The 227,205-nt window shown below is 69.3% G+C and carries 216 protein-coding genes, 4 tRNA genes and 1 riboswitch (2 of these 221 running past the window's edge); of the genes, 86 read left to right on the forward strand and 134 right to left on the reverse strand.

The window, feature by feature from the left end:
• The 13 genes from OHS59_RS15105 to OHS59_RS15165 all read right to left on the reverse strand — a co-directional run.
• Positions 1-241 carry the 5' portion of an arsenate reductase/protein-tyrosine-phosphatase family protein gene (locus tag OHS59_RS15105; RefSeq protein WP_328493917.1) on the reverse strand. It extends 440 nt beyond the left edge of the window, so 241 of the gene's 681 nt are visible here — the first part of the coding sequence; its start codon is at positions 239-241; its stop codon lies beyond the left edge, outside the window.
• Positions 238-885 carry an L-threonylcarbamoyladenylate synthase gene (locus OHS59_RS15110; RefSeq protein ID WP_328493918.1) on the reverse strand — a complete coding sequence of 216 codons (648 nt, stop codon included), beginning with the start codon at positions 883-885 and terminating at the stop codon, positions 238-240. The genes OHS59_RS15105 and OHS59_RS15110 overlap by 4 nt, the downstream gene beginning before the upstream one ends.
• An 82-nt stretch (positions 886-967) precedes the next feature.
• Complete coding sequence (gene prmC / locus OHS59_RS15115; RefSeq protein ID WP_328493919.1) at positions 968-1,813, reverse strand: peptide chain release factor N(5)-glutamine methyltransferase; 846 nt, start codon at positions 1,811-1,813, stop codon at positions 968-970.
• Positions 1,814-1,927: 114 nt separating this feature from the next.
• Positions 1,928-3,004, reverse strand: a complete 1,077-nt coding sequence (gene prfA / locus OHS59_RS15120) for a peptide chain release factor 1 (protein ID WP_328493920.1) — start codon at positions 3,002-3,004, stop codon at positions 1,928-1,930.
• A 196-nt stretch (positions 3,005-3,200) separates the two neighbouring features.
• Positions 3,201-3,428 carry a 50S ribosomal protein L31 gene (gene rpmE, locus OHS59_RS15125; protein ID WP_328493921.1) on the reverse strand — a complete coding sequence of 76 codons (228 nt, stop codon included), beginning with the start codon at positions 3,426-3,428 and terminating at the stop codon, positions 3,201-3,203.
• Between the two features lie 270 nt (positions 3,429-3,698).
• Complete coding sequence (locus OHS59_RS15130; RefSeq protein ID WP_328493922.1) at positions 3,699-4,793, reverse strand: LCP family protein; 1,095 nt, start codon at positions 4,791-4,793, stop codon at positions 3,699-3,701.
• A 347-nt stretch (positions 4,794-5,140) separates the two neighbouring features.
• Positions 5,141-7,276, reverse strand: coding sequence for a transcription termination factor Rho (rho, locus tag OHS59_RS15135; protein WP_328493923.1), 2,136 nt, complete (start codon positions 7,274-7,276; stop codon positions 5,141-5,143).
• Positions 7,277-7,661: 385 nt separating this feature from the next.
• Positions 7,662-8,579: a homoserine kinase gene (thrB, locus tag OHS59_RS15140; RefSeq protein WP_328493924.1), complete on the reverse strand. Its 918-nt coding sequence runs from the start codon at positions 8,577-8,579 to the stop codon at positions 7,662-7,664.
• Positions 8,580-8,984: 405 nt separating this feature from the next.
• Entirely contained in the window at positions 8,985-10,043 is a 1,059-nt protein-coding gene (gene thrC / locus OHS59_RS15145) for a threonine synthase (protein ID WP_189773483.1), read from the reverse strand.
• A 6-nt stretch (positions 10,044-10,049) separates the two neighbouring features.
• Positions 10,050-11,348, reverse strand: coding sequence for a homoserine dehydrogenase (locus OHS59_RS15150; RefSeq protein ID WP_328499213.1), 1,299 nt, complete (start codon positions 11,346-11,348; stop codon positions 10,050-10,052).
• A 171-nt stretch (positions 11,349-11,519) separates the two neighbouring features.
• Positions 11,520-12,911 (reverse strand): diaminopimelate decarboxylase, encoded by a 1,392-nt coding sequence (lysA, locus tag OHS59_RS15155; protein WP_328493925.1) that lies wholly within the window; start codon positions 12,909-12,911, stop codon positions 11,520-11,522.
• A 78-nt stretch (positions 12,912-12,989) separates the two neighbouring features.
• Positions 12,990-14,048, reverse strand: coding sequence for an ArgS-related anticodon-binding protein NrtL (gene nrtL / locus OHS59_RS15160; RefSeq protein ID WP_328493926.1), 1,059 nt, complete (start codon positions 14,046-14,048; stop codon positions 12,990-12,992).
• Between the two features lie 133 nt (positions 14,049-14,181).
• Positions 14,182-14,730 (reverse strand): response regulator, encoded by a 549-nt coding sequence (locus OHS59_RS15165; RefSeq protein WP_328493927.1) that lies wholly within the window; start codon positions 14,728-14,730, stop codon positions 14,182-14,184.
• 145 nt (positions 14,731-14,875) lie between these two features.
• On the opposite strand from OHS59_RS15165, the gene OHS59_RS15170 reads away from it, so the two are divergent.
• A tRNA-Arg gene (locus tag OHS59_RS15170) sits at positions 14,876-14,947 on the forward strand.
• A 141-nt stretch (positions 14,948-15,088) separates the two neighbouring features.
• Here the strand turns inward: OHS59_RS15170 and OHS59_RS15175 are convergent.
• The 14 genes from OHS59_RS15175 to OHS59_RS15240 all read right to left on the reverse strand — a co-directional run bounded on the left by OHS59_RS15175 (position 15,089) and on the right by OHS59_RS15240 (position 27,377).
• Entirely contained in the window at positions 15,089-16,573 is a 1,485-nt protein-coding gene (locus OHS59_RS15175; protein ID WP_328493928.1) for a tyrosine-type recombinase/integrase, read from the reverse strand.
• Positions 16,570-16,764, reverse strand: coding sequence for a helix-turn-helix transcriptional regulator (locus OHS59_RS15180; RefSeq protein ID WP_328493929.1), 195 nt, complete (start codon positions 16,762-16,764; stop codon positions 16,570-16,572). Before OHS59_RS15180 ends, OHS59_RS15175 begins: the two co-directional genes overlap by 4 nt.
• A gap of 190 nt (positions 16,765-16,954) precedes the next feature.
• Positions 16,955-18,121 carry a DUF3631 domain-containing protein gene (locus OHS59_RS15185; protein WP_328493930.1) on the reverse strand — a complete coding sequence of 389 codons (1,167 nt, stop codon included), beginning with the start codon at positions 18,119-18,121 and terminating at the stop codon, positions 16,955-16,957.
• A 346-nt stretch (positions 18,122-18,467) separates the two neighbouring features.
• A complete protein-coding gene (locus OHS59_RS15190; protein WP_328493931.1) occupies positions 18,468-19,367 on the reverse strand; it encodes a bifunctional DNA primase/polymerase in 900 nt (299 codons plus the stop codon).
• Positions 19,364-20,092 carry a DNA methylase gene (locus OHS59_RS15195; protein WP_328493932.1) on the reverse strand — a complete coding sequence of 243 codons (729 nt, stop codon included), beginning with the start codon at positions 20,090-20,092 and terminating at the stop codon, positions 19,364-19,366. Before OHS59_RS15195 ends, OHS59_RS15190 begins: the two co-directional genes overlap by 4 nt.
• A gap of 88 nt (positions 20,093-20,180) precedes the next feature.
• Positions 20,181-20,495, reverse strand: coding sequence for a hypothetical protein (locus OHS59_RS15200; RefSeq protein ID WP_328493933.1), 315 nt, complete (start codon positions 20,493-20,495; stop codon positions 20,181-20,183).
• Positions 20,496-20,662: 167 nt separating this feature from the next.
• The gene (gene traB, locus OHS59_RS15205; RefSeq protein WP_328499214.1) at positions 20,663-22,669 is read right to left on the reverse strand and encodes a plasmid transfer protein TraB; all 2,007 of its coding nucleotides are present in this window, start codon (positions 22,667-22,669) and stop codon (positions 20,663-20,665) included.
• Between the two features lie 58 nt (positions 22,670-22,727).
• Complete coding sequence (gene traA / locus OHS59_RS15210; protein WP_328493934.1) at positions 22,728-23,321, reverse strand: plasmid transfer protein TraA; 594 nt, start codon at positions 23,319-23,321, stop codon at positions 22,728-22,730.
• Positions 23,322-23,338: 17 nt separating this feature from the next.
• Positions 23,339-23,839 (reverse strand): hypothetical protein, encoded by a 501-nt coding sequence (locus tag OHS59_RS15215; protein WP_328493935.1) that lies wholly within the window; start codon positions 23,837-23,839, stop codon positions 23,339-23,341.
• A gap of 31 nt (positions 23,840-23,870) precedes the next feature.
• On the reverse strand, positions 23,871-24,251 hold the full coding sequence (locus OHS59_RS15220) for an RRQRL motif-containing zinc-binding protein (protein WP_328493936.1): 381 nt from the start codon (positions 24,249-24,251) through the stop codon (positions 23,871-23,873).
• Complete coding sequence (locus OHS59_RS15225; RefSeq protein WP_328493937.1) at positions 24,251-25,270, reverse strand: DUF2637 domain-containing protein; 1,020 nt, start codon at positions 25,268-25,270, stop codon at positions 24,251-24,253. The genes OHS59_RS15220 and OHS59_RS15225 overlap by 1 nt, the downstream gene beginning before the upstream one ends.
• Positions 25,267-25,530: a DUF6303 family protein gene (locus OHS59_RS15230; RefSeq protein WP_443061443.1), complete on the reverse strand. Its 264-nt coding sequence runs from the start codon at positions 25,528-25,530 to the stop codon at positions 25,267-25,269. The genes OHS59_RS15225 and OHS59_RS15230 overlap by 4 nt, the downstream gene beginning before the upstream one ends.
• Before the next feature lie 23 nt (positions 25,531-25,553).
• Positions 25,554-25,817: a DUF6284 family protein gene (locus OHS59_RS15235; RefSeq protein WP_328493939.1), complete on the reverse strand. Its 264-nt coding sequence runs from the start codon at positions 25,815-25,817 to the stop codon at positions 25,554-25,556.
• Positions 25,818-26,660: 843 nt separating this feature from the next.
• Positions 26,661-27,377, reverse strand: coding sequence for a GntR family transcriptional regulator (locus OHS59_RS15240; RefSeq protein WP_328493940.1), 717 nt, complete (start codon positions 27,375-27,377; stop codon positions 26,661-26,663).
• A gap of 59 nt (positions 27,378-27,436) precedes the next feature.
• Between OHS59_RS15240 and OHS59_RS15245 the strand changes: the two genes are divergently transcribed.
• Positions 27,437-28,273, forward strand: coding sequence for a class I SAM-dependent methyltransferase (locus OHS59_RS15245; RefSeq protein WP_328493941.1), 837 nt, complete (start codon positions 27,437-27,439; stop codon positions 28,271-28,273).
• Between the two features lie 372 nt (positions 28,274-28,645).
• Here OHS59_RS15245 and OHS59_RS15250 read toward each other — a convergent pair whose 3' ends face one another.
• The 8 genes from OHS59_RS15250 to OHS59_RS15285 form a co-directional block, all read right to left on the reverse strand.
• The gene (locus OHS59_RS15250) at positions 28,646-30,034 is read right to left on the reverse strand and encodes a tyrosine-type recombinase/integrase (protein WP_328493942.1); all 1,389 of its coding nucleotides are present in this window, start codon (positions 30,032-30,034) and stop codon (positions 28,646-28,648) included.
• Entirely contained in the window at positions 30,031-30,234 is a 204-nt protein-coding gene (locus OHS59_RS15255) for a helix-turn-helix transcriptional regulator (RefSeq protein WP_328493943.1), read from the reverse strand. The genes OHS59_RS15250 and OHS59_RS15255 overlap by 4 nt, the downstream gene beginning before the upstream one ends.
• Complete coding sequence (locus tag OHS59_RS15260; protein ID WP_328493944.1) at positions 30,224-31,585, reverse strand: replication initiator; 1,362 nt, start codon at positions 31,583-31,585, stop codon at positions 30,224-30,226. The genes OHS59_RS15255 and OHS59_RS15260 overlap by 11 nt, the downstream gene beginning before the upstream one ends.
• Complete coding sequence (locus OHS59_RS15265; RefSeq protein ID WP_328493945.1) at positions 31,582-31,833, reverse strand: hypothetical protein; 252 nt, start codon at positions 31,831-31,833, stop codon at positions 31,582-31,584. Before OHS59_RS15265 ends, OHS59_RS15260 begins: the two co-directional genes overlap by 4 nt.
• Before the next feature lie 104 nt (positions 31,834-31,937).
• On the reverse strand, positions 31,938-32,102 hold the full coding sequence (locus OHS59_RS15270) for a hypothetical protein (protein ID WP_328493946.1): 165 nt from the start codon (positions 32,100-32,102) through the stop codon (positions 31,938-31,940).
• Between the two features lie 32 nt (positions 32,103-32,134).
• Positions 32,135-32,329, reverse strand: a complete 195-nt coding sequence (locus OHS59_RS15275) for a hypothetical protein (protein WP_055514380.1) — start codon at positions 32,327-32,329, stop codon at positions 32,135-32,137.
• 12 nt (positions 32,330-32,341) lie between these two features.
• Positions 32,342-33,661 (reverse strand): FtsK/SpoIIIE domain-containing protein, encoded by a 1,320-nt coding sequence (locus tag OHS59_RS15280; RefSeq protein ID WP_328493947.1) that lies wholly within the window; start codon positions 33,659-33,661, stop codon positions 32,342-32,344.
• The gene (locus tag OHS59_RS15285; RefSeq protein WP_328493948.1) at positions 33,661-34,008 is read right to left on the reverse strand and encodes an SCO3933 family regulatory protein; all 348 of its coding nucleotides are present in this window, start codon (positions 34,006-34,008) and stop codon (positions 33,661-33,663) included. The genes OHS59_RS15280 and OHS59_RS15285 overlap by 1 nt, the downstream gene beginning before the upstream one ends.
• Before the next feature lie 201 nt (positions 34,009-34,209).
• Here OHS59_RS15285 and OHS59_RS15290 point away from each other — a divergent pair, with 201 nt between their 5' ends.
• The 8 genes from OHS59_RS15290 to OHS59_RS15320 all read left to right on the forward strand — a co-directional run bounded on the left by OHS59_RS15290 (position 34,210) and on the right by OHS59_RS15320 (position 42,426).
• Entirely contained in the window at positions 34,210-34,950 is a 741-nt protein-coding gene (locus OHS59_RS15290; protein ID WP_328493949.1) for a GntR family transcriptional regulator, read from the forward strand.
• Between the two features lie 809 nt (positions 34,951-35,759).
• Positions 35,760-36,227, forward strand: coding sequence for a RipA family octameric membrane protein (locus tag OHS59_RS15295; RefSeq protein WP_328493950.1), 468 nt, complete (start codon positions 35,760-35,762; stop codon positions 36,225-36,227).
• A 147-nt stretch (positions 36,228-36,374) separates the two neighbouring features.
• The gene (locus tag OHS59_RS15300) at positions 36,375-37,448 is read left to right on the forward strand and encodes a nucleotide-binding protein (RefSeq protein ID WP_328493951.1); all 1,074 of its coding nucleotides are present in this window, start codon (positions 36,375-36,377) and stop codon (positions 37,446-37,448) included.
• Positions 37,445-38,203, forward strand: a complete 759-nt coding sequence (locus OHS59_RS15305) for an HAD family hydrolase (RefSeq protein ID WP_328493952.1) — start codon at positions 37,445-37,447, stop codon at positions 38,201-38,203. The genes OHS59_RS15300 and OHS59_RS15305 overlap by 4 nt, the downstream gene beginning before the upstream one ends.
• A gap of 352 nt (positions 38,204-38,555) precedes the next feature.
• Positions 38,556-39,086, forward strand: coding sequence for a hypothetical protein (locus OHS59_RS15310; protein ID WP_328493953.1), 531 nt, complete (start codon positions 38,556-38,558; stop codon positions 39,084-39,086).
• A 35-nt stretch (positions 39,087-39,121) separates the two neighbouring features.
• Positions 39,122-40,492, forward strand: coding sequence for a UDP-N-acetylglucosamine 1-carboxyvinyltransferase (locus OHS59_RS44575; RefSeq protein WP_443061444.1), 1,371 nt, complete (start codon positions 39,122-39,124; stop codon positions 40,490-40,492).
• 540 nt (positions 40,493-41,032) lie between these two features.
• The gene (locus OHS59_RS15315; RefSeq protein ID WP_328493954.1) at positions 41,033-41,599 is read left to right on the forward strand and encodes a transposase; all 567 of its coding nucleotides are present in this window, start codon (positions 41,033-41,035) and stop codon (positions 41,597-41,599) included.
• The gene (locus tag OHS59_RS15320) at positions 41,539-42,426 is read left to right on the forward strand and encodes an IS3 family transposase (RefSeq protein WP_328493955.1); all 888 of its coding nucleotides are present in this window, start codon (positions 41,539-41,541) and stop codon (positions 42,424-42,426) included. Before OHS59_RS15315 ends, OHS59_RS15320 begins: the two co-directional genes overlap by 61 nt.
• A 338-nt stretch (positions 42,427-42,764) precedes the next feature.
• Here OHS59_RS15320 and OHS59_RS15325 read toward each other — a convergent pair whose 3' ends face one another.
• From OHS59_RS15325 to OHS59_RS15335, 3 genes are read right to left on the reverse strand one after another with little or no spacing between them, the layout of a single operon-like run.
• Complete coding sequence (locus tag OHS59_RS15325) at positions 42,765-43,094, reverse strand: hypothetical protein (protein WP_328493956.1); 330 nt, start codon at positions 43,092-43,094, stop codon at positions 42,765-42,767.
• Between the two features lie 4 nt (positions 43,095-43,098).
• Positions 43,099-43,410: a hypothetical protein gene (locus OHS59_RS15330; RefSeq protein WP_328493957.1), complete on the reverse strand. Its 312-nt coding sequence runs from the start codon at positions 43,408-43,410 to the stop codon at positions 43,099-43,101.
• Entirely contained in the window at positions 43,400-43,951 is a 552-nt protein-coding gene (locus tag OHS59_RS15335) for a bifunctional DNA primase/polymerase (protein ID WP_328493958.1), read from the reverse strand. The genes OHS59_RS15330 and OHS59_RS15335 overlap by 11 nt, the downstream gene beginning before the upstream one ends.
• A 413-nt stretch (positions 43,952-44,364) precedes the next feature.
• Here OHS59_RS15335 and OHS59_RS15340 point away from each other — a divergent pair, with 413 nt between their 5' ends.
• Positions 44,365-45,612, forward strand: coding sequence for a hypothetical protein (locus OHS59_RS15340; protein ID WP_328493959.1), 1,248 nt, complete (start codon positions 44,365-44,367; stop codon positions 45,610-45,612).
• Positions 45,613-45,640: 28 nt separating this feature from the next.
• Here the strand turns inward: OHS59_RS15340 and OHS59_RS15345 are convergent, their stop codons facing one another.
• Positions 45,641-46,555 carry a phosphotransferase family protein gene (locus OHS59_RS15345; RefSeq protein WP_328493960.1) on the reverse strand — a complete coding sequence of 305 codons (915 nt, stop codon included), beginning with the start codon at positions 46,553-46,555 and terminating at the stop codon, positions 45,641-45,643.
• A gap of 117 nt (positions 46,556-46,672) precedes the next feature.
• Here OHS59_RS15345 and OHS59_RS15350 point away from each other — a divergent pair.
• From OHS59_RS15350 to OHS59_RS15365, 4 genes are all read left to right on the forward strand, one after another.
• Positions 46,673-46,732 (forward strand) — tRNA-OTHER (locus OHS59_RS15350).
• A 123-nt stretch (positions 46,733-46,855) separates the two neighbouring features.
• On the forward strand, positions 46,856-47,377 hold the full coding sequence (locus tag OHS59_RS15355) for a hypothetical protein (protein WP_328493961.1): 522 nt from the start codon (positions 46,856-46,858) through the stop codon (positions 47,375-47,377).
• Between the two features lie 165 nt (positions 47,378-47,542).
• On the forward strand, positions 47,543-48,070 hold the full coding sequence (locus tag OHS59_RS15360; RefSeq protein WP_328493962.1) for a hypothetical protein: 528 nt from the start codon (positions 47,543-47,545) through the stop codon (positions 48,068-48,070).
• A gap of 177 nt (positions 48,071-48,247) precedes the next feature.
• Positions 48,248-49,000 carry a DUF4142 domain-containing protein gene (locus OHS59_RS15365; RefSeq protein ID WP_328493963.1) on the forward strand — a complete coding sequence of 251 codons (753 nt, stop codon included), beginning with the start codon at positions 48,248-48,250 and terminating at the stop codon, positions 48,998-49,000.
• A 32-nt stretch (positions 49,001-49,032) separates the two neighbouring features.
• Here OHS59_RS15365 and OHS59_RS15370 read toward each other — a convergent pair whose 3' ends face one another.
• From OHS59_RS15370 to OHS59_RS15395, 6 genes are all read right to left on the reverse strand, one after another.
• Positions 49,033-49,665 carry a MarR family winged helix-turn-helix transcriptional regulator gene (locus tag OHS59_RS15370; protein ID WP_443061632.1) on the reverse strand — a complete coding sequence of 211 codons (633 nt, stop codon included), beginning with the start codon at positions 49,663-49,665 and terminating at the stop codon, positions 49,033-49,035.
• A 136-nt stretch (positions 49,666-49,801) separates the two neighbouring features.
• Complete coding sequence (locus tag OHS59_RS15375; protein ID WP_328493964.1) at positions 49,802-50,884, reverse strand: LacI family DNA-binding transcriptional regulator; 1,083 nt, start codon at positions 50,882-50,884, stop codon at positions 49,802-49,804.
• Positions 50,885-50,995: 111 nt separating this feature from the next.
• Positions 50,996-53,443 (reverse strand): beta-galactosidase, encoded by a 2,448-nt coding sequence (locus OHS59_RS15380; RefSeq protein WP_328493965.1) that lies wholly within the window; start codon positions 53,441-53,443, stop codon positions 50,996-50,998.
• On the reverse strand, positions 53,443-55,224 hold the full coding sequence (locus OHS59_RS15385; protein WP_328493966.1) for a glycoside hydrolase family 35 protein: 1,782 nt from the start codon (positions 55,222-55,224) through the stop codon (positions 53,443-53,445). Before OHS59_RS15385 ends, OHS59_RS15380 begins: the two co-directional genes overlap by 1 nt.
• 129 nt (positions 55,225-55,353) lie before the next feature.
• Positions 55,354-56,502: an MFS transporter gene (locus tag OHS59_RS15390; protein ID WP_328499216.1), complete on the reverse strand. Its 1,149-nt coding sequence runs from the start codon at positions 56,500-56,502 to the stop codon at positions 55,354-55,356.
• 281 nt (positions 56,503-56,783) lie between these two features.
• A complete protein-coding gene (locus OHS59_RS15395; protein WP_328493967.1) occupies positions 56,784-57,161 on the reverse strand; it encodes a hypothetical protein in 378 nt (125 codons plus the stop codon).
• A gap of 204 nt (positions 57,162-57,365) precedes the next feature.
• Here OHS59_RS15395 and OHS59_RS15400 point away from each other — a divergent pair, with 204 nt between their 5' ends.
• The gene (locus tag OHS59_RS15400; RefSeq protein ID WP_328493968.1) at positions 57,366-58,619 is read left to right on the forward strand and encodes a cytochrome P450 family protein; all 1,254 of its coding nucleotides are present in this window, start codon (positions 57,366-57,368) and stop codon (positions 58,617-58,619) included.
• 340 nt (positions 58,620-58,959) lie between these two features.
• Here OHS59_RS15400 and OHS59_RS15405 read toward each other — a convergent pair whose 3' ends face one another.
• The 5 genes from OHS59_RS15405 to OHS59_RS15425 form a co-directional block, all read right to left on the reverse strand.
• Entirely contained in the window at positions 58,960-60,255 is a 1,296-nt protein-coding gene (locus OHS59_RS15405) for a cytochrome P450 (protein ID WP_328499217.1), read from the reverse strand.
• Positions 60,256-60,320: 65 nt separating this feature from the next.
• Entirely contained in the window at positions 60,321-61,007 is a 687-nt protein-coding gene (locus tag OHS59_RS15410) for a GTP-binding protein (RefSeq protein WP_328493969.1), read from the reverse strand.
• Positions 60,985-61,344, reverse strand: coding sequence for a DUF742 domain-containing protein (locus tag OHS59_RS15415; RefSeq protein WP_328493970.1), 360 nt, complete (start codon positions 61,342-61,344; stop codon positions 60,985-60,987). Before OHS59_RS15415 ends, OHS59_RS15410 begins: the two co-directional genes overlap by 23 nt.
• A complete protein-coding gene (locus OHS59_RS15420) occupies positions 61,341-61,754 on the reverse strand; it encodes a roadblock/LC7 domain-containing protein (RefSeq protein WP_328493971.1) in 414 nt (137 codons plus the stop codon). The genes OHS59_RS15415 and OHS59_RS15420 overlap by 4 nt, the downstream gene beginning before the upstream one ends.
• Positions 61,751-63,133, reverse strand: a complete 1,383-nt coding sequence (locus OHS59_RS15425) for an ATP-binding protein (RefSeq protein ID WP_328493972.1) — start codon at positions 63,131-63,133, stop codon at positions 61,751-61,753. Before OHS59_RS15425 ends, OHS59_RS15420 begins: the two co-directional genes overlap by 4 nt.
• Positions 63,134-63,499: 366 nt before the next feature.
• On the opposite strand from OHS59_RS15425, the gene OHS59_RS15430 reads away from it, so the two are divergent.
• Positions 63,500-64,456, forward strand: a complete 957-nt coding sequence (locus OHS59_RS15430; protein WP_328493973.1) for a helix-turn-helix domain-containing protein — start codon at positions 63,500-63,502, stop codon at positions 64,454-64,456.
• Positions 64,457-65,079: 623 nt separating this feature from the next.
• Here the strand turns inward: OHS59_RS15430 and ku are convergent.
• Positions 65,080-66,126, reverse strand: a complete 1,047-nt coding sequence (gene ku / locus OHS59_RS15435) for a non-homologous end joining protein Ku (protein ID WP_328493974.1) — start codon at positions 66,124-66,126, stop codon at positions 65,080-65,082.
• A gap of 81 nt (positions 66,127-66,207) precedes the next feature.
• Here ku and ligD point away from each other — a divergent pair, with 81 nt between their 5' ends.
• Entirely contained in the window at positions 66,208-67,089 is an 882-nt protein-coding gene (ligD, locus tag OHS59_RS15440; protein WP_328493975.1) for a non-homologous end-joining DNA ligase, read from the forward strand.
• 123 nt (positions 67,090-67,212) lie between these two features.
• Here the strand turns inward: ligD and OHS59_RS15445 are convergent, their stop codons facing one another.
• Positions 67,213-68,016, reverse strand: a complete 804-nt coding sequence (locus OHS59_RS15445; RefSeq protein ID WP_328493976.1) for a nuclease-related domain-containing protein — start codon at positions 68,014-68,016, stop codon at positions 67,213-67,215.
• A 90-nt stretch (positions 68,017-68,106) separates the two neighbouring features.
• Between OHS59_RS15445 and OHS59_RS15450 the strand changes: the two genes are divergently transcribed.
• The 7 genes from OHS59_RS15450 (at position 68,107) to OHS59_RS15480 (ending at position 75,117) form a co-directional block, all read left to right on the forward strand.
• Positions 68,107-68,613 carry a protein-tyrosine phosphatase family protein gene (locus tag OHS59_RS15450; RefSeq protein ID WP_328493977.1) on the forward strand — a complete coding sequence of 169 codons (507 nt, stop codon included), beginning with the start codon at positions 68,107-68,109 and terminating at the stop codon, positions 68,611-68,613.
• 173 nt (positions 68,614-68,786) lie between these two features.
• Positions 68,787-69,599 carry a hypothetical protein gene (locus tag OHS59_RS15455; protein WP_328493978.1) on the forward strand — a complete coding sequence of 271 codons (813 nt, stop codon included), beginning with the start codon at positions 68,787-68,789 and terminating at the stop codon, positions 69,597-69,599.
• Positions 69,600-69,694: 95 nt separating this feature from the next.
• Positions 69,695-70,903, forward strand: coding sequence for a HAMP domain-containing sensor histidine kinase (locus OHS59_RS15460; RefSeq protein WP_328499218.1), 1,209 nt, complete (start codon positions 69,695-69,697; stop codon positions 70,901-70,903).
• A 366-nt stretch (positions 70,904-71,269) separates the two neighbouring features.
• Positions 71,270-71,629 carry an SH3 domain-containing protein gene (locus tag OHS59_RS15465; RefSeq protein ID WP_328493979.1) on the forward strand — a complete coding sequence of 120 codons (360 nt, stop codon included), beginning with the start codon at positions 71,270-71,272 and terminating at the stop codon, positions 71,627-71,629.
• Between the two features lie 67 nt (positions 71,630-71,696).
• Positions 71,697-73,106: an FtsW/RodA/SpoVE family cell cycle protein gene (locus OHS59_RS15470; protein WP_328493980.1), complete on the forward strand. Its 1,410-nt coding sequence runs from the start codon at positions 71,697-71,699 to the stop codon at positions 73,104-73,106.
• Positions 73,107-73,123: 17 nt separating this feature from the next.
• Positions 73,124-74,581, forward strand: coding sequence for a penicillin-binding transpeptidase domain-containing protein (locus tag OHS59_RS15475; protein ID WP_328493981.1), 1,458 nt, complete (start codon positions 73,124-73,126; stop codon positions 74,579-74,581).
• A 44-nt stretch (positions 74,582-74,625) separates the two neighbouring features.
• Entirely contained in the window at positions 74,626-75,117 is a 492-nt protein-coding gene (locus OHS59_RS15480; protein WP_328493982.1) for a DUF3291 domain-containing protein, read from the forward strand.
• 59 nt (positions 75,118-75,176) lie between these two features.
• On the opposite strand, the gene OHS59_RS15485 is transcribed toward OHS59_RS15480, so the two are convergent.
• Positions 75,177-76,286 carry a ferritin-like domain-containing protein gene (locus OHS59_RS15485; protein WP_328493983.1) on the reverse strand — a complete coding sequence of 370 codons (1,110 nt, stop codon included), beginning with the start codon at positions 76,284-76,286 and terminating at the stop codon, positions 75,177-75,179.
• Positions 76,287-76,435: 149 nt separating this feature from the next.
• Here OHS59_RS15485 and OHS59_RS15490 point away from each other — a divergent pair, with 149 nt between their 5' ends.
• The 4 genes from OHS59_RS15490 to OHS59_RS15505 all read left to right on the forward strand — a co-directional run bounded on the left by OHS59_RS15490 (position 76,436) and on the right by OHS59_RS15505 (position 79,863).
• A complete protein-coding gene (locus tag OHS59_RS15490) occupies positions 76,436-77,371 on the forward strand; it encodes an AurF N-oxygenase family protein (protein ID WP_328493984.1) in 936 nt (311 codons plus the stop codon).
• A 120-nt stretch (positions 77,372-77,491) separates the two neighbouring features.
• Positions 77,492-78,217 (forward strand): TetR/AcrR family transcriptional regulator, encoded by a 726-nt coding sequence (locus OHS59_RS15495; RefSeq protein ID WP_328493985.1) that lies wholly within the window; start codon positions 77,492-77,494, stop codon positions 78,215-78,217.
• A gap of 10 nt (positions 78,218-78,227) precedes the next feature.
• Complete coding sequence (locus OHS59_RS15500; protein ID WP_328493986.1) at positions 78,228-78,575, forward strand: hypothetical protein; 348 nt, start codon at positions 78,228-78,230, stop codon at positions 78,573-78,575.
• 106 nt (positions 78,576-78,681) lie between these two features.
• On the forward strand, positions 78,682-79,863 hold the full coding sequence (locus tag OHS59_RS15505; protein ID WP_328493987.1) for a C40 family peptidase: 1,182 nt from the start codon (positions 78,682-78,684) through the stop codon (positions 79,861-79,863).
• A gap of 29 nt (positions 79,864-79,892) precedes the next feature.
• Here OHS59_RS15505 and OHS59_RS15510 read toward each other — a convergent pair whose 3' ends face one another.
• From OHS59_RS15510 to OHS59_RS15540, 7 genes are all read right to left on the reverse strand, one after another.
• Positions 79,893-80,807, reverse strand: coding sequence for a septum formation family protein (locus tag OHS59_RS15510; protein ID WP_328493988.1), 915 nt, complete (start codon positions 80,805-80,807; stop codon positions 79,893-79,895).
• Between the two features lie 311 nt (positions 80,808-81,118).
• Positions 81,119-81,541, reverse strand: coding sequence for a hypothetical protein (locus OHS59_RS15515; RefSeq protein ID WP_328493989.1), 423 nt, complete (start codon positions 81,539-81,541; stop codon positions 81,119-81,121).
• A 255-nt stretch (positions 81,542-81,796) separates the two neighbouring features.
• Positions 81,797-83,050 (reverse strand): styrene monooxygenase/indole monooxygenase family protein, encoded by a 1,254-nt coding sequence (locus OHS59_RS15520; RefSeq protein WP_328493990.1) that lies wholly within the window; start codon positions 83,048-83,050, stop codon positions 81,797-81,799.
• A 55-nt stretch (positions 83,051-83,105) separates the two neighbouring features.
• Positions 83,106-83,768: a GTP-binding protein gene (locus tag OHS59_RS15525; RefSeq protein WP_328493991.1), complete on the reverse strand. Its 663-nt coding sequence runs from the start codon at positions 83,766-83,768 to the stop codon at positions 83,106-83,108.
• A complete protein-coding gene (locus OHS59_RS15530; RefSeq protein ID WP_328499219.1) occupies positions 83,749-84,150 on the reverse strand; it encodes a DUF742 domain-containing protein in 402 nt (133 codons plus the stop codon). Before OHS59_RS15530 ends, OHS59_RS15525 begins: the two co-directional genes overlap by 20 nt.
• 5 nt (positions 84,151-84,155) lie before the next feature.
• Positions 84,156-84,671, reverse strand: coding sequence for a roadblock/LC7 domain-containing protein (locus OHS59_RS15535; RefSeq protein WP_328493992.1), 516 nt, complete (start codon positions 84,669-84,671; stop codon positions 84,156-84,158).
• A complete protein-coding gene (locus OHS59_RS15540) occupies positions 84,668-87,679 on the reverse strand; it encodes a sensor histidine kinase (RefSeq protein WP_328493993.1) in 3,012 nt (1,003 codons plus the stop codon). Before OHS59_RS15540 ends, OHS59_RS15535 begins: the two co-directional genes overlap by 4 nt.
• 356 nt (positions 87,680-88,035) lie before the next feature.
• On the opposite strand from OHS59_RS15540, the gene OHS59_RS15545 reads away from it, so the two are divergent.
• The gene (locus tag OHS59_RS15545; RefSeq protein WP_328493994.1) at positions 88,036-88,821 is read left to right on the forward strand and encodes a hypothetical protein; all 786 of its coding nucleotides are present in this window, start codon (positions 88,036-88,038) and stop codon (positions 88,819-88,821) included.
• 199 nt (positions 88,822-89,020) lie between these two features.
• Here OHS59_RS15545 and OHS59_RS15550 read toward each other — a convergent pair whose 3' ends face one another.
• Entirely contained in the window at positions 89,021-89,545 is a 525-nt protein-coding gene (locus OHS59_RS15550; protein WP_328499220.1) for a MarR family winged helix-turn-helix transcriptional regulator, read from the reverse strand.
• A 214-nt stretch (positions 89,546-89,759) separates the two neighbouring features.
• Here OHS59_RS15550 and OHS59_RS15555 point away from each other — a divergent pair, with 214 nt between their 5' ends.
• Positions 89,760-90,602 (forward strand): lysozyme, encoded by an 843-nt coding sequence (locus OHS59_RS15555; protein ID WP_328493995.1) that lies wholly within the window; start codon positions 89,760-89,762, stop codon positions 90,600-90,602.
• Between the two features lie 148 nt (positions 90,603-90,750).
• Here OHS59_RS15555 and lon read toward each other — a convergent pair whose 3' ends face one another.
• Complete coding sequence (gene lon, locus OHS59_RS15560; protein ID WP_328493996.1) at positions 90,751-93,168, reverse strand: endopeptidase La; 2,418 nt, start codon at positions 93,166-93,168, stop codon at positions 90,751-90,753.
• A gap of 199 nt (positions 93,169-93,367) precedes the next feature.
• Here lon and OHS59_RS15565 point away from each other — a divergent pair, with 199 nt between their 5' ends.
• Positions 93,368-94,069, forward strand: a complete 702-nt coding sequence (locus tag OHS59_RS15565; protein WP_328493997.1) for a GNAT family N-acetyltransferase — start codon at positions 93,368-93,370, stop codon at positions 94,067-94,069.
• Between the two features lie 11 nt (positions 94,070-94,080).
• Here the strand turns inward: OHS59_RS15565 and OHS59_RS15570 are convergent, their stop codons facing one another.
• Complete coding sequence (locus OHS59_RS15570; RefSeq protein ID WP_328493998.1) at positions 94,081-94,827, reverse strand: rhomboid-like protein; 747 nt, start codon at positions 94,825-94,827, stop codon at positions 94,081-94,083.
• A gap of 210 nt (positions 94,828-95,037) precedes the next feature.
• On the opposite strand from OHS59_RS15570, the gene OHS59_RS15575 reads away from it, so the two are divergent.
• The 4 genes from OHS59_RS15575 (at position 95,038) to OHS59_RS15590 (ending at position 102,144) form a co-directional block, all read left to right on the forward strand.
• Complete coding sequence (locus OHS59_RS15575) at positions 95,038-95,727, forward strand: spermidine synthase (RefSeq protein ID WP_328493999.1); 690 nt, start codon at positions 95,038-95,040, stop codon at positions 95,725-95,727.
• A gap of 112 nt (positions 95,728-95,839) precedes the next feature.
• Complete coding sequence (locus OHS59_RS15580; protein ID WP_328494000.1) at positions 95,840-96,577, forward strand: response regulator transcription factor; 738 nt, start codon at positions 95,840-95,842, stop codon at positions 96,575-96,577.
• Between the two features lie 383 nt (positions 96,578-96,960).
• Positions 96,961-98,025 carry a HAMP domain-containing sensor histidine kinase gene (locus tag OHS59_RS15585; RefSeq protein WP_328494001.1) on the forward strand — a complete coding sequence of 355 codons (1,065 nt, stop codon included), beginning with the start codon at positions 96,961-96,963 and terminating at the stop codon, positions 98,023-98,025.
• Between the two features lie 285 nt (positions 98,026-98,310).
• Entirely contained in the window at positions 98,311-102,144 is a 3,834-nt protein-coding gene (locus OHS59_RS15590; RefSeq protein WP_328494002.1) for a multifunctional oxoglutarate decarboxylase/oxoglutarate dehydrogenase thiamine pyrophosphate-binding subunit/dihydrolipoyllysine-residue succinyltransferase subunit, read from the forward strand.
• Positions 102,145-102,263: 119 nt separating this feature from the next.
• Here the strand turns inward: OHS59_RS15590 and fxsT (OHS59_RS15595) are convergent, their stop codons facing one another.
• The 9 genes from fxsT (OHS59_RS15595) to fxsA all read right to left on the reverse strand — a co-directional run bounded on the left by fxsT (OHS59_RS15595) (position 102,264) and on the right by fxsA (position 116,947).
• A complete protein-coding gene (fxsT, locus tag OHS59_RS15595) occupies positions 102,264-105,752 on the reverse strand; it encodes an FxSxx-COOH system tetratricopeptide repeat protein (RefSeq protein WP_328494003.1) in 3,489 nt (1,162 codons plus the stop codon).
• A complete protein-coding gene (locus OHS59_RS15600; protein ID WP_328494004.1) occupies positions 105,752-107,071 on the reverse strand; it encodes a hypothetical protein in 1,320 nt (439 codons plus the stop codon). The genes fxsT (OHS59_RS15595) and OHS59_RS15600 overlap by 1 nt, the downstream gene beginning before the upstream one ends.
• Positions 107,061-109,019 carry a magnesium chelatase gene (locus OHS59_RS15605; RefSeq protein ID WP_328494005.1) on the reverse strand — a complete coding sequence of 653 codons (1,959 nt, stop codon included), beginning with the start codon at positions 109,017-109,019 and terminating at the stop codon, positions 107,061-107,063. The genes OHS59_RS15600 and OHS59_RS15605 overlap by 11 nt, the downstream gene beginning before the upstream one ends.
• Positions 109,020-109,027: 8 nt before the next feature.
• Positions 109,028-109,972: an AAA family ATPase gene (locus OHS59_RS15610; RefSeq protein ID WP_328494006.1), complete on the reverse strand. Its 945-nt coding sequence runs from the start codon at positions 109,970-109,972 to the stop codon at positions 109,028-109,030.
• Positions 109,969-110,388 carry a CU044_2847 family protein gene (locus OHS59_RS15615; protein WP_328494007.1) on the reverse strand — a complete coding sequence of 140 codons (420 nt, stop codon included), beginning with the start codon at positions 110,386-110,388 and terminating at the stop codon, positions 109,969-109,971. Before OHS59_RS15615 ends, OHS59_RS15610 begins: the two co-directional genes overlap by 4 nt.
• Before the next feature lie 120 nt (positions 110,389-110,508).
• Positions 110,509-113,538: an FxSxx-COOH system tetratricopeptide repeat protein gene (gene fxsT / locus OHS59_RS15620; protein WP_328494008.1), complete on the reverse strand. Its 3,030-nt coding sequence runs from the start codon at positions 113,536-113,538 to the stop codon at positions 110,509-110,511.
• A gap of 222 nt (positions 113,539-113,760) precedes the next feature.
• On the reverse strand, positions 113,761-115,251 hold the full coding sequence (locus tag OHS59_RS15625) for an aKG-HExxH-type peptide beta-hydroxylase (RefSeq protein ID WP_328494009.1): 1,491 nt from the start codon (positions 115,249-115,251) through the stop codon (positions 113,761-113,763).
• Positions 115,248-116,477 (reverse strand): FxsB family cyclophane-forming radical SAM/SPASM peptide maturase, encoded by a 1,230-nt coding sequence (locus OHS59_RS15630; RefSeq protein WP_328494010.1) that lies wholly within the window; start codon positions 116,475-116,477, stop codon positions 115,248-115,250. Before OHS59_RS15630 ends, OHS59_RS15625 begins: the two co-directional genes overlap by 4 nt.
• A gap of 293 nt (positions 116,478-116,770) precedes the next feature.
• Entirely contained in the window at positions 116,771-116,947 is a 177-nt protein-coding gene (gene fxsA / locus OHS59_RS15635) for an FxSxx-COOH cyclophane-containing RiPP peptide (RefSeq protein WP_307536632.1), read from the reverse strand.
• A gap of 197 nt (positions 116,948-117,144) precedes the next feature.
• Between fxsA and OHS59_RS15640 the strand changes: the two genes are divergently transcribed.
• From OHS59_RS15640 to OHS59_RS15650, 3 genes are all read left to right on the forward strand, one after another.
• Positions 117,145-117,327, forward strand: coding sequence for a DUF6104 family protein (locus OHS59_RS15640; protein WP_328494011.1), 183 nt, complete (start codon positions 117,145-117,147; stop codon positions 117,325-117,327).
• A 535-nt stretch (positions 117,328-117,862) separates the two neighbouring features.
• On the forward strand, positions 117,863-118,906 hold the full coding sequence (locus OHS59_RS15645) for a DUF4097 family beta strand repeat-containing protein (RefSeq protein ID WP_328494012.1): 1,044 nt from the start codon (positions 117,863-117,865) through the stop codon (positions 118,904-118,906).
• A gap of 1 nt (position 118,907) precedes the next feature.
• Entirely contained in the window at positions 118,908-120,026 is a 1,119-nt protein-coding gene (locus OHS59_RS15650; protein WP_328494013.1) for a helix-turn-helix transcriptional regulator, read from the forward strand.
• Between the two features lie 118 nt (positions 120,027-120,144).
• Here the strand turns inward: OHS59_RS15650 and OHS59_RS15655 are convergent, their stop codons facing one another.
• The 4 genes from OHS59_RS15655 to OHS59_RS15670 form a co-directional block, all read right to left on the reverse strand.
• Positions 120,145-120,753, reverse strand: a complete 609-nt coding sequence (locus OHS59_RS15655) for a Clp protease N-terminal domain-containing protein (protein WP_328494014.1) — start codon at positions 120,751-120,753, stop codon at positions 120,145-120,147.
• Entirely contained in the window at positions 120,753-120,962 is a 210-nt protein-coding gene (locus OHS59_RS15660) for a helix-turn-helix domain-containing protein (RefSeq protein ID WP_010984411.1), read from the reverse strand. The genes OHS59_RS15655 and OHS59_RS15660 overlap by 1 nt, the downstream gene beginning before the upstream one ends.
• A 135-nt stretch (positions 120,963-121,097) precedes the next feature.
• A complete protein-coding gene (locus tag OHS59_RS15665) occupies positions 121,098-122,063 on the reverse strand; it encodes a zinc-binding dehydrogenase (protein WP_328494015.1) in 966 nt (321 codons plus the stop codon).
• A gap of 590 nt (positions 122,064-122,653) precedes the next feature.
• Complete coding sequence (locus OHS59_RS15670) at positions 122,654-123,877, reverse strand: NAD(P)-dependent malic enzyme (RefSeq protein ID WP_107021358.1); 1,224 nt, start codon at positions 123,875-123,877, stop codon at positions 122,654-122,656.
• A gap of 659 nt (positions 123,878-124,536) precedes the next feature.
• Between OHS59_RS15670 and OHS59_RS15675 the strand changes: the two genes are divergently transcribed.
• From OHS59_RS15675 to OHS59_RS15685, 3 genes are read left to right on the forward strand one after another with little or no spacing between them, the layout of a single operon-like run.
• Positions 124,537-125,499 (forward strand): ABC transporter substrate-binding protein, encoded by a 963-nt coding sequence (locus OHS59_RS15675; protein WP_328494016.1) that lies wholly within the window; start codon positions 124,537-124,539, stop codon positions 125,497-125,499.
• A 41-nt stretch (positions 125,500-125,540) separates the two neighbouring features.
• Positions 125,541-126,482: an amino acid ABC transporter permease gene (locus OHS59_RS15680; protein WP_328494017.1), complete on the forward strand. Its 942-nt coding sequence runs from the start codon at positions 125,541-125,543 to the stop codon at positions 126,480-126,482.
• 53 nt (positions 126,483-126,535) lie between these two features.
• A complete protein-coding gene (locus OHS59_RS15685; protein WP_328499221.1) occupies positions 126,536-127,288 on the forward strand; it encodes an amino acid ABC transporter ATP-binding protein in 753 nt (250 codons plus the stop codon).
• 301 nt (positions 127,289-127,589) lie between these two features.
• Here OHS59_RS15685 and OHS59_RS15690 read toward each other — a convergent pair whose 3' ends face one another.
• Positions 127,590-128,348, reverse strand: a complete 759-nt coding sequence (locus tag OHS59_RS15690) for a class I SAM-dependent methyltransferase (protein WP_328494018.1) — start codon at positions 128,346-128,348, stop codon at positions 127,590-127,592.
• Positions 128,349-128,446: 98 nt separating this feature from the next.
• Between OHS59_RS15690 and OHS59_RS15695 the strand changes: the two genes are divergently transcribed.
• Positions 128,447-129,076, forward strand: a complete 630-nt coding sequence (locus tag OHS59_RS15695) for a CGNR zinc finger domain-containing protein (RefSeq protein ID WP_328494019.1) — start codon at positions 128,447-128,449, stop codon at positions 129,074-129,076.
• Here the strand turns inward: OHS59_RS15695 and sodX are convergent.
• Positions 128,980-129,414, reverse strand: coding sequence for a nickel-type superoxide dismutase maturation protease (gene sodX / locus OHS59_RS15700; protein WP_328494020.1), 435 nt, complete (start codon positions 129,412-129,414; stop codon positions 128,980-128,982). The genes OHS59_RS15695 and sodX overlap by 97 nt on opposite strands.
• A 144-nt stretch (positions 129,415-129,558) precedes the next feature.
• Between sodX and sodN the strand changes: the two genes are divergently transcribed.
• Positions 129,559-129,954, forward strand: a complete 396-nt coding sequence (gene sodN, locus OHS59_RS15705; protein WP_005480378.1) for a superoxide dismutase, Ni — start codon at positions 129,559-129,561, stop codon at positions 129,952-129,954.
• 229 nt (positions 129,955-130,183) lie between these two features.
• Positions 130,184-130,627, forward strand: coding sequence for a hypothetical protein (locus tag OHS59_RS15710; RefSeq protein WP_328494021.1), 444 nt, complete (start codon positions 130,184-130,186; stop codon positions 130,625-130,627).
• A gap of 51 nt (positions 130,628-130,678) precedes the next feature.
• Here the strand turns inward: OHS59_RS15710 and OHS59_RS15715 are convergent, their stop codons facing one another.
• From OHS59_RS15715 to OHS59_RS15735, 5 genes are all read right to left on the reverse strand, one after another.
• Positions 130,679-131,014 carry a MerR family transcriptional regulator gene (locus OHS59_RS15715; protein WP_328494022.1) on the reverse strand — a complete coding sequence of 112 codons (336 nt, stop codon included), beginning with the start codon at positions 131,012-131,014 and terminating at the stop codon, positions 130,679-130,681.
• A gap of 163 nt (positions 131,015-131,177) precedes the next feature.
• Complete coding sequence (locus OHS59_RS15720; RefSeq protein ID WP_328494023.1) at positions 131,178-131,654, reverse strand: hypothetical protein; 477 nt, start codon at positions 131,652-131,654, stop codon at positions 131,178-131,180.
• A 174-nt stretch (positions 131,655-131,828) separates the two neighbouring features.
• On the reverse strand, positions 131,829-132,215 hold the full coding sequence (locus tag OHS59_RS15725) for an STAS domain-containing protein (RefSeq protein WP_328494024.1): 387 nt from the start codon (positions 132,213-132,215) through the stop codon (positions 131,829-131,831).
• A gap of 238 nt (positions 132,216-132,453) precedes the next feature.
• The gene (locus OHS59_RS15730; protein WP_328494025.1) at positions 132,454-133,182 is read right to left on the reverse strand and encodes a GAF domain-containing protein; all 729 of its coding nucleotides are present in this window, start codon (positions 133,180-133,182) and stop codon (positions 132,454-132,456) included.
• Positions 133,179-134,027, reverse strand: coding sequence for a GAF and ANTAR domain-containing protein (locus tag OHS59_RS15735; RefSeq protein WP_328494026.1), 849 nt, complete (start codon positions 134,025-134,027; stop codon positions 133,179-133,181). The genes OHS59_RS15730 and OHS59_RS15735 overlap by 4 nt, the downstream gene beginning before the upstream one ends.
• An 831-nt stretch (positions 134,028-134,858) precedes the next feature.
• On the opposite strand from OHS59_RS15735, the gene OHS59_RS15740 reads away from it, so the two are divergent.
• The 5 genes from OHS59_RS15740 to OHS59_RS15760 all read left to right on the forward strand — a co-directional run bounded on the left by OHS59_RS15740 (position 134,859) and on the right by OHS59_RS15760 (position 138,087).
• Positions 134,859-135,191 (forward strand): hypothetical protein, encoded by a 333-nt coding sequence (locus tag OHS59_RS15740; RefSeq protein WP_328494027.1) that lies wholly within the window; start codon positions 134,859-134,861, stop codon positions 135,189-135,191.
• A gap of 192 nt (positions 135,192-135,383) precedes the next feature.
• On the forward strand, positions 135,384-136,139 hold the full coding sequence (locus OHS59_RS15745; protein ID WP_328494028.1) for a GAF and ANTAR domain-containing protein: 756 nt from the start codon (positions 135,384-135,386) through the stop codon (positions 136,137-136,139).
• A gap of 321 nt (positions 136,140-136,460) precedes the next feature.
• Positions 136,461-137,201 (forward strand): GAF and ANTAR domain-containing protein, encoded by a 741-nt coding sequence (locus tag OHS59_RS15750; protein WP_328494029.1) that lies wholly within the window; start codon positions 136,461-136,463, stop codon positions 137,199-137,201.
• A 39-nt stretch (positions 137,202-137,240) separates the two neighbouring features.
• Entirely contained in the window at positions 137,241-137,654 is a 414-nt protein-coding gene (locus OHS59_RS15755; protein WP_328494030.1) for a helix-turn-helix transcriptional regulator, read from the forward strand.
• 4 nt (positions 137,655-137,658) lie between these two features.
• Positions 137,659-138,087 (forward strand): VOC family protein, encoded by a 429-nt coding sequence (locus OHS59_RS15760; RefSeq protein WP_328494031.1) that lies wholly within the window; start codon positions 137,659-137,661, stop codon positions 138,085-138,087.
• A 45-nt stretch (positions 138,088-138,132) separates the two neighbouring features.
• Here the strand turns inward: OHS59_RS15760 and OHS59_RS15765 are convergent, their stop codons facing one another.
• Both OHS59_RS15765 and OHS59_RS15770 read right to left on the reverse strand, forming a co-directional pair.
• On the reverse strand, positions 138,133-138,405 hold the full coding sequence (locus tag OHS59_RS15765) for a hypothetical protein (protein ID WP_328494032.1): 273 nt from the start codon (positions 138,403-138,405) through the stop codon (positions 138,133-138,135).
• A gap of 55 nt (positions 138,406-138,460) precedes the next feature.
• Positions 138,461-139,045, reverse strand: coding sequence for a dihydrofolate reductase family protein (locus tag OHS59_RS15770; RefSeq protein ID WP_328494033.1), 585 nt, complete (start codon positions 139,043-139,045; stop codon positions 138,461-138,463).
• 118 nt (positions 139,046-139,163) lie between these two features.
• Here OHS59_RS15770 and OHS59_RS15775 point away from each other — a divergent pair, with 118 nt between their 5' ends.
• The gene (locus OHS59_RS15775) at positions 139,164-139,760 is read left to right on the forward strand and encodes a TetR/AcrR family transcriptional regulator (protein ID WP_328494034.1); all 597 of its coding nucleotides are present in this window, start codon (positions 139,164-139,166) and stop codon (positions 139,758-139,760) included.
• Between the two features lie 57 nt (positions 139,761-139,817).
• Here OHS59_RS15775 and OHS59_RS15780 read toward each other — a convergent pair whose 3' ends face one another.
• The 3 genes from OHS59_RS15780 to OHS59_RS15790 all read right to left on the reverse strand — a co-directional run bounded on the left by OHS59_RS15780 (position 139,818) and on the right by OHS59_RS15790 (position 143,124).
• Entirely contained in the window at positions 139,818-140,438 is a 621-nt protein-coding gene (locus OHS59_RS15780) for a GNAT family N-acetyltransferase (protein WP_328494035.1), read from the reverse strand.
• A gap of 218 nt (positions 140,439-140,656) precedes the next feature.
• A complete protein-coding gene (locus OHS59_RS15785) occupies positions 140,657-141,721 on the reverse strand; it encodes a family 2 encapsulin nanocompartment cargo protein polyprenyl transferase (RefSeq protein WP_328494036.1) in 1,065 nt (354 codons plus the stop codon).
• Complete coding sequence (locus OHS59_RS15790; RefSeq protein WP_328494037.1) at positions 141,718-143,124, reverse strand: family 2B encapsulin nanocompartment shell protein; 1,407 nt, start codon at positions 143,122-143,124, stop codon at positions 141,718-141,720. Before OHS59_RS15790 ends, OHS59_RS15785 begins: the two co-directional genes overlap by 4 nt.
• A 235-nt stretch (positions 143,125-143,359) precedes the next feature.
• On the opposite strand from OHS59_RS15790, the gene OHS59_RS15795 reads away from it, so the two are divergent.
• The 3 genes from OHS59_RS15795 (at position 143,360) to OHS59_RS15805 (ending at position 145,297) form a co-directional block, all read left to right on the forward strand.
• Positions 143,360-143,593 carry a hypothetical protein gene (locus OHS59_RS15795; protein ID WP_328494038.1) on the forward strand — a complete coding sequence of 78 codons (234 nt, stop codon included), beginning with the start codon at positions 143,360-143,362 and terminating at the stop codon, positions 143,591-143,593.
• A 108-nt stretch (positions 143,594-143,701) separates the two neighbouring features.
• The gene (locus OHS59_RS15800; protein WP_328499222.1) at positions 143,702-144,277 is read left to right on the forward strand and encodes an N-acetylmuramoyl-L-alanine amidase; all 576 of its coding nucleotides are present in this window, start codon (positions 143,702-143,704) and stop codon (positions 144,275-144,277) included.
• 87 nt (positions 144,278-144,364) lie between these two features.
• Positions 144,365-145,297 carry a 1-aminocyclopropane-1-carboxylate deaminase/D-cysteine desulfhydrase gene (locus OHS59_RS15805; RefSeq protein ID WP_328494039.1) on the forward strand — a complete coding sequence of 311 codons (933 nt, stop codon included), beginning with the start codon at positions 144,365-144,367 and terminating at the stop codon, positions 145,295-145,297.
• Here OHS59_RS15805 and OHS59_RS15810 read toward each other — a convergent pair.
• Positions 145,294-146,889: a Na+/H+ antiporter gene (locus OHS59_RS15810; RefSeq protein WP_328494040.1), complete on the reverse strand. Its 1,596-nt coding sequence runs from the start codon at positions 146,887-146,889 to the stop codon at positions 145,294-145,296. The genes OHS59_RS15805 and OHS59_RS15810 overlap by 4 nt on opposite strands.
• A gap of 61 nt (positions 146,890-146,950) precedes the next feature.
• Between OHS59_RS15810 and OHS59_RS15815 the strand changes: the two genes are divergently transcribed.
• The 3 genes from OHS59_RS15815 (at position 146,951) to OHS59_RS15825 (ending at position 149,018) form a co-directional block, all read left to right on the forward strand.
• Entirely contained in the window at positions 146,951-147,211 is a 261-nt protein-coding gene (locus tag OHS59_RS15815) for a UBP-type zinc finger domain-containing protein (RefSeq protein ID WP_328494041.1), read from the forward strand.
• A 251-nt stretch (positions 147,212-147,462) separates the two neighbouring features.
• Positions 147,463-147,876, forward strand: coding sequence for an anti-sigma regulatory factor (locus OHS59_RS15820; RefSeq protein WP_055512819.1), 414 nt, complete (start codon positions 147,463-147,465; stop codon positions 147,874-147,876).
• Positions 147,873-149,018, forward strand: coding sequence for an RNA polymerase sigma factor SigF (locus OHS59_RS15825; protein WP_328494042.1), 1,146 nt, complete (start codon positions 147,873-147,875; stop codon positions 149,016-149,018). Before OHS59_RS15820 ends, OHS59_RS15825 begins: the two co-directional genes overlap by 4 nt.
• A 56-nt stretch (positions 149,019-149,074) precedes the next feature.
• On the opposite strand, the gene OHS59_RS15830 is transcribed toward OHS59_RS15825, so the two are convergent.
• Positions 149,075-149,518, reverse strand: coding sequence for a hypothetical protein (locus OHS59_RS15830; RefSeq protein ID WP_328494043.1), 444 nt, complete (start codon positions 149,516-149,518; stop codon positions 149,075-149,077).
• 147 nt (positions 149,519-149,665) lie between these two features.
• On the opposite strand from OHS59_RS15830, the gene OHS59_RS15835 reads away from it, so the two are divergent.
• Complete coding sequence (locus OHS59_RS15835) at positions 149,666-150,634, forward strand: diacylglycerol/lipid kinase family protein (RefSeq protein WP_210889887.1); 969 nt, start codon at positions 149,666-149,668, stop codon at positions 150,632-150,634.
• 317 nt (positions 150,635-150,951) lie between these two features.
• Positions 150,952-151,209, forward strand: a complete 258-nt coding sequence (locus OHS59_RS15840) for a WhiB family transcriptional regulator (protein ID WP_016639615.1) — start codon at positions 150,952-150,954, stop codon at positions 151,207-151,209.
• 274 nt (positions 151,210-151,483) lie between these two features.
• On the opposite strand, the gene OHS59_RS15845 is transcribed toward OHS59_RS15840, so the two are convergent.
• Positions 151,484-152,950: a sensor histidine kinase gene (locus OHS59_RS15845; protein WP_328499223.1), complete on the reverse strand. Its 1,467-nt coding sequence runs from the start codon at positions 152,948-152,950 to the stop codon at positions 151,484-151,486.
• A 524-nt stretch (positions 152,951-153,474) separates the two neighbouring features.
• Here OHS59_RS15845 and nagB point away from each other — a divergent pair.
• Positions 153,475-154,260 (forward strand): glucosamine-6-phosphate deaminase, encoded by a 786-nt coding sequence (gene nagB, locus OHS59_RS15850; protein WP_328499224.1) that lies wholly within the window; start codon positions 153,475-153,477, stop codon positions 154,258-154,260.
• A gap of 248 nt (positions 154,261-154,508) precedes the next feature.
• Here the strand turns inward: nagB and OHS59_RS15855 are convergent, their stop codons facing one another.
• The 4 genes from OHS59_RS15855 to OHS59_RS15870 form a co-directional block, all read right to left on the reverse strand.
• On the reverse strand, positions 154,509-155,999 hold the full coding sequence (locus OHS59_RS15855) for a glycoside hydrolase family 3 protein (RefSeq protein ID WP_328494044.1): 1,491 nt from the start codon (positions 155,997-155,999) through the stop codon (positions 154,509-154,511).
• A gap of 9 nt (positions 156,000-156,008) precedes the next feature.
• Complete coding sequence (locus tag OHS59_RS15860) at positions 156,009-156,839, reverse strand: carbohydrate ABC transporter permease (RefSeq protein WP_267027198.1); 831 nt, start codon at positions 156,837-156,839, stop codon at positions 156,009-156,011.
• Positions 156,836-157,837 (reverse strand): carbohydrate ABC transporter permease, encoded by a 1,002-nt coding sequence (locus OHS59_RS15865; protein WP_328494045.1) that lies wholly within the window; start codon positions 157,835-157,837, stop codon positions 156,836-156,838. The genes OHS59_RS15860 and OHS59_RS15865 overlap by 4 nt, the downstream gene beginning before the upstream one ends.
• 96 nt (positions 157,838-157,933) lie before the next feature.
• Positions 157,934-159,211: an extracellular solute-binding protein gene (locus OHS59_RS15870; RefSeq protein WP_328494046.1), complete on the reverse strand. Its 1,278-nt coding sequence runs from the start codon at positions 159,209-159,211 to the stop codon at positions 157,934-157,936.
• A gap of 418 nt (positions 159,212-159,629) precedes the next feature.
• Here OHS59_RS15870 and OHS59_RS15875 point away from each other — a divergent pair, with 418 nt between their 5' ends.
• From OHS59_RS15875 to OHS59_RS15915, 9 genes are all read left to right on the forward strand, one after another.
• On the forward strand, positions 159,630-160,394 hold the full coding sequence (locus OHS59_RS15875) for a GntR family transcriptional regulator (protein ID WP_328494047.1): 765 nt from the start codon (positions 159,630-159,632) through the stop codon (positions 160,392-160,394).
• 283 nt (positions 160,395-160,677) lie between these two features.
• Entirely contained in the window at positions 160,678-162,855 is a 2,178-nt protein-coding gene (locus OHS59_RS15880; RefSeq protein ID WP_328494048.1) for a carbon starvation CstA family protein, read from the forward strand.
• Entirely contained in the window at positions 162,827-163,036 is a 210-nt protein-coding gene (locus tag OHS59_RS15885; protein ID WP_328494049.1) for a YbdD/YjiX family protein, read from the forward strand. Before OHS59_RS15880 ends, OHS59_RS15885 begins: the two co-directional genes overlap by 29 nt.
• A 136-nt stretch (positions 163,037-163,172) precedes the next feature.
• Positions 163,173-163,466: a DUF3311 domain-containing protein gene (locus OHS59_RS15890; RefSeq protein WP_328494050.1), complete on the forward strand. Its 294-nt coding sequence runs from the start codon at positions 163,173-163,175 to the stop codon at positions 163,464-163,466.
• A complete protein-coding gene (gene mctP, locus OHS59_RS15895) occupies positions 163,463-165,094 on the forward strand; it encodes a monocarboxylate uptake permease MctP (RefSeq protein WP_328494051.1) in 1,632 nt (543 codons plus the stop codon). The genes OHS59_RS15890 and mctP overlap by 4 nt, the downstream gene beginning before the upstream one ends.
• Before the next feature lie 218 nt (positions 165,095-165,312).
• A complete protein-coding gene (locus OHS59_RS15900; RefSeq protein ID WP_328494052.1) occupies positions 165,313-166,302 on the forward strand; it encodes a nucleoside hydrolase in 990 nt (329 codons plus the stop codon).
• Between the two features lie 48 nt (positions 166,303-166,350).
• Positions 166,351-166,887: a GNAT family N-acetyltransferase gene (locus OHS59_RS15905; RefSeq protein WP_328494053.1), complete on the forward strand. Its 537-nt coding sequence runs from the start codon at positions 166,351-166,353 to the stop codon at positions 166,885-166,887.
• A 74-nt stretch (positions 166,888-166,961) separates the two neighbouring features.
• Positions 166,962-167,121: riboswitch (cobalamin riboswitch) on the forward strand.
• Between the two features lie 138 nt (positions 167,122-167,259).
• Positions 167,260-169,671 (forward strand): ribonucleoside-diphosphate reductase subunit alpha, encoded by a 2,412-nt coding sequence (locus OHS59_RS15910; RefSeq protein ID WP_328494054.1) that lies wholly within the window; start codon positions 167,260-167,262, stop codon positions 169,669-169,671.
• A complete protein-coding gene (locus OHS59_RS15915; RefSeq protein ID WP_443061445.1) occupies positions 169,671-170,750 on the forward strand; it encodes a ribonucleotide-diphosphate reductase subunit beta in 1,080 nt (359 codons plus the stop codon). Before OHS59_RS15910 ends, OHS59_RS15915 begins: the two co-directional genes overlap by 1 nt.
• On the opposite strand, the gene OHS59_RS15920 is transcribed toward OHS59_RS15915, so the two are convergent.
• Entirely contained in the window at positions 170,663-170,917 is a 255-nt protein-coding gene (locus OHS59_RS15920) for a hypothetical protein (protein ID WP_328494055.1), read from the reverse strand. The two genes, OHS59_RS15915 and OHS59_RS15920, sit on opposite strands and share 88 nt — an antisense overlap.
• Positions 170,918-171,010: 93 nt before the next feature.
• Here OHS59_RS15920 and OHS59_RS15925 point away from each other — a divergent pair, with 93 nt between their 5' ends.
• On the forward strand, positions 171,011-171,976 hold the full coding sequence (locus OHS59_RS15925; RefSeq protein ID WP_328494056.1) for a helix-turn-helix domain-containing protein: 966 nt from the start codon (positions 171,011-171,013) through the stop codon (positions 171,974-171,976).
• A 78-nt stretch (positions 171,977-172,054) separates the two neighbouring features.
• Here OHS59_RS15925 and OHS59_RS15930 read toward each other — a convergent pair whose 3' ends face one another.
• The 9 genes from OHS59_RS15930 to OHS59_RS15970 form a co-directional block, all read right to left on the reverse strand.
• Positions 172,055-173,425 (reverse strand): bifunctional albaflavenone monooxygenase/terpene synthase, encoded by a 1,371-nt coding sequence (locus OHS59_RS15930; RefSeq protein ID WP_328494057.1) that lies wholly within the window; start codon positions 173,423-173,425, stop codon positions 172,055-172,057.
• Positions 173,422-174,507, reverse strand: coding sequence for an epi-isozizaene synthase (gene cyc1 / locus OHS59_RS15935; protein WP_328494058.1), 1,086 nt, complete (start codon positions 174,505-174,507; stop codon positions 173,422-173,424). The genes OHS59_RS15930 and cyc1 overlap by 4 nt, the downstream gene beginning before the upstream one ends.
• 347 nt (positions 174,508-174,854) lie before the next feature.
• Positions 174,855-175,505 (reverse strand): peptide deformylase, encoded by a 651-nt coding sequence (gene def / locus OHS59_RS15940; protein WP_328494059.1) that lies wholly within the window; start codon positions 175,503-175,505, stop codon positions 174,855-174,857.
• Between the two features lie 196 nt (positions 175,506-175,701).
• Positions 175,702-176,709 (reverse strand): tetratricopeptide repeat protein, encoded by a 1,008-nt coding sequence (locus tag OHS59_RS15945; RefSeq protein ID WP_328494060.1) that lies wholly within the window; start codon positions 176,707-176,709, stop codon positions 175,702-175,704.
• 117 nt (positions 176,710-176,826) lie between these two features.
• On the reverse strand, positions 176,827-178,080 hold the full coding sequence (locus OHS59_RS15950) for an HD-GYP domain-containing protein (RefSeq protein WP_328494061.1): 1,254 nt from the start codon (positions 178,078-178,080) through the stop codon (positions 176,827-176,829).
• Positions 178,081-178,135: 55 nt separating this feature from the next.
• Positions 178,136-179,530, reverse strand: a complete 1,395-nt coding sequence (locus tag OHS59_RS15955; protein WP_328494062.1) for an HD-GYP domain-containing protein — start codon at positions 179,528-179,530, stop codon at positions 178,136-178,138.
• Positions 179,531-179,796: 266 nt separating this feature from the next.
• Positions 179,797-180,183, reverse strand: a complete 387-nt coding sequence (locus OHS59_RS15960) for a roadblock/LC7 domain-containing protein (RefSeq protein WP_328494063.1) — start codon at positions 180,181-180,183, stop codon at positions 179,797-179,799.
• A gap of 465 nt (positions 180,184-180,648) precedes the next feature.
• The gene (locus OHS59_RS15965) at positions 180,649-181,656 is read right to left on the reverse strand and encodes a hypothetical protein (RefSeq protein ID WP_328494064.1); all 1,008 of its coding nucleotides are present in this window, start codon (positions 181,654-181,656) and stop codon (positions 180,649-180,651) included.
• A complete protein-coding gene (locus OHS59_RS15970) occupies positions 181,653-182,018 on the reverse strand; it encodes a hypothetical protein (RefSeq protein WP_328494065.1) in 366 nt (121 codons plus the stop codon). The genes OHS59_RS15965 and OHS59_RS15970 overlap by 4 nt, the downstream gene beginning before the upstream one ends.
• 163 nt (positions 182,019-182,181) lie before the next feature.
• On the opposite strand from OHS59_RS15970, the gene OHS59_RS15975 reads away from it, so the two are divergent.
• A complete protein-coding gene (locus OHS59_RS15975) occupies positions 182,182-182,547 on the forward strand; it encodes a hypothetical protein (RefSeq protein ID WP_328494066.1) in 366 nt (121 codons plus the stop codon).
• 81 nt (positions 182,548-182,628) lie between these two features.
• Here the strand turns inward: OHS59_RS15975 and rsrA are convergent, their stop codons facing one another.
• The 4 genes from rsrA to OHS59_RS15995 form a co-directional block, all read right to left on the reverse strand.
• Entirely contained in the window at positions 182,629-182,946 is a 318-nt protein-coding gene (rsrA, locus tag OHS59_RS15980; RefSeq protein WP_210889914.1) for a mycothiol system anti-sigma-R factor, read from the reverse strand.
• On the reverse strand, positions 182,943-183,623 hold the full coding sequence (locus tag OHS59_RS15985; protein ID WP_328494067.1) for a sigma-70 family RNA polymerase sigma factor: 681 nt from the start codon (positions 183,621-183,623) through the stop codon (positions 182,943-182,945). Before OHS59_RS15985 ends, rsrA begins: the two co-directional genes overlap by 4 nt.
• 278 nt (positions 183,624-183,901) lie before the next feature.
• Positions 183,902-184,540 (reverse strand): alpha/beta hydrolase family protein, encoded by a 639-nt coding sequence (locus OHS59_RS15990; protein WP_328499226.1) that lies wholly within the window; start codon positions 184,538-184,540, stop codon positions 183,902-183,904.
• Between the two features lie 10 nt (positions 184,541-184,550).
• Positions 184,551-185,366 (reverse strand): SOS response-associated peptidase, encoded by an 816-nt coding sequence (locus tag OHS59_RS15995; RefSeq protein ID WP_328494068.1) that lies wholly within the window; start codon positions 185,364-185,366, stop codon positions 184,551-184,553.
• Positions 185,367-185,416: 50 nt separating this feature from the next.
• Here OHS59_RS15995 and OHS59_RS16000 point away from each other — a divergent pair, with 50 nt between their 5' ends.
• The 4 genes from OHS59_RS16000 (at position 185,417) to OHS59_RS16015 (ending at position 189,180) form a co-directional block, all read left to right on the forward strand.
• A complete protein-coding gene (locus tag OHS59_RS16000) occupies positions 185,417-186,139 on the forward strand; it encodes a M50 family metallopeptidase (protein WP_328494069.1) in 723 nt (240 codons plus the stop codon).
• Positions 186,140-186,349: 210 nt separating this feature from the next.
• Complete coding sequence (gene aroA / locus OHS59_RS16005) at positions 186,350-187,666, forward strand: 3-phosphoshikimate 1-carboxyvinyltransferase (protein ID WP_328494070.1); 1,317 nt, start codon at positions 186,350-186,352, stop codon at positions 187,664-187,666.
• Between the two features lie 16 nt (positions 187,667-187,682).
• Positions 187,683-188,693 (forward strand): ribosome small subunit-dependent GTPase A, encoded by a 1,011-nt coding sequence (gene rsgA / locus OHS59_RS16010; protein ID WP_328494071.1) that lies wholly within the window; start codon positions 187,683-187,685, stop codon positions 188,691-188,693.
• A gap of 163 nt (positions 188,694-188,856) precedes the next feature.
• Positions 188,857-189,180: a DMT family transporter gene (locus tag OHS59_RS16015; RefSeq protein ID WP_055526050.1), complete on the forward strand. Its 324-nt coding sequence runs from the start codon at positions 188,857-188,859 to the stop codon at positions 189,178-189,180.
• A 92-nt stretch (positions 189,181-189,272) separates the two neighbouring features.
• Here the strand turns inward: OHS59_RS16015 and OHS59_RS16020 are convergent, their stop codons facing one another.
• Positions 189,273-189,887 (reverse strand): TetR/AcrR family transcriptional regulator, encoded by a 615-nt coding sequence (locus OHS59_RS16020; protein WP_328494072.1) that lies wholly within the window; start codon positions 189,885-189,887, stop codon positions 189,273-189,275.
• Between the two features lie 340 nt (positions 189,888-190,227).
• Here OHS59_RS16020 and hisN point away from each other — a divergent pair, with 340 nt between their 5' ends.
• Both hisN and OHS59_RS16030 read left to right on the forward strand, forming a co-directional pair.
• Entirely contained in the window at positions 190,228-191,028 is an 801-nt protein-coding gene (hisN, locus tag OHS59_RS16025; protein ID WP_328494073.1) for a histidinol-phosphatase, read from the forward strand.
• A gap of 215 nt (positions 191,029-191,243) precedes the next feature.
• The gene (locus OHS59_RS16030; RefSeq protein WP_328494074.1) at positions 191,244-191,636 is read left to right on the forward strand and encodes a CBS domain-containing protein; all 393 of its coding nucleotides are present in this window, start codon (positions 191,244-191,246) and stop codon (positions 191,634-191,636) included.
• 108 nt (positions 191,637-191,744) lie between these two features.
• Here the strand turns inward: OHS59_RS16030 and OHS59_RS16035 are convergent, their stop codons facing one another.
• Positions 191,745-193,196, reverse strand: coding sequence for a catalase (locus OHS59_RS16035; protein ID WP_328494075.1), 1,452 nt, complete (start codon positions 193,194-193,196; stop codon positions 191,745-191,747).
• A 157-nt stretch (positions 193,197-193,353) separates the two neighbouring features.
• On the opposite strand from OHS59_RS16035, the gene OHS59_RS16040 reads away from it, so the two are divergent.
• Positions 193,354-193,770 (forward strand): Fur family transcriptional regulator, encoded by a 417-nt coding sequence (locus tag OHS59_RS16040; RefSeq protein WP_328494076.1) that lies wholly within the window; start codon positions 193,354-193,356, stop codon positions 193,768-193,770.
• Between the two features lie 111 nt (positions 193,771-193,881).
• Here the strand turns inward: OHS59_RS16040 and OHS59_RS16045 are convergent.
• From OHS59_RS16045 to OHS59_RS16060, 4 genes are all read right to left on the reverse strand, one after another.
• Positions 193,882-193,955: transfer RNA gene (locus OHS59_RS16045), tRNA-Met, on the reverse strand.
• A 222-nt stretch (positions 193,956-194,177) separates the two neighbouring features.
• Complete coding sequence (locus tag OHS59_RS16050; protein WP_328494077.1) at positions 194,178-195,983, reverse strand: sel1 repeat family protein; 1,806 nt, start codon at positions 195,981-195,983, stop codon at positions 194,178-194,180.
• A 240-nt stretch (positions 195,984-196,223) separates the two neighbouring features.
• Positions 196,224-196,297 (reverse strand) — tRNA-Met (locus OHS59_RS16055).
• Between the two features lie 43 nt (positions 196,298-196,340).
• Positions 196,341-199,316, reverse strand: a complete 2,976-nt coding sequence (locus OHS59_RS16060; protein WP_328499227.1) for a UPF0182 family membrane protein — start codon at positions 199,314-199,316, stop codon at positions 196,341-196,343.
• Positions 199,317-199,453: 137 nt separating this feature from the next.
• Here OHS59_RS16060 and OHS59_RS16065 point away from each other — a divergent pair, with 137 nt between their 5' ends.
• Positions 199,454-200,011, forward strand: coding sequence for a PPA1309 family protein (locus OHS59_RS16065; RefSeq protein WP_328494078.1), 558 nt, complete (start codon positions 199,454-199,456; stop codon positions 200,009-200,011).
• A 51-nt stretch (positions 200,012-200,062) separates the two neighbouring features.
• Here OHS59_RS16065 and OHS59_RS16070 read toward each other — a convergent pair whose 3' ends face one another.
• The 4 genes from OHS59_RS16070 to OHS59_RS16085 all read right to left on the reverse strand — a co-directional run bounded on the left by OHS59_RS16070 (position 200,063) and on the right by OHS59_RS16085 (position 203,244).
• Positions 200,063-201,151: a YlbL family protein gene (locus OHS59_RS16070; protein WP_328494079.1), complete on the reverse strand. Its 1,089-nt coding sequence runs from the start codon at positions 201,149-201,151 to the stop codon at positions 200,063-200,065.
• Positions 201,152-201,220: 69 nt separating this feature from the next.
• Complete coding sequence (locus OHS59_RS16075; RefSeq protein ID WP_328494080.1) at positions 201,221-201,385, reverse strand: hypothetical protein; 165 nt, start codon at positions 201,383-201,385, stop codon at positions 201,221-201,223.
• A 104-nt stretch (positions 201,386-201,489) separates the two neighbouring features.
• The gene (locus OHS59_RS16080) at positions 201,490-201,951 is read right to left on the reverse strand and encodes a molybdenum cofactor biosynthesis protein MoaE (RefSeq protein ID WP_328494081.1); all 462 of its coding nucleotides are present in this window, start codon (positions 201,949-201,951) and stop codon (positions 201,490-201,492) included.
• A 129-nt stretch (positions 201,952-202,080) separates the two neighbouring features.
• A complete protein-coding gene (locus tag OHS59_RS16085) occupies positions 202,081-203,244 on the reverse strand; it encodes an SDR family oxidoreductase (protein WP_328494082.1) in 1,164 nt (387 codons plus the stop codon).
• A gap of 190 nt (positions 203,245-203,434) precedes the next feature.
• Between OHS59_RS16085 and OHS59_RS16090 the strand changes: the two genes are divergently transcribed.
• Both OHS59_RS16090 and OHS59_RS16095 read left to right on the forward strand, forming a co-directional pair.
• Positions 203,435-204,886, forward strand: coding sequence for a zinc-dependent metalloprotease (locus OHS59_RS16090; RefSeq protein WP_328494083.1), 1,452 nt, complete (start codon positions 203,435-203,437; stop codon positions 204,884-204,886).
• Positions 204,883-205,404: an NUDIX hydrolase gene (locus OHS59_RS16095; RefSeq protein ID WP_328494084.1), complete on the forward strand. Its 522-nt coding sequence runs from the start codon at positions 204,883-204,885 to the stop codon at positions 205,402-205,404. Before OHS59_RS16090 ends, OHS59_RS16095 begins: the two co-directional genes overlap by 4 nt.
• Positions 205,405-205,540: 136 nt before the next feature.
• Here OHS59_RS16095 and OHS59_RS16100 read toward each other — a convergent pair whose 3' ends face one another.
• The 4 genes from OHS59_RS16100 to OHS59_RS16115 all read right to left on the reverse strand — a co-directional run bounded on the left by OHS59_RS16100 (position 205,541) and on the right by OHS59_RS16115 (position 209,458).
• Complete coding sequence (locus OHS59_RS16100; protein ID WP_328494085.1) at positions 205,541-206,296, reverse strand: AIM24 family protein; 756 nt, start codon at positions 206,294-206,296, stop codon at positions 205,541-205,543.
• Positions 206,297-206,312: 16 nt separating this feature from the next.
• The gene (locus OHS59_RS16105) at positions 206,313-206,993 is read right to left on the reverse strand and encodes an AIM24 family protein (protein WP_328494086.1); all 681 of its coding nucleotides are present in this window, start codon (positions 206,991-206,993) and stop codon (positions 206,313-206,315) included.
• A 13-nt stretch (positions 206,994-207,006) separates the two neighbouring features.
• Positions 207,007-208,710 (reverse strand): TerD family protein, encoded by a 1,704-nt coding sequence (locus OHS59_RS16110; protein WP_328494087.1) that lies wholly within the window; start codon positions 208,708-208,710, stop codon positions 207,007-207,009.
• 151 nt (positions 208,711-208,861) lie between these two features.
• On the reverse strand, positions 208,862-209,458 hold the full coding sequence (locus tag OHS59_RS16115; RefSeq protein ID WP_328494088.1) for a M48 metallopeptidase family protein: 597 nt from the start codon (positions 209,456-209,458) through the stop codon (positions 208,862-208,864).
• A gap of 223 nt (positions 209,459-209,681) precedes the next feature.
• On the opposite strand from OHS59_RS16115, the gene OHS59_RS16120 reads away from it, so the two are divergent.
• Entirely contained in the window at positions 209,682-210,875 is a 1,194-nt protein-coding gene (locus OHS59_RS16120; RefSeq protein ID WP_328494089.1) for a TOMM precursor leader peptide-binding protein, read from the forward strand.
• Positions 210,868-212,367 carry an ABC1 kinase family protein gene (locus tag OHS59_RS16125; protein WP_328494090.1) on the forward strand — a complete coding sequence of 500 codons (1,500 nt, stop codon included), beginning with the start codon at positions 210,868-210,870 and terminating at the stop codon, positions 212,365-212,367. Before OHS59_RS16120 ends, OHS59_RS16125 begins: the two co-directional genes overlap by 8 nt.
• Positions 212,368-212,525: 158 nt before the next feature.
• Here OHS59_RS16125 and OHS59_RS16130 read toward each other — a convergent pair whose 3' ends face one another.
• The 4 genes from OHS59_RS16130 to OHS59_RS16145 form a co-directional block, all read right to left on the reverse strand.
• Positions 212,526-212,849: a hypothetical protein gene (locus OHS59_RS16130; RefSeq protein ID WP_328494091.1), complete on the reverse strand. Its 324-nt coding sequence runs from the start codon at positions 212,847-212,849 to the stop codon at positions 212,526-212,528.
• Positions 212,846-213,214, reverse strand: coding sequence for a WhiB family transcriptional regulator (locus tag OHS59_RS16135; protein WP_107020143.1), 369 nt, complete (start codon positions 213,212-213,214; stop codon positions 212,846-212,848). Before OHS59_RS16135 ends, OHS59_RS16130 begins: the two co-directional genes overlap by 4 nt.
• Positions 213,215-213,389: 175 nt before the next feature.
• Positions 213,390-213,704 (reverse strand): hypothetical protein, encoded by a 315-nt coding sequence (locus OHS59_RS16140; RefSeq protein ID WP_328494092.1) that lies wholly within the window; start codon positions 213,702-213,704, stop codon positions 213,390-213,392.
• A 162-nt stretch (positions 213,705-213,866) separates the two neighbouring features.
• Complete coding sequence (locus OHS59_RS16145) at positions 213,867-216,098, reverse strand: ATP-dependent DNA helicase UvrD2 (RefSeq protein WP_443061446.1); 2,232 nt, start codon at positions 216,096-216,098, stop codon at positions 213,867-213,869.
• 232 nt (positions 216,099-216,330) lie between these two features.
• Here OHS59_RS16145 and OHS59_RS16150 point away from each other — a divergent pair, with 232 nt between their 5' ends.
• The 3 genes from OHS59_RS16150 (at position 216,331) to OHS59_RS16160 (ending at position 219,003) form a co-directional block, all read left to right on the forward strand.
• Positions 216,331-216,591 (forward strand): mycoredoxin, encoded by a 261-nt coding sequence (locus tag OHS59_RS16150; RefSeq protein ID WP_328494093.1) that lies wholly within the window; start codon positions 216,331-216,333, stop codon positions 216,589-216,591.
• Between the two features lie 577 nt (positions 216,592-217,168).
• Positions 217,169-218,485: a DNA cytosine methyltransferase gene (locus tag OHS59_RS16155; protein ID WP_328494094.1), complete on the forward strand. Its 1,317-nt coding sequence runs from the start codon at positions 217,169-217,171 to the stop codon at positions 218,483-218,485.
• 11 nt (positions 218,486-218,496) lie between these two features.
• Positions 218,497-219,003: an NUMOD4 domain-containing protein gene (locus OHS59_RS16160; RefSeq protein ID WP_328494095.1), complete on the forward strand. Its 507-nt coding sequence runs from the start codon at positions 218,497-218,499 to the stop codon at positions 219,001-219,003.
• A gap of 342 nt (positions 219,004-219,345) precedes the next feature.
• Here the strand turns inward: OHS59_RS16160 and OHS59_RS16165 are convergent, their stop codons facing one another.
• The 7 genes in view from OHS59_RS16165 to OHS59_RS16195 are tightly spaced (at most 14 nt apart) and all read right to left on the reverse strand, a layout consistent with a single transcriptional unit that may run on beyond the window.
• Positions 219,346-220,929, reverse strand: coding sequence for a hypothetical protein (locus tag OHS59_RS16165; RefSeq protein WP_328494096.1), 1,584 nt, complete (start codon positions 220,927-220,929; stop codon positions 219,346-219,348).
• 11 nt (positions 220,930-220,940) lie between these two features.
• Complete coding sequence (locus tag OHS59_RS16170) at positions 220,941-221,879, reverse strand: hypothetical protein (protein ID WP_328494097.1); 939 nt, start codon at positions 221,877-221,879, stop codon at positions 220,941-220,943.
• The gene (locus tag OHS59_RS16175) at positions 221,852-222,448 is read right to left on the reverse strand and encodes a hypothetical protein (protein ID WP_328494098.1); all 597 of its coding nucleotides are present in this window, start codon (positions 222,446-222,448) and stop codon (positions 221,852-221,854) included. The genes OHS59_RS16170 and OHS59_RS16175 overlap by 28 nt, the downstream gene beginning before the upstream one ends.
• 14 nt (positions 222,449-222,462) lie before the next feature.
• Positions 222,463-225,345, reverse strand: a complete 2,883-nt coding sequence (locus tag OHS59_RS16180) for a hypothetical protein (protein ID WP_328494099.1) — start codon at positions 225,343-225,345, stop codon at positions 222,463-222,465.
• 12 nt (positions 225,346-225,357) lie between these two features.
• The gene (locus tag OHS59_RS16185; RefSeq protein WP_328494100.1) at positions 225,358-225,702 is read right to left on the reverse strand and encodes a hypothetical protein; all 345 of its coding nucleotides are present in this window, start codon (positions 225,700-225,702) and stop codon (positions 225,358-225,360) included.
• Entirely contained in the window at positions 225,702-226,898 is a 1,197-nt protein-coding gene (locus OHS59_RS16190; protein WP_328494101.1) for a hypothetical protein, read from the reverse strand. The genes OHS59_RS16185 and OHS59_RS16190 overlap by 1 nt, the downstream gene beginning before the upstream one ends.
• Positions 226,898-227,205: the final stretch of a phage tail protein gene (locus OHS59_RS16195; RefSeq protein WP_328494102.1), read on the reverse strand. The gene runs 1,729 nt beyond the window's last position; the window shows 308 of its 2,037 coding nt (coding positions 1,730-2,037); its start codon lies beyond the right edge, outside the window; its stop codon occupies positions 226,898-226,900. Before OHS59_RS16195 ends, OHS59_RS16190 begins: the two co-directional genes overlap by 1 nt.

Below are 227,205 nucleotides of genomic sequence, written 5' to 3' on the forward strand. Positions count from 1 at the left end.
TGGGCGCGCCCTCGTGCCCCCACGTACCGGCGCTCTCCACGATCAGGCCGCCCCACAGGGGGTCACCGAGCCGGCTCGCCAGGGCATGACGGGTCAGCCGCTCGGTGATCGGCGAGCGGCACACATTGCCGGTGCTGACGTGGAGGATGCGAAAAGAGGAGTCGCCCGAGGCCCCGTCGCCGTAAGCCCCCGTGTTCCCCGTCCCCGTACCTATGCCACGCCCCGCGTCAGGGGCTGTCAATTCGCCACCTCGAGGTCGGGTACGACCTTCCGCAGCTCCTCGGCCGAGAGCGCGCCCGCCCGCAGCAGCACCGGCACCTTGCCCGTGACGTCGACGATCGACGACGGGACGATGCCGGGGGTGGGGCCGCCGTCCAGGTACACGGAGACGGAGTCGCCGAGCATCTCCTGCGCGGCGTCACAGTCCTCGGGGGACGCGTGTCCCGTGAGGTTGGCGGAGGAGACGGCCATCGGGCCGGTCTCGGTCAGCAGCTCGATGGCGACCGGGTGCAGCGGCATACGCACGGCGACGGTGCCACGGGTGTCGCCCAGATCCCACTGCAGGGACGGCTGGTGCTTGGCGACCAGGGTCAGCGCGCCGGGCCAGAAGGCGTCGACGAGCTCCCAGGCCATCTCGGAGAAGTCCGTGACCAGGCCGTGCAACGTGTTCGGGGAGCCGATGAGGACGGGCGTGGGCATGTTCCGGCCGCGGCCCTTGGCCTCCAGCAGGTCGGACACGGCCTCCGAGCTGAACGCGTCGGCGCCGACCCCGTACACGGTGTCGGTCGGCAGCACGACGAGCTCGCCCCGGCGGACGGCGGACGCGGCCTCGCGCAGACCCGTCGAGCGGTCGGTGGCGTCGTTGGTGTCGTATCGCCGTGCCATCAGCAAGCCTCCTCGAACACGCGGGCCCCGTTGGCCGCGCGTCTAACGGTTTCCACGTCGTCCGGGCGGGACATCGCCGTGGTCATGGCGTCGCCCTGCGGGCGGTCGCGAACCGCGGCCGGTTGTTGAGGTCCGGGTGGTCGGCCGCGTCGGCCCAGCCCCGCTCCTCGGTGAAGATCCACGGCACCTGTCCGCCCTGGGTGTCGGCGTGCTCGACGACGACGACACCGCCGGGCCGCAGCAGCCGGTGCGCGGTGCGCTCCAGACCGCGGATCAGGTCGAGGCCGTCCTCCCCCGAGAACAGGGAGAGTTCGGGATCGTAGTCCCGGGCCTCCGGAGCGACGTACTCCCATTCCGTGAGCGGGATGTACGGCGGGTTGGTGATGACGAGGTCGACCTGGCCGTCGAGGTCGGGGAAGGCGTCCAGGGCGTTGCCCTGGCGCAGGTCGACCCTGGACCCCTCGACGTTCTTGCGGGTCCACCGCAGGGCGTCCTCGGACAGCTCCACGGCGTGCACGCGCGAGCGCGGCACCTCCTGCGCGAGAGCGAGCGCGATGGCGCCCGAGCCGGTGCACAGGTCGACGATCAGCGGCTCCACGACGTCCATCGCGCGGACGGCGTCTATGGCCCAGCCGACCACGGACTCGGTCTCGGGCCGGGGCACGAACACGCCCGGCCCGACCTGGAGCTCCAGGTACCGGAAGTAGGCCCGTCCGGTGATGTGCTGGAGCGGTTCGCGCGCCTCGCGGCGCGCGATCGTCTCCCAGTACCGGGCGTCGAAGTCCGTGTCCTTGACGGTGTGCAGCTCGCCCCGCTTCACAGCGTGCACGAACGCGGCGAGCTCCTCGGCGTCGTTGCGCGGCGAGGGCACGCCGGCGTCGGCCAGCCGCTGGGTGGCCTGGGCCACTTCCGCGAGCAGCAGGTTCACGCTGGTCCTCCGGGGCTGAGCTGTTGTCCGTCGAACGGATGGGTACTGCGACTGGTTACTGCGACCGGTACTGCGCCTGTCTACCGCTTCACCGCGGCCGTGCCCGTTCGCGTCCTAGGCTGCGGCGAGCTTGGCCGCCGAGTCGGCGTCCACGCAGGCCTGGATCATCGCGTCGAGGTCGCCGTCGAGGACCTGGTCCAAGTTGTACGCCTTGAAGCCGACGCGGTGGTCCGAGATGCGGTTCTCCGGGAAGTTGTACGTACGGATCTTCTCGGAGCGGTCGACGGTGCGGACCTGGCTGCGGCGGACGTCCGCCGCGTTGCGCTCCGCCTCCTCCTGAGCCGCGGCGAGGAGCCTGGAGCGCAGGATACGCATCGCCTGCTCCTTGTTCTGCAACTGGCTCTTCTCGTTCTGGCAGGAGGCGACGACTCCGGTGGGAACGTGTGTGATGCGCACCGCGGAGTCGGTCGTGTTGACCGACTGGCCGCCGGGTCCCGAGGAGCGGTAGACGTCGATCCGCAGGTCGTTCGCGTGGATCTCGACGTCGACCTCCTCGGCCTCGGGCGTGACCAGCACACCGGCGGCGGAGGTGTGGATACGGCCCTGCGACTCGGTCGAGGGCACCCGCTGCACGCGGTGCACCCCGCCCTCGTACTTCATCCGGGCCCAGACACCCTGGCCGGGCTCGGTGGCGCCCTGGCCGCCCTTGGTCTTCACCGCGACCTGCACGTCCTTGTAGCCGCCGAGCTCGGACTCGGTGGAGTCGATGATCTCGGTCTTCCAGCCGATGCGCTCCGCGTACCGCAGGTACATGCGCAGCAGGTCGCCGGCGAACAGCGCCGACTCGTCGCCGCCCGCGCCCGCCTTGATCTCAAGGATGACGTCCTTGTCGTCGCTGGGGTCCCGCGGGACCAGCAGCAGCCGGAGCTTCTCGGTGAGCTCCTCGCGCTGCTTCTCCAGTTCCTTGACCTCGGCGGCGAAGTCGGGGTCGTCGACGGCGAACTCCTTCGCCGTCTCGATGTCGTCCCCCGTCTGCTTCCAGGAGCGGTACGTCGCGATGATCGGGGTCAGCTCGGCGTAGCGCTTGTTGAGCTTGCGCGCGTTGGCCTGATCGGCGTGGACCGACGGGTCAGCGAGCTTCTTCTCAAGATCGGCGTGCTCGCCGATGAGTTCCTCGACCGCCTCGAACATCTCCGGCTCCAATGGACTGCCCCCGGCACCGTCACGGGTTCGGGGACGTAGGTACGGCATGGGGGTTCGTATGGGGGGGTTCCCTGCTCGATCGAACCGCTTGATCGCGTCCGAGAGCGGGGGCGGGGGCTGCACCGCAAAGCGCCGGTCCCAGCGCCCCCGGACGGAGGCGCCGGAGACCGGCGCTGTGAGCTCGCTACTTCGAGTCGGCGGCAGCCTTGGCCTTGCCGAAGCGGGCCTCGAAGCGGGCCACACGGCCACCGGTGTCGAGGATCTTCTGCTTGCCCGTGTAGAACGGGTGGCACTCGGAGCAGACCTCGGCACGGACGGTGCCGTTCGAGATCGTGCTGCGGGTGGTGAACGACGCGCCACAGGTGCAGCTGACCTGCGTCTCGACGTACTCGGGGTGGATGTCGCGCTTCAAGGTGTCTCCTAGTTTCGGGAGGGCGCCGGGTCGCTGCCGCGGATTGCGGGGGCGTGAACCGGGGCCGACTGTCCAGTCTGCCAGGACTGGTGCCATCTCCCCAAACCGGGGGAGGGCGCAAGCTATTCCCCGCCCCGCGAAACGAGCCCCGTAGGGGCGCGGGGAACCGCGCGACCAGCCACGACGCACCCGCACCCGCCCACCGGCGCCCCCCTCGCCCACCCCCGACGGACGCACGCGGCCGAGGCCCCGCCCCTCCCGGGGCGCTCGTCACGAAGTGACTACACCCTTCGCGTCGCCGCTCGCCGTGCCCTTGGTCGCCGACTTGGGGATCGGGCGGTCGTTCTTCAGCGCGTCCCAGACCTGCGCGGCCTTGTCCTTCTCGACCAGGACGCGGTTTGCGTCGGCGGGGTCGTACTGGACCGGCAGCGTGACCATGTTCATCTTCGACGAGCTGATGCCCTTGAGCCCGTTGGCGAAGGACGCCAGGTCCTTGACCGAGGCCAGGTCCGAGTCGGTGGTGACCGTCTTGGTCGCGGTGTCGGCGAGGTCGTACAGCTTCTTCGGGCTGGTCAGTACGCCGACGTCCTTGACCTGCTCGACCAGCGCCTTGATGAACGCCTGCTGGAGCTGGATACGGCCGAGGTCGGAGCCGTCGCCGACACCGTGCCGCGTACGGACCAGGCCGAGCGCCTGCTTGCCGGTCAGCCGGTGCGTGCCGGCCTCCAGGTCGAGGTGGCTCTCCTTGTCGCTGATGTCCTCGGTCGTGGTGACCTCGACACCGCCGAGCTCGTCGATCAGCTTCTGGAAGCCGCTGAAGTCGACCTCGACGTAGTGGTCCATGCGGATGCCGGTCATCGTCTCGACGGTCTTCACCGCGCAGGCGGCGCCACCCGTGGAGTACGCCGAGTTGAACATCGCCAGGGACGCGGCGTCGTGTTCCACGCCCTCGCTGTCGGTGCACTCGGGCCGGGGCACGAGGGTGTCGCGCGGTATGGAGACCACGCTGGCCTTCTTGTGGCCCTCGTAGACGTGCACGATCATCGCGGTGTCCGAGCGGGCGCTGCCGTCGTCGGTGCCGCCGCCCAGCTCCTTGTTGCTGCCGGAGCGGGTGTCGGAGCCGAGGACGAGGATGTCCTGCGAGCCGTTGTCGACGTCCAGGGGCCGGTCGGTGCCGAGTGCCTGGTCGATGTCGACGCTCTTGATGTTGTCGTTGAGGTTGAAGTACACGTACCCGAGACCGGTGCCGCCCAGTACGAAGACGCCCGCGGCGGACCAGGCCGTGATGAGGAGCGCCTTGCGACGCTTGCTCCGCGGCTCGCGTGTGCGGCGATGGCCGGGCTTCGGTGTGCTCTCGTCGGGCATGTGCTCCTCAGTCCTCGCTGCTTCGCTCGGTTACCCCCTGCGGTCAGGGTCAGGCGTGGTCATGTGCCGTGACGGCTCTGTCAGGACTCGTCTGTTCAGACGTTGAAACCGAAAAAAGGGTTGCACGACGCACTGTGACCGTACTGTGCGACCACGGGCACGTTGTGTGACCGGCAGGACGGGCCGCGAGCGGCTTACCTGCGCTTATGCGGGTGGACGCCCTGCTTCCGCACGACCGTGGCGGCCTTCACATCTGTGGTGAAGGTCTCGTGACGGACAACGCGGAGGGCCGCCCCCCTATGAGACGGGGACGGCCCTCCGCGGTACCGGCTGCGCCGGCTGTGACCTCAGTCGTTGCCGTTGCCCGGCATCGGCGTCGTCTTCTGGATCTGCAGCAGGAACTCGGCGTTCGACTTCGTCTGCTTCATTTTGTCGAGCAGCAGCTCGATCGCCTGCTGCTGGTCGAGCGCGTGGAGCACGCGGCGCAGCTTCCAGGTGATGGCGAGCTCGTCGCTGCCGAGCAGGATCTCTTCCTTACGGGTACCGGACGCGTCCACGTCCACCGCCGGGAAGATGCGCTTGTCGGCGAGCTTGCGGTCGAGCTTGAGCTCCGCGTTGCCGGTGCCCTTGAACTCCTCGAAGATGACCTCGTCCATGCGCGAGCCGGTGTCGACCAGCGCGGTGGCCAGGATCGTCAGCGAGCCGCCGTCCTCGATGTTGCGCGCGGCACCGAAGAAGCGCTTCGGCGGGTACAGCGCGGTCGAGTCGACACCACCGGACAGGATGCGACCGGAGGCCGGGGCGGCGAGGTTGTACGCACGGCCCAGACGCGTGATCGAGTCGAGCAGCACGACGACGTCGTGGCCCAGCTCCACCAGACGCTTGGCGCGCTCGATGGCGAGCTCGGCGACCGTGGTGTGGTCCTCGGCGGGACGGTCGAAGGTCGAGGAGATGACCTCGCCCTTCACCGACCGCTGCATGTCGGTGACCTCTTCCGGACGCTCGTCGACCAGGACGACCATCAGGTGGCACTCGGGGTTGTTGATGGTGATCGCGTTGGCGATCGCCTGCAGGATCATGGTCTTGCCGGTCTTCGGCGGGGCCACGATCAGACCGCGCTGGCCCTTGCCGATGGGCGCGACGAGGTCGATGATCCGGGTCGTCAGCACCCCCGGGTCGGTCTCCAGGCGGAGCCGGTCCTGCGGGTAGAGCGGCGTCAGCTTGTTGAACTCCGGCCGTCCGCGCCCCGATTCGGGAGCCATGCCGTTCTGCGAGTCCAGGCGGACCAGCGCGTTGAACTTCTCGCGGCGCTCGCCGTCCTTGGGCTGCCGGACGGCGCCGGTGACGTGGTCACCCTTGCGCAGACCGTTCTTGCGGACCTGGGCCAGCGAGACGTACACGTCGTTCGGACCGGGCAGGTAGCCCGACGTACGGATGAACGCGTAGTTGTCGAGGATGTCCAGGATGCCCGCGACGGGGATCAGGACGTCGTCGTCGGCGACCTGCGGCTCGTTGGGGCCGAACTCGTCGCGGCCACGGCGGCCACGGCGGTCGCGGTAACGACCGCGGCGACCGCGGCGGCCACCCTCGAAGTCGTCGTCGTCCTGGGGACCGTTGTCGCGCTGACGGTCCTGACGGTCCTGGCGGTCCTGCCGGCCGCCGCCCTGCTGGCGGTCCTGCCGGTCCTGGCGCTGCTGGTTGCCGCCGCCCTGACCGCCCTGGTTGCTCTGACCACCCTGGCCGCTCTGGCCGCCCTGCTGCTCGTCGCCCTTGCCGCCACGGCGGTCGCGGTCGCGGCCACCACGGTCACGGTCGCCGCGCTCGCCCCGGTCCGCGCGGTCGCCCCGGTCGGCGCGGTCACGACGGTCGCGGCGGCCCTGACGGCCGTCGGCCCCGCCGTCCGGGCCGTCGCCCTTGGCCTCGCCCTGGGACTGCGCGGGCTCCTCGGTCCTCGGCTCGCTCTTCGCCTCGGCGGTGACCGTCTCGGGGCTGCCTGCCTCGGCGGTGGCGCGACGCCGGCGGCGCTCGGCCGGGGCGTCCTCTCCCCCATCGCGGGCGGGGCCGCCGGCCGGCTGGCCGGGGATCTCGATCTGCTGCTGTGCCACGGCCTTCTCGACCTTGGCCTCCGCCTTCTTCTCGGCGGGAGAGACGGCTTCATCCCCCGTACGAGCCTTCGAGGTGGCCCGGCGCTTGGGCTTCGTCTCGGTGGCGTCCCCGGCGGAGGACGCGGCCTTGGCAGAAGCACCCCCGCCGCCCTGCGCCTCCTTGATGACCTCGATCAGCTGGCTCTTGCGCATCCGCGCGGTGCCCCTGATGCCGAGGCCGGACGCGACCTGCTGCAGCTCGGCCAGCACCATGCCCTCAAGGCCGGTGCCGCGGCGCCGACGGGAGCCGGCACCGGTGGCAGGCGCGGAGGCGTCCGTGGAGGGCGCGGCAGCGGTCTCCTCGACACGTGCGCCCATCAGATCGGTGGTGTCGCTCACGAAGGGTCCTTCCCTGGAGCGGACGTCGGCCTGTCTGGCTCGGCGACCGGTTGTGCTGTCCGACAGTGGTCCGTCTTGTGTGGACCGTGCCGGGGCGGTGGTCCGCCAAAAGGCGGAGGGAATTTCTGGGATGACGTTTCCCGGGGCCATGGACCTGAGGTGCTGTGTCCATCGGCTCGTTCACGCCGGTTCCGGAGCGTGCTCAGCACCGCTCAGCGCGTAGCACCCAATGCATGACGCAAAGCAGTTTGGGGGGCTCCCGGAAGAATGGTTGTCCCGGACGGGGACGTGAAGCACCTCGCCATGGTGGGGTCGGGTGCAGACTTGAGGTTAACACTACCGGATCCAACAAACATTCCCCCTCTCGAAATCCGGCAACCGAGTGTCACGGAGCAAGCGGAAGCACGCTCGCTCCGGTGCCGTCGAGGCCCAGCCGGTTGGCCGCCCAGCCCTCTCCCGCCAGTTGTGCGACCTTGTCGGCCGCGGCCTCGTCGGCGAGCGCGAGCACGGTGGGCCCGGCGCCCGAGATGACCGCGGGGATCCCGTCGGCCCGCAGCCGCTCCACCAGTGCCGCGCTCTCCGGCATGGCCGGGGCGCGGTACTCCTGGTGCAGTCGGTCCTCGGTGGCGGGCAGCAGCAGCTCGGGTCGCCTGGTCAGGGCCTCTACGAGCAGTGCGGCGCGGCCCGCGTTGGTGGCGGCGTCGACGTGCGGGACGGTGCGCGGGAGCAGTCCGCGGGCGGTCTCCGTCAGCACCGCCTTGCCGGGTACGAAAACCACCGGAACGATGGAATCGGCGGGTTCCATCCTGATGGCGCGCGCGGCCCCGTTCTCCAGCCAGGACAAGGTGAATCCGCCGAGCAGACAGGCCGCGACGTTGTCGGGGTGGCCCTCGATCTCGGTGGCGAGCTCCAGGAGGGCGGTGTCGTCGAGCTTGCTGTCGCCGCCTATGGTCACGGCCCGTGCCGCGACGATGCCGGCGCAGATCGCGGCGGACGAGGAGCCGAGGCCGCGGCCGTGCGGGATGCGGTTGGCGCACACGATCTCAAGACCGCGGGGCTGTCCGCCCAGCAGGTCGAAGGCGGTGCGCAGGGAACGTACGAGGAGGTGACGCTCGTCGCGGGGCAGTGTCTCGCTTCCCTCACCCGCGATGTCGATGTTCAGGCCGGAATCGGCCACGCGGACGACCACGTCGTCGTACAGCCCCAGTGACAGCCCGAGGGCGTCGAAGCCCGGGCCGAGGTTGGCACTGGTGGCGGGGACGCGCACCCGGACGGCGGCGGCGCGGAACGCTGGACCGGCCATCGCTCGATGACTCTCCTTGAGCTTGAGCTGCGAGATTTTCGAAATCCTGCGAGACGTACGGAGTATGCGGAAGACCCGGAGGCCGGAGGGACGGCGCGGCACCGCGGCATATGCGGCGGGCGGGTTCGGTACAGCTTATCGAAGGAAGGTTCTGTGGCGACATAGGGCGCACAGGAGGCGCACGATGCGTGTCGCAAGCCCGCATGTGCACCCCCTTTTTTGGAGCTCGGTTCGCCTCCGGGGCGCTGGAGCCTGTGTCGAGGCGGCGATCGTGCTCGACCCTCCTTCGTCGGGCGCTCCGCGCGATCGCCGCCTCGACACAGGCGCGCCCCTTCGGCTCACTCGCTGCCGCCAGTGGGGGCCAGGCACCCTCGTGCGGCCAGTAAGGAGTGACCAGGCCTCGCGTTACGCGAGACCCAGGCGCTCGGCGGCCGTCGCGGCGTCGACCGGGACGGTGACCGGCTGCGGGGCGCCCGCGACAGCCCAGTCGGGGTCCTTGAGGCCGTTTCCGGTCACCGTGCAGACGATGCGCTGCCCCGGATCCACCTTGCCCTGCTCGGCGGCCTTGAGGAGACCGGCGACCGAGGCGGCGGAGGCCGGCTCGACGAAGACGCCCTCCTGCGCGGCCAACAGCCGGTAGGCGCGCAGGATCTCACGGTCCGTCACCTCGTCGATGAAGCCGCCCGACTCGTCCCGCGCGGCGAGCGCGAACTGCCACGAGGCCGGGTTGCCGATGCGGATCGCGGTGGCGATCGTCGAGGGGTCCTTGACGACCTCGCCGCGCACGATGGGCGCGGACCCGGAGGCCTGGAAGCCCCACATCCGCGGGGTCCGTGCGGCGATCTTGTCGGCGGCGTACTCGGTGTACCCCTTCCAGTACGCGGTGATGTTGCCCGCGTTGCCCACCGGGAGGACGTGGATGTCGGGGGCGTCGCCGAGCATGTCCACGATCTCGAACGCCGCGGTCTTCTGCCCCTCGATACGCACCGGGTTCACCGAATTGACCAGCGCCACCGGGTAGTTGTCGGAGAGGTTGCGCGCCAGCGTGAGGCAGTCGTCGAAGTTGCCGTCGACCTGGAGGATCTTCGCGCCGTGCACGAGGGCCTGGCCCATCTTGCCGAGCGCGATCTTGCCCTGCGGGACGAGAACGGCGCAGACCATCCCGGCCCGTACGGCGTAGGCTGCCGCCGAGGCAGAGGTGTTGCCCGTGGAGGCACAGATGACGGCCTTGGCGCCTTCCTCCTTGGCCCGCGTGATGGCCATGGTCATACCGCGGTCCTTGAAGGACCCGGTGGGGTTCGCACCCTCGACCTTGAGGTGGACCTCGCAGCCCGTGCGCTCGGAGAGCACCTGCGCGGGCACGAGCGGCGTACCGCCCTCACGCAGCGAGACGACCTGCGTGGTGTCGGACACCGGCAGCCGGTCCCGGTACTCCTCGATGATTCCGCGCCACTGGTGGGTCATTGCTCGTTACTCTCCTTCAACCCGCATGATGCTGGCGACACCACGCACGGTGTCGAGGTTGCGCAGCGCCTCTACGGTCCCGGTCAGGGACGCGTCGGACGCGCGATGGGTGACGACCACGAGGGAGGCATCGCCGCCTCCGTCCTGCCGCCCCTGCTGGCGAACCGTATCGATCGACACTCCGTGTTCGGCGAAGACGGTCGCCACTTGGGCGAGAACGCCCGGTTTGTCCGCCACATCGAGGCTGATGTGGTAGCGGGTCACGACCTCACCCATGGACGACACCGGCAGCTGGGTGTACGCCGAGTCGCCGGGCCCGGTCGCGCCGCTGAGCTTGTTGCGGCACACGGCGACGAGGTCGCCGAGGACGGCGGACGCCGTCGGGGCACCGCCCGCGCCCGGCCCGTAGAACATGAGCTGGCCCGCGGCGTCCGACTCGACGAACACGGCGTTGTAGGCGCCGCGCACGGAGGCGAGCGGGTGGGTCAGCGGGATCATGGCGGGATGCACCCGCGCGGTGACCGATCCGCCGTCGGCGGCCCGCTCACAGATGGCGAGCAGCTTGATGGTGCAGCCCATCGCCCGCGCCGAGGCGAAGTCGGCGGCGGTCACCTCGGTCATGCCCTCGCGGTACACGTCGTCGAGGCGTACGCGCGTGTGGAAGGCGATCCCGGCGAGGATGGCGGCCTTGGCGGCGGCGTCGAAGCCCTCGACATCGGCGGTGGGGTCGGCTTCCGCGTACCCGAGGGCGGTGGCCTCGTCGAGGGCCTCCTGGTAGCCGGCGCCCGTCGAGTCCATCTTGTCGAGGATGAAGTTGGTGGTGCCGTTGACGATGCCGAGGACCCGGTTGACCTTGTCGCCCGCGAGGGACTCGCGCAGCGGCCGGATCAGCGGGATGGCACCGGCGACGGCGGCCTCGTAGTAGAGGTCCCTGCCGTGTTCCTCGGCGAGGGCGTGCAGCGCGGCGCCGTCCTGGGCGAGGAGCGCCTTGTTCGCGGAGACGACGGAGGCGCCGTGCTCGAAGGCGGTGCTGATGAGGGTGCGGGCGGGCTCGATGCCGCCGATGACCTCGACGACCACGTCGATGTCACCGCGTTTGACCAGAGCGGTCGCGTCGGTGGTGACCAGGGCGGGGTCGATGCCCTCACGCACCTTGGAGGGGCGCCGTACGGCCACGCCCGCCAGCTCGACGGGGGCCCCGATGCGCGCGGCGAGGTCGTCGGCGTGCGTCGTCATGATGCGCGCCACCTCTGAGCCGACGACCCCACAGCCCAGCAGCGCCACCTTCAGCGGACGCGTACGCATCATCCGACCTCGTTTCCTCATACCGTCACGGTGGGACCAGTCTCACTCACCGGACGGGAGTTTCTGCCCCTCGTCCGGATCGTGAGATGTCTATTTCATTTACGCGGGGCCGGAAAACAGGAGATCTTCCGCCCGGAGTCGAGCGGGTCCGTCCGGGCCCGCTCGCTCATGTCAGCCGACGTCGAGACGCAGCAGGTCCTCCTCGGTCTCGCGGCGGACGATGACCCTGGCCTCGCCGTCGCGGACCGCGACGACGGGCGGGCGCAGGGCGTGGTTGTAGTTGCTGGCCATCGACCGGCAGTACGCGCCGGTGGCAGGCACCGCGATGAGGTCACCGGTCGCCAGGTCGGCGGGCAGGAAGGCGTCCTTCACGACGATGTCACCGCTCTCGCAGTGCTTGCCGACCACGCGTACGAGCATGGGCGCGGCGTCACTCGTACGGGAGACCAGGGCGACGCTGTACTCGGCGTCGTACAGCGCGGTACGGATGTTGTCGGACATGCCGCCGTCGACGGAGACGTACGTACGCAGTCCTTCGAGGGGCTTGACGGTGCCGACCTCGTACAGGGTGAAGGCGGTGGGCCCGACGATGGCGCGCCCGGGCTCGACCGAGATCCGCGGGGTCCGCAGCTTCGCGGCCTCGCACTCCCGCGTCACGATCTCACCGAGCGCCTTGGCGATCTCGTGGGGCTCGCTGGGGTCGTCGTCGCTGGTGTAGGCGATGCCGAGGCCGCCACCGAGGTCGATCTCGGGCAGCTCGACCCCGTGCTCGTCGCGGATGTCCTTGAGGAGTCCCACGACGCGGTGGGCGGCGACCTCGAACCCGGACATGTCGAAGATCTGGGACCCGATGTGCGAGTGGATGCCGATGAGTTCGAGCCCGTCGAGCTGCAGGGCCCGCCGCACGGCCTCGGCGGCCTGTCCGCCGGCCAGCGGAATGCCGAACTTCTGGTCCTCGTGGGCGGTGGCGATGAACTCGTGCGTGTGCGCCTCGACGCCGACGGTGATACGGATCTGCACGCGCTGCCGCTTGCCGAGGCCCTGCGCGATGTGCGCGACCCGCACGATCTCCTGGAACGAGTCGAGGACGATGCGTCCGACGCCGACCTCGACGGCCTTGGTGATCTCCTCCACGGACTTGTTGTTGCCGTGGAAGGCGATGCGGTCGGCGGGCATCCCCGCGGAGAGGGCGGTGGTCAGCTCACCGCCGGAACACACATCGAGGTTGAGGCCCTCCTCGTGCAGCCAGCGCACGACGGCGCGGGAGAGGAACGCCTTCCCGGCGTAGAACACGTCGGCGTCGTGCCCGAAGGCGGTGCGCCAGGCCCGCGCCCGTGCCCTGAAGTCGGTCTCGTCGACGAAGTAGGCGGGCGTGCCGAACTCTTCGGCGAGTGTCGCCACATCGATCCCGCCGACGCTGACCGAACCGCTGTCGGTACGCGTCACGGTCTGCGCCCAGACCTTCGGGTCGAGGGCGTTGAGGTCGGCCGCCGGGGCGGTGTAGTGACCCTCGGGCAGGACATCGGCGTGGCGGGGCCCGGCGGGGTGTGCGGAACGGCTCATGTCTGTATGGCTTTCTCGGAGATCCCGGATCAGATCAGTTCAGTTCAGTTCAGCTGGCTTCAGATCATTCGGACCTGATCAGAGATGTGTCGGGGCGTCGATGCCGAGCAGGGACAGGCCGCCGGCCAGCACCGTCCCGGTGGCTTCGGCGAGCGCGAGCCGGGAACGGTGGGCGGCCGAGGGTTTCTCGTCCCCCAGCGGGAGCACCGTGTGCTGGAAGGCGAGCAGCGCGTCGGCGACGGTGACGAGGTGCCGCGCGAGCCGGTCGGGTGCGCGGTGGCGCGCCGCGGCGGCGAGGGCGTGGGGGTAGGTGTCGAGGGCGTCGAGAAGAGCGCAGGGATCGCCCGCGCCGTCCCCGGGTACGGCGGCGAACCCGAGTGCGGCGGCGTTGCCGCTGAGGGCCCGGCAGCGGGCGTACGCGTAACGGACCCGGAAGAGGGGGTTGCTCTCCCGCTGGCTCAGCAGGAGGTGCCCCGCGGTGCCGCTGATGCGGGGGTGGTCGTGGGGGGCGGTGTGCAGGAGCGCCCAGCGGGCGGCGTCGCGGCCGAGGGGGGTGGGGTCCTGGCCGGCGGGCACGGGCCGGAGGTTGACTTCGAGGGGCGCGGTCGCGCCGGGCGCGCCGTAGGCGTCGACGGTGACGCCGAGGGGCCCGGCCCAGGCCGGATCCGGCTCGGCCTCGCAGGAGGTACGGACGAGGTCGCCCTGGGACCGCAGAATCCGGGCGAGCGCCTGCCCGGTGACGGCGGCGCGCACTTCGCGGGGGTGGTGCAGTTGGACGACGTTGCCGGTCGCCCTGTCGGCGTAGCCGTACCGCTCGCCGCGCCGCAGGATCTCCTCGATGAGGGCGGGCCCGCGGCCGCTGAGAGTGATGTTGAGGAACCCGGGCCCGGTGACGTCGACCCGGGTCACGCCCGCCACTCCGCTGAGGTGCGGTAGCAGAATCTCGGCGACCTCACGAGGCGGCCGGCCCGCGGGGCGGGCCAGCTGAAGGGCGACATTGGTGGCGTAGTCCCCGCGTCCTCCGGGCCTGGGCGGCACGACCTGCGCCCGCTCGGGCACGACCACGGCCAGCTCACCCGCGTCCACCGCACGGCGCACGGCGCGCAGAACGGTGCTGGAGAGCTCGACGGGGGTCACGGGACAAGCGTAGGGGAGGAGGGGGGTGGGTAGGCGAATGGGTTTGGGCCGGGGTCCGCAATATGGACGCCCCCTCTCGCCTCTTCCTTGCCCTCTCCTCTCTCCCTCTCCTCTGGCCTTCTTCCGGTCCGGCTCAGTTGCCGGCACGGCCGGCACGCTCGGCCCCACCGGGCCCGTAAAGGCTCTCGGCACTGTCGAACGCCGACGCGGCCCCACTGCCGGAGGCACTGCCGACACCGGTGTCGGCGGTCTCCCGCCGCTCCAGCAACTGGCGTACGAGCCGGACCAGATCCGCGGGCTCGAAGGGCTTGGACAGGAAGGCGTCGACACCGACGTCGAGGCCGTTCTCGACCTCGTACTGGGTGCACGCGCTGATGATGGCGAGTGGGAGGTTACGGGTCCGCGGATCGGCTCGGAGCCGGGCGGCGGTGCGCAGCCCGTCCAGCCGGGGCATGACCACGTCGAGGGTGACTACATCGGGCCGGACCTGGTGGATGACATCCAGGCACTCGACACCGTCGGCCGCGGTCACGACCTCGAAACCCTCCAGTTCGAGGTTGACCCTGATCAGTTGCCGGATGACCTTGTTGTCGTCCACAACAAGCACCCGACCCGACGCGCCTGGCACAAGTCGAGAGTAGGTCGGCGCGCGGGGTCGCGTCCGGCTTTTCCCCACTTCCACCCCACGCGGGGGACCCCCGGCCCGCCACCCCGGCAAGATCCAACGCACCCTCGACACCCCCTCCCCCACCCCCGAAAACCGTTCATGAAGACCCCGAAAGAGCTGGTAGGGTTCAACCCGTCGCCGCAACCACAGCGCCCGACACGCCCCCGTAGCTCAGGGGATAGAGCAACGGCCTCCGGAGCCGTGTGCGCAGGTTCGAATCCTGCCGGGGGCACTCGCCGGTCACAGACCTGAAACCAAGTCCTGACCAGGGCGGATGCCGATGTCAGAGGGTGGGAGTCAGTCCAACTGACTCCCACCCTTTCTCACTGTCTCTCACTGGTTGTGCGTGAGGAGTGCGTGAGCCACGCACTCCTCACGGAGCGTCTGGCGACCCCCAACCCATCGCCTTTTCGATCTTCCTGTTCTCCTCCTCCTCGCTGTTGTCGAGACAGCCGGCGTAGTGGCGGTTGATGACCTCCGGGGACGTGCCCGCGCGTCGCGCCACTTCGGCGACAGGCAGACCCGAGCGAAGCCAGTCCGTGATGCACGTCGCCCGCCCGTGGTACGGCTTCTCGGCAAGCGGCGAATGGAACTTGGGCGGCGGGAAGGCGTACGCCCGCGCTTCCTGCCACACGCGCCAGTAGCTGGACGTGCCCACCAAACCGCCCCGCTCGTTCTGGAACACCCGACCATCGGCGGCTACTCCGAACTCATTGATGTGCGCCCGAAGCATGGCGACCAACACCGGCGGGATTGGCACGGGACGATCCGCTTCGGGGTCTCGCATTTTCAGTCCCCTTCTGTCATGTCGTTCGCCTGAGTCGGTCCACTTTTTGCCGGACACAGGGCGTGTTTCTCGAAGGGTGAGAACGCCCCATCCGGTTTCCGGTAGGTGGCAGTCATCGAGCCGCAGCCCCACAACTTCCGCCGGACGCATTGCGGCGTATAGAATACAGCCGAAGAATGCGACCAAACGCCTTCCCCGATTTCGATGAACCGAGCCCACATAGGAAACGGCCGTGAGGAACTCCCGCCCCTGTGTGGCGTTCATGAGAACTCGCGAGTCAAGCGGACCACTGGCAGCAGTAGCGGTTCGCTCCAACCCGGCAATCGGGTTCTCGTCCAGGTATCCTTTCTGGATCGCGTACTCCATGGCAGCGTTGATGTTGCGGCGGCGGCGCTTGTACGTGTCCTTGGCGGCCAACTTTCCGTCAAGTCTGTAGGCCAACCGATAGTGGACGTCCTCGGCTTTGCTGGTATCTCTCAGCGCCGACAGGGGAAGCGAGTTCTCCGCGAGCCACGCGCAGACCTTCGCCAGAGGTGGCGGGGGTTCCTCGTGCGCGTGGGCGGGTACGACAGTCCACCGCACTGCACGCCGCACGGCTTGGAGATCCGGGGCGTTGGGCTTGTCAGCCATCATCCCCAGGGCTGCGGCAGCAAGACTGTCAGCGAATCCCTCCCGCGTCTTTGCCGCTGCTGTACGCCAGCGACGTTTCATGAACTCGCGCGAGAAATCCCACCACGTGAGGTCCAAATTCGCCTCAGCTTGCGATACGGCCTCTGCGTCTGCCTTCCGAACCTCAGACTCAGGCAGACCCGATTCCACATCGAATGCCTCACCTCTTCGGAGTGCTTGGCGCAATTCCGAGCGGCGGGTATCGGCAAGTGCCGAGGTAGGAAACGATGCGAAACGACGCTTTCCCGCAACGATCCATCGGAGTTGATACGGGGCTGCTTTGCTGGCTACTTTGCCAACTCCCCATACTCGAACGTCAGTTGAGAAGGTACGTTCCTCGCTGCCCTCAGGGCGCCCGCTTCCGTGGGCGCCCTGAATCGCATTCGTCGTACTGTTGGTCACGCAGCGTCCTCCCGCTCCGCAAGCCAACGCTCATACTCCGAACGGCGGATTCGCACGTCACCGTTCGGAAGCTTGATTGAGCGGGGCGCCTTTCCAATTTGGCGCCACCGGTAAAAGGTCGACTGAGGAACCCTCAGATCAGCAATGACCTCTTTAAGGGTCATCTTCTCGTCCAGCGCGCGGGCGCTCATGCTGCTGCCCTCTCCTAGGCTTTGACGGGGCGGGGGTTCAACCCCTTCTGGAAAGTCCGCTACCTGCGCTACCTCCGCTTCCGTGCAGGTCAGAGCCCTGCCGGAGGTAGCGGAGAGGGGTAGCGGTAGCGGATGGAGTAGCGAGAGGTAGCGGGTCGCGGGGCGCGACCCGCTACCGGGTTTGCGCTGGTCAGAGCGTGTTTTCGGCGTCCGGTAGCGGGAGTAGCGGACTTTCCGGGGTCGGGGGGCAGTAGCGTTGCCACGCGTCGTGGAGATCGGTGGCGTAGTAGCCCTTGAGGACACTCCCGGCGGTCTTGATGTTGCGAGAGGCCACGGGGTCGCCGTCTGCGGTGACGTACTCCCCGAGCATCCGGGACAGGCGCCGGTTGTCGAGGGGCTTGCCGTTGAGGTCGGCCCACGGGGCGTCGTCAAGGGCGTTGAGCCGGTCGAGGATGGCGACGGTGGGCAGGCGGTCGATGCCGATCATCACGTGGTCGCGCAGGTCGGTGAGCAGGCGAATTCCGATGCTGCCCTTGTCGTTCACCTGCGAGGCTTTGACCAGGGCCACGCATGCTTCGCGGGCCCGTTTGGGCCAGTCGCCGCCGGCCGCGTCCGCGATGGCGATCAGGGGTTCCCACACGTCCGCCGGCCGGTCGGCGACCCCTTCGGGCATGTCCGGGAACGCGTCGGTGACCTGTTCCTGAATGGCTTCCGCCCACTTGGCGAGCCGGTCACGGAGTTGGTTGCCTTCCCGCACGTGGATGCGGGTACGGAACTGTTCCACCGTCTCGTTCCTGGCCCGGCGGCGCATGCGGATGATGACCGAGCGGGTCATGATCGTGTCGGGCAGGCCACCGAGTCCGGCGACGGCGACCGCGCAGTACGAGGGGAAGCCCTGTACCTGTTGGTTGGAGCCGTCCCCGACGCACCGGTACATCACGCGGCCACGGGTGTGACCTGCGTTGATGAACCCCCGGAGTTGCTCGTTCTCCCCTGCCTTCGGACCAAAGATCGTGTCGATCTCGTCGAACAGGATCGTCGGGCGACCACCGTCCACACCGGACACCGACCGGAACAGAGCGGCGGCGGAAGCGTCCACGGCGGCCATGGAACGCGGTACGAGGGTTTCGACCACTTCCAGGGCCCGCGACTTCCCCGAGCCCGGTTCCGGGGAGAGGAACGCGAGACGCGGTGTGGAGTCGAACGCGTCCAACAGGTGCGCGTGAGCGTCCCACAGGGTGACGGCGACGTAGGCGGCTTCCCGGGGGAAGACGTTGAAGCGACGGTGGAACCCTTCGACCTCGGTGAGCAGGGCCGCGCCGTCGATGGGCGACGCGGGGGTGTCGGTGGTGGTCATGCGGCGTTCCTCCCTTCCTGAGGGGTGCGGAGGGGGCAGTGGTCGCGGTGCGCGGTGTGATCGGAGATCAGGGCGAGCACGCGGGTGTGGCCTACAGCGCTGCGGTCACGGCCGCACTCGCATTTCGAGGTGGCGGTCGGGACCGCGCCGCGCGGGGCGACGATGTGGAGCCACGCCACGGGGTACCGGCCGTCGCCCTGCGGCGGGTTCGGGAGAAGAGCTGAAAGGGCGCCTACGGCGACGTCCCTTCGGGCGCCAACAGCCGCATGGGGACCTGCCTGTTGGGCGGCCAGCGGGCCGTTCGCGGTGTCGGGAAGGCAATCCAGGTGGGGGGAGCGGGGGCGGGTCATGCGGCTTCCCGTGGAGTGGCGTGGGAGAGGACCCATTCCAGGGCGCTGCGGATGGTGGTGCGGCACTCGGCCGGCGACAGTCCCGTCGACTCCCCCGCCGCCTGGATTGCTTCCTCCACCACGGGGCGGGGGATGTGGCCCCACGCGACGAACCGTGCGACCTTGCAGGCGCTGCGGTGCAGCGTGTGGTTGCGGCCGGTGGGTCCGCCCTCGGTCGCCGCCTGGATCACCTCACACTCGCGGGTGAGGGCAACTTGGGCGGCGCGGGTTCCGTCCCGTACCGGCACGACCGCCGGCGCCACGGTCGGCTTGACCGGCTCGGTCAGCAACGCGGCGAGCCACGTAGGAAGTTCGGCGACCGGCGCGGGGTCGGTGACCTCGTACATACCGTCCGATGTGGTGCTGCCGGGGGCGACGACGTAGCCGCCCCACGCGCGGGTGTCGATGTGCCGGCCGAGCCGGTCCACACTGCACTTCAACCGGACCCCGGGCGGGGCGGTGAAGTACAGGTGCTCCCCTCCGCGCGCAGTCCGCACCCGGTGTGTGGTGGGCAACCGCTGTCCGGCGCGCTCGCAGAGCGCTTGCAACGATGTGGCGCCGTCAGGCGCTCCGATGGGCTCGTTCGGCTTGAGCGGGTCCAGGTCGACGACCAGCAGACCGGCCGGACCGGTCGCGATCCCCACGTTGTACGGGCGACTCGCCCATGCGGTGCGGATCAGGTCGGGGTCGGTGGTGGCGCGCTGCTCCGGGGTGCGGTGCCCATTGGCGCACCGGCCGGTTTCCGGGCAGGCGTGTTCGGGGTGCCCGGTGGGGCGTTTCAGCCCGGGGTGCAGCAGGATGACGGGCCAGCCGCGTGCGGCGGCGGCCAATGCGGCGTTGACCAGATGCTCGGTCACGCGGCCACCCCCAACGCTACGGTGGTGAGGTAGGCGCGGCCGATGAATTCGCTGTAGGCGGGCGGGATGGCTTCGGTGAGTTCCTCGCGCACGTCGGTCCACGTCATGCCCATTGCGGCCTGGAGTTCCGGGACGGACGGCTTGCCCCCGCCGTTGCCGTACGCGGCCACGTACGGGCCGTCGAAGTAGACGCCGTGCCGCCATCCGCGTACGCGGCCCCGGTGCGGAACGTGCGCAGGCCGTTCGGCCGTCCAGCCGCCCAACTCGAAGTTGCGGTGCCGGATGACCCCGAGCCCGAACATCTCGCCACACAGGGTGAGGTCTTTACGGATCTCCGCTTGCCCGTTGGGCTGCTCGATGACGTACGGCAGACCGGTCCGTTCGAGGAGGTCACGGGTGGGCGCCACAAGGTCCACGTGGGTTCCGCCCCATCCTCGTGAAGCGTTCGTGCCCACGGTCAAGGTGTTCTTGGCCTGGCAGGGCGGGGACGCGTGCACGATCGCGTACCGGCGGATCTCGCCGGTGGTGATCAGGTGGGCGAGGTATTCGAGGGCGTCACCGTGGTGGTAGGGGAAGGGGTAGTTCGGGCGGGCGGCGATGTCGCAGCCGTCCACGTCGAACCCTGTCCGCTGGTAGCCGGTTGCGGCGCCACCGGCGCAGGAGAACAGATCCAGCACGCGCGGCCGTGGGCCGTTGGCTCGCCGGAGGTCGGTGGGTTGGGTCATCCTGGAGGTCTCCAGTTCCTCGTGTGGGTGCTGGCCGGCAAGGGCGGCCCCGTTCTTTGGCGAGACGTGGGGGCCGCCCTTGGCCTAGCTAGTGGGTCTTGGGGCGGGCGAGCTTGAGGGTGATGCCGCCGATGCCAATCGGGCCGGTGGCGCCCGCGATGACGGTCCATGCGTGGGCGGCGGCGTCGAACAGGGCACAGAGGGCGACGACCAGGCCCCAGGTTCCGAGGGCGGCGGCGCCCGCGACTGCGAACGGGATCAGAACCCGCTGCCACGGGATGCCGGTGTGGTCGCTGGTGGTCTGGACGACGATGACGAGCGGGGCGCCGGTGGCTTCTGCGCGGCGCCAGTCGTCGGCGGGGATGTGCGGGGCGATGATCCCCGGCGGGTCGCGGTGGTTCATGAAGACTCCTTTCCGCGAGGGTAGACCGGTAGACCGGTCCACCCTGGGCAAGCGGCTCGCAGGTGTCAGGTGGGGGTGTCAGGGGTGTCAGCGGGTGGTGTCAGGAGTGCGTGACACCGCGTGTGCCTAGAGGTTTGGGTGTCAGGGTGCCGTGACGGTGTCAGGTGTCACGCGGGTGTCAGGGCAGGAATGATCCGCCACCGGCCGGTCTGGTTCGTCGGCTCCAACCGGCCTTCCTCGTACGCCTCTTTGAGGCGAGCGGAGACCCACGGGCGGGAGAGGCCGTGCCGGTCGCACCACTCCATGAAGTCCTTCGGACCGACGACCATTCGGCCCTCGTCCTCGAACTGCGTGAGCGCGTCGGCGAACAGTCGGCGGGCCTCTTCCGGGGACGGCTTGCGGCCGGTCTCCTGTCCGAACAGCGCGATGTCGTCGCCCTCCTCGGGGTCGGGGAGTTCGGCGTCCGGGTCGATGTCGACGTCCTCCGGGTCGACCAACAGCCCGTACTCCATGTCGTCGTCCCCCTCGTCGGCAGCGGCGCCCGCCGTCGACTGGTCGTCGGTGTCGTTGCGGGTGGTGTAGGCGCGGCCGGCGATACCGGCGGCGGCGCGGTCGGTGATCGGGTCGGGGGTGGCGCCGTTGCGCTGCGCCCACGTGGCCAGCAGCTCCATGACCGGCACCGCCCGGTGCCCGAAGGCACGGGTGCGGCCCGGGGAGGGGTAGCGGGACTCGTCAATGCCGGGGCTGACGACGTAGCAGTAGCCAGGGCGTCGGTTGCCCCATGCCCCGGGGTGCGCGCCCGCGTCGATGACCGTGTCCGGCAGCGAGAACCCTTCGTCGCGCGGGTCGCAGCCGAGCGCGATCACGGACGGCAGCGAGGCACGGGTGCTGGTCGACATCTGGTCGTACGACGGACGCTGAAGCGACACGACCAGCGAGATCCCAGCCGAGCGGGCTTCCTGCGCGATCCCGGTGAACACGTCGTCCCCGAGGGCGCGCAGGGTATTGGCCGCTTCCTCCATCCAGGCGACCAGGAAGGGCATGCCCGCGCAGCCGCACGCCGTGCCGTCCTTGCCGCAGGAGTGCGCGGGGTCGCTCTGTATCTGGACGCATTCCGGGGTCCACTGCCGGTAGCGGTGGGCACCGAGCCACCCGGTGCGGGCGGGGATGGCGGCTTTGAGGGCTTCCACCATGACCTCGGTGGCCGTCCCGCCCTCAACGGCCCAGTCGATACCGGGCAGCAGGGGGCGGAAGTCCTGGAATGACTTGGGGTCGGAGAGCCAAAGGATCACGTCGCGGCGGGAGAGGATCTCGGTCTGGACGTTGAGGGCGGTGTCGCCCTTGCCGGATCCGGTCCCGCCCGCGATCAGGACGTGGGTGCTGTTCCGCTTGGCTTCTGGGTCGCCCGGGAGCCAGAGCAGGAGCGGGGCGCCGTCGTCGTAGCGTCCGATCACCAGCGGTTCCGCGATCGAACCCCCCAGGTTCGAGGGGCCCTCCCACTCCACCAGTTCGGCGAGCATGTCTTCGGGAACGATGACCAGTTCACCGCGCCGTGCCGAGCCGGGATCGGGCAGGTAGCGCACGGCCGACGTCGGCAGATCCAGGGCGGACGCGAGGCGGGACAGGCTCTTGGTGACGTCGTCGTTGGTCTGCTCGCCCGCTTCCAGACCGAGCGGCGCGGTGACCCGGTTGGGTTCCACCTTCGCCGCACCGATCTGTGCCCGCGCCAGTCCGACCTTGGCCAGCAGGCCCTTGTCGGAGCCTTCGCCGGCGGGGTCGTCGTTACGGCGCAGGACCATGCGCACGTTCCAGGACAGGGCCAGCACCGGCCCGCCGATCAGATACATGTCGTCGATCGGCCCCGCCGTGGGCCCTGCGAGGCACGCGGCCGTCAGCCACGCGGACCCGGCGGCCACGGTGATCGCGGAGTGGATGCGGCGCTGCTGAGTGGTGGACTTGCCCATCCACCAGGTGGCGCCGGACAGGGCGACGGACGCGAGGGTGAGGCCGACACCGGCGGCGGCGCTCTCGCCCCACCGCCAGTTCCCCAGTGCCCCCGTGATGCCGACACCGGCGACGCCGATCCACGGGGGAAGGTGGGGCTTGGCCCGGTTGAGCAGGTAGGCGCCGATGCCGCCCCCGCCGCCGTGCGTGTCGAGGGGGTAGCCGCTCATGCCGTCGTCGGGGTGGGTGGTCGTGCGGTTGTGGTCACGGGCCATGGCCTGTGCCTCCTTACTGATCGGCCCAGTTGATGACCGGCGCCTGTGGTTTGCGGGCACGGTGACGAACCGCGTTGATCTCTTCCTGGAATTCCTGCTGGTAGACCGAGTAGCAGGCGGCGGCGTTCTTGGCCGCGTCGCGCAGGGCGTCGGCGGACTTCTGCATCTTGCGGGCGACCTTGCGGGCCCGGAGCTTGGAGCCGAACGCGCGGCCCTCCGGGTCCGGCACGGAGGACAGCACGCTCTTGAAGATCTCAGCGCCCATGGCCACCTCGATGGACAGGGCCACGGCCGCAGCACGCAGGGTGTTGCAGTAGTTCCGTACCTGCGCGGGAGAGGTGAACTCCGGTGCTGGCAGCAGCGATTGGGACCCACGGCCACCGCCGGCGCGGGCGGCGCCCCGGTTGTTGTTGACGGTGACGTTGATGGGCGGGACGAACGAGCCGCCCATCGCGCCGACGAACCCGCCCGCCGCCGCACCGGCGTTGGCGAACTTGTTGGACTTGTTGGTGGTTCCGTCGTTGGTGTTGACGCGCGGCCGGTTTGCGCTCTGTGCCTGCCGATGCTGCCGGTTGGCGGCCCGGTTGGCCGATCCGTTGTCTGCCATGTGGCAATCCCTTCAGGTCAGCGGGTGCGGCGGACGATGAGCCAACCGGTCTGAGCGGGCAGCAGCAGGAACAGCCACAGCAGCTCAAGCGGACCGGCGAGCGGCCCGAACCCGGCTGCCAGAGCGGCCCACGCAAGGGCGAGGGTGGCCAGCAGGGCCAGACCGGAGCGCCACGCGAGGGTGGAGCCGGCGGCGGGGCGGCGGCGCTGCATGAACGCCAGCCATCCGGCCGGCGCGGCCACCGCGGGGGCAAGCACGAGAGCTGACCACCAGGCCAGCACGTGTAGGAGCGCGGTCACCACGAACGCGACCAGGGCGATACCGGTCGGAGCGAGCGCATGGCGGAAGCGCCACAACAGACCGCCCGCCCATCCGGCCAACTCCCGGGCGAGAGAGGGACGGTCGGGCACGACGACCACGAAGGGCTGAGCGGAACGGCGCCCGCGCTGGCGCGGCAGACGCACAGTGTGAACGCCCGCCGCTGTCTTCACGCGGCGGGTACGGGTACGGCTGGACACAGCAGAACTCCCAGGTGAGAGAGGGAAGGATTCAGGCGGCGCGCTGTTCTTCGGGGTAGGCGCAGGTCACGCAGGTGCCGAGGGAGGCGGGGATGACGTATCCGGCGTCCGTGAGGCACTGCGGACACGTCCGGCGGGCGCGGTTGGCGCACTCCAGCGCCCGCCACCTGGCCGGCGTCATCGACCGAACGGGCTTGGCCTGGTCGAGGCGGTAGAAGTAGGCGACGAGCGGGCCGCGCCGGTAGCGCGGGCGCAGCGCCTGAGCGGCCACCTGCTGCCCACCCGGGCGCAGACCGCGCGCCCGTAACTGCCGGCGGGTGGCATAGCCGTCCGGGACGCACCGCCACGGGAACGTGGGGATGCCGTACCGGGCGCCGGTCGGGTCGAAGCACTTCGCGTAGCCGAGCGACATCACGCCACCGCCTCAGCAGGTACCGCCTCGCGGGCGGTACCGGGGTGGCCGGCGTCGCGCAGTTCCTGGTAGCGGGTGGACACCCAACCGACCGACCAACCGCACAACTCGGCAGCGGCCCGCGTCGGCAACCCGGACTCGAACGCGGCCCGGACGATCGGGCGGGCCCGGTCCTCCGAAAGCTTCGCCGTAGCCGGTCCGCCGGCCAGCAGCGCGGCGCGTTCACGCTCGGCACGCGCCGCCCGCTCTACCTGCTCACGGCGCTCACGCTCGACGTGCTGCTGCCGTGCCTGCTCGCGCAGGTCGGCTTCCTCGCGCTCACGGCGTTCACGCTCGCGCCGCTGCTGTTCACGCTCACGCTCAGCGCGTTCACGCTGCTCGCGCTCCGCCCGCTCCCGGATCTCGATGCGCTCGGCTTCCTCGCGCCGCGCCCGCTCTTCGCGCTCAGCCTGTTCACGGATCAGGCTGGCTTCGTGCTCACGCTGCTCACGCGCCAGTGCGGCGGTGTGCTCGCGCTGCTCACGGGCCAGCCGCACCGCAGCCTCGCGCCGTTCGGCCGCTGCCTGTTCCCGCGCCGCACGCTCCGTCTGCTGCCGCTCTTCCAGGGTGGTGACGGCCGCAGCGATGGCGCGCCGGTAGGCGAGTCCGGTCTCTGCGGTGACGATCAGCAGCAGCGGGGCGACCGCGTGGACGGCCGCGCCGACCAGGTCTTTTCGCAGTCCGGAGTCTGCGATGTTCAGGGCGAGGGTCATGCAGCCGGTCATCCAGCGAAGGACGATCGGCCACTTCCCACCGTGACCTCCGAGGGTGGCGAGCACGGCATCGAGGCGGACCACGATCACCACCGCCGCATCGACGACCAGCGGCAGGATCGGTGCCGTCCAGTCCCACTTGTCGGGGGTGTGCTCGGCAGCGAGCGGGGTGACGGTGAGGATCGAATACAGCATCGCGCCCGCCACAATCAGCCATGTGCCGACCGACAGGGCGCGCTCGGCTGAACGGATCTGAACGGCGTTCACGCGTCCACCCCCGCCCATGAACGCACCCGGATCGCGGCGATCAGGCAGACCGGAGAGGCGGGGTCGTCGGGGGTCTCGCTGTCCTCGGTCCACGTCCACTCGGCACCCGGCAGCGGCTCGAAGCCGAGCACGCTGAGCGCGTCCGTACGTTCCGTGAACGTCGGCACCGGCAGCGCCCGGTCGAAGCCGAACTCAGGCCACCGCTCGATGGTGTTGAGCAGCACCACGTACAGGCGCCACGGGCCCCGGCTCACGGACATCTGAGCGGTGAACTCCCCCGCCATCACGCCACGTCCGAGAAAGCGGCGCCGTCCCGGTTGGCCAGCACGAGGCGGGCGGCGAGCACCTTGCGGTGGGCCCGCCGCAGCCGGCGCGTGTCCGTCTCGGTGACCGGCCGGTCCAACAGGCTGATCTGCACATCCAGCAGCTCAACTTCAGCCTGGATGAGCGGCATCTCAATCCAGATGGCGTCCAGCTCCCCGAACGTCGGCTCGCGGTCGAAGTCGTCGGCGGTAACGTCCGTCTGAACAGCACCGATGTGCTTCATGGGTCGTGTCTCCTTAAGAGGGTGGAACGGCCCGAACAGCGGCACCGGTGCTCGAACACCGGTGCCGCCCGCCGTTGTGGAGTCAGCAGATTCCGGCTCCCTGCAACCCCACCCGTACGAGCACCGCGTGCAGCGGGGCCCGGACGGGCAGGGGAGGCAACCGGCCGCAGGCGCGAAGCCTGCGGCGGAAGAAGGCGACCGGCGAAAGTGGTGTGCGGGCGCCGCCGGCCGGTCGACTGCGGCGGCGCCCTGAGAATGTCGTCGGTTCACACCGACCTCCCTCAGCGAGAAGGGGAAACGGCTTCACCGGTGCGCCCTTGCGGGGCGGACCGGTCCCGAGCCGGTGAATCGGGCGCGTCATCGTCACTGCTCTGACGCCAGCAGGCGGCTTGCACGAACGGTGCAAGGTGGCGTGCCGCCGACGACGTCACCCGGTCGTCTCGGGGGCGGTCTTCTCATCCCGCCACGTGCATTGGAGCCCGCTGTACTTCCCCACACCCGTCACCGGGTGGCGCCTGCCAGGCGCATAGGGGGAGAGCTGCGTACATCACGACGGTTTGCCCCCGGACCCTCGCCCTAGGCACCTACCGTGACCGCCGCTCCCGCGTCAGCCCCGCACGATCACTGTTCAGTTCTCAATCAATCGGCGCTTCCTTCGTACTCACCCCTTGTGGGGCTTTCCTCCGGGCACACCCATAGACTGGACCGGTGGACCGGTCCAGTCAAGCGATGCGGCATTCGCTTTGTCGACATACGAAGCATCACCGCTGGCCAGAGGACTAAAAAGCATCAAAAAAAGCTGGACCGGCAGACCGGTCCAGCTCTCCTATGGGTAACTCAGACCTACATCGCATAGGTCTCCACCTGCTCATAGTGAGGGGAGGGTGTGACCCCCTCTTCACATACGAGCGGGCGCCCTTGTTGGTCGTACGCGGTGTGCAGGATGACGCCAACCGCCGTCGCCTCAGACAGCGCAAGGTGGTGCGACTCGTGCTCGGTTGCGAGCCTCACCGTGGTCACGTCCACCCCCTCCGCCGGATAGCGGCCGGTCTGTCGACGAACGTAGCGAGTCGTCCCCTCGGCAATGGGAGCGGTGTCCGCAAGCCGGGGGGAGGCTTCCGCGATCTCCGGCGGGAACCACGCTTCCGCGTAGCTGTGCGGGCTCCCGTCCGGGAGCCGGTGGAGTCGAATGCGCCGCAATGCGGAGACTCCCGAATCCAGGCGCAGCGCGGCGGCCACGCGCACCGAGGGCTCGGCCCAATCTGGCTCACCGACCCTCTCGTAGGGCATGCCTCCAGAGATACGGGCGGAACCCGCCCGTCGTGCGCCCGCCGGCCGCGCGACGGGGGTGTTCGCCACGACGAATCCCGTGCCCTGTTTGGCCACGACGATACCGTCGTTGCGCAGCACATCCATTGCCTTGATGGCGGTCGCACGGGACACCGACCACTGTTCTGCGAGGTCCCGCCCGGACGGCAGTGGCTCATCCGGCTCGAACTCGCCAGCGGCGATGCGGGCACGTAGTGACTCCGCGATCTCCTCGTACTTCAGTAGGGCCATGACTTCCCTTCCTACACTCCAGGGTGGACTGGTCCACCGGTACACACCATACTGCTGCTATGTCGAATCGCGAATTGGCCCCCTCTGTCCTGCGCTTTTACGGCGAGACCGTGAACGAAGGCAGCCGCCTGCGTCGCTCGGCAGACGGCCGTCTCGAACTGGCCCGAACGCAGGAACTCCTACGTCGCTTCCTACCGCCGACCCCCGCCCGGGTGCTGGACGTCGGGGGCGGCACCGGAGTGCATGCGGAGTGGCTGGTGAAGGACGGATACGAGGTGTCCTTGTTGGACCCCATCCCCCGCCACGTTGAGCAGGCGTCTGCTGTCTGCCCGGCATCACTCGGAGACGCACGAGACCTGGATGCGGTCGATGACAGCTATGACGTCGTCCAACTACTCGGCCCGCTCTACCACTTGCCCGACGCCGACGACCGCCGCAAGGCACTCTCTGAGGCCCGACGCGTGGTGAAGCCGGGAGGGTTGGTGGCCGCAGCGGCGATCAACCGCTATGCCTCGCTGTTCGAGCACGTCACATACGCGCATCTGCACACCGAGCGCATGCAGGGGGCAATCTCAAAGATTCTCCGAACTGCGGTGCACGACGGCGATCACTTCACCCTGGCGTACTTCCATCGCGGCGAAGAGCTTGCTGACGAGCTTCGGGAATCAGGGCTCGTCGACGTGCAGGTGTTCGGGATCGAAGGTCCAGCATGGTCGCTCGTGAAGGCGGTGGAACAGCAGCCGGGTGACGGACCCACAGACGATCTGATCGCGTCCGCCATGACGGCCGCGCGAATGGCTGAGCCGTACCCGGAACTGCTAGCCGCTAGCTCACACTTGCTCGCGGTAGGCCGGGCTCCTGCCTCTCCGCCCGGCGAGTGCGTGAGCGGTGCGTGAGCCAACAGCGTGAGCGGTCGCGCGTCGACTCCGCCCCAGGTCAGGGCATCTTTGAGGCACGTCATGACCACGCTCTCCGGAGCCGTGTGCGCAGGTTCGAATCCTGCCGGGGGCACACTGTGCAAGTGTGCCCAAGACCCCGCCATCAGCGGTTTCGCTGAGGACGGGGTCTTCGCGTGTCTGCAGCCATGCGCAAGCGGAGGCCGCCGAAAGCAGCCGTTTGCCAGTGATCACGTTGTAATAGCGTGTTGATCTATCTGCGCGACGCCGCACGTCAGGGGACGTTTTCGCGCCTGCCTAGCGTCGCCGTGCAGGCATGAAGAAAGCCCCGGACCTCTCCAGGGCTCTCGTCCATCGGTCCTGCGGACCGTTTCACTTTCCGGTGTCGTCCTCCTCCCCCAGACCCCTCAAGATCCGGTCGTTCATCTCGTGCTCCTGGCCGTCGATGCACTTCGCGTAGATCTTGAGCAGCACGTCGACCGAGTGACCCGCACGAGCGGCCACGTCCGGTGCCGGAACTCCGGAGTTGAGCCACTGCGAGACGCCCGCATGCCGAAGGTCGTACGGCCGGAAGGCGAGCACGGATAAGACCTGTTCCGGCATGAGCGCCAGCTCTCGCGTCTGCTTCCACACGCGCGAGTACGACGACGCGGCTACGACGTTGCCCCGCTCACTGGCGAAGAGCCGGCCGTCCTTCGCCGTACCGAACTCCTTCAGGTGCTCCCGAAGCAGCCGGACGAGGGGCGGTGGTATCGGCACGATGCGCACCTCGCCCTCCGCCCGCTGCTTCAGGCCCCTTCTGTCATGCGCTTCACCGGAGTCCGTCCATGCCTTGCCCGCCGTCGGACGCGTCTCGGCCAGCTCAATACGACCCCAGCCTTTCGCCGGGAGAGCGCAGTCCGAACGACGAAGACCCAGTGCCTCACCGGGTCGCATGGCCGCGTAGTACAGGCAGCCGAAGAACGCCCGCAGCCGTCGACCGCTGGCCCGCTCGTAGCCACCCACGTACGTCACCGCCGCCAGCAGCTCACGCGCCTGCCGCGGATTGACGACCACTCGGCGGTCAACCTCCTGCACTGGCCGTTTACCGCGCTTGCGGCGTACTCGGCTCAGCGGGTTCGAGGGCAACAGCTCCAACTCAACTGCGTACTCCAGTGCGTTGAACACCACCGCCCGACGCCGCCGGTACGTCTGCGTAGCCGCAGGTTTGCCGTCCAGCTTCCGCCCGAGACCGTCGATCAGCCCATGTACCCGAACGATCTCCTGCAACTCGGCCACCGGAAGCGACGCCCGCTCGATCCACCGCACTGCGGCCGAGATCTCATCCGGCCGTTCCCTGTCCCGCCGGGGCACAGGCAGGACGTACGAGCGCAGTGCGCGGCGCACGAGGTCCGGCGCCGGCCGTCCCCGTACCGGCTTGACCAGCACAGGGACAGCCGTCGCCAGAGAGTCGGTTACGCTGTCCCGCTGCTTCGCGGACGCCTCCGCCCACCTGGCATCGACGTAACTGACCGCCAGCTCCAAGAACGAGAGCGCAGCCCTGCCGCCGCGCAGTGAGTCGGGCAGTCCAGACACCGTGTCGAAGGGCTCTCCCTTGTCCACAGTGCGGAGCAACTTCGCGCGGAAGCGGTCAGCCAGTGCCTTTGTCTTGTACGACTCGCTGAACGACTGACCGTCGACCACCCAGCGAACGAGATAGGTCACTTTCTTGGTCGTCCGATTGACCGAGAGCTTCCATACGGAGACCTTGTACGACTTCACGACGCGGCCCCCTCCGCACGCTGCTCCAACCAGTCGTTGAGCACGTCTCGCCGGACCCGTAACTCGCCGTTCGGTAACCGGATGCAGCGCGGAGCTATGCGCAGTTCCCGCCAGCGGTAGAAGGTGCGCCGGGAGATCCCGCCCAGCTCGTCGAGCACCTGCCGCACGGTGAGCAGTTCGGCCGGCTTCTCACGCGCCATGAGGATCACCGCTCTCCCGCACCGACGCGGCCAGGAGCGCGGCCTCCGGCGAGTAGCCGCGCCCGGCGTAGCGCCACTGGCCGACCGTGACGGTTGGCCGCTCGCCTATGCCGAGGGCTGTCCGCTGTTCCTCAGCGCGGTGATCTGCACGGGCCTGACGGAGCGCGGTCAGGGCGGTGGAGTAGCGGCGTGACTTGGTGGAGAAGTGGCCGCCGTAGCCGAGCATGTGCGCCCAGCGCCGTAGGCCGAGGGGTTCGAACGGAGGCAGGCCTCCGAGCCACCAGCAGGTGCTGATCAGGCGGAGTACGTGAGCCCGTACCGGCAACATGACCAGGTCCCGTGCGTGGTGAACCCGGCCGTCCACCGCGCCGGCGGACTCCGCTCCCTTGGCCGCGTACTTGGCGATGTAGCCCGCGACAGCAGCCGAGGTCAGCCGCTCCCCCGCGCCGAACGCCGCGATGGGGCGCACGTCGACCTGTTCGCCGAACCGCAGCACCCGAGGACCGACGACCTCCGCGCCGGGAGCGACGAGCCGCACCCGCACGACGACCGCCCGCACGGCCTCCGCCAGGAGACCCGTCGTCGCCCAGCCAGGCGGGACCGAGGCCGGTCCGTCCGGGCCATCGAGGCGGATCACGGCATGGAAGTGGACCAAGCCGCGCCGCTGATACTCGGCAACCTTCGCGTACGACAGCCGCACAGCCTCGCTGATCTCCGTACGGGACAGCCCGACCCTCCGGGCGATCTCGCGGCGCAGCTCCAGCCCGAAGCGGTGCCAGAGTTGTCCGGCGTGCGCCTGCCAGAGCACGGCCCCGGCGTAGTCGTAGCAGCGCGGGCAGAGCGGTTCACCGAGCCGGGAATCGTCAGCCGTATGCCGCTCATGGCAGCCGCCCGGCGAGCCGTGTCGGCAGCACTCCCCCGGCCTCCTCGGACGGCAGGCTCGTACCTGTCCGTCGCGTTCACGACGAGTGTGGACAGGGCCGAAGCCGGGAGCGGTCAGGGTGACGAACACCCGAGGGTGCCCGCTCACCTCCTCCGTAACGTTCTTGCCGCCGACGAGTCCGGTCCGGATCAGCTGATACGTGTCCGCTCGGTAGAGCCGAGAGCAAGTCGGGCAGACAGTCGCCCGCCGGTTGCCGCACGCTGTCAGCAGCCGACCGCCGTAGACGTCCGACTCGTACGAGAACAGTGCCTCACCGGTAGTCGTGTCGAAGACGGTTGCCCCGCCGACCAGGTGAATCGGGTTGGTGCAGCCGCCGAGGCGGACGATGTTCCGTCGCCAGACCGCGAAGTCGGGCTCCGATGCCCTGGCGACCAGGGCGGCAAGGTTCTTCGGGAGAAGTGCGGTCATCGCCGATCACCGCCCCCGAACGCCTGCCACATCACGGCAGTGATCCCCTGCGGTCGGGTCTTGGCGCTGAACCTGAGTGTCGGATCGGTGAGCCAGAGTGCGGCGGCATGCGCCGGGCACAGGTGTTGCTCGAAGCCGTCGAGCCCGACGAGGACTATCTGTTCCCGTCCGAGGCAGGTCGGCCGTTCTTTCTCCCTCAGCTCGCAGTCCGGATGAGGAGATTTGCGCGAACGATGCGCGGTGGACAAAGTGTGAGTGCTCCTTTCACTGCTCATGTGGCGGATGGAGTGGGTTCCTGACGGGGTCGGGTTTGGCGACTTCGCGCCCCGTCGGGAGCCCGTCGTACGGGCGGTCACTGCCACTCCTCGGACGGCGCCCCAACGGCGTCGACCAGGGATGCCACGGACGCGTGCCGCGGTAAGAGGACCGCAGGATTGGCGGTCGGGAAGTCGACCGGCTCCCGCAGGCCGGCCAGGAAGGCGGCGCGGTCACCGGAGCGGATGACGTAGTCGGACACGGGAGATCCCTTTCTCGGATCAGCGGGTGTGTTCAGAAGCGGAGTTGGCCGAGGAAGCCGTTCACGCCGTCGAGGAGCGTTTGGACGAACGGCGCGGCCACGGTCCGGGAGAGCAGGAAGCCGAAGGTTCCGCAGATCAGTGCATCGGCCCACCTCAGGTAGCGGATGCGCAGGAGGAACCAGATCAGCAGGCCGAGCAGCAGCACGGCGGACATGGACACCAGCACGACAGGCCCCTTTCACTGCGCTTCGACGTGCAGTTCGGAGAGCACGGGGGTCAGGTGCGCGTACTCGGCTGCGACGGCTTCCGCCTCCACCTCCGTGATCAGGTGCGACCGGGCGCGTTCCCAGCCGTCGCCGGAAGCCAGGACGGCTGTGCCGGCCTGTTCGGGGGTGATGGCCTGCGCCGCCTTGAGCGCGTCGGGGTTGAGGTCGCCGAGCGCCATCTCTGCCGTACCGGGGTCGGCCACTCGGTGACACACCCGGCCGCCGAGCTGGGCCCGAAGTGCGGTGACACCGGGTCCCAGGTCGGAACCGACACGTTGACCGGCGACGACGAGGAAGACTCCGAGAGCCGCGCCAAGCTGAGCAAGTCGGATCAGCGCCGTACCGGCCGCCTGCGCTTCGTCCTTCTCATTCCGGCTGGCGACGAGGAAGAGTTCCGCGATCTCGTCGACGATCACGACGACAGGGACCGGCCGTTCCTTGTCGGACAAGCCCCAGATGTTGCGGACGCGAGCCGCCCGGCAGACGGTCATGCGGTCGAGGGTGAGGTCTACGAGTGCGGTGAGCAGTTGGACCGCCTGCTCCCTGTTGGTCGCGAGGGCGGACAGCCGCGGTTCGTAGAGGGACAGTTCCATGCCGCCCTTGCAGTCGATGCCGACCAGCGCGACGGGTTGTGGAGCGAGGCCCGCCACGAGTGCGTTGATGAGCGTCGACTTGCCGGAGCGGGTGGCTCCGACGATCAGCCAGTGCGGTATACGCCGCAGATCGAGCACCCATGCGGTACCGGTCTCCAGCACGCCCACCGCTACGCGGAGCAGACGACCGGGCCCGCGCTGCTTCGGCACCCGAGGAGCCGCCAACGGATCGGACACTGAGGCGGCGACACGCACGGTCCCCGGCTTCCAGGAGGTCACGCGCACCGCGTGAACCTGCCAGTCCTCCGCCATGGCAGGAGCCGCCTTGACGAAGTCCTCGGGTACCTGCCCCGGTAACAGCCGTACCAGCAGCCAGAACCCGCCGGCGGTCGGCCGTACGAGACCGCGCCGGGGCACACGCGGCTGAGGCGGAGGGGCCCCGTTGCCGACGAGCCCGGACACCACGGTCAGTGCCGGCCGACGGCTGACGGCTAGGCCGCACCCCGCCATCAAGGCTCGCCAGGTGTACATCACCCGGAGGGCGGTGGCCGGGAAGCCGAGTAACAGCCACCAGGCCAACGGGTAGCGGCGGCGCAGGACCGGGGCTGTGATGAACAGTCCCGACACCAACACTGTGGCCACCAGCAGAACCCAACTCGGCCAGGTCTCCCGGTCCGAGGATGCGGAGGCCAGGATCATCACTGCGCAGCCCCCTTGCCCGCCGAAGCAGGAGCGCTCAGGGGCCGTATCTCCGCGGCACGGAAGGCGACGCCGTGCCGCCCGTCGTTCTCCCACGGAGTGGCGACCAGGTCCCGCACGGCCACCGGCATACCGAGCTGGATGCCGACCGGCTCCCCTGAGACGCTCACGTTCACGACGTCCGCGGAGCCTCCGGCCATCAGGCAGAGGCCGACTTGGTACACGGTTTTCCCAGTCTCACGGTCAACTCGAAGCTGACCGGTCTCACGGTTGGCAACCCGCGGAGCAGGGGGAACGGCACAGATGATCCCCGTGAACTTCGCGGTATCGATCGGAAGGCTTGCCACTGTTCGGATCTCCTCATCTCTGGCACCCGAAGGCCGACCCTTCGGGCTGCTTTACCACCCGTACTACGGGTGACGAGCAAGAGTGACCACCCGTAGTACGGGTTGTCAACCGTCTTGTGATGAGCGAAGCTGTCCACGAACGTGGACAAGCTGTCTACGGGAACGCACAACCGCAGAGGTCACGGCCACGGAGGGCCCCACATGCCGCCGAAGAGCACGCAGCCGAAGTACCGGCAGATCGCCGACTACCTGCGCGAAGGCATCCTGAACGGCACCTACCCGGCCGGCCAACCGCTCCCGTCCGAGGAGTCGTTGGCGAAGCAGTTCGGGGTGACGCGCCCGACGGTGCGCCAAGGGCTCACAGAGCTTCGGGCGTCGGGTCTGGTCGAGGCGATCATGGGCCGCGGTACGTTCGCCCGCTCCCCCCACGGCCGCCCCAGTCACACGCGCCCGCGCGGCGTACGCCGAGCTGCGGACGGGCGCTACATCGAAGCCGACGGCCTCCGATGGACAGACGCCGAGCCACCCGTAGCCACCCGTACCGACGCCCCGTTGGCCTTGGCGGACCTGCTCCGCATCCCGCCAGGCGAGCCGATGTTCACGTACGACGCCCTACAGACGGCAGACCAGGGCCACTTGCGGCAGCTCCACCGGACGTACGTGCCGTTCTCAGTACTCCTCGACACCAAGTACGAGGAGGAGGCCCCACCGCCGGCACCGGACCTCTACAACGCGCTCGCCGAGCTGGGCCACGAACTCCACTTCACGGAGTACATCCGCACCCGCATGCCCTTGCCGGACCAGGCTCAGGCCCTCCGGCTCTCGGACGGAGTTCCGCTTCTACACGTCCTCCGAGTGACGCTCACGGAGACAGATAAGCCCTTGGCACTGGAGGAGTTCCACTTGCCGGGCGACGAGTTGGAGCTCTCGTTCAGGCTGTAGGGAACTGCGGCTGGCTCAGACTTTCTCTACGTCATCAAGGCGGCTCGCTCCGCTCCCCGCGCGGCCCGGCCCCCGGCCGGACCTGCGCTCCTGTCTCCGGGCAACTCACAAGCCTGCCCGAGTTGCCGGCCAGCGTACGGCCCCTTGATCATGCTCGCCCCCAAACCAGGCAAGCCACTGGCCAACCCGCTCCACCGACCTCTGGGTACGGCCTGAAGTCGATCTGCGAAGAGTCTCCCTCATCAACCGTTCATTGCCTAATATTAGCCCGATGATGCACAGAAGGGCAGTTGGAGCGCCGGAGGGGCGGGTGCGAGCGTGATCAGGAGCTCACTCTGATGCATCTAGGGGACGCGGCATCTGTCGCCAGGCTAGAGGGGGAATCATGCCTTACCAAGTTTTCCTGGGGTAATCGAAGGATCCCATCGAATCCCACAAGATCCAGCACGCAGCATCGGTGATCAACAAAAGCAGTCTAGCCGAAGCGAGAACATGGGAACCAAATCCTGCCAGATGCTCTAGAGCTAATAAAGTCTGCACCAAGCAGAGAAGAAGCAGACCGCGCGAATGAGTATCCAGAGGAACTTCTCCAGATATCTTTTCTCGGGATTGAAGTGAGGAACGGTGTCTTCACATACCCGGATAGTGCCAGACGGTCTGAGGAACGAACATCCTGGCCTGCGACCCCTGCGCGACACGCCAAAGAGAAAAAAGCTACAGGGTTTATCCAGCTCACAGAAACTATCTCGAAATCGTTGACTAGTAACGACCGTCCGGGGAAAACGCACAAATTCCAATGAAGAGGTTCGGTGGAAACTATCCCTAATTCACACCAGCAGTCGGAAGAGTTAGAACTCTACAAGCTGACCGTAGAGATGGCTGATCGCATATCTGCGCGACGGGGTTCTGCCAATTCTTTCTTCCTGTCCGTACAGACCGCGCTCGTTACTCTAATCGGCTTCGGGATTCCGGAGTTGTCCGAATCACCATGGTGGGTGTCGTGCGCAGTGGCTATGGCTGGTATCACTCTTGCCGTCGCATGGTGGATGCAACTGCGCAGCTACCGGGATCTCAACTCGGCAAAGTTTGCAGTTATCAACAGGCTAGAGGAAGGCCTATCTGTCAGAATTTTCACCGATGAATGGGAAGCCCTAAAGAGCGAAAGATTTTTCAGAGGGCGCAGCCGATACGCCGAGCTTGGGGCAGCTGAACGCTTCGTTCCGCTAGTTTTCGCTGGAATTCACCTGATCCTCTTTGGCGGCGCATTGGCGATGTGACTATCTCTATGGCCGAACTCGTTCGCGGCCCTCTCTACCCAACGGTGCCATGCGCTACGGTGAGCGTGATTAGTGGACGACGTATCGGGGGTAGAGATGTCATAGGCGTAAATTAATAATGCATCAGGTATATGACGGGAGGGCGGAGTGACACATAAGCCGCGGCTGTTCATCGCGTCGTCATCAGAAGGACTCGCCTACGCCGAAGCAATATTCTCCCAATTAGAGCGCGTTTCTGAGCCCAGTCTATGGACTCACGACATGTCCTCGCCGAGCGAGACATTAGTGGAGAGCCTTGAACGGGTTATTGCTAATACGGACTACGCTGTGGTCGTTCTCTCGCCCGACGATGTTCGCCAGATGCGCGGCAGCACTTCCTCAATACCAAGAGACAACGTCATCTTCGAAATGGGTCTGCTGATCGGAAAGCTCGGCCGAAACAAGGTCTTTATGGTCGCCCCCGACGTTCCGCAATGGCCCGCAACACTGAAAGGAATTGACCTCCATCTTCCGAGCGACATCTCTGGAATGCTTTTGCTAGGCTATGCAAAGCGGACGGATGGGAACACACTCGCAAGCGTAGCAACTGCATGCCGACGCATTTCGAGCACTTTGGCCAGTCAGAGCAGAAATCGCGGCCGCCCCCCACATTCCGAGGTGGCCTTTTGGAACAACGTGCAGGAGCGACATCTATCGGGCTTGGATCTTCGTAGTTTGGTTGAGGGAACTCAGTCATCAATATTCGTCTCTGGAATATCGCTCAGATACCTGGTACACCTGTGCTCAAATCAACTACGCAAAGTGCTGGCTGCGGAGGTAACTGTCGACATCCTGCTGCCATCGCATGAATCTGTGGAAAATGGCATATATGACCCGCATAAGACCCACATTCGGGACGAGTTCCCATTGGCTCTTGCGCGCTGGCGAGAATTTGCGAAAAGCTTGAACGACAAGGAAAGGAGCCTACTGAATATCACAGAGACACCACTAGCTCTAACCCAGTCCGTCGGTATCTACGACGGGACGATGTACGTAAACTCTTTCTGTGCCGGGCTGGATTCGCAAGAGCTCCCGAGTTTTCGGCTGAATTCGGACCTAGAAGCTTACCGCAGCTACCTCGTCGACATTAACACGCACTTGGCAGCAGGTCGCAAGATGGCTGGGGGTCGCAGCGACAACATCGTTCATTCTCTCCTGGAACGAATGGAGGGGAGCAAGTGATCATCAAAGCAGTTTTCTTTGATTGCTGGGACACTCTGCTGGACGACACGGTGGAACTAAGCGGGAACATCGAGCTGCGCCTAGCCAAGCAGTTGTCGCACGCTCGACGGGTAGACGGCGAGGTCGTCAATGCGGAGGTACGCAGCGAGGGGAAGCGGTTCGCCGCAGCGATCCGTGCCGGCCGCACTGTGCTGACGCCCACGAAACGGCTCAAGTCCATCCTGGACAGCCTGCCCGGGGCAAAGCCAGGTGAAGGCGATGACACACAACTGATCCGTCGGACGCTCGCCAACGTGGACGCTGCGGTTCACTGCATCCCTGTACCCCCGCTGCCAGGGGCACGCGACATCCTGGCGGAACTCAGTGCGGCAGGGCTGACTATTTGTTTGGTCTCCAACACAGGTTGGATTTCCTCAATAGCCGTCCGACACGTACTTGAGCGATACTCCCTGATGCAATATTTCAGCTTCTGCTACTTCTCGGAAGATGGCTACTACCCAAAACCGAACCCGGAGATGTTCGTTTGTGGTTTGCGAGACCTGGCCATCGAACCATCAAATGCGGTGCACGTGGGCGATCAGGTTCGCAGCGACGGTGTTGCGGCTCTAACAGCGGGACTCCAGCGCGTCGTCATATTGGAGGGGAGGTCGCGCTACCGTGAGCACCAACAAACACCATTCAGCGCCGATCCACGCATCATCAGGGTCGACTCGCTCAACTCCGGGGCTCGGGCCATCGCGGACTTGCGCTTCTGACTTTTGGAGTGAGCATCTCCCTCCAAGCTGGTTGGCTGGCTGGCTAGCTGGCCTGACGCTGGACCAAATTGCACGCGACAGAGTCTCTTCTTACCAGCCTCAGGACCTGTCGAGCTTCGAGGGAACAGGACACGATTTCTCCTCCCACGCAGCGTTTTTGCACGCACTCGTCCTCACTGCGGAAAAAGTGAGCCGACCCGTCAACTACCCCAAATTGGTCCATGACAGCTATTTATGGCGCCGAGTTCTTGAGCAACTCGGCTTGGCACCGCGAAGCCGCCTGCTAGAACTTCTGCCCGGATACTCCCGGACGATCCCCTTCGCGCTATACGGCGCAGATATCGACTGTTGCTTGACTCGTGTAGACAGCGATACTTCCGCAGCGTCCCCTCGGCACGCCGGGAACCGAATCGATCTGCGGCTGCTGGAACTCGATATCACCAGCCACGATCACTCCTGGGCCGGCTACGACTTCGTGGTGGGTAACCATATTCTCGACGACTTAATTATCTCACAGTGGGACCGCTCACGATATATTCGGTCTTTCGGTAACGTCGGCGAAGCGGCCTTGCTGTGGCGGGATTTCGGCGTTAGCGGAGGCTACACGTCGGTCATCACAGTTATAGGTTCGGTTTTCACCCGGTTGATGACCACTATGAGCCCTGGGGCTGTCCTCATACTCAGGGAGTATCCCGCCACCTTTGCCGCCATTCACGGAATCCAAGAACAAGTAGAACTGCACTGGCGGGCCTACCACGCGATCGTGCGACTGGCCCAGTCTTTCGCTGGGACCGCATGGGAGCAAGACATTTCCCAGATCCCGGTCGCCGATGGGTCACGGTTGACCGGCGGGGTGCTGTGTTTCCGACGCGGTAGGAACTGAGTGCCGTTCAGAACCCGGTGACTTTCCCTTGAATAATGGTGGGTAGTGAACTCGTTCAGAGAAAATTAGGCAGACGGCATCACAAATCTCACCGGTTTGAATGGGAGAGGATAGATTTGAATCCTTTGATTTACATCAACGGGGGCGGCCGTCTACATGGCGAGGCAGCTCCACAAGGAGCGAAAGGTTGCGCACTTCTACTGGCGGCTTGTTCATTCCTCGCTCCGAAGCCCGTAGTTTTGAGCAACGTCCCTGGGATTGCTGACATTAGCACGTTTATTGATATTGCCTTAGATCTCCGCTGTGATGCCAGATACATCGAGCACAAACTGAGCATAGATACGACATCTCTGCGTTGCCGAACTCGAATTCACAAAGACCTTGGAGCTCGCCTAAGGGTAACGCCTACGCTGGCAGCCGCGCTACTAGTTAGGACGGGTTCCGTAAAATTCCCAAATCCCGGAGGAGACAGTTTCTGCGAACGTCCAATAAACCTGCATCTGGCGGCTATGGAGGCAGCAGGTGCATCGATCATTTATGAGAACGGGTATTATGTTTCAACGCTTTCCGGTGCTCATCCCCGCGCTTTCAAATTTTCCGCCAATACAAGTCGAGGGCCAAGCCTGGGAGCGACAGCGACTTCACTGATATTGGCTGCGCGTGGACGTGGCACTTCCTTGATCACAAACCCAAGCCCTGAGCCGGAGATCGCTCATCTCGTCAACTACCTTAGAAATCTTGGTGTGCTGATAAGTTACAGATCCGACGGTGCACTCGAAGTCACAGGCAGCGAAGGCTTTCGCAGTTCCGACTATGTTTTACCGTCCGACCGGATCGAAGCCGGATCATTGGCGATTGCCACAATGATCACAAGTGGCCAAATTAAAATAATGAACTTTGCCCCGACTGATCTACCGGAATCTTTCTGGAGTCTCCTGTATGACTCCGGGGCCGAAATTTCCTTCGCGCGTGATTCATGCGTCATCAAGTCTGATGGTATATATTCTAGGGGCTCAAGAGGTCGGCATATTATTACGGCGCCACACCCCGGCTTCCCTACCGACCTACAACCTCAAGCCGCAGTTCTTGCCACACAAGTGAGTACGACAACTCGAATAACCGAAGGAGTCCACAAGCGCCGGTCCAGTCACGTTCTTGGGTTACAGGCTTTTGGGGCAGATGTCGAAAAATTTGGGAGCACAGTCAGAGTGAGAGGTAGGACTCCACTACGGGGGGCAACAGTCGTTGCTGCTGATGTGCGTTGTGCAGTTGCCTATGTTCTCGCTGGTCTTATTTCTTCAGGGGAAACCATTGTTTCTGGATTCTATCATTTGAGTCGTGGTCACGAAGATTTCGCTGGCATCTTGCATCGCCTAGGCGCCGAAATTCGTTGCGTGAGTAACTGACGTATTAGCACGGTCCGCAGTACTTGTTACGAGGCTTGTCGGGTGTTGCGGCACGGTTCCTGCGGCCCTGGACGCGTCCGACGTAACGCCAGCCGCCGCCGTCGGGGACATTCCCGAGCTTCTTGCCGTCGACGTGGAGCATCACGCCGGGATGGGGTCAGGACCGCGTGGGCGGCCGAAGCGGGCATGCCCGGCCGTCCGGCGATCCGGAGCGGGCCCAGCGGTTGTTTCCAGCGCAGATGCACGATCCGGCGGACCTGCGGTTGTGGGGTCCGGGCCGGGCTGCCATGAAGCCGTGGGGACCGGTCGAGCATTGCGGTCGGACCGGACTCGGCGCATCGATCGGGCTGCCGCTTGGCGGTGGGCCAGGACACGTCATAGCGCTCGGCAGCACAGGCGACTGGCCACCCGTCATCAACAATCAGACGCGCCAGGCGCAGACGGGCACGAGGCGTCAAAGGTCAACGCCGGTGAGGTTCGACCGAGATGCGGAGGATGGTGACGAAGAGTCAGATGGTTCTCATGAGAGAAACATCGACCATGGCTGCCCCCAGAAAGTACTCGTTGGAGTTGCGTGAGCGTGCGGTGCGGATGTACCGGACTTCCGACCCGAAACCGCAGATCAAGAAACTCGCCGTCGATCTCGGCGTACACCCGGAGGCCCTGCGCGGCTGGATCCGGCAGGCCGAAGCCGACGCCGGCGAGCGCGACGCCCGGCTCACCACCGACGAGCGGGCCGAGCTGATGGCGCTGCGCAAGGAAAATGCCCAGCTCAAGCGTGCCAACGATGTCCTGCGGACGGCCTCGGCCTTTTTTCGCGGCCCAGCTCGACCCGATCCGGCCCAGGTGACGGCGCTCCTCGACGAGCACCCGCACCTGGGGGTCGAGTGCGTACTCCGGGAACTGTCCATCGCCTCCTCGACGTACTACCGCCGGCGTCGTGCCGAGCGCGAGCCGTGTGAACGCCGGCGCCGGGACGTGGAACTCACCGAGCAGACCAAGGAGATCCACGTCGACTCCGGCGGCATCTACGACTCGCCCCGCGCGTGCACGCCGTCCTCAGACGCGAGGGCGTCCACGTCGGGCGCAAACGGGTCGAGCGCCTGATGCGCGAGGCCGACATCGCGGGCATCAGCCCACGCCGCAAGGGCTTCACGCGCCGCGACCCCAAGGCCGCCCTCGCCCCCGACCTGGTCGAGCACGACTTCACCGCGAAGGCCCCGAACCGGCTGTGGGTCACCGACCTGACGATGATCTCCGCTGCTGATGGGCCGTTGTGGCTCTCGGCGATCCGCGACGCCTTCTCCTGCCGCGTCGTCGCCTGGGAAACCTCCGCCCTCGCGGACGCCGATCTGGTCCTGCCGACGCTGGAGTACGCCCTCGCCTCCCGCGAGGTCACCCCCGGAAAGCTCGTCCACCACGCCGACCACGGGTGTCAGTACACGTCCGCGAAACTGACAACCCGGCTGCTGAGGGGGGGAGTTCAGGCTTCCATGGGATCCGTCGGGGACTCCTACGACAACGCCCTCGCGGAGAACCTCTGGATGCTCATCAAGACCGAATGCATCCGTGGCCGCACCTTCACCATCCGGGCCGAGGCCAACCTCGTGCTCTTCGAGTACATCGACGGCTTCTATAACAGCCGTCGCATCCAGAAACGGCTCGGCTACCTCAGTCCGGTCGAGTTCGAGGAGAAGCACTACGCCGACCAGGCGACAGCCGAACGGGCGAACCTAAAACCCCGTCAACCCGCCCTGACCAGCTCATCAGCACCTCCCGCACGCCGGGGGAACCTCACAGGTCGGAGCCGCTCCGATCCAAGGCGGCGCCCCCACCCAAGATGCTTCGGGACAAAGTGGTCCTCACTCAAAGTCTCACCGCCATGCTTCCGCCAGCGCAGCTTGCTCTGGTCGACGGCATGGCAGCGTGGCTGAGGGCGGTGGGGGTGCGGCGAGGCACACGCGTGCGTGGTCGGTCAGCGCGGCATCCGGCGCCAAAAAGCCCAAGCTTCCCAAGCTGATGTCCTGCTGCATGATTCCTGAGATGAGCCCTGTATTCGTTCCCCAAGCCCATCGGTCTGCCGTTCGTCCGGGCTGCGGCGCTGGGGCGCCGGTCCCGGCCGAGCGGCAGACCGCAGCAATATGGGGACCGAAGACAGCGAGAGGCCCCGCACATCATCCGCCGGGGGAACGGAGACGTACGGGGCTTGGATAGCCGCTTGCGGGAGCAGGCTCGTACCGCAGCCGGCCGAAGCTTCTCGGGTCGAAATGGGTCAGGCAGCCGACGAGTCGCGTCGGGCGTTCCCCGCCTCGCGCATCATCGTCTCCACTTGCGTCGGCGCCTGCGCCGCAAGGCCCGACAGGATCAGTTCCGCCAGCATCACGGCTGCTTCAGGGCGAACGTTGCCGAGGCGTACCAGGCCCTCGCCCGAGACGTTCACGTCGGCCGTGAGGCCAGGGAAGTCCGGCTCCAAGCCCAGGGCGGTGAGTTGCTCGGCTAATACGCCGGCACTGCGTCGAGCCTGTGCCCAGCCCCGCACGTAGGGCACGCCAGGCATCAGGTTCTCGGCTCGTTTGGCGACGACTCCCCGTCGGTCGGTCATCACGTCAGTCCCTTCCTGATCGGTGTTCCGGAGGTTCGGCCCCGCTCTCTTCCAGTCGTCGCAGTCCCGCAGCGAGCGCCAGGCGCAGCAGTTCCGCCAGGCGTTCCGCGGTGGCCGGTGAGACACGGCCAAGCTCGACCAGGCCCTGACCGAACGCATTCATTTCGGCGCGCAGGTAAGGAAAGTCCTTTTCCAGGCCGGCAGCCAGCAGAGCATCCCGGAGGGCCGTCGTGGCGTTGCGTGTGGTGTACCAGTCGTCGCTGTCCAGAGGCGACCAGGTGGCAGCGTCGTGCCGGTGAGCGGCGTCATTTCCCATCGGGCCGGTCCCCCTCGAAGGCGGAAAGCGTGAGGGCAGCCGCAGACGGGTAGCGCTCGCCGTACCGGTCCACACGAGCGAGCAGTTCGGCAGAGGCGACCAGCATGGTGGCCAGGGCGACCGGACGCAGCGGGTTGGCGATGGGCCGCCGAGTCGGAGCACGGAGCCACTGGTAGCGGTCACCGCTCATAGGCATGGGTCCCGGGACGACGACCACAGAGCCGTCTCCCAGGTAGCGGTATGCCGGTGGGGCGCCCTCCTCCTGTACCAGGTGTTGGGTGAACATCTCCTCGCTGTGCGAGCCGAGGAAGAAGCCGACTCGCTGCGCCTTGCGGTCGAGCACGGCGGGTCCGAACGGCAGACCCCTGCGCAGGAGTTGGTCGAAGGTCTCCATGCCAACCCGCTGCTCGACCGTCACCGTGTCGAAGAAGCGGCCGGCTGCCAGCACGTACGGTGCGCGAGGATCGCTCGCCCAAGCCATCCGGCATTCGACCGGATCATCTGCCGCCGCGGAGAGCCATTCGACGCCTCTCGTGGTCATCCTCTGCACGTCATCTCACCTCGGTCTGACTCGGTCACGGCCGCGATGCCGCCCTGTGTCCAGACTCGGGGCTGGGCCCCCGGCCAGGGCAGATGACGAGAGGTGACGGGGGATGACGCGTCACGCGAGGACGCGTCATCCCCCGTCAGGGCGCAACCACGGGCTATCTAGGCTTACTTGGGGCGCTCGGTAGCGAACCGCGCGTACATTCAGACGTGGATCCACAGAGTCACTGACCTCAGCAGTCCCACCAGTGCACGCGCGGGGAGGGAACGGTCACGTCTTCCATGCAGCCGACCGACATCCGCTTACGGCAGGCCCGTGCGGACAGAGGTTGGAGTCAGCCGCGGTTGGTACGTGAGTTGCGGCAGGTCGCTGCTCGACGCGGGCACCAGCTTCCGGCGGACACCAGTGTGAAACGCCGAATCGCGAGCTGGGAGAACGGCCACAGCGTCCCGGACGATTTCTATGGTCCGTTACTGTGCGAGGTGTTCGGGCTCAGCGCCGCCGAACTCGGACTGACCCACGGGAGCGGACGGGATACGTCGCTCATGGACGTCACCTATCCGGCCAGCCCCGACGACGCGATCGAAGCAGTCGGCCAGCTGTGGCGTGCTGATCTCAATCGATACGAACCGCTCTTGCAGGCTGAGCCGTCCGGGCCCGCGTGGAGCGAAGCGTCCCTCCGGTGGCTGGTTGCGCCCGACCCGGCGATTCCCAGGCAGCGCAAGGACGGAATCCGGGTCGGTCTCGGAGACGTGGCAGCGATCAAGACCACGGCGGACATGTTCGCCGAATTGGACGACCGGTTCGGGGGCGACCACGCCCGGCACGCGGCCATCCAGTACCTCAGTACCGAAGTGGCGCCGCTCCTGCGCGGGCAGTACACCGAACAGGTCGGTCGGGCCTTGTTCTCCACCGTGGCGGAGGCGACGCTCCTCGCCGGTTGGATGTCGTACGACGCCTGCCGTCATGGCTTGGCGCAGCGATACTTTCTCCAGGCTCTCCGGTTGGCCCAGGACGCCAACGACCGCCAGCTCGCCGGAAGCATCCTGTCGGCCATGAGCCATCAGGCAACGTTCCTCGGTCGCTACACCGAGGCCGCCACGCTCGCTCGGGCTGCGCTCATGGGGATCTCCCCCGTGGCAACCCCGACGCTGCGCGCGCAGTTCCATGCCATGGAGGCTCGTGCCCTCGCTCGAACCGGCGACGTGCGCGCCTGTGAGGCAGCGCTGAACGCGGCCACGAAGGCACTGGAGAGCCGCAACAGCGATGACGAGCCGGAGTGGATCAGCTACTTCGACGAAGCCGAGCTTGCCGCCGAGGCCGCGCACTGCTTCCGTGACGTCGACAGCGCCCGCCAGGCCGTCGCCCACGCGGAGAACGCCATGAGCGGCAGCCACGTACGAAGCGACTTTTTCGCGACCATGGTCCTGGCCGACGCACATCTACGGGCCGGAGACGTCGAGGAAGCCTGCCGTGTGGCGCTGGACGCGCTCGATTTGGGAGAGCAGCTGAAGTCCGCGCGATGCGTCAGTTATCTCGCCGAGTTCCGGCAGAACCTCGTAACGGCTGGCCAGAGCGCCGAGGTGCACATCTTCACCGAGCAAGTCAGAGACCACAGACTGTGGGTCGCTTCCGGCGATCACGCCACTGTCTGAGGACGCTGCGGGCACACAGACCCACCATTCAGAACGCGTTCCACTCGTCTCGCCCCTTCCCCGTGCGGAGAGATCGCACCCGTCGGGCGAACTCCGCGCCGGACCGCTCGTTGGCCGTGACCTGGTGACCGAGCCAGACAACCATCATCAGCTCACGCAGATCAGCCAGCGTCTCGTACCCCGGCCAGTTCATTAGGTCGAAGCCGTAGCGGTGGACGAACTCCGCGTACTCCGCCTTCGAGTGCCAGCCGTAACGGTCGTAGTAGATCGCCGTCAGGATCAGGTCCCACTCGCGCGGAGCGAGCGTGAAGCCGTCCAGGTCGATGAAGACCGCGTGACCGTCGCTGTGGCGGAGGACGTTTCCGATGTTGGCGTCCCCGTGAATCATGCCAAAGGGGAGTACGAAGTCCAGACGGTCGTAATCCTTGGCGAGCTTGGCCGCTCGTTCCTCCAAGAATTGCCGGTCCTCCCCCGCGACGCCGTCCAGCCCTTCGAGGGACGCCGCCAGTTTGGCGAGCGGATCGAAGTACGGCAGGCCCAGCGACTGCGGCTCTTCGAGCCAGTGCAGGCGGCGCAGCAGATCGGCCAGCTCGCCGATGGTGGCGTACTCCACGTTCTCCTGGACGCTCTCCCAGAAGGTCACGACCAGGCCGCCGACGACGAGCGGCTGAGCGATCTGTGTCGGCACCCGTGTGGCCGGGAAGTCCTCCGACTCCAGCCAGCGGGCCACCTTCACCGCTCGGTCCATCTCCGCCAGGACCGACGGGTCACGCGCGATGCGGACGATGATCGGTAACGACGCCAGGCGGTAGACAGCGTTCGAACCGAGCCGCAGCAACTCGGCGCCGGCGGAGTCGAGTCCGGCCGTCGTGCACGCCTCCCGGAGGACGGGCGCCAAGCCCTCCGCAGTGAACTCCGTGCCGCCGCCGCTGCCCGAGATCATGCTCCGACGATACGGGCCCGACCGTCAGCCTGACAGGTCGCCCGCGTAATAGGGACGTGATGATGTTGCTCGGCATCCGCGCGGGAGGAGTCTCCTTCGCTGGTCAGACGCCCTGTCGTCCCTGTTCTCATCTGGCCTCCGGAGCCGTGTGCGCAGGTTCGAATCCTGCCGGGGGCACCTTGTAGTAGGTGCTCGAAGACCCCGCCGTCAGCGTGTTCGCTGAGGACGGGGTCTTGGCGTATGTGCTGGCGATGTTGCCGGAAGCCTCGGTCGGCCGTCGCGTCGGTATCGTCCCCGGGCATGGAGACAGGCGATCTGCCCGGGTGGGCGGCTCTGGTGGTGTCGGTCGTTTCCGTGGTCGTCAGTTACCGGCTCGGCGTCCGTTCCGCTCGGGCCTCGGAGCAGTCGGCCGCTGCATCGCAGGCGTCCGCGCAGGAGGCACGGCGTTCGTCGGATGCCGCCGAGCGGTCCGCGAGCGCGGCTGAGGGCTCGCTCGCTCTTCAGCGGCAGGAAGCCGATGAGCGGCAAAGGGCGGCAGAGCAGGTGGAGTTGCGGATCGAGCGCACCGGAGGCGGCAGTCGCCTGCGGCTGCGCAATGTTGGTGGAGCCGTGGCCACAGGGGTGACCATCCACGATGCTCCGGGCATCAGCACCCAGGATCGGGAGTTCAACTTCCGCACCGGGATCAGCAACGTGGAACTCGCTCCTGGCGAGGCGCGCGAGTTCTTGGTCTATCGGACGGGAAGCCCGCGCATGCCGGCGCACCTCTGGGTCACGTGGCAAGGGCAGGCGGAGCGGGTCGCCCTCGCGGTTCCGGCGTGACATGGACTCCAGTGGTCCGCTCGCGGGTCCGCTGTCGCCGGGATGGCCTGAGACAGGGCGTCTTCGCTTGACCGCGCGTATAACCGCGCGTGGGACAATACTGCCTCGGCATCCTCCTCTCGCCTCGCCGCGGACTCGTCCTGCAAAGGAATCTGGAGGCGGAACATGATCGGGCAGCAGATCGTCACCATACTCGCTGTCGCCGTCGGTGCGGTGATGTCGTTTCTCGGGACGTTCACCATTGAGGAACGTCGTCGCAAGGCCGACAGGTCCAGGCAGTGGAGCGAGTTACAACTGCAGGCCTACTCCAAGCATCTGATGAACGCCCAGCGCGTTGTGGCGATCACAAGGACGCTGGTCCTGGGGCTGCCGTCGGAGGAAGACAGCCGGCGCATCCACGCCGAACTCGAATCCGCGCACATGGAACGCAATATGAGCGTGGAGCATGTTCGGCTGCTCGCTCCTCCTGTGATAGTCGAGGCCGCGTACCTTCTGAATCGTTCGGTATGGCAGCTGCAGGATTTCGCCCGCGGCGAGCTGGAATGGGATGAGCAGGCCTGGCGTCGGCGGTACGAGGAATTCACACGAAATCTCTTCGGGTTCGAGAAAGCCATTCGGGCCGAGTTGGAGATTCCTGGCGAAATTCCGTATCCGCCGAGGCCGCCGGAGTGGTTCCTCCGCAAGCACACCTAAGCAGGCTCAATCGGGCGTAAGCGGACCGATGGGGGCGTAAACAGGCATAGGTGGGCGATATCAACCGACCAAGTAGGCGGAATTCGCGTCGAGTGCAAAATTTACCCTGAGCAATGATTGCCTTGTGCGTCTCGTACGTACCCCCTGTGGACCGAGCCGTTCACCTCAGGAGGCAGCATGCGCGTCACGCAACGCACGGCAGGGACCGTATTCGTGATCGGTGGGCTGGCCGTGACGCTTGCCGCGCTCGCGTATCCCGCCCTCGTCGGGGTGGAGACCACGACGACCAGTCAGGACCGGATCATCGCCAACACCCGGTACGGGCCCCTGACCGAGGCCGACCGGGACTTCGTCGTCAAGGTGCGGGCCGCGGGGCTCTGGGAGCATCCGCTGGGGTTGATGGCCATGGAGCGTGGCACGACGCCCGCGATGAAGGAGGCCGGGAAGCACCTTGTCGCCGGGCACTCCGGGCTCGACGAGATGTGTCGGAAGATGGCCCCCGAACTGGGGATCACCCTGCCCAACCAGGCCAGCCCGCAGCAACAGCAGTTCGTGGCGACCGTGGACGGGAGCACCGGGCAGCAGTTCGACACGACCGCCGTCAACATCATGCGCGTCACGCACGGGCAGATCTTCCCCGTCATCGCCAAGATCCGCGCCAACACCAAGAACACCATGATCCGTGAGCTGGCCGACCTGGCCAACGACACCGTCCTCGACCACATCACGGTGTTGGAGAAGACCGACCTGGTCAACTACGACCAGGTCAACTTCCAGCAGACCACCCCGCCCAAGCTTCCCAAGACCGAGATGACCCCGCCCGCCCCGCAGCCGGGCGCACCCGTCCTCGTCCTCAACGAGCCCGAGGGCCTGGACGTCAACACGACCTCCCCGACCCCGACCCCCACTCCCACCCCCGCCGTCGGGTGAGCGGATCAGTGAGGGAGAGGGGCTCGCACGCTTTACGCGTCGTGCCTCGCCGTCGCGTCCACCCAGCCCAGCGGGTGCGGCTCCGCGTCGTCCACGTCCGGGACCGGGGGTTCGCCGCCCGCCTCGTTGAAGGCGGTCAAGGCCTCCACGATCGCCGTCCGTTGGTGGGGAGTGAGGCGTTCCACGATCGTGGCGATCTCCGCGCGGCGGCGGGCCGTGACGTCCTCCACCGTGCGCCGCCCCTCCTCCGTGAGCCGCAGCAGGGTCTCGCGGCGGTTGCCGGGGTTGGTCTGCCGGTCGGCGAGACCGGCGGTGATGAGCCGGTCGACCATCCGCATGGCGGTCGACGGCGCGACCTGGAGCAGTTCGGCGAGGGTGACCAGCTTGGTCGCGCCACGCGTGGACAGGACGACCAGCATCCGGACCTGCGGCAGCGTCACCCGCTCCTCGACCTCGGCGAGCGAACGGGCCGAGACCGCGACGAGCACGCGCGACGCGGTCAGCACCGCCCGGGTCACCGCGTCGACATCATCGACACCGTCGACGGCCGCGTCCTCCGCGGTCACCGCGGCCACTTCGGCCACCTCGGTCACCGCGGCCACTTCGTTCTTGGTGGTCGTGTCCTTCGTGACGTCCAGGTCCTCCGTGACATCGACGTCATCCATGGCTCCGACAGGGGTCTCGTGCTCCGGCATGTGTCCTTTCTATCTCGCCGAAGTGTTCGCCCACTCACCTGATCCACACAGATTTTCCCTGTACGTGACCTGGGCGCGTGACCGGGTACGTGACCTGGCCAGGCGCTCAACGCCCCGGCGCCGGGCCCGTACTTCTGCGCACGATCAGTTCGACCGGCACCACCCGGCCCAGCGCCGGTTCCGGTGGGCCGTCCAGTTGGGACAGGAGCAGCCGCAGGGAACGCGTACCGATCTCGGGGAAGTCGGTACGGACCGTGGTCAGCGGGGGCAGCAGGTGCGCGGCCTCGGGGATGTCGTCGTAGCCGACCACGCTGACGTCGTCCGGCACATGGCGGCCCGACTCGTGGAGGGCGCGCAGCACCCCGAGTGCCATCTGGTCGTTGGAGGCGAAGATCGCGGTGACGTCGGGATCTCCGGCCAGGCCGCGGCCCAGTTCGTAGCCCGAGTCGGCGCTCCAGTCGCCGACGAGGGGCTCGTGGACCGGGGCCCCCGCCGCCTGCAGCGTGGCCCGCCAGGCCTCCACCCTCCGGTCCGCCGACAGCCAGCCCGTGGGGCCCGCGATGTGCCGGACCGTCCCGTGGCCGAGGTCCAGCAGGTGTTCGGTCGCCATACGGGCGCCCGCGCGGTTGTCCGCCGTCACGAACGACGCGTCGTTGCCCAGGTCGTTCTCCAGGATCATCAGCGGGGTGTCGAGCTGTGCCTCCGCCAGCGCCCTGCCCACCCAGCGCTGCGGGGCGATGGCGATCACACCGTCCGCGCCCTCGGCCGACAGCGTGTCCACGGCGCGTACGACGGTGGCCCGGTCGGCCGTGTCGAGTGCGATCGAGCTCACGAGGTAACCGGCGTCCTGGGCCGCCGTGTTGATCGCGGTCAGGATGGAGGCGGGGCCGAACCGGGCCGCGTCGAAGGAGATCACGCCGAGCATGCGGGTCCGGCCGCTGGCCAGGGAGCGTGCGCTGCGGCTCGGGCGGTAGCCGAGGGTGCGCATGGCGGTCAGGACCACCTCGCGGGTCTCGGGGCGGACGGCCGGGTTGTCGTTCAGCACGCGGGAGACCGTCTGCTTGGACACACCGGCCAGCCGCGCCACGTCGCCCATCACCGGGCGCGCCCCCGCGAAGTTGCGTCGGCTGCGGCCCTTGGCGGGTCCTGGCCCTGGGGGCGGCGCGCCGTCACCGGTGCTTCGGGTCATGGCGGGTGATGTCCTTCGGGTTCGTGGTTCGTCCCGGCGGTCGTGCCCTCGCCCGGCTGGCCCACAGAATAGGCCGCCGGGCGAGAGAGTGGCGTCACGGGCGCTGCGGGCTCACCCCTCCCCCACCGCCCAGGTACGGGTCGTCACCCACTCGACCCGCTCGACCGCCACCTCGGCTCCCCCGCCGCCGGCCGCCCCCTCCGCCACGTACACCCTCGCGTCCGCCCGTCGCGGCAGCACCTTCAGTCGCAGCCCCTCCCCCCGAAGGGCGAAGGCCGGGAGTCGGTCCAGGGCGATGTCCCAGGGCAGTCCCGCGAAGAACTGGTCCGCCACCAGTGTGTCGCCGACGTAGGCGCGTGCCACGTCTCCGGTCCAGTGGACGCGCAGGAGGGTGCCGGTGAGGGGCAGTCCGTCCGGAACGGCGATGGCGTACTCGGCGGCGGCCGTGTCGTAGTGCTCGTCGGCGGGGGCGCTCGCCCGGCCCTGCACGCCCGTCACGGGTTCGGGCGCCGGGCCCGCGGCACGGACCAGCCCCGCCTTCCCCGTAAAACGCGGGTGCCGGCCCTCGCTGAGCACCTGAAACCGCGTGAACACCCCGTCTCCCGACTCCCGCACGCTCGCGCCCGTCACCACCGGCGGCCGGCGTGGCGCGGGCAGCACGGCGAACGAGGGGTCACCGGCCGGGCCGTGCACGCGTACCTCTCCCTGCCCGTCCCGCGCGTGCTCGTCGAAGACGACGCCTGCGCCGGTCTCGCAGAGCACCAGCCGTTCGGCTCCCCAGGCGACACCCCGGTAGGCGGTACGGGCCGTCGTCGCGTCCAGGACCAGGATGCCGACCCGGTCGCCGTCCGCCGTGTCCACCTCCACCAGGGCGTCGGTGCCGGGGCGCAGCCCGGTGACCAGGACGCGGCCGTCGAGCGTGGCGCACTGTCCGGAGGGCGTCCGCACCGACGCCAACGTGGTGGCGTCCAGGGCCAGTTCGACGGGCACGCCCTCCGTCGCCGCCAGCACCAGGACCGTACGACTGCCGCCGTCACCGTCGTCGACGACCGTGCACACGGGCTGGGCGGTGGCCCAGTCCAGGCGGAGGCCGTCCACGTCGAGGCGGAGGGGCCAGCAGAAGTAGGCGCCCGCCGGGACCGTGACGGGTGTGCTCGGGAGGGTGAGCGCGGGCCCCGCCGGGAACTCGACCGTGAACGAGGTGTCCGGGTGGGCGGGCAACTCCTCGTGCGGCTGGTGGTTGTTGACGAAGAGGAAGCCGGAGTCCTCCGCGGCCCGGACCGCCCAGCGCAGGGTGTCCCGGTCGCCCTGCCCCGTCGGCTGTCGTGCCGGGAGGAAGGACTCCATCGGCGCGAGCAGCTGCCCGAAGTCCGCCAACATCAGGTGCTGGAGGCGCAGTTCGTCGTACGAGGGCCGGTACTGGCCGTACTCGCCGAGCGGAGCCTGGAAGTCGTAGGTTCGGACGGGGAGGTCGTTGGGGTAGCCCGTCGCGTGGGACTCCTGGAGGGTCGTCCGCTCCCCCACGGGATTCGTCCCGCCGTGGAACATGTAGTAGCCCTGCCACACGGATCCGCAGCCGATCTTCGTGAGGCCGAGCGCGCCGACGTCGGCCGCGTCGACCCGTGGACGGCGGTGGTAGGAGACCGCCATGCCGCCGCCCAACTCGCAGGTGGCCCAGGGGAATCGGGCCGCCGAGGCCGACGGGTCGGCGCCGCGTACCGTCGTTGGGCGCAGGTCGGCGCCGATGCCCTCGTCATCACGCTGGTGGGTGAAGAAGAAGTGCTTGCGGCAGGTGTCGGGCCAGCCGCCGTCGGCCTCGGTCCAGAAGGTCTCGGGGTAGCCGCCGTACAGCGGAAGCAGTTCGTCGGGCGGGAGTCGGACCCCGCCCCACGCCGTCGACGTCCAGAGCGGGGCGCTCAGACCGGCGTCCTGTGCCATGCGTTTCAGGGTCAGCAGGTGGCCCGGCTGGTCGTAGAGCTCGTTCTCGATCTGGATGGCGACGATCGGGCCGCCGTGCGCGCGGTCGAGCCCGTACAGCTGCCCGGCGATCGCCTCGTACCAGGTGCGTACGGGTTCGAGGTAGGCCGGATCGTCGGTGCGCGGGGCGCGGGTGCGGGTCAGGAGCCAGTCGGGGAAGCCGCCGTTGCGGACCTCCGCGTGGGACCAGGGGCCGATGCGGGGGATGAGGTCCAGGCCGTGGCGGGCGCAGAGTTGGGCGAATCTTCGCAGGTCACGGTCGCCGTCGAAGCGGATCCGGCCCTCGGTCTCCTCGTGGTGGATCCAGATGACGTAGCCGGCGACGGCCGTCACCCCGCCCGCCTTCATCTTCAGCAGCTCCTCCTCCCACTCCCCTGCCGGGTAGCGGGTGTAGTGGAACTCGCCGGAGACCGGGAACCAGGGCCGGCCGCCGCGGGTGAGGCAGCGGCTGGTGACCTCGATCGGGTCGGGGACGCCGGGGGCGTCGGCTAAGGGGAGGTGGCCGGTGAGCGGCGGCGCGGCGGGCGCGGACACCTTCAGCCGATGGGATGCCGGGCGCAGGGGCGGGCGGAGGGAGGTCATCAGGGCTTCACCGGGCCGAGGTCGGGCGTGTCCGTGAGGTGGACGCGCGGCTCGGTCGTGGCCTGCAGTTCCAGCAGGACCAGTTCGTTGGTGCCGGGACGCAGGACGGGCGCGGGCACGTACAGCGTGCGCTGCGGGCCGCGGTTCCAGTAGCGGCCGAGGTGGAAGCCGTTGATCCAGGCCTGGCCCTTGGTCCAGCCGGGCAGGGAGAGGAAGGTGTCGGCGGGCGTACGGACCTCGAAGGTGCCGTGGTGGAAGGCCGGTCCGGCTCCCGCGGGCAGGTCGGCGGCCGGGGCGAAGGGCACCTGGCCGACGGCGTCCAGCGCCAGGGGGTGGCAGTCCCAGCCGTGCAGGGCGGTGCCGTCGAAGGTGACCGGTCCGAGCAGGCCCTTCGGGGCGCCGATGCGCGGGCCGTAGTTGACGCCGCCCATGTTCTCGACGAGCACGTCCAGCGTGGCGCCGGCTCGCGCAACGCGCACGGGCAGGGCTTCCTCATGGTGTTCGCGTTCGAGTACGCCGACGGGGGCGCCGTCCACGAAGACCTGGGCGCGGTCGCCGACCCCGCCCGCGAAGTGCAGGACACCGTCGCCGGACACGGGGAGCGTGGTGCGGTACAGGGCGTAGCCCGCGCGCAGGCCCAGCTCCTCCATCGTCACCGGGTCGGCGTCGACGCGTACCGGCTCGGCGAGGAGGCCCGCGTGCGCGAGCAGCGGAGCCCGGCCGTCCAACTCCACGGACGTGGGCGGGAGTTTGGGCTCCGGTGCCGGGGCGGGCTCGTCGGGTACCGGGGCGTGGCGGGCGATGACCTCGCGGAAGGCGTGGTACTTCGGACCCGGGTCGCCGGACTCGGTGAGGGCCGCGTCGTAGTCGTACGAGGTCACGACGGACTCGTACGCGTGGTCGTGGTTGGCGCCGTTGGTGAAGCCGAAGTTGGTGCCGCCGTGGAACATGTAGATGTTGACCGAGGCGCCCGCGGAGAGCAGCCGGTCGAGGTCGGCGGCGGCGTCGGCCGCGTCGCGCACGTGGTGCGGTTCGCCCCAGTGGTCGAACCACCCGATCCAGAACTCCGCGCACATCAGGGGTCCTTCGGGCCGATGGGCACGCAACTGCTCCAGGGACTCGGTGATCCGGCTGCCGAAGGTGCCGGTGCTGAGGACACCGGGGAGGCTGCCGGCCGCCAGGTGCTCCGGGTTGGCCTGGTCGCAGGTGAAGAGGAGTTCCTCGACGCCCCGGGCGCGGAAGGACTCGGCGAGGTGTTCCAGGTACGCGCGGTCGTCGCCGTACGCCCCGTACTCGTTCTCCACCTGTACGGCGATCACCGGGCCCCCGTTCGCGACCAGTTGGGGCAGGATCGGGGGCAGCAGCAGGTCGAAGTAGCGGTCGAGGGCGTCGGTGAAGCGGGGGTCGCTGGTGCGCAGCCGGATGTCGGTGTCCGTGGTGAGCCAGGAGGGCAGACCGCCGCCGTCCCACTCGGCGCAGATGTACGGGCCGGGGCGCAGCAGGACGTGCAGGCCCTCGGACTTCGCCAGCCGGAGATAACGCGGCAGGTCGAGGATGCCGTCGAGGACGAGGGTGCCTGGCTCGGGCTGGTGGAGGTTCCAGGGGACGTACGTCTCCACCGTGTTGAGGCCCATCAGCCGGGCCTTGCGGAGCCGGTCGGCCCACTGGTCGGGGTGGATGCGGAAGTAGTGCATCGCACCGGAGATGATCCGGAACGGCTCTCCGTGGAGCCGGAATCCGTCGGACGAGGTACTCAGGGCCGACGTGCTCGGAGCGGACATGAGGAGGCTGTTTCCCTTCAGCTCGGGTGTGGGATCGGACGGGGGACCGGTACATCGGACGTGGGACCGGTACAGGGGTGCGTCAGCGATTGCGTGCGTGATGACGCCAGCGGTCGGTCGGCGGTCGGGTCAGTGGTGGGCGGACGGGCGCGTGGCGCGGACCAGCCAGAGCGTGGCGGCCAGGCACAGTGCCGAGACCGCGCACAGCAGGAGCGGTACGGCACGCACCCCGGACCACTCGATGGCCTTGCCGAGCGCGGGTCCCGCGACGACTCCGCCGACCATCGACGCGGCGATGACCACCGCGCCGGCTCTGCGGGCCTTCGGGGCCGCCCTGTTGAGCCAGGGCAGCCCGGTGGGGAAGATCGGCGCGATGAACAGGCCGACTCCCGCGTACGCGTAGGGGGCGAGTGCCGGGACCGTGGCCAGCAGCAGGCAGACCGTCATGCCCGCGCACGAGACGGTGACGATCGACTGGGCGGAGTGGCGCAGCGCGAGCGGTGCCGCGAGGAAGCGGCCGACGGTCATCATCAGCCAGTACACGGAGGTGGCGGTGGCCGCGGCCCCGGCGCCGTACCCGACCGCCTCCAGGTGTGTGGGCTCCCAGCCGCCGACGCCCGCCTCGATGCCCACGTGCAGCACGTACAGGGTGACGAACATGGCGAGCACCGACCCCAGACTGCGGCCGAGGACCGACGCGCCACCGGCCTGCGGCGCCCCCTCGCCGGGCTTCGGCGCGTGCTCGCGTACGCCTTTCAGGCACAGCAGCAGGGGCAGGTTGACGGCGGCGAAGACGAGGAAGACCGCCGGATAGTGCCCGGCGCCGACCGCGCCGATCACGGCGGGTCCGAGGATCGCGCCCACGCCGAAGTGCGCGTTGAGGATGTTGAGCATAGCGGTCGAGCGGCGCCCGAAGCCGACGGCGAACAGCTGGTTGAGCCCGTAGTCGATACCGCCGAAGCCGAGTCCGGCGAGCAGGGCCGCGACCAGCGAGACGGGCCAGTTCGGCGCCAGCGCGAAGCCGGCCGCGCCGACGGCCATCAGCAGGTACGAGGCCCCGAGGAGCTGCCGGTTGCCGAGCCGGCCGTACAGCCGGTCGAAGAGGAGGACTCCGGCGACGCCGCCGAAGAAGTGCGCGCTCAGTCCCAGCCCGGCGGCCGAGGGCGAGAGCCCGAACTCCTCGCGGAGGGCGGGGATGGAGGGACCGTAGAGGGCCTGGAGCGCGCCGATGAGAACGAACCCGCCGCAGGAGGCGACGACGGCCGCGGTACTGAACACGCGCACGTCCGGGACTTCCCGGACGGGCACAGTCACAGGCTCCGGGGCGCTCGTGGCCGGTCGCGCGGTCGGCAGGCCTGTGACGTGGTCACTCACGTGGTCACTCACGCGGACTCCAGTTGACGGGCCACGCTCCAGCGGGCGACGGGCCGACCGGGGCGTCGGCGGTGGCGCTACGGGAACCATGATGTTACCGGTAACTTAAAGCCGTCAAGATCTCCGCGTCAGGATCGTGCGAGAGGTCGGCGAGGGCCCGGATCAGGTCGGTCGACGGGCCGGGCTCAGGGCAGGGTGCGGCGCAGGGCGGCGTGGAGGTGGGCCGGATCCGTCCAGTGGCGGGTCCTGGTCGGCGGCACCCGCCAGTGCAGACCGGGCGCGTACGTGCGATGCCGGGGCGGGATGGCCACGTGGGAGCCCGGGCCGAGGATCTGCGCCGGGGCGATGTCCCAGGTGGCGGCCTCGCCCGGCGGGACGAGCCAGTAGAGGACACCGCCGAAGCCGTCCTCGATCACCGCTCCCGTGCGCGAGCCCAGATGTTCGAGGATGCGCAGGCCCGTGGCCAGCGGGACCCGTACCGCGTCCCACCACTGGCCGGCGGGGAGTGTCCGCACCTCCGGGCCGAGGGGTCGCAGCCACCTCGGGGCATCACTGCTCGGCATGGTTGGGCTGCCACCACCTCTCACCCGGGATCATGACCCTAGAGCGGACTGTAGGCCTCAACTTGCCTGTACGCGTAGGGAACTTGTCGACGTGCGCAGTGGGTTCCACGCGGTCTCGTTCGCGCACCCTGTGGCCCCGTAACGTCACTCGGCGTATTGCTGTACGGACAGTTCGAGTGCTGGTTCGAGTGCTGGGAGGCTCCCGTGTCGGAGCAGGGATCCATCGTCATCGACCCGTCCGGTCGCGACATTCACGGCGAGGCCGCACGGATACGTGAGCGCGGCCCGGTGACCCGGGTGGAACTGCCCGGCGGGGTGGAGGCCTGGGCTGTCAGCAGTACGGACCTCCTGAAACGCCTGCTCACGGACCCGCGGGTGTCGAAGGATCCACGGCAGCACTGGCCGCTGTGGATCAACGGGGAGATCTCACCGGAGTGGCCGCTGTTCACCTGGGTCGCCGTGCAGAACATGTTCACGGCGTACGGCGGGGAGCACAAACGGCTGCGGACGCTGGTGTCGAAGGCGTTCACCGCGCGCCGGACCGCCGCGCTGCAGCCTCGTATCGAGGAGATCACCAAGCAGCTGCTCGACCGTATCGACGAGGTCGGGCGCCGGGACGGCGTCGTCGATCTGCGCGAGGAGTTCTGCTACCCGCTGCCGATCCAGGTGATCAGCGAGCTGTTCGGGCTGCCCGAGGAGAAGGGCGCGGAGCTGCGGGCCGTCGTGGACGGGGTCTTCAACACCGCCGCCACGCCGGAGGAGGTCACGGACATCTACGCCCGGCTGTACGCGGTTCTCGGCGAACTCGTCGCCGCCAAGCGGGAGTCGCCCGGGGACGACCTCACCTCCGGGCTCATCGCCGCGCGTGACGACGAGGGTGCCACGCGGCTGACTGAGCAGGAGCTGCTCGACACGCTGGTGCTGATGATCAGCGCGGGTCATGAGACCACGGTCAACCTCATCGACAACGCGATCCATGCGCTGCTGACCCATCCGGAACAGCTCGCGCATGTCCGGGCCGGGCGGGCCGGCTGGGACGACGTGATCGAGGAGACGCTGCGGGTGCGGGCGCCCGTTGCCAGTCTGCCGTTGCGGTACGCCGTGGAGGACCTGGCGGTCGGCGAACTGGGCGGGCCCGAGGGGGTGGTGATCCGTCAGGGGGACGCGATCCTCGCGGCGTACGCTGCCGCTGGTCGCAACCCTGAGGATCACGGTCCTGACGCCGACCGGTTCGATGTCACTCGGCTCGGCAAGGAGCATTTGGCGTTCGGGCACGGGGTGCACTTCTGCCTTGGCGCTCCGCTGGGGCGGTTCGAGGCTCGGGTTGCGCTTCCGGCGTTTTTCGAGCGGTATCCGGATGTGCGGCTTGCCGTCGCGGACGGTGAGTTGACGCCGGTGGCGTCGTTCATCTCGAACGGGCATCGGGCTCTGCCTGTTCGGCTCGCCGCCTGGGGGTGAGGGGGGTGCCGTTCCCCGCGGTGCTGGGGGTGGGGGTGGCCGGGGCGTTCGTACGTGACGGTCGTTCTCGGCTGAGTGCGCCGTTCCCCGCGCCCCTCAAAGAACCGGGGTGACCGGAGCGTTCGAACGTGACCGTTGTCGGGGGCTGGGTGCGCCGTTCCCCGCGCCCCTCAAAGCGCCGGGGTGGGTCGGGATGTGGAGTGTGCGGCAAGGGTCGTTCAGTTGATGGCGCGAGAGCAACGGCCGCATATCCCGGAGCGCGCCCGCCCCCGCCCCCTACCACGCACCGCAGGCGTGCTTTTAGGGGCGCGGGGAACTGCGCACCCGACCACCCCGTCCGCTACTCACCCCGCCACCACGCCTTCAGTCGGCCCCAGCCGCCCTGAGGGCGGGCAGAGGCAACAGGCGGCGCGGCGGCAGTGGGCGGAAGGATCGGGCGCCGCACGGCGTCCGTACGGTGCTCCTCCCCAGACACCGGCGCCACCGGAAACCGCACCGGCAGTGCGGCCAGAGCGCGGTGGAACGGCCCGGGCCGCCACTCCAGCTCATCCACCGGCACCGCTAGCCGCACATCGGGCAACCGGTCGAGCAGCTTCTCGACCGCCACCGCTGCGATCAGCCGGGCCGGGCTCTGCGCGGGACAGTTGTGCGGCCCCGCGCTCCACGCCAGGTGGGCCCGGTTCCCGGCCCGCTGGTCGTTCGTCAGCGCCGGGTCCGTGTTCGCCGCGGCCAGACTGACGACGAGCGGGTGGCCCTCCCGCAGCAGCGTTCCCTCGTACACGACGTCCCGGACCGGGTAGTGCACCGCGTAGTTCGCCATCGGCGGATCGGTCCACAGCACCTCGTCGAGCGCGTCCTCGACCGGCAGGCTGCCACCGCCCAGGTCGCCCGCGAACCGGTCGTCGGACAGCAGCAGCCGCAGGCTGTTGGCGATCAGGTTCTGCTGCGGCTCGGTGCCCGCGCCCATCAGCACCACCAGCTCGTGGATCATCTCCTCGTCGGTGAGCCCGGCCGGATGCGCCATGAGCCAGGACGTCATGTCCTGCCCCGGCTGCGCGCGCTTCAGCGTGACGAGGTCGAGCAGCGTCGTGGAGAGCAGCTCGTTGGCCTTCTCCGCGTCCACCCCGTCGAAGATCCCGGACATGCCCTCGACGAGCCGCTCGCCCAGGTCGGTCGGGCAGCCGAAGAGCCGGTTGAACACCAGCAGCGGCAGCACCTGCGCGTACTCGCCGAGAAGGTCCGCGTGACCGCGCGGGGCGATCAGGTCGATGAGCGTGTCGGCGCTGCGCTCGACGTATCCGCGCAGGGTGCTGGGCTCGACGCGGGCCAGGCTGTCGGTGATGGCACCACGCAGCCTGCGGTGCTCCTCGCCGTCGGTGAACAGCGCGTTCGGCCGGTACATCATCATCGGCACGACCGGGCTGTCCGGCGCGACGACGCCCTCGGCGAGGTCGCGCCAGCGGCGGGGGTCCTTGGAGAACGTCTCGGGGCTGCGCAGCACGTGCAGCGCGGCCTCGTACCCGGTGACGAGCGTGGCCCGGACGCCGGGCGCGAGTTCCACCGGCGATGTGTTCCCGTGCCCCCGCAGCTTCCCGTACAGCGCGCCGGGGTCGGCGGCGAACTCCGGCCCGTACATGGGGTGGTGGTAGGGGCAGCCCTCGGGCGCCGCGGACGCGGACGGGACGGGTGGTTCGGGGGAGGTCACGCGTGCTCCAGTTCGCTGTCGCCGGCGCCGGCGCTGCTGCCGTCGCGGGTGAGGAGGTATTCGACGAGCGCGATCAGCGCGTGGGTGGAGGAGATCCGGTCACGGGCGTCGCACCGTACGAGCGGGGTTTCGGGAAGCAGGTCGAGGGCTTCGCGGATCTCGGCCAGATCGTGCCTGCCGGTGCCGTCTGTGCCACCGGCTTCGTCGGCGTCGTCGAAGTCGTTGAGGGCGACGGCGTACGGCAGGCCCAGGTCCTCCAGTACGCCCATGACGTCGAAGGACTGGCCCAGCCGCCGCGTGTCGGCGAGGACGAGCGCGCCGAGTGCCCCGCGTGTCATGTCCTGCCACAGCTCGGTGAACCGCTGCTGTCCCGGGGTGCCGAAGAGGTAGAGCACCAGGGAGTCGTTGAGGGTGAGCCGGCCGAAGTCGAGGGCGACCGTGGTGGTCGTCTTGTCCTGCGTGCCCGCGAGGTCGTCGACGAGCGCGCCGGCCTGGGTCATGACCTCCTCGGTGCGCAGCGGCCGGATCTCGGAGAGCGCGCCGACGAAGGTGGTCTTGCCGACCGCGAAGTGCCCCACGATCAGGAGCTTGACGGCGGTCTGCACACCGCTCGCGAGATGGACACCCCCGTGGGGGCCGTCGGGACCGTCGGAGTTGTCGTCAGAGGCGGGCGCGAAGCCCATCGAGGACCTCCTGGAGGATGCGGGTCTCGGAAGGCCGGGCGGACGGTACGGGGGCACGGGTGACGACATGGCCGCTGTCCATGAGGTCGGCGATCAGCACCTTGGTGACGCTGACCGGCAGCGACAGATGGCCGGCCACCTCGGCGACCGACAGCGCGCCGGGCCGGCACAGCTCCATCAACGCCCGCTTCTCCGGGCTCAGTCCGGTCAGCGGCAGGTCGTCGGCGGCGATCAGCAGCGTGACCAGGTCCAGGGTGTTGCGGGTCGGGTTGGAGCGGCCGTCCGTGACGACGTACGGCCGCACCAGTTTCCCTCCGGGTCGCCTGGGCGGTGTCATGCCGGGCTGCCGGCGTCCCGACGCGCCGGACTGGTCAGTTCCTTGCCGAGCCGGTCGACGAGTTTGTGCATGCGGTAGGTGACCGCCTCCATGTCCACGTGTTCGGTGGTGGACACGGCGAGGTAGGCGCCCTCGCCGGCGGCCACGAGGAAGACGTAGCCGTGCGCGAACTCGATCAGCGTCTGCCGCCAGGGGGTCTGCGGGCTGCCGCAGAACTCGGCCGTGCTGCGGCTGATCGACTGGACGCCGGAGAGCCCGGCCGCGAGCCGTTCGGCGTCGTCCCTGCCGATGTCCGCGGAGTGGGCGCGGAGCATGCCGTCGGCCGAGAGCAGGATGGCGTGCCGCGCCTCAGGGACCTTCAGGACCTCGTCGAGCATCCAGCCCAGTTCGTTGTTCGCGGACTCGATCATCCGTGGATGTTCCCTTCGGCTTCGTCGTCTTCGTGGGGGGTGAAGTCCCGGTCCGCGCGCCCGTGGAGCGTGCCGCGGGCGAACGCGCCCATGCGGCGGGCGCTCTCCTCGGCCGAGCGGACGACGGGGTCCTCGACGGGTGCGGGTGCGGTCGCGGCCCGCGTCCCGTCGGCCCGCTCGGCCGGTGCCTGCGACCGGCGCCGGCGCTTGGGCAGCCCGCCGGACGTGGTCGCCTTCCCCGCGACGGCGGCCGGGGTGGAGACGGGGGCGGCGGGGGCGGTCGCGCGGTCGCCCTCGGGGGCCCGGGCGGGCGCCGACGGCGTACGGGTGGAGGCGGGGGCGGGAGGCGTGGTCACGGGTGGCAGCTCCTCCGCGGGGTCCCGGTGCGTGAGCAGGGCGGACGGCAGGAACACGACGGCGCGGACACCGCCGTACGGGGAGCGGGTGTCGGCGGAGACACTGAACCCGTAGCGCGCGGCCAGAACGCCGATGGCGGCGAAGCCGAACTGGGGCGGGTCGTCGAGCCGGGTGACGTCCACGGCGTGCCGGCCGGACAGCAGGGCCGCGGCGCGCTCCGTCGCGTGGGCGTCCATGCCGACGCCCGCGTCGTCGATGATCACGCAGGCGCCGTTGTGCACGGACTGGACGTTGACCTCGACCTTGGTGTTGGGCTGCGAGTGACGGGCCGCGTTGTCGAGCAGTTCGGCGATGGTGAGGACGACCGGCTCGACGGCCCGGCTCTCCACGGCGATGTCGGCCTGCCCGTGGATCTGGACGCGCCGGTAGTCGCGGATGCGGGAGGTGGCGCCGCGGACGACCTCGATCACCGCGGAGGTGGAGCGCTGACGGCCGGGCCAGGATCCGCAGAGTACGGCGATGGCCTGGGCGCGGCGGCCGAACTGGGCGTTGGTGTGGTCGATCTCCAGCAGGTCGCGCAGCACGTCGGGGCGGTCGTGCCGGTCCTGCATGTCGGAGATGGCGACCTGCTGCTCGTTGGCCAGTGCCTGGATCGAGCGCATCGACGCCTTCAGCGCGGACTTGGCGGACTGGTCGGCGCGGGCCTGCGCGTGCTCGACGGCTCCCTCGAAGCGTTCCAGGACGTGGTCGAGGCACTTCGCGAAGGCGCTTCCGGCGAGTGTCGCGTCGAGCAGCCCGATGCCGGGGGCCTGCGGCTGGGGCCCGTGGTCCGCCAGCGCCGGCAGGCGTACGGCGACCAGGTGGCGTACCTCCTCCTCCCGGGTCCGCAGGCCTTCGGTCAGCTCGGCGTCGCGGCGGCGCAGCCGCGCGGTGATGCCGCGTTGGCGCACCAGCAGCACGGTGACGGCGAGCAGCGCGACGGCCACGCACCAGAGCACCGCCTCCGGTATCTGTTCCTTCATGAAGTCCTCAAGTGCGGGGGGAGTCGACGGGAAGGGATCAGGGGAGAGATGGGGAGCGGAACGGGTGGGGTGGGGACGGGGCGCGGGGACGGGGTGCGCGGCGCCCGACGGTACTAGCGAGCCGGAGTGCGTACTTTTCCGCGCGCGCAAGGAAGTTGTCCTCAGACGCACCACGCGCAACCGCGCATGCCTGCCGTCACACACGTCCTGACGGCATCCGCCTGTGCGCATTCCGCACACGTTTCGTCCGCGCGTTACGGAAACAGATTGTGTGCTCTACGCTTACCGCCTGTAACTGCCGTTGACCGCAGGCCGGACGAGCGGGGCGGGGGCAACGGCCGGGGCTTTCTGGGCGGAGGAAGCGCATTGCCCGCGGGAACCTACATCGTGGAGTCGCAGACGACCCGTGAGGTGGAGCCGCTTGAGCGGATCGACTTCTGGAGCGAGCACATCGGGTCGGTCCAGCCCCGGATGGGGTACAGATACGCGCGTACCGACAACTTCCGCGGTGAGACGGTCCGTCAGTGCACCGATGTCTACCAACTGGTCAAGTTCCGGTCGGACGAGATCGAGTACAGCCGGACCCCGCATCAGGTGCGCCAGGATCCCGACGAGGACTACCGCCTGCTGTTCCCGCTGACCGGGGAGATCGTGCTGCGGCAGGACGGCCGGGAGGCTCGGCTGACGCCGGGGCAGGGGACCCTGCTGACCTTCGGGGAGCCCTTCGAGTGCCTTCAGGACGCGTCCACGCGGGCGTTCATCTTCACCATCCCGGCCCGTGAGCTGGACGGTCCGCTGCACCGGAAGTCCCCGCTGGTCACCGCGCTGGATCTGAGTACGGGGCTGGGGCGTGTGGTGGGTTCCATGCTGAACGACCTGCACGAGGAGCGGGAGACGCTCAGCGATCCCCAGTTCAACGCCGTCTCCGACCGCATAGTCGAGTTGCTGTGCATGCTCGCCGTCGGGGACGACCGGCCGGACGCGCCCGGGCATCTGACCGAGGTCGAGGCGGTGGTCCGCCGGTACGTGCGCGAGCACGCGGCCGAGCCCGGCTTGACCGGTACCTCCATGGCGCGGGCGCTCGGGTGGTCGCTGCGGCAGATCCAGCTGGCGCTTCAGCGGGTGGGCACGACGCCGCGGGAGCTGATCCGTGAGGAGCGGTTGCGGTTGGTGCGGGACCGGTTGCAGTGCGGGGAGTGTGAGCACATGACGATCACGGATCTCGCGTACGCGTCGGGGTTCTCGTCGGCGAGTGCGCTGAGCACGGCGTTTCGGCAGCGGTTCGGGGTGAGTCCTCGGGAGATGCGGGCCGGGGCGCGGTGACGGCCTCCGCCCCGGCGAGGCCTTCAGCCCACCGCCCCCCGGCCGGAGGCCGTTCGCGCAGTTCCCCGCGCCCCTTCAGCCCGTCGGTCGGCTGCCGGCCGGTGGGCCGTTCGCGCCGTTCCCCGCGCCCCTTCAAGGCCATGGGCCCTCAGCCCGTCGGTCGGCTGCCGGATGGTGGGGCCGCTCGCGCAGTTCCTCGCGCCCCTTCAAGGCCATGGGGCCCTCAGCCCGTCGGTCGACCCCCGGCCGGTGGGGGCGTTCGCGCAGTTCCTCGCGCCCCTTCAAGGCCATGGGGCCCTCAGCCCGTCGGTCGGCCCCCGGCCGGTGGGGGCGTTCGCGCAGTTCCTCGCGCCCCTATAGCTCGTCGGTCGGGTGCCGGGCGGTTGGGGCTGGGCGCGCCGTTCCCCGCGCCCCTTTGGGGCGGGGGTCCGCCTAGGGGCGCGGGGAACGGCGCAGTCTTTTGGCCTTCGGGGGCGCGGGGAACGGCGCAGTCCCTTCGCTCTTAGGGGCGCGGGGAACGGCGCAGTCCCTTCGCTCTTAGGGGCGCGGGGAACGGCGCAGTCTCTTCGCTCTTAGGGGCGCGGGGAACGGCGCGGGCCGCCCCCGCCCGGCTGTGGGTGGGATCAGGCTGAGGCTCGTTTTCTGGCGGGTGTCTTCTTGGGGGCGGACTTCTTCGCATCGGCTCCCGCCACCGACTTGGCCGAGGCCTTCTTCGCCGAGGCCTTCTTCGCCGAGGCCCCCGCAGCCGTCGTCTTCGCCGCGGTCGACTTCTTCCGCGAAGCCGGCTTGGGGGCACTCGCCGCCGTCTTGGCCGTCTTGGCCGTCTTGCGCGCCGCACCCTTGCGAAGGGGCTTCACCTCGGCCTCGCCCCCGCCGGAGTCGGAGCCCTCGCCCCGGGCGACCCGCGCCTGCCGCACGCTGTTCTCCAGCGCCGACATCAGGTCGATGACCTTCCCACCGGACTTCTCGGCGGAGGGAGCGGACGGCGCCTCCTCCCCGGAGGCCTTCGCCGCGATCATCTCCTCCACCGCCTCTCGGTAGTCGTCGTGCAGCTCGGCGAGATCGACCTCCCCGAGCGTGTCCATCAACGCGTCGGCCAGGTCGAGCTCCTTGTCCCGGACGGTGACACTCGTGTCCGGGGCGACACTCTCCGGCGCCCGGATCTCGTCCGGCCAGAGCAGCCCGTGCATGGCGATGACGTCGTCGACGACCCGCAGCATGCCCAGCCGCTCCCGCCCGCGCAGCGCGAACTTCGCGATGGCGACCTTCTGGCTGCGCTTCAGCGCCTCCCGAAGCAGGGTGTACGGCTTGGCGGCAGGCACTCCGTTCGCCGACAGGTAGTACGCCGTGTCCATCTGGAGCGGGTCGATCCGGTCGGCCGGCACGAAGGCGACGATCTCGATGGTCCGGGCGGTCGGGATCGGCAGGGAGGCCAGGTCCTCGTCCGTGATGGGGATCATCGTGCCGTCCGCGTCCTCGTACGCCTTGCCGATCTCCGACGACGTCACCTCGCGCTCCTCCACCTCGCACACCTTGCGGTAGCGGATACGGCCACCGTCCTCGGTGTGGATCTGGCGGAAGGAGATCGAGTGGTTCTCCGTGGCGTTCACCAGCTTGATCGGGATGCTGACCAGGCCGAAGGAGATGGCACCGTTCCAAATGGATCTCACGTTCGACACCCTTCAGGTAGCTTCCACCCGTTCCCCGACCGGACCGGCCATTTCTGACTGAATACGTGGGATTGTCATCTTATGACGCCAATCACTGAGGTGGCCGGGCGAAGGGTGACCCTGAGCAACCTGGACAAGGTGCTCCACCCGGCGACGGGCTTCACCAAGGGCGAGCTGCTGCACTACTACGCGACGGCCGCGGAGGCGCTGCTCCCCCATCTCCGCGACCGGCCGGTCTCCTTCCTGCGCTATCCCGACGGTCCGGACGGCCAGGTCTTCTTCACCAAGAACGTCCCGCCCGGTACGCCCGACTGGGTCGGCACGACGGAGGTCCCCCGTTCGGAGGGCCCGGCCCGCATGGTCCTGGTCCAGGACCTGCCCTCCCTGATGTGGGCGGCGAACCTGGTCACCGAGTTCCACACCCCGCAGTGGCGGGCGGACGCCCCGGATCTCGCCGACCGGCTGGTCCTCGACCTGGATCCCGGCGCACCGGCCACGATCGTGGAGTGCTGCCGGGTGGCCGTATGGCTGCGCGACCGTCTGGCGGCGGACGGCCTGACCGCGTACGCGAAGACCTCCGGCTCCAAGGGCCTGCATCTGCTGGCCGCCCTGGAGCCCACTCCCTCCGCCGACGTATCCGCCTACGCCAAGGCCCTCGCCGTGGAGGCCCAGGCGGACCTTCCCGGCCTGGTCATCCACCGCATGACCCGCAGCCTGCGCCCCGCCAAGGTCTTCGTCGACTTCAGCCAGAACGCCGCCCGCAAGACCACGGCCGCCCCGTACACGCTCAGGGCCCGCCGGTCCCCCACGGTCTCCACCCCGGTCACCTGGGACGAGGTCGAGTCGTGTGCCGCCCCTGCCGAACTGGCCTTCCTTGCCGAGGACATCGCGCCTCGCCTGGAGCGCCACGGCGATCTGCTGGAGCCGTTGTTCGACACCGGACGGGCGGGGTCACTGCCCTAGCGCTGCACGGGAGGCACGGTGACGCACCCGCGGGCCGGTGAGGGCTGGGCGCGCCCCGCGGCGGAGCCGCGACAGGTCACAGCCCCGCACCCCTCCGGGGCGCCCCCACGGCTGAGCGGGGCCTCAGATGCGTACCCATGTCCCCCGGTCGCGGGCCACCGCGTGCAGTGCTTCGACGTCCGCCGGCTTGAGGACGCCTCCCGATCGGGCCAGGGACGTGACATCGGTGTCCAGCAGGACGCGCATCTCACGCAGTGGTGCCGTCACCGACACGTCCTTGGGACCGAAGAGGGCCAGTACGGGGCGCACCTCGGCGGTCAGGGCGTACGAGGCGCGGTCCGCGTCGGCACGGATCTGCCGCAGCAGCGGGCGGGCCTCCCGGCGCCCCACCGTGACCATCGGATCGGCGACGAGAACGCGCTGCTTACGGGCATACAGCGTGTGCACGGCGAACAGGCCTCCCGGGCCGACCACCAGGTGGTGGACACGGTCCCCGCCGGGCAGGGGTACCGAATGGAGGGTGTGCCACCCCGCTCCCTCCAGCCGGTCCAAGGCCTCGCCCACCGCGAGTTCCGCCGCGAGGGCGTGCCGCCTGGGATCCACCCGCATCCGCCGCTGCGGGCCCGGCTCGTGGTCGAGCACGCTCTGCAGGGCCTCTCCGGGCCGGTTCGGCGCGAGGTCGTCGTCCGGGTGCAGCGACAGCCGCGCGAGTTCGGCGGGGGTCGGCACCGGCGGCGGTCCGATCGTCACCGTTCCGGTCAGGAAAGGTCCGAGCACATCGAGCACGTCCTCGCGGCGCTCCTCGCTGAGCAGATTGACCCGGGCGGCCTCCCTGTCGTACCAGGCGACGTTCCTGCCGTCCGTACGGCAGACGTACAGCCGTTCCTGACCGTGCCGCCAGGTCGGTATGACGCGCAGTCCGTTCATGCACCATCACCCCTCGACCATGGGAACAGGCGGGGTGCTCCAGGGGCAAGAAGCCGGTTACCTTTAGGGGCAGTTGAGGGGGAGGCGCCGTTGCGGGCTCGCAGGAAGCAACCCGATGTGCCGGCCCCGGACAGCCCGTGGAGCGAGATAGTGCCCGGCCTGTGGATGGGCGGTCACGAGTTCACGGGCCGGTCGGGTGAACCGGAATTCGCCGTCGTGCACGATGAGTTCGACCTGGTGCTGACCCTGCTCCGACTACCCGGCCACGGCCCCGACACAGGCGTGGAGCACCATGTGTGGGCCATCCCGGACGGCCCGCTGGACGGCACCCAGCTCGCGGGCGTGATCCGGCTCGCCCGGGCCACCGAAGAGGCGCTCGACAGCGGCCGGCGCGTACTGGTCCGCTGCTATCACGGCTACAACCGCTCGGGGCTGGTCGTCGCGCACGCCCTGGTTCTCGCGGGTTACACGGCCGACGAGGCGATCCGGCTGATCCGCTCGCGCCGTTCCCCGTGGGCCCTGCACAACGAGCTGTTCGTGAAGTACCTGCAGACGGGACTGGCCACGGCCCGGCTCCTGGAGGAGCTCACCGAGTAGCCCGGGTCGCTCGGCCCGCCGACCCGTCCGGCCCGCCCGGCGAACAAAAAGGACTTTCGCGCGGATAACGCGAATATGGTGTCCGGGACAGCAGGGTCGGCCGGCCATGCGTGGCACCACGACGGTCGACGCCCGTCCCGCACCGGGCGGGCCGGCCCCGACGCAGGAGCGCAGTGATCCACAACCGCCCCGCGGGCATCCGCGGTTCCCTCCGCGCAGCCCTCCCGCTGCCGTTCGCGCTGTCGATCCGGCTGCCTCCCGCCCTGCCTCTCACGCTGCCGCTCGCGCTGTCTCTCGCCGGGCTGCTGCTGGCGGGGTGCGGCGACCCGGGCGACCTGCGCGGCGCGGGTGCGACGTCCACCGCCGTGGGCCCGACCCGGCTGTGGCCGGAGGTCCCGCCCGCCGCCTCGCCCGCCGTCGACTACGGCGAGGCGGACACCGAGACGGTCAAGGGCGTCACGACCCCGGGCGACGACATCCGCGAGGCCGACCCGGTCGCCGTCTTCCGCGCGGAGATCGCCGCCCACCCCGGCCTCTACACCGGCAAGGGGCGTTACGCGGAGACGGCCCGGCAGGTCGCGGAGTGCGGCGGGAAGAGTGCGCGCGGCCGGACGTGCCCGGTCCTGCGGGCGTACTACCGCGATCTCACCGGTGACGGCCGGGACGACATGGTGCTCGGGGTGCGGATGCCCGGCGACCAGCTGGGCGTGCGCACGTACACCGTCATCGGCCACCGGCTGACGGAGGTCATGGCGACGACGGACAGCACGCTCGGCGTCGAGATCGCGGGCCGGGACGTGATCATCCGCTCACCGTCGAAGCTGCCGGGCTACGAGTACCGGACGGTCTGGTCGTGGGACCGCCGTCAGAAGGCGATGCTCGCGGCCAAGGACGAGATCCTCCGGGTGGGGGCGACGGACCCGTCCCCCGGACGCACGCCCGCCCCGTCCGCGGGCGCCTCCGGCGAGGACGGCGACGCCCGGTGAGGCGGTGGCACCCGGTGAAGGGGGGGCGCCCGCTGAGGGGGTGGCGGCATCGGGCCGCCAGTCTCACCTGGAAGGCGGCCGTCTTCATCACGGTGATGTGCTGCGGGCTCGCCGCGCTCCTCGGCATCCTCGTGCACGTCTCGGTGACCGACCAGACCGTCGGCGAGGCCCGCGAGCACGCACTCGACCGGCTGGCGGAGGCGACGGAGGCGTTCGAGGCGGGCGACCGGCTGCCGCCCGGTGCGGGCGTGGACCTCGCGGGGCTGCCCGCCGGGCTGCGCGCGCTCGCCGAGGCCGGGAAACGCGGCACGACGGTCGGCGCCGGCGGCCCGCGGCCCACCATGTGGGCGGCCGGCCCCGCGAGCGGCGGCCGGGCACTCGCCGTACAGGTCGACTACGCGGGCGCCCGCACGATCGACGGCCTCGACCGGGCGATCCTCGGCTCCTCGGCGCTGGCGATCGGTGTGACGCTGCTCGTCGGCGCCTTCGCGGTGACCCGCGTGACGCGACGGCTGCACGCGACGGCCCAGGTCGCACGGCGGATCAGCGCGGGCGACCTGGACGCGCGGGTGCGGGATCCGCGGGCCGAGGACCGGACGAGCCCTCAGGACGAGGTGGCCGCCGTGGCGGGCGCGCTGGACACGATGGCGTCCTCGTTGCAGAGCAAGCTGCTGAGCGAGCAGCGCTTCACCGCGGACGTGGCGCACGAGCTGCGGACCCCGCTGACCGGGCTGCACGCGGCGGCCGAGCTGTTGCCGCCCGGCCGCCCCACCGAGCTGGTCCGGGACCGGGTCGCGGCTCTGCGCACGCTCACCGAGGACCTGCTGGAGATCTCCCGGCTCGACGCGCGCCGCGAGCGGGCCGAGGTCGACGCGGTGCGGCTCGGGGCCGTGGCCGAGCGGGTGGTCCGGGCCTCCGGGGCGGGCGCCGCCGCGGGTTCGGGCACAGGCACGGGCGCGGGCACCGAGGTCAGGGTGCTGCGGGATGCCGTCGTGGAGACCGATCGGCGGCGGCTGGAGCGGGTGCTGGGGAATCTCGTGGCCAACGCGCACAAGCATGGGCGGGGGCCGGTGACGTTGACGGTCGACGGGGGCGTCATCACTGTGCGGGACCACGGTGACGGGTATCCGGAGTATCTGCTGGGGCACGGGCCTCAGCGGTTCCGTACGGAGGGGGGTGCCAAGGGGCACGGGTTGGGGCTGACCATTGCGCTCGGGCAGGCGGAGGTGTTGGGGGCGGGGCTCGTGTTCGCGAATGCGGTGGGTGGGGGTGCGGTTGCCGTGTTGACGCTGGCCGGGGCGTAGGCCCGCTCGGTCGTCGGCTGCGGGTCCGTCGTGGCTGGTCGCGCCATTCCTCGCGCCCCTTCACAGCAACAGATTGCGCCGTTCCCCGCGCCCCTTAAAGGCAACAGATTGCGCCGTTCCCCGCGCCCCTTAAAGGCAACAGATTGCGCCGTTCCCCGCGCCCCTCAACAGCAACAGACTGCGCCGTTCCCCGCGCCCCTCAAAGACCACAGACTGCGCCGTTCCCCGCGCCCCTTGGACGCAACAGGCGCGTCGTTCTCGCGTGCCTTGACGGCTCCGATGGCTCAGTGTGGCGGGCGCCCGGCGGAGTGCGCTCCTAATGTGGCGATTAGTCAGCTCTGATCCCCATTTCCGGAGGAGCCCGCCATGTCTCTGCGTACCGTTCTCACCCGTCTCGGCATAGCCGTCGCCGGCGGCGCTCTCGTCGTCGGTGCCGCGAGTCCCGCCCTCGCCGGCGACGACTGGGGCGACCACGACGGCAGTCACCCCAGGTACTACAAGGGCCGCATCAGCGCGCCCGGCGGCCTGCGCCTGCGCGACAAGCCGACCCGCGGCAGTGCCGTCATCGGCTTCGCGCACCACGGCGAGGTCGTCTCCATCTTCTGCAAGACCCCCGGCGAGAGCGTCCAGGGCAACCCCCTCTGGTACCTCCTCGCGGACGGCACCTGGGCCTGGGGAGCCGCCCGCTACATCGACAACATCGGTGCGTCGCCCCGTTGGTGCTGAGCACCGGAACAGCCCGATTGTCGCGACATAACGGGACATCGGGCGACGGGCTTGCTAACTTCCGGACATGCTCTCGCCCGGAACGACAGCGCAGGCGGACCCGCCGGCTCCGGTTGTCCGCCTCCCCCGGCGCCGTGGCATCGAGTTCACCCTCCTCGTCGTAGCGGTCCTGCTCTCCGTGTACGGCTACTGCGACGTCGGCCTCGCCCGGACCGGATCCGTCCCGCCCGGCGCCGCCGGATACGGCGCCGGGCTGGGCGTGCTCGCGCTCCTCGCACATCTCGCGGTGCGCCTGCGCGCCCCCTGCGCCGATCCGCTGCTGCTGCCGATCGCCGTCCTGCTCAACGGCCTGGGCCTGGTCCTGATCTACCGGCTCGACCTGGAGACCCCGGGCGACCGGGCGGCGCCCACCCAGCTCGTCTGGTCGACGCTGGGCGTGGGCCTGTTCATCGCGGTGGTGGTGATCCTGCGCGACCACCGGGTGCTCCAGCGCTACACGTACGTGTCCGTCGTCACCGCGCTGGTCCTCCTCGCCCTGCCGATCTTCTTCCCCGCGGTGAACGGCGCCCGGATCTGGATCAGGGTCGCCGGATTCTCCATCCAGCCGGGCGAGTTCGCGAAGGTCATGCTCGCGCTGTTCTTCGCCGGCTATCTCGCCGCCAACCGCAACGCCCTCGCCTACACCGGCCGGCGCGTCTGGCTGCTCCAACTGCCCACCGGGCGTGTGCTCGGCCCGATCCTCACGGTCTGGCTGCTGAGCGTGGGCGTCCTGGTGCTCGAACGGGACCTCGGCACCTCGCTGCTCTTCTTCGGCCTCTTCGTGATCCTGCTGTACGTCGCCACGGGCCGCACCGGCTGGATCGCGGTGGGGCTGCTCCTCGCGGCGTGCGGGGCCTTCGCCGTCGGCTGGCTGGAACCGCATGTGCACAGCCGGGTCGAGGACTGGCTGCACCCCTTCGCGTCGATCGAGGCGGGCCGGGGCCCGAACCAACTCGCCCAGTCCCTCTTCGCGTTCGCCGCCGGCGGGTTCCTCGGCACGGGGCTCGGCTCCGGCCACTCGATCCTCATCGGCTTCGCCGTGAAGTCGGACTTCATCCTGGCCACCGCGGGCGAGGAACTGGGCCTGGCCGGCCTCTCCGCGATCTTCATCCTGTACGGGCTGCTGGTCGAGCGCGGCATCCGGGCGGGCCTCTCCCTGCGTGACCCCTTCGGCCGGCTGCTCGCGGTCGGGCTCGCCTCGATCGTGGCGCTCCAGGTCTTCGTGATCGCGGGCGGGGTGACCGGGCTGATCCCGCTGACCGGGATGGCGATGCCGTTCCTCGCGCAGGGCGGTTCGTCGGTCGTCACCAACTGGATCATCGTGGCCCTGCTGATCCGCCTCAGCGACTCGGCGCGCGGCCGGTCCGAGGAGGAGCAGCAGCACGAAGAGCAGCACCAGGAGCACCGGGAACAGCACGACGGAGAGGTCGCGCCATGACGGGCAACGTCCGCCCCATGACCAGGTACATCCGGCACGCCGCCGCCTTCTGCGCGCTGCTCCTGCTCGCCCTCCTGGCCAACGCCACCCGTGTCCAGGTCGTCCAGGCCCCCACGTACGACGAGAATCCCGCCAACCGCCGCAACACGATCGCCCGCTACGGCCAGCCGCGCGGTGACATCCTCGTCGGCGACAGGGCGGTCACCGGCTCCAGGGACTCCGGTGAGCAGTTCCGCTACGAACGCACCTACAAGAACGGTCCGCTGTACGCCCCCGTCACCGGCTTCGCCTCGCAGGTGTACGGGACGGCCCTGCTGGAGGACGCCGCGGACGGCGTACTGGCCGGCACCGACCGGTCGCTGTCGCTGCTCCCGCTGTGGAACGACCTCGCGCGGGCCCGTAACCCCGGTGGTCGCGTGGTCACGACCCTCGACGCGGCGGCGCAGCAGGCGGCGTACTCCGGGCTCGGTTCCCGGCGGGGCGCGGTGGCGGCGCTCGAACCGTCCACCGGGCGGATCCTGGCCCTGGTCTCCACCCCCTCCTACGACCCCGGGGAGCTCTCCGGCACGGACTCGGCCGTGGCCCGGGCGTGGGCGCGGCTGAACGGCGCGGCGGACAAGCCGATGCTCAACCGTGCCGTCCGGCAGACGTATCCGCCGGGCTCGACCTTCAAGGTGGTCACCGCCGCGGCGGCCCTCGACTCGGGCGTGGTGCGCGATGTGGACGCGCCCACCGAGTCCCCGGACCCGTACCGGCTGCCGGGCAGTTCGGCGCGGCTGACGAACGAGGTCGAGGGGTGCGCGGACGCGTCGCTGCGCTACGCCTTCCAGTGGTCGTGCAACACGGTCTTCGCCGGGCTGGGCGTGGAGGTGGGACCGGAGGCGATGAGGACGACGGCGGCCGGCTTCGGCTTCAACGACCGGAAGCTGGGGATCCCCTTCCGGGTCTCCCCCAGCACCTTCGACACCCGGGTGGACGACGCGCAGCTCGCGCTGTCCTCCATCGGCCAGTACAACACCCGCGCCACTCCCCTGCAGATGGCGATGGTCGCCGCGGCCGTCGCCAACCACGGCTCGGTGCGCACCCCGTACCTGGTGGACCGGACCACCACCGCCGACGGCGACACGGTGTCCGCCACCGTGCGGCACACCCTGCGCCAAGCCATGAACCCCGTCACGGCGGTTCGGCTGCGGGAGATGATGACGGACGTCGTGGAGAAGGGCACCGGCATGAACGCCGTCGTCTCCGGCGCCACGGTCGGCGGCAAGTCGGGCACGGCCCAGCACGGCGTCCACAACTCCGGTACGCCGTATGCCTGGTTCATCTCCTGGGCGCAGGCCGACGACTCCATGGAACCGGCGGTGGCCGTCGCGGTCGTCGTCGAGGACGCGGCGGCCGACCGGGGCGACATCAGCGGCGGCGGGGACGCGGCACCGATCGCCCGAGCGGTGATGGAGGCGGTGCTCGACCGGTGAGACGGGGGTGGTGTCACGGCCGGCACCCGACCTAACGTTCGGTCATGACTCGGCCCGCCGCGTACGAACTCGCCCAGGTGAACATCTCACGCCTCCAAGCCCCCCTGGACTCGCCGCAGTTGAAGGATTTCGTGGACGCCCTCGACCCGGTGAACGCGGTCGCCGACTCCGCCGACGGATTCGTCTGGCGACTGCAGAGCGACGAGGGCAACGCGACGGACGTGTCGGTCTTCGGCGACGACTGGCTGATCATCAACATGTCGGTGTGGCGGGACACGAACGCCCTCACCGCCTTCATGTACCAGGGTCGGCACCGTGAGCTTCTCACCCGGCGGAACGAATGGTTCGAGCGGATCCAGGAGGCGATGACGGCCCTGTGGTGGGTGCCGGCCGGGCACCGGCCGACGGTGGCCGAGGCGGAGGAGCGCCTGCTGCATCTGCGGACGCACGGGGCCACGGCGTACGCGTTCACACTGCGGACGTCGTTCCCGCCCGGGGAGGCCCGGCCCCTTCTGGAGGCCCAGGAGGCGTCTTGACCTCCAGGACGCTTCCTGACCTCCGGGGGACTTCCTGACCTCCAGAGGGCTTCTGACCTCTAGGGGGCTTCCGCTCCCGCCCTGATCGCGTCGCCGACCTCCGCGACCCGCGCCTGCTCCTCCGCCGCGAAGCGCTCCGCGTCGAGCCGCTCGGCCAGCTCCTCGTCCTGGGCCATGAGGAGGTCGAGGTTGGAGTTGCCCATGTCGAAGACGCCCATGTCGACGTAGGCCTGCTGGAGGCGCTTGCCCCACAGGCCGATGTCCTTGACGCAGGGCACGATGCGGGAGAACAGCAGCTGGCGGAAGAGGGCGAGGTACTCGGACCGCTCGCTGTACTCGTCGGCCTCGGCCTTCGGAATGCCGAAGTTCTCCAGGACCTCGACACCGCGCAGGCGGTCGCGCATCAGATAGCAGCCCTCGATGACGAACTCCTCGCGTTCGCGCAGTTCGGCGTCGGAGAGCTGCTTGTAGTAGTCGCGCAGCGCCATCCGGCCGAAGGCCACGTGCCGGGCCTCGTCCTGCATGACGTACGCGAGGATCTGCTTGGGCAGCGGCTTGTCCGTGGTGTCCCTGATCATGCCGAACGCGGCGAGTGCCAGCCCTTCGATGAGGACCTGCATACCGAGGTACGGCATGTCCCAGCGCGCGTCGGCCAGGGTGTCGCCGAGCAGCGACCGGAGGTTGTCGTTGACCGGGTAGAGCATCCCGATCTTCTCGTGGAGGAAGCGGGCGTAGATCTCCGCGTGCCGCGCCTCGTCCATCGTCTGGGTCGCCGAGTAGAGCTTGGCGTCCAGGTCGGGCACGGACTCGCAGATCCGGGCCGCGCAGACCATTGCGCCCTGCTCACCGTGGAGGAACTGGCTGAACTGCCACGAGGCGAAGTGCTTGCGGAGTTCGCCCTTGTCGCGGTCGTTCATCTTGTCCCAGTAGGGCGTCCCGTAGATCGAGATCGCCTCGTCGGGGGTGCCGAGCGGGTCGCAGGGGTCCACCTCCAGATCCCACTGGATCCGCTTCTGACCGTCCCACTGCTTGTCCTTGCCCTTCTGATAGAGGGCCAGCAGACGTTCGCGTCCTTCGTCGTACTCCCAGCTGAACCGTGCCGCGCCGGTCGCGGGCACCTGCCAGAGGGGAGCTCCGGGGTCCTTGGCGTACAGGTCGTAGGTCGGCATGTGTCGCAGGCTCACACGTGGTAGACGGCGGGTCAACAAGTTGCGCGGAAGGGATTGACGAGCTTGCTGACAAGCAGTCTCATAAGACGTGACCGGCGGTAACCCCGATGACTTTCGGTACGACGACGTACGGCGAGGTGGGCACAGTCATGACGACCGTGACGGAGGACAGCCTTGACGGCCTGCGCGACGCGCTCGGCCTGCTCAAGGACCGGGAACAGGTGGCCGAGCGGCTGCTCGACTCCTCCGCGAAGCACTCCTTCGACCCGGACAGGGAGCTGGACTGGGACGCGCCCTTCGAGGAGGGCAAGTGGTTCTGGCCGCCGGAGCTGGTCTCGCTCTACGACACCCCGATGTGGAAGCGGATGAGCGAGGAGCAGCGGATCCTGCTCTCCCGGCACGAGGCCGCGGCGCTGGCCTCGCTGGGGATCTGGTTCGAGATCATCCTCATGCAGCTGCTGGTGCGGCACATCTACGACAAGGCGGCGACGAGCGCCCACGTGCGGTACGCGCTGACCGAGATCGAGGACGAGTGCCGTCACTCGAAGATGTTCGCGCGGCTGATCAGCCGGGGCGGGACCCCGCACTATCCGGTGAGCCGGGCACACCAGAACCTGGGCCGCCTCTTCAAGACGGTGTCCACGACGCCCGGTTCGTTCACGGCCACGCTGCTGGGCGAGGAGGTGCTCGACTGGATGCAGCGGCTGACGTTCCCGGACGAGCGGGTGCAGACGCTGGTGCGCGGAGTGACCCGGATCCACGTGGTGGAGGAGGCACGGCACGTCCGGTACGCGCGGGAGGAACTGCGCCGCCAGATGGTGACCGCGCCGCGCTGGTCGCAGGAGTTCACCCGGATCACCTCCGGTGAGTTCGCCCGCGTCTTCTCGGTCGCCTTCGTCAATCCCGAGGTCTACACGAACATCGGCCTCGACCGGCGGGAGGCCCTGGCCCAGGTGAAGGCGAGCGGCCACCGCCGCGAGATCATGCAGACGGGTTCGAAACGCCTGACGGACTTCCTGGACGACATAGGCGTCCTCCGAGGCGCAGGCCGCCGCCTGTGGAAATCCTCGGGCCTACTGGCCTGAGCGCCCCCCAGGGGCGCGGGGAACTGCGCGACAAGCCCCCACCGGACCCGCACCCGCCCACGGACCCCAGCCAACTCCCACCCCACTCCGCACCCCCGGGAACGGGCTACGCTGCGAGACATGACCTCGCCGGCCCCCACCCGCGCATACCGACGCCTCAGCGTCGAGGAGCGACGCGTCCAGCTCCTCGACGCCGCGCTGTCGCTGTTCGCGGTACGAGCCCCGGAGGACGTCTCCCTGGACGACGTGGCGGAGGCGGCGGGCGTCTCACGGCCACTGGTGTACCGCTACTTCCCCGGCGGCAAGCAGCAGTTGTACGAGGCCGCCCTCCGCTCCGCCGCGGAGGAGCTGGAGCACTGCTTCGCCGAGCCGCCGGACGGCCCCCTCACCCGCCGGCTCTCCAACGCGCTGGACCGCTACCTCGCCTTCGTGGACCAGCACGACGCCGGTTTCAGCGCCCTGCTGCAGGGCGGCAGCGTGGTCGAGACGTCGAGGACGACGGCCATCGTGGACGGCGTACGACGGGCCGCCGCCGAGCACATCCTCAGCCACCTGGACACCGCGGAGCCGGGCAACCGGCTGCGGATGACCGTCCGGATGTGGATCACGGCGGTCGAGGCGGCCTCGTTGATCTGGCTGGACGAGGAGAAGGAACCCCCGCTGGACGAACTGCGCGACTGGCTCGTCGAGCAGTTCGTGGCGTGCCTGGTGGCGACGGCCGCCCGCGACGAGCAGACCGCCGCGGTCGTCCGGGCCGCGCTGACGCTGGAGTCCGCGGACGGGCCGATGGGCGCGCTGGCCCGCCGGGTGCTGCCCGTGGTGAGCGACGCGGCGCACCTGCTGTGACACTGGCTCCGTGAAGAGCGAAGACACCCCCTTCGAGGGCGGCCCCCTGGACGGCCGGGTGCTGCCGGTCCTGCTCGGCCCGACCGGACACCCGCCGAAGGTGTACCGGGTCCCGGTGCCGGACAACGACGGCGGCCCGCCCATGCTCCTCGTCTACCGCCGCGTACAGGCGGGCGCGAGCAGCCGGCTCGGCCTGCACCAGGGATGGAAGTACGAGTACGACCCCACGGGCCGGAGCGGGAAGCTCAAGTGGCCGTGGTCGAAACCGGACCCGGCGCCGAACCCCGCGCCCGACCCGGTCCCGGACCCCACGCCAGACACCACGCCGGACGGCAAGCCGGAAGACACCCACGGGTGACCTTGTTGGGCCGGACCGCCCACGGTCGGCGCGCGCGGCTCGCGCGGGCGTCTGATGCTCACGGTGCGGAGGAGCGGAAATACCGCCCCGCACCGGAGGTGACGACGTGTCAGGAAGACTTCTGCGACTGGTCTGCACGGCGGCGATCGCGGCCGGCGCGCTTCTCGTCCCCGTGACGGCCACCGCGGTGCCCGGCCCCGGCGAGAGCCCCGCACCCGAGCCCACCGGGAGTTCCACGCCCGCGGCCGGGCGCCCTGAGGCCGGGCAATCCGTGGCCGAGCTGCTGACGGACCTTCAGCGGCTGTACCGGGAGGCCGAGAAGGCCACCGAGACGTACAACGCGACCGACGAGAGGCTGAGGCGCCAGCGGGCCGAGGTCGCGAAGCTCAACGGCCGGCTCGCGACGGCCCGCCTCGCGCTCCACGGCAGCCGCGGCGCGGCGGGACGGCTCGCCCGGCAGCAGTACCAGGACACGAGCGAGATCTCCTCGTACGTACGGCTGCTGCTCGCCCGTGACCCGCAGCACGCGCTCGACCAGGGCCACGTCATCCGGCAGGTCTCGCAGGAGCGGGCCGGCACGATGGAGCGGCTGGCGGGCGACGAGCAGCGGACCGACGAGCTGACCCGCCGGGCCCGCACCGCCCTGGACCACCGGCTCACCCTCGCCGAACAGCAGAAGAAGGACCGCGACCTCGTACGGAAGCGGCTCAAGGACGTGGAGGAGCTGCTGGCCTCCCTCACCGAGGAGCAGCTCTCCCAGGTGGCCGAGCTGGAGAGGTCAGGGGTGGCGAAGGCCCAGGACGAACTCGTGGCGTCGGGCGCGCTCAGCAGCACGCGGCGGCCCTCCCGGGAGGGGGGCGAGGCCCTGCGCTACGCCGTGGAGCAGATCGGCAAGCCGTACGAGTGGGGAGCCGAGGGCCCGGACTCGTACGACTGCTCGGGGCTCACGTCGCGGGCCTGGGACACGGCGGGCCGCCCCATCCCGCGCACCAGCCAGGAACAGTGGGCCGTTCTCCCCCGCGTCCCCCTTCCCGACCTGCGCCCCGGCGACCTGGTGGTCTACTTCCCCGAGGCCACCCATGTGGCGATGTACCTGGGCGACGGAATGGTCGTGCAGGCGCCGAGGCCGGGGGCGAGGATCAAGGTGTCCCCGATCGCGGCCAACCCGGTACTGGGCGCGGTACGCCCGGACCCGTCCGCCGCCCCCCTGCGCCGCTACACACCCCCGAAGCTCCCCGAGGACGCGACGGACGGCTCGGACGAGGGCTACCACGCGGACACCCCGTAGAACCACCGGCACCCACGACCTGCCGTCTCCTACTGTTCGTCCTTCTCCATGGCGCTCCCGTCCTTGCGAATCGCCGTACAGACCACGAAATGTGTGCCGGAGGCCCAGGCGCCCCTGCCCACCCAGGACGAACCCTCGTAGAGCTTCGGGTCGTAGCCGTGGTCGCCGGGTGGCACGTGCCGCTGACAGGCCTCGGTCGCCTGCCGCCGTGCCTCGGCGAGGGTCGTGTCCGGGCTCATCCGGTGGAAACCGAGCACCTGCTCATCGTGCGGGCCCTCGCACGAGACCAGCTCGGCCTCGCTGTCGGAGACCCTGTCGAGGCAGTCCCGCTTCTGCATGGTGGCCGTGTCGGTGAATCGCGTGCCGAGGGGGCGGTGTTCCCCGATCGGACCGTACAGCGGTTTGCCGCGAGCATCGAGGATCAGGCAGGCGGTACGCCGTCCGGCGGCTTCGAAGCCGGCCCTGGTCGGGACAGCGGCGTAGGAGCGTACGGCCGCGAGTTTCTCACGGGTCTCCGCGGTCAGCCGCTCGCACTGCCCGGGGCCGGTCAGCCGCGCCTCCGCGGCGGTCGCGGCCTCGACCGTCGCCATCACCTGCCCGTAGGTCTCTTCGCCGAGGCACTTCACGAGCTTGAGTTCGGGTTCGCCGGTGAAGGGGGCGCTCGGCCACCTGACGCTGACGCAGTCGCCGTCCATGAGGGGCCTGTCGAGGGAGAGGCCCGGACCGTACGGTTTCGCCTCGCCCGACGGCTGGCGCGAGAGGGTGACCGAGATCCCTCCGAGCGTCAGGGCCAGTACGAACACGCATGCCGCCACAGCCTGCCGAACGGCGGTCCGGCCGAGAGGGAGAAGAGGCAGGGCGCGTGTGGGCCCCACGACCTCGGGACCGCTGTACGGACCGTCCTCCGGGATCCCGGACGACGGGGTCCGACGGATTTCCGGCACCAGAGGAGGTTCACGGTATTCGGATTCCTCCCGAGCGCCCTTCGAGAACAGGGCGAACGCATACGAGTTCCGGCCCGGCGGTTCCCTGTTCAGGATTCTTTTCGGCTCCGCGGAGGATTCGGTCCCGGTTTCGGCGGGTGGGCCGATCTCCCCTCGGACCGAAGGGCGCTCCAGGTCGACACCGAAGAGACCCGCCGCCACACGGCGGTACAAAGGAATCCGCTCGAACTGCCGCACGGGGGCGGCAGGGCGGTAATCGTCTCCGGGAACTCCGAGAAGACGCATCAGCACGCGGCGCTCCAGTTTCGCTTTCACTGGCCGCCGCCGGAAGCGGTCGCCTCCAGGGCGGTCCCACTCGACCCGGCGCCGCCGCCCTCGGGCGTGGGTGTCGCGGGGCCGGCCACTAGACGGGCGATCTGAGGGGAAGCGCCCAGTTGAGCGAGCACGGCCGGAGCGCAGACTCCCAGCGCCACCGCCGCATAGGCTCCGCTGATCTGTCCGCTGGTCCCGAAGAGCAATGCCGCGCCGGCTCCGATGGCAGAGCGCAGGACCGCGAGACACAGGTGAGCCGTCGCGTCGAAATACACGCGCAGGGCCGGTGGCTTGGCACGTAGGCGACCGCTCGCGGTACGGCGCGCCGCCTGCCATTCCGCACATCCACGAAATACGGCCAGCAGTTCGACACTCAGGCCCCCGGCGGCTCCGAATATGCCGAACTGCCACCAATTCATCATGCCCCCCGCTGCCAACAGCCGTTCAGGCGGCCCACTCCCCAGGGTCGCCGTAAAACATCCCTACCCGGTTGCCGGACCCGGCGCCAGGCCATATGACATATCGGCCCGTTCGCCACCCAGGTGCCGCGCCGGGGTGGTAAGAGATGTCGCTGTGCGGCGGCCAGGTGGACGGGCTACCGGTGTCGGCCTTCGCGACCGGAGCCGGCCCCCGGCCCGTCAGGGCCGGGGGCCGGCTCCGCGCGGGGGGGGAAGTCCTCAGGCGCCGCTGACGGACGCCAGGTACGCGCCCGTCTTCTCCGGCTCGTAGAAGAAGTTCTCGAAGTCCGACGGGTCGTTGAAGCCGTTCGCGAAGCGGTCGGCGACCGGGGGGAGTTGGCCTGCCGCGCCGATCAGGTTGAGGACGTGCTCCGGCGGGGCGCCGAGCATCGCGTTCGTCCACTTGGTGACGTGCTGGGCCGTGTCCCAGTAGCGCTCGAACGTGGCGCGCATCCACGCCTCGTCGAACTCCTTGTCCCCGTGGCCGAGGATCGAGTCGAGGTAGGAGGCGGCGCACTTGGAGGCCGAGTTGGAGCCCTGTCCGGTGATCGGGTCGTTCGCCACGACCACGTCGGCGACGCCGAGGACCAGGCCTCCGCCGGGCAGCCGGCCGATCGGGTTGCGGACGGTGGGCGCGTAGCGTCCGGCCAGCGTGCCGCCCGCGTCGGTGAGTTCGACCTTGGTGGCCCTGGCGTACTCCCACGGCGTGAACCGCTCCATGAGTTCCAGGGTCAGGGAGAGGTGCTCGGCGGGATCCTTGACGCCTTGGAAGACGTCCATCGGGCCGCCGGGTATGCCCTCGAGGAAGAGGATGTCCGCCCGGCCGGAGGTGGTGAAGGTGGGCATGACGAAGAGTTCGCCGACGCCCGGCACGAGGTTGCAGCGGACCGCGTCGAACTCCGGGTGCTCGGGCCGCGGGCCGAGCCCGTGGACGTACGCGACGGCCAGCGCGCGCTGCGGCTCCGCGTACGGGGAGCGCGAGGCGTCGCGGCCGAACATCGACACCAGCTCGCCCTTGCCCGCCGAGACGAGGACCAGATCGTACGTACGGGCGAAGAAGTCGAGGTCGGAGACGGCGGCGCCGTGGATGACGAGCTGGCCGCCGCGCTGCGCGAACGTCTCCATCCAGCCGGCCATCTTCACGCGCTGGTCGACCGACTGCGCGTACCCGTCGAGTTTGCCCACCCAGTCGATGGCGCGCTGCGAGGGGCCCGGGTCGAAGGAGCCGGGGGCCGCGACCGAGACGCCGAGTCCTTCGATCTTCGGGGCCTGGGACTCCCAGAAGTTCAGCTGGAGATCGCGCTCGTTCTGCAGTGCCGTGTGGAACATGCACTGGGTGGACATCACCCGGCCGGTACGGATCTCGTCCGCCGTCCGGTTGGACATCAGGGTGACCTCGTACCCGTTCGACTGGAGTCCGAGGGCGAGCTGGAGTCCGGACTGGCCGGCTCCGACGACGAGTATCTTCCGCATGCGGGTCCTCACTCTGCACTCTGCGTACGCGTACGCCTTGTTCGGGGCTGACGTCCTATTCGGGGCTGACGTCGAGCGCGTGCCCCACCAGCGCCAGCAGTGCCTCGATCACCGAGATCCTGCGGCGCGCGTCCATGATCATGACAGGTATGTGCCGGGGGATCGTGAGGGCCTCCCGCACATCGCCCGGCTCGAACCGCTCACTGCCGTCGAAGTGGTTGACGGCGACGACGTACGGCAGCCCGCAGCTCTCGAAGTAGTCGAGCGCCGGCCAGCAGTCCTTCAGGCGCCGGGTGTCGGCGAGGACCACGGCGCCTATCGCGCCACGCACCAAGTCGTCCCACATGAACCAGAACCGCTGCTGCCCGGGCGTACCGAACAGGTACAGCACCAGGTCGTCGTCGAGCGTGATGCGGCCGAAGTCCATGGCCACGGTGGTGGTGGTCTTCTCCGGGGTCGAGCTGAGGTCGTCGGTGCCCTCGCTCGCCCGGGTCATCAGCGCCTCCGTCTGGAGAGGCGTGATCTCGGAGACGGCGGTGACGAGGGTGGTCTTGCCCACCCCGAAGCCACCCGCCACCACTATCTTCGTGGCGATCGGAGCGCGGGTCCGATCCTTCTGCCAGGCCTTCAACTCCTCGTCGGGCTCCACGCCTTCGGGGAGGCCGGACGATCGGGAGACATCCGAGACGCGGGAGACGTCAGAGACGACGGAGTCCACTCAGCACCCTTTCCAGCAGAGCGCGGTCCGGCTGTCCCGGGCCGTGCCCTGTTCCGTACACACGGATCTTGCCCTGGTCCGCCAGGTCGCTGAGGAGCACCCGGACCACGCCGAGCGGCATCTTCAGAAGGGCCGCGACCTCGGCCACCGTACGCATGCGGCGGCAGAGTTCGACGATGGCCCTCATCTCCGGCATCACCCGGGTGGAGAGTGAACCATTCTCCAGTTCGGGGCGCTCCGCCGGGGCCTCAAGTGCGGCCACGAACGTCTCGACGAGCAGCACGTGCCCGAAGCGCGTACGGCCGCCGGTGAGCGAGTACGGGCGGACGCGGGCCGGTTTGCGGTCGCCGCCGCGGACCGGCAGCCTGGGCGTGCCGCTCACGTCGCTCACTTCGCGGTCTCCATCGTCGTGGTCTTGATCGACGTGGTCTCGATCGACTGGCGCAGCTCGCTGCGGAGTTCGGGAGTCAGGACGTGTCCGGCACGGCCCACGAAGAGCGCCATGTGGTACGCGACGACGCTCATGTCGCAGTCGGGGGCGCCGTGCACGCCGAGCAGCGAACCGTCGCTGATCGACATGACGAAGAGCCCGCCCTCCTCCATCGCGACCATCGTCTGCTTGACGGCGCCGCCGTCCATCAGCTTGGCGGCGCCGATGGCGAGGCTGCCGATGCCGGAGACGATGGTGGCCAGGTCCGCCGCGGAGCCCCGGGGACCCGAGGGTCTCCCTTCGTCCTGCCGCGCCTGCGCGTTCCTCCCGGGGTCGGAGGAGAGCAGCAACAGGCCGTCGGAGGAGACCACCGCGACCGACAGGAGGCCCGGCACCTCCTCGACGAGGTTCGTCAGCAGCCAGTGCAGGTTACGGGCTTCGTGGCTCAGTCCGAAGGTACTGGACGCGGTCAACTGCTTGCCTCCTCGACTGTGTCCCCCCTGGTTTCTACGGCATGTTCGGCGGGCGTCTGCAGCTCCGACGTCTGTTCGGCGATCTCCGCTTCGGCCTCGCGGCGGCCCTCGCTGGCCCCCCGGTGGAATCCGCCGAGGCGGCGGCGCAGTGCCTCGGCGTCGACGGGCGCCGAGCGCGGGCCCGCGGCCGGCGCGGGCGCGGCGAGCTTCGGGGTCCGCTTGGGCAGCCCCTTGTCGGTGACCCGCTCCGGCGTCTCCTGTGCCCCCTGCGGATCCGCTGAATCCTGTGCGTCCTGCGGTCCGTCCGGGACGCGGTCGTGGGCGTCGGGACCGATCGCGTACGGGTCGGCGGGGCGGGCGGGCGCGGTACGGGAAGCCGTGGTGCGGTGGTCCGCGCCGGCCTGGGCGGGCAGCCGGATGGCCGGGGCGTCCGAGGGGGACGCGGCGCCGGGTTCGGCGGGCTCGCCGGCCGGGGACGCGGGGGGCACCGGGGCCATGAGGACCATGGTGGTCTCGGGGCCGGCGGGCTGGTCCGCCTCCGGGGCCGCGGACGCGGGGAGCTGCTCGGACGCGGAGGGTTGCTCGGGCCCGGACGGCTCGGAGGACTCCGCCGGGTCGGACGGCCCCGTCGGGTCGGCGGTGGCAGCGGTTCCGGCGGTGGCAGCAGGCTCCGCGGTGGCGGCGGGCCCGGGGGCGAGAGTGGAGCCCGCCCCGTCCGTCTCGCGCAGGGTCTCCTCCGCCGCCGCGATCAGCGGGTCCCGGCCCTGACGGCCGTACAGGACATTGGAGTTGACCTCGGCGTCCGCGCCCGGCAGGGACATCGCGGACGCGCCCCCGGGAGTGCGGGTGGTGGCCGCCTGGGGGACGGCCACGGTGGGCCCGGCGGCGAGCAGCGCCTTGGGCAGGACCACGACTGCCGTGATGCCGCCCTGCTTCTGCTCGCGCAACTGCACACGTACACCGTGCCGGTGGGCGAGCCGGGCCACCACGTACAGGCCGAGCCCGAGTCCCTCGCCGCTCTCCTCGTCGTACGCGTCCTCCGGATCGAAGGCCGCGAGACGGGTGTTGAGGCGCTCCAGCCGCTCACCGGTCATGCCGATGCCCTCGTCCTGGACGGAGAGCATGACCTCGCCGCTCTCCAGGAGCCAGCCGGAGACCTCGACGGGGATGTCGGGCGGCGAGAAGGAGGAGGCGTTCTCCAGGAGTTCGGCCACCAGGTGGCTGATGTCGTCCGCCGCGAACCCGGCGAGGTGCGCGTGCGGCGGCAGCGCGGAGATCCGGACGCGCTCGTAGCGTTCGACCTCGCTGACGGCCGCGCGCACGACGTCGACCAGCGGGACGGGCCCGGGGTGCTGGTGGCCGTGCTCCGCGCCCGCGAGGACCAGCAGGTTCTCGCTGTGGCGGCGCATGACGGTGGCGAAGTGGTCGAGCTTGAAGAGGGTGGCGAGGCGCTCGGGGTCCTGCTCGCGCTCCTCCAGTCCCTCGATGACTCCGAGCTGCCGCTCGACCAGGCCCAGGGTGCGCAGGGCCAGGCTGACGAAGGTGCCGTGGATGTTCTGCCGGACCTGTTCCAGATGGGCGGCGGCCTCGGCGAGTTCGGTACGGAACCTGTCGCGCTCGTCCGCCATCTTCTGGCGCTGGCCGATGAGGTGCTTGCGGTCGCCCTCCAGCGTGCCGAGGCGCTCCTGGAGCGCGAGGGCGTGCGTGTGGAGCGTGTTGACGGAGCGCACGACCTGGGCGAACTCGTCGTTGCGGCCGGTGAACTTGACCGGCTCGCCGGTGCCGGGCTCGGCGGCCAGCCGTGCCGAACCGCGGCGCAGGACGGACAGCGGGCGCGTGAGCGACCGGGCCATCCCGGTGGAGACGCCGACGGCGAGCAGCATCAGCGCGCCGAGGATCGCGACACGGATCTCCAGCCCGGTGACGTCGTCGTCGCGCAGCTGGGCGAGTTCCTCGGCACGCTGGGTGTTGAGCGACGCCTCGACGCCGCGCATCAGCTCGACGCGGGAGGAGAGCGCCGCGTCCAGCTTCTTGGTGCTGGTGGCCAGTTCGGCGTCGGAGAGGGTGGGCTGGTCCGCCAGGCTCCCGAGGTACTTCTCGGCGGCCTCGACATCGGGTCCGTTGACCGTGGAGTCGTACGAGGCCCGGTCCGCCTTAGGTGCCGTGCCGGCGAAGTCGGCCAGGGCCGCCTGCTCACGGACGTACCCCTGCTGGGCCGCGGCCGTGAGCGCGTTGCGCTGCTTGGTCGCGGCGGCCGACGAGGTGGTGGTCGTGGTCGGCAGGCCCGTGATGGGGTCGGTGGTGGTCTGCTTGCTGGTGGGCACGCTCAGCGCCGCGAGGAGCAGACCGCGGGTCGAGGCGGCCTGCTGGACGGCGGTGTCGAGGTCGGCGAGGGCGTGCGCGCCGGAGCCCGCGCGGGGCGGAATCTTCTCGGCGAGGTCCTCGGCGAGCCCGTGGAGTTCGGTGAGGGCCGTCGAGTACGCCCGGTGCGCGTCGAGGGCGCTGCTCTCGCCGGTGAGCGCCGCTCGGCGGACGGCGGCGATCGCGTCGAGCGTCTTCAGGAAGGACGCGGGGGCGTCCGCCTCGACGGCGGCGACGCGCAGCTCGTCGACCTGACGGTCCACGCGGGCGCTGCGCCGCTCCGAGGGGCCGTCACCCTTGGGCCGGCCGGCCGCGAGAAAGGAGGTGACCTCGTCGCGCTCGTCGGCCAGTGAGTGCGCGAGGGCCAGCGCGTCCTGGGTCCGCTCGGCGGACGTCACCAGATTCTGTGAGTCGTTCAGCTGCCCGGAGGCGGCTATCACGGACGGAGCGCCCGCTCCGGCGATCGCCGCGGCCACGACGGCGACGGCGACGATCAGCCGACTGCGTACGTGAGCGGGGCGACCGCGTCCCGCGGGATCCGGAGTGTCCTGCGGTGCCGGTGAGTTCGGGGTGTGCCCTGAGGCTCCACCCGAGGCCGGCTGCCTGCCTTTGCGCCGAGGCCGCATTTTCTGCACCGGTGCTCGCATTCTTGACTCGTGTCCCCATGGGCCCGGGTGACGATCCGTCAACTCGCGTGTCGTCCCGGTACGGCTCCCGACCCTCCCAGTGCCGGTGGGCAGTGGTCGCGCATCGCCTGACCCGCCACACGAAGGAGTGAACATCGCCGGGGAGCGGCCCGGCAAGTTCCCCTGGCGCGTGCGACACCCCTGCGCGGCAGGCCGGTTGGACGTCCACGGCGACCGATGGCAAGATGCGCCGCCACGCTTCACCCGAGTCGGTGAATCCGTCGCAAAACAGGCGCCTGACCTGCTCGTCCGGACCATTTCACCGACGGTTGCCAGCCTTTGGTGAAGCTCGTGAAGGGCTCGTGCAGACTGGCCGGATGCGCTCGGAACTGATCTCGGTACCCGGTGACCCCACTCGCCCCGACGAGGACTACGCATCGGTCGGACTTCCCGCCTCCGGACAAGGCGGTTCGATCGTCGTCCTGGACGGTGTGACGCCTCCCCTGACCGATCAGGGCTGTCTTCATTCCGTCCCCTGGTTCACCGCCCGGCTCGGTGGCTCCTTGCATGAACTGTCCGTTTCACGGCGAGATCTGACGCTCACTGAGGTCTTGGCCCACGCCATCGCCCGTACCGCCGACGCACATCGGGCAACCTGTGACCTTTCTCACCCACGCACCCCGCAGGCAACGGTGGTGCTGGCCCGCTGGTCAGAGACGTTCGTCGAGTATCTGGTGCTCTCCGACTCGGCGCTGCTCATCGAGTCCCCGGCGGGTGCGGTCATCCCCGTCCTGGACGACCGCCTGTCGCGCGTCCCGCACGCCACGCTGAGGTCGGCCGCCGCGACGGACGCGATCCTCCGCAACAAGGAGGGCGGCTTCTTCACGGCCGCGGCGGACCCCTCGGTGGCGGTGCGGGCCGTCACGGGGTCCCTCCCCCGCGCCGAGGTCCGCGCCCTCACGGCCCTCACGGACGGGGCGACCCGCTGGGTGGAGGTGTTCGGCGAGGGCGACTGGACGGACCTGTTCACCCTGATCCGCAAGGAGGGCGGCCGGTCCCTGATAGACCGCGTCCGCGCCCTGGAACGAGCGGACACGGCCGGTACGTACCTGGGCCGCTCCAAGCCCCACGACGACGCGACGGTGGTGTACGTGGAGCTGTGACCCCGCGGCGAGGCGCCCCGGGGTCGCGGGGCGGCTCGGAGCCGTGGCCGGTCGCGCAGTTCCCCGCGCCCCTCAAAACTCGGAGGGTGCGGGTACGCCGTAGCTGACCGCGCCGTTCCCCGCGCCCCTCAGAAGCGGGGCCGCGCCCCAGCTTTTGCCCCTTCAGGGGCGCGGGGAACGGCGCGCCCGCCGCGGCCCGTCAGCCCCGTTCGACCCCCCGGTTCAGGCGGTGCAGCAACCGCGCCAGCTCAGCCACTTCACCCCGGTCCCAACTGGCCAGTTCACGGACGTACCGCGCCCGCCGAGCATCCCGAACGGTCCCGAACCGCTCCCGCCCCACGTCGGTGAGATGCACGAGCCACGCCCGCCCGTCCGCGGGATCCGGCTCCCGGGCGACGAGCCCGAGTTCCTCCAGCGCCCGCAGCTGCCGCGACATCGTCGCCTTGCCGACACCGATGTAGGCGGCCAGCTCGGTGGCCCGCTGCCGCCCGCGCTCCTCCAGCCGCACGAGGAGCCCGTAGGCGGAGGACTCCAGGTCGGGGTGGACCTCGCGGACCATCTCACCGGAGGAGGCCCGCGCCCGCCTCAGCAGGACGGTCAACTCACGTTCCAGCGCCAGGAACTCCTGGTCCACGGGACCGTGATCCACCGGGCTGTGGTCCACACCACTCCCCGGGACACCGGATCCCGTCCGGTGCCCCTCGCCGTTACCGCCCTCGTGCACGTCAGCACCCATGACCCGGTTTCCCGATCCTGAAAGTTTCCGTCAAAGACCGCCATTGCCGCAGCTGGGCCAGTATTTCGCAGGAATAGACCAACGGCAGCCGCCGAGCCCTCTTTCGGCCGGTCGCCCGCGTGCGTAGCTTCTTCAACAACCACCCGCATGGCATGCCCACGCCATTTATATCGAGCACCACCGAGCCTTCGGAGGCGCGCACATGTACGTGCACAGATCCGGAACGGCCCCCCGCTCGCGCGCACTGGACCATCTCAGAACGCGGCTCGGCGCGATGGGCATCCTGCTCCTGGCCTTCACCCTGCTCCTCGCCCACCCCGCCCGGGCGGCCGACGTCCCGGCCCGCGGCTCCGCGTACATGGGCATGGGCGTCATCCCGCACGACGGCCAGGACGGCCTGCCGACCCCGGGCGACGCCACCCAGACGGAGGGCGTGGACGTCAGCAGCCACCAGGGCAACGTCGCCTGGTCGACCCTGTGGAGCAGCGGGGTCAAATGGGCCTACGTGAAGGCCACCGAGGGGACCTACTACACGAACCCCTACTTCACCCAGCAGTACAACGGCTCGTACAACGTCGGCATGATCCGGGGCGCGTACCACTTCGCGACCCCCGACACGACGGGCGGCGCCGCCCAGGCCAACTACTTCGTGAACAACGGCGGCGGCTGGTCGAAGGACGGCAGGACACTGCCGGGCGCCCTCGACATCGAGTGGAACCCGTACGGGGCGGCCTGTTACGGCAAGTCGCAGAGCGCGATGGTCACCTGGATCCGCGACTTCCTGAACCAGTACAAGGCCCGCACCGGCCGTGACGCGGTCATCTACTCGGCCACCAGCTGGTGGACCCAGTGCACCGGGAACTACGCCGGTTTCGCCTCCGCCAACCCGCTCTGGATCGCCCGGTACGCCTCGGCGGTGGGCACCCTTCCGGCGGGCTGGAGCTTCTACACGATGTGGCAGTACACGTCCTCCGGCCCCACGGTCGGCGACCACGACAAGTTCAACGGCGCCCTCGACCGCGTGGTGGCACTGGCCAACGGCTGAGCCGGCGCGCCCGCGCGTACGCGGAAGGCCCGGGCCCCTCGCGAAGAGGGACCCGGGCCTTCCGTGACCGATGACGTCCGTCACGTCGCCACCGGAGCTTCGGGCACGCGGCTCACGCGAACCTCACGGCTCACGCGGCGCGCACAGCTCACGCCGCCACCGGAACCTCCGTCGCCGCGCCGCTCGTCGCCGGCGCGAGCGCCAGTTCCAGGACCTGGCGGACGTCCGTCACCGCGTGGACGTCGAGCTTCTCCAGAACCTCGGCCGGTACGTCGTCCAGGTCGGCCTCGTTGCGCTTCGGGATGATCACCGTGGTGACACCCGCCCGGTGCGCGGCGAGCAGCTTCTGCTTGACGCCGCCGATCGGCAGCACCCGGCCGGTGAGCGAGACCTCGCCCGTCATGGCCACGTCCGTACGGACCAGGCGGCCGGAGAGCAGCGAGGCCAGTGCGGTCGTCATCGTGACACCCGCGCTCGGGCCGTCCTTCGGTACCGCGCCCGCCGGGAAGTGGATGTGCACGCCCCGGTCCTTGAGGTCGGCGACGGGCAGTTCCAGTTCGGCGCCGTGGGAGCGGAGGAAGGAGAGCGCGATCTTCGCCGACTCCTTCATCACGTCGCCCAGCTGGCCGGTGAGGGTCAGGCCCGCCGCGCCCGTCTCCGGGTCGGCAAGCGACGCCTCGACGAAGAGGACGTCACCGCCCGCGCCGGTGACCGCGAGGCCGGTCGCCACGCCGGGCACCGCCGTGCGGCGCTCGGCCGGGTCCTGGGCGGACTCGGGCACGTGGTGCGGCCTGCCGATCAGCGCGCGCAGATCGTCCGCGCCGACCGTGAACGGCAGCTTCCGCTCGCCGAGCTCGTGCTGCGCCGCGATCTTGCGGAGCAGCCGCGCGACGGACCGCTCCAGGTTCCGGACGCCCGCCTCACGGGTGTACTCGCCGGCCAGCCTGCGCAGCGCGCTCTCGTCGAGGGTGACCTCGGCCTTCTCCAGACCGGCCCGCTCCAGCTGGCGCGGGAGCAGGTGGTCCCGGGCGATGACGACCTTCTCGTCCTCGGTGTACCCGTCGAGCCGCACCAGTTCCATGCGGTCGAGCAGGGCCTCCGGGATGGCCTCCAGCACGTTGGCCGTGGCCAGGAAGACGACGTCGCTCAGGTCGAGCTCGACCTCCAGGTAGTGGTCCCGGAAGGTGTGGTTCTGGGCCGGGTCGAGGACTTCGAGGAGGGCCGCCGCCGGGTCGCCCCGGAAGTCGGAGCCCACCTTGTCGATCTCGTCGAGGAGGACCACCGGGTTCATGGACCCGGCCTCCTTGACGGCCCGCACGATCCGGCCGGGCAGCGCGCCGACGTACGTACGCCGGTGTCCGCGGATCTCCGCCTCGTCCCGTACGCCGCCGAGGGCGACCCGGACGAACTTGCGGCCCATGGCGTGCGCGACGGACTCGCCGAGCGAGGTCTTGCCGACGCCGGGCGGGCCGACGAGCGCGAGCACGGCGCCGCCGCGACGCCCGCCCACGACACCGAGTCCACGGTCGTTACGGCGCTTGCGGACCGCCAGGTACTCGGTGATCCGCTCCTTCACGTCGTCCAGACCGGCGTGCTCGGCGTCCAGGACGGTCTTGGCGCCCTGGATGTCGTACTCGTCCTGCGTGCGCTCGTTCCAGGGGAGTTCGAGCACGGTGTCGAGCCAGGTGCGGATCCAGGAGCCCTCGGGCGACTGGTCGCTGGAGCGCTCCAGCTTCTCGACCTCCTTGAGCGCGGCCTCACGGACCTTCTCGGGGAGGTCGGCGGCCTCGACGCGGGCCCGGTAGTCGTCGGACTCCTCGCCCTCCGCCTCGCCGTTCAGCTCGCGCAGCTCCTTGCGGACCGCGTCCAGCTGCCGCCGCAGCAGGAACTCCCGCTGCTGCTTGTCCACACCTTCCTGCACGTCCTTGGCGATGGACTCGGCGACGTCCTGCTCGGCGAGGTGCTCGCGCAGGTGCTCGGTGGCGAGCTTCAGCCGGGCCACCGGGTCGGTGGTCTCAAGGAGCTCGACCTTCTGGGCGGTGGTCAGGAACGGCGAGTATCCGGAGTTGTCGGCGAGCGTGGACACGTCGTCGATCTGCTGGACGCGGTCCACGACCTGCCAGGCGGCACGCTTCTTCAGCCACTCTGTGGCCAGCGCCTTGTACTCCTTGACCAGCTCGGTCACGGAGCCGGGCAGCGGGTCGGGCACGGTCTCCTCGACCTGCACACCCTCCACCCACAGGGCCGCGCCAGGACCGGTCGTACCGGCGCCCACACGCACCCTGCCGCGACCGCGGATCAGGGCACCGGGGTCACCGTCGGCGAGGCGCCCGACCTGCTCGACCGTGCCGAGCACCCCCGTGTTCGCGTACGTGCCGTCGATCCGCGGAACAAGAAGCACCCTCGGCTTGCTGGCACCGGTGGAACGGGCCGCGGCCTGCGCGGCCTCCACCGCGGCGCGTACATCGGCGTCACTGAGATCCAAGGGCACCACCATGCCGGGCAGCACGACCTCGTCGTCCAGCGGCAGCACGGGCAGAGTGAGCGGTTCGGACGTCAAAGTCATGATCTCCCCTTCGGCATTCAAGTTGAGCTATGTCGACTCAATGCACGTGAGCCACTGATTGTTCCCCCACCGGTGTTCGCTGTGAGCGATAGCTTCTGTCGGACCCGGCCACCGGCCCCGTATCGTCCACCCAAGTAATGACTCAACAGCTCTTTGGGCTATTACGACCCGTGGGCTGTCACGCAGACGGGGGTGGGCCGTGCCGAACGCGACCGTGCGGGCCTGGGTGGACGGATGGGCACTCTCGCGCGGGGCGGCGCCCCCGCTGGCCGAGCCCTGGGGATACACGGTGGACGTGGGCCAGGCCGGGCACGTCACCCGGCATGTGCTGGGCGCGACGGAGGAGCAGGTCGAGGAGGCCACGGTCCGGAAGGTCGCCGACGCGGTGTCCGGCGCCGGAGTCTGGCTCAAGGTCTTCACGGCGCCCGCCCGGGTCGCGCCCTGGCTCGGGGACGGCTGGTGGGTCAAACCGGGGACCAGCTATCTGATGTCGACCCCCCTTGCCCCGGGCCCCGCGCCGGACATGCCGGACGGCTACCGGCTGCGCGCCTGGTCCCGAGGCGGAGTCACGCGGGTCCTCGTCGCCGCGGCGGACGGTTCGCTGGCCGCGCGCGGGCAGATCGCGCCGACCGGCCTCACCGCGGTCGCCGACCAGATCGAGACGGCGCCCGCGCACCGGCGCAGGGGCCTGGGCCGCTTCGTCATGGGCACCCTCACTCACGCGGCGATCGCCCAGGGCGCCGGGACCGGCGTCCTGGCGGCGACACCGGAGGGGCGGGGTCTGTACGAGGCACTCGGGTGGAGCGTGGAGGCGAGGCTGACGAGCGCGAGGTTCTCCCCTGACCCTTTGGACTCCCCGGCCGCTCCGGACGCCCCGAACGCCCCGGACCCCGGGAAGTGACGGGCCGGCCGTCAAGGTGGAGTGGCCGCGGTGACCGACTCGGCCGACGCAGCCGCGGCGGCCACCGCCGCCTTCCGGGAGCGTCGCACCCACGGCCAGGTGGCGACCCCGATGGTCAGGGCCAGCAGGTGCCCCCAGTCGGTCAGGGGGTCCGTGAAGGCGACCAGGCCCTCGACGACCAGCCAGGCGGACACCGCGAGCAGGATCCAGCGCGGCCAGAGCCCCAGCAGCCCGGCCAGGGCGCCCACGCTCGCCGCGACACCGAAGCTGATGCCGTAGTCGTAGCGGTGGAGTGAACTGTCCGGAAGGTGCCCGAGGAGGACCGAGAGGCCGACGGGTATCTCGGTGGCCAGCGTCGCCACGCCATGCCCCAGCAGGAAGACACCCGCCGCGCGCCACCCGCCGATCCGCCGCTCCAACGCGGTGAGCACCAGCAGGAAGGCGATCACGTACACCGAGGTGATCCCGCCGGCGACCCACAGCGCACTGGCGACCAGCACGTGCGCCGGAGCCCGCGCCAGGTGCGCCACGTCCGTGCTGGAGCCCTGGAGCACCCGGCCCACCAGGCCCGCGTCGGCGTACTCGGTGAAGAGCGAGGTGAGGGCGAGAACGACGGCGTACCCGAAGGTGAAGGGGGTGCCGGTGGGGGTGGGGAGGAGGCGGAGCCAGGCCTGGGGGCGCCTCGGTGTCGGGTGCGGGTCCGGTGGGGGCCGGCCGCGCAGGTCCCCGCGCCCCTTACGGGCCGCGCTCCACTCCATCGTCCGGGGCTCCTTCCGTTTCACCCCACCCTCGGCGCGCGCGGTCGCGCTGTCCATGGCGGAGGTCACGCGCGACCAGATTCACAGCGACTCCACAAGCCGTCCATGTCCGGGCCCCGGCGTGCTCCGGGCGATCCGGCCCCGCCACCGGGGTCCCCGGCGCGGCTGAAATCGGCTGCCCGGCCGGGGCGGAGTTGCCAGGATGAGTCCATGACCACCGCGTACGACGCTCCGCACGGCGTCCCCGAAGTCATCGACCGCCGCGAGGGGCCGTACGGCGAGGTCGTGCTGCGTCGGCACGGCGGACTGCTGCAGATCATCGCCAACGGCTGTTTCCTCATGGACACCTCCGACGGCCGCTCGGAGAGGCTGCTGGTCGACGCCGCGCTCGGCGCGCTGGACGACCGCCCCGCGCCGGAGGTCCTGATCGGCGGCCTGGGCGTCGGCTTCTCCCTAGCCCATGCGGTGGCCGAGCCCCGCTGGGGCCGTATCGCGGTCGTCGAGCGGGAGCGGGCGATCATCGACTGGCACCGGTCCGGGCCGCTCGCGGAGCTGTCGGCCCGCGCGCTCGGGGACCCTCGCACCGAGGTCATCGAGGTCGATCTCGTCGCCCACGTCAATGAGACATCCGACACGTACGACGTATTGTGCCTCGACATCGACAACGGACCCGAATGGACCGTCACGGAGGGCAACGAAGGGCTGTACTCGCCGGCCGGACTCGCCGCGTGCGCACGGGTGTTGAGGCCGGGTGGGGTACTCGCTGTTTGGTCGGCCAAACCTTCGCCTGATTTCGCAAGAACCTTGCGGAATGCCGGGTTCCAGCGGGTGCGTACCGAAGAGATCCCCGTTGCCCGGGGCGTTCCGGACGTGGTGCATCTCGCGGTAAGACCTGGATAGCCGAGCGGTGGTCACTGCCCGTACCCTGCTGCTCTGACGCCGATCATTCAAGCGTCAAGCGCAGTCATGGAATCACCCCACTGGTTCCGGAAAGCACACTCAGGGGCGGGCGATGGAGCAGACACACACCTCGCACAACGGCACGGCGGCCACGCCGGGCGCTCAGCGCCGGGTGCTGGTGGTCGAGGACGATCCCACGATCGTCGACGCCATCGCCGCCCGGCTTCGCGCCGAGGGGTTCCTCGTGCAAACAGCGGGTGACGGGCCGGCCGCCGTGGACACGGCCGAGGCATGGCAGCCCGACCTGCTGATTCTCGACATCATGCTGCCGGGTTTCGACGGCCTGGAGGTCTGCCGCCGGGTCCAGGCGGCCCGTCCGGTACCGGTGATGATGCTCACCGCCCGCGACGACGAGACGGACATGCTGGTCGGGCTCGGCGTGGGCGCCGACGACTACATGACGAAGCCGTTCTCGATGCGTGAGCTGGCCGCGCGCGTGCACGTTCTGTTGCGCCGGATGGAGCGGGCCGCGCTGGCCGCGTCCACACCGCGCTCCGGCATCCTGCGCCTCGGCGAGCTGGAGATCGACCACGCCCAGCGCCGGGTGCGGGTGCGCGCCGACGACGTACACCTGACGCCCACCGAGTTCGACCTGCTGGTCTGCCTGGCGAACACGCCCCGGGCGGTCCTCTCGCGCGAGCAGCTGCTGGCCGAGGTCTGGGACTGGGCGGACGCCTCCGGCACCCGGACCGTGGACAGCCACATCAAGGCGCTGCGCCGGAAGATCGGCGCCGAACGGATCCGTACGGTGCACGGCGTGGGCTACGCGCTGGAGACCCCGACACCCTAGAGTCGGGCACCCTGATCGAGGGGGCGGATGTGATGAGGGGTCTCGGCGTACCACGCAGGCGCGTCAAGGCGGGCACGGGGCCGGTCTCCGGCGCGGGCTCCGATATGGATTCCGGCCCGGCCGCCGGTGCGGGTCCCGGTTCCGGCACGGCGTCCGGTGCTGCTTCCGGTACCGATTCCGACGCTGCTCACGGAACCGTTTCCGGTTCCGGAGCCGTTTCGGATGCGGCTGCGGCTGCGGGTGCGCCTCCGGTCGCCGGTCGTACGTCCGGCACGCTGTCCGGTACGACCTCGGGCACGACGTCCAGCGGCTCGGGTCCGAGCTCAAGCTTCGGCTCGGGTTCCGTTTCCGGTTCGGGCTCCGGCTCGGGTTCCTGGGGCGATGTGCGCCCCTTCTCCATCAAGACGAAGCTCGGCACGCTCGTCGTCGTAGCGGTCTTCATCACCACCGGTCTGCTGATGATCGCGGTGCGCACCGAGACGGAGCTGCGCTTCATCACGGTCTTCTCGATGATCGCGACCCTGCTGATCACCCAGTTCGTGGCGCACTCGATCACCGCTCCGCTGGACGAGATGAACACCGTGGCGCGGGGCATCTCGCACGGCGACTACACCCGCCGGGTCAGGGGCGCCGACCGCCGCGACGAACTGGGCGACCTGGCCCAGACGATCAACCGCATGGCCGACGACCTGGAAGCCCAGGAACGGCAGCGCAAGGAGCTCGTGGCGAATGTCTCGCACGAGCTGCGCACCCCCATCGCGGGCCTGCGGGCGGTCCTGGAGAACGTGGTGGACGGTGTCTCCGCCGCCGATCCCGAGACGATGCGCACGGCCCTGAAGCAGACGGAGCGGCTCGGGCGGCTGGTGGAGACGCTTCTCGACCTCTCCCGCCTGGACAACGGCGTCGTACCGCTGCGCAAGCGCCGCTTCGAGGTGTGGCCGTACCTGTCCGGGGTGCTGAAGGAGGCCAACATGGTGGCCTCCGCGCGCGCGGGCATCGCGTCGGGCTCCGGCAGCCACACGCGTACGGACGTCCATCTGCACCTCGACGTGTCACCCCCCGAGCTGACCGCGCACGCGGACCCGGAGCGGATCCACCAGGTCGTCGCCAACCTCATCGACAACGCGGTCAAGCACAGCCCGCCGCACGGCCGCGTCACGGTGAAGGCCCGGCGCGGCGACGGTCCCGAGTCCCTGGACCTGGAGATCCTGGACGAGGGCCCCGGCATCCCGCGCTCGGAGTGGCACCGCGTCTTCGAGCGGTTCAACCGCGGCGGGGTCGTCGCGCCGCACGGCCCGGGCAGCGACGGCGGTACGGGTCTGGGGCTGGCGATCGCCCGCTGGGCGGTGGATCTGCACGGTGGCCGGATCGGCGTGGCCGAATCCCAGCGCGGCTGCCGGATCCAGGTCACTCTTCCGGGAGTGCCCTCGTTGGACAGGTTGACGTAGGGTTCGAAGCGAGAGCCCAAGATCCACGTGATGGTGCAGCAGGACACGTGTCATCGTGCGTTCCTGGCACGGGGGTTCGGCCTTTCGAGGTCGCAGCCCCGGGTCGGCGCGTTCGTTTTACATCGGAACCTCGCTTGTTTCCCGCCATTTCCAACGCCGAAACACGCTTTTCGATGTGACTTACGCGACGATGACCAGGCCCGGCCTGACCTAGCCGGTCCAGGGGGCGTAGCCTTTATTCCCGCTGTCCATCACCTTGTGAAGCGGAAGAGGGCGGTTGCCGCCGTGTCGCCACAGTCCCCCAGTAACTCATCGAGCGTCTCGACCGAGGACCAGCCCGGGAAGAACCCCGCGGCTGCTTTCGGGCCCAACGAGTGGCTCGTCGACGAGATCTATCAGCAGTACCTCCAGGACCCGAATTCGGTAGACCGAGCCTGGTGGGACTTCTTCGCCGACTACAAGCCCGGCGGCGTGGCCGCCTCGGCTCCGGCGGGTACCGCGGCCGCGGGGGCCGCGGGAACCACCGCCCCACAGGCGGCGGCGAAGGCAGCTCCGGCCGCCCCCGCCGCGCCGCCGGCCCAGGCCGCTCCGGCCCAGGCCCCCGCGCAGGCTCAGGCCGCACCGGCCGCCGCGAAGCCAGCGGCTGCCGCACCGGCCAAGGCGGCGGCTCCGGCCGCCGCACCGGCGAAGCCCGCCGCGGCCAAGCCGGCCGCCGCGAAGGCGCCCGCGTCGGAGGCCACCGCGTCCCCGGGCGGGCCGGAGTACGTGACGCTGCGCGGCCCGAGCGCCGCGGTCGCGAAGAACATGAACGCCTCCGTCGAGGTCCCCACGGCCACGTCCGTGCGTGCGGTCCCGGTGAAGCTGCTCTTCGACAACCGCATCGTCATCAACAACCACCTGAAGCGTGCCCGGGGCGGGAAGATCTCCTTCACCCACCTCATCGGCTACGCGATGGTGCAGGCCATCAAGGCCATGCCGTCGATGAACTACTCCTTCACGGAGAAGGACGGCAAGCCGACGCTGGTCAAGCCGGAGCACGTCAACTTCGGCCTCGCCATCGACCTGGTGAAGCCCAACGGCGACCGCCAGCTGGTCGTCGCGGGCATCAAGAAGGCCGAGACGCTGAACTTCTTCGAGTTCTGGCAGGCCTACGAGGACATCGTCCGCCGGGCCCGTGACGGCAAGCTGACGATGGACGACTTCACCGGTGTCACGGTCTCGCTGACCAACCCCGGTGGCCTCGGCACCGTCCACTCGGTCCCGCGTCTGATGCCCGGGCAGTCGGTCATCATGGGCGTCGGTTCGATGGACTACCCGGCGGAGTTCCAGGGCACGTCCCAGGACACCCTGAACAAGCTCGGCATCGCGAAGGTCATGACGCTCACGTCGACCTACGACCACCGGGTCATCCAGGGCGCCGCGTCCGGCGAGTTCCTGCGCGTCGTCGCGAACTACCTCCTCGGCGAGCAGGGCTTCTACGACGAGATCTTCGAGGCCCTGCGCATTCCGTACGAGCCGGTCCGCTGGCTCAAGGACATCGACGCCTCGCACGACGACGACGTCACGAAGGCCGCCCGCGTCTTCGAGCTGATCCACTCCTACCGGGTCCGCGGCCACGTCATGGCCGACACCGACCCGCTGGAGTACCGCCAGCGCAAGCACCCCGACCTGGACATCACCGAGCACGGGCTCACCCTGTGGGACCTGGAGCGCGAGTTCGCGGTCGGCGGTTTCGCGGGCAAGTCCCTGATGAAGCTGCGCGACATCCTCGGTGTGCTGCGCGACTCGTACTGCCGCACCACGGGCGTCGAGTTCATGCACATCCAGGACCCGAAGCAGCGCCGGTGGATCCAGGACCGCATCGAGCGCCCGCACTCCAAGCCGGAGCGCGAGGAGCAGCTGCGGATCCTGCGCCGGCTGAACGCGGCGGAAGCCTTCGAGACCTTCCTGCAGACGAAGTACGTCGGCCAGAAGCGCTTCTCCCTGGAGGGCGGCGAGTCCGTCATCCCGCTGCTCGACGCGGTGCTCGACTCCGCCGCCGAGTCGCGTCTCGACGAGGTCGTCATCGGCATGGCCCACCGCGGCCGCCTGAACGTCCTCGCGAACATCGTCGGCAAGTCGTACGCGCAGATCTTCCGGGAGTTCGAGGGCAACCTCGACCCGAAGTCGATGCACGGCTCCGGCGACGTCAAGTACCACCTGGGCGCCGAAGGTGTCTTCACGGGCCTGGACGGCGAGCAGATCAAGGTCTCGCTGGCCGCCAACCCCTCGCACCTCGAGGCGGTCGACCCGATCCTCGAGGGCGTCGCCCGCGCCAAGCAGGACATCATCAACAAGGGCGGCACGGACTTCACCGTCCTGCCCGTCGCCCTGCACGGTGACGCGGCCTTCGCGGGCCAGGGCGTGGTGGCCGAGACCCTGAACATGTCGCAGCTGCGGGGCTATCGCACCGGCGGCACGGTCCACGTGGTCATCAACAACCAGGTCGGCTTCACGGCGGCTCCCGAGTCGTCCCGCTCCTCGATGTACGCCACCGACGTGGCCCGCATGATCGAGGCGCCGATCTTCCACGTGAACGGCGACGACCCCGAGGCCGTCGTCCGCGTCGCGCGCCTGGCCTTCGAGTTCCGCCAGGCGTTCAACAAGGACGTCGTGATCGACCTCATCTGCTACCGCCGCCGCGGTCACAACGAGTCGGACAACCCGGCCTTCACCCAGCCGCTGATGTACGACCTGATCGACAAGAAGCGCTCGGTGCGCAAGCTCTACACCGAGTCGCTGATCGGCCGGGGCGACATCACCCTGGAAGAGGCCGAGCAGGCGCTGCAGGACTACCAGGGCCAGCTGGAGAAGGTCTTCACGGAGGTCCGCGAAGCCGCTTCCGCGCCCGGTGAGTCCCACGCCCCGGACGTGAAGCCGGAGTTCCCGGTGGCGGTCACCACGGCCGTCTCCCAGGAGGTCGTCAAGCGGATCGCCGAGTCCCAGGTCAACATCCCCGAGCGCGTCACCGTCCACCCGCGTCTGCTGCCCCAGCTGCAGCGCCGCGCGGCGATGGTCGAGGACGGCACGATCGACTGGGGCATGGGCGAGACGCTCGCGATCGGCTCCCTGCTCCTGGAGGGCACCCCGGTGCGCCTCTCGGGCCAGGACTCCCGCCGCGGCACGTTCGGCCAGCGCCACGCGGTCCTGATCGACCGGGAGACGGCGGAGGACTTCACTCCGCTGCAGTACCTCTCGGAGGACCAGGCCCGCTACAACTGCTACGACTCACTTCTCTCCGAGTACGCGGCGATGGGCTTCGAGTACGGCTACTCGCTGGCGCGTCCCGAGTCCCTCGTGATGTGGGAGGCGCAGTTCGGCGACTTCGTCAACGGCGCCCAGACGGTGGTGGACGAGTTCATCTCGTCGGCGGAGCAGAAGTGGGGCCAGACGTCCGGCGTCACGCTGCTTCTCCCGCACGGCTACGAGGGCCAGGGCCCGGACCACTCGTCCGCCCGCCCGGAGCGCTTCCTCCAGATGTGCGCGCAGAACAACATGACGGTCGCCATGCCGACGCTCCCGTCGAACTACTTCCACCTCCTGCGGTGGCAGGTGCACAACCCGCACCACAAGCCGCTGGTGGTCTTCACCCCGAAGTCGATGCTCCGCCTCAAGGCGGCCGCGTCGAAGGCGGAGGAGTTCACGACGGGCGGCTTCCGCCCCGTCATCGGCGACTCCTCGGTGGACCCGGCGGCCGTCAAGAAGGTCGTCTTCACCGCGGGCAAGGTGTACTACGACCTCGACGCCGAGCGTAAGAAGCGCGGCATCACGGACACGGCCGTCATCCGCATCGAGCGCCTGTACCCCCTCCCGGGTGCGGAGCTCCAGGCGGAGATCGCCAAGTACCCGAACGCCGAGAAGTACCTGTGGGCCCAGGAGGAGCCGGCGAACCAGGGCGCGTGGCCGTTCATCGCCCTGAACCTCATCGACCACCTGGACCTGGCGGTCGGCGCGGACGTCCCCCACGGGGAGCGCCTCCGCCGCATCTCCCGCCCGGCGGGCTCGTCCCCGGCGGTCGGCTCGGCCAAGCGCCACCAGGCGGAGCAGGAGCAGTTGGTGCGTGAGGTGTTCGACGCCTGATCCGCAGTCGGACGCCTGATCCGTAGCGTACGGACGCGGTCGTACGACCGGAGGGCCCGGCCCCGAGCTTCGGTTCGGGGGCGGGCCCTCCGTTCATGCCCAGCCGTACGACACCTCTGTCAGATGCTGAGAGGTTCGAAGTTCCAGTACAGGCATGTCCGGTCTATGGGGTCGAGCATGTCCTCACCCCGCAAGGTGCGCAGATCGAGGTCGAGAGCACGGCGGGCTACCCGGGTCAGCGGATGGTCCGGGCCCAGCACCCGGCCGGCCCGTTCCGCCGTGTCCTGGCTCGACGCGACGGCCGCTTCGACACGGTCGGTGAGGTGCCGCGTCATCGCCACGTTGACCGCGCAGCCGAGGGCCCAGGGATGGTCGGGTCCGACGGCGTTCGTCATGTCGGCCAGCGCCTGCTCGGCGAGGTTGCGGGCCTGTGTGCGTTCGCCGACGGCGCGGAGGATGAGGGCCTGGTTGCTCCGGGCACCGACGACGAACGGGTGGTCCGGTCCGAGCAGACGCTCGTACCGGCCGACCGCGCGTTCGCTGAGTGTGCGCGCCCGGTCGACGTCTCCGTGTTCGCGCAGGAAACAGCTGTGGGCCGTGGCGAAGACCAACGTCGCCGAGTGCCGCTTGCCGTGGACCCGTTCGCTCTTGGCGCGCGCGGTGGCGAAATGCTCCCCCGCGGCCCCGTGGTCGTCCGTGCGGTACAGGCACTGGGCCAGGTTGTAGACGGCCCACAGCGTCTGCGGATTGTCGTCGCCCAGAACCTCCCGGCACCGAGCCGTGTTCTCCCGCTGGATCTGCAGAGCCTCCCGGTGGTGGCCGAGCAGACGGAGGTCGATCACGGACCAGAGTTCGCTGTAGAGAGTCAGGAAGTGGTGCGGGCCCAGGATTTCGCCGCGCAGACCGAACACCCGTCGGCCGATCTCCAGTGCCTCCTCGTAGCGGCCGAGCAGACGGAGCGAGGCGGCCCTGTTGTTCTGGGCCCCGAGGGTTGCGGGGTGGTCCTCCCCGCGCAGTTGCGCATACCCCCCGCAGACCTCGTCCGACAGGTGCAGCGACTCCTCGTAGCGGCCGAGCGCCCGCAGGTCGGCGGCGAGGCCGCTGACCGCACGCAGATATCGGTATCCCTGGACGCCGCCGGTCACACGGTGCTCCTCGACCGCCGCACGGTCCACGATCTCGCTGTCCTCGTACGCGCCCATGGCGCGCAGCAGGTTGGCGTAGTGGTGGCCGAGGTCCCACAGCCGTTCGGAGTGCTCGTCCTGGCCCTCCTGCCAGACTTCCAGTGCCTGCTCGGCGAATCGGACGCCCGTGTCGTTCTCGCCCGAGAGGTAGAGGTAGCGGAGGCAGTGCAGAACGAACTCCTGGACGTCCTGATCCGTGCGCGCCAGCAGGTCGGCGTGTTCCAGGTGCGGGACGAGTTCGGCATACCGCCGCCACGCCCCGGTCTCCTCGGGGCTGCCCGGGTCCGACCCGACCAGCACACGGCGAGCCACCTCGGCGCAGTCCGCGTAGTCGCGCGGGGACATGTCGTGCCGGACGGTGCGGTGGACCATCCGGTGCACGGTGAGGAACTCGTTCGACGGGTCCTGCGGCGGGTGCTCGACCCGGACCACCGAGTACTTCCGCAGCTGTTCGACGGCGCGGTCCCAGCTGACATCGTCCGTCAGCAGCCTTGCGACGGCCGGCGGCAGTCCGTCGGCCGGAGTGCCGCGCAGCAGCCTTACGGGCACCGCGTCGGGGGCGAAGAACGTGCACAGCCGGAGCAGTTGCACGGAGTCCGGTGAGGTCTCGCGGACCTTGTCGAGCAGGAACGTCCAGGCGGACCGGAAGGTCATCGGGAAGTCCGCCGACACCTGGACCAGGGTGTCCCGGCCCGGGTCTCCCTCCGCGTCCCCCGCCAGGAGCTGTTCGAGGTACTCCGCGACCGGCATACCGGACTCCTCCAGCCAGCCCGCGGTCTGGTCGAGGACCAGGGGCAGGTCTCCCAGTGCCTCGGCCAGCTGGTGGGAGTCCGGCTCCGTCAGACGGGGCGCCCGCCGCCGGATGAACGCCACCGATTCGTCACGCTCGTAGCCGGAGACCTCCACCATGGCGCCGGGACGCGTGCCCCAGTCCGGGTTGCAGGAGGTGAGGAGCACGTGTCCGGGGCCGGTCGGTACGAGGTCCCTGATCTCGTCCGGTTCGTCGGCACCGTCCAGGATGAGCAGCCATCGTGGATACGGGTCGCCGCGGTGCAGTGCGTCCCGCACCGCGCGCAGCCGCTCGCCGTACTCGGCCCCGGTCGGCAGACCCAGTTCGGGGGCCAGGTCGGCCAGTCCCTGCCGGAACGCGGCCCGGCTGCCCGCGTGCACCCACCACACCACGTGGTAACCGGAGGAGAAGCGGTAGGCGTACTCGGCGGCCAGCTGGGTCTTGCCCACGCCCGACAGGCCGTGCAGGGTGACCCGGCTCTCGCGCTGGAGCGCCTCGTACACCGTGTTGAGCAGTGGCAGTCGGCCGGTGAAGCGGTCGTTGCGCTCGGGAACCCGGCCCCACACCCGGAGGGTGTGCACGGGGAAGGCCGGGCCGGGCCGCTCGTCGTCGGACGACTCGGGAAAGGGATCGGACGGCAGGTCGAGGCGGTCCAGGAGGCGCCGTTCGGCCTCTTCGGCGCCCACGTCGTGGAGCGTGACCGCATCGAGCACGGCCGCCCCGGTGGGCGGGGCCGAGGGGGCCACGGTCACCGCCGCGATGCGCCGCGCGTTCGGTAAGACGACCGCGCGCAGGGCCGCGTCCCACTCCCGGGCCGTGCGGGCGCCGAGCCTGAAGAACTGGTCGCTCAGGAGCAGCAGGACGGGTCCCGGTGCCAGCAGGAGGTCGCGCAGTGACTCCTCGAGGGACACACCGGCCGGCGGGCCCCATCGCTGGTGCACGACCCGGTGGCCGCGCCGCTCCAGACGGTGCCCGATCCAGTCGGCCCAGGGCCGGTGGACGCCCGAGAAGCTGAGCGTGACGGTCTGCCGTCCGGTGCGCAGTCGCCGCGGCCTGCCCGGCGGCACGAGTTCCGGCCGGGTGTCGGGGGACGTGCGTCGGCCGACCGGCCGGCGGCGGTCGTCGGCCGTGCGGTCCTCGGGCCCGACCGGGTCACCGGATCGCTCCGGCGACCGGGGGGAGGGCACGAGGCCGGCCGCGGACGTCCGCTCCCGCATGACCTCCGCCAGCCGGGCGGCCGGTGCGCTGCCGGGCACGCGTTCACGAATCTCCGACAGCAGTTCGGCCTTGCGGACCGGTACGCCCCACTGGTTGTTGACCGTCAGCCACAGCGACGCGTGTCCGGTCGCCCGCCCGGTCGAGACCCGGAAGCGGACCGGTCCGTACGTACCGCCGAACCGGTGCAGGACGACACTCGGCTCGTCGAGGGCGGTGCAGACGAAGTAGGGCGAGCCGTCGAGGGCGACGGTGAAGGTGAATTCCTCGTCGGGGTAGGGCCAGTGGCCGCCCGTGCCACCGTTCTCGGACAGCGGGCCCCGCAGGTCGACGGTGACCAGGTACTCGCACTGCGTCTCGGCCTCCCGCGGCCAGGCCACGACGGGTTCGATCAGGAGGGTGTGGTCGTCGAGGTTCATCACGAACCCTCTCCCCAGGCGCTGTGCCCTCTCTCGGTGACGAGTCGCAGTGTGGTGAGCGGATGACCGTAGTACTGGAAGGTGAAGGCATACAGCAGCCGCATGACCCGCTTCTGACCGACCGCGTCCACGTGACCGTCATCGTTGCGCGTTGTCGGGATCCCCGCCAGGCCGCCGAAGTTTCCCAGGGCCTCGGCCCTGAAGGCCCGCAGGCTCTCCGGGACCGGGAGGTCCGGCCGCCCGGCAACCTGGCGCATCAGACGCTTGATCAGCACGCGTGCGTCCTGGTCCCCCACCTCGCCGGCAGTGACGATGCAGCCGCCCGCCCTCTTGCGCAGGAAGAGTTCGGCGAATCCGCGCAGTGCGTTCTCGCCCTGTCCGAGGTTGTTGACGAAGCGTCCGGAGTGGCAGGCGTTCAGGCAGACCAGGGACCGGTCCCTGCCCAGTACCCGCATGCCCTCGCTGTTGTACTCCGCCCAGGTGCGCTCCGCGAGCGTGAGGCTCATGACGGCGTCGCCGTAGGTGCCGTGGCAGCCCATGTAGACCAGGCCGGTGGGATCCTCCCGGTCCGTGGCGTCGAGCGCCTGCAGGAAGGAGGTCATCTCCGGATGCGTCCGGTGCAGGTACGGCGCGAAGACGTCCGAGTCGTCGGTCATGTCCCGGTGGAGGTAGGCCAGGACACTGCCGCGGCACTCGCCGGTGGGACGCGGCAGGCCCTGGTCGCCGTCGTGCACGGTGGTCCAGCGGGTCAGGACGAGCAGGGCGCCCAGCAGACCGCCCGGCAGGCCGTGTTCCTGGTCGGGCGGCACCCAGAACGCCTCCCACGGCAGTTCGTATCCGGTGTCGTCCCACACGATGAGGCGCAGCGCGTCGCCGTGCTGGACGCGGGCGCTGTTGATCCAGGCGGCCAGTTCGCCCTGGTTCCCCGACCAGTGCTGGATCCCCCGCAGGATCTCGGAGGGGTACAGGCCGTGCTGCGTCAGGTTGCCCAGGCCGACGGCCGGAGCGGTGAGCCGGGTCGGCCCCGGCGCGCAGCTGACCTTGAGGTCGCCGCACCAGCCGCGGAACCGGTAGCCGTCCCGTCCGTCCGCGCCCGCGGCACGGTCGACGCGGAGCACCGCGTACCCCTCCTCCAGCCGCTCGTGGAGCCTGGCGTCGACACTGCCCACGCCGACCGGGGCGTCCGGCGGACGCAGCGGGTGGAGCAGCGACGGGAGCTCGCGGCGCACGGTGTCCATGGGGCGGGACAAGGGCGTCCGGCGGATCGCGCTGCCCGCGCCCGTCAGCCAGCGAGGACCGCGCGGCGGCTCACCACTCACCGGCACCCCCTCCCCGGCCGGTGTCCTGGCCGCTGCCGGTGCTCTGGTTCCTGCCGCGCCCTTCGACCACGGTGGCGCCCAGCATGCCCGCGAGGGCGGAGGGCAGGTTCCCGTACGGTTCGCGCCCCGCGTCGACCACGACCGTCTGCAACCGGGTGCGGTCCATGCCCCTGACGTCCGTCGCGGCGTCCAACGCGTCCTCCACCCCTTCGGCGCCCACCGGGCCGACCAGCCTCCCCGTGTGACTGGCGCGCAGCGGGACGTTGCCGCGCCCGTCCGTGACCACGACCAGCCATGCCTCGGCGAGACCGCTGCCGTGCTGCCGGAAGGCACGGCGCAGGGCCCGTGCCGCCTGTTCGATGCCGTGGGCGAGCGGGCTCGCACGGCCCGGCGGCCGGTAGAGGGCGGCGAGGAGCCGCGGGTCGAGCACGCTGCGCAGGGCGAAGGACTCCGCCTTCAGTTCGTCCGCCGCCCGCGCGCCGCCGACCTCCACGACATGAACGGCGGCACGCATGGTGTAGGCCCACTGGAGGTACGGGGTGAGCGCGTCCTGCCAGTCCCAGTCCCCGCGGCACGTATGGTCCAGGACCAGGACCAGGAGGCGCTCCGGGGCTCCGGCCCGGACATGACTGTGCAGGTCGGCGGGTGTGACCGTGAAGCTTTCGGCACGCCGGACGCGCTGGTGCACCGCGGCCTCCCGCACGGTACGCACGTAGGCCAGATCGTTCAGGTCCCGGGCCCGTCGTGACCCGATGACGACTCCGCGCCGGGGGTCCGTGCCTGTCGTCCGCTGCCACGGGCTGCGCAGCGGGGCGAAGTCGGGCGGCACGTCCGCCCGGTCCTCCGGATAGGGCGTGCCGAAGACCGCCGGAGTGACGCCCGGGGCACTGCCGACGCCCTCGGCCGGCTCGGTCTCCAGCAGCGTCTGCCCGGGTTCGGCCCAACGGCGCTCGGCCTGGTCGCCCTGTCCGCGTCGCACGGTGTCGCCGCTCGGCTGCGGCACGGGGCGCCGCGGAACCGGCGCGGGACGTGCCGGACCGGGCTCCGGTTCGGGCGGCTGCGGCGACTCGGTGGCGGTCAGGCCCATGAGCCGGGCCGCTTCGTCGCAGTGTGCGACACCGGCCGTCTGTTCTCCCTGCAATGCGGCGAGCGCCCGGGCCAGCCGGGCGAGGGCGAGTTGTCTGCGCACGCCGGTGTCCGGACCGAGGAGACGGCCGACGTGGGTGATCACCTCGTCGGTCACGGTGACGGCGGGTGCGTCCTGTCCGCCGGCGGCCCGGGCGGCACTGTCGAGCCAGTCCGGCGGCAGGGAGCCGAGCAGCCCCTCCACGTCGGGGAGCCGAAGACCAGCGGCGGGCAGCCGGATGGCGAACCGGTCGAGCAGGTGGTTGCCGACCCGGCCGGCGTCGGCCGATCCGCAGGCCGCCAGCCAGCGGGCCCGGGGCCGGGCGGTCCGGCTCAGCCCGGCGTGCTCGACCACCGCCACGTCCGCACCCAGCAGTTGGACGGCGGCGCGCATTCCGGCGACGCTCAGACGGCACAGGTCCGGCACGGCGACCACGGGCGGAGGCGTCCCGGGCCGGTCGTCCGCCTGGATGAGCGGACCCGGCTGCATGTGGAAGGCGATGCCGTCGGCCTCCTGTCGCAGTAGGGCCCTGGTCCACAGGTCCTCGTCCCGGCTGGTGGCGCCCAGCATGACCAGCGGGGCTTCCGGCCGCCCCGCACCGGCCAGGATGCGGCGGAAGAGGCGGGCCACCGGGTCGAGCAGTTGGGGTTCCAGGTCGAACAGCAGCACACTGCAGAGCGCGGGGTCGATCGCGGCGCAGACGAGGGCCCGGCACAGGCGCAGCGCGAGGCCGTCCGGCTGTTCCCCCTGCTCCTGTCGTGCCTCGCGCTCCGGCTCGGTGCCGGTGCGCGGATCGATGTCGTTCGGCGGCTCGGTGGACATCGTCTGTCTCAGCCCGCGTCGAAGAGGTCCTTGACACGGGCCTCGTCGTCGGAGACCCACTCGAACGTGCCACCGTGGGCGGTCTCGGGTCGGCGGTGCCGGAACGCCATCGGCAGTACCTGCCTGAGGTGGCCGGGCTCTACAACGTCCGCGCCTTCCAGGGCCGCGAGCGCACGGGCCGCCAGCGTCGCCACGATTTCCCCGCGTTGTCCGACGGCGTCCACCCGCTGGGCCACCTGGGCGCACAGATGGACCGCGTCGTCCGGGACCCGCACCGTGTCCACCCGGTCCCTGGCGCGCTGCAGCCGGTCCCGGGTGGCGGCGTTGTCCCGCGCGGCCTCGGCCAGCCAGGGCGACTCGTCCTTCTTGTGCTCCTCGTCAAAGGTCAGCACGGTCTTTATCGTCCGGTGCCGGGCTTCCGTGTCCTGCTGCTGGGCGGCGACCATGAGCCCGAACCGGTCGAGCAACTGCGGCCGCAGCCAGCCCTCTTCGGGATTCATCGTGCCCACCAGGCCGAAGGAGACCTGCCGGGCGGTGGCGAGCCCCTCCCGCTGCACGGACAGCACGCCGGTGGAGACGACATCGAGGATGACGTTGACGAGGTGGTCGTCGAGCAGGTTGACCTCGTCGATGTAGAGGAGCCCTTTCCCGGCGGCCTCTTCGAGCAGTCCCGGCTGGGGGCGGGCCTCGCCCCTCATCAGCGCCTCCAGCTCCCAGCCGCCGACCACCCGGTCATCGGTGGCGTTGATGGGTAGGGTGACGGGCAGCTCCGCGTGCGCCATCAGCGCGAAGGCACGGACGATCGTGGACTTGGCGGTGCCCCGCGCCCCGGCCATGAGGACACCGCCGATGCGCGGTGCCACGTAATTCAGTTCGAGCGCCAGCTTGAGGTCGTTCTGCCCCACCACACGGCTGTAGGGAAGGATGCGTATGGCTCCGGTCGTACGGCTCACGAGTCGGTTCCCCCTTCGCTGCCCGGTAACGCCTCGGCCGGGGCGGCGGTCCGCCACCGGAACGTGACCTGCAGCTGTGCTTCGGCCCTGCTGGTGACCAACGCCGCCACTCCCGCGTCGACCTTTATGGACAACTGCATCTCGATCTCGTCCGGCCGCAGGTCGTCCGTCAGTTCGGCGAACCGGCCGACGGCCTGCGCGGCGCACCGCCGGGCCAGGTCCAGCCCGTCCGTGTAGGCGTCGTGGGCCACCTCCACGACACGCTGGGCGGCCCGCCCCCTGACCTCCTCGTCCCCGTAGACGGCCGCGAGGCCGCCGTCGGGACCGCCCCCGGCGCCCGGATCGAGATCCACCTCGACCTGGACGGGAATGGGTCCGTCCGCGCCCGCCGGAACGGGGCCCACCAGAATCACCACACGTCCCCCCGGTTCAACTCTCCGGTTTTCTGCGGTTGTTGACTGTCGGCTGTCGGACGGGAACTGGCTTCATTCCCCGGTGCATATGAAGGTATACGTCGGAGAGTTCACTTCTCCGGCTCAGGTGTTCTGCGGTTCGAAGTCCCAGAAGGGCCGTCTGCGGGAACGGGCGGACACCACCTGGGGATGCTGGGCGCCGAAAGTGGCGGTCAGGTCCGTCAGCGCTTCCTGCTCGATCTTGTCAGCCTGCCGGCTGCTTCTGAGACCCCGCAGGTCGTCCGCGTGAGCGACGCGTGCGCAGAGGGTCAGGGGATGAGTGCGGCCCAGGGTCTCGGTGGCCCTGGCGACGGTGCCGGAGCTGAGTTCGGCTGCCCCGTCGAAGTTTCCCATGGTCTTGCGTACCGCGGAGGCGTTGACAGCACAGCCCAGCGTCCAGGGGTGGTCCTTGCCCACGGCGGCGGTCAGGCCTGTCAGCGCCTGTTCGGCCGATGCGTGGGCCTGATCGCGTTCACCCACCTCGTGGAGGACCAGTGCGTGGTTCGCCCGGGCCCCCGCGATGCAGGGATGCCCGTCGGGCAGCATCACCTCGTAGCGGGCGAGCACGGATTCGCTGGAAGCACGGGCCTCGTCGATCTCACCGTGACGACGGACGAAACAACTGTGACTGGACGTGATGATCAGTGTGGACGGATTCGTCTCCCCCAGGACGCGCTCGCTGCGTTCCCGCAGGCCGGCGAGGAGTGCTCCGCCTTCTCGCCGGTCTCCGCCGTCGTACAGACACAGTGCCAGGTTGTGCTCGGCCAGAAGAGTCCAGCTGTGGTCGGCTCCTACGGCTTTCCTCAACTCACGTGCGTTCTCCCGCTGGATCGATACGGCCATCTTGTACTGGCCCAGCAGGCGGAGGTCCAACGCGTAGCGGCTCTCGGACCACAGCGTCTCCGCGTGCCCCGGCCCCCGCTTCACCCGCAGTTCCTCCCACGTGCGCCGGTCCTGTTCCCGCGCCTCCTCGTACCGGCCGAGAAGGCGCAGGGAGACCGCGATGTTGTTCTCGGCGCGCAAGGTCGTCACGGAGTTCTCGCTCAGCGAGCTGCGGCACATCCGGGCGGACCACCGGGAGAGTTCCAGTGATTCCTCGTACCGGCCGAGCGCGCGCAGGTCGGCCCCCAGCCCGTTGACCGCGCGCAGGTACGCCAACGAATCCTCTCCCTGCGCCTCCTTCAGGTACTCCACAGCCTCGCGCACGAGGGTTTCCGAGCGCTGGTAGTCGCCCACCGCACGCAGGAGGTTGGCGTAGTGGTGAGCCGCGTCCCAGACCTTCGGGTGGTTCTCACCGAGCAGGGCGCGCCATGCCTCCACGGCACGCTCACCAAGTTCGATACCGGTCGCGTACTCACCCGAGCTGTACATGTAGCGGAGGCTGTTGAGAATGAGGCGCTGCGCCCCGCGGTCCTTGCTTCCCAGTACATCCGCGTACTTGAGATGTGGCACGAGTTGGGCGTAGCTGTCCCACGATCCGCGGTTGTCCGGGCTGTTCGGGTCAGCCGTCACCAGCGCCCGTCGCACCACGTCGACGAAGAGCGCACGATCCTCGTCCGGCATGTTCTGGCGCACGATCTGGTGAACCATCCGGTGCAGGTAGAAGGGTTCGTCCGGGGCGTCGACCTCGTCGGCTTCCTCGGCCTCGACAGCCCGGGGTTCCTCGGGGATGACGGAATAGCGCTGCAGTTGTCCGACCGCTTTCGCCCACACCTGCTGGTCCTTCAGCAGACTGGTGACCCGTTCGGGCAGGCCGTCGGTCGACACCTTCCTGAGCAGGCTCACGGGAATGAGTCCCGGCGCGAAAAAAGAACTCAGCCGCAACAGGTCAACCGATTCCGGAACCGCCTCGTACAGCTTCTTGAGCAGTATCGACCAGGCACGCTGGAAGGGCATGGGGAAGTCAGCGGACACGCGCACCACGTTCTGATCGATGTTGCCGGCCAGCAGCTCGACGTACTGAGCGACGGACATGTCGGAGTCGTTGAGCCAGCCGGCGGTCTGGTCCAGTACCAGGGGGAGGTCTTCCAGCGCTTCCGCGAGCTGACCCGCTTCAACCCTGGTCAGCCGCGGGGCACGGCGGCTGACGAAGGCCACCGACTCCTCGCGGTCGTACACCGGCACTTCCAGCAGCCGGCTGTTGTGTTCCCGCCACTGCGGGTTGCGCGAAGTGATCAGGACGTGGCCGGTGCCGGTCGGCACGAGACCCGAGATCTGCTCCGGTTCGTCGGCGCCGTCCAGGACCAGCAGCCACTTCACGTACGGGGTGCCCCGGCGCAGCGCGTCACGCACCGCGCGCAGCCTCTCCCCGTAGTCGGCGCCGGTGGACAGCCCGAGCCTCGGCGCGAGTTCCGCGAGGGTGCGCCGGTAGACGGCCCGCGTCTCGGCGCGCACCCACCAGACGACGTCGTACTCGAGACAGAAGCGGTACACGAACTCCGCGGCCAGCTGGCTCTTGCCCACTCCGGGCATGCCGTGGAAGGTCACGACGCCCGTGCCCGTCTCGGCATCCTGCAACAGCTCGTACGCGTCGTTCAGCAGCTCCTCCCGTCCGGTGAAACGGGTGTTGCGGCTCGGTACCGTCGGCCCCCAGATCTCCGGAGAGGCGGTCGGGAAGCGCGGTGCCCGCTGCGCGCCGGCACGGGGCTCAGGCACGGGCCGACGGAGCAGGTCCAGCCGGTCGAGGCGGTCGAACACCCGGCGCTCGGCTTCCTCCGACCCCACGCTCAGGTCCGTGGCGGCGAGTACGGCGGTCGCCGTCGGCACCGGTTCCGCGGTGACCAGAACCGCGGCGAACCGCTCCGGATCGGGAGCCACCACCTCACGAAGCGCGATGTTCCACTCCTCGTGCGTCCGCGGTCCGAGCTGGAAGTACCACTTGCTGAGGATGATGAGGATGCGTCCCCGGGCGAGCTTCAGGTCCCGCAGGTGGTCCGACAGCGGGATCTCCAAAGAACCCGCCCACCGCTGGTACACGACATGCAGCCCGCGGCGTTCGAGCACGTGGCCGATCCACGCCGCCCAGGCCCGGTCGTAACCGGCGAAGCTGATCGTGACGGAGTCCTCGCGGGCATGCCTGTGAGCCGCTCCGGCCGACGCGCGGCTTTCAGACATGCAGCGGCCTCCCCCGCGTTTCGAAACGCGTGCAGCCTAGACGCCTGTAACGCATACGGGAACTCACCAACAGGCCTTTTTTAAAAGGAAGTTGACGTTTCGAGCGCTCCTGTTGACACAACTTGAACACATCGCCCCACGCGTATCATTTTTCATCCAATTACCTATCAATTGTGACTCTTTTGGGTATGCAATATCCTTTCGGACACGCAATTTGTTCGCTCATTCGGAGGGCGCACGGGAGCGCAGCCAGCGCGCGCGAGCGGTGTTCACGGCCGCTTCGGCTCGGATCCGCGCACCGGCGGGAGGGGGATTCTCACTCATCCGCTCGCACTCACCGGCCAGCTGATCGACCAGCCGGCGCCCCGACGACGTGAGGGAGCCCGCCCCCGCGACCACCGGCAGTGTCACCCGCACCTGCTCCCGGTAGCGGGCGTGCTCGCGCCAGGCCGCTTCCCGCTGTCCGGTGCCGGCCGCGACGGTCAGCGCACACCTCTGGAAGAAGTCCGCGAGCGCCACATGGCTGTACACCCCCTGCAGCAGCCCCTCGTACGGTCGTGGATCCGGCCGCCACGGAGCGAAGTACCGTTCCTGCGGCCCTTCTCGGTGCAGCACCACCATGTCGCTGAGAGCGGCGAGCTTGGCGTGCTGCACCTCGTGCACGAGGGTCGCCGCGAAGGTGGCGGGGGTCGGCGGCGTGCTGCTGAGCACGGCTCCGAACGCCTCCCGCCGGGTCCCGCTGCAGCTTCCCGTCGCCCGCCCCGGCCCCCCGGGGTCCGCCGGTGTGACCAGTGGCACCAGGCAACGCAGGAGCGCGGCGACCTCCGTGACCCGGTGCTCGCCCCCGAGCCGGAGCATCGGCAGCACCCCCGCCCAGGAGCGGAGCCACCGCTTTCGTTCGGCCCCGCCAAGAGTCGCCGGCCCGCTCAGCCCCTGGCGGTGAAGGTCGCCGTGCACCATGCGGTAGGGATCGAGGTCGTCGAGGGGAACGGGAGCGGAGCCGGGCAGCAGACCCGGCAGGCTGCGGGCCGGAACCCAGGAGCCGGCCGGGCAGTGTGTGGCCGCACTGACGCCGATGTCCGTTCCGGTTCCGTTCCTCTCCCGCACCACGACATCGGCACAGCCGTGCCGGCGCAGAACGGTACGGCCGTCACGGTGGACCACGTCGACGGTCACCTCCCCCGGCTCAGCCGTACGCAACGCCCCGAGCGACGGCAGGTACAACGTGCCGCCGGTCGCGGTCAGCCGTACGGAGAAGGGCACCCCGGCCCGTACCGCGGCCGCGGCGGCGAGCGCACTGAAGTGGGCGAGCCCGCGGCGCATGGTGTCGGCCTGGTGTCGACGCGTCATACGGGAGGCGGGTACGGCACCGAGTGCGCGCAGGCAGCTCCGGCCCCAGGGACCGACGAGCGGATGGAGGAGCCGGGCAAGGGCGGAGGACCGGCGGCCGGCGCCTTCCTCACCATGTGTCAGGAATTCCGCCCCTGTCCCGTTGTCCGCCTCCTCCAGTAACGACCAGTCCTCCCTCAGCCGGTCGCGCAGCGGTCGGGGGCACACCTCCGGATCGGCCACCTCGACGGCGTCCAGGATCGCCCGGAGCAGGAGCAGGCGCCGTACGTACTGATCTCTCTGCAGAAGGGCGAGCGTGTCGGGTCCGCCTGCTGTGCGGCCCAGTTCGCTCAAGGCCCGCTCGGTCAGCGCCGACGGGATCAAGGCGTGTCTCCTCCGTGAACGTCCGGTTCGGCCGGGACGCGGTCCGATGCCGATGCGGCTGTCGTTGCCGCCGTGAGCCGCCGGACCACATGCCGGATGAAGCGTTGCAGGTCGGAGCAGTAGACAGAAGGGTTCGCGAAGCCTTCTCCGGCACGGTAGCGATGGGCGTAGTGGCCGCCGCCGCACACCGCGAGCAGGGGGCACGCCCGGCAGCGGGCCCCCAGCCCCGCGGCACCCGCCTGCCGGGCCGCGACGCCGGGATGGAGCAGCGCCTCGTCGAACCGGTTCCGGAAGACGTCGAGCCCCGTCCGGGCGGCGCCGTCGAAAGCGGACTTCAAAGAATCCACCTGCTCGATGCTTCCGTCGGTCTCCACGACCACGGCGTCGAACGGGGCGAGGCCCAGCGACTCGGTGGCCGCGGGCAGCCCGGCGAGCAGGGCGATGCACTCCTCGAAGAGACGTATCCGGGTCTCCTTCCGTCGCCCGGCCCACCAGCGGTCGAAAACAGCGCACAACCAGTCCCCGTACGGCGTCCGCACCGGCCGGGAACCGCTTTTCCCGTCCGTCTCCGGCTCGACATGGGGCGGCGGGGCCGACCAGTTCCCGTGCGGCAGCAACAGGTCGAGGGCCGGCGGGCGCAGGGCGAGCAGGGATTCGTAGACGGCGACGGGATCGGTGACCGGGTCGACCACCGTCAGCACTCCGGCGTACGCGTCCGGACGGTGGTCGGCGAGCAGCCGCGCGCCGCGTACCGCGGCCGGCCAGGACGGGCGGCCCGAGTGGTCGACGCGTCGGGCGTTGTGCGCGGGCAGCCCCCCGTCGAGGCTGATGCCGACGCTGATGCCGTGGCGGGCGAGCACATCGACACGCTGCCCGGTCAGGAGGGTGGCGTTGGTCTGGACAGTGGCGTGCACCGTGCAGGTGCGGGGGACGCTCCGGCGGACACGTGTGGTGAAGCGGGCGAGCGTTTCCACCCCCGCGAGGAGGGGTTCACCGCCGTGCAGGACCAGCGAGACGGCAGTCAGCCCGTGGACCGCCGCGTGTTCGGCGATGCGGTACGCGGTCCGTTCCAGCACATCGGGCGGCGTAGTGGCCGGCCGGTCCCGATAGGTCCGGTCGGGGCCCTCATAGAGGTAGCAGTAACGGCAGGCAAGGTTGCATCTGCCGTGAACTTTTACGATGAATTGCCGGAATGGAGCGGAGGGAGCGCGTACCTGTGCGGACACCGCCCGGCCGTCCACCGCGCCACCCCCAAAGTGTCGGGTTCTCTTTCCGGATCCCGCTCTTCCCGTGCCGCGTTCGCATATGGGACCGCCTTGCCCTCTGCTGGCGCGGCACCCGGTGCCGTGCCGGCAAGCGTTCCTCGCGAGCGGCCTCGGCAGCGCCATTCCCACCGCCTTTGCCATGACAAACGTGACCCGGCCGAACCTGTCCGGTTCGACCAGCAGGTCGACCGGAACCGGCGGGTGCGACCGGCGCCTTCGCGGCTCGCAGGACGACTGACGGCTCAGTCGGCGCTTCAAAAGGCGTTGTTGAACCCCCACAGCATCTCGCTCGGCTGCTCCGCCCGTTCCCGAAGTTCCGCCAGCACCTCGGCGAGCACCGGATGGTCGATCGCCCTCAGTTCCGCGAGTCCCATCGCGAGAAGATCGGGCAGCGGCTCCTCGGCCCCCTGTGCGTCGTCCTGTTCGCCCATCCCCTGACTCCCTCCTTCCGGTCCACGGCGTCACACCGCGGCCGGTGATGGCGGCCGGGCCGCCCTCGACGCCCTACCGTCCCGTAGGACATACCCAGTCGGCGCGGCGGGCATCGAGCCAGTGTGCGCCAGAAGCCCGGATGCGCTCCGCCTATCCTGCTGTACAGACTTTCAGCGAGAACGACGGAGCACCACGCATGTACTTCACCGACCGCGGTATCGAAGAGCTGGAGAAGCGGCGCGGCGAGGAGGAGGTCACTTTCGAGTGGCTCGCCGAGCAACTGCGCGCATTCGTCGACCTGAATCCGGACTTCGAGATCCCGGTGGAACGCCTGGCAACCTGGCTGGCCCGCCTGGACGACGACGAGGACGAGGAGTAGACACCCCCGCCCCCCTCCAGCCCGTCCCGGCCGACCGGAGGCTCCGGGGGCGCACCCCTCTTGGACCGAGGCCCGTCCGACGCTTGAGGACGAGGCCGTCCAGGCCGACGGGGGGTCCGAGGGCGCGCCCCCCCTTCAGCCCGTCCGGCGTTTGAGGACGAGGCCGTCCAGGCCGACGGGGAGTCCGAGGGCGCGCCCCCCCTTCAGCCCGTCCGGCGTTTGAGGACGAGGCCGTCCAGGCCGACGGGGGGTCTGGGGGCGCAGCCCCCAGGGGACGGGAACGGGTAGGGGCGGCGGGGGCGAGAACACCCCGTCGCGACATACCGAGACACCCCCACCGCGAAGCGACAGACACGGGACCCCCACGCCCCGCGACGGCCCACAGTGGCCCAAATTGCACACTTTTCATACCATTGACGCCCCCCGGATCACCAGATCGAGTGCCTTGACTTCACGAAGCCGCGATATATCGTGTCTATCAGGAGACGCGATATGGCGCGTCGTCGTGTCCGCCCCTGCCGAGGAGGTCAGCACCATGTCCGAGTGGTCCGTCGCAGAGCCAAGGAAGCTCACGTTCGACGAACCGGTGACGGCTCTCCACGTGCGCATCGCCAACGGCACGGTGAACGTCGTGGGCGTCGAAGAGGGCCCCGCCCGCCTGGAAGTCTCCTCGATAGAGGGACCACCCCTGATGGTGACCCAGGAGAACGGCACACTCACCGTGGCGTACGAGGACCTGCCCTGGAAGGGCTTCCTCAAGTGGCTCGACCGCAAGGGCTGGCGCCGCAGCGCGGTGGTCTCCCTGGCCGTGCCGGCACGGACGCGCGTCGAGGTGGGCGTGGTGAGTGCCACCGCCGTGGTCTCCGGCATCGACGGGCGGGCGGTGGTGAAGGGCGTCTCGGGCGACACCACACTCGTGGGCCTGTCCGGCCCGGTCCGCGCGGACACCGTCTCGGGGAACGTGGAGGTCCAGGCCCTCACCGGCGACCTCCGCCTCAACTCCGTCTCCGGTGACCTGACCGTCATCGACGGCTCCAGCCCCTCCGTTCGGGTCGATTCGGTCAGCGGTTCCGTGATCGTCGACCTGGACCCGGCGGGCCGGTCCAGCGACATCCGTCTGACCAGCATCTCGGGGGAGATCGCCGTCCGTCTGCCGCATCCGGCCGACGCGGAGGTCGAGGTGGACTCGGCGAGCGGCACGGTCTCCAGCGCCTTCGATGATCTGCGGATCCACGGCCAGTGGGGCGCCAAGAAGATCACCGGCAGGCTCGGCGCGGGGACCGGACGCCTGAAGGCGACCACCCTCTCCGGTTCGATCGCACTGCTGCGCAGGCCCCCCGCGGAGGACGAACCGTGGGACGAGGAAGCGGATTTCGAGAAGGCCACCGACGTCGGGGAGGATGACCCACAGGACACGATCTCAGCCCCGTCCACGTCCGACGCGACATCCACGTCCGACGCGACGCCCACGTCCGACGCGACGCCCACGCCGGATTCGACATCCATCTCCGCGAAACAGCCAGCCGCCGACGTCACCGACGGATCACCCGACGGCCCGACCCACCAGAAGGGGCTCTGACATGGCTCCCGTCTTTGCCCATGGCCGCCTGCGGCTCTACCTCCTCAAGCTGCTCGAAGAAGCACCGCGCCACGGTTACGAGGTGATCCGCCTCCTGGAGGAGCGCTTCCAGGGGCTGTACGCGCCGTCGGCCGGCACCGTCTACCCCCGGCTGGCCAAGCTGGAGGCCGAGGGACTGGTCACCCACACCACCGAGGGCGGCCGGAAGGTGTACGCGATCACGGACGCGGGCCGTGCCGAGCTGGCCGACCGCAGCGGCGAACTGGCCGATCTGGAGCTGGAGATCCGAGAATCGGTCGCCGAGCTGGCCGCGGAGATCCGTGCCGATGTGCGCGGCGCCGCAGGCGATCTGCGCCGCGAGATGCGGGCCGCGGCGAGCGAGGCGCGGCGCGGTTCCACAGGGGCGGGCGCCAGGGCACGCGGCGAACACGAGGGCGCCCACGGCGGCTTCACGGACCCCGGGGACAAGGAGGCGTGGCGCGTCGCCAAGGAGGAGATGCGCCGTGTCAAGCAGGAGTGGAAGGAGCAGGCCCGGCGCGCCAAGGACGAGAGCCGTCGGGCCCGCGAGGAGGCCCAGCGAGCCCGCCACCAGGCCAAGGAGGCCCAGGAGCGGGTCCGGGAGCAGGCACAGGAAGAGCTGCAGCGCATCGCCAAGCGCGTCCAGGACCAGGTGCAGGACCACTTCACCCGGGGCGACTGGCCGACGGGCGTCCGGGAGGGCCTCACCGAGCTCGCCAAGGAGTTCGGCGATTTCGGCAAGGACTTCGGCAAGGAGTTCGGCAAGGACTTCGGCTTCGGCCGGCCGGGCGCGGGTGCCGGAGCAGGAGCGGGTGCCGGGGCAGGGACGCGGAAGCCCGGGCACGCCGAGCACCCGGAGCACCCCGACTACACGGACACTCCCGAGGACTTTCCCGCCGGTTACGAGCCCTCCTGGGCCCACGAGGACTCCACGGGCGATCCCGCCCGGGACCTCGACCGCCTGCTGGACCGCTTCCGCGACGATATCCGCGACGCGGCCCGCGATCACGGAGTGACGGAGGGACAGTTGCACGATGCCCGCCGGCACCTGTCGTCGGCGGCGGCGCGCATAGGCGCGGTGCTGCGGACGCCCAAGGGCTGAACGTCGGTTCGTCGCCCGCCCGCCGGGCCCGACCCACCCGTCCCGCGGGCTGGTCGGGCGCGGCGATCGCGGTGGCCCCGAGGGACGAGGCGGGCCCACCGCGGACCGCCTCGCTCCCTCAGCCCGCCTTCGCCTCTCCCCCGCCGTACAGCACGCGCCGCAGTGCCGTGTAGGTCACCCCGTGGTCGGCCAGGACCTCCGAGGGGACGCCGGGGCGGGCGGCGAGGGCGAGGAGGAGATGCTCGTCGCCGATGTGCCGGTCCTGCTGGGCGACGGCCATGCGCAGGGACTCGGTGAGGACGTCCCGCGCGCCCCGGCCGAAGGGGCGGCGCCCGCCGGTGAAGCCGGACCACCAGCCCCGGCCACGCCCACCGTCGTTGCCGCCGTTCTTCCCGTTCCCCTGGGTTGACTCCAGCGCACCCTCGCCATGGGCCTCCTCGACCCGGGAGACGATCGCCGAGACATCGATGCCCAGCCCCGAGAGAGCGTCCGTGTCGGCGCGGGAGAGCCCGCCGCGACGGCGCGCCTCGGCCAGAGCCCGTTCGACGGACTCCCTGCGCCCTCCGAGCCCCAGCGACGTCAGGGCGAACGACGCGCGGCTGGCCTCTCGGTCGAGGAGCGCCAGCAGCAGGTGCTGCTCCTCGACCGCCTCCGCGTCCAGCCTCTCCGCATGGCCGATCGCGCCGAGGACCACCGCGCGGGCGTCCTTGGTGAACCGTTCGAACATCACTGCCTCCCGTACTTCTTGTGCACGGCCTGCCTGCTGACACCCAGTTCCGCGGCGATCTCCTGCCACGACCAACCCTGATTGCGCGCGCTGCGCACCTGAACCGCTTCGAGCTGCTCCAGGAGTCGCCGCAACGCGGAGACGGCTCGCAGCCCGATCCGCGGATCACGGTCGCCCGCGCGCTCGGCGAGATCCGTTGCTTCGGTCATGATGTCAACTTAGATTGACACACCCGGGCGTGTCAACTGTGGTTGACACGCCCGGGTGCGGGAGGCGCACTACGCGGTAGGGCCGACGGGTGGGAAGGGTGACGGGCGGGAAGGCGATGTCGGTGACGGGCGGTGTCAGGGTGCGGTCAGTACGACCTTGCCGAAGAGTTCGCCGGACTCCATCCGTTCGAAGCCCTCGCGGGCCCGGTCCAGCGGGAGGACCTCGTCGATGACGGGGCGGACGCCGGTGGCGGCGCAGAACGACAGCAGGTCCTCCAGCTCGTCCTTCGTGCCCATCGTGGAACCGACGACCTTGAGTTCGAGGAAGAAGATGCGGGTCAGCTCGGCGTGCGAGGGGCGGTCGCCGCTCGTGGCACCGGAGATGACCAGGGTGCCGCCCGGCTTGAGGGACTTGACCGAGTGGGACCAGGTGGCGGCGCCGACGGTCTCGATGACGGCGTCCACGCGCTGCGGCAGGCGGGCTCCGGACTCCACGGCCTCGACGGCGCCGAGCTCCAGGGCCCGCTTGCGCTTGGCCTCGTCCCGGCTGGTGGCGAAGACCCGCAGCCCCGCGGCCTTGCCGAGCGCGATCGCCGCCGTGGCGACACCGCCGCCGGCGCCCTGGACGAGTACGGAGTCACCGGGTCGTACACCCGCGTTGGTGAAGAGCATGCGGTAGGCCGTCAGCCACGCGGTGGGCAGGCAGGCGGCCTCTTCGAAGGAGAGTTCGGCGGGCTTGGGGAGGATGTTCCAGGTGGGTACGGAGACCTGTTCCGCGAAGGTGCCCTGGTAGCGCTCGGTGAGGATGGACCGCGGTTCCTTCGGGCCGACGCCATGGCCCGTCTGACCGATGACGGAGTGCAGGACGACCTCGTTGCCGGCCTCGTCGATCCCGGCGGCATCGCATCCGAGGATCATCGGCAGCTTGTCCTCGGCGAGGCCGACTCCGCGCAGCGACCAGAGGTCGTGGTGGTTCAGGGAGGCGGCCTTGACGGTCACGGTCGTCCAGCCGGGGCGGGCCTCGGGAGCGGGGCGCTCGCCCAACTCAAGGCCGTTCAAGGGCTGGTCACGGTCGATACGGGCGGCGTAGGCAGCGAACATGTCCCGACCCTAGGCCGCGGGTGCCTCCGGCGGAACCGGGCCCGTCTGTGACACGCGTCCCCCCACCGGGCGCCGACTCACGCGGCGGCCCGCGGCCCCCGGAGTGAGGGCTGTACCCGGCGCTCAGGTGCGGACCGGTGAGACCGTTCGCGCAGTTCCCCGCGCCCCCAAGAGACAGCGGCTCCCCCGCCATCGTGGCTGAGCGCGCAGTTCCGCGCACCCTTGGGGGCGGGGCTGCGCCCCGGCTTTTTTGGGGGCGCGGGGAACTGCGCGTACGGCCCCCACCGGAGCGCACCCGGCACAACACCCCAGCCAGACTCCACCGAACCGCACCCCGCACAACACCCCAGCCAGACTCCACCGAACCGCACCCCGCACAGCACCCCGGCCTGACCCCACCGAACCGCAACCCGCACAGCACCCCGGCCTGACCCCACCGAACCGCACCCCGGCCGGACCCCACCGGGCCCGCGCCCGGACACACCCGCTCGGCCGAATCACCGGCGAAAGGTTTTCCGGGAGCAGGATTCGGGCCCCGCCCAACCAGGACGGGGCCCGAATCCCACAGCCGGAGCCGGGAGGCGGAACGGCTACCGCCGGGCCACACCCTCCGCCCGAGCGGCAGCGGCAACCGCCGCGGTGACCGCCGGAGCGACCCGCTCGTCGAACGGCGACGGAATCACATAGTCCGCGGCAAGGTCGTCCCCGACGACCGCAGCCAACGCCTCGGCCGCCGCGATCTTCATCCCCTCGGTGATCCGGGAGGCCCGCACCTGGAGCGCCCCCGCGAAGATCCCGGGGAACGCCAGCACGTTGTTGATCTGGTTCGGGTAGTCCGACCGCCCGGTGGCGACGACCGCCGCGTACTTGTGGGCGACATCGGGATGCACCTCGGGGTTCGGGTTCGCCATGGCGAAGACGAACGCGCCCTCGGCCATGGAGGCGACGGCCGGCTCCGGAACCGTACCGCCGGAGACGCCGATGAAGACGTCGGCCCCGGCGAGGGCGGACTCCAGCGAGCCGGAAAGGCCGGCCTTGTTGGTCATGACCGCGAGGTCCCGCTTGACCGGGGTCAGATCGTCCCGGTCGACGGACACGATGCCCTTGCGGTCCGCGACGGCGACGTCCCCGAGCCCCGCCTCAAGGAGGAACTTGGCGATGGCCACCCCGGCCGCGCCGGCGCCCGAGATCACGGCCCGCAGCTGCCCGAGCGAGCGCCCGGTCAGCCGCGCGGCGTTCCGCAGGGCCGCCAGCGTGACGACGGCCGTACCGTGCTGGTCGTCGTGGAAGACGGGAATGTCCAGCCGTTCCTGCAGCCGGCGCTCGATCTCGAAGCACCGGGGTGCCGAGATGTCCTCCAGGTTCACGCCGCCGAAGGACGGCGCGAGCCGCACGACGGTCTCGACGATCTCGTCGACGCCCGTGCAGTCCAGCGCGATCGGCACCGCGTCGACGCCGCCGAACTGCTTGAACAGGATCGCCTTGCCCTCCATCACGGGGAGGGAGGCCTCGGGCCCGATGTCACCGAGACCGAGCACGGCGGTCCCGTCCGTCACGACGGCGACCACGGACGACTTCCAGGTGTAGTCGTGGACGAGTTCCGGCTGCTCCGCGATGGCCATGCAGACCTTCGCGACGCCGGGGGTGTACGCCAGGGACAGGTCGTCCTTGTCACGGACGGGCACGGTGGCCTGCACGGCCATCTTGCCGCCACGGTGCAGCGCGAACGCCGGGTCGAAGGAATCGAGGGGCTCGGCCCCGCCGTCCTGATCCGTACTGCTGTCGCTGCGAGGATTGACGATCTCCGCTGCCACTTTGTTTTACCCCTTAAGTCTTCATGGTTGAGGGTTGCCGCTCCTGGTGAGGAGCGGGCGGGCACCGCGCGTGTCCCTGATGACTGTTAAGTACGGAACATGCGCGACGGGCGCGCCGCACACGCGCCCTGAGCCCCGGATGAGGGGTGTAAGGATCCTTCTTACCGGACGGACCGCACCGCGGACGAGTCCATAAAGCGAAGGTCACATGTGGGCGGCCGAAGGTCACACACCGGAGAGGCGGGGCTCGCACTCCGGCGAGCCCGGGCCCGTATACCGGAGCACGAAGGTCACATACCGGTGACATGACTCATGACCGAATGTGTCGAAAAAGCCCATTTAGCGAATAAGCAGCCGATAGGCGCCATGGCGTCGTAAGTGCCCAGAAGCGGTCGCTCACATCATGGGATTCGCAGCAGATCTTCCGGCTCTCGCGGGGGTTTTCCGCACAAGATCCGGTCAAGCCGGACCGCTTCGGTCCGGTTCGGGGGTCACCCGTTATCCGATTTTGACATGGCGGGAACCCTGAAGGGTCGAGTCCGAATGGCAAGATGCCGTAATCACACGAGGTCGCGACACCCGAAGGTGTGTGTTCTCGTCGACCCATCGGCTACTGCCGACCCATCGGCAACTCCACCCACCCGCCGGAGGAACCCACCATGACCGCAAGCTCCACCCGTCGTACGACCGCCGCGCAGTCCCGGATAGCCGCGGTCGGTGCGATCGCGGTCGCAGGCGCCCTGCTGCTCACCGGCTGCGGTGACCAGACCAAGGACAAGGACAGCGGCGGCTCCGACACCGCGGACTCCAGCGCGGCCCCGCTGGCCGACAAGCTGCCCGCGGCCGTCCGCGACAAGGGCGTCATCAAGGTCGGCTCGGACATCGCGTACGCGCCGGTCGAGTTCAAGGACGACTCCGGCAAGACGGTGGGCATCGACCCCGACCTCGCCGACGCCATGGGCAAGCAGCTCGGCGTGAAGTTCGAGTTCGAGAACGGCACGTTCGACACGCTGCTCGGCGGCCTGCGCTCCAAGCGGTACGACATCGCGATGTCGGCGATGACGGACACCAAGAACCGCCAGGAGGGTGTCGACGCCGACACCGGCAAGAAGGTCGGCGAGGGTGTCGACTTCATCGACTACTTCACCGCGGGTGTCTCGATCTACACCAAGAAGGGCGACGACCAGGGCATCAAGACCTGGGCCGACCTGTGCGGCAAGAAGCTGGTCGTCCAGCGCGGCACCGTCTCGCACGACCTGGCCAAGTCCGAGGCGAAGAAGTGTGCCAAGGGCAAGTCCATCTCCATCGAGGCCTTCGACAACGACCAGCAGGCCCAGACCCGGCTGCGTTCGGGCGGCGCGGACGCCGGCTCCTCCGACTTCCCGGTCGCGGCGTACGCGGTGAAGACCTCGGGCGGCGGCAAGGACTTCCAGCTCGTCGGCGAACAGGTCGAGGCCGCCCCGTACGGCATCGCGGTCGCCAAGTCCAACACCGAGGTGCGCGACGCCGTCAAGGCCGCCCTCGACGCGATCATCGAGAACGGCGAGTACAAGAAGATCATCGAGAAGTGGGGCGTCGAGGCGGGCGCAGTCGAAGCGGCCGCGATCAACGGCGGAAAGTGACCGTGTCTCGCTCATCGACACGTCGCTGAAAGGCATCACCCGTGAATGACTTCAAGAAGACCGACTCGTCGGCGGACACCCCGCAGGCCGGACCGGAGGCGATCAGAGCCATCCCGGTCCGGCACTACGGCCGGTACGTCGCCGCCGTGGTCGCCCTCGGCATCTTCGGCCTGCTCGTCTGGGCCTTCGCCAACGGCGACATCAACTGGGGCGCCATCCCCGACTACTTCTTCAACGACCGGATCCTCAAGGGCGTCCGCGAGACCCTCGTACTGACGTTCCTGTCGATGCTCATCGGCATCGTCGGCGGCGTGGTCCTGGCCGTGATGCGCCTCTCGAAGAACCCGGTGACCTCGTCGATCGCCTGGTTCTACATCTGGTTCTTCCGCGGCACTCCGGTCCTGGTCCAGCTGTTCGTCTGGTTCAACCTGGGCTTCGTCTTCCAGTACGTCAACCTCGGGCCGATCTACAAGGACCAGTGGGCCGACTTCATGACGCCGTTCCTCACGGCGCTGCTCGGTCTGGGTCTGAACGAGGCCGCGTACATGGCGGAGATCTGCCGCGCGGGTCTGCTCTCGGTCGACGAGGGCCAGACCGAGGCCTCGCACGCCCTGGGCATGAGCCACGGCAAGACCCTGCGGCGGATCGTGATCCCGCAGGCGATGCGCGTGATCGTGCCCCCCACGGGCAACGAGGTCATCAACATGCTGAAGACGACCTCCCTGGTCGCAGCGGTGCAGTATCCCGAACTCCTGAGGTTCTCCCAGGACATCGGCACCACCTCAGGCGCCACGGTCGAGATGCTCTTCCTGGCCGCCGCCTGGTACCTGATCATGACCTCGGTGCTCAGCGTCGGGCAGTACTACATCGAGCGGTACTACGCCCGCGGTTCGAGCCGCGCCCTGCCGCCCACCCCGTTCCAGAAAATCAAGGCGAACATGCTGTCCCTGTCCAACCGCTCGGGCGGAGGTGTCAACGCATGAGCGCCGACGCGAACGTGACCAAGGACGCGACCGGGGCGGGCTCCGGTACGGCGATGGTGAAGGCCGAGGGCGTCCACAAGTCCTTCGGTCCGGTCGAGGTCCTCAAGGGCATCGACCTCGAAGTGAAGCCCAGCGAGGTCTTCTGCCTGATCGGCCCGTCCGGCTCGGGCAAGTCGACGTTCCTGCGGTGCATCAACCACCTGGAGAAGGTCAACTCCGGACGGCTGTACGTCGACGGGGAGCTGGTCGGCTACCGCCAGAAGGGCGACAAGCTGTACGAGCTGAAGGACAGCGAGGTCGCGCTGAAGCGGCGGGACATCGGCATGGTGTTCCAGCGGTTCAACCTGTTCCCGCACATGACGGCGCTGGAGAACGTCATGGAGGCGCCGGTCCAGGTCAAGGGTGTGAGCAGGGCGCAGGCGCGGGAGCGGGCGGGGCAGCTCCTGGAGCGGGTGGGTCTCGCCGACAAGGCCGGCAACTACCCCTCACAGCTCTCCGGCGGCCAGCAGCAGCGGGTCGCGATCGCGCGGGCGCTCGCGATGGAGCCGAAGCTGATGCTGTTCGACGAGCCGACGTCGGCGCTGGACCCCGAGCTCGTCGGTGACGTCCTCGACGTCATGCGCGACCTCGCCGAGTCCGGCATGACGATGATCGTCGTCACCCACGAGATGGGCTTCGCCCGGGAGGTCGGCGATTCGCTGGTCTTCATGGACGAGGGCGTGGTGGTCGAGTCCGGCCACCCCCGAGAGGTCCTGACGAACCCGCAGCACGAGCGGACACAGTCGTTCCTGTCGAAGGTGCTCTAGCCGTCCGGCGGCGGTTGCGGATACTACGCGGAGGGGCGGTACGGGTTTCCCGTACCGCCCCTCCGCGTTCGTCGACTGCGGGCCCGGTGGGGGCGGGCCCAAGAGATTGCGCGGTTCCCCGCGCCCCTGGGCACCTCAACCCGTCCGGCGTGCACCTCTCAGCCCGCCCGGCGTGCACCTTTCAGCCCGTCCGGCGTGCACCTTTCAGCCCGTCCGGCGTTTGAGGACAAAAGGGGGCGAGGGGGCGCAGCCCCCATACAGTGACGGGGAGGGTAGGGGCGGCGGGGGCGAGGGAAGTCTGCTACCGGACGGCCAGGACCAGCGCGTCGGACGGCGACCGCCACACCTCCCGCGCCTCCGCGAACCCCGCCGCCCGCAGGGCCCCCGCATGCCACGAGGCAGAAGGCGTGTCCCCGTCGGCATGCTCCCCGTAGATCTCGAACCGCCGCGCCGTCGGCTCGGCGAGCACGGGATCCTGCGCGGCGAGCGCCCACCACTCGGCCCAGTCGAGAACCCCCGCCGCCTTCGCGGCGTCCATCCGCGCATGCCGCTGCGCACGATCCGCCGCGTTGATCCGAGGTGTCGTCTCGTCGACCATGTGGTCCGCGTTCATGAACACACCACCGTCACGGACGAGCCCGGCGATCTGTCCGTAGAGGACCGTGAGGGGCTCGCTGTGCAGCCAGTGGAGGGCGGTCGCGGTGAGAACGGCGTCGTACGACCCGTACGGCAGCAGCGAGGCCCAGTCGGGGTCCTTGAGGTCCGCCGTGACGAACGTGACCCGGTCGTCCCCCGCGAACGTGCCCTCGGCGATGGCCAGGAGCGCCGGATCGAGGTCGACCCCGGTACTGACAGCGTTCGGGAACCTTTCGAGGAGCCGGGCCGTGATACTTCCCGTACCGCACGCGAGGTCCAGGACCCGGGGCTCGGGGCCCACCAGCGCCTCGACCATGTCGAGCATGACCCGGAAGCGTTCCTCACGGTCCGGGAGGTACCACTCCTGCTGCCGGTCCCAGCTCTCCTGCCACGCGGCCCAGTCGGCCCCGGTGGTGGTCGTCATGACAGCCCCTTTCCCGCCCAGGATGTAATACCCTGGAAGCACAATTAGCCATTACCTGTCCGCATCACGACGATAGAGTGCCCTCGTAAGGACTACAAGTGGAACTGGCCTATTACTCGGATTACGCCGTCCGTCTCGTCAACAGCGAGGAGCCGGCCCGGGGCAAGGACGCGCTCACCTCGGTCGAGGCCATCCGTGACCTCTTCGGGGGCAACGCGTCGGCGGCCCGCCGCGCCACGGACTCGGACGTGACCCGCTTCCGTGGCGTACGGGCCCGGCTGCGCGCGGTCTTCGAGGCGGCGGACGGCGACGACGAGACGCTCGCCGTGGACCTGCTGAACTCACTGCTGCTGGAGTTCCCGGTCAGCCCGCAGATCTCGGGCCACGACTTCCGGGACGACAACGGCCGCCCGCTGTGGCACATGCACCTGGCGGACCACCCCTCGAACGCGACCGCGGGGTACGCGGCGATCGCCGCGATGGGTCTGGCCTTCCACCTCACCGAGTACGGCGTGGACCGTCTGGGCCTGTGCGAGGCCGCGCCGTGCCGCAACGCCTATCTCGACACCTCGACGAACCGCTCCCGCCGCTACTGCTCGGACCGCTGCGCGACCCGGGCGAACGTCGCCGCCTACCGCGCCCGCAAGCGCCTGGAGGCGGACCGGCCGGAGAGCACCGGCCGGGCGGCCGACCACAACCAGCGCGCGACCGCGAACGGCGAGCGCTGACCCTTCTCCGGCGGCCGGTAGCGGAACCACACCTTCCCGAGGACCAGCTCCTCGGGCACGGTGCCGTAGTCCCTGCTGTCACCGCCGGCGAACGAGTTGTCGCCGAGCACCCACCAGCCTCCCTCGCGCCGCTCGGCCGCCCGCTTGACGACCAGCAGGTCCTGCTGGAACGGATGGCGCAGGACGACGACGTCGCCGGGCCTGACCCTGGCCCCGTACTGCACGACCAGATGATCCCCGTGAAGCAGCGTGGGCGTCATCGACGGCCCCGTCACCTCGGCGGTCCCGAAGGGCAGGACGGCCCTCCCGCGCTCGGTCTCCTGTGACAGCTCCGGCATCCCGGCACCTCCCCGGTCCTATCCTCCACGAGTCCCAGTCTCACCCTGGACTTTTGTCCTAAGCCCATGGGGGCACTCGCAAAAACCCGTCACTCACGGAGTAATGTCCCACCTGAGAAGACGATCACGAGGAAGGACAGCTCAATGCTTTCCCGCCTGTTTGCCCCCAAGGTCAAGGTCAGCGCACACTGCGACCTGCCCTGTGGCGTGTACGACCCCGCCCAGGCCCGCATCGAGGCCGAGTCGGTGAAGGCCGTGCAGGACAAGATGGCCGCCAACGACGACCCGCACTTCCAGGCCCGCGCCACCGTCATCAAGGAGCAGCGCGCCGAGCTCGCCAAGCACCATGTCTCGGTGCTCTGGAGCGACTACTTCAAGCCCCCGCACTTCGAGAAGTACCCGGAGCTGCACCAGCTGGTCAACGACGCCCTCAAGGCCCTCTCGGCCGCGAAGGCCTCGACCGACCCGGCGACGGGCCAGAAGGCTCTCGACTACATCGCCCAGATCGACAAGATCTTCTGGGAGACGAAGAAGGCCTGACCTCGCGTCACGCTCTCTGGTCTGCGGTTGTTCCGACCGCAGCGCCTTCCTGACCGCACCCGGTCCGCAGGCCGCCGAACACGGCGTCCGCAGCGGTCCGGGTGCGGTCGTTCTGCTTGCCCCGCGGGTACAGGGAACCTCCCCACGGGAGGGAAAAGAACTTGAGCTGATCATTGTCAACCCGGCGGTCGGCGGAGTATAGAGAACGTGACGCGGGAGGGGTGACGACATGATCACCGAACTGGCTGTGGAGCGGGTCGAGTTCGCCTGCGTCCGGTGCCGGGACCGCTGGACCGTCGACTACGACGTGCAGCGCTTCATGGACGGCCTCGGGCATGAATGGGAGTACTTCTCCCGCGACAACCGCAGTGTGCCGTCGCCCTACGCCGCCGAGAGCGCGCCCCGTTGCGACCGCTGCGGCCGCCGCCGGGCGGGGCGCCTCGCGGCCCGCCGACCCGTGCCGCTGCCCGGCATGCCGGGCTCGCCCCGCAGCCCGGTCCCCGACACCGGCGGCCACCGGCCCGAGCGGCACAGTGCGCCCGTCCTCTCGGCGACCGACCACCGGCAGCCCGCCCCGACCGCCCTTCCGGCCACGACCGCGGCCCCGACCACGGCTGAAGCTCCGGCTCCGGACAGTCAGGTGGCCGGCGACCCGCACGGCGCCACTCCCTGACGGACGGCCATCCCCGGCTCCCGGACTCCAGCCCCAAGACCCCTGGGACTCTCAGCCCCTCGCCGCGCGGCCGCTGTCCGCGCGCCGCTCCTCCCGCAACTCGGCCAGGTCGGACTCCAGTTGGGCGACCCAGTGACGGAGCGTCAGCACATGCCGTACGCCGGCCAGGGTGACGCCCTCCTCGATCAGATCGAGCGCCTCGGCCACCTGGCCGATCTCCCTGCGGGTGTAGCGCCGCTGGCCGCCGGCCGACCGTACGGGAACTATCACGCCCTGCTCGTCCAGCCTGCGCAGGAAGGCGAGCTGCACGTCGAGCATGTCGGCGACCTGGCCGATGGTGTAGAGCGCCGCGTTCTCGTCGTCGATCGGCAGGGTCGGCACAGGCATCCCCCCGTTGAGGCCCGGCACACATCCGGCCCGGCACAAACCTGCGAGCCAGTTTACGGATTCCATGGACCGTGATTAATACGAACGGGGACTGTTTCGCCGGCGCGGGCAGGGCGGCGCACGCGCTCCATGACGGCGCCGCGCGCGCCCGCGCCACGGGCGCTCACATCCGGGCGTGGTCCTGCGGCGCGTGCAGCGGGCTCCGCAGGGGGATGCGGTGCCCCACGAACGTGGGACGGGTCAGGGCCAGGAACCAGGTGTCGGACCTGACGTCGAGGCCCCGGGCCTCGGCCAGCCGCCGGCACTCCCGCACGTCGTCGCAGGCGGCGATCCAGCGGGGCCGGGCGACGGCGGTGACACTGTGCACCTCGCGCCGGGAGTCGGTCAGGTCGTCGGTCTGCAGCGCGACGAGCCTGCGCGGGGAGATCACCTCGGACAGGGCCCGGGCGACGGGGCTGTCCTCGGGCAGGAGCACCACCGGTTCGCCGTCGAAGTGGACCAGCCCGACCAGTTCGATACGGGGCAGACCGCGGCGGGTGACGGCCAGTCGGGCGGCCGGCGTGCGAGCCAGCGCCTCCCGGCACTCCTGCTCGGTCAGACGGTTCCGGCGCTCCGGCCCGGTCGGGTGACGCTCGTCCACGCTTCGGCCCTCCGCCGGCGCCCGCGCACGCCGGCATGGGCGCACTCGGACCGCGTCCGATGTGGGGGGTGCCTGCCGGGGTCCCGGGCCGGCGCCCCCGGACCGGGTGAACCCGCTGCGGGAGCGCACCCCCACTCTCGTACGGCGAAAGAGCCCCGGCAAGACGCTGTCCGGTCAGGCGGGAACACCGCGCCCGGCGGCCTTGTCCTGCGGTGACCTGGGTTCGTCGAGGAACGTGAAGGTGCGTTCGAGCCGGGAGAGGCGCAGTACACGACGGACCTTGGCGGGGGTGTGGGCGAGCCGCAGTTCGATGCCGCTCAGGCAGGTGCGGTTCCTGATGCGGACCAGCAGGCGCAGGCCGCCGGCGTCCAGGAAGGTCACCGCGCCGAGGTCCACGACGACCACGGAGAAGGCCTGGTCCCGGGGGCGGTCGAGGAGTTCGGCCACCCGCGGGAAGAGTTCCTGTTCGGCCCATGCGTCCAGTTCCCCACGGGGCAGGAGTAACAGCGTGTCTCCTGCCGTCCGGTGGCGCAGGCCGAAGGTGACGTGATGGGTGCCCATGGCCCACCTCAGTGCTCTCTCCAGGAATGACGGCAAACGCGTTGGCGCGACTGGGGGAGGACGCGCGGCGGACGCCACCAGGGTCTTGGGCGGCACCGAAGTGATACTCACCATCGTGCCCGGTCAGATGCGTTCGTACGCCGTACGCGGGCCGGTTCTTGTTGGTTGTTGCATGTATCGGGCGCCGCTGCGCACGCCGGTGTGCGGGGGCGTGCGCAACGGCTCGGACGGGTCGGGGTCACGCCAGGGCGGCGAGCACCAGGGCCGGTTCAAGAGTGCGGCGGACCAGCGCCTGGGCGGTCGAGGTGAGCCGGTTGCCGTTGAGGCCGCTGTAGGCGAGCAGTGCCTCCATGGCTCGCGCGGGTTCGAGCTGGCCGTGTTCGACGAGCATGCCCTGCGCCATCTCGACGGTGGCCTTCGCGGCGACGGCCGCCTGGACGTGGGTGAGGATGTCCATGGGCCTGGCGGGGTCCGGGCTCCAGTGGACCAGGGCCACGGCGGCCACGTCGGCGAGCGCCTGGGCCAGCCGCAGGTCGCCCGGCAGGAGGCCGGCCGGCGCGTTCAGCAGGAGGCTCACGGAACCGATGGTCTGGTGGTTGACCCGCAGGGGCAGCGCGTGCGCGGCGCCGTAACCCGCTTCCTGGGCCTGTGCGGTGAACCGCGGCCACCGGTCGTCGAGCCCGTCGAGATGGGTGGCGTCCACCGGCAGCCGGGTCCGGTAGCAGTCCCGGCCGGGTCCTTCCCGGGTCTGCGTCTGGACCAGTTCGGCCGAGGCCGCGTGGGCGGAGACCGACATCGTACGAAGGTCGCCGCGGACGGTGGCCATCATGACGCTGACCGTGTCGGCGCCCACGATGCCGACGCAGTGCCCGGCCAGCCGGTCCAGCAGGACCAGCGGGTCGAACCCGTCGGCGAGGGTGTCGGCCAGCCCGACGAACGCCTCGGCGAGCTGCTCTTCACGGGTCATGACCGGTCACCGTCTCCTTCGTCGCCGAGCCGACCGCGGCCCTTCATCTGATCGTCGTCCGCTTCCGGCTGGAAGCGCAGAGTCCGGGCCAGAACGTCCTGTGCCACCTCGGTGACCGTGCGTCCTTCCGAGAAGGCGTGTGCCCGCAATCGGTCCAGGGCCTGCTCGGGATCCGTCCCGAGTTGGACCATGACCATGCCGACGGCCTGATGGACCTCGATGTGGTCGGCTTCCGCGGCATCCACCCATGACGCTACTCCTGCTTCGTCCGCCGAAACGAAGCCGTCCGAGGCGGCTTCGAGATTCAGTACGGCGAACGTGACCGCGTCCCGGGCCAGCAGCGCGATCCGCAGGTCCCTGGGGGACAGGGGCCCGACGGTGTCCCGGTAGAGATCGAGGGTGCCGATCGCGAGCGCGCCCGCGCCGAGCGGCAGCGAGAAGACCGCCCGGACACCCAGATCGACGGCCTGGTGGGCGAAGACCGGCCAGCGGCGGGCGTCCGGCCCCGTGGTGAGGTCCGGTGCGAGCACCGGAGCGGCCCGGTCGAGGGCGCTCTGGCAGGGGCCGTCGCCCAGCGTGTACTGCGCTTCGGCGAGGCGCGCCGCCGTGTCGTCGCTGGCACACCACAGCGCGCGTGCGGTGCGGCTGCCGGTGATCGAGATCGAGGCTCCGGTGACGGGCAGCAGGTCCACGCAGGCGCCGCACAGCAGCTCAGGCACCCTGCGCACCTGACTGGACGAGGTCAGGGACGTGAAGGCCTCCGTGACCCGGCGACGGTCCTCCACGTCGGACGGCTGTATACGGTCGGGCATCTCGTTCTCGCCGCCGCGGTTCTCGGGCCGCATCGGCTTCACCTCCGCCCGGTCGCACGGCCAGCAGCATGATCCACCAGTATCGCCCACGCGGACACCTCTGGAGGGCCGCCACCGGCCCGTCGCGCCCCGTCGGGCCGCGACGCTCGTGTCCCCCAGTGTCGTCCTCCCGGCCGCTCCGGGCTCTCACCGGTCCCGACCCGTACCGTTCCGGGTCGCACAGGTTCCGACTCGTACCGGTTCCGGCCGGGGTGGCTGTGGGGCCGTACAGCGAGCGACCGCACGGCCGCCGGATCGGTGGCCGCGTCACCCGTTCCCGGTACGCCGTCCGTGAGTGGCCGGTCACCCTCTGTTCGGCGGAGCCGGTCCGGCCTAGGGTGACCGGTGCCCCGGCCCCCGGCCCCCGGCGGAACATCGTGTGCGTCGTCGAACCCGTGCGCCGAAACCGAGGTGAGGGCCTTGCGAAGGGGACTTCGTGCCCGGGAGCGCCGGCACGCGGCGACCGGCTTCGCCGGACGGCTCGCCGTCCCCGCACCGTGCGCCGTTCGGCCGCCGCCCCGCCCCGTCCCCCTGAAGTCCGACGTCCAGGGCGGTGGCGGAGCCCCGCCTTCCCCCGGACCTCGTCCCGTCCCTGCCCTCCGCGCGTTCCCGGTCTCCCGTCCGCCCTCGGGAAAGGCACTCTTCCGAACGCTCCGCCCGCACCGCGAACCCGTCTGCCGCACGAGCGCTCCACACCGGATTCCCTACGACCGAAAAGGGAGTGATCCGATCCGATGAGGATCCTGGTCGGCTACGTCGGCGAGCCCGGCACGGCCGTCGACGTCCGGGCCGGGCGGACGTCCGTCGAGCGGGAGGCGCCCGTTGGTGACCGAGACCGACGAGCAGGGATTCCCGCCCACGGGGCGGCTGTGGGAGGCGTTCGTGGTGGAACCGTCCCGCGGGCTGCGCGCCGGCGCGTCCAGAAGCCACGGCGTCGCGCGGGGCAGCGGCCGAACCACTCCGAGGAAGGAGAACGAGAAGAAGGAGACGAAGGAGAACGAGGGCCCGGGTCGGCGCCGGAGCGACCCGGGGCGGCGGCGAAAGGACCGGGACTTCGTGAAGCCGGGCGGACGGTCAGGTTCCGAAACTTGCCCCGGACCCGCTCAGCTGCCCCTGGCGCCCGTGCCCATGCGCCCCGGGACGGTCACCGGTGCGTAAAACTTCGCGCCCGCGAAAAGAAGCGGGCCGGAATATACCACCGCCGTCCACCCACCGTAGTCGCGCGATGGCGCCATGTGCTTGGCTGTCAGTGGAGCGAACAGCAGCAACTCGACCCGACAGCGAAACCTGGGCGCCCGCGGACCCTTCGCTCCGGCTCGGCATCCACACCCAGCCGTCAGGACACGCGTGATGAAGACCGAACCGCTCGCAACCACTGAGGCGCAGGAACTGGCCGCGAACCTGCTCGCCCTGGTCGACGCGCCGTCCCGGGGCGAGAGCGAGGAGCGCCTCCTGCGGCGGCTCACGCGGGTCGCGGTCCTCGTGCCCGGTGTGGAGGCGGCAGCCTGCAGCCTGGCCGGCCCGGAGGGTCCCCTGCACACGGCCGCGTCCGACGAACGGACACGCCGGCTGGAATGCCTGCAGGTCGAGTCGAGGGAAGGGCCCTGCCTGGACATCACCCGAGGCGAGGGGCCCCTGGCCGACATTCCGATGTCCCACCCGCACAGCCGGACCCGCTGGCCCCGCTTCACCAGCCGTGTCCTGTCCGAGGGCTTCACCGCCGTCACGGCCCTGCCCCTGCATCATCAGGAACGGACCCTGGGCGCGCTCGATCTCTACCACCAGCACGGCCGACTGGGGTCGTCGGGCGTCCGGTGGGCCCGGCTTCTCGCCGACGCCACGGCCGTCGGTCTGGCCCATCGCGATGTGCTGCGCGACGCGCTCGTCCGGGGTGATCAGCTGCAGACCGCGCTGAACAGCAGAGTCGTCATCGAGCAGGCCAAGGGCATCCTCGCCGAACGCTTCGACTGCGACCTCCAGGAGGCGTTCGAGCGGCTGCGCGGCCATGCCCGCACGACCCGGACGAAGCTTTCCGACCTGGCCACGCTGATCGTCTCCAACCCGGCCGACAGCCCGCCCTTTCCGCGGCAGCGCCGGGCCCCCTGACGACTGTCGCGCCGACCGCGGTCGGCGGCGCCGGTCCGTCCCGGCCGGTCCGTCCCGGCCGGCTCGTCGCTGTGGCCGCGGTCGCTGTCACGGCCACGGCCGGCGCTCGAACATGACAGCGGCGCCTCCCCCGCACCCGCTCGCCGAACAGGCCCTGGGCGTCCCGTAGTTGACCATCGAACCCGAGCCGTCATCGTCGTAGGCTGAAGGCATCGGCCGTTCCGTCGGCCGTTCTCGCCGGCCGGGAACCGTGGCGGCACAGGGCCCGGCAGGGCGTTGTATCGGCAGAGAGGCACAGCCGAGGACAGGGAGGACGCCGGAATGCCAGAGCAGCCGCGCGAGGAGCGGTTGGCCGCCGCCTTCGCGGAGCTCGCCACCACCCTGACCGGCGAGTTCGACGACATGCACTTCCTGCGCACCCTGTCCGAACGCTGCGTCGACCTGCTGGACATCGCGGCCGCGGGTGTCGTCCTGGCCGCGTCCCGGGACGGCCGGGCGGAGGTCACGGGGTCCGACTCCCGCACCCGCGGCCTGGAACGGAACGGCGTGGACTGGGGCGAGGGGCCGTGCCAGGACTGTCTGCGCACCGGCGATCCCGTCGAGGGAGTCGCCCTCGACCACCCCGACACGGGTACGGCCTGGCCCCGCTTCAGCCGCAGGGCCCGCCGTCTGGGCTTCCACTCGGTCGCCGCGACACCGTTGCGCGTACGGGACGAGGTGGTCGGCGCCCTGAGCCTGTATCTGAGCGTTCCCGGCACACCGGACCCCGGCCGGCTCAGGCTGGGCCGGGCCCTCGCCGACTTCGCCGCCATCCCGATAGTGCAGCAGCGCGAACTGCGCCGGCAGATGCGGCTCACCGAGCAGCTGGAGACCGCGCTGGAGTCCCGCATCCTCGTCGAGCAGGCCAAGGGTGCCCTCGCCCAGCAGCGCCGGATCAGCGTGGACGAGGCCTTCGCGCTGCTGCGCGACCACGCCCGCTCGCGCCGTCGCCGGATCTCGGCCGTGGCCCGGGAGGTCCTGGACGGCACCGGGGACCTGCCGCTCTCCGAGCCCGCGGACTGATCCGGGGGCACTGTCAGTGGGCCGTGGGATGCTGAGGGCATGACCACGGAGGACTTGGTCCGACTGCGCAAGGCACGCGACCGGATGGACCGTGAGTACGCCGAGCCGCTGGACGTGCCCATGCTCGCGCGCACCGCGCTGATGTCCCCGGGCCACTTCCAGCGCAGCTTCCGCGCGGCCTTCGGCGAGACGCCGTACGGCTATCTCATGACACGCCGCATCGAGCGCGCGAAGGCACTGCTCCGGCGCGGCGACCTGAGCGTCACGGAGGTCTGCTTCGCGGTGGGATGTACGTCGCTCGGTTCGTTCAGCTCCCGCTTCACGGAGCTGGTCGGAGAGACGCCGAGCGCGTACCGGGCGCGGTCGCACGAGCCGGGGGCGGCGATCCCGGCATGCGTGGCGAAGACGTACACGCGACCGGTGCGCCGTGCCGCGGCGAAACCTCTAGCGTGAGGGCATGGACCTCAAAATCTCGCAGTGCTTCATCTCGGTCGACGATCACGACCGGGCGCTCGCCTTCTACCGTGACGTGCTGGGCCTGGAGGTCCGCAACGACGTCGGTTTCGAGGGCATGCGCTGGGTCACTGTCGGTCCACCGCTCCAGCCGGACGTCGAGATCGTCCTGGAACCGCCCCTGGCCGATCCGAACGCGCCGGCGGCGGACCGGCAGGCGGTGGCCGAACTGCTGGCCAAGGGGCTGCTCCGCGGCGTCATCTTCACCACGGAGAACTGCGACGCGACGTACGAGCGGCTGCTCGCCGCGGACGCCGACGTCCTCCAGGAACCGATGGACCAGCCGTACGGAGTCCGTGACTGCGCGGTCCGCGACCCCGCGGGCAACCTGCTGCGCTTCACCCAGCGCAAGACCGCGGGCTCGGACAGCTGACCGCCGGCCGGTGGCCGACGGCCACCGGCCATCGGGACCTGCCGGTCAGGAACTCCGCTCCGAGCCCGGGCGTGGCTCCTCGGGCGGGCCCGGCTCGGTCATGCGCGCGGGCTCCGCCTCGGCGGCCGTCAGGATCGGCCCCGTCGCGGGCTTCGCGGGCTCCTGCCCCGCCTCACCCGCCTCGTAGCTCGCGCATCGGAAGTTACGACAGGGGCCGGGGCCCCACACAGGCACGAAGACGCCCAGGGTCTTGTGCCGACGCACGACCATGTCGACGGACTGCTTGCAGACCGGACAGAGGAACTCATCACTGGCCATACCCTCAGGATATTGCGGGACGAGCCGGGCCGACAGGCGAGCGGCACCCCCGGAATCAGCGCTTCCTGCTGTACGTCCGCACGACCGCCCCGTTCTTGAACGTACGCACCTCGCCGAGCGTGAACTCGCTGACCGCGAAACCGGAGCCGAACATCGGCATGCCGGTGCCCAGCACGATGGGGTACGTCTTGATGACCAGCTCGTCGACCTCGTCGATCAGCTCGCCCGCGATCTGCGCGCCACCGCACAGATAGATGCCGAAGTCGCCGTCCTCCGCCTTGAGTTCGCGGACCTTGCCGACCAGGTCGTCGGCGACGATCTCGACGTTCGGGTCGGGCGACTCCTTGAGCGTGCGCGAGGCCACGTACTCGCGCATGTGGGCGTACGGGCTGGTGACGCCGATCCCCAGCGCCAGGTCGTAGCTGCCGCGGCCCTGGACGATCGTGTCGTACTTCTGGTTCGCCAGGTCGTCGAGGCCCGCCGCGCGACGCCCGTGGGTTGGCATCGTCTCGGGATACTCGGCCTTGAGGAACTCGAAGAACTCCTCGTCCACGAAGGGGTACATCGACGCCGCGTCGCCGCCCGGATCGCCGATGAAGCCGTCGATCGAGCAGGCGATGAAATACGTGAGCTTTCGCAAGCCGGTTCCTTTCCGTAGGCTGCTTCAACCACTCCATTCATAGTGCTTCACTTGTAGTGGTTGCAAGGTGATTTCCGGAGATCCCGGTACGGGGCTCAAGTGGGAGAAAGGATTCCGGATGGTGAGCAACCCGCAGCGCCGGGCCGCCCTGGTCGACGCCGGTGTGGAGGTACTGGCGCGCGAGGGGGCCCGCGGGCTGACCTTCCGCGCGGTGGACGCCGAGGCCGGGGTGCCGGTGGGCACCGCCTCGAACTACTTCACCGGCCGCGACGACCTGCTCCGGCAGATCGACGCCCGGCTGCACGAACGGCTCGCCCCGGACCCGGAGGCCCTGGCCGAGCTCCTGAAGGCACCGAGGGACCACGTGCTGATCACGGCCTTCATGCACGACCTCATGGCCCGCGCCCAACGGGACCGCACCGGCTATCTCGGCCTGCTGGAAATGCGCCTGGAGGCCACCCGCCGCCCCGAACTGCGGGCCTCCTACACGAAGACCGTCCGGGCCGACCTCGAACACGGCATGGAGTTCCACCGCGCCGCGGGCCTCCCGGGCGGCGACGAGACCGTGGCGATCCTGTACGTCGCCATGCTCGGCCTGATCCTCGAACACCTGACCCTGCCGGGGGTACTGGACGGCGTACTCCCGGGCGTGAGCGTCCCGGACGGCCTGGTGGAACGAATCGTCACCACCATCGTCCCGCCGCCCACAGCCTGACGCGCGCCCCGAAAGGGCGCGGGGAACCGCGCGACCGGCCCCCACCGGGCCCGCGGCCTACGAACCACCCTCTTGGCGAAGCGCCCCGCGGGGCGCTTCCCGCCACATGGGCCACATGGGCGGCCCCGCGGGCAAAGCAACCTCCCTGCCCGTGAACACGAACCCGAGCCGCTCGTAGAGCGCTCGACCACGCGCACTGCTCGCCTCCAGGTACGCGGCCGTGCCCTCGCTGTCACAACGGTCGAGCACGTGCTGGACGAGGGCCGTACCGAGCCCCTCCCCCTGCCGCCCCGGCCTGACGGCGATCATCCACAGATACTCGTGAGCCGCGCCCACCGGGTGCACCTCGCCGGTCAGCCGGGCGATCAGCTCGACCCGTTCGTTGCCGGGATCGACTGCCTCGCGCAGCTGGGCCGGCCCGTCCTCGTCCTCCTCGTGCGCCTCCGCCGGCATCGACAGCCACAGCGCGCAGGCCGAACCGTCCTCCGTGACGTCCACGTATCCCGCGTCGAGCACGATGTCGAGGAAGGCCCTCATCAGCAGGGGGTGCGTACGCCGCCGGTGGTCCGCGTCGGGAAAGACCCAGCTGCTCACCGGATCGTCCTGGAAGGCCTCGTCGAGAAGCCGCGTCACGTCCTCCCGGTCCCCCGCGCCCGCTCTTCGGATCCCCACGCCCATACCCCGCCCCTTAGCCTCAACGACCCTTTCCCCACTGGCCGTTGCAGCCTAGGCGATCACCCCGTCCGGGGGTGGCGGGTCCCGCGCACCGTGGGGATGCGCGGGGCCCGCCCGGAACCGGAACCTCTCCGCCCCGCCGCGCCGTCAGGTGCCGCACGCGACAGAGAACTCCGGCGTCTCGGTCGGCCGTCTCAGTCGGCCGTCTCGGTCGGCCCTCCTCACGAGTCCCGGCGTGTCACGAACTCCGCCAGGGACAGCAGACCTTCCGCCGCCTCCGGGTCCGGGACGGCACGGGAGAGATGGCCCAGGGCCCGCGCCATCCGGTCGGCGGCCTGGATCTGGGCCCAGTCGCGGCCACCCGCCCGCTCGACGGCGAGGACCGTGCGCTCCAGATCGCCGTCACGGTAGGGAGCCCGGTACAGCTCGGCCAGCTCGGCGCCGGCCGGTGTGCCGGAAGCGAGCGCCGCGACCACGGGAAGGGATTTCTTGCGGGCCATCAGGTCCGCCCCGGCCGGTTTGCCGGTGCGCCCCGGGTCCCCCCAGATACCGATCACGTCGTCGATGAACTGGAAGGCGAGCCCGGCCTCCCGCCCGAACGCGTCGAGCGCCTCGACATCCTCGTCGTCGGCGCCCGCGTACAGCGCCCCCACCGCGCACGCGCATCCCAGGAGCGCGCCGGTCTTGGCCTCGGCCATGACGAGCACCTCGTCGAGCGTGATGTCGTCGGGACCACGACGCTCCAGCGCGGTGTCGGCGTGCTGTCCCGCGCAGAGCTCGACGACACACCTCGCGAGCCGCGCCGCCGCAGCGGCGGAGGCCGGATGCGGATCCTCGGCGAGCAGCCGATGCGCCAGTGCCTGCAGCGAGTCCCCCGCGAGGACCGCGTCGGCGTCGCCGAACACGGCCCACGCGGTGGGCCGGTGCCTGCGGGTGGTGTCCCGGTCCATCACGTCGTCGTGCAGCAGCGTGAAGTTGTGCACCAACTCCACCGCGGCGGCGGCCCGGACGGCCGCCGTCCGCCGGCCGCCGAGTGCCCCGGTCGCGGCCAGTACGAGCGCGGGCCTGATGGCCTTGCCCGCGTTGCCCGCGGCCGGGGTGCCGTCCGCGTGCTGCCATCCGAAGTGGTGGAGCGCGACCCTGCGTATCGGGTCGGGCAGCGAGTCGACGGCCCGGCGCAGTTCGGGTTCGACGGAAATCCGGGCCCGGTCGAGGACCACGGCCGCCTCCTGCCCGCTCGAACCCGCCCACGGGAGCGCCTCGGATGCTGTGCTGACGGACGTCACCGCCAGCGGCCGATCTCGACGTTCTCCAGGACGCCGAGCGCGTCGGGCACCAGGACCGCGGCCGAGTAGTACGTCGTCACCAGGTACGACATGATCGCCTGCTCGCTGATACCCATGAACCGCACCGACAGGCTCGGCTCGATCTCGTCCGGGATACCGGCCTGCTGGAGTCCGACGACCCCCTGCTCCGCCTCGCCCGTACGCATGGCGATGATCGACGTCGTCCTGGCCTCGGTGACCGGGATCTTGTTGCACGGGTAGATCGGCACTCCGCGCCAGGTGGGAATGCGGTTGCCCGCCACGTCCAGGGTCTCCGGGACGAGGCCCCGCTTGTTGAGCTCACGGCCGAAGGCGGCGATCGCCCGGGGGTGGGCGAGCAGCAGCTTGGTGCCGCGCCGCCTGGTGAGCAGTTCGTCCAGGTCGTCCGGGCTCGGTACGCCGTCGTGCGGCTGGATCCGCTGGTCGTACTCGCAGTTGTTGAGCAGCCCGAACTCCCGGTTGTTGATGAGCTCGTGCTCTTGGCGCTCCTTCAGCGCCTCCACCGTGAGCCGCAACTGCTGCTCGGTCTGGTTCATGGGCTGGTTGTAGAGGTCGGCCACGCGTGTGTGGATGCGCAGCACGGTCTGGGCGACGCTGAGTTCGTACTCCCGCGGCGCGGCGTCGTAGTCGACGAACGTCCCCGGGATGGCGGGCTCCCCCGTGTGGCCGGCCGCGAGGTCGATCTCCTTCTCGCCGTACTTGTTGGCGCGCTGGTGCGGGATCGCGCGCAGCTGTGCGAGGTGCTCGCGCAGGGAGTCGGCGCGCTCCGCGATCTGGTCGAAGTGCCTGCGGGACAGTGCGAGGACCGTGCACGCGGTGGTGGCGCGGGCCGTGTACTCCCAGATGGCGTCCGGGTCGAGGATCGCCTGGTCGCCGAAGTAGGCGCCGTCCGCGAGCGTTCCGAGTTCCGCGTCGTCCCCGTACGGTCCGGTGCCGATCTTCTCCACCCTGCCGTGGGCCAGCAGGAACACCTCGTCGGCCGGACTGCCGAACGAGGCGAGTACACCACCCGCCTCGAACTCGCGCTGTTCGCAGCGCGAGGCCAGCTCGGCGAGCACCTCCTGGTCCTCGTAGGTGCGCAGCGCCGGCAGTTCGCCCAGCTCCGCCGGGATGACCTGGACGCGGTCACCGGTCTTCACGAACGTGACCCGGCCGTCTCCCACGGAGTAGCTGAGCCTGCGGTTCACCCGATATGTGCCGCCCTGCACGTTCACCCACGGCAGCATGCGCAGCAGCCATCGAGAGCTGATCTCCTGCATCTGCGGTGCGGACTTGGTGGTGGTGGCCAGGTTCCGCGCCGCGGATGTGCCGAGACTCTTCTGCGGCTGATCCTGGTCCGCGCGGATCTCTTCGCCTACCGACATGAAAGTGTCCTCCCGATCGTGCAATGAGCTGCGGCGCCCACACTTCCATCACCGAGCGTGCCGGTGCTATTACACGAAAGAGGGGGAATGGATCTTCGCGAAGCGGGGCATACTGCGGTCGCCCGTGCGGGCCGGGCGAACCGGTCCGAGACGCTCGTGGGCCCTTCCGGCCGGGAACTCCAAGATCGGGCGGCCCGTTGAGCAGGCAGAACGCACGACGACGGAGGAGACGGCCATGGCAGGCTTCCTGGACCGCGCCAAGGAACAAGCACAGCGCGGCCTCACACAGGGCAAGCAGAAGATCGACGAGGTCCAGGCGCAGCGGGCCGGCGGCGATCTGCTGAAGACCCTCGGCGCGGCCTACCTCGCGGAGCGGCGCGGCAGCGGCTCCCCGCAGGCCACGCAGCAGGCTCTGCAGGCCGTGGAGAGCCACATCGCGACGCACGGGGACGGCTTCCTGCGCGCCTGAGGTCCAACAGGTGGTCCCTGCAGAGGAGTTCCGGGTACAAGCAGCGGTACGAGGCGGCCGCGGCAGGTGGCCGTCGCGCCCTGTGAGGAGGCGGCCGTGGCCCCACCCATGTCCGCGGGCAGTTTTCTGAGCCGGCTCAAGGCGGAAGGAATCACCGTCGTCGAGGTCGGCGACTGGGAGCATCACAACCGCAATCACAAGGGCCCGTGGGGCCCGGTCCACGGCGTGATGATCCACCACACGGTGACGTCGGGCAGCCGGCGTACGGTCGAGCTCTGCCGCGACGGCTACAGCGGGTTGCCGGGCCCGTTGTGCCACGGCGTCATCACCAAGGACGGCCGCGTCCATCTCGTCGGCTACGGCCGGGCCAATCACGCGGGCCTCGGCGACGACGACGTCCTGCGCGCGGTCGTCGCCGAGACGGCCCTGCCGCCGGACAACGAGGCGAACACCGACGGCAACCGCCATTTCTACGGCTTCGAGTGCGAGAACCTCGGCGACGGCGAGGACCCCTGGCCCGACGCCCAGCTGGACGCCGTCGAGCGGGCAGCGGCGGCGATCTGCCGTCACCACGGCTGGACGGAGCGCTCGGTGATAGGCCACCTCGAATGGCAGCCGGGCAAGATCGACCCGCGCGGTTTCACGATGGCCGCCATGCGGGCCCGCATACGCGACCGGCTGTAGGGGCCCGGGACCCGGAGCGGCGCCGGGCCCAGGACGGTGTCGGCCCGGCCCCGCGTGTCGCTCGGACGCGTGTCCGACAATGGGGGTGTGACCGGCCCCGACACCCCTGAAGCTGCCGAGCCCGACCTCGACCTCGGCGTCCTGCGGCCGCGGCTGCCGTCGCCGCTGCGGGAGGTCGAGGACGAGCGCTTCGCGCGGCACGGTGTGCGGCTGCTGCTCAAGCGGGACGATCTGATCCACCCGGAGCTGATCGGCAACAAGTGGCGCAAGCTGGCCCCGAACCTCCGGGCGGCGGCCGGCCGCACGGTGCTGACCTTCGGCGGCGCGTACTCGAACCATCTGCGGGCCACCGCCGCGGCCGGCCGTCTCCTGGGCCTGTCCACCGTCGGCGTGGTGCGCGGTCAGGAGCTCGCCGACCGCCCCCTCAACGCGTCCCTCGCCCGGTGCGCGGCCGACGGCATGCGACTCCATTTCGTCGACAGATCGACGTATCGCCGCAAGAGCGAGCCGGAGACCCTGGCCGCCCTCCTCCGGGCGACCGCCTGCGAGGAGGCGTACGTGGTCCCGGAGGGCGGCAGCAACGCCCTCGCCGTGCGCGGCTGCACGGCCCTGGGCGAGGAGCTGGGCGGACACGCCGACGTCGTCGCGCTGGCCTGCGGCACCGGCGGCACCCTGGCGGGCCTGGCCGGGGGCCTGCCGCCCGGCCGGCGCGCGCTGGGCGTACCGGTCCTCAGGGGCGGCTTCCTCGGCGCCGGGATACGCGCTCTCCAGGAGGAGGCGTTCGGCGGCCCGCGCGGCAACTGGTCCCTCGACGACCGCTTCCACTTCGGCGGTTACGCCCGTACGACTCCCGAACTCGACGCGTTCGCGGACGACTTCGAACAGCGCCACGACCTGCCCGTCGAACGTCTCTATGTCGCCAAGTCGCTGTACGGACTCGTGGTGCTCGCGGCGGAGGGCGCGTTCCCGCGCGGGACGACGGTCGCGGCCGTGATCACGGGCAGGCCGGACGCCTCCTAGGTCGCCTCACGGAACGCCGCCGCCTCCTCCAGGTCCAGTCGGCGCAGCAGGGTCCGCAGCATCTCGTCGTCGATGAAGCGGCCGTCCCGCAGCTTCACGAACATCTCGCGCTCGGCGCTGATCATCTCCCGGGACAGCCGCCGGTAGGTGTCGTCCACGGTCTCGCCGGTGACGGTGTTGACCTGGCCGAGGCGTTCCCAGACCGCGTTGCGGCGGCGTTCCAGGACGGTGCGCAGCCGGTCGGCCAGGGGCGGCGGAAGGGAGTTGCGCTCGTCGGCGAGGAGTTCCTCCAGGCGCGCCTCGGCGGCCCGCGAGGCCTGCGCCTGCGCGTTCGCCTCCGCGAGGGTCTCGGCCTGCTCGTCCCGCCCCGGGAGCTTCAGCATGCGGATGATCGGCGGCAGCGACAGTCCCTGCACGACGAGCGTCCCGATCACCGTCGTGAAGGTCAGGAAGAGGATCATGTTGCGGCCGGGGAAGTCCTCGCCGCCGTCCGCGGTGAGCGGGATCGAGAAGGCGATGGCGAGCGAGACCACGCCTCTCATCCCGGCCCAGCTGATGATGAACGACCCCTTCCAGGTGGGGTTCTCCTCCCGTTCCCGGATCCGCGCGGACAGCAGGCGCGGCAGGAAGGTCGCGGGGTACACCCAGGCGAAGCGGGTCACGACGACGATCACGAAGAGGGCCACCGCGTTCCAGGCCGCGCTCGTCCCCTCGTACTCGCCGAGGCCCTTCAGGATCACCGGGAGCTGCAGGCCGATGAGGGCGAAGACCGCCGACTCCAGGATGAACGCGACCATCTTCCAGACCGCCTCCTCCTGGAGCCGGGTCGCGAAGTCGACCTCCCAGTTGCGGTGGCCCAGGTAGAGCGCGACGACGACCACGGCGAGCACTCCGGAGGCATGCACCTGCTCGGCGACGGCGTACGCGAAGAAGGGGGTCAGCAGCGACAGGGAGTTCTGCAGCAGCGCCTCCGTCAGATGGGTGCGCATCCAGTGGATCGGCACCATCAGGACGAGTCCGACGCCGATGCCGCCGAGGGCCGCGAGCAGGAACTCGCCGATGCCGCCCGCCCAGGTCGCGCCCTCGCCGACGGCGGCGGCCAGCGCCACCTTGTAGGCGGTGATCGCGGTCGCGTCGTTCACCAGCGACTCGCCCTGCAGGATCGTGGTGACCCGCGACGGCAGCCCGACCCGGCGCGCCACCGCGGTGGCCGCGACCGCGTCCGGCGGCGCCACGACCGCGCCGAGCACCAGCGCCGCGGTGAGCGACAGGTCCGGCACGATCACGTACGCGGCCCAGCCGACGGCGAAGGTCGCGAACAGTACGTACCCGACCGACAGCAGCGCCACCGGGCGGACCTGCGCCCGCAGATCGAGGTACGAGCTGTCCGTGGCGGCCGTGTAGAGCAGCGGAGGCAGCAGCAGCGGCAGGACGATGTGCGGGTCCAGGGTGTACTCGGGGACCCCGGGCACGTACGAGACGATCAGGCCCGCCGCGACGAGGAGCAGGGGCGCGGGCACCGGAGTACGGCGCGCGGCACCCGCCACGGCGGCGCTGCCCGCGATCAGCAGGAGCAGGGGCATCACATGCATCGGTATCGGCCCGCTTTCGTTTCCGCGCGGATTCCCGCACACCCGACGTAATCTGGCAATCATGAAACAGTGCACGCACGCCGACGCGCTGCCGCATACGGAACCCGCGCCGCTGAGCGACACCTGCCTCGAATGCCTGGCGGCGGGCTCGCACCCGGTACAGCTACGACTGTGCCTGGACTGCGGTCATGTGGGCTGCTGCGACTCTTCGCCGATGCGGCACGCCACCGAGCATTTCAAGGAGACGGGGCATCCGATCATGCGGACCTTCGAGCCCGGTGAGAGCTGGCGCTGGTGCTTCGTCGACCACGTGCTGGTGTGACGTGGGTTCCGGACGGTTCGACCCTCTGACGTCTGGGTACGTCAATCCGGCGCGCCCTCTTCCCAATTGGGCCCGCAGACCCCTAGCCACTGTGCGTATCCATAGGTTTACTATGAGTGACAGCAAGGGGTTGGGGTCCCGGGGACAGGAAACCTGAGAGCGCGATAGCGTCACCGCTGAACCACGTAGCGCGTTACCCCGGGGGGCGACCCTCGGCCCCCGAAAGAGCTTGTACCACCTTGGAGGTGAGGGTGTCCCAGATCGCAGGCGAGCCCGCGACCCAGGACTTCGTGGAAGTCCGGCTGCCGGCTGCGGGTGCCTACCTGTCGGTGCTGCGTACGGCCACGGCCGGCCTCGCGGCGCGCTTGGACTTCACCCTCGACGAGATCGAGGATTTGCGTATCGCCGTGGACGAGGCGTGCGCGATCCTGTTGCAACAGGCGGTGCCGGGCTCCGTGCTCAGCTGTGTCTTCCGCCTGATCGACGACTCGCTTGAGGTGACAGTCTCGGCCCCGACCACCGACGGCCACGCCCCCGCGCGGGACACCTTTGCCTGGACCGTGCTGTCGGCCCTTGCAGGCAAGGTCTCCTCCTCGGTGGCCGATGACAAAACCGTTTCGATCAGCCTCTACAAACAGCGCGGCGCGGGACCCGGGCCGGCGTGAGGAACGGGGACGGGCCGGTGCGGGACGAAGAGCGCGGCACACGGGAGCTTGCCGCCGAGGGCGAAGGCGGCCCGGGCGGGCCCCGGCGTCTGGCGGAAGGCGTCGACGGCATCCCCGAGCAGCAGGCCCGGCCGCACCCGGAGGACGGCAGTTCCCCGGCGGCCGGGGCGGCTCGGGGAGGGCCGATCGACAAGGACGAGCGCGAGGCGCTTTCCGGCAGTGACGGGCGACAGGATCCAGACGTCGCCGCGCAGTGGGGGTCCCCCCGGACGGAGTCTGGGGGGACGTCCTCGGAAGGGCGGCGGCGGGTGACGGGCGGGATCATGAGCGAGCAGCACGAGCACGAGCGAAATGCCGACAACGGCACGTCGGGATCGCAGCACGATCCCCACAACCGTGCCGGCGCGCGGGCCAAGTTCATCGAGCTGCGCAAGCTGGACAGCACCGGCGCGGAGTACGCGGAGTTGCGCAATCAGCTGGTCCGTATGCATCTGCCGCTCGTGGAGCATCTCGCGCGGCGTTTCCGCAACCGCGGTGAGCCGCTGGACGACCTCACCCAGGTCGCGACCATCGGCCTGATCAAGTCGGTCGACCGCTTCGACCCGGAGCGCGGTGTCGAGTTCTCGACGTACGCGACCCCTACGGTCGTCGGTGAGATCAAGCGGCACTTCCGGGACAAGGGCTGGGCCGTGCGCGTACCGCGTCGGCTGCAGGAGCTGCGGCTCGCGCTGACCACGGCGACCGCGGAGCTCTCGCAGCAGCACGGCCGCTCCCCGACCGTGCACGAGCTGGCCGAGAAGCTGGGCATCTCGGAGGAGGAGGTCCTGGAGGGCCTGGAGTCGGCCAACGCGTACTCCACGCTGTCCCTGGACGTCCCCGACACGGACGACGAGTCCCCGGCCGTCGCGGACACGCTGGGCTCCGAGGACGAGGCGCTGGAGGGCGTCGAGTACCGGGAGTCCCTCAAGCCGCTCCTGGAGGACCTGCCTCCGCGCGAGAAGCGCATTCTGCTGCTGCGCTTCTTCGCGAACATGACCCAGTCGCAGATCGCCCAGGAGGTCGGCATCTCCCAGATGCACGTCTCCCGGCTGCTGGCCCGGACACTGGCCCAGCTCCGCGAGAAGCTGCTGGTCGAGGAGTAGAGGCGGCACGTCACACGGCTCGCGCCCCGTGAGGGGCGCGGGGAGCCACCGGAGATCTACTCCCGTGCTCCGCCCGGCCCGGTGATCCCCAGGGCCCGCGTCGTCTCGGGATTCAGGATCAGCACGAGTGTCGCGACCGCCACCACCGCCAGGGCGATCCCCCCGGGGATGGCGAGACTGTCGGCCTGGAGCAGGTTGTACGCGACGGGCAGCGCCATGATCTGCGTGATGATCGTGGGCCCCCGGCTCCAGCTGCGCCGCAGCAGCAGTCCCCGCGCGGCCAGCAGCGGCAGCAGGGCGAGCACGATCAGCGTCACACCCCCGGTGACGGCCTGGCCGCGGTCGTCCGGATGGCCGGTGAGGCCCATCGCGAGCAGATAGACACCCCCCGCGACGAGGGCGATCCCCTCCAGCGCGGCGAGCGCGGCCGCCACGGTCAGCCGCCCGGGGCGGGGTTCGGCGTCGACGGTTTCCGGGGTGGGATTCTGCTCAGAGCTCACCCCTGAAGGGTAGCCCTCACCCCTTGTCCGCCCACGGCCCCGGGGTTCCTCGCGGTTGACCGGCGAGCGCTCGGCGGGCCCCGCGGCTCTCACCTGATCCTCACCTCGGTATGGGACGAGTACCACGCGGTAGGTACGCTGCATCGCATGCGTGCACTTCTTGTGGTCAATCCGGCAGCTACCACCACCAGCGCACGCACGCGTGACGTTCTGATCCACGCGCTGGCGAGCGAGATGAAACTCGAAGCGGTAACCACCGAGTACCGCGGTCACGCCAGAGACCTCGGCCGACAGGCCGCGGAGAGCAAGGACATAGAACTGGTCGTGGCCCTCGGCGGCGACGGCACGGTCAACGAGGTCGTGAACGGTCTGCTGCACAACGGCCCCGACCCCGACCGGCTGCCCGGCCTCGCCGTCGTCCCCGGCGGCTCCACCAATGTCTTCGCCCGCGCCCTGGGCCTGCCCAACGACGCCGTCGAGGCGACGGGCGCCCTCCTGGACGCCCTGCGCGAGGGCCGGGAGCGCACGGTGGGTCTCGGTCTCGCCGCGGGCACGCCGGGCAGTGAGGACGAGGGCGTCCCCTCCCGCTGGTTCACCTTCAACGCGGGGCTCGGCTTCGACGCCGGCGTGGTCGGCCGGGTCGAACAGCATCGCGAGCGCGGGAAACGCTCCACGCACTCCCTCTATCTGCGTCAGGCGATGCGTCAGTTCTTCGGGGAAACCCATCGCCGCCGCGGCACCATCACGCTGGAGCGGCCGGGTTCCGACCCGGTGACCGATCTGGTGCTCTCGATAGTCTGCAACACCTCCCCCTGGACGTATCTGGGTAATCGCCCGGTGTACGCGTCACCTAAGGCCTCGTTCGATACCGGCCTCGACGTACTCGGTCTCAGCCGTATGTCGACGACCGCGGTTGCCCGGTATGGCACCCAGTTGCTCACTTCGTCCCCCGAGCGCGGACCCCATGGAAAGCACGCGGTGTCCCTGCACGATCTGACCGACTTCACCTTGCATTCGAAGGTCCCACTCCCCCTGCAGATGGACGGCGACCACCTCGGACTGCGTACGAGCGTCGCGTTCACAGGCGTTCGCCGTGCACTGCGTGTGATTGTGTGAGCGGAACGGGCTAAAGTCCTTCCACTCGAACGTTTAGGCCAGGATCCACCCCATGGAAGTACGGCTGTGACCTAGTCGACACCGAGGAATCAAAAAAAACTTTCCGGTAGGGGTTGTATCCGCCGCTGAGGTTTGCGAGTCTCTACGTGGCGCTCGGGACGGGCCGCAACATCGCCCCCACAGAGCGCCGGAACCCCTCCTCACATCCAGGACCACTCCAGTCCGTCTGGTAGTCGGCCCTTCACTTGTTGAGGGATTCGTGAAAGCGTTCACATTCACAAGCAACGTGCATGTAATACCAAGGAGAGGTAGCAGCCATGGACTGGCGTCACAACGCCGTTTGCCGCGAGGAAGACCCCGAGCTCTTCTTCCCCATCGGCAACACCGGTCCTGCGCTGCTGCAGATCGAGGAAGCCAAGGCCGTTTGCCGTCGCTGCCCCGTCATGGAGCAGTGTCTGCAGTGGGCGCTTGAGTCCGGTCAGGACTCTGGCGTCTGGGGTGGACTCAGCGAGGACGAGCGCCGCGCAATGAAGCGCCGTGCCGCCCGCAACCGGGCCCGTCAGGCTTCCGCCTGACAACCCACCCCGCAACAGCCTGAGCTTGGCGGCGCGTACAGCGTGTACGCATCTCCCGCCCCCGAGCCGCAGCGCGCAGGACCCCCGATGCGCAATCGAATGACACTTTGAACCCCGGGCCACTCAGTGGTCCGGGGTTCATTGCTGTGCTCACCGCAGTGAAGATTACGCAGCGTGTTCGTGAAGTAGTGGTGCGGGAGGTACGAAAGTTGCGCGAGGGGTCCGAGAGGGCTCCGGGCTGCCTGGCATATCCAGGCAGCTCATATGCCCCGGGTCACTTGGGGGTCTGCACCGGGATGTCCAGTACGACCTGTGTGCCGCGCTCCGGGGCCGGGACCATGTCGAAGGTGCCGCCCAACTCGCCTTCCACCAGCGTCCGTACGATCTGGAGGCCGAGGTTGCCCGAGCGGTGCGGGTCGAAGCCCTCGGGCAGGCCCACTCCGTCGTCCTGGACCGTGACCAGCAGGCGGTTCTCCTTCGACGAGCCGCCGCGGACCGCGGACACCTCGACCGTGCCGCGCTCACCCTCGCGGAAGCCGTGCTCCAGGGCGTTCTGCAGGATTTCGGTGAGGACCATGGAGAGCGGGGTCGCCACCTCGGCGTCGAGTATGCCGAAGCGGCCGGTGCGCCGGGCGACGACCTTGCCCGGTGAGATCTCGGCGACCATGGAGAGCACCCGGTCGGCGATCTCGTCGAACTCCACGCGCTCGTCCAGGTTCTGGGAGAGCGTCTCGTGCACGATCGCGATCGAGCCGACCCGGCGCACCGCTTCTTCGAGGGCTTCGCGGCCCCGGTCGGACTCGATGCGGCGGGCCTGGAGGCGCAGCAGGGCCGCGACCGTCTGGAGGTTGTTCTTCACCCGGTGGTGGATCTCCCGGATGGTCGCGTCCTTGGTGATCAACTCGCGCTCACGGCGGCGCAGTTCGGTCACGTCGCGCAGGAGGACCAGGGAACCGACGCGCGTGCCCTTGGGTTTCAGCGGGATCGAGCGCAGCTGGATCACGCCGTCGTCGCTCTCGATCTCGAACTCGCGGGGCGCCCAGCCGCTGGCGACCTTGGCCAGCGCCTCGTCCACCGGGCCACGGGACGGGGCGAGTTCGGCGGTGGTCCGGCCGAGGTGGTGGCCGACCAGGTCGGAGGCGAGGCCCAGGCGGTGGTACGCCGACAGCGCGTTCGGGGACGCGTACTGGACGACGCCGTCCGCGTCCACTCTGATCAGGCCGTCGCCCACGCGGGGCGAGGCGTCCATGTCGACCTGCTGGTCGGGGAACGGGAAGGAGCCCGCCGCGATCATCTGGGCCAGGTCGGACGCGCTCTGCAGATAGGTGAGTTCGAGCCGTGAGGGCGTGCGGACCGTGAGGAGGTTGGTGTTGCGGGCGATGACCCCGAGGATCCGGCCCTCCCTGCGCACGGGGATCGACTCCACCCGTACGGGGACCTCCTCGCGCCACTCGGGGTCGCCCTCGCGCACGATCCGGCCCTCGTCCAGGGCCGCGTCCAGCATGGGGCGGCGGCCGCGCGGGACGAGGTGGCCGACCATGTCGTCCTGGTAGGAGGTGGGGCCGGTGTTGGGCCTCATCTGGGCGACCGAGACATAGCGGGTGCCGTCGCGGGTGGGGACCCACAGGACGAGGTCGGCGAAGGAGAGGTCGGAGAGCAGCTGCCACTCCGAGACCAGCAGATGCAGCCACTCGAGGTCGGAGTCACCGAGCGCGGTGTGCTGGCGTACGAGGTCGTTCATGGAGGGCACGTGTGCGAGCGTACCCGTCAGGTACGACAAGACCCGAAATCGGCCACTCGCAGGGGCCCCGGAGACACCCGCGGGCCGCGGCGCCTGAGAGGGACCCTCAGCCCTCCCGGCACCGCAGCCCGGAGCAACATCGGCCGCGGGGTGTGCGGTCCCGATCGGCCGAAGGATGAGGATCCGGTGCAGTCAGGGCAGAGAGCGCCGGCTCCTCGATCCGCCTTCCTGTGCGGGGAAGACGGAGGCTTGATCATTCAGTTTCATTCCTGGGCTTTGCCCATAATTCTGGACTAGACCACTCTGAGTGTCCATGCGTTGTCGGATGTTTGTTGTTGTCTCTTAATCCAACAACTCGCGTCCTACTTCCACCACGCAGCCTAACCCCGAGCGGTTCACCGGCGGGGCCGGATTCGCATGGCGAGTCGGGCCGGCCGAAGACGCGACTGGAGAAGGGTCCTCTGCTAGATTGGTCTATACCACATGTGTGGATGAGTCCCTCCCATCAGAACGGCAGGCCCAGCGTGGAAGTTGTCATCGTTTCGGACGCCAAGGCGGGTGGCGAGCTCATTGCCGGGGCCATGGCGGAGTTGCTCCTGCGCAAGCCCGACGCCCTGCTCGGAGTGGCCACCGGTTCGACGCCGCTGCCCATCTACCAGGCGCTGGCGGCGAAGGCGGATTCCGGGGCCGTGGACGTCTCACGCGCGCGGGTCGCCCAGCTCGACGAGTACGTGGGGCTGCCGGCCGAGCATCCCGAGTCGTACCGGTCCGTGCTGCGGCGCGAGGTGCTGGAGCCGCTGGGGCTCGACATGGACGCGTTCATTGGGCCGGACGGGACCGCCGAGGACGTGAAGGCGGCGTGCGAGGCGTACGACAGGGCGCTCGCCGAGGCGGGCGGGGTCGACCTCCAACTGCTCGGGATCGGGACCGACGGGCACATCGGGTTCAACGAGCCGTGCTCGTCGCTGGCCTCCCGTACGCGAATCAAGACGCTGACCGAGCAGACGCGGATCGACAACGCGCGGTTCTTCGAGGGCGACATCGAGCAGGTGCCGCATCACGTGATCACGCAGGGCATCGGGACGATCCTGGAGGCGCGGCACCTGGTGCTGCTGGCCACGGGTGAGGGCAAGGCCGATGCCGTGGCGGCGACGGTGGGGGGGCCTGTCGCGGCGGTGTGCCCGGCTTCCGCGCTGCAGTTGCATCCGCATGCCACGGTTGTGGTGGACGAGGCGGCTGCGTCCAAGCTGAAGCTGGCGGAGTACTTCCGGCACACCTACTCCAACAAGCCCGCTTGGCAGGGGATCTGACCGCCCTAGGGGCGCGGGGAACTGCGCGGCCGGCCACGACGCTCCTGCGGTCGGCGTCCGTACCTGCGGTAGCCGGTTTACGCATGTGAAGGCGCCGGGTTCCCCCGTGGTGAACCCGGTGCCTTCGTGTGCGGGTGCGCTGTGGCTGGTCGCGCCGTTTCCCGCGCCCTTTAAAGATTGCGCCGTTCCCCGCGCCCCTCAAGACAAGAGACTGCGCCGTTCCCCGTGCCCCTGAGTGTGCCGGTGGCCTACGGCTCCGTGATGGCTTCTGCCGCTGCCAGGCCGCAGGCTCGGGCCGCTCCGTGGGTGGCGATGTGGAGGGCGCCCTGGGGTGGCGCCTGGGGGACGCCCATTTCGACCACGATCGTGTCCGGGCGGGCCGTGACCAGTGTGTCGAGCGCCTCGGCCATCCAGGCATGGCGGTGGACGTCACGGACGACGGCGATCACGCGGCGCGATCCGGCGGCCGTGAGCACCTCGGCCCCGGCCCCCTCCCCCGTGAAGCTGCCGGTCTCCGTGCCGGGCAGCAGGCGCAGCAGTTCGGCGGCGACGCCCCAGGGGGTCTCGTCCCCGACGGCGATGTTCGCGACCGGGGTGAGGGAGGCGACGTACGGGGCCTCGGTGAGCGGGGTGTGGTGCTGCCCGCGGGTAATGGTCAGCGCTCGGCGGGCCGCCACCAGGCCGATGTCAGGGACCGAGGCGGTCGAGGGCGCGGGCGTGTCCTTGGCCGACGTCGTCCAGGAGGCCAGGGCCCGTACCCGGGTCGCCGCGTCCGCCAGGCGTTCCTCGGGGAGTTCGCCCGAGCGGACCGCCGTGACCAGCGCGTCCCGCAGTCGCAGGACCGTCTCCTCGTCGGCCAGCCCGCCGCCCACGCAGATCGCGTCGGCGCCGGCGGCGATCGCGAGGACACTGCCCCGTTCGATGCCGTAGGTCGCGGAGATGGCCTGCATCTCCATGCCGTCGGTGACGATCAGCCCGTCGAAGCCGAGTTCCTCGCGCAGCAGCCCGGTGAGGACGCGGCGGGAGAGGGTCGCGGGGTGGGCCGGGTCGAGGGCCGGTACCAGGATGTGCGCGCTCATCACGGCCCGGCTGCCGGCGGCGATCGCCGCGCGGAAGGGGGCCAGCTCGCGGGCGTGCAGGACCGACAGGTCGGCGTCGATGCGCGGCAGCGCGTGGTGGGAGTCGACCGCGGTGTCGCCGTGGCCCGGGAAGTGCTTGGTGCAGGCGGCGACTCCGGCGGACTGCAGCCCGGAGACGTACGCGGCGGTGTGCCGGGCCACCAGCGCGGTGTCGGCGCCGAAGGACCGTACGCCGATGACGGGGTTGGAGGGATTGGAGTTGATGTCCGCGGACGGGGCCCAGTTGAGGTTGACCCCGCAGGCGGCCAGCCGGCGGCCCAGTTCGTGGGCGACAGCCTCGGTCAGCGCCACGTCGTCGACCGCGCCGAGCGCGTGGTTGCCGGGGAACGACGATCCCGTACGCACCTCCAGGCGCGTGACGTCACCGCCTTCCTCGTCGATGGCGACCAGGACGTCGTCGCGTTCCGCGCGCAGTTGGGCGGTGAGGGCGGCGAGTTGGTCCGGGGAGGCGATGTTGCGGCCGAAGAGGCCGACGGAGGTGAGACCCTCGCCCAGCCGCCGGAGCAGCCAGGAGGGTGCGGAGGTCCCGGTGAAGCCGGGCTGCAGGACGGCAAGGGCGTCGCGGGTCAGCGTGTCCGTGCCGGAGGCGATGGTGGTCATCGGGTGGCGTTATCCCTTCACGGCGCCGGAGGTGAGTCCGCTGACGGCCTTGCGCTGGAGATAGACGAACAGGACCAGGATCGGGATCGCGAAGAGCGAGGCCGCGGCCATGGTGGCCCCCCAGTCGTCGCCGAACGTCGTCTCGAAGCTGGAGAGCCACAGCGGGAGCGTCTGCTTCTCGGCGTCCTTGTTGAGGATCAGGACCAGCGGGAACTCGTTCCACGCCGTGATGAAACCGAAGAGCGAGGTCGCCATGAGACCCGGGGCGAGCAGCGGGAAGATGACCTTCACGAAGGCCTGCCTGCGGGTGCAGCCGTCCACCATCGCCGACTCCTCCAGTTCCTTCGGCACGGCGGCGACGTAGCCGCGCAGTGTCAGGATCGTGAAGGGCAGCACCATGACCATGTAGAAGGCGGTCAGCGGTACGAGGCTGTTGAGGAGGTCCGCGTCGCGCACGATCATGTAGATCGCGATGACCATGACCTCCCAGGGGGCCATCTGCGCGATCATGAAGGTCAGCAGGAAGCCACGGCGGCCCTTGAAGCGCATACGGGCCAGCGCGAAGGACGCGAGCAGCCCGATGACGAGGGAGAAGACCACCGCGAGGACGGTCACCGTCAGGGAGTTGCCGACCAGCGTCCAGAAGTGGTCGGCGTCGAGGGCCTTCTTGAAGTGGTCGAACGTGATGTCGGTCGGTACGAAGACCGGGGTGTCCGCGATGATGTCGCCGGTCGGCTTCAGCGAGGTCGCGAACATCCAGTAGACGGGGAACGTGAAGACCACGAAGAGGACGAGGGCCGTCGCGTTGGGCCACAGCCGGGCCATCAGGGAGCGCTTCACAGCTCGTCCTCCTCTTGCTTGAGAACGGTACGCAGGTAGTAGGCCGTCAGGGCCAGCAGGATGAGGATCGTCAGGAACGAGATCGCCGCTCCCATCCCGTAGTGCTGGTTGCCGGGGCCCTCGACGAACGCGTAGATCGGCAGGGTCTCGGTGAGCCGGTCCGGGCCGCCCTTGTTCATCGCGAAGATCTGCGGGAAGGCCTTGAAGATCCAGATGACCTCAAGGAAGGTCGTCGCCCACAGGAACGGCCGGATGAAGGGGAAGGTCACGGAGCTGAAGCTCTTCCAGGTGCCGGCCCCGTCGATGGAGGCGGCCTCGTACAGCTCTTTGGGGATGGTGGTCGTGGCGGCGTACAGGTTGATCGCCACGAACGGGATCGACTGCCAGACGATCAGCAGGGTGATCACGGAGAAGGTGGAGAGCTGGGTGCCGAACCAGTTGTAGTCGGCCATCGACGTCCAGCCCGCCTTGGCGAGCAGCCAGTTGACGACGCCGAAGCGCTGGGCGAACAGCCACTGGTAGACGGTGGTCGCGGCGATCACCGGCATCGCCCAGGCCAGTACGACGCCGAGCAGCAGCACCAGTCGCATGCGCTTGCCCAGCCGGGCGAGGAGCAGGCCGACGAGCGTGCCGAACACCATGGTGAGGACGACGTTCACGGCGGTGAAGACGACCGTGCGCTGGACGACCTTCCAGAAGTCCGCGCTGCTCAGGACGTCCGTGTAGTTGTCGATCCCTCTCCACTCGGTGAGGTGGAGGATCAGCTGGCGCGGATTGAGATTCTGGAACGACAGCATGCCGTTCTTGATCAGCGGCCAGCCGAGCAGGATCACCGTGGCGAGCAGGGCGGGCAGCAGGAGCAGGTACGGGGCGGAAACGCCGCCACGCCTTCTGCCGGGGTCCGTGCCCGTGTCGTCGGTGGGTGGGGGTACGTCGGTCTTACGGACACCGGGCGCGGCGGCCGTGCCTGTGTCCGTGCGTTCGGTCTGCACTGACATGCTCGCCATCTCTTCCACCATCGAAAGTCACAGTCGGATGCGCCGCCGTGCCGGGGACGGGCGGGACCGGCCCGGCCGTCCCCCGCACGGAGGTGATCAGCTGCTCTGCGCGAGCCGCTTGTTGATCTCCGCCTCGACCTGCTTGGCGGCAGCGGCGGGCGACTTCCCCTTCAGGACCGCGGTCATGTAGGCCTTGATCGGGTTCGGGTCGTTCTCCACGGCGGCCCACTCGGGGATCAGCGGCGTGGTGCCACCGCCGGCGGCGGCCGGAGCGGCGGCCTCGGCGGCGCCGTTGCCCGCGAGGTTGGTCTGCAGCGACTCCTTGTTCGGGATGACGCCGTTCTCCTTGGCGAGCGCGCCCTCGAACTTGTCGGACAGGGCGAGCTTCAGGAACTCCTTGGCGAGCTCCTGCTTCTTGCTGCCCGCGGCGACCGCGAAGTTGGAGCCGCCGAGGAAGACACCCTCGGGCGAGTCGGCCGTCTCACCGGGGATGGTGAAGTAGCCGATGTCCTTCTCTATCTTCTTGTTGGCCGCGATGGCCGTGCCGGCCTCCCAGCCCATGCCGATGAAGGCGCCGACGTTGCCCTTGGCGAAGACCTCGGCCTGCTGCGGGGTCGCCTCGTCCTTGTCCTTGGGGGCCTTGGAGTAGGACTGGTACTCCTTGTAGATGTCCATGGCCTTGCCGACCTTCGGGTCGGAGAGGTTGGAGACGTACTTGTCGCCTTCCTTCTTCACCAGGTCGGCACCCTGGCCGATGGTCAGGCCGTCGAAGAAGTACCAGTTCTGGCCGGGCAGGTAGATCGGCTCGGCGTCGGTCTTCTTGTCGATGGTCTTCAGGGCGTCGAAGAACTCGGCGCGCGTCTTGGGCGTGTCCGTGATGCCGGCGTCGGCCCAGACCTTCTTGTTGTAGATGACGACGCGGTTGGCGAAGTACCAGGGAGCCGCGTACTGCTTGCCGTCGAAGACCGAGGACTCGTTGAGGGCCTTGGTCCAGTCGGCGCCGATCTCCTCCTTGAGGTCGCTCAGGTCGGCGAGACCACCGGTGGCCGCGTAGGCCGGGGTCTGGGTGTTGCCGACCTCAAGGACGTCCGGCGGGTTGTCCTCGGAGAGCGAGGTGGTGATCTTCTGCTGGATGCCGTTCCACTGCTGCGTCTCGAACTTCAGCTTCGCCTTCGTCTTCTTCTCGAAGGCGGCCGTGAGGTCCTTGGTCCAGCCCTCCGGCGTGGAGCCGTCCATGGCCCAGACGGTCAGGGTCTGGCCCTTGTAGCCGTCGGCCCCCGCCTTGCCACCGTCGTCACCGTCGTCGCCGCCACAGGCAGCGACCGACATCAACATGCCCGCGACACCGACGGCCGCGATGAGCTTGCGATTCACGTCATCCTCCTCAGGGATGCCAGCAACCCCCCTGCCCACCGCGTGACTTACGACGAGTACTGCCCGTGGGGCTGGGACCTGGTCCTCAATGGTTTAGACCAGTACGGGGAGCTTGGCCTAGACCTAGAGGGGTGTCAAGGGTGAAAAAGCCCGTCCCGACGGTCCGTTACGCGACCTACATATGCAGGGACCTTTCACTACACGGCCGACAGAACGGGCGGGCCCTCGCGCAGGTCGCGGCCGGGTCTCCGGCGTACCCCGGTCGCGCTGTGGACTAGACCAAAAGGGACCCCGACGGTATATAGAGGGGATCACGCAGCGTGCGGGAGGACACTCGCACGGCTGGGCGTGCCACGATGTGAGCCGTGGCCGGCGCGTACGTCGGCCGCATCGGCACTCGAAGCCGGGAAGGCAGAGTATGAGCACCGACGTCAGCAGTGCGGAGAACGAGGGTGGGGCCCCCATCCGTACCGCGCGCGTGCCCAAGTACTACCGCCTGAAGAAGCACCTGCTCGACATCACCGACACCCTGCCGCCCGGAACGCCCGTACCGCCCGAGCGCACGCTCGCCGCCGAGTTCGACACCTCGCGCACGACCGTCCGTCAGGCGCTGCAGGAGCTGGTCGTCGAGGGGCGCCTCGAACGTATTCAGGGCAAGGGCACGTTCGTCGCGAAGCCGAAGGTCTCGCAGGCGCTGCAACTCACCTCCTACACCGAGGACATGAGGGCGCAGGGGCTCGAACCGACCTCGCAGCTGCTGGACATCGGGTACATCACCGCCGACGACACGCTCGCGGAGCTGCTCGACATCACCACCGGGGGGCGGGTGCTGCGGATCGAGCGGCTGCGGCTCGCGAGTGGCGAGCCGATGGCGATCGAGACGACGCATCTGTCCGCGAAGCGGTTTCCCGCGCTGCGGCGGTCGCTGGTGAAGTACACGTCTCTGTACACGGCGTTGGCCGAGGTGTACGACGTGCGGCTGGCCGAGGCGGAGGAGACGATCGAGACGTCGCTCGCCACGCCTCGGGAGGCGGGGCTTCTCGGTACGGACGTGGGGCTGCCGATGCTGATGCTGTCCCGGCACTCGATCGATCAGGATCAGCAGCCGGTGGAGTGGGTGCGGTCCGTGTATCGGGGGGACCGGTACAAGTTCGTCGCGCGGCTGAAGAGGCCCACGGACTGATTGGGCCGGGTGGGCCGGGGGGGCGTTGTCGGGTGCGGGTGCGTTGTGGCTGGTCGCGCCGTTCCCCGCGCCCCTGGGGCTGCGCCCCTGAAAGTCTGCGCCGTTCCCCGCGCCCCCGAAGACCAGAAGACTGCGCCGTTCCCCGCGCCCCTGATGGCTGAGCGCACACTCCCATGGGTGTAGGTGAGTTGGGTCGGTGGGGATCGGGGGATGCACGTGGTGTAGCGCTGGGTGGGATCCTGTTCTACCGTCCTCCCGTCACCCATGGACGGGAGGACGACCCGTGCGCACCGACAGCCCCCGGACGGCATCTCCGCAAGGCCCCCGCAAGGCAAGTCCCCGCAGCATCGTCATCTGGACCCTCGTCGCGCTGGTGAGCGCGGCCGGCTGGTCCGTACTCGCGCTCTCGCGGGGCGAGGAGGTCTCGGCCGCCTGGATGGTCGCCGCCGCCCTCGGCTCGTACGCCATCGCCTATCGCTTCTACTCGAAGTTCATCGCCTACAAGGTTCTGAAGGTCGACAAGACCCGGGCCACCCCGGCCGAGCGGCTCAACAACGGCATCGACTTCCACCCCACCGACCGGCGGGTGCTCCTCGGCCACCACTTCGCGGCGATCGCGGGCGCGGGACCGCTGGTGGGGCCCGTGCTGGCCGCGCAGATGGGGTATCTGCCCGGCACCATCTGGATCATCGTCGGCGTGATCTTCGCGGGCGCGGTCCAGGACATGGTCGTGCTGTTCTTCTCCACCCGGCGCGACGGCCGGTCACTGGGGCAGATGGCACGCGAGGAGATCGGACCGTTCGGCGGCGCTGCCGCCCTGCTCGCCGCCTTCGCCATCATGATCATCCTGCTCGGGGTGCTCGCGCTGGTCGTCGTCAACGCGCTCGCCCAGTCGCCGTGGGGCACCTTCTCCATCGCGATGACGGTCCCGATCGCCCTGCTGATGGGCTTCTACCTGCGGGTGCTGCGGCCCGGCCGGGTCTCCGAGGTCTCGCTGATCGGTGTGGCGCTGCTGCTGCTCGCGCTGGTCGCCGGCCGCTGGGTCGCCGAGTCGTCGTGGGCCGACACGTTCACGCTCGCACCCTCGACCCTGGTCATCTGGCTGGTGGCGTACGGGTTCATCGCGTCGATCCTGCCCGTGTGGATGCTGCTCGCACCCCGGGACTACCTCTCCACGTTCATGAAGATCGGCACGATCGGGCTGCTCGCGCTCGGCGTCGTCATCTCGCTGCCGACCCTGAAGATGGACGCGGTGACGGACTTCGCCTCACAGGGCGACGGACCGGTCTTCGCGGGCTCGCTCTTCCCGTTCGTCTTCATCACCATCGCCTGCGGGGCGCTCTCCGGCTTCCACTCCCTGATCTCCTCCGGCACCACGCCGAAGATGATCCAGAAGGAGACGCAGGTCCGGCTGATCGGCTACGGCTCCATGCTCATGGAGTCGTCCGTGGCGGTGATGGCGCTGATCGCGGCGTCCATCATCGACCCGGGTCTGTACTTCGCGATGAACGCGCCGGCGGGTGTCATCGGCGACACGGTCCAGAACGCCAGCCAAGTGGTGGGCAGCTGGGGCTATCAGATCTCCCCCGAGGAACTGGCCGCCGCGGCGAAGAACGTCGAAGAGTCGTCCCTGCTGTCGCGGACCGGCGGTGCGCCCACGCTCGCGGTCGGGGTCTCGGAGATCTTCTCCGAGGTCACCGGAGGCGGCCTGCGCGCGTTCTGGTACCACTTCGCGATCATGTTCGAGGCGTTGTTCATCCTGACCGCGCTCGACGCGGGCACCCGGGTGGGCCGCTTCATGCTCCAGGACACGCTCGGCAATCTCTACAAACCCTTCAAGAACGTGAGCTGGAAGCCCGGCCTGGTCATCACGAGCGGCATCGTCTGCGGTCTGTGGGGCTACTTCCTGTGGGTCGGCGTCCACGAGCCGCTCGGCGGGATCAACCAGCTGTTCCCGATCTTCGGCATCTCCAACCAGCTCCTCGCCGCGGTCGCCCTGGCCGTCTGCACGACCCTGCTGGTGAAGTCCGGACGCCTCAAGTGGGCCTGGATCACCGGGATCCCGCTCGTCTGGGACGCCACGGTCACCCTGACCGCGAGCTGGCAGAAGGTCTTCTCCAGCGACCCGCGCGTCGGCTTCTTCAAGCAGCGCTCGATCTACCAGGACGGCATCGACCGGGGCGAACTCGTCGCGCCCGCCAAGAACATGGACGACATGCACACGATCGTCACGAACTCCACGGTCGACGGTGTCCTCACGGCGGCTCTCGCCCTGCTCATCGTCATCGTGATCGCGGACGCGACGAGGGTGTGCATCCGGCACATACGCCGTCCCGCGCTCTCCACGCTCAGCGAGGCGCCGTACGTCGAGTCGCAGATCGTCGCTCCGGCCGGGCTGATCCCGACCAAGGAGGAGAAGGAGGAGGTACGCGATGCGGTCGGCGCTGAACCGCGCGGCTAGGGCGGTCGGAGGAGTGCGCTGGTACGTACGGGAACTCACCGACGAGTCCGCGTACGACCGTTACGTCGCCCATGTGCGCACCGCCCGGCCCGATGCGGACGTGCCCTCGCGGCGGGAGTTCGAGCGGATGCGTACGGACCGTCAGGAGGAGGATCCCCGGCAGGGCTTCCGCTGCTGCTGACGCCGTGACGGGAGCGACCGCCGTCGTTGAACGACACGGCACATCCGTTATGCGGACGGGGGTTCCATAAAGCGGAACCGTCCCTTAGATTTCCTGCGCGTTGCACAGGTGATCAGTGAGGGGACGGAGCCGCCGCATGTCAGAAACACCGGACGCGCCAAGAGCGCCCGAGGAGAATCCACCGGTGGTGACACCGGTCCGCGTGGTGATCGCCCTCTGCCTGATCGCGCCGTTCGTGGCGATGCTCTGGGTGGGGTCGTACGCGAAGGTCGACCCGACCTTCATCGGCATTCCGTTCTTCTACTGGTACCAGATGCTGTGGGTGCTCATCTCGACCTCGCTCACGATGACCGCGTTCACGCTGTGGAACCGTGACCAGCGCGCCCGCAAGGCCGCCCGCCCGTCGCAGAAGGGGGGTGCGTCCGCATGAAGGACGGCGTGAACGGCGTGGCACTCGCCGTCTTCATCTTCTTCTTCCTGGCCGTCACGGTCATGGGCTTCATGGCCTCGCGCTGGCGCCGGTCGAGCAACGAGCACACCCTCGACGAATGGGGCCTGGGCGGACGGTCGTTCGGCACCTGGGTCACCTGGTTCCTGCTCGGCGGCGACCTCTACACGGCTTACACGTTCGTGGCGGTTCCGGCGGCGATCTACGCGGCGGGCGCGGCCGGCTTCTTCGCCGTCCCGTACACGATCCTGGTCTACCCGCTGATCTTCACCTTCCTCCCCCGCCTCTGGTCGGTGTCGCACAAGCACGGCTATGTGACGACGTCGGACTTCGTGCGCGGGCGCTTCGGCTCGAAGGGGCTGTCGCTCGCGGTCGCCGTCACCGGCATCCTCGCGACGATGCCGTACATCGCGCTGCAACTGGTCGGCATCCAGGCCGTCCTCGACGTGATGGGCGTCGGCGGCGGCGAGGACACCAACTGGTTCGTCAAGGACCTGCCGCTGCTCATCGCCTTCGGTGTGCTGGCCGCGTACACGTACTCGTCCGGGCTGCGCGCGCCCGCCCTGATCGCGTTCGTCAAGGACACGCTGATCTACATCGTCATCGCGGTCGCGATCATCTACATCCCGATCAAGCTGGGCGGCTTCGACGAGATCTTCGCCAAGGCGGGCGAGGCCTACAACCAGACCAACCCGGCGACCGGCGCGCCACGCGGCTCCCTGGTACCGGGCGAGGCGGGGCAGTGGACGTACGCGACGCTCGCGCTCGGTTCCGCGCTGGCCCTCTTCATGTATCCGCACTCGATCACGGCGACGCTGTCCTCGCGCAGCCGTGAGGTGATCCGGCGCAACACCACGCTCCTGCCGCTGTACTCGCTGATGTTGGGCCTGCTCGCGCTGCTCGGCTTCATGGCGATCGCGGCCGGGATCAAGGTGGAGAACGGGCAGTTGGCGATCCCGCAGCTCTTCGAGACCATGTTCCCGGACTGGTTCGCGGGCGTGGCCTTCGCGGCGATCGGCATCGGCGCGCTCGTGCCGGCGGCCATCATGTCCATCGCGGCGGCGAATCTCTTCACCCGCAACATCTACAAGGACTTCATCAAGCCCGACGCGACGCCCGCCCAGGAGACCAAGGTCTCCAAGCTGGTCTCGCTGCTCGTGAAGGTGGGCGCGCTGGTCTTCGTCCTCACCATGGACAAGACGGTGGCCATCAACTTCCAGCTGCTGGGCGGCATCTGGATCCTGCAGACCTTCCCGGCGCTGGTCGGCGGCCTGTTCACCCGCTGGTTCCACCGGTGGGCGCTGCTCGCGGGCTGGGCGGTCGGCATGGTGTACGGCACGCTCGCCGCGTACGGGGTGGCTTCGCCTTCGCAGAAGCACTTCGGTGGGTCGTCGAAGGAGATTCCCGGGATCGGGGAGATCGGGTACATCGGGCTCACGGCGTTCGTGCTGAACGTGGTGGTGACGGTGGTGATGACGTTCGTGCTGAAGGCCGTCAACGCACCCGAGGGCGTCGACGAGACCTCTGCCGAGGACTACACGGCGGACGCGGGCGACAAGGGAGTCCAGGTCGAGCTGCCGCCTGCGACGGCGGGCACGGCCGGCCACTAGGGCCGTACTCGGGGGCCGGCCCCCGAACCCCCGCTCCTCAAACGCCGGAGGGGCTGAGATCTCGCCGGACGGGCGTATGTCTTTCAGCCCGTCCGGCGTTTGAGGACAACGGGGGCGAGGGGGCGCAGCCCCCATGCGGTGACGATGGGGGTCCCCCCGGTCGAGCGAAGCCGAGACTGGGGGAGGGTAGGGGCGACGGGGGCGGATAACCTGGACCGGTGACCCCACGCGCGCCCATCGTCCTCGACAGCGACCCCGGTATCGACGACGCCGTAGCCCTCCAGTACCTCCTGGGCACAGGCCTGTGGGACCTGAAGGCCTACACCTCCGCGGGCGGCAACCTCCCCGCCGAGCAGACCTACCTCAACGCCCGCGCCCTCGCACGAGCGATGCGCATCGACGCCGACGTCCCCGTGCACCGCGGTGCGGGCCGCCCCCTGACCCGCCTCCCCTACCGCGTCGCCGCCGACTTCCACGGCCCCTCGGGCCTCGGCGACGAGACGCTGCCCGACTCGACCGCCGCGCACCCGACGGAGTCCTCCGCGCAGGCGCTGCTGCGGCTCTCCCGGGAGTACGAGGGCGAGCTGACGGTGTGCGCCACGGGCCCCCTCACCAACATCGCGATCGCGCTCCTGGAGGACCCCGGATTCGCCCGGCGCGTCGGCAGGTTCGTGTTCATGGGCGGCGCCGCGCGGGTGCCCGGGAACATCACCCCGGTCGCCGAGTTCAACATGTGGGCCGACCCGGACGCCGCCGAGCTGGTCCTGTCCTCCGGCATCCCGTTCACGATGGTCGACCTGGACGCCTCGCACCAATGGCTGTTCAGGCCCGCCGACCTCGCGGCCCTGGAGGCGGCGGGCCCCGGCACCGCGCTCGCCGCCAGACTGCTGCGGGTCTACATGGACGCGTACCGGCGCAGTGGCGGGGACGGCACCTGTCCGCTGCACGATCCGCTCGCCGTCGGCGTGTGCGCGGACGAGTCGTTCGTGACGCTCGCGGAGGGCGCGGTCATCGTCGAGTCCGCCGCCGAACTCACCCGCGGCCAGACCGTGTTCGTGCCCTCGGCGGCGGGGCGGATCTACTATCCCGAGTCGCCGGCCCTGACCGCACGGGCCCGCCTCACCGGCCGGGTGGCGCTGGGTCCTGGCCCGCGCGACTTCACGAAGGATTTCGTCTCGACGCTGCAGTTGTGGCCGAGCGCGGGCTGAGAGCCACCCGAACCACCCGAGCCACCGGCACACTGCACACTGCTCAGCATGGACATCGTGATCAGACGGGCGGAGCCCGGGGAGTACACCGCGCTGGGAGAGATCACCGCGCAGGCCTATCTCGGGGACGGGCTGCTCGACTTCGGGGAGAGCGACGAGTACCTCGGCGAGCTGCGGAACGTGGCGAAGCGGGCCGCCGCCGCCGACGTACTGGTGGCCGTCGAGGACGTGGAGGGCGGCGGCGGGGCGGGCGTGCGGGGGCGGCTTCTCGGCGGGGTGACCTTCGTGCCGGCAGGCGGTCCCATGGCCGAGGTCTCGCGCGACGGCGAGGCCGAGATCCGGATGCTGGCGGTCTCGAAGGACGCCCGCGGCAGGGGCGTGGGCACCGCCCTCGTGCGCGCCTGCGTCGACCGCGCACGGGCCACGGACGGCTGCGGGGCCGTCGTGCTGTCCACCCAGCGCACCATGCACAGCGCCCACCGGATCTACGAGCGCCTCGGCTTCACCCGCGATCCGGCCCGGGACTGGAACCCCGTCCCGCACCTGGACGACATCATGCTCCTCAGCTATGAGTTGACGCTCTGACACGCTCCGCTACCCCTCCCGGAGTCGACACGACACAAGATGTGGGGGTGCTTCCGGAGCCCGGCACAAGATGTATGCTCATGCTCGCTGTCGTCGCAGGGGAATCCGGTGCGAATCCGGAACTGTCCCGCAACGGTGTACTTATACGCGCATATACGCATGCCCATATGTCCGCATGCTCGTATATCGCGTACAGGAGTCAGTCCGAGGACCTGCCGACAGCGCGCCTGGACCGTCCGGTCCGGGTGCATGACGTCCGGGCCTCGTGGAGTGGGCCGGTGGACGCGGAGTACCGCTGCCCAGAGCGTGTACCCCCGTGTGCTCCGAATCCCCCTCCCCGCGGGCCCCGTGCCGAGCGAGGGAGAGCCCTACGTGACCATCGCGCCAGCCGATCCGGTCTCCGCGACAGCGACCCGGGAGCAGCAGGACAGGGCCGAGGCAGACGGACCGGGAACCGCGTTGCTGCGGATCCTGACCGACTTCACCGCCGACCTCCCCGGTGCCGACCCCGGCCGGGTCGCCGCCGCCGCGTTGCGCGGCCGGTCCGCCGCCGCGGACACGGCCGAGCTGCGTGAGCTGGCCACGGAGTCGGCCGCAGGGCTCATCTCCGAGGACCCGGTCTACTCGAAGCTGGCCGCCCGCCTGCTGACCGTCGGCATCGCCGAGGAGGCCGCCTCACAGGGTGTGCGCTCCTTCTCCGAGTCGGTCGCCGTCGGCCACCGCGAGGGCCTGATCGCCGACCGCACGGCAGCGTTCGTACGCCTGCACGCGGCCCGGCTCGACGCGCTGATCGACCTGGCGGGCGACGACCGCTTCGGCTACTTCGGCCTGCGAACCCTGCACAGCCGGTACCTGCTGCGGCACCCGATCACGCGGTCCGTCATCGAGACGCCCCAGCACTTCATGCTGCGGGTGGCGAGCGGTCTCGCCGAGGACGACACCACGCGCGCCCTCGACGAAGTGGCCTCCCTGTACCGGCTGATGAGCCGCCTCGACTACCTGCCCTCCTCCCCCACGCTCTTCAACTCCGGTACGCGCCACCCCCAGATGTCGTCCTGCTACCTCCTCGACTCCCCGCTGGACGAGCTGGACTCCATCTACGACCGCTATCACCAGGTGGCCCGCCTCTCCAAGCACGCGGGCGGCATCGGCCTCTCGTACTCCCGGATCCGTTCGCGCGGTTCGCTGATCCGCGGCACGAACGGGCACTCGAACGGCATCGTCCCGTTCCTGAAGACCCTCGACGCCTCGGTCGCCGCGGTGAACCAGGGCGGCCGGCGCAAGGGCGCCGCCGCCGTCTACCTGGAGACCTGGCACTCCGACATCGAGGAGTTCCTTGAGCTGCGCGACAACACCGGTGAGGACGCCCGGCGTACGCACAACCTGAACCTCGCGCACTGGATCCCGGACGAGTTCATGCGCCGGGTGAACGAGAACCGCGACTGGTCGCTGTTCTCGCCCTCGGACGTGCCCGAGCTGGTCGACCTGTGGGGCGACGAGTTCGACGCCGCGTACCGCAGGGCCGAGGAGCAGGGGCTCGCGAAGAGGACCATCCCGGCCCGTGACCTGTACGGCCGCATGATGCGCACCCTGGCGCAGACCGGCAACGGCTGGATGACCTTCAAGGACGCCGCCAACCGCACGGCCAACCAGACGGCGCTGCCCGGCCACACGGTCCACTCCTCGAACCTGTGCACCGAGATCCTGGAGGTCACGGACGACGGGGAGACCGCGGTCTGCAACCTCGGGTCGGTCAACCTGGGCGCTTTCGTGGACGCCGACGCGCAGGACATCGACTGGGAGCGGCTCGACGCGACCGTCCGTACCGCCGTGACCTTCCTCGACCGGGTCGTCGACATCAACTTCTACCCGACCGAGCAGGCGGGCCGCTCCAACTCCAAGTGGCGTCCGGTGGGCCTCGGCGCCATGGGTCTGCAGGACGTCTTCTTCAAGCTGCGGCTGCCGTTCGACTCCCCTCAGGCCCGTGCCCTCTCCACCCGGATCGCCGAGCGGATCATGCTCGCCTCGTACGAGGCGTCCGCGGACCTCGCCGAGCGCAACGGCCCGCTGCCCGCCTGGGAGAAGACCCGTACGGCCCAGGGTGTGCTGCATCCGGACCACTACGACGTCGAGCTGAACTGGCCGGAGCGCTGGGCCGCCCTGCGGGAGCGGATCGCCGCCGTGGGTATGCGCAACTCGCTGCTGCTCGCCATCGCCCCGACCGCCACCATCGCGTCCATCGCGGGCGTGTACGAGTGCATCGAGCCGCAGGTCTCCAACCTGTTCAAGCGCGAGACGCTGTCGGGCGAGTTCCTCCAGGTGAACTCCTACCTGGTGGCCGAGCTGAAGAAGCTCGGCGTGTGGGACGCGCAGACCCGGGAGGCGCTGCGCGAGTCGGGCGGCTCGGTGCAGGGCTTCACCTGGGTCCCGCAGGACGTGCGCGACCTCTACCGCACGGCGTGGGAGATCCCGCAGCGCGGCCTGATCGACATGGCCGCAGCCCGGACCCCGTTCCTGGACCAGGCCCAGTCGCTGAACCTGTTCCTGGAGACGCCGACCATCGGCAAGCTCTCCTCGATGTACGCGTACGCCTGGAAGTCGGGGCTGAAGACGACGTACTACCTGCGCTCACGCCCGGCGACCCGGATCGCCCGCGCCGCCCAGGCCCAGAGCCCACAGGTCCAGGCGCGGCCCGAGACGACCATTCCCGTCCAGCAGACCGCCGACCCCGACGCGGTCGCCTGCTCCCTTGAGAACCCCGAGTCCTGCGAGGCCTGCCAGTAATGACCACCGCACCCGAGACGGCCGCCGAGACCGGCACGACCGACAACGCCGAGAACACCGAGAAGAGTGAGAAGACCGAGAAGAACCTTCTCGATCCCGGCTTCGAGCTGACCCTGCGTCCCATGCGCTACCCGGACTTCTACGAGCGCTACCGGGACGCGATCAAGAACACCTGGACCGTCGAGGAGGTCGACCTCCACTCGGACGTCTCCGACCTCGCGAAGCTGTCACCCGGTGAGCAGCACATGATCGGCCGGCTGGTCGCGTTCTTCGCTACCGGCGACTCGATCGTGTCGAACAACCTGGTCCTGACGCTCTACAAGCACATCAACTCCCCCGAGGCGCGGCTCTATCTGAGCCGTCAGCTCTTCGAGGAGGCCGTGCACGTCCAGTTCTATCTGACGCTGCTCGACACCTATCTGCCCGATCCGGCGGACCGGGCGGCGGCCTTCGACGCCGTCGAGAGCATCCCGTCCATCCGGGAGAAGGCCGAGTTCTGCTTCAAGTGGATGGACTCGGTGGAGAAGCTGGACCGGCTGGAGACGAAGGCCGACAGGCGCCGCTTCCTGCTGAACCTCATCTGCTTCGCCGCGTGCATCGAGGGCCTGTTCTTCTACGGTGCCTTCGCGTACGTCTACTGGTTCCGCAGCCGGGGCCTGCTGCACGGCCTGGCGACCGGCACCAACTGGGTGTTCCGCGACGAGACGATGCACATGAGCTTCGCCTTCGAGGTCGTGGACACCGTCCGCAAGGAGGAGCCGGAGCTCTTCGACGACGAGCTCCGGCAGCAGGTGACCGACATGATGCGCGAGGCGGTCGAGGCCGAGCTGCAGTTCGGGCGTGACCTGTGCGGTGAGGGCCTGCCGGGCATGAACACCGAGTCGATGCGGCAGTACCTGGAGTGCGTGGCCGACCAGCGGCTGCAGCGCCTCGGCCTCGCCCCGGTGTACGGCTCCGAGAACCCCTTCTCGTTCATGGAGCTGCAGGGGGTTCAGGAGCTGACCAACTTCTTCGAGCGCCGGCCCTCGGCGTACCAGGTGGCCGTGGAGGGGACGGTCGACCTCGACGAGGACTTCTGATCCCGTGAGGGGCCCCGCTCCTTCGCGGGGCCCTGCTCGGCCTCCCTGAGCTGACGGTCGACGCGCCGGTCGCGGACGATGCCGAACACCGCGGGGAGGACGAGCAGGACGAGGATTCCGAGGACGAAGAGCATTCCGATCAGGCCTTCCAGCTGTGTCGTATTCATAGACACCACTGTCGCGCCGAATACTCCTTACCGTGAGTGGCAGGACTGCCGTACACCCTCGATTTCCTGCCAGATCGGGTGCACACTGTCAGCATGCTGACCAACGTGGCCGCCGTCCTGCTCGACGGCGTGCATCCCTTCGAACTCGGCGTCGTGTGCGAGGTCTTCGGCCTCGACCGCAGCGACGAGGGCCTGCCGGTGTACGACTTCGCGGTCGCCTCGGCCGAGGGTCCGACCCTCGCCACCCACGTCCCGGGCTTCACGCTCTCCACCCCGTACGGTCTCGACCGGCTGGAGGAGGCCGACCTGATCGTCGTGCCCGCCGGGAGCCACTACATCGGGCGCACCTACCCGCCCGCGCTGCTGGACACCCTCGTCAGGGCCGCCGACCGGGGCACCAAGGTGCTCAGTGTCTGCTCGGGGGTCTTCGTGCTCGGCGCCGCCGGCCTGCTCGACGGGCGGCGCTGCGCGGTCCACTGGCGGCACGCCGAGACACTGGCCCAGCGCCACCCGCTCGCGAAGGTCGAACCGGACGTGCTGTACGTGGACGAGGACCCGGTGATCACCTCGGCGGGCACCGCCTCCGGCATCGACGCCTGTCTGCACATCGTCCGCAAGGAGCAGGGCCCGGAGGTCGCCAACAGCATCGCGCGCCGCATGATCGTGCCTCCGCACCGCGACGGCGGCCAGGCCCAGTACATCGAGCGCCCGCTGCCGCGCTCGACGTGCGACACGGTCGGCGCGGTGCTCGTCTGGATGGAGGCCCACCTCGACGAGGAGGTGACCGTCGAGCAGCTGGCCGCCCGCGCGCACATGTCGCCGCGCACCTTCGCGCGGCGCTTCCAGCAGGAGACGGGGACCACTCCGTACCGCTGGCTGCTGCGTCAACGGGTGCTGCTGGCACAGGAGTTGCTGGAGGCCACGGACGAGACGATGGACTTCATCGCGGACCGCACGGGGTTCGGGACGGCGGCCGCGCTGCGCCATCAGTTCGTCCGCTCGCTGGGTACGACACCGAACGCGTACCGGCGCACGTTCAGGGGCCCGCAGGCCGCCTGAACGTGCGCCGGGAGCGGTCAGCGCGGTACGCCCGCGCTCACCTCGGTACGAGCACACTCACCTCGGTACGAGCCGCGCTCACCTCGGTACGGCCCTCAGCAGCAGCCGGTGCGGTCGCAGCGTGATGCCGACGCGGGTGGTGTCGTTCGACTCCGACACCTGCTCCAGGCGCCAGCGCGAGGCCACCGCCGCCGTGACGAGGCCGAGCTGGGCCATCGAGAAGTGGTCGCTCGGGCACTTCCGGTTGCCCACACTGAACGGACTCATCGCATACTTCGGCACGTCCTTGGCACGTTCCGGAAGCCAGCGATCGGGATCGAACTCCAGACTTCCGTCGTACGAACGCGCATCGCGCTGTATCGCGTACGGGCTGTAGACGATGTCGGCCCCGGCCGGAATGCGATACCCGCCGAGTGCGGTTTCGGTCACCGCCCGGCGCGTCAATATCCATACGGCGGGACGCAACCGCATGGCCTCGACGACGACATTGTTCGTGTGGGACAGCTTCCGTACGTCCTCGAATGCGACCGGGCGGTCACCCGCGACCGATTCGACCTCTTCGCGTACCCGATCCGCGTGTTCCGGGTGTTCTGCGAGGACCTGCAGGAGCCACATGATCGTGGAAGCGACGGTTTCGCTGCCGGGGGTGAGTATCGCGACCACCTGGTCGTGGATCTCCTGTTCCCCGATGGGCTCGCCATTCTCGTCCTTCGCTTCCAGCAATGCCGTCAGCAAATCGTCCGGCTTTTGACCAGATGCGCGGCGCTCGGCGATGATCTCGTCGACCAGGAGGTGCAAATCGGCCAATGCGCGGTCGAATTTGCGATTGGCCGGAAGCGGAAGCCGATAGAGCGGCCCGGCGGGAACCACCATACGGCGGTACATACCGCGGAAGACGGTGGCGAGGGCGATGCTCAGCCGCTCGGCCCGCTCGTCCATGAAGTCGCCGCGCAGCAGGCAGCGGGCGGCGATACGGACGGCGACGCGGAACGACTCGGCGGTGCAGTCGATCGTCTCGCCGGGCCGCCAGCCCGCCGCGAGGGCGTGCGCCTCCTCCTCCATGATCGGCCCGTAGCCGGGGATGGCGTCCAAGCGGAACGCGGGCTGGATCGTCCGGCGCTGACGCCGGTGCCGCGAACCGTTGGCGGTCGCCACTCCCTCCTTGCCGAGCAGGCCTTCCAGGGACTCCCACAGGGGCCCGTCGATCTTGAAGTCGGGGCTCAGCGCCAGCTCCCCGGTGAGCGCCGGCGTGGTGACGGCGTAGACCGTCTTGGGGCCCAGCTTCAGCCGGACGACGTCGCCCTGATCGCGCAGCCGGGAGAGGAAACCCAGCGGATCGCGGACCAGTTTCAGGCCGTGTCCGAGGCCGGGGACGCCGCCTCCGGCCAGAGGCGGGGTGGACAGTTCTGCCGCTTGGTGTGCAGCGGTCCGTACCGACTCGACGGTCATTTCTCACCTGCCGCTTCGTTGTTGACGTACGGGGGTGTGGTGCGGTCGTCCCAGCTGTCGACCATGTACCGGCCCGACTCGTGGTGGAACCAGTACACGGAGCTGAACCAGTTCCGCATATTGAACAGGCACGCCCGGACGGCAGCCGCCAGTTCGGCGCCTCGCACGGACCCGTTGGCAATCCTTTCCGCGTACCGCAACACCTCCTGCTCGGCGACCAGGAATTCATTGATGCATTCCTCGACCCGACGCCTGACTTCCTTGACCGATTCTTCCAGCCGCATTCCCTCGTGATGAATGAGACTGATACCGAGATTGTGTATCTCGTCGCCCGCTATTTCCTTGGGGAGAGAGCACAGGTCGTTGTACCAGGCGGCGAAATCCTGGCACAGCAGAGCGGCCCTGCGATACGCGGAGTTCTCCCGGACCGCGACCGGCAGTTCGTACCCCGCGCTCGGCTCCAGCAGGTCGAGCCAGATCCAGTGCGCGAAAGTGTTCCGGCGCAGTTCGAGATACTCCTCGACGCTCGGGACAATGCCGGCCGCACGGTTACGGAATTCCTGGTCGTACGCCTCGATGACCGCGTGGAAATGGTCGGCGAACCGAGCGTTCCACCCCTCACCCAGGAACGAGTACAGCCGGGCCACGCTGTCCGCGAACCCCGCGACCAGGGGGTCCTGGTGGTACAAATGCTCCTTCGGGGAGTCGAGGGCCGCGTGCAGCCGCGTCCTGAGCCGCTGCCAGGCCGCCGACCGGCCGTGGATGACATCACGGTCGTGACGGTCGTCCCAGACGAAGAACCACGCGCTGTAGTCCGCTATCGCCTGGAGGACCTCGTCGGGCGCGCCTATGTAGAAGCCCGCCATGAGGTCCGTGTAGCAAAGCCCATCGGCATATGCCTCAATCTTGGCCGCCGGCATGAGGCGCATTTCCAGGAGCCAGGTCCGGGTGTTCTCCTGGAGCTTGGGCCAATACGGATGGAGTTGACGGGGAAACTCGGTCTCGATCACCGGAAGAGAGAGCGCCGGTGGAACGGGGACCGTGGTGTACGTCGTTGTGGTGCGCTGTGCGAAGGCAGGCACGAACAAACCCCTCTCAGCCGCCTGTTGACGACACGCCCCTCCCGCTGTGCCGGGCGTGCGCCGTTGCGTATCCCCGCACTTCCCATTCAGCACCACAACTGACCGTTCTGGGAACGGAGTTGCTCTACTAACTAGTCCACGCTGCCGAGAATCTCCCTATGTGTGACTGAATATGGGCCATAAAAAGCGCACAAAGGATCGAACCTGGGACGCACACGCGAACGGCGCCTGGTCGGAAGGGGATCCGACCAGGCGCCGTGGTGCGGGACGCACACGCCCCGGTTGTCGTTTTCTGTCTCAGTCGTTCTCAGGCACTCCCAGGTGCCCTCGGACTGCCGCGGTCACTTTCAGTCGTTCGCGACGACGGGGTACCGCGGTTCGTTCTCGGCCATCTGCCGCAGCGCGTCCTTGCGCTCGCGCTTGGAGAGCCGGTCGATGTAGAGGTACCCGTACAGGTGGTCCGTCTCGTGCTGGAGGCAGCGCGCGAAGTAGCCCGTGCCGCGCACCTTGATCGGGTTGCCCTTCTCGTCCTGCCCGGTGACCTCGGCGTAGTCGGGGCGGGCCAGCGGCGCGTACGCGGTCGGCACCGACAGGCAGCCCTCGTTGCTCTCGTCCAGCTGACGCCGCTCGGTGGGCAGTTCGACGAGCACGGGGTTGCAGATCACTCCCGTGTGCCGCTTGCCGTCGTCGTCCGGGCAGTCGTAGACGAAGACCTTGAGGTCGACACCGACCTGGTTGGCGGCCAGGCCCACGCCCTCGGCGGTGTGCTGGCTGGCGAACATGTCGTCGACCAGCCGGGCGAGGTCGTCACCGAAGTCCGTGACGTCCTTGCACTCCTTGTGCAGCACCGGATTACCGACGACCGTGATGGGCCGGGAGGTCCCGCGCCCGCGGTAGGCCGCCTCACGCTCCTCCGGGCTCTCGGTGTCGATGACGAAGCCCTCGTCGTCCACGGGGAGCACTCCGGAGTGCTGCTGCTCAGTGTCCTGCTGCGCCATGACCGACGTAAGCCTTCCTCGGAAAACGGGGTTGCGATGCGGTACAGGGTACGGGGCGCCCCTGACAGGGGCCGCCCCGCAGGGGCGCCTCCCAGGGGCGCGGGGCCGTGCCGATGTGCGGCCGTGCCGCGGGGCGCCGCCAGCCACGACTCGCCCGCACCCGGCGAACGACCTCGGCAGCCCCCGTCGGCCGCGGCTAGCAGACCTCTTCGAGATCCCGCCAGCCCCGCGAATCAGGACTGTCGGCGACCCACCCGTCCAGCAACCCCCGGACGAGCGAGGCCGGGGCCGCGAGGCCACATTCGCGCTCCGGCACCCACAGCTGCCCGTCGGTCCGGTGACCGAGCGGCCCGGGATGCCCCGGCTCACTGTGATCGTGCGGATCGAGATGCTCCCCGTCACCCTCGTCGGACGGCATCCGCGACTCGGAGCACATCCGGCAGAGCAGCCGTACGGACGACGACCAGTCCTCCGCGGCGAACCCGGCGTCGGCCGCGAGCCGCTCCAGGGCGTCCCGGTCGTCCTCGGTCTCCGCCTCCAGGAGCACGACCCAGGTGGGCACCGGCGAGGGCGCCCACAGCTCGATCTCGTCGAAGACGGGGTACGCGTGCCCCGCGGCGGTCGTGCGCTCCCCGTGGGGCACCCCGTCGTGCAGCACGACCTCGCCCCAGCGCCGCCCGGAGGACGGCAGCGGGATGGAGAGGACCTCGATGCGGGCGGGGTCGAGCCGCCGCCCCCACACGACCTCGGCCTCGCCCTCGGGCGACAGCCGTACGGCCGCGCTGCCGAGGTCCATACCCACCGGCTCGCCGGTGCCGCCGGCTCCCGCGCCGGGCTTGGGCCGGGAGGCACCGCCGGGCACCCGCAGGCCGTACGCCTGCCAGGCCCGCCGGGCCAGCGGCCAGTCCTGCAGGGCCGTCGCCGCGATCCCCACGTTCCACCAATCGGGGGCCCCGGTCTCCCGGTCGAGCAGCGCCACGGCCCGCAGACCGGCCGCTCGCGCCTGTTCCCAGTCGTGCCGGAACTTGTGCAGCAGCGCGAGGTTGAACCACGACTCGGACAGCCAGGGCTCCAGGTCCGCCGCACGTGTCAGCAGCGCCCCCGCGTCCTCGTACCGGCCGTCGCCGATGAGTGTGAACGCACGGTCGGTGGCCTGCCGCCATGAGGCGGAGGGCCGGTGCCGTCCCTTGCCGAAGATCCTCACGATTCCCGCCTGCCAGTTCGTTGAAGAGCGTGCAGCCTCGGGCTGGACTGTGCCCCCTGATGTCCTCTTCCTCGCATCCAACCACGGACGGTCGGAAGGGCGCTCATTACCCATGGGTTACCCAACCAGGGGCAAGGTAAGACCGTCTCTCGCCAGCACCCTGGCCAGCGACTCGACGACCTCGGGCTGATAGTCGCGCGCGGTGCCCAGCCGCAGCTCCTCCAGCGCCTTGAGAGGCCCACCGGGGCCCGCTTCCCGGGCTTTCTCCTCGTATGCGTTCACTGCCCTCACGATTCTGGCGCTGATCGGTTGTTCCCGGTACGGGTCCGCCTGCCGTTCCACCACGACGGCGACCTCGGCCGCCACCCCCGTCCGGCGCACCACGGCACCGCCGAGCAGGGCGATGCGCCGCTGGTCGTCGGGTGCCAGTACGGCCGTGGCACCGGCGGGCACGGGGTCGACGAGCGAGAGCTGGCCGATGTCGTGCATCAGCGCCGCGTACTCCAGGACGGTCAGCTCGGGCCCGGAGAGCCCCAGCTCACGGCCGACGGCCCGGCTGAGCGCCGCCACCCGCCGGGCGTGCCCCGCCGGGGTGTAGCCGGCTATCTCGGTGGCTCTGGCCAGGGAGGCGATGGTCTGGCGGTAGGTGGTCCGGACGGCCGCGTACCGCCGGAAGGACAGCTGGGTGAGCAGCAGCGGCAGCGAGAAGACGGGCAGCGCCCACAGGCCCGCGACGGCGACCGCGAGCGCCATCACGGCCCCGGTCGCGCAGACCGCCGACCCGATGCCGAGCGTGCCCCGCAGCTCGTCCCGCAGCAGCGGTCCGAAGGGCCACCGGGTGCGTGCGTGGGCCATGGCCGCGGCCAGTACGGCGTCCCACAGCGCGGTCAGCAGGAGCAGCGCGACGACGAGCGCCGCGTAGCCGGGTCCGCCGCCGGCCCACTCCCCCAACCTGCCCTGGCTGTAGAGGGGCTGGAAGCACACCGCGGCGAATCCGACGGTCAGGACGCGGCGGGTGAGGTGGTCGGCGGTGGGTCCGCGGCCCTTCGCCACGTGCGGCACGCAGCCCAGCAGGGAGGCGGCCGTGACCACGGCGACGATCTGCGGGACCCCGTCGTGGGTGGCGTGTCCGGCGTTCTCCCCGAGCAGCGCGTAGGCGAGGGCCCCGGCGGCGGCCAGCGGCGCCGACTCGCGCTGCTCGGCCCCGCTCCACCGGGCCAGCTCCCCGACGGCGATGAGCACCCCGAACGCGAGAGCGGCACCGCGCTCGTCGAGTCCGTGCCAGAGGGTGACGCCGAGGGCGACGGTCGCGACGAGGGCGGCGACGGCCCGGGCGAGGGTGAGCGCGGACAGGCGGCGCGGACGGTTCACCGGGACCTCCGGCGGGCTGCGGGCGGGGTCGCGCGGCAGGCGGGCGCGGGGGCCGTCATGGTCTGGTTCCGTCGAGGGTCCTGCGCCGGCCGTCCGGCTCACCGGGAGCGGGGGGTGCGGGCGGGCGGGTCCTGCCGTGCGGCGGCGTCTCGTCCGCCGTCACGACGGGATGCCACCCCTGTCGGCCGAGCCCCCGCGTCAGCGCCTCCACCATCCGGGGGTCGAACTGCGCCCCCGCACACCGCTCCAGCTCCTCCAACGCGGCGGCGACCGGCCGCGCCCGCCGGTACGACCGGGTCGACGTCATCGCGTCGAAGGCATCCGCCACCGCCACCACCCGGGCGAACTCGGGGATCTGGCACCCCTTCAGCCCGTACGGATAGCCGCTTCCGTCGAGCCGTTCGTGGTGGTGCAGGATCGCCGATCTGGCCTCCCCGAGGAATCCGATCCCGCGGACCATCTCGTGCCCGTACTCGGGATGCAGCTCGATCACCCGGCGTTCCTCGGGCGTCAGCGGCCCGTCCTTGCGCAGCAGCCGGGTGGGCACCCCGAGCTTGCCCACGTCGTGCAGGATGCCGGCGAACCTGAGCACCTCGGCCCGCTCGTCGTCCATGCCCAGTTCACGCGCGATGACCATCGACGCCTGTCCCACCCGCTCGCTGTGCCCGCGGGTGTACCCGTCCTTGATGTCGACGGCGTGCACGAGCGCCCGGATGGTGGCCCGGTGGGCGGCCCGCTCCCGGTGGTACTGCGCGAACACCCACCACGACACGTACATCGGCAGCAGTACGAGCAGGGCGGCGGCCGGTCCGTACGGGCTGCGCCAGAGCACCGCCATCATCAGTCCGGCGAGCCCGTGCACGGTGACGGGCGCGAGCGAGCGCAGGAACAGGCCGCGCCAGGCGGCCCGTAACGGCACCCGCTCGGCGAGCGCCAGGATCCCTCCGTCGAGCACGGTCAGCACCAGGCAGAACGCCACCACGGCCGCGCCGGCGACCACGAGGGCGTACGGGAAGTCGGACGTGACGACCGCGTCCCGGCCGCCCAGCGACCAGTGGACCTTCGAGGCCGCCCAGGTGCCGAGCGCGAGCTGCGCGGCCCGCCACACCCGGCGCGGCCACCGGGGCCGTTGTTCGACCCGGGCCAGCAGCGCCCCCGGCAACGGCACGAGCGCGGCGGCGGGCGGGGGCAGCAGGAAGGCGGCGGCGAGCATCACCGGGGTGTGCCATCTGAGGGAGGCCCCGGACTCGACGGACGTGCCCGCGCCCTCGGGGCCGCCGTCGCCCGCGAAGCGGCTGCCGGCGAGCAGTTCGCAGGCCGCGCAGAGCACCGCGAACAGTGCCACCGCGGCCCACGGGGCGTGTGTGTCCGGCACCGGCACGGCACAGAACGCCGCGGCGAGCGCGGTGCAGACGACGTAGACACGCGCCCACGGCGGAACCGACCGCATGGCGCTCCCCTCCCGGTGGCCCGGACTCGTCGGCCGACCGGACGGGGGGTCCGCCCGGCACAAGCCCCGTACAGGCTTCGGGACATGGACGATAGGGCGGCCGGGCGCACCCGGGGGAGGCATGGGCCGAATCACCTGGCCGACAGGGGCAGATTCGCCCGTTCGAGTGAGCCGCGCGTTCGTACGAGGCCGCTCGCTCGGCTACGACCGGACGCCTGTACGAGACCGTGCGTTCTGGCTGGAGGCGTCGCCCTCCGGGGCCGTGTTCAGCTCGCCACGTCGGCCGCGAGTGCCTGGGTCAGCCGCTCCACCGTGGCGGGCGACTCCCGCTGGAGCGCGGCGAGGTCGAGGCCGTCGTCCCCCATCACGGTCAGCAGTGCCCGGTCGCCCACGGCCATCACGATGACGTGCCCCGAACCGCACCTCGCCACCACCTCGCGCAGCGCGCCGACGCCCGTCTGGTCGGCCATCCGGCGGCTCACCCCGAGGGTCGCGGCGGCGAGCGCGGCGATGGACTCGGCGTGGGAGGAGTCCGTGTCGGCGACGACGAGGAGCCCGTCCGCCGTGGACAGAACGCTCTCGGAGACCCCCATCACCCGGTCGCGCAGGGAGGTCAGGATCTCGGTGAGGGGATTGGGCGGCGTGTCGCTCATGGCGCTCCTTGCTGCGTGCATAAGTGGTCGTGGTGCGGTCGGAGCGGCGTCAGTCGGCTTCCGGAAGTGCGCCCAGGCCCCGGCGGACCCGGCGCAGCATGTCGAGCGAGGGCTGGTCGGCGGCGAGTTGCTCGGGCGACAGCGGGGGCAACGCGAACGGGGGCTGCGATCCGGAGGGCGAGGGCGTGCCCCGTACCGGCAGCGGTGGTGGTCTGTGCGCGGACGTCGACGGCCGGCCGGACGCCCCCCGGTCCGGTGCGGTTCCCGACCCGGGAACGGTGTCCGGGCCCGGCGTCGCTCCGTGCCGGGACCCGGCGTCCGGGACGGCCCCGCCGTCCTGGCCCGGCGCGAGGTCCGGGCCGGGTGCGCTCTCCGGGCCGCGCGTCCGGCGATCCGCGGTCCGCCGGGCTCCGGCGCCCGTCCCCCGTCGAAGCCGCTTCGCCGCCCGACGTCTGCTTGAACTCACTAGCCCCCGTGCCCCCCGGTCGTCCCCGCGGCAAGAGCGTCGCTTGCCTCAGCGGGTCCCTCGACGGGTCCCGCAACGGGCTGCTGCCCCGGCGCGCCTTCCCGAACCGGGCCCTCCCGCGCACGGTCGTCCCGCGCCCGGTCGTCCCGTGCCTGGGCCTCGTGCGCCTGGGAGTCCCCCGGGCGCGAGGCGCCGCCGCGGGTACGCCTCGGCAGCGGGGCGGCCTTCCCGGCGGGCGCGGCCGGCGTGGTCGCCGCCACCGGCTCGTCGGAGGGGCCGCGTCCTGGCAGCACGCGGGGTGCGGTGCTCGGCCGGCCGTCGGACACCACGCCCGTCTCCCAGCGGATGAGGCCCTGGGCCTCCAGACGGGTCAGGTCCAGCATGATCGCGTACAGCCCGCGCCCGAGGGTGAAGGCCATGTCCCGGGCGGTACGGCGGCCGTTGACCGTGGTCAGTACGGACCGGTGGCGGTCCGAGAGGCCGCGGCGCAGGCCGGCGTCCGGAACCGGCGCTGGCCGTATCCGGGCCAGTTCGCCGGGCGCGCCCCACGGGCCGGAGAGCCGCACGATGCGCCGCGTGGTCTCCTCGGTCAACCGCCGGGGCTCCACACCGGGCCCGGCGAGGAGGGTGGGTTCCGGGTCGCCCAGCGTCCAGCCGCCGGGCGGGCCGATCGCCATGGCGAAGGCCGCGTCGAACACCGACGCGGTGCACACGATCTCCAGTTCGGCGGCGCCCACCAGGCCCGCGGCGACCAGATACGCGCCCAGCCGTTCCGTGTCCCGCTCCGCCGCGCAGGCGGCCAGCCAGGTCTCGTCGTCGATCCGGCCCGGGGTGAGCAGCACCGATGTGGCGGCCGGGGCGCCGGGGGTCTCGACGGCGCCGATCAGGCCGTCCCTCAGGTGAATCGTTCCGCCTGGGGAGCCGGAGACCCGCACGGTGCCGCTGTAGCCCTCGTCGTGCAACCCCTGCAGGAGCGCGGGCAGATTGCGCGCCTCGCCCGTCGTCATGCGAGCACCTCGGCGACCCGGTCGGCCAGACTCCGCGTGGCGAGCGCCAGGTTGGCCCGTTCCCGGTCCATCCCCGCGGTCAGCAGCAGCGGGTCACCGGCCGGCCGTTCGACGGCGAGCAGCACCTGATGGCGCCGCGTGCTGGTCATGATCACGCTCTCCAACTCCCCCTCGGCGCCCGCCCGCCCCAGTCGTTCGGCGATGAGGGCCGCGAGTTCGGCGCAGTCGGCGCCGTCTCCCGCCTCTTCCACGTTCCCGGCCACCCCGTAGGTGAGGCCGGTGACCGCGTCGACCAGGGCGACGCCGGTGACCCCGGGGGAGTCGAGAAGCCGGACCAGGGAAGCATCAACGGCCGTCGTCATTACCCCGTTCCCCCTTCACGTCTTGACGTCGCACACTACTTTGAGATTCAACTTACGCAACAGGCATCATATTTTGTATTTTGTGACGCACTACGCGCTTGTGTTCGATCGTAGTTGTACGGGCAACGACCGGACAGCGTCACCGAGGAATTGGGGCAGCAGCATGAACATCGAGACCGCGCTCAAGGAAGCCATGTCCGTGGAAGGCGCCATCGGCGTCTCCCTCGTCGACTACGAGAGCGGCATGGCGCTCGGCACGCTCGGCGGCGGACCGACGCTCGACCTGGAACTCGCGTCGGCGGGCAACACCGAGGTGATGCGCGCGAAGATGCGGACGCTGTCCTCGCTCGCCATGGACGACACCATCGAGGACATCCTGATCACGCTGGGCAAGCAGTACCACCTGATACGCCCGCTCACCGCCAGCGGCGGCACGCTCTTCCTGTACCTCGCGCTCGACCGCGGCCGCAGCAACCTGGCGCTGGCCCGGCACAGCCTGAAGCGGATCGAGAGCGGGCTGGACATCTGACGCCACACCCGTGAAGCCCGGAAGCCGGACCGGCTGAACCGGTCCGGCATCGGGTGTGCCCACAGAGGGCTCGGGAGCTTCTCAGCCCTCGGCGGCGGCGCCGCGGACGTCCGCGGTCGTCACCTCGTGCTCGGGCACCGTCTGCCCCGAGCGGATCAGTTCGATACGGCCCATGACCTTCGCCCGCAGATCGGTCGGCACGTCGTCCTGACCGCAGCACCGCTTGACGAGCTTCTTCACGGCCTGCTCGAGTCCGTACTTCTCAAGGCACGGTGAGCACTCCTCGAAGTGCACCTCGAACTTGGTGCAGTCGGCATCGGGCATCTCGTGGTCGAGGAACTCGTAGAGATGATCGAGTACTTCACTGCAGTCCGTCTCGTGCGGCTCTCCGCAGCTCATGAGCCCGAGCCTTTCGTTCCGTCCGACTCTCCGGCGCCCGCCGGGACGAGGCCGCGGTCCTTGGCGTAGTCCTCAAGCATGCCGCGCAACTGACGGCGACCCCTGTGCAGGCGGGACATCACCGTACCGATGGGTGTCCCCATGATGTCCGCGATCTCCTTGTACGCAAAGCCCTCGACGTCCGCCAGATAGACGGCGATCCGGAATTCCTCGGGGATCGCCTGCAGCGCCGACTTGACGTCCGAGTCGGGCAGGTGGTCGAGCGCCTGCGACTCGGCGGAACGCAGACCGGTCGACATGTGCGACTCGGCGCGCGCCAGCTGCCAGTCCTCGATCTCCTCGGCGGCGGACCGCTGGGGCTCGCGCTGCTTCTTGCGGTACGAGTTGATGAAGGTGTTGGTGAGGATCCTGTACAGCCACGCCTTGAGGTTGGTGCCCTCACGGAACTGGTGGAAGGACGCGTACGCCTTGGCGTACGTCTCCTGCACCAGATCCTCGGCGTCGGCCGGGTTCCGCGTCATGCGCAGCGCGGCCGAGTACATCTGGTCGAGGAACTCCAGCGCGTCCCGCTCGAAGCGCACATTGCGCTCAGCGGTCGACTCGCTGCTGCCCGCATTCTCGGGCTGCTCCGCCTGGCCGTTGTCGGTCCCTGCGTCGGTCCCTGTGACCGGACCCACCTCCTCCAGAGTCTGGGCGGGGCCGAAACCGGTCCCACCTGAATCGGAGAATAGACGACCAGCGGTCGCGGCGGCTTGCCGATCCGGTCCGCCCGCCACCCGAACAGGGGCGGTCTTCGCCGCGTGCAGCACCGACCACTCCAGGTCTGTCCTGCTCCCACGGCTCGGGCAGATGGTCGAACCCATGCGGCGGACTTCCTCTCGTACGACGTCTCCCAGCACACCTTCCGTGCTGTCTGATCCGCACAACAGTGGTCCGGGGCGCAACATTCCCGGGGTCACGGGAGTGACGAAACCCACTTCAGGACGCCGTCCGTGACGACCGTCAGTGCCTGGTCCTGGTCGACGGGGGCGCGCTTCGGGACCGCGAAGCCATGATCGCCGTACGGCACCTCGACGAGTTCGTACGAGCCCTGCGGGAACTCCTCGGGGCGTCCGAACGGGTCGTTTCCGCCCTGGACGACGAGCGTGGGCACCCCGGCGCCGAGCAGCTCGTCGGCGCGGGACTTCTCCGGGCGGCCCGGCGGGTGGAGGGGGAAGCTGAGCGCGAGGACGGCGTGCGCGCCCAGCTCGGTGGCCGTGCGGCAGGCGACCCGGGCTCCGGCGCTGCGACCGCCCGCGACGACGGGGAGTCCCGGCTCCACGAGCGCCGGCCACAGGCCCCGCCATCCCACGTCCAGCGTCTTCGGGGCGGGCGCCATCTTCTTCCCCGCCACCCGCCAGGGCTGTTCGACGAGGGCCACGGCCACTCCGTGCGCGGGCAGTGCGGCGGCGAGGGCCCGCAGGTCGCGCGCCTCGATACCGCCACCGGCGCCATGGCTGACGGCCAGCACCAGCCTCGCCTTCCGCTTCGCCCGGTGCCAGGTGACACGGGCGGTGCCCGCCTCTGTCTCGACCGACTCGATGATCTCCGTCACATGCTTCACGTCAGAAGAGTGTGCCCTCCTCGGGCCCCTCCAGCTCCTTCAGCAGCTCCGGGCCGTTGTTGCGGACGTTGCTCACCGCCGTGGAGACGGGATACGCCCGCATCAGCCCCTGGGGCGGCGGCGCGAGCAGGGAGCGCAGGTCCTCGACGTCCGTGCGGGAGGGGTCGAGCCAGGCGTCCCAGCGGTCCGGGGTGAGCATGAGCGGCATGCGCGGGTGGATGTCGGCGAGGGAGCGCGGGCCCTCCTCGGGGCCGACCGCGAGCGGGGAGGTCTCCGCCTCCGTGGTGATGACGGAGCAGGTCGCCCACCAGGCCCGCGGGTGGTCGTCGGGCAGCGTCCGGTCCCGCCAGAACTCGTACAGCCCGGCCATCGCGAAGACGGAGCCGTCGGCGGGGAGCACGAAGTACGGCTGCTTGCGAGGCCGCTTCTTCCTGCCCTCGACCTCCAGGTCGCGCTCGCCGGTGCCGGTCACCCACTCGTAGTAGCCGTCGGCAGGGACGACGCAGCGCCGGGAGGTGAAGGCCCGCCGGAACGAGGGCTTCTCGTGGACGGTCTCGGCGCGGGCGTTGATCATCCGTGCGCCGCCCTCGGGCGTCTTCGACCAGGAGGGGATCAGGCCCCACTTGAGGCGGCGCAGCTGCCGAACCGGATCGGGGTTGTCCGCGTCCTTGAGAGGACGGTCCAGGACCGCGTAGACCTCCTTGGTCGGAGCAACGTTGAAATCGGGGTCCAGGGCCTCCTCGGGCTCCCACTTCTCGATCTCAAAGATTCCTGCGAGATCCTCGGGTCCACGACTCGCTGCATACCGTCCGCACATACGTGCAAGACTGCCAGATTCCATACCCCCCAAGGGAGCCCGAGCCAACAATGGACAGCACCGCAGCCACCTCGCTGGCGACCCTCTGGGACGAGGTCTTCGGGAGCCAGCCCGACCCCGACACCTGGGTCGTCGTCGCCACGATGGTGGCCGCGCTGGCCGTGATCGTGCCGCACCCGGTGTGGCGGCTCTCACGCAACGCCATCACCATCGCCCACGAGGGCGGCCACGGTCTGGTCGCGCTGCTCACGGGCCGCAGCCTCAGCGGCATCCGGCTGCACTCCGACACCAGCGGTCTCACCGTCAGCCGCGGCAAGCCGACCGGCCCGGGCATGATCCTCACCGCGGCCTCGGGCTACACGGCTCCCCCGCTGCTCGGCCTGGGCGGCGCCGCGCTGCTGGCCGCCGGCCACATCACCGCCCTGCTCTGGCTGGCCACGCTGCTCCTCGTGGCCATGCTGGTGATGATCCGCAACGCGTACGGCGCCCTCACGGTCCTCGTCAGCGGCGGCACGTTCGTGGTGGTGTCCTGGCTGGCCGGTCCCCAGGTACAGGCGGCGTTCGCGTACGCCGTCGTCTGGTTCCTGCTGCTCGGCGGAGTCCGCCCGGCCTTCGAACTCCAGGCCAAGCGCATGCGGGGCGGGGCGGGCGACTCGGACGCGGACCAGCTGTCACGGCTGACGCACATACCGGCCGGGCTGTGGCTGTTCCTGTTCCACGCCGTGTCCCTGTGCTCCCTGCTGGCCGGCGCCAACTGGCTGCTGGACCTGTGAGGCGTGTGAGATATCGGGTGGGGCCGCAGTGCCTGATGGGGCGCGGCCCCTTCTAGGGGGCGCGGGGAACCGCGCGACCAGCCACAGCGAACCCGCAGCCGCCCGACCACACCGGCCTCCCGAGCTCTCAAGCGCACCCCCCACCCCCTCGGAGCGCACCACCGCTTTCGATCAAGATCTCTGCAAGGGGCGAACCCTTAAAGTGAGGGCATGCCCGTTAACCCCGCACACACCGCCCTCTGGCCCGCCCCGCACGCGAGCGGAGCCGTCGACGCGACGGTCCACGTGCCCGGGTCCAAGTCGGTCACCAACCGCGCGCTCGTCCTCGCGGCCCTCGCCGCCGAGCCCGGCTGGCTCCGCCGCCCGCTGCGTTCCCGCGACACTCTCCTGATGGCCGGTGCCCTGCGGGCGATGGGCGTCGGGATCGAGGAGGGCGTGGGCCCCGACGGTTCCGGCGAGGCATGGCGGGTCATCCCCTCGGGCCTGCACGGCCCGACCACGGTCGACGTGGGCAACGCCGGCACGGTGATGCGCTTCCTGCCGCCGGTCGCCACGCTCGCCGACGGCCCCATCCGCTTCGACGGCGATCCCCGTTCGTACGAGCGGCCGCTGAACGGCGTGATCGACGGCCTGCGCGCCCTCGGCGCCCGTATCGACGACGACAACCGCGGCACGCTGCCGCTGACCGTGCAGGGCGGCGGGGCTCTGGAGGGCGGCACGGTGGAGATCGACGCGTCCTCGTCCTCGCAGTTCGTGTCGGCGCTGCTGCTGTCAGGCCCGCGCTTCAACCAGGGCGTGGAGGTACGGCACACGGGCTCGACGCTGCCGTCCATGCCGCACATCCGGATGACCGTCGACATGCTGCGCTCGATCGGCGCCCAGGTGGACACCCCGGAGTCGGGCGGCGAGCCGAACGTCTGGCGGGTCACGCCGGGCGCGCTCCTCGGCCGCGACCTGACGGTCGAGCCGGACCTGTCGAACGCCCAGCCGTTCCTGGCTGCCGCGCTGGTCACCGGCGGCACGGTCGTCATCCCCGACTGGCCGGTCCGCACCACCCAGCCGGGCGACAGGCTGCGCGAGATCTTCACCGAGATGGGCGGTTCCTGCGAACTGACGGACCGGGGCCTTGAGTTCACCGGATCCGGCTCGATCCACGGCATCGACGTGGACCTGGGCGAGGTCGGTGAGCTGACCCCGGGCATCGCGGCGGTCGCGGCCCTCGCCGACTCCCCCTCGGCCCTGCGCGGCGTGGCCCATCTGCGGCTGCACGAGACGGACCGGCTGGCCGCGCTCACCAAGGAGATCAACGAACTCGGCGGCGACGTCACCGAGACGGCCGACGGCCTCACCATCCGCCCGCGCCCGCTGCACGGCGGGATCTTCCACACCTACGACGACCACCGCATGGCGACCGCGGGCGCGATCATCGGCCTCGCGGTCGACGGCGTACAGATCGAGAACGTGGCGACGACGGCGAAGACCCTGCCGGACTTCCCCGATCTGTGGACCGGAATGCTCGGGAACTGACGGGCGGACCGGGATCATGCGCCGATACGGCAAGCACACCGACGAGGACGACATCCCCTCGCGGCCCAACCGCAAGGGCAACCGCCCGCGGACGAACATCCGGCCCAAGCACGAGGACGCGGCGGAGGGCATGGTCGTCACCGTCGACCGGGGCCGGCTGACCTGCCTCGTCGAGGACCGTCTGATCTTCGCCATGAAGGCACGCGAACTGGGCCGCAAGGCGGCGGTCGTCGGCGACCGGGTGGCCATCGTCGGCGACCTGACCGGCAAGAAGGACACCCTCGCCCGGATCGTCCGCATCGAGCCGCGGACCTCGGTCCTGCGCCGTACGGCCGACGACGACGATCCGTACGAGCGGGTGGTCGTCGCCAACGCCGACCAGCTGGCCATCGTCACGGCCCTCGCCGACCCGGAGCCGCGCCCCCGCCTGATCGACCGCTGCCTGGTCGCCGCGTACGCCGCCGGCCTCGACCCGATCCTCGTCCTCACCAAGTCGGACCTGGCGTCACCCGACGAACTCCTGGAGCAGTACGGGGCGTTGGGGGTCCCGTACGTCGTCACGAGCCGGGAGGAGCTGGAGAGCGGCGAGGCCGTCGACCGCGTACGCAAGCAGCTGGACGGCAAGATCACGGCGTTCGTCGGACACTCGGGCGTGGGCAAGACGACGCTGGTCAACGCGCTCGTGTCGACGGAGCGGCGGCGGTCCACGGGTGTGGTCAACGCGGTCACGGGCCGCGGCAGGCACACCACGACCTCGGCGCGCGCGATCCCGCTGCCGGGCGACGAGGGCTGGGTCGTCGACACGCCGGGCGTGCGGTCCTTCGGGCTGCACCATGTGGACCCGTCGCAGGTCATCAAGGCGTTTCCCGATCTGGAGCCCGGCACGGAGGGCTGCCCGCGCGCGTGCAGCCACGACGAGCCGGACTGCGCGCTGGACGAGTGGGTGGCCAAGGGGCACGCGGACCCGGCCCGCCTCTACTCGCTGCGCCGGCTGCTCTCGACCCGGGAGCGGCGCGAGGGCGACTGACCGTGATCGGCTGCGGCCGGTCGCAGCCCGTCGCGGCCGATCGCGGCCGACTCCCTGCGTGACCTCTGTGTTGTTTGCATCGCCGTCGCGACGGTAAAGGCATAATCGCACCAAGCCGGATCCAAGCGAGACGAAGCGGTCACGGAGCGTGGGAGGGCATCACATGGCGTGGCTGCTGGTTGTCGTGGCGGGGCTCCTGGAGACGGGTTTCGCCGTCTGCCTCAAGCTCTCCCACGGTTTCACGAGACTCTGGCCGACGGTCGCCTTCTGCGTCTTCGCGCTGGGCAGTTTCGGCCTCCTCACCCTGTCCCTGAAGAAGCTCGACGTGGGGCCCGCCTACGCGGTGTGGACGGGCATCGGCGCGGCCGGCACCGCGATCTACGGCATGATCTTCCTCGACGACCTGGTGTCCACGCTGAAGATCGTCTCGATCTCGTTCGTGATCATAGGAGTCATCGGCCTGCAGCTGTCGGGCTCGTCCCACTGAGGTCGCGCCCGGCGTCGGCCCGAGGCCGCGCTGAGTCGCGCTGAAGTCGCGCTGAAGTCGTACCCGAGACGGGAGACGGCTCCGCGGGCCCGTCAGACCACGGAACGCACCGTGGCCAGGGCGCTGCGGACCAGTCCCGCCGTGCCTCCCTCGCCCGCCGGGGCCAGCACGCACGACACCCCCAGCCGCACCGCGAGTTCACAGGCCCGGGCGAGCTCCGCCGCCTCGGACTTCGACCCGCCGTGCGCGGCCAGCGAGGCGACGGCCCGGTCCCGTACCAGCGCCACGAAGTCGCCGGGCGAGGGCAGCGGCCCGTCGGCCCGGCGCTGAGCGGGCACGGCCGAGGACGACGGCACGGCTGACAGGGTCGGAGAGGGCAGCCGCTCTCCCCAGCACCCCGTGAGCATCGCCCGCACCAGCGCGTTCCCCCGGGCGGCGGACGCCGTCCACTCGGCCGCCGCGGCCAGGCGCTCCCGGGGCTCCGGACGGCTCACGAGAGCACGCTCCACCCCCGCGAGATACGCATCGGCCTCCCGCCGTACGAGCGCACGGGCAAGCCCTTCCTTGCTCCCGAACTCGTTGTAGAGGGTCTGCCGGGAGACCCCGGCCACGGCGGCGACATCGACCATTCGTACGGCGGACCACGGACGGCGTCCGAGCGCCGTGTAGGCGGCGTCCAGTAGGGATTCCCGCGCTGCTGGCATCATCGCCTCCCTGGGGCGATCCTGGGGCGATCGGCTCTGCGCTTCAGAGTTGACGCGCACGGGGGCACTGTCAAGACTTCGCACGTTCTATGGGGCGTGCGACGTAGGCGGACGCGGGGGTGCGCGCCCTGGGGGGCGCCTCTGAGGGCGCGGCGGGGCCGTGGAAGGCTGCGGCGCCGCCGTGGCGGGCCGCGCGGTTCCCCGCGCCCCTGAAAGTCGGGGCCGCGCCCCTGCCTTTCGTCTTCAGGGGCGCGGGGAACCGCGCGCTCGGCCACAGTGGCGGCGCACCTTCTCCACAGCCCCAGCCCTATAGCCGCACCCCACGGAGCGGTACCGTTCGCTCATGCCCGACTATCGCGATGACCTGCGCCTCGCCCATGTCCTGGCGGACGCCGCCGACGCCGCGACGATGGACCGGTTCAAGGCGCTCGACCTCAAGGTCGAGACCAAGCCGGACATGACACCGGTGAGCGAGGCCGACAAGGCCGCCGAGGAACTGATCCGCGGCCACCTCGGACGGGCACGGCCACGCGACGCGATCCTCGGCGAGGAGTACGGGGTCGAGGGCACGGGCCCCCGCCGCTGGGTGATCGACCCGATCGACGGCACCAAGAACTACGTACGCGGGGTGCCCGTCTGGGCCACGCTGATCGCGCTGATGGAGGCGGGCGAGGGCGGTTACCAGCCGGTCGTCGGCGTGGTCTCCGCGCCCGCGCTCGCCCGTCGCTGGTGGGCGTCGAAGGGCCACGGCGCGTTCACCGGCCGCAGCCTGTCGTCCGCGTCGCGGCTGAAGGTCTCCCAGGTCTCGCAGATGAAGGACGCCTCGTTCGCGTACTCCTCGCTGGGCGGCTGGGAGGAGCGCAGCCTGCTGGACGGGTTCCTGGACCTGACCCGCGAGGTGTGGCGCACGCGCGCGTACGGCGACTTCTGGCCCTACATGATGGTCGCCGAGGGCTCGGTCGACATCTGCGCGGAGCCCGAACTGTCGCTCTGGGACATGGCGGCGACCTCGATCGTGGTGACCGAGGCAGGCGGCTCCTTCACCGGCCTCGACGGCCGCCCCGGCCCGCACAGCGGCAACGCGGCGGCCTCGAACGGCATCCTCCACGACGAGATGCTGGGGTACCTGAACCAGCGCTACTAGTCGCCACCGGTCGCCGTCACCGGCCGGCGCCACCGGGCGGCCGGCGCTCGTGAGGCGCGTGGCATCGCCCGGGGCACGGGCGGGAGATCACGCGCCCCGAACCGGCCGCGCACGCCCTCTTGTTGACCCTCCCTTTAACTGCGACTCTGAGAGTTCCCCCACTTGTGAACTTGTGAATCCGTTAACTAGCGGATTCGTAGGAGGTGGCTCCGTCCATGCTCGTCCGCGACGCCATGAGCACGGTGGTCCTCACCATCGGCCCCGCCCACACCCTCCGGAAGGCCTCCACCCTGATGGCCGCGCGCCGCATCGGCGCGGCCGTGGTCCTCGATCCCGACGGCATCGGGATCGGCATCCTCACCGAGCGGGACATCCTCAACTCCGTCGGCCTGGGCCAGGACCCGGACACCGAGCGGGCCCACGCCCACACGACCACCGACGTGGTCTTCGCGGCCCCGACCTGGACGCTGGAGGAGGCGGCCCGGGCGATGGCCCACGGCGGCTTCCGCCATCTCATCGTCTGCGACCGGGGCGAGCCGGTGGGCATCGTCTCGGTCCGCGACATCATCCGCTGCTGGGCACCGCTCCGTCAGCCCGCCCCGGCCTGAGACCCACGACCTGCCCACACCGGCGCTCCGGCGAAAAGGTGAGCGGGCCGGCTCCCCGGTACGAGGGAATCCGGCCCGCTCTCTACGGCAAGCGATCCAGTGCTGGTGTCAGCCGCGGAGGGCCTGGACCGCGGCTTCCAGCCGCTTGCCGAAGTCTTCGTCGGCCTGACGGAAGTTGTTGATCGCACGCGCGGCGATGTCGTCGCGCGAGACCTGCGAGATGAAGCCCGCCAGGTTGTCGACCAGCCGCTCCCGCTCACCCTCGGACATCAGACGGTAGAGATTGCCCGCCTGTACGAAGTCGTTGTCCTCGGCGTGGACCGGCGCCTCGCTGTTGCCGGTGACACCGGTGACGGGGAGGGGCTGCCACAGCGGACGGTCCGTCTGGACGGGACCGCCGAAGCTGTTCGGCTCGTAGTTCTTCGCGCCCTTGTGGCGGCCGTCGTACAGGAAGCCGTCACGGGAGTGAGTACGCGCCTCGGTGGCGTGCGGACGGTTCACCGGCAGGTGGTCGGCGTTGACGCCGACGCGGTAGCGGTGGGCGTCGCCGTACGCGAAGAGGCGGCCCTGGAGCATCTTGTCGGGCGAGGGTCCGATGCCCGGCACGAAGTGCGCGGGGCTGAAGACGGACTGCTCGACCTCGGCGAAGATGTTCTCCGGGTTCCGGTTGAGCTCCAGCTTCCCTATCTCCACCGGCGGGTAGTCCTCGTGCGGCCACACCTTGGTGAGGTCGAACGGGTTGAAGCGGTAGGTCGCCGCGTCGGCCGCGGGCATGATCTGCACCTGCACGGTCCAGGAGGGGAATTCACCCCGCTCGATCGACTCCCGAAGATCGCGCTGGTGCGAGTCGGGGTCGAGACCGGAGACGTTCACGGCCTCCTCGGTCGTCAGGTTCTTGACGCCCTGGTCGGTCTTGAAGTGGTACTTGACCCAGAAGACCTCGCCGGCCTCGTTGTTCCACTGGTAGGTGTGCGAGCCGTACCCGTTCATGTGGCGGTACGAGGCGGGGATGCCACGATCACCGAAGAGCCAGGTCACCTGATGCGTGCTCTCGGGGCTCAGCCCCCAGAAGTCCCACACGTTGTCGGCTTCCTGAGAGCCCGTGTACGGGTCGCGCTTCTGGGTGTGGATGAAGTCGGGGAACTTGATGGCGTCCTTGACGAAGAACACCGGGGTGTTGTTGCCGACGAGGTCGTAGTTGCCGTCCTCGGTGTAGAACTTCAGCGCCCAGCCGCGCGGGTCACGCACGGCGTCGGCCGAGCCGAGGTTGCCGGCCACGGTGGAGAAGCGCAGGAAGGTCTCGGTCTGCTTGCCGACCTCGGAGAGGAACCGGGCGCGCGTCCACCGCGAGACGTCACGGGTGAGCGTGAAGGTGCCGTACGCGCCGGCGCCACGGGCGTGGACGACCCGCTCCGGGATGCGCTCGCGATTGAAGTGGGCGAGCTTTTCCAGCAGGAGCTGGTCCTGGACGAGGACCGGGCCGCCGACACCCGCGGTCTCGCTGTTCTGGTTGTCGGCCACCGGCGCGCCGGCCTCCGTCGTAAGCGGTCCCTGCGTCACGTGCGCCTCCTGCGTCATTCCCTGCCGGTCCTGTCCTTCGGCCTGCCCTTCGGCCAAAGTCGAGCTCGATCCTACAATAGACATTGTCTAAGTTAATTCAAGCTCCAAAGTCACACCTGTTCGGGTTCTGGTCCAGCAGGCTGTTAAGCTGTGTCATATGAGCGACCTGTTGGAACGACTGCGCGGACGCGGCTGGCGCATGACCGCGCAGCGGCGCGTCGTGGCCGAGGTCCTTAACGGGGATCACGTCCACCTGACGGCCGACGAGGTGCACGCGCGTGCCGTCGTGAGGCTTCCGGAGATCTCCCGGGCGACCGTCTACAACACCCTGGGTGAGCTGGTCTCGCTCGGCGAGGTGCTGGAAGTCGCCACGGACAAGCGCGCGAAGCGGTACGACCCGAACGCCCACCGGCCGCACCACCACCTGGTCTGCGCCCAGTGCGGTGCGATCAAGGACGTGCACCCGGAGGGCAACCCGCTGGCGGACCTCCCCGACTCGGAGCGCTTCGGCTTCACGGTCTCGAACGTAGAGGTGACGTACCGCGGCGTCTGCCCGAACTGCGCGGCAGCCTGACACCACACTCCCCCTGAAGCCCCGCCCCTGACGGGCCGGGGCTTCTCGGCACCCGGAAACGCGAAAACACCGAAGGCCCGGAACCAATGGTTCCGGGCCTTCGGTCTTCAGTAGCGGGGACAGGATTTGAACCTGCGACCTCTGGGTTATGAGCCCAGCGAGCTACCGAGCTGCTCCACCCCGCGGCGATGACTGAACAGTACGTCACCCCACCGACCAGCGCAAATCCCTTACCACCCCCCCTCCCTCACTCATCCAGCCCGCCCGGCCCCATCCAGCCCGTCCGGCGTTTGAGGACGAGCGCGAAGCGCGATCAGGGGGCGAGGGGCGCAGCCCCATGCGTGACGGGAGGGGCAGAGGCGGCGGGGGCGAACCCCACCCACCCCCACCCCGCCGGCCCGGAGGGCTCACGCAGACAGCTCCTGCCGCAACGCATCCCGCAACCGCGCAGCCCGCTCGGACACCTCACGCGGCCCGAGCGACACGGCCCGATCGGCCCACCGCTGCCCCTCCGCCAGCTCCCCACGACGCGCGTAGACAAGGGCGAGCCGCAACGCCGCCCGCCCGTGCCCCGCGTCGGCCGCCCGCGCCCACCACAGCGCGGCCTCGGGCTCGCTCCCCTCCCGGGCCAGCAGCAGCCCCAGGTTGAACGCCCCGTTCCGCGACCCCGCCTCCGCGGCCTCCCGGTACCACCGGGCGGCCTCGACGACGTCTCCGCGGGCGGACGCCAGCATCCCCACGCGCACCTGGGCCCGCCGATGCCCCTGGGAGGCGGCCCGCTCGTACCACTCCTCGCACTCGCTCTTCTCGGTGGTCGGCTCCCCCAGCTCGTGTTCGGGCGTGGGCGGGCGCCGCGCGTCGAGCACGGTCGCCAGCCGGTACGCCCCCTCCGCGCTGCCACCCCCGGCGGCGCACCGCAGGTGCCGCTCGGCAGCGGCCTCGTCGCCGTCCCTGAGCCGTGCGATCCCGACCTGGAGCGCGGCCTCGGCGTGTCCGGCCGCGGCGGCCCGCTCGTAGCACCGCAGCGCCGCGGCGTCCTCCCCGCGCCCGGCGTGCAGGATCCCGAGGTTGAACGCGGCGTCGACGCTGCCGGCCTCCGCGGCCTTGGAGAACCACGGCTCGGCCCCGGCGGCGTCGCCGACCTGGAGCAGCAGGATGGCCAGCGCGTTCGCCGCCTCGCGGTGCCCCGCGTACGCCGCCCGCCGGTACCACTGTTCGGCCTGGGCGGTGCGCGACTGCTCGGCGCAGAGCAGCCCGAGGTTGTACGCGCCGTTCACGTCGCCGGCGTCCATCGCGGCCCGGTACCACCGCTCGGCGGTCTGTGTCTCGCCCCGCTCGGCGTGCAGCGCGCCCAGGGCGTTGGCGGCGTTCCCGTCGCCGTCCTGGGCAGCGCGCAGCCACCACACGGCCGCGCTCTCGGTGTCGCCGGCGTCGCGCAGCAGGAAGCCCAGCGCGCAGGCCGCCCGCGCCTCGCCGTCCTTGGCGGAGGTCAGGTACCAGCGGCCTGCTTCCTTGAGTTCCCCGCGCCGCTCCAGGATCGCGCCGAGGTGCAGCGCGGCCCGGCGGTGACCGCGCGCGGCCGCCTGCCGGTACCACTGCTCGGCCGCTTCGCCGACGGTCTCGGAGGGACCGCCGTCGGTGTCGGTGTCGCCCGCCTGCGCGGTCGTCCGGTCGAGCGCCCGCGCGAGCCGGTAGGCCGCCTCGCGGTGCCCGCGCTCGGCTGCCGCGCGCATCCAGTCCTCGGCACGGGGGTCGCCGCGGTGCTCCAGGAGGTCGGCGAGCGCGTACGCGCCGAGGGAGTGGCCCTGCTCGGCGGACTGCCGCAGCCAGTACTCCGCGGCGGGCTCGTCGCCCCGCTCGCGGTGGTGGCGGCCCAGTGCGTGCGCGGCGGCCGCGGAGCCCGCGACGGCGGCGATACGCCACCATCCGGCGGCCTCCTCCGCGTATCCGCGCTGGTGCAGGAGGACGCCGAGGTTGTTGGCGGCGGCGCGGTCACCGGCCGCGGTGGCAGCCCGCAGCTGCGGCTCGGCTCCGTCGAGATCACCACGGCGGAGCAGCATGGCTCCGAGGACACTCATCGCCTCGGCGTCGCCCTGTTCCGCGGCGAGCCGTTGACGAGCCTCCTCCACAGCCTCACCGGTCTCGTCCCGGTCGGAAGGCTGCACAAACCGCCCTGTATCCAACAGAGTTGCCTTGTCCCCCATAACGTCCATCGTCGCACCACCTGCAACCTGGGTACACCTGGTATACCGCAGCCAGTGAGGTCACTTCAGCGTTTTGTCGACATGCCCACAGAGAGACAAGTGAAACACAGTTCCCGCAACTCCCTCCGGCCGGCGCGGCCTTCGCCGCGGCAGCACTGGTGAACGAGGGGCGTCCTTGCACACTCGACTGACGGTCCGCACACGCAGAAGGACCCGGATCCTGTGAGGATCCGGGTCCTTCAACATCAGTAGCGGGGACAGGATTTGAACCTGCGACCTCTGGGTTATGAGCCCAGCGAGCTACCGAGCTGCTCCACCCCGCGCCGTTGTGTTTCAACCGTACCACGGCGCGAGGTGGCTCCTGACTCAGCTGCTGTCCGGGCTCTTACTGCTGCTGGGACTGCTGCTGGGCTTGCCGCTCGCCTCGGTGTTCTTGTCGTTCTTGTCACCGGAGCCACTGGCTTTGTCGCCGCTGCCTGCGCTCTTGTCGGCCGAGGCCTGTGCGTCCTCGGCCCTCTTGAGCGCGTCCTCCAGGTCCTTCTGCGCCGTTCCGTACGCCTCCCAGTCGCCCTTCTTGAGGGCTTCCTGGCCTTGGTCGAAGGCCTTCTGGGCGTCGTCGAGCGCTTCCTGGACCGTGGGGTCGCTGGACGCGGGTGGCGGCTTCGTCTCGTCCTCGTCCGGTGGTTCGGCGGTCGAACCGTCCGCTCCGAAGACCTTGTTGAGCGCCTCGTCCAGCGTGTCCTCGAAGGCCGTCGCGCCTCCGTAGGTCACCAGCACCTTCCGCAGCAGGGGGTACTTGAGTCCACCGCCCTTGACGTAGACGGGCTCCACGTAGAGCAGTCCTCCGTCGAGGGGCACCGTCAGCAGGTTGCCGTACTCGACTTCCGAGTCACCACCTCTGAGGAGCCTGATGGACTCGGCGATGGATGGTTCGGAGTTGAACTGGCTCTGCACCCGTTTGGGTCCGTCGACCGTTCTGCCGGTGGGCAGTTTGAGAATGTTGATCTTGCCGTAGTCGCTCGTACCGGCTTCGGCGTTGACCGACATGAAGGCGCTCAGGTTGTCACGCCCGTTCGGAGTGAGCGTCGTCGTCAGGGAGAACGCCTGGGACTGCTCACCTGGCATCTTCATGCTGAGGTAGTACGGCGGTACCGCGTTGCCCGACTTGTTGGTCGGGTCGTCCGGCACCTGCCACACCTCGCTGCCGCTGAGGAACGTCTCGGCGTCCTTCACGTGGTAGCGGGTCAGCAGCTCGCGCTGGACCTTGAACAGGTCCTGCGGGTACCGCAGATGGTCCATGAGGGCCTGCGGGATGTCGCCCTTCGGCTTCACCGTCCCGGGGAAGGCCTTCTTCCAGGTCTTCAGGACCGGGTCCTTGGTGTCCCACTCGTAGAGCGTGACCTTGCCGGTGTACGCGTCGACGGTCGCCTTCACCGAGTTGCGGATGTAGTTGACCTGGTTCTGCTGGGCCACCACCGCCCGCTGGTTGTTGGCGGCGGTCAACGAGTCGGCCGTCGTGTCGCCGAGCGTGGTGCGCGAGGCGTACGGGTAGCCGTTCGTCGTCGTGTAGGCGTCGACGATCCACTCGATCTTGTCGCCGACGACCGCGGGATAGGCGTCGCCGTCGATGGTCAGCCAGGGGGCCACCGCCTCGACGCGCTCCTTGGGCGTGCGGTTGTAGAGGATCCGCGAACCCTCGCCGATCGCGCCGGAGTAGAGAATCTGCGGCTCGCTGAACGCCACCGCGTACGCCGCCCGGTTGACCGGGTTCGAGAGGTTGACGCCGCTCTTGCCCTTGTAACTGGTCGTCTTCTCGCCGGTGTCGTCGGAGTAGTCGATCTCCTTCTGGGGACCGCCGACGATCGAGTACTGGCTGGTCTTCTCGCCGTAGTAGATCCGCTGCTGGTACTCGCCGAGGTCGCCCTTGGACGGCAGGTCGTACTCGGTGAACTCGGGGCGGCCCTCGGCGTCGGCGTTGGTGCCCTTGGCCGCGACCACTCCGAAGCCGTGCGTGTAGCGGAAGTGGTTGTTGATCCAGTTGCTCTTCGGGATGCCCTGCAGGTTCAGCTCGCGCAGACCGATGACGGTGTCCTGGTCCTTGCCGTCCTTGCTGTAGCGGTCCACGTCCAGGTTCGACGGGAACGCGTAGTAATTCCTGACCTGCTGGAGCTGCTGGAACGTGGGCGAGACGACGTTCGGGTCCAGGAGCCGGATGCTCGCGGCGCCGTCGGCGTCGTCGCGCAGCTTCGTCTTGTCCTTGGTCGTGCTCGTGCCCGCGTACTCGGTGACCTCGGTGCCCGTGATGCCGTACGCGTCGCGGGTCGCCTTGAGGTTCTTCTCGACGTACGGCGCTTCCTTGGCCTGCTCGTTCGGCTGGACCTGGAACTTCTGGACGATCGCCGGGTACAGACCCCCGATGAGGATCGCCGAGAGCACCATCAGGCCGAAGCCGATGACGGGCAGCTGCCAGGTGCGCCGCCACAGCGTGGCGAAGAACAGCAGGGCGCAGATGACGGCGATGCAGAAGAGGATCGTCTTGGCCGGCAGATAGGCGTTGGCGTCGACGTACCTGAGGCCCGTCCAGTTGCCGGTCGCCTTGAAGTCACTGGACTTCACCGCGAGGCCGTACCGGTCCAGCCAGTACGCCACCGCCTTCAGCGCGACGAAGATGCCCAGCAGCACCGACAGGTGCCCGGTGGCCGCGGCCGTGGCGCGCGCTCCGGGGCTGGTGACGCGCAGTCCGCCGTACAGGTAGTGCGTCAGCGCCGCGGCGATCAGCGAAAGGATCGCAGCCGCGAAGCCGAAGCCCAGCATGAAGCGGTACCAGGGCAGGTCGAAGGCGTAGAAGGACACGTCCAGGTGGAACTGGGGGTCCTTCTGGTGGAAGGGCACCCCGTTCACCCACATGAGCCACGTACGCCACTGGCCGGCCGCGGAGGCACCCGCGATCAGCCCGACCAGCGAGGTGATCCCGAGAAGGATCCACGTCTTGTACGGGGCTACACCCATCCGGTAGCGGTCGAGGCTCTGTTGCTCCATCGACATGGCGCTGAGCGGTGGCCGCAGCCGGTGGGCCAGCCAGATGTTCACGCCGACGGCCACGGCCATCAGCAGCCCGAAGACGAAGAACAGACCGATCTTGGTCCACAGGGTGGTGGTGAAGACGGAGGAATACTTCACCGACCGGTACCAGAGCCAGTCCGTCCAGAACCCGGCGAACATGACGAAGGCCATGGCCAGGACGGCCAGCACGCCCAGTGTCATGAGCAGGGTCCGGACGCGCCGGGACGGTCGGCCCACTCTCATCCGCGGCCCTGTCGGGCCTCCGCCGCGGTCCGGCATCTGGAAAGCCAAGGTGCGCACCTCGAAGTTCGCTGTTGGTATCTGGGGGCCCCGCAAACGCCGGGCCACATCTATGCAACTTACTGATGCTTTACCTGGTTCCCGCTTCCGGGGCCGAACGAGGCAGGATTGTGACCATGTCCAACACCGCCTCCTCAGGCACCCCCATGGCGGCCGGTCCGCTGACCCGCGCCGCACTCGAAATCGACGAGTACGTCTCAGGCCTCGGCTGGGACCAGCCCGCCCGGCTTTTCGCACTGGTCGACACCGTCCGGCTGCGCTCCCAGGAACCCGGACTCGCCGAGCGGCTGGGTCTGACCGAAGACGTGCCCGAGGGCACCCTCACCCCTATCGAGCAGGAGGAGATTCCCGCGGGCAGTCCGCTGGACGAGTTCCTCGGCACCATCGCCTGGCCCGACTCCGTGGTCGGCTGCGCGCTGACCGTGGAGCGGCTGATGCTGCCGCCGTCCGCGGAGGCGTCCGTTCCGGACGGCCTCGACGAGAAGCGGCTGGCGAAGTGGGTCGCCGAGCACCCGGAGCGTCAGGAGGTCCGGATGACCGTCGCCGTGCTGCGTGGCGGAAAGCGCGATTCGGCGCTGCGGCTGCGTGAGAAGGACTCGGCGAACGACGTGCTCACCGGATCCGACCTCGTACCGGGCCTGGCCGACGCGCTCACGGCGACGTTCGCGGAGTAGCCCGGACGTGTGAGCGACCTGTCGGTGCGTCGGGGCCTGTGCAGACAGACTCTAGGCGCACTTCGGCAGGTCGGCCGTGTCGCCGCCGCGGATGTCCTTGAGGGCGCTCACCGCGTCGTCGATGGTGTCGACCTTGACGAGCGTGAGCCCGTCGGGGACATCGCGGGCGGCGGCCGCGCAGTTGTCCTTGGGCGTCAGGAAGTACTGGGCGCCCTTGGCCCGGGCGCCGACCGTCTTCATCTCGATACCGCCGATCGGGCCGACCTTGCCCTCGTCGTCGATGGTGCCCGTGCCGGCGACGAACTTGCCGCCGGTGAGGTTCCCCGGGGTCAGTTTGTCGACGATGCCGAGGGCGAACATCAGACCGGCACTGGGGCCGCCGACGTCGGCGAGCTTGATGTCGATGGTGAACGGGAAGGTGTGGTCGGTTCCCGCCTCGATGCCGACGATCGCGCGCTCCTCGCCGCTGTCGTGGGACTTGGCGGTGGTGATCGTGACGTCCTCGGTCCTGGTCGCCGTCTTGTGCTCCTTCTCGGCGGCGGCCTGTTCCTTGGCGGGCACGACCGTGAAGACGACCTTCTCACCGGGCTTGTGCTTGGTGACCAGCTTCGCGACGTCGTCGAACGCCTTCACCTTCGTACCGTCGACGGCCTTGATCACGTCACCGGCGTGCAGCCTGCCCTCGGCGGGGGTGTCCTTGACGACGGTGGAGACGATCACCCAGGACTGCACCGGGATGTCGATCTCCTTGAGCGCCGCGACCTTGGCGCTCTCCTGGGACTGGCTGAACTCCTCGGCGTTCTCCTGCGTCGACTGCTCCTCGGTCTTGCCGTCGGGGTAGAGCGTGTCGTGCGGGACCACCTTGTTGTCGTGTGCCAGCCAGCCGTACACGGCTTCGACGAGGTTCATGTTGTAGTCGGCGCTGGTGACCCGGACGGTGGTCATGTTCAGGTGCCCGCTCGCCGGGTACGTCTTGCGGCCGGTGATCTGGAGCACCGGCTCGCCGTCGTGCTCGCCCAGTGTGTTCACCGTCGGACCCGGTGACATCTCCGAGTACGGCACATTGATGAAGACTCCCGCGCACAGGAGCGCGATCAGCATCAGGGTGGAGGCGAGCATCGTCGCGGTGCGGCGTGGCATGGAACGACAGTACGGGACCCCACTGTCAACGCACCGTCGGGGCCGCCCGAACGGGGGCCCGAGAGCCGGTCAGGCGTCCGAGTGCGATTTCTCCATGGCTTCGCGGAAGCGTGTGTAGCCCGCGAGTTCGTGGCCGTCGCCGATGGTCTTGCGGTTACGCCCCGCCCAACTGCCCCAGGCTCCGGCAGCGATCCCGGCGAAAAGCGGAATCAGCAACCAGGCGAGCGCTGCCATACCGACCTCCCAACCCCAAGAACCACCGCAACTGACTGATCAGCAGATTAACCATCCGCGTGTACAACGCTCACGGCAGGGGTCGGGTTACGCAACCGGAGCGATCAGCAGGCTCCGACCCATTCCTCCGTACCGTCGGAGAACGTCTGGTGCTTCCAGATCGGGACTTCGTGCTTCAGGTCGTCGATCAGCTTCCGGCAGGCCTCGAAGGCCTCCCCCCGGTGCGGGCAGGAGACGGCGACGACCACCGCGAGATCGCCCACCCGCAGGTCACCGATTCGGTGCACGGCCGCGAGCGCCCGTACCGGGTACTCCGCGACGACCTTCTCCGCGATGCGCCGCATCTCGGCCTCGGCGCTGGGGTGGCAGGAGTAGCCGAGGGCGTCGACGTCCGCTCCCCCGTCATGGTTGCGCACGGTCCCCACGAAGAGGGCGGTCCCTCCGGAGGCGTCGTCGCCGACGGCCCGGAAGACCTCGTCCAGGGAGAGGTCGGTCTCCCGGATCGCCAGAAGTTTGATGGGCTCCTGCGCCGCCTGCTCACCGGGATGGTCGTTCATGGGTGCCATGCCCCCATCGTGCCCCACCCCGTCAGCCCGGTGAAACAGCTCTTTCACCCATACCCGCGCGTGCGGCGTCGGAGCCTCCTACAGGACCGGCCTCGGCCCCGGCCCCGGGTGACGCGCATCCGGCACGGCTCAGATCCGCCGCCGGGCCTTCCGCGCCCGCCGCACCAGCGCGGCCGTGCCCAGCAGGGCGACCGTCGCCCCCGCGGCTCCCGCCGCCGTGGCGTCCTTGCGGCCGAGGCGCCGCCCGGCGAGGGTGTGCCGCCCGGCGACCTCCCCCAGAAGCTCGGCGAGGACCTCCTCGTTGGTCCACCTGGGCCGCCACCCGGCATCGTGCAGCCGGCTCCCGCTGACCACCCAGGGATACATCGTGTACGCGAGGTCCCCGGCCGGCGAAGGGGTGAGCCCGATCCGGTGGAGCCGGGCCGCGGCGCCCAGGGCGACGGCCGACGGCAGCTCCATGCGCCGGATCCCGCTGAGCTCCTCGACCTCCTCCTGCTCCAGCCACCCGTCGCACCCGACGGCCAGCTCTCCGTCGACCTTCTCCAGGGCGGCGTACTCCAGAGCGGTGCACAGGTCCTCGACGTGGCAGAACTGCCAGGCGGGCCGGGAGCCGGTGACGACCAGGAGACGAGGCGACTCGAAGTACCTGGTCAGCGCGGTGTCGGTACCTCCGACGAGCACGGCGGGGCGCACGACGGTGACGTTGAGCCCCGGATGCGCGCGGGGCGCACGACGGGCGAGCCGCTCGACCTCAAGCAGGTCCCCGACGCCCGTGGCCTCGGCGGTGGCCCGCAGTTCGGCGTCTTCGGAGAGGGGCAGTTCGTTGTCGGGCAGCGCTCCGTAGACCATGGCCGACGTACAGAGCACGACCCGGTGGACACCGGCTGCCGCGGCGGCCGTGAGCACGGTCTGGGTACCCCGCACGTTGTACGCCGTACGCGCCGCTGGATCCGTCTCCAGATCGAGGTCGAGGGCCAGGTGCACCACGACGTCCGCCCCGCGCAGCTTCTCGGCGATGGCCGGGTCCCGGACGTCGAGGATGTGCCACTGCGCGCCCGCGCACTCGCCGCGCCGCTCGTCGATGGCGATGACCTGCTTGACCTCGTCGCCGGCGACGAGCCGCTCGGTGAGCATCGCGCCGATCCCGGCCGCGGCACCGGTGATCGCCACGACGGGGCCGCGGCCGGCGGACGTCCCGCCGGCCCGCGGCGCCGATGGTTCGGGCCGATGTTCGGGGGACGGGTGGGTTGAGAGGTTTCGCGCTGCGCGAACCTGTGGATCTGGGGAACTCACCAGGCGTCTCCAGCGGTTGTCTTCAGTAAGAACGCGAGTGACGCGTACGTACCAGGTGGCATCCATCCTGCCGCAGCCGCCGAGTCGGCGACGCACCGAGGCCCGAACCGGTTGTGGTGTCTACGCTGGGTGGTGATGCAGGGCAGCCGCCGTCGGAGCGAACCGGCGGCCTTAACAGCCGAGGAATCCCGTGAGTGACACCCCATTCGGATTCGGCCTTCCGCCGGAGGAGCCGGAGAACGGCGACGAGGGCAAGAAGAAGGACCAGCAGAGCGGTGGTGGTCAGGGACCTGCCAACCCGTTCGGTTTCGGGCCCGGCGGACCTGGAGGCGACAACCCGCTCGCAGCCATGTTCGGTTCGCTGAACCCCAACGATCTGGGCGCCGCGTTCCAGCAACTGGGTCAGATGCTCTCGTACGAGGGCGGCCCGGTGAACTGGGACATGGCCAAGCAGATCGCCCGCCAGACGGTCTCCCAGGGCACCTCCGACGGCACGAAGGACGCGAGCGTCGGCCCGGCCGAGCGCGCCGCGGTCCTGGACGCGGTGCGGCTGGCCGACCTGTGGCTGGACGACGCGACGTCACTGCCGTCCGGCGCCGCCTCCGCCGTGGCCTGGAGCCGCGCGGAGTGGGTCGAGGCGACCCTGCCGGTGTGGAAGGAGCTCGTCGACCCGGTCGCCGAGCGCGTCGGCGCGGCCATGGGCGATGTCCTGCCCGAGGAGATGCAGGCCATGGCGGGCCCGCTGCTCGGCATGATGCGTTCCATGGGCGGCGCCATGTTCGGTACGCAGATCGGGCAGGCCGTCGGCGTGCTCGCGGGCGAGGTCGTCGGCTCGTCCGACGTCGGCCTGCCGCTCGGTCCGGCCGGCAAGGCCGCGCTGCTCCCGCTGAACATCGAGGCCTTCGGCAAGGACCTGGGGATCGCCCAGGACGAGGTGCGCCTCTACATCGCCCTGCGCGAGGCCGCCCACCAGCGGCTCTTCGCCCACGTGCCGTGGCTGCGCTCGCACCTGTTCGGCGCGGTCGAGGGGTACGCGCGCGGGATCAAGGTCGACACGGCGAAGCTGGAGGACGTGGTCGGCCAGTTCGACCCGCAGAACCCCGAGGAGCTGCAGCAGGCCCTTCAGCAGGGCATGTTTCAGCCGGAGGACACGCCGGAGCAGAAGGCCGCGCTGGCCCGTCTCGAGACGGCGCTCGCGCTCGTCGAGGGCTGGGTGGACGCGGTGGTGCACGCGGCCGCTAAGCCCCGTCTGTCGTCCGCCGACGCGCTGCGCGAGACGCTGCGCCGCCGCCGTGCCACGGGCGGTCCGGCCGAGCAGACCTTCGCCACGCTGATCGGCCTGGAGCTGCGTCCGCGCCGGCTGCGGGACGCCTCGCGCCTGTGGGCCTCGCTCACGGACGCGCGCGGGGTCGACGGCCGGGACCACCTGTGGGAGCACCCGGACATGCTGCCGACCGCCTCCGACCTGGACGACCCGGACGGCTTCGTGCACCGCGAGCAGCTGGACTTCTCCGAACTGGACAAGATGCTCGGCGAGGCGGCGAGCGGTTCACCCGAGAAGCCCAACCTGACGAAGGACGAGACCGGGCCCGCGGACGAGATCAAGGGCGATACCAAGGACAAGGGCGACAACGACAAGTGAGCCTGTACGACGACGCCGTCCTGGTCCTGAAGGACATCGAGGGCCAGGAGGAACTGCGCCAGGCCTACCTCGACCACCTGGCGGCTCACCCGGACGGCATGTGGAAGGCCTGTACGGCCGGGCACATCACAGCCAGCGCCCTGGTGATCGACCCCGAGCAGGGCAGGGTGCTGCTGACACTCCACAGGAAGCTCCGGATGTGGCTCCAGATGGGTGGTCACTGCGAGCCCGGTGACGCCACTCTGGAGGCCGCGGCCCTGCGCGAGGCCACGGAGGAGTCGGGCATCGCGGGTCTGACGCTGCTCCCGGGCGGACCCGTGCGGCTCGACCGGCATCCCATCCCGGCGCCGTGCCACTGGCACTTCGACGTCCAGTACGCGGTCGTGGCCGAGCCGGGCGCCGTCCAGGAGATCAGCGAGGAGTCCCTCGACCTGCGCTGGTTCGCCTACGACGAGGTGGCACAGGTGGCCGACGACTCGGTGGTCCGCCTCCTGACCGCAACACGGGCAAGACTCTGAAGAGGCATGTGTAAGGGGCGACCGCAACAGCGACCGCCCCTTACGCACGTGCCCTGTCAGGGGCGCGGGGAACTGCGCGACCAGCCCCCACCGGACCGGCACCCGTCCACCGGCCCCTGCCCCGGACCCGGAGGGCCTAGCTCCAGACATTCCCCTGGTTCTGCCCCCGGGCCCCCTGCTGCCCCACCCCGTACTGGGCCCCGAGCCCGGACCCGATCACGGCGTTCTGCGGCGGCAGCATCTCGCTGGGCTGGACGAGCGCGTACCCCTGGCCCATGAAGCTGAGCTCCCAGCCCTCCCCCGTGTTGCCGCGGCGGCGGAACACTCCGGAGGAATGCGTCTGGGCCTGCATCTGTACGCGCAGACTCGTGGACCAGGCGACGATCGCGTCGGCGTCGCAGTTGACGTACTTGTCCGGCGTGACCTGCAGCATCAGCGGCATGCCCGACGTCATCAGGGCGACCTTGCCGCGCCCGGTGATGTTGAGCTGGTACTTGCCGGAGCCGGAGATGCCGTACTGGCTGTCCACGGCGATCACGTCGTGGTGCAGCGAGGAGTCCATCGCCAGGACATAACTGCTGTCCACGGTGAGACCGTCCTGGTCCACGTCCACCACATGGATGTGCTGGGCGAGGTTGGCCAGGAAGACGGTGCCCTGCCCGTGGCAGCGCATCAGGTCGAGTCCCTCCCCGGTGTGCGCGCGCGAACGCTGCTGCCCGGAGTTCTGGTACTCGGCGTCGAACTCCACGAGGCCCTGGTAGGCGACCATGGTGCCCTTGCGGGCGAGCACGTCGTCGTGGCCCTCCAGAAGGACCCGCAGCATCTGCTTGTTCTGCAGGCTGTAGCGGTCCTGGGACTGCTGGTCGTTGTAGGCGAAAAGCGAGCTCTGCATGGTGTGTGTCCTCCCCTCAGCCCCGCACCCGAAGGCGGTCGGTGCTGTCCTCGCTGGGCTGGACGACGACGATGCCCTGGCCCGAGAAGGCCATCTGGAAGGCCTCGCCGCTGCCCCGCCCTATCAGCGACTGTGCCTTGAAGCTGCGCTTGCCCTTCACCTTGAGGTTCGGGGACCAGGCGACGAGCGCGTCCGGGTCGACGTACGTCTCGTCCTCGCCACCGCCGCAGTCGACGACGATCGGCTTGCCCCGGGAGGTCAGCGCGACCCAGCCCTGCCCGGAGATCTTGGTGTTCCACAGGCCCTGGCCGGCGAACTTCGCCAGCCCCTTGACCCGCTCGACACCCCACGTCAGATGGGCGTCGAAGGCGAGCAGGTTGGTGGCGTTGACGGAGATCGCGTCACCGTTGAGGTTGATGACGACGACGTTCGCCCCGTAGTCGGAGAGGTAGAGCAGGCCGTCTCCGGAGCACTTCATCAGGGGTGCGCCCTCGCCGGTCATCCAGTCCTTGGCGATCTGGCGCACGGCCGGCGGATTGGGCTCGTACTGGACGAAGCCCTCGTAGGCGACCATCGACCCCACGCGCGCGAGGAGGTCGCTTCCGGTCTGCATGGCGACCTTCAGCATGTGATTGCCGTGGTTCTCCATGCGCGCGGCAACGGGTGCCGGGGCGAAGCCCGCGAGTTGCTGGTTCATAGGACGGGCTCCCTCAGACCTCGTACGGCTGGACGACGATGAAATTGCCGGGCGCGCCGCGGAACTGGAGGTTCACGCTCTCCCCGGTGTCGCCCGGGTAGGCGTTGCGGCGCATCCTCACCTGGCTGGAAACAATCACCTGGGAGGCGGCGGACCAGGCGACGACGGCGTTGCAGTCGGCGAACGTCGTCGGCGTCACGGGCAGGACGACGGGCACACCGCGCGTCTTCACGACGATCGTGCCGGTGCCCTGGAACTGCATCGTGAACAGGGCGCCGCCGGGGATGCCGTGCCCTTCGACGCGGCGCACCTCGTACTGAAGCGTCTCGTCGAAGGCCAGGACGTTCTCCGCGGAGACGCACACGGCGTCACCCTGCAGCTCGATGGGGTGCAGCATGGCGCCGTTCTCCGCGAGGAAGACCTGGCCACGGCCCGAACAGCGCATGAGCTGCATCTCCTGGCCGGTCGCGTTGCCCACGATCCGGCCGGAGAAGCCAGCGCCCTTGTAGCTGAAGTCGACCTTGCCCTGGTAGAGCACCATGCTGCCCTGGCGGGCCAGTACGGCCTGGTCGCCGCCCATGCCGAGGTCGACACGGACCATCTTCTTGTTCTGCTGGGTCCAGCGCTGCCCGGTGGGCGTCTCCTTGTACGCCTGCAGCGCCGCGGTGACACCGGCACCGCCCTGGGGAGCGCCCTGCGGCACTCCGTACGCGGCGGGCGCACCCGGCGCGCCGGGCTGACCCGGAACCTGGCCGAACGGCGGCTGCTGACCGTAGCCCGGAGGCGGAGTCGGCTGGCCGTAACCCTGCGGCGGAGCAGGCGCCTGAGGTGCCTGAGGGTGCCCGTATCCGGGCGGCAGGGGTGCGGTCTGGCCGGGGGCCTGCCCGTACGGGGGCTGCTGGCCCGGCTGCCCGTACGGCGCCGGAGCGGGCGCCGGAGGCGGTACGGGAGCACCACCGGGCGGGGTCAGGGGCGCGATGATGGTCGGCGCGGCGTGCACCGGGGGCGCGGGCGCCGGCGGTGGCGTCTGCCCCTGAGGCGGCGCGAAACCCTGGGCGGGCTGCGGCGCGGGAGGGGCGGGCGCGGCGTGGCCAGCGGGGGCCCCGAACGCGGGCGGCGCGGAGGCCTGGGCCGGCGGCGCGAACGACGGGGCACCGGCCTGCGGCGCGGGCGCTGCGGCCGGCTCCTCCTCGGCGACCTCGCCGCCGAAGTTCTTCAGCAGCGCGTCGAGGCCGCCGTCGAAGCCCTGACCGACCGCGGCGAACCGCCACACGTCCTTCAGGTAGAAGTCACCCAGCATCACGGCACGCTCGGTGGAGAACTCGGCGCCGGTGAACGAGTACCGGGCCACCTCCTCGCCGCCCGCCACGATCCGGATGTACCCGGGCGCGATCTGGGACATCTGTCCCGCGCCGTCGACGGTCGCCGTGAACGACAGCTTCTGGATCCGCGGAGGGATCCTGTCGAGGGTGACGCGGAAGGACTCCGTGTCGCCCGCCTGCGCGCCGAGGAGCTGAATGGACTCCTCAGGAGACTTCGGCTGGTTGAAGAAGATGAAGTACTGGTCGTCCGAAAGCCGTTCGTCGGCGTCCAGACCGAAGCAGCTGATGTCGAAGGTCAGCCCCGGACCGGTGATCTGCACACCTACGTACAGATCGGTGCCCGCGGTGAGGTCACTGATCCTGGCCTTGTGGCCGCGTTGGAATTCCCTGGCCATGCGTAACGACCGTCCCCCATCCCGAATACAAGTGCGTCGCGTCAGGCTAACGGCAAAATCCAGCCGTGGCGGAAGCCGGTACAGACCCGGTACACAAACCCCGCTCCCGCCCGTCCGGGCAGGGGTTCGGCGTCAGGCCGTCGGACGTGCGTCACTCACCGCGCGCGGCGGGCAGGTGGGGCAGCCGGTCGGCGGCGACCACACCTTCGAGGTAGCCGCGGGCCCGCTCGGTGCGCGGGTAGGCCTCCAGGAGCCGCCAGAAATCGGGCCCGTGGCCCGGTACGAGCAGATGCGCGAGCTCATGGACGAGGACGTAGTCGACGACGTACTCGGGCATGCCCTGCAAGCGGTGCGAGAGACGGATACTGCCCTCGGCCGGGGTGCACGAACCCCAGCGCGTGTTCTGATTGGTGACCCAGCGCACCGACGTGGGCCGGGCCCGGCCGTCGAAGTACAGCTCGGAGAGCCGGGCGGCCCGCTCGGACAGCTCCGTGTCGCCGAGCACCCGCTTGTTCTCCTGGGCGGCCAGCTTGTCGAGCATGACGGTGACCCAGCGCTGTTCCTCCGCCTCGGACATCCGGGCGGGAATGAGCACGACGGTGCGATCGCCCTCACGGTACGCGGAGACCGTTCTGCGCCGTCGCGCGCTCCTGCGGACCTCGATCGCGCTCGCCCCCGAGCCGCTTGGCGGCTGGCTCGTCGTGCTGCGCTGTGGGTTTCCGGCACGGTGCAGTGGGTCGGCGGGCACGCCCCGACGTTACCGGTTGCGCAAGGGGGAAGTCCCGTCTCCGGTACGCATCGATGCCGAACCGCACCCCACGCGCTTGATTTGTGTGACGAACATCCACCGCCTGTGGACAACTTTCGGCACGCGCCGGGCAATGCGGGCATCCTGGCACTCGGCCGACGGAGCGGGACGAACTCCGCCGGCGCACACCGGGACGACAACGGGGACGTACGGGGGGCGCTTCATGCATCCGATGGTGAAACCCGCGCTGCGGCGCGGCTGGCGGGATCTGAACACCGTGCAGTTCGGTATGGCGCCCGCGCACGCGATGGTGCTCGGCCCGATGGACACGGCGACAGGCAGCCTCCTGACCTTGTTCGACGGAACACGCGGGCTGCCTCTTCTGCGCGACGAGGGGCGCCGTATGGGGCTGCCCGACGGTCATGTCGACGGCCTGGTGGAGCGGCTGTCCCGGGCCGGACTGCTGGACGACGCGACGGGCGGCGGCCCGGCCGCCGACGCGCTGCGCGGAAAACCGGCCGTCCTGGACCGGCTCCGGCCCGACGCCGCCTCCCTGTCCCTCGTCGCCCCCGAACCGGGCGAGGCCATGCGCCGGCTGGCGGCCCGTGGCGCACTGCGTGTCCAGGTACGGGGCGCGGGCAGAGTCGGGGTCGTCCTGGCCGCGGCGCTGGCGGGCGCGGGGGTGGGCCGGGTCCAGGTGCAGGACGGCGGTTGCGTCGAACCCTGGGACGTGGCGCCGGGCGGACTGCCCGTGGAGTCCATCGGCGAGCGCCGGGACGAGGCCGCACGGCGCGCGGTGCGCGGAGCCGCACCCGGTCGTCCGCCCCGCCGAGGCGGCGTCCGGTCCGCTCCCGAAGAGGACGACCCGGGCCTCTCCCTGGTGATCATCGCACCCCGGGACGGCCTCGCCGTCCACGCACCCGACCCGGCGGTCTTCGAGCCGCTGATCGACTCCGGCACACCTCATCTCTTCGCCGGGGTCGTGGAAGGCACGGGCGTCGTCGGCCCCCTGGTCCTGCCCGGGGAAACGGCCTGTGCGGGCTGTCTGGATCTGGGACGTACCGACCGGGATCCCGCCTGGCCGCGCCTTCTCGCCCAGTGGCGCTCCGGACAGACCCGTCAGGTACCGGCGTGCGATCTGACGCTGGCCGCCACGGTCGCGGGGCTGGCCGCGGGGCACGCCCTCGCCTTCATGGACGGGGAACAACCGTCGAGTGCGGGGGCCCGCTGGGAGGTTTCGGTGCCCGGTTTCGACTGGCACGCCCGCCCGGTGTGGCAGCATCCCGCATGCCCCTGCGGGCCCGGGGAGAGAGGTAAGGGGGAGCAGACCTCGGAAGGCGAAAGGCCGCACGACACAATGGTCGGGCAACAGCCGCACGCGGCACGGCTGTCCGGTACTTGGAGGGCGCATGTCTGATCTTCCCCGGAAGGCGGTCACCCGAACCGCCAAGCTCGCCGCACTACCGCTCGGCTTCGCCGGGCGCGCCACCTGGGGACTCGGCAAACGAATCGGCGGCAAGTCCGCGGAGCTCGTGGGCCGCGAGCTGCAGCAGCGCACGGCTGAGCAGTTGTTCAAGGTGCTCGGCGAGCTCAAGGGCGGCGCCATGAAGTTCGGGCAGGCCATGTCCGTCTTCGAGTCGGCTCTTCCCGAGGAGGTCGCGGGCCCGTATCGTGCGGCGCTCACGAAACTCCAGGAAGCGGCTCCACCGATGCCGACGCGCACGGTGCACGCCGTGCTGGCCGAGCGGCTCGGCGAGGACTGGCAGGATCTGTTCCTGGAATTCCAGGACAAACCCGCCGCGGCGGCCTCGATCGGGCAGGTGCACCGAGCGGTCTGGCACGACGGCCGGCCGGTCGCGGTCAAGGTCCAGTACCCCGGAGCCGGCGAGGCCCTGCTGTCCGACTTGAACCAGTTGAGCCGTTTCGCCCGGCTGCTGGGACCGCTGATCCCGGGCATGGACATCAAGCCGCTCATCGCGGAACTGCGCGACCGGGTGTCCGAGGAGCTCGACTACGGCCTGGAGGCACAGGCGCAGCAGGCCCACGCGGAGGAGTTCGCGGACGACCCGGACGTCCTGGTGCCGGCCGTGGTCCATCAGCGCGAACAGGTACTGGTCACGGAGTGGATCGACGGAATACCGCTCTCCGAGGTGATAACCGACGGTACGCCGGAGGAGCGCGACCGAGCGGGTCAGCTCCTGGCTCGCTTCCTCTTCTCCGGCCCCTCCCGCACCGGCCTGCTGCACGCGGACCCGCACCCGGGGAACTTCCGTCTCGTGCCGGACGATCCCAGGGACCTCGCGGCCTCCGAAGGATCCGACGACGCCGAAGACTCCGAGAGCGCTGAGAGCGGCGATGCCGCCGAGGGCTCCGAGAGGTCCGCCGACAGGAGTGGCTGGCGGCTGGGCGTCCTCGACTTCGGCACGGTGGACCGTCTCCCGGACGGTCTGCCGTCGACGATCGGGGACTCTCTCCGCATGACCCTCGACGGCGAGGCGGAAGCCGTCTACGAACTGCTCTGCGAGGAAGGCTTCGTCAAGGAGTCCATCGAACTGGACCCGGACGCCGTTCTCGACTACCTGCTCCCCATCATCGAGCCGGCCCAGCTCGACGAGTTCACGTTCAGCCGGGGCTGGATGCGGAGCCAGGCGGCCCGGGTCGCCGACCCCCGCTCCCCCGCGCACCAGTTGGGCAAACAGCTCAACCTACCGCCGGCGTACCTGCTGATTCACCGGGTGACCCTGAGCACGATCGGCGTGCTGTGCCAGCTGGGCGCGACGGTACGGCTGCGGCAGGAACTGGAGGAGTGGCTTCCCGGTTTCCTCCCGGACACGGAGCCGGAACTGGACGTGGACGTGGACGAGGACGAGTCGGAACTGAACGAGGAGGACTCGGCAGCCGGGGCGTGAGGTTCTCCCGCACGTCCGCAAGTGGGGAGTGACCTCTCGTCGCCCTCGGCGGGCGGTGCGACGGGGGGGGGGGGGGACAACGCACCGCGGGGGCCGGTCCGTTCGGACCGGCCCCCGCGATCAGAGGTTGTTCATGTCGGCTCTCGGCCGGTGGGGTCCTACTGCATGACCGCCATGGCCAGAGCGCGGCGGGCACGCAGCGACGCGCGCTCGGCGCGGCGCTGCATACGGCGCGCGGCCACCAGGCGCATGGCCCGGCGTTCCCGCTCCGCCTCCTGGAGTCGCTCGTGCATATGCGCACGCGCGAGAGCTTCTGGGATGAGTTGCATCTCTCGGGTCCTGTTCTGACGCGAGTCGTTCGCGCCGGTGGCAGTGAAGTCTGGAATCGCGGAGCCGGTGGGCTCGCCGGTGAACGGCTTCATCGGGGCCTGTTTCTTGGGGTCGTGCGTCAGGGGGCGATCGATCGTTCCTGTGATGTTCATGCCGCAACCGGGTTCTTGCGCGGACGGCCACGGGGCCGCTTCCGGGCGACAACGACACCCTGGACGAAGAGCTCGCCGCCCCAGACACCCCAGGGCTCACGCCGCTCCTTGGCGCCGGCGAGGCAGGCCTCGATCAGCGGGCAGGTGCGGCAGAGGGACTTGGCGTACTCGACATCGGCCGGCGACTCGGCGAAGAAGACCTCCGGGTCGTACGAACGGCAGGGGACGGGTACGCCCAGGTTCTCGATGGCGTCGTCGAGCGCGGTCAGCGCAGTGAGCGGGGTCAAGGTGGAGTCCTCCGTGGAGCCAGGCGGGGTGATCGTTTCGGAAGGCGGTACGGACGGGGCGTGCGCTTCGAGTTGCACGGCTGGTCTTCCTCGTCTGGTCGTGCCGGCCGGGTTGGCCGGTTGGCGGCTGGTACCGGGGTGTTTTGTTGTCCCGAGGCCCCTTCGCTCCGCCGTCCCCGGTCGGGGACAAACAGAAGGGCCGCGGATCCCGGGTGGGGTTCCGCGGCCCTGAAGGCGCCGGCCTGATCGTCGATCAGGCTGGATCACTCCAGGGGTCAGGCCCACGGAAGGCCCACATCGTGTGATGCGTCTGCTTGTTGGCTCCGGCACCGGCGGCCTCAAAGGCATAGGCCTTCGCCTGTGCCTCTACTGCTTCCAGTGCCTTCATCGGTCGCTCATTGCGCTCGCGAACAGGGACTGCCGCGAGAGACACGGGGGACGCCGGCCGAATGGCAGCGATGCCGGACAGACCGGTGCCCAGGTTCGAGAAGCCGAGCAGGCAGGTGGAGACGACCGAGCGATCGGTCATTTTGGCGGTGCTGGCGGAGCTGGTGGTGATGCTGATCACTGGAATCGCCTCCTCTCGGCGTCTCTGGGACCGGGCGAGCCGGTCCGTCGGTTGTTAAGTACAGCACGAAACCTGGGCCTTCGAGAAGGCCGCCGTTTCCGTGCTCTAGAACTTATGGGGATTGCTGGGGCATGCGCAAACTATTTTCTCGACGATTTTGAATCATTCCTCGTCCTCACCGGTATCAGGCTCCTGACCTGCACAGATGGCGAGTACGTCGGTTCCGTAGCGGTTGAGCTTGCGGGCGCGGACGCCCGGGATGCGGGCCAGCTCAACCGGAGTGGACGGCACCGCTTCCGCGATGGCCATCAGCGTCTTGTCCGTGAAGACGCAGAAGTCCGGCTGGCCGCTGCCCCGGGCCTGGACCGCCCGCCAGTCGCGCAGCCGTTCGTAGAGACCTTCGTCCATGTCGGAGGGACAGTCCTCGCAGCGCATCAGCTTCATCTCGCCGGCGTCGTTGAGGGTGCGGCCGCAGACCCGGCAGCGGGCGGGGGTGCGGTTGGCCCGCCGGGGCACGCCGGGGGCGCTGCCCGGGGCTCCGCGCTCGATGCCGCCCGGCCCGCCGGGGCCGGTGGTGCCCCTGCGGCCCGCGGCGGTGACGGAGCCGGGTCGCAGGCCGTCGAGGAAGCGGCTGGGCCGCCGGTTGGGGCGGCCGCCGGGTGAGCGGGACTGCGACCAGGAGACCGAGAGGTGCTGTCTGGCACGGGTGACACCGACGTAGAGGAGGCGGCGCTCCTCCTCGATCTGTTCGTCGGTCTTGGCGTAGGAGATCGGCATCATGCCTTCGGCGACGCCGACCAGGAAGACGACGTCCCACTCCAGGCCCTTGGCGGAGTGGAGGGAGGCGAGGGTGACGCCCTGGACGGTCGGGGCGTGCTGGGCGCCGGCGCGCTCTTCGAGTTCGGCCACGAGGTCGCCGAGGGTGGCGTCGGCCTTGGCGGCGGCGAAGTCCTGGGCGAGGTTCGCGAGGGCGGCGAGGGATTCCCAGCGCTCTCTGACGGCTCCGGAGCCCGCCGGTGGCTGGTGGGTCCAGCCGTCGCCGGACAGGACGGCTCGTACCTGCGAGGGCAGGTCGGGGGCGTCGTCGAGGAGGGAGTCGTTGCCTCCGAAGCGGGCCGCGCCGCGCAGCGCGTGAATGGCCCGCTTGACCTCGGGGCGGTCGAAGAAGCGCTCGGCTCCGCGCAGCTGGTAGGGCACCGCGACGTCGGCGAGGGCCTGCTCGTAGATCTCGGACTGCGAGTTCGTACGGAAGAGGATCGCGATCTCGCTCGCGGGGGTGCCGGAGGCGATGAGGTCGCGGATGCGGCGGGCGGCGCCTTCGGCCTCGGCGGGCTCGTCGGCGTACTCCGCGTAGCCGGGCTCGGGACCCGCGGCTCGCTGGGAGATCAGCTCCAGACGGTGGTCGGCCGCGCGGCCGCGGGCCTGGGAGAGCAGGCCGTTGGCGAGGTGGACCACCTGAGGGGTGGAGCGGTAGTCGCGGACGAGCTTGACGACGGTGGCGCCGGGGTGGCGGGTGCGGAAGTCGAGGAGGTGGTCGGGGGTCGCGCCGGTGAAGGAGTAGATGGTCTGGCTGGCGTCGCCGACGACACAGAGGCTGTCGCGCTCGCCGAGCCACAGTTCCAGGAGGCGTTGCTGCAGGGGGCTGACGTCCTGGTACTCGTCGACGACGAAGTGCTGGTACTGGGCGCGGACCGCTTCGGCGATGTGGTGCTGGTCCTGAAGGATTCCGACGGTCAGCAGCAGGACGTCCTCGAAGTCGATGACGCCGCGGCCGCGCTTGACGTCCTCGTACGCGGAGTAGAGCTGTGCGATCTCGGCGCGGTCGCGGGGGGCTTCACGTCCGGCTTTCACGGCCGCCGCGGCGTAGTCGGCGGGGATGGTCTGGGTGACCTTGGACCATTCGATCTCGGCGGTGACGTCACGCAGTTCGCCGCGGTCGAGGCGGATGCGGCAGGCGGCCGCGGCGTCGGCGACGAGCTGGATCTTGCGGTCGACGATGCGGGGCAGGCTGCCACCGACTGCTTTCGGCCAGAAGTACTGGAGCTGGCGCAGGGCGGCGGAGTGGAAGGTACGCGCCTGGACCCCGGAGGCGCCGAGCTGGCGGAGGCGGCCGCGCATCTCGCCCGCCGCCCGGTTGGTGAAGGTGACGGCGAGCACGCTGGAGGGCTGGAGGATCCCGGCCCGTACTCCATAGGCGATGCGGTGGGTGATGGCACGGGTCTTGCCCGTACCGGCTCCCGCGAGCACGCACACCGGGCCGTGCAGAGCGGTGGCGACCTCGCGCTGCTCGGGGTCGAGCCCTTCGAGCACCGCGTCGGCCCCACTCGGCGCTGCCGGGTACTGAGAGCCGTGGGAGCCCTGCGGGAAAAGGGTGGAATGCGATGCTGCTGTCACCCCGCCATGCTGCCAGGTCGGCGGAGGCGGATGCGCAGGTTGTCCACAGGGAGCCGCTTGCAGTCGTACTAATACGGCAGGCGCGGCCGGTCCCGTGCGGCAGGCGTCGCTCTTGCCTGCGTCGTCTTCCACCGCTCGTCCTGCCGGGCCGCGTACGGGAATGGCAGCCCGGTCACGTACGTTCCCCTGACTGCGAACACGCACCTCCCTGCAGCGAAGGAGCACGAGAGACATGCCGGGCACTGTGACGATGTACAGCACCACGTGGTGCGGCTACTGCCGCCGGCTCAAGGGCCAGATGGACCGTGAGGGCATCACGTACGACGAGATCAACATCGAGCACGACCCGGCGTCCGCGGCGTTCGTGGAGAAGGCGAACGGCGGAAACCAGACAGTTCCCACGGTTGTCGTTGTTCCCTCCAACGGTAGCGCAGAAAGCGTGATGACGAACCCCTCCCTCGCTCAGGTGAAGCAGGCACTAGCCGGTATCTGATCACTGCTTCGTAGCACGAAAAAGCCCCGCTAGAACCGCAATAGGTTCTGCGGGGCTTTCGCATGCCATAAACCAGAGTTGCGGAAAGCGGCGAAGCCTTTAGTTGATAAAATGGGACTATCAACCAAGAAAGGAGAAAGGAATGCCTACACCCCGCAAGTCATCACCCCTCATGATGAGTTTTGCCTTAACCCCGGAAGACAAGAGCAACGTTGTTGCCTCAGCCGACGTAAGGCAGATCTCACGTAGTGCTCTCATCCGTCACGCGTTACGGAACCTCTTCGTAAGCGACGGACTGACCGTCACCTCGAAAGAACCCGAAACCGAGTAACCACCAACACAAGATAGGAGTAACCATGGAAATCTTGTTTGCCGTCTGCGGAGCGTTAATGCTCCTCGCCCTGACCCTCAAAATCGCAGGGTTCCTTTTTAGCCGACAGTTCAACCAAGAGGTTCAGAGCCTTACCGAGTCCATCCGTAACTACGAGAAGCCGAGGCGATAGCTCATGCACATCACCACTGCCACACCGAAGCCCCCTAAGACCTCGGTCAAGGCCCGTGAAGAAAAAGACCGCTTATGAGTGGGCTCTCGCTGCTTGATTTATTTTGTGGCGGGGGTGGCTCATCATATGGAGCCGCACTCGTTCCTGGTGTAACCGTAAAAATGGCGGCCAACCATTGGCCCGTTGCTATTGATGTCCACCAACTAAACCACCCCAATACAGACCACGACTGTGCCGATATCTCGCAGGTAGATCCAAGGCGCTACCCCACTACCGAATTGATGTGGAGTAGTCCCTCTTGCACGAACCATTCCGTAGCGCAGGGAAGGTCAAGACAGGAGTCCGCTGAGGACGCAGACGCCGAACGTAGCCGATCAACGATGTGGGACGTTCAGCGCTTCACGGAGTACCACCGCTACCGGTTCGTCTTTGTTGAGAACGTCGTGGAGGTCCGCAAGTGGTCGGGATTCCGTGGCTGGAAGATCTCGATGGAAGACACGGGCTACTGCCTCCACGAAGTCTTCCTGAATGCTGCGTTCGCGGGTCAACTTGGGCCGGCCGCTGCTCAATGGCGCGATCGGTGGTTCTGTCTCGCTCATCCCAAAGGCACACCGTGCCCAGACACCGAGCGCTGGACATGTCCCACCGCATGGTGCGAATCCTGCGGCTCGACGCGGGAGACCTATCAGGCTTGGAAAAACCCCGAGAAGCAAGCGGGCAAGTACCGCGCGCAGTACCTCTACCGGTGCCGCACCTGCAACGGGGTCACGGAGCCTCTGACGCGACCAGCGAGCGACATCATCGATTGGTCAGATCTCGGGAGCCGTATCGGGGACCGGAAGCGCCCTCTTGCCGAGAAGACGCTCAACCGCATCAAGATTGGGCTTGAGAGGTACGGTCCCGCTCTGGTCCCGGTAGAGGGTCGCGACGGAAAGCAGCCGTTCGCCCTGGACGTCCCCATGCGAACGATAACCGCGAGGAACGAAACCGGGCTGATGATCCCGGATGCGTTCATTGCCGAGTTGCGCGGGGGTAGTTCTACCGCCCGTTCCGTATCGGTTCCTTTGGCCACTGTCACGGCGTCCGGGAATCATCACGGACTTGTGGTGCCGTACTACAGCCAAGGGGTTACCCGTCCGACCAGCGACCCTCTAAGGACAGTCACCACCGTTGATACTGCGGCACTCGTCCGCGCGCAAGCGTCTGTAGAAGATTGCCTCTTCAGGATGCTCTCTCCTCAAGAGTATGCGGCAGCGATGGAATTCCCCAGTGACTACAACTGGGCTGAGGACCGACTCTCCAAGAGGGTTCGAGTACGACTTGCAGGGAATGCAGTGGCCCCGAATTGTGCCCGCGACCTTGTTGCCTGTGCAGTCGAAACCATCACGTAGAAAGGCAGACGATGTATCCATGTGCCACGCCCATACCGGGCTACGAGAACTACCTGATTACAGAGGACGCACGAGTGTGGAGCAAGCCACGACCAAGAGGTAAAGGAGATTGGATGAAGCCCGCCAAACAACCCAACGGATATTTCCGGGTCGTACTGTTTGGCAACGGCAAGAGGCGTAACGCATCCTTGCACGTATTAATGCTCGAATCGTTCGTCTCTCCCCGGCCTGAGGGGCACATAGCCTGTCACGGCCCTAACGGTAAATCTGACAACTCACTCAGTAATCTCTATTGGGGAACACCTCTGGCAAATAACACCATCGACCGATTACGTGACGGCACTGAGATTCGCGGCGAGGATCATGGTCGAGCGCTACTAACCAACCAGGATGTTCTCGACATACGGGAAACACTGGCGACAGGAAAAGTGCGTCAGGTCGACTTGGCCAAGGAGTATGGCGTATCTAGGCAAACCATCAATCATGTATTCAGTCGCTACACCTGGAAGCATCTATGAGCATCGAAATAACCGCTGAACCTGACGACGACGAACCCGAGAAAGGTTGGCTATCTATGGAAGAGCCGTCATATGAAGTTTCGCTGTACCTAGCCCTTGAGGCAGAGAAGGAGTGACACCGTGCAAGTTCCGTTAGACGACGTCTTGAACGAATACCGAGACCACACCCGAACTACCACCGATGAGCTATTGATCCATAAGGCCGCTTTGAAGAGTGCCGAGAAGCAGATTGCAGAGCTACAGGCCGAGAACGATCGACTCAAGACAGAGGTGAAGCCCCCCGAGGTCTCATAGAAAATGCGAAAGACCCCCAGCATCACGCTGGGGGTCTTCTTTTTCGCCTTACGCAACCCTACGCAGGTACATGGAACATCCCGCCTTGAGGACCGTTGCACCAGCGTTGGAGGTGTTCTGAGCCCAACGAAATTGTAGTGTCCCGGACGTGCCCGACGTAATAAGGGTCCCTCGCATACTCGTGCCGGTAGTAGCACTAAAGGTGACATCAGTACCAATCGCTTGCACTCCGGCACCATCATTGTCGGTCCACACCATTGTTGCACCGGTCGGACCAAGGAAGTCGGCTCGGAAACCGCCACCGCCGTTCGTCCAGACAGCCACCACCTCAACCAAGTATGTGGCGTTGGCCGCTACAGAGACCACCAATTCGTCGTCATTCTGGACTGTGGCATTGCTGGTGACCGACTCGTCACCCGTCTTGACGGCGAACAAATCCCTACCAATACCCGTGACCGAAAGGTTCCCACCGACTGTCACGGTGCCCGACGTCGTGACAGCCGCAGCATTCACGGTTCCAGTAAACGTCGGAGAGGCCAAGTTCGCCTTGAGGTCAAGGGCTGTCTGTTGAGCAGTGCTGACGGGCTTTCCCGTATCGGATGTGTTGTCGACGCTCCCCAGGCCCACCATCGACTTTGTGATGCCGGAGACGGTTCCCGTGAACGTGGGCGAAGCCAGGTTGGCTTTCAGGTCCAGCGCGGTTTGCTGAGCCGTGCTCACTGGCTTTCCGGTGTCGGAGGTGTTGTCGACGTTGCCGAGACCCACCATGGCCTTGGTGATGCCGCTCACCGTGCCCGTGAACGTCGGAGACGCCTTTGGAGCCAAGAGCGCTTCCGCCCCCGTGGCTCGAACGGTCTCGTTGTCCACGTACGTCTTGGTTGCAGCGTGCAGACCGATCGTGGGAGCACCTGACAGGACCAGCGCGCCAGTCATCGTGTCTCCGGCCGTGTCCACGTAGGTCCCAGAGACCGCGGCAACGCTGGCATCGACGTACTGCTTGGGAGCCGCTTGAAGCGCGGTCGATGGGTTGCCCGGTAGCACGATGGCACCGGACATCGTTCCTCCGGCGAGAGCCAGGAACGGACCCCCGGTCGGGCCACCTCCACCACCCATGGCGTCTACATACTGCTTGGTCGCAGCGTGCAATGCGTTGGTTGGGTCGGCATCGAGGGTGAGCGCGCCCGTGAGCGTCCCTCCCCCGAGACCGAGGTAGCGGTCTGACAGGTCGACTACGCCCGTGCGGGTGTCGACGGACACCACGGCGAACGACTCGGGTACTGCACCACCAGGAGGAGACACACGTAGGTCAGCCACCCAGTAGGGACCACCCGAGACAGGCACGCCGATGTAGAACGCGTTGGAGCCGTACTGGTTGAACCCCGGTCCCTCAGTGATGCGGTAGAGGGTGTCCCCGTAGTCAGACTCGATGTCTGCGTTGCCGTACAGGGACAACGTCCATGAGCCGGCGGAGTCCGTACGGGTTGCCTCCTTGGCGACTAGCTCACTCTCGACGTCATCGACGAAGCCAATCCTGGGAGTGCCGTTGAGGTCAACGAGAGTGGCTGTGACGTTGTTGTCCCTGAGCCCAACTGACCCCAGGAGAGCCCCAGTTACGTGAATTTTGGTAGCCATGAGAACCCTCCTTAGGTGGTCACTCGGGTGAGGCGCATGAAGCTTCCGGCACCCATGCGAGAGCCAGTGCCGTTGGATGTGTTCTGAGCCCAGTCGAGGGAGAAGGTTCCACTGTTCGTGGTGACGACCTGTCCTGTCTCCCAAGCCAACGTGAGGTTGGACTGACTGTCTCGGCACCCTTCGTAGGGGACGGACGTCGTGAAGTTGTGGACTCCCGCCCTGACCACGATGTTGGTGGCCGCAGAGTCAGACGCGCTTGAACCAGGGCCGAAGCATGAGCGCAGACCGGTAGCACCAGACGGGACAGTCCACTGCGTCTTGATGTCAGCAGCCGCTAAGGCTCCGTAGTACATGTAGACCTCGACGTGGTACGTCGCGTTGGCCGCTAGCGTCGCCTGAAGAACGGGGTCAGCAGCAAAGGACGTCGTGCTCGCCCGGTCAAGGTTGGTTGTCCTGAAGACGATCTGCGGGACGTACTGACCCCCGACTGTGAGCGCACCAGCAACCGCGACCGTGGAGCCAGACGCACCGACCGTGACGTTTCCTCCGTCGGCATTGAGTAGCAGGGTCGCAGCGCTTCCGTTGCTCCTGGCCATGATTTCGTTGGTGTCCATGGCGAGGTTGGCCGCACCGGACGCACCAATCTGAAAAGCGTGTCCTGAGCTGGAAAGGCTCACGTCCGTAGTGCTGGTCAAGCGCAGAGTTCCCGCACTGGAGAGCACGACGCCGATCCAAGATGAGCCGTCCCACACATAGGCAGCACCCGTGTTGGTCTCAAAGATGCTCAGTCCCGTGAAAGGGGAAGACGGACGGGTAGAGCTAGTACATACTCGAAAGTTCGAGTTCAAATCAATCTTGTCATAGTTAGCGTTAAGGTCCGTGCCAACGTTAATATCATCGGCGCCATCAGGCTTATACAGCGCTAGGCGACTCGTGCTTGTTCCTGCCATTCCTCCGCCTCCTTCCTCTCGTATGGGTTAATAAATGGTGTGCGCCTAGATACGGCCTGTACCGACGTGCGCTTGGATAGTTCACTACGATGACGATCGACAAAAGCAGCCTTTGCAGCCACCTGCCCTACGTCCATGAATGCTAGATAGTCTTCTCGAATCGCATCTAGAGAACCCTCCCGCTCTACCACGCACACCTTGTTTTGCTTTACATCCTTGACGCGCAACATGTGAGCTGTGCGCGCTTCGCTCGCACTCGCACATCGAAAGAGCGTTACCGGTTCAGCATCCGAATCAGTTGAGGTAACCCAACCTTTACGCAAAGCCGCATCATCGCGATTCTGTGCAGGGTCGGGAATCTCGGACTCGTGAAGAATCAGGTCTAAGAGCGTGTCTACATCTGCGGGATCAATGCCATACTCGGCTGCCCGCCACTCCAGTGCCTCAATCGGGAAGATGTGCTGATGCTCTAAACCTCCCGATAGAGACATGGTGACTAGCCAGAATTCTTTTCCTGCGTCGTTGCGAACCTTAGCAACACCTGTGATTAATCGTTCTTGTGCAGCCATAAATACACACTCCCTTAGTGGCGGAAAGCCCAGTAGATAACGGACCATGTTCCATTGGTGGCGGATGTCCCTCGGATCTGAAATGACGACGTCGTGCGAGTATGCACGTTCAATGCGCACCCGAAGTCACCATCCACCGGAGTATCGTTCAGAACCGCAATGGGATACGGGTTCGTGTCGTACGTATTGCCGTATGTCACCGTGGCACTGACCGTGGTCATTGCCGAGAACGTGCCCGCCTGATCCATAAGGAGAGCGGACCTTGTTCCGGAGTATCCGACCTTCCCATAGAACTCCATGGACTCCGTATCACCACGGAAAGCAATTGCCTGCTCATCCGACTCCCCACGGTTGTGACCGATAATGACGCCTCCGTCATAGAGAACAAAACTCCCCCCGCTTGAAACCCCTTCTCCACTCCATCCCATGAGTGCATAGTCCTCCGCCAACTGCAAATATCCACCGTTGGTGGTTGTCAGGTTCTCGGTATAAACCCCGGCAGTAACGATTCCGGATCGCACACCGATCTGACTCCTTGCCGTATCCTCGGCATTCTTCGAAGCAGTCAGATACAGCTCTGTCTCTGTGGGCTCATCAGGCTTGTACCTAGAAAAAATGGTGGCGTAGTTGGACCCGTCCAGCGGGTAGAAGCGGATTACGGGCGCATTGAGACCCGGGGGGTTAATGACGATTCGATCGGAATCCGACCCCGAGGAGAACGAGCCAATAATGGATACGTCGCCCGTAGCCGAGTCGATGGTCACTGTCTCGACACCCGAGGTATTGAACGCCTGCAATCCGTTCTGGTTCAGCTCCACACGTGCGCCCGAGTCGGACGTCTTGATACGCGCCCCGAGAATGAAGTCTGCCGAGATCGTTCCGGCAGTCACCTTGGACACGGTGAGATCCGAGATATGCGCATCGTCAATCAGCAGTGCGGTAGCTGACGCTGCATCCGAGGGCAGCGATTTGTTGCCTGCCTTGTCGACCGCGATGACACGGACGTAGCGGGCAGACAACTCTTCCACCTGGACAGTTGCCACCGCCGGAATCTCGGCGATGATCATGCCTTGGTGAGCGAGCACCTGACCCTTCAGAGTCGTGTCTGAGGGGGTGAAGTGAGGCTCGTAGTCCACGTGGATTTCCAGATGGGCTAGGTCTTGCTCAAGGTTGAAGGTTCCGCCCGTTGCCTTGCCCAACTCATGCGTCACCTGTACAGCGATGCGTGAGCCGGCGACCGACGGAGCCGCAGGTGTACTCGGCGCGATGTTGTCCTGAGTGGTGACGAATGTGGTGTCTCGGTAGGCACCGATGTTTCCGGCCGTGTCGACCCCTCGGATACGGACGTCGTAGCCGACACCCGTGGCCAAGTCATTCAGGAAGAACGACGACTCGCCCCATGCGACGTAATAGGTCTGCCACGCGCTCAGGGCCGGAGTGAAAGGCTGGTCCCACGTGTTGACGTCGTTCCACGAGGTGGAGCTGACAGACGCCCACGACTGCCCGTAAATGGCGTCCGTGTCGACGCGCACCTGAATCTCGTAGTGGTCCCCGTCCAGGACGGTAGAGCCGTCTGTGTTGTTCGGAGCGCTCCAAGCCAGGAGTACGCGCGAGCGCGTGAAGCCTAGATCGTCCTGGTAGTTGACCACCTGGAACGGGGTTGTCCACGTAGGCATGTCGGGAGTCGACGTGTCCGCGTTGGGACGCGTACCGACGCTCTCTCCACTCGCCACGGAAAGCGTGCGGGAGAACTCCCCTACAACAACCTTCGAGCTAGCCTCAGTCTCGAAATCCACGTAGTCGGTCAGGTCGAACCAGTTGCCGTTACGGTCTCGGTAGCCGACCGAGTAGCCGTTGGTGATGCTCCAAGAGGTCTCGTGCACCTGAAGCTTGAGAGGATTAAGCCTCTCGCCACGGAACACGATTTCGTTGTTGGTGTCGACCAGGCCCGCATCGGGGTCGTAGACCCAGATGTAGTCACCGACTTTGAATGAACCATGGACGTCGTAGTCATCCGTGGAAAGGCTCAGCGAGTCACGGGTACCTGAGAAGCGGTTGAGCTGTAGCTGAGCGCGGGCAGTCGCGTTGCCAGTGGACGTCTCAGACTCGCTCACAAGTCGCGTGAGCTTGAGAGTGTTCCCCTGGAGATCCTTGTACGGGTTGAGCCCACCGGAGATATCCGCTGAGCCGGTAGCCGTAGAGGTTCCCTCGCCCTCAGCCAAGAGGACAACACGGGTCGTGAAGTCTTCCATGTCTTGCTCTACGTCCATGCTGCCTTCGAGCGCGCGCATGGACATGTCTTCACCGAACCCCTTGCGTACGACGACGCATGTCGGGTTGGTGACGTACAGGTCTGACTCTGGGCCGGCGTCTAACGACGCGTCACCGTTGACCCTCCATGAGACAGGAGCGACATCCGTCGACATGGTGTCGCAGACGTATTGGATCGCGGTGCGACGGGTTACGTACTGGAAGCTGTTGGTGAAAACCCCAGCCACCGAGTACAGGGTTCCCTCGGTCACTGCTACCGGGAGGAGCGCACGAACCGTATTGGCGAAAGTTTGGCTCGTGAACGTCTCAGGAGTCTCAATGATATCTCCTTTACCTCGGTCGGAGTCGTCATCACCGAGCCAGAAGGCAACACCGACACCTCCGACAGAAATAGCGTCTCCGGCTTCATTGGTGCGTCCGTCATCACCGATCTTTTTCTTACGGACAACACCCACGTAGCGGGCAGCGGCCAGGGAGTTGTTTCCGGCTTGTACGGTGTCGACGCGTCCGGGGAGAATCGCAATGTGCCCGAAGTAGTCGATTGAGTCGAGCACTTCGCGTGGCACAGAGCTGTTCAGCTTCACCTCGAAGCTTCCCAGCGCATGAAGAACCTCAGATACAGCCATGGTTTAACCTCCCTACTGCTGACGATTGTTGTCTGTGTTGACGTTTACCTGAACGGGCCTGTGTAGGTCCGCGTTCGAGGTGTGCTCCTGAATGAGACGGTTGGTCTCTCGTGTCATGTCTTTGACGGAGCTTCCCGAGTTGTAACTGAGTTCATGGCGTACAAACTCCATGAAGTCGCGTACCTCGGCTTGGAACGGCTCGATGGTGTTGACGCTTTCCCATACCTGTTCGCCACGGCGTAGGGCTCGCCACAAAGGGCGGATGACCTTGTTCCAAATAACGCCAAAGGCTGTGATTGCTGCGGCTGCACCACCGAGGGCTACGAGGATGGTTGGCAAGAGTTCTAGTCCGAACATCAACGCCTCACCCCATAGGTCTGCTCAGCCATGAAGCCGATGTATTGGTTACGCAGATCTAGGGCAGCGTCGCCGGATACGGCAGAGCCCCCACCGATGACGGCACCTAGGAAAAAGTCCAGGGTGGTTGTCGAGGTTTTGGTCAACGTGCCGTTGGTCGACCCCGTGAAGGTGTGGGCAGAGCCGCACACGAATCGGTTGCCCGATGCGTCGTTGGACGTGGCTGTCAGGTAGCCGGAAGCGGCCGTGTTCACGTTGGTCTCGGCGGCGACCAGGGCGACCGCGAGGGTGGCACTGGACCCGCTCTGTAGATATCCCTCGACCAGGCGGGAGCCTCGCCTGAGCGTCAGGTCCAGGACCACGCGCCCCGGACTCCTAGACGCGGTCAGACGGACCCTGCACATCTCAAGGTCGTTGCGGAGAATCGACGCGCTGTCCCACACAGGGCCAGCACTCGCCACGGTGGCTCGCCACAGCTTCGAGCGGAACGCACCCGCTGAGTAGGACTGCACGTCGAACACTCCGGCCGAGCTGGTTGGCGTCAGCGCCACGAGACCGTTCCCCAGCGACCAGGCGTCCGGAGCCATCGAGTGTTGGCACCCCTCAAGCTCCAAGCCGTCAGACATCACACGTACGCGACCCGTAAGAGCACCTGCCGCGGTTGCTCCCCAACGGGGAGACACAGCAGCGGGGATGTTCCGGTAGAGCGTCAGGGAGCCATCGGTTCCCGTGCGCGTCATCGAGGTGGGAGACGTCGCGCCCGTGTAGTAGCCGTAGTGGCTCAGGGCCGGCGCATGTGTCTTCTCCCCGGACAGGGAGAAGTCGTTGGCCCTGACTGCCCCTGTGAGTCGGCTCTGTAGGTCGGTCTCGTTCTCAGCACCGACGCGGTCCAGGTCGAGCTTCCAGTCGCACAGGATCAGGTCAGCTTGGTAGTCCGTGACAGCAGCCGAGACCGAAGCCACCCTGTAGTAGCCGTTCCGCTCTTCCTTGTCGGAGAACGTGACGGGTTGGATCTTGCCGACCTCAAGGGCCAACAAGTTCTCGTGCAGTTGGTAGATCTCAGCGCGGGAGAGGTCAGGAGAAGCTTCCTGACCCTCCACGCTGAGCGTCGGGCTCGTTCCGCCTGTCTCCGAAACCGGGAAGGTTTCGCGCAGGGCGATTCGTCCAACCGTGATGGTTCCCCAATCGACTGCCATTAGCGACGCTCCTTCTCCATGTTGCGTAGTTCATCGTTGATTTCCTGCCTGAACGCCTTGGCGAAAGCGCGTCGTTCCGAAGGGCTAGGCAAGGCCATGGAATTGAAGTCCATGGAAAGGTTGATGTTGTAGGTGCTGCCCGTAGCCCCTACCGGCTGAGGGGTTGTCACCCCAGACACTCCGCCGAGAGCGCTCGACATTGACTGAGCTGGAATCCCCGCACCCTTGTCGATACCGGTTGCAAGTCCCTGCATGAGGGCTGCACCGGAATACTCGGTCCACCCCTTACCGGAGAACGGACCTTCCT

The sequence above is a fragment of the Streptomyces sp. NBC_00414 genome, from assembly GCF_036038375.1.
Lineage (GTDB): Bacteria > Actinomycetota > Actinomycetes > Streptomycetales > Streptomycetaceae > Streptomyces.

Coding starts and splice junctions, on each gene's coding strand:
- OHS59_RS15110 (WP_328493918.1), bottom strand. CDS start 885: ATGGCACGGCGATACGACACCAACGACGCCACCGACCGCTCGACGGGT.
- prfA (WP_328493920.1), bottom strand. CDS start 3,004: ATGTTCGAGGCGGTCGAGGAACTCATCGGCGAGCACGCCGATCTTGAG.
- OHS59_RS15130 (WP_328493922.1), bottom strand. CDS start 4,793: ATGCCCGACGAGAGCACACCGAAGCCCGGCCATCGCCGCACACGCGAG.
- thrB (WP_328493924.1), bottom strand. CDS start 8,579: ATGGCCGGTCCAGCGTTCCGCGCCGCCGCCGTCCGGGTGCGCGTCCCC.
- thrC (WP_189773483.1), bottom strand. CDS start 10,043: ATGACCCACCAGTGGCGCGGAATCATCGAGGAGTACCGGGACCGGCTG.
- OHS59_RS15150 (WP_328499213.1), bottom strand. CDS start 11,348: ATGCGTACGCGTCCGCTGAAGGTGGCGCTGCTGGGCTGTGGGGTCGTC.
- lysA (WP_328493925.1), bottom strand. CDS start 12,911: ATGAGCCGTTCCGCACACCCCGCCGGGCCCCGCCACGCCGATGTCCTG.
- OHS59_RS15180 (WP_328493929.1), bottom strand. CDS start 16,764: ATGAGCGCCCGCGCGCTGGACGAGAAGATGACCCTTAAAGAGGTCATT.
- OHS59_RS15185 (WP_328493930.1), bottom strand. CDS start 18,121: ATGACCACCACCGACACCCCCGCGTCGCCCATCGACGGCGCGGCCCTG.
- OHS59_RS15195 (WP_328493932.1), bottom strand. CDS start 20,092: ATGACCCAACCCACCGACCTCCGGCGAGCCAACGGCCCACGGCCGCGC.
- OHS59_RS15200 (WP_328493933.1), bottom strand. CDS start 20,495: ATGAACCACCGCGACCCGCCGGGGATCATCGCCCCGCACATCCCCGCC.
- traB (WP_328499214.1), bottom strand. CDS start 22,669: ATGAGCGGCTACCCCCTCGACACGCACGGCGGCGGGGGCGGCATCGGC.
- traA (WP_328493934.1), bottom strand. CDS start 23,321: ATGGCAGACAACGGATCGGCCAACCGGGCCGCCAACCGGCAGCATCGG.
- OHS59_RS15220 (WP_328493936.1), bottom strand. CDS start 24,251: ATGTCGCTCGGCTACGCGAAGTGCTTCGACCCGACCGGCGCCCGGTAC.
- OHS59_RS15230 (WP_443061443.1), bottom strand. CDS start 25,530: ATGTCCGTGAGCCGGGGCCCGTGGCGCCTGTACGTGGTGCTGCTCAAC.
- OHS59_RS15235 (WP_328493939.1), bottom strand. CDS start 25,817: ATGAAGCACATCGGTGCTGTTCAGACGGACGTTACCGCCGACGACTTC.
- OHS59_RS15240 (WP_328493940.1), bottom strand. CDS start 27,377: ATGGCCCTACTGAAGTACGAGGAGATCGCGGAGTCACTACGTGCCCGC.
- OHS59_RS15245 (WP_328493941.1), top strand. CDS start 27,437: ATGTCGAATCGCGAATTGGCCCCCTCTGTCCTGCGCTTTTACGGCGAG.
- OHS59_RS15255 (WP_328493943.1), bottom strand. CDS start 30,234: ATGGCGCGTGAGAAGCCGGCCGAACTGCTCACCGTGCGGCAGGTGCTC.
- OHS59_RS15260 (WP_328493944.1), bottom strand. CDS start 31,585: ATGACCGCACTTCTCCCGAAGAACCTTGCCGCCCTGGTCGCCAGGGCA.
- OHS59_RS15280 (WP_328493947.1), bottom strand. CDS start 33,661: ATGATCCTGGCCTCCGCATCCTCGGACCGGGAGACCTGGCCGAGTTGG.
- OHS59_RS15290 (WP_328493949.1), top strand. CDS start 34,210: ATGCCGCCGAAGAGCACGCAGCCGAAGTACCGGCAGATCGCCGACTAC.
- OHS59_RS44575 (WP_443061444.1), top strand. CDS start 39,122: ATGGTGGGTAGTGAACTCGTTCAGAGAAAATTAGGCAGACGGCATCAC.
- OHS59_RS15315 (WP_328493954.1), top strand. CDS start 41,033: ATGGCTGCCCCCAGAAAGTACTCGTTGGAGTTGCGTGAGCGTGCGGTG.
- OHS59_RS15325 (WP_328493956.1), bottom strand. CDS start 43,094: ATGACCGACCGACGGGGAGTCGTCGCCAAACGAGCCGAGAACCTGATG.
- OHS59_RS15330 (WP_328493957.1), bottom strand. CDS start 43,410: ATGGGAAATGACGCCGCTCACCGGCACGACGCTGCCACCTGGTCGCCT.
- OHS59_RS15335 (WP_328493958.1), bottom strand. CDS start 43,951: ATGACCACGAGAGGCGTCGAATGGCTCTCCGCGGCGGCAGATGATCCG.
- OHS59_RS15345 (WP_328493960.1), bottom strand. CDS start 46,555: ATGATCTCGGGCAGCGGCGGCGGCACGGAGTTCACTGCGGAGGGCTTG.
- OHS59_RS15355 (WP_328493961.1), top strand. CDS start 46,856: ATGGAGACAGGCGATCTGCCCGGGTGGGCGGCTCTGGTGGTGTCGGTC.
- OHS59_RS15360 (WP_328493962.1), top strand. CDS start 47,543: ATGATCGGGCAGCAGATCGTCACCATACTCGCTGTCGCCGTCGGTGCG.
- OHS59_RS15365 (WP_328493963.1), top strand. CDS start 48,248: ATGCGCGTCACGCAACGCACGGCAGGGACCGTATTCGTGATCGGTGGG.
- OHS59_RS15370 (WP_443061632.1), bottom strand. CDS start 49,665: ATGGATGACGTCGATGTCACGGAGGACCTGGACGTCACGAAGGACACG.
- OHS59_RS15375 (WP_328493964.1), bottom strand. CDS start 50,884: ATGACCCGAAGCACCGGTGACGGCGCGCCGCCCCCAGGGCCAGGACCC.
- OHS59_RS15380 (WP_328493965.1), bottom strand. CDS start 53,443: ATGACCTCCCTCCGCCCGCCCCTGCGCCCGGCATCCCATCGGCTGAAG.
- OHS59_RS15385 (WP_328493966.1), bottom strand. CDS start 55,224: ATGTCCGCTCCGAGCACGTCGGCCCTGAGTACCTCGTCCGACGGATTC.
- OHS59_RS15395 (WP_328493967.1), bottom strand. CDS start 57,161: ATGCCGAGCAGTGATGCCCCGAGGTGGCTGCGACCCCTCGGCCCGGAG.
- OHS59_RS15405 (WP_328499217.1), bottom strand. CDS start 60,255: ATGTACGGGCCGGAGTTCGCCGCCGACCCCGGCGCGCTGTACGGGAAG.
- OHS59_RS15410 (WP_328493969.1), bottom strand. CDS start 61,007: ATGGGCTTCGCGCCCGCCTCTGACGACAACTCCGACGGTCCCGACGGC.
- OHS59_RS15415 (WP_328493970.1), bottom strand. CDS start 61,344: ATGACACCGCCCAGGCGACCCGGAGGGAAACTGGTGCGGCCGTACGTC.
- OHS59_RS15420 (WP_328493971.1), bottom strand. CDS start 61,754: ATGATCGAGTCCGCGAACAACGAACTGGGCTGGATGCTCGACGAGGTC.
- OHS59_RS15425 (WP_328493972.1), bottom strand. CDS start 63,133: ATGAAGGAACAGATACCGGAGGCGGTGCTCTGGTGCGTGGCCGTCGCG.
- ligD (WP_328493975.1), top strand. CDS start 66,208: ATGACGCCAATCACTGAGGTGGCCGGGCGAAGGGTGACCCTGAGCAAC.
- OHS59_RS15445 (WP_328493976.1), bottom strand. CDS start 68,016: ATGAACGGACTGCGCGTCATACCGACCTGGCGGCACGGTCAGGAACGG.
- OHS59_RS15460 (WP_328499218.1), top strand. CDS start 69,695: ATGTGCTGCGGGCTCGCCGCGCTCCTCGGCATCCTCGTGCACGTCTCG.
- OHS59_RS15465 (WP_328493979.1), top strand. CDS start 71,270: ATGTCTCTGCGTACCGTTCTCACCCGTCTCGGCATAGCCGTCGCCGGC.
- OHS59_RS15470 (WP_328493980.1), top strand. CDS start 71,697: ATGCTCTCGCCCGGAACGACAGCGCAGGCGGACCCGCCGGCTCCGGTT.
- OHS59_RS15475 (WP_328493981.1), top strand. CDS start 73,124: ATGACCAGGTACATCCGGCACGCCGCCGCCTTCTGCGCGCTGCTCCTG.
- OHS59_RS15480 (WP_328493982.1), top strand. CDS start 74,626: ATGACTCGGCCCGCCGCGTACGAACTCGCCCAGGTGAACATCTCACGC.
- OHS59_RS15485 (WP_328493983.1), bottom strand. CDS start 76,286: ATGCCGACCTACGACCTGTACGCCAAGGACCCCGGAGCTCCCCTCTGG.
- OHS59_RS15490 (WP_328493984.1), top strand. CDS start 76,436: ATGACGACCGTGACGGAGGACAGCCTTGACGGCCTGCGCGACGCGCTC.
- OHS59_RS15495 (WP_328493985.1), top strand. CDS start 77,492: ATGACCTCGCCGGCCCCCACCCGCGCATACCGACGCCTCAGCGTCGAG.
- OHS59_RS15515 (WP_328493989.1), bottom strand. CDS start 81,541: ATGATGAATTGGTGGCAGTTCGGCATATTCGGAGCCGCCGGGGGCCTG.
- OHS59_RS15520 (WP_328493990.1), bottom strand. CDS start 83,050: ATGCGGAAGATACTCGTCGTCGGAGCCGGCCAGTCCGGACTCCAGCTC.
- OHS59_RS15540 (WP_328493993.1), bottom strand. CDS start 87,679: ATGCGAGCACCGGTGCAGAAAATGCGGCCTCGGCGCAAAGGCAGGCAG.
- OHS59_RS15545 (WP_328493994.1), top strand. CDS start 88,036: ATGCGCTCGGAACTGATCTCGGTACCCGGTGACCCCACTCGCCCCGAC.
- OHS59_RS15555 (WP_328493995.1), top strand. CDS start 89,760: ATGTACGTGCACAGATCCGGAACGGCCCCCCGCTCGCGCGCACTGGAC.
- lon (WP_328493996.1), bottom strand. CDS start 93,168: ATGACTTTGACGTCCGAACCGCTCACTCTGCCCGTGCTGCCGCTGGAC.
- OHS59_RS15570 (WP_328493998.1), bottom strand. CDS start 94,827: ATGGAGTGGAGCGCGGCCCGTAAGGGGCGCGGGGACCTGCGCGGCCGG.
- OHS59_RS15575 (WP_328493999.1), top strand. CDS start 95,038: ATGACCACCGCGTACGACGCTCCGCACGGCGTCCCCGAAGTCATCGAC.
- OHS59_RS15580 (WP_328494000.1), top strand. CDS start 95,840: ATGGAGCAGACACACACCTCGCACAACGGCACGGCGGCCACGCCGGGC.
- fxsT (WP_328494003.1), bottom strand. CDS start 105,752: ATGAACCTCGACGACCACACCCTCCTGATCGAACCCGTCGTGGCCTGG.
- OHS59_RS15605 (WP_328494005.1), bottom strand. CDS start 109,019: ATGTCCACCGAGCCGCCGAACGACATCGATCCGCGCACCGGCACCGAG.
- fxsT (WP_328494008.1), bottom strand. CDS start 113,538: ATGTCTGAAAGCCGCGCGTCGGCCGGAGCGGCTCACAGGCATGCCCGC.
- fxsA (WP_307536632.1), bottom strand. CDS start 116,947: ATGGGCGAACAGGACGACGCACAGGGGGCCGAGGAGCCGCTGCCCGAT.
- OHS59_RS15640 (WP_328494011.1), top strand. CDS start 117,145: ATGTACTTCACCGACCGCGGTATCGAAGAGCTGGAGAAGCGGCGCGGC.
- OHS59_RS15645 (WP_328494012.1), top strand. CDS start 117,863: ATGTCCGAGTGGTCCGTCGCAGAGCCAAGGAAGCTCACGTTCGACGAA.
- OHS59_RS15650 (WP_328494013.1), top strand. CDS start 118,908: ATGGCTCCCGTCTTTGCCCATGGCCGCCTGCGGCTCTACCTCCTCAAG.
- OHS59_RS15655 (WP_328494014.1), bottom strand. CDS start 120,753: ATGTTCGAACGGTTCACCAAGGACGCCCGCGCGGTGGTCCTCGGCGCG.
- OHS59_RS15660 (WP_010984411.1), bottom strand. CDS start 120,962: ATGACCGAAGCAACGGATCTCGCCGAGCGCGCGGGCGACCGTGATCCG.
- OHS59_RS15665 (WP_328494015.1), bottom strand. CDS start 122,063: ATGTTCGCTGCCTACGCCGCCCGTATCGACCGTGACCAGCCCTTGAAC.
- OHS59_RS15675 (WP_328494016.1), top strand. CDS start 124,537: ATGACCGCAAGCTCCACCCGTCGTACGACCGCCGCGCAGTCCCGGATA.
- OHS59_RS15685 (WP_328499221.1), top strand. CDS start 126,536: ATGGTGAAGGCCGAGGGCGTCCACAAGTCCTTCGGTCCGGTCGAGGTC.
- OHS59_RS15690 (WP_328494018.1), bottom strand. CDS start 128,348: ATGACGACCACCACCGGGGCCGACTGGGCCGCGTGGCAGGAGAGCTGG.
- sodX (WP_328494020.1), bottom strand. CDS start 129,414: ATGCCGGAGCTGTCACAGGAGACCGAGCGCGGGAGGGCCGTCCTGCCC.
- sodN (WP_005480378.1), top strand. CDS start 129,559: ATGCTTTCCCGCCTGTTTGCCCCCAAGGTCAAGGTCAGCGCACACTGC.
- OHS59_RS15710 (WP_328494021.1), top strand. CDS start 130,184: ATGATCACCGAACTGGCTGTGGAGCGGGTCGAGTTCGCCTGCGTCCGG.
- OHS59_RS15715 (WP_328494022.1), bottom strand. CDS start 131,014: ATGCCTGTGCCGACCCTGCCGATCGACGACGAGAACGCGGCGCTCTAC.
- OHS59_RS15725 (WP_328494024.1), bottom strand. CDS start 132,215: ATGGGCACCCATCACGTCACCTTCGGCCTGCGCCACCGGACGGCAGGA.
- OHS59_RS15730 (WP_328494025.1), bottom strand. CDS start 133,182: ATGACCCGTGAAGAGCAGCTCGCCGAGGCGTTCGTCGGGCTGGCCGAC.
- OHS59_RS15735 (WP_328494026.1), bottom strand. CDS start 134,027: ATGCGGCCCGAGAACCGCGGCGGCGAGAACGAGATGCCCGACCGTATA.
- OHS59_RS15745 (WP_328494028.1), top strand. CDS start 135,384: ATGAAGACCGAACCGCTCGCAACCACTGAGGCGCAGGAACTGGCCGCG.
- OHS59_RS15750 (WP_328494029.1), top strand. CDS start 136,461: ATGCCAGAGCAGCCGCGCGAGGAGCGGTTGGCCGCCGCCTTCGCGGAG.
- OHS59_RS15755 (WP_328494030.1), top strand. CDS start 137,241: ATGACCACGGAGGACTTGGTCCGACTGCGCAAGGCACGCGACCGGATG.
- OHS59_RS15760 (WP_328494031.1), top strand. CDS start 137,659: ATGGACCTCAAAATCTCGCAGTGCTTCATCTCGGTCGACGATCACGAC.
- OHS59_RS15765 (WP_328494032.1), bottom strand. CDS start 138,405: ATGGCCAGTGATGAGTTCCTCTGTCCGGTCTGCAAGCAGTCCGTCGAC.
- OHS59_RS15775 (WP_328494034.1), top strand. CDS start 139,164: ATGGTGAGCAACCCGCAGCGCCGGGCCGCCCTGGTCGACGCCGGTGTG.
- OHS59_RS15780 (WP_328494035.1), bottom strand. CDS start 140,438: ATGGGCGTGGGGATCCGAAGAGCGGGCGCGGGGGACCGGGAGGACGTG.
- OHS59_RS15790 (WP_328494037.1), bottom strand. CDS start 143,124: ATGTCGGTAGGCGAAGAGATCCGCGCGGACCAGGATCAGCCGCAGAAG.
- OHS59_RS15795 (WP_328494038.1), top strand. CDS start 143,360: ATGGCAGGCTTCCTGGACCGCGCCAAGGAACAAGCACAGCGCGGCCTC.
- OHS59_RS15800 (WP_328499222.1), top strand. CDS start 143,702: ATGTCCGCGGGCAGTTTTCTGAGCCGGCTCAAGGCGGAAGGAATCACC.
- OHS59_RS15810 (WP_328494040.1), bottom strand. CDS start 146,889: ATGCATGTGATGCCCCTGCTCCTGCTGATCGCGGGCAGCGCCGCCGTG.
- OHS59_RS15815 (WP_328494041.1), top strand. CDS start 146,951: ATGAAACAGTGCACGCACGCCGACGCGCTGCCGCATACGGAACCCGCG.
- OHS59_RS15835 (WP_210889887.1), top strand. CDS start 149,666: ATGCGTGCACTTCTTGTGGTCAATCCGGCAGCTACCACCACCAGCGCA.
- OHS59_RS15840 (WP_016639615.1), top strand. CDS start 150,952: ATGGACTGGCGTCACAACGCCGTTTGCCGCGAGGAAGACCCCGAGCTC.
- OHS59_RS15845 (WP_328499223.1), bottom strand. CDS start 152,950: ATGAACGACCTCGTACGCCAGCACACCGCGCTCGGTGACTCCGACCTC.
- OHS59_RS15855 (WP_328494044.1), bottom strand. CDS start 155,999: ATGACCACCATCGCCTCCGGCACGGACACGCTGACCCGCGACGCCCTT.
- OHS59_RS15865 (WP_328494045.1), bottom strand. CDS start 157,837: ATGTCAGTGCAGACCGAACGCACGGACACAGGCACGGCCGCCGCGCCC.
- OHS59_RS15875 (WP_328494047.1), top strand. CDS start 159,630: ATGAGCACCGACGTCAGCAGTGCGGAGAACGAGGGTGGGGCCCCCATC.
- OHS59_RS15885 (WP_328494049.1), top strand. CDS start 162,827: ATGCGGTCGGCGCTGAACCGCGCGGCTAGGGCGGTCGGAGGAGTGCGC.
- OHS59_RS15890 (WP_328494050.1), top strand. CDS start 163,173: ATGTCAGAAACACCGGACGCGCCAAGAGCGCCCGAGGAGAATCCACCG.
- mctP (WP_328494051.1), top strand. CDS start 163,463: ATGAAGGACGGCGTGAACGGCGTGGCACTCGCCGTCTTCATCTTCTTC.
- OHS59_RS15905 (WP_328494053.1), top strand. CDS start 166,351: ATGGACATCGTGATCAGACGGGCGGAGCCCGGGGAGTACACCGCGCTG.
- OHS59_RS15915 (WP_443061445.1), top strand. CDS start 169,671: ATGACCACCGCACCCGAGACGGCCGCCGAGACCGGCACGACCGACAAC.
- OHS59_RS15920 (WP_328494055.1), bottom strand. CDS start 170,917: ATGAATACGACACAGCTGGAAGGCCTGATCGGAATGCTCTTCGTCCTC.
- OHS59_RS15925 (WP_328494056.1), top strand. CDS start 171,011: ATGCTGACCAACGTGGCCGCCGTCCTGCTCGACGGCGTGCATCCCTTC.
- OHS59_RS15930 (WP_328494057.1), bottom strand. CDS start 173,425: ATGACCGTCGAGTCGGTACGGACCGCTGCACACCAAGCGGCAGAACTG.
- def (WP_328494059.1), bottom strand. CDS start 175,505: ATGGCGCAGCAGGACACTGAGCAGCAGCACTCCGGAGTGCTCCCCGTG.
- OHS59_RS15955 (WP_328494062.1), bottom strand. CDS start 179,530: ATGCGGTCGGTTCCGCCGTGGGCGCGTGTCTACGTCGTCTGCACCGCG.
- OHS59_RS15960 (WP_328494063.1), bottom strand. CDS start 180,183: ATGAGCGACACGCCGCCCAATCCCCTCACCGAGATCCTGACCTCCCTG.
- OHS59_RS15965 (WP_328494064.1), bottom strand. CDS start 181,656: ATGACGACGGGCGAGGCGCGCAATCTGCCCGCGCTCCTGCAGGGGTTG.
- OHS59_RS15970 (WP_328494065.1), bottom strand. CDS start 182,018: ATGACGACGGCCGTTGATGCTTCCCTGGTCCGGCTTCTCGACTCCCCC.
- OHS59_RS15975 (WP_328494066.1), top strand. CDS start 182,182: ATGAACATCGAGACCGCGCTCAAGGAAGCCATGTCCGTGGAAGGCGCC.
- rsrA (WP_210889914.1), bottom strand. CDS start 182,946: ATGAGCTGCGGAGAGCCGCACGAGACGGACTGCAGTGAAGTACTCGAT.
- OHS59_RS15995 (WP_328494068.1), bottom strand. CDS start 185,366: ATGTGCGGACGGTATGCAGCGAGTCGTGGACCCGAGGATCTCGCAGGA.
- OHS59_RS16000 (WP_328494069.1), top strand. CDS start 185,417: ATGGACAGCACCGCAGCCACCTCGCTGGCGACCCTCTGGGACGAGGTC.
- aroA (WP_328494070.1), top strand. CDS start 186,350: ATGCCCGTTAACCCCGCACACACCGCCCTCTGGCCCGCCCCGCACGCG.
- rsgA (WP_328494071.1), top strand. CDS start 187,683: ATGCGCCGATACGGCAAGCACACCGACGAGGACGACATCCCCTCGCGG.
- OHS59_RS16015 (WP_055526050.1), top strand. CDS start 188,857: ATGGCGTGGCTGCTGGTTGTCGTGGCGGGGCTCCTGGAGACGGGTTTC.
- OHS59_RS16020 (WP_328494072.1), bottom strand. CDS start 189,887: ATGATGCCAGCAGCGCGGGAATCCCTACTGGACGCCGCCTACACGGCG.
- hisN (WP_328494073.1), top strand. CDS start 190,228: ATGCCCGACTATCGCGATGACCTGCGCCTCGCCCATGTCCTGGCGGAC.
- OHS59_RS16030 (WP_328494074.1), top strand. CDS start 191,244: ATGCTCGTCCGCGACGCCATGAGCACGGTGGTCCTCACCATCGGCCCC.
- OHS59_RS16040 (WP_328494076.1), top strand. CDS start 193,354: ATGAGCGACCTGTTGGAACGACTGCGCGGACGCGGCTGGCGCATGACC.
- OHS59_RS16050 (WP_328494077.1), bottom strand. CDS start 195,983: ATGGACGTTATGGGGGACAAGGCAACTCTGTTGGATACAGGGCGGTTT.
- OHS59_RS16060 (WP_328499227.1), bottom strand. CDS start 199,316: ATGCCGGACCGCGGCGGAGGCCCGACAGGGCCGCGGATGAGAGTGGGC.
- OHS59_RS16065 (WP_328494078.1), top strand. CDS start 199,454: ATGTCCAACACCGCCTCCTCAGGCACCCCCATGGCGGCCGGTCCGCTG.
- OHS59_RS16070 (WP_328494079.1), bottom strand. CDS start 201,151: ATGCCACGCCGCACCGCGACGATGCTCGCCTCCACCCTGATGCTGATC.
- OHS59_RS16075 (WP_328494080.1), bottom strand. CDS start 201,385: ATGGCAGCGCTCGCCTGGTTGCTGATTCCGCTTTTCGCCGGGATCGCT.
- OHS59_RS16080 (WP_328494081.1), bottom strand. CDS start 201,951: ATGGCACCCATGAACGACCATCCCGGTGAGCAGGCGGCGCAGGAGCCC.
- OHS59_RS16100 (WP_328494085.1), bottom strand. CDS start 206,296: ATGCAGAGCTCGCTTTTCGCCTACAACGACCAGCAGTCCCAGGACCGC.
- OHS59_RS16105 (WP_328494086.1), bottom strand. CDS start 206,993: ATGAACCAGCAACTCGCGGGCTTCGCCCCGGCACCCGTTGCCGCGCGC.
- OHS59_RS16110 (WP_328494087.1), bottom strand. CDS start 208,710: ATGGCCAGGGAATTCCAACGCGGCCACAAGGCCAGGATCAGTGACCTC.
- OHS59_RS16120 (WP_328494089.1), top strand. CDS start 209,682: ATGCATCCGATGGTGAAACCCGCGCTGCGGCGCGGCTGGCGGGATCTG.
- OHS59_RS16125 (WP_328494090.1), top strand. CDS start 210,868: ATGTCTGATCTTCCCCGGAAGGCGGTCACCCGAACCGCCAAGCTCGCC.
- OHS59_RS16130 (WP_328494091.1), bottom strand. CDS start 212,849: ATGAACATCACAGGAACGATCGATCGCCCCCTGACGCACGACCCCAAG.
- OHS59_RS16150 (WP_328494093.1), top strand. CDS start 216,331: ATGCCGGGCACTGTGACGATGTACAGCACCACGTGGTGCGGCTACTGC.
- OHS59_RS16155 (WP_328494094.1), top strand. CDS start 217,169: ATGAGTGGGCTCTCGCTGCTTGATTTATTTTGTGGCGGGGGTGGCTCA.
- OHS59_RS16160 (WP_328494095.1), top strand. CDS start 218,497: ATGTATCCATGTGCCACGCCCATACCGGGCTACGAGAACTACCTGATT.
- OHS59_RS16165 (WP_328494096.1), bottom strand. CDS start 220,929: ATGGCTACCAAAATTCACGTAACTGGGGCTCTCCTGGGGTCAGTTGGG.
- OHS59_RS16170 (WP_328494097.1), bottom strand. CDS start 221,879: ATGGCAGGAACAAGCACGAGTCGCCTAGCGCTGTATAAGCCTGATGGC.
- OHS59_RS16175 (WP_328494098.1), bottom strand. CDS start 222,448: ATGGCTGCACAAGAACGATTAATCACAGGTGTTGCTAAGGTTCGCAAC.
- OHS59_RS16180 (WP_328494099.1), bottom strand. CDS start 225,345: ATGGCTGTATCTGAGGTTCTTCATGCGCTGGGAAGCTTCGAGGTGAAG.
- OHS59_RS16185 (WP_328494100.1), bottom strand. CDS start 225,702: ATGTTCGGACTAGAACTCTTGCCAACCATCCTCGTAGCCCTCGGTGGT.
- OHS59_RS16190 (WP_328494101.1), bottom strand. CDS start 226,898: ATGGCAGTCGATTGGGGAACCATCACGGTTGGACGAATCGCCCTGCGC.